Origin of the sequence: Psychrobacter sp. L7, assembly GCF_002810365.1 — a bacterium.
GTDB lineage: Bacteria > Pseudomonadota > Gammaproteobacteria > Pseudomonadales > Moraxellaceae > Psychrobacter > Psychrobacter celer.
Window position 1 is genome coordinate 57,672 of the sequence record NZ_NEXR01000002.1, and the last position, 177,056, is coordinate 234,727.

Below are 177,056 nucleotides of genomic sequence, written 5' to 3' on the forward strand. Positions count from 1 at the left end.
GTGGTTTTTGCCGCAGGCACGGTAGTGGCAGGTTTTCTATATAAGGGGAAAAAGTCTGAATGTGACTCATCTGGGGTCAGTCTACGCGCGGCTACCAGCTTGGCATACTTGTCTGGATTGATGATGAGCCTATAGGTCTTAAACAGCAACTCTTGTGAGCTAAAGCCTTTTTTGTACTCGTATAAAGAATCCAGCGCCCCGCCCACACCGCCGCCTAAGTGGAGAATTTGATAGTTATTTTCTCTACCCCAATTGCGGGCGGTATGGGTAATTAGCTTGGAGGGCTGCAGATGAGAGTAGGCAACGCACGTGCCACCGAGGTGAAACTGCATGATGCCAGACTCTCGGCAGAGGGTATAAATAGCAGACGCAATCGGCGTATCGTCTTGATAGGCGGTGATGAGTAGTATCCGCTCTTGTAGGTTTTCTAGCAGATTAAAAAAGTAATCGTCATCAAAAAAATAGTATTGATCGGCCTGCACATGCGCCATGGTTTCTTTATAAATGGTAGAAAACACCAGCGCACTGGCTTTGGTCAACCGCTCAATTTTGGTCACGACATTGTGCTTGATGGCTTTTTTGATGCCTCGGCGATGACGGTTTTGCGTCTCGCTCCAGTGCGCGGCCTCAGACTGACTCAGATCAGACATCAGCGTAAGACCATGAGTCAAAGCCTTACCAACCGTCGGTATCCAGTCTTTATTGATAATAGGGTGCAGGCGCATAAATAACGACACGCAGCCTTTAGCAAAAAGCCGCTCTTTCACTGCCTGCAGCATATAATCTGCCTCCGCATCACTAAGCGACTTGTCCATCAGTGGGCCACCATAGCCGTAAGTGGTGGTTGCATCCCAGTATGCTGAGTCTACTTCACGGATGATAATGGGCAAAAAAAGCTGTTTGTTTTTATAGGTGGCCATCAGTCCCATCGGCGTGCCTTTATCGACTATCGCCGAAGCCGTCACCCAGCCCGATAAATGATATATATCAAAATGACAGTGTTTTATCTTTTTGTCCCACTGTTGATCGATATTAAGAAAATCTATCTGTACGGTATCCATCCTTCTGCTCCCTCAGAGGTTTGCCTTTATATTCATAAATCCGTATATACGAATATACCAACAAACCAAGGGGTAAACAAGAAGAGAAAGGCTTTTATGTAATATATTGAATATAAAAGTATGAGCACAGGTTTTTAATTTAGTAGGGATCGGCGTAAAAGCGCCAGCACGGCTCTAGTGTGGGTAAAAGATGCCGCGCAAAGTTGGGACACGCTCTTGCATCAAATGCCAAAAACCGTTAAAATCGCGGTTTGATTTTCCCGCTGGGGAAAGGCTAAGTGAACAGAGGCGTGGTGTTGGGTGCTGGAATAAGCCAGTGATGCAGTTGCCACTCTTAGACATGTCCTTAGTGCCTCAGTTACGTATGCCAGCGTGTGGTTGATTGCTCATCAAGCCGCCTGATACATACATCGGACATAGAGAGATTATTATGCGTAAAGATATCCATCCTAACTACCAAGAAGTTTTGTTTCACGACACCAACGCTGATGTGTTTTTCTTGACTCGCTCAACGGTCAGCACAAAAGCCACTCGTGAGTACGAAGGTAAAGAATACCCATACTTCCCACTTGATATCTCAAGTGCATCGCACCCATTCTATACAGGCGAGCAGCGTAAAACCTCTACTGAAGGCCGTGTTGCTAGCTTTAACAAACGCTTTGGTGCATTCGGTGGCCGTAGCAAAAAAGCGGCTGACTCTGCTGAGTAATATGCGCTTATCGCGTCATGTTATGTGGCGCAGTATAAAAAAACCGCTGACCATTCAGCGGTTTTTTTATGTCAAATCAGCCAGCATCTGTTAGCGCTCAAGGAGCTGTGCGATTAGAGCCGCCAGCTGCTGCGCCCACAAGCCATAAGTTAAGCTGCTGGGGTGAAAGCCATCACTGGCAAACATCGCCGCGCTATCAATGGAGCCGCTGCCGCTGTGCATTTCGGCCATCATCGCAAAGTCAGCCGCCATGTAGTGTACACCGCCCTGAGCCTGACACACGTTTTGTAACACCTTATCGAGCGCCATGGCTTTGGCACCGATAAAGGCGTTGAGCGGCGCGGGTAGTGCTGGCATTTGTGCCATCGGTGGTAGGCTTGAGAAGACAATCTTACGCGCGCCAAACTTGCGCTGAGCAATGGCGATGATCTGCTCGAGTTGCTGTTGCCACTGGTCGGGGGAGACGTTTGCTGTGGTGTCATTGACCCCGACGCTCAAAACCATGAGATCAACAGGCTGGCTGGGCGCAGACAGCACATACAATCGCCGCAAAATATCAAAGCTGGTGTGCCCCGTCGTCGCCTGCAACGACCAGAAAATCTCAGCAAACTGGCTATGAATAACTGGCTGTTGCTGCAGAATGGGGATTAGCTTGCCTGCCAGCGCTTCTTGCTGTGTCAACGTCCCGACCCCTGCTGCTGCGGAGTCGCCGACGATCATCAACTGTAGCGCAGGCTTCGATGCTTGGGCGGGCGTCTTAGTCGCTGACACTAGAGTGACCCGGCCGCATCTCTCACCGGTAGGCTCAGGGAGGCGTACCGTATCACGTTTGACCTTGATGCCTTGGTACAGATAAATCGGCGCAAGCAGCATATCTTTTTTGGATAAATTTAGAGAAGCTACCATCCTGCACGCTCCCGAATGGTGGTCAGGCTGTCGTCGATCAACAGCTTACCGTCGACATACACATCCCGTAGTAGGTTGTCAGCAGTCGATAAGTCGTCGAGTTTGATGGTTTTTGGTTGGCCTTGGGTCTGATTGATCAACGCCAAGCGGCCTTTTTTTGAGCGTTTTGAGCGGCTGGTCACAGGGTCCTTATAGATATCCTTCCAAACGCCATCGATACAAATGGCGCTGGCCTTCATCGCCCAGCTCATGGTGTCGCGGTTGACTTGCTGCAATAATCCGCCGCCCATCCCAAAGGTGATGTTATCCGCGCCAAACCCAGCCTTTAGCACCACATCGATGATGCTGCCCAAAGTGTTTGGGCTGATGCCATCGCCTTGGATGATACGCACATAATCTGGCAATACCTTATAGCCTTTACTATTAATGGTGGTGCCAAACTTCACAGCCAAGCGCTCTAAAGCTTCGCGTACCACTTTGGCAGGCTCGCCGCTGTCTGGTCTGATGACCAGCGTGCCACCCATGTTTTTGACCTCGTCTTTGAGGCGGCCGCCCCAGATATTATCTATGGCGTTCCATAAGTCGTAGCTGTCAGAGACCACAGAGATGCTTTTGCCCGCGCCGCCAAACTGCGTAAGCATATTGGCAAAGGCGGCTGTCTCGCCGTCGCGGCCCCAAGCGGTCATGGTACTGTGCTCGGCGGCCGGAATCGAAAACGCTGGCATGTCTTTATCCATCCGATACCAACGGCTGGCGGCGACCAGCGCCGTCATCGAGTCGGTCCCTGCAAAGTTTACTAAATGCGCCAAACTGCCTAAAGCGACTGATTCTTGGCTAGAGGCACCGCGTGCGCCAAAATCATGCAGCCGAAACGTAAGCGAGTCGCTATTGTCGGCAGATTTTTCTAGGGCCTGACGAATGATGCCTTTACAGTAATGCGAGACACTAGCGACGGTGGAGGGGTACCAAATAGCGCGTAGCAGTGCGGTCTCGATATAGCTTGGTAGCCAGTAAAACTCAGGATCGGTATTGATGACTTGGCAGACGACGTTTGAGACAGGGACGATGCTGCCTTCAGGGACGGCCTCGATACGTAGTGGCAGGTAGCCACCGTGTTTATCGACCAAACGCTCCCAGCCTGCACGGTTAAAGGTCAAGCCATGCGCTTGAATGACCATTTCGGCTTCATCGATATCTTGATGGGTGATAGGGGTGCTGAGGTACTCTTTGATAAAAGCTTGTAGACCAAAAAACACCACGTCGTAGTCGCCTTTACGCGCCTCAATGTAGCTTGACAGATACTCACTACCGCTTGGATATTGCACCCAATGTGAGGTCTTGTAGCTGTCGCTATTTAAGAGTAAATTACTCAGATTGCCAGTGTACATTACAGAACTCCTCTGCGTTGAGATGCCGCGGCTGCCTTGTTATATGACAGCTGCGACGGTGAGCCGTTACCGTCTATCAGCGCTGGCGTGGAAAAGTTAAACTATTTAATCATGACACCTATCCAGTCACGAAAAATTAAAAATCTATTTTTGTCATATACTTCACATTTCATTGTATGAATCCCACGATAAAGTGTGGCCTCATTTAGTTCTACTCTGGAGATTAGAGCAGTAGAGCGATTATACTGGCTAATTTTTTTCTTTCTTAAAAATTTCTCAACTGCTGGGTACTCAATGTCTCGCTCTTCAATAGGAGTTTCATTCCCATGGTTTGTTTTGATAAAACTTACTTTTAGAGGGAAGTCTAGTCTATTATTTGTAGTTGCTTCCACTGAAAAGATCAAAGACTCGTTAGGTTCTAAAAATCTAGAAGCGGAAATATACTCCTTGCTATCGCTATCATCAATAACATAACATTTATATTTAATATTGGAATTCGCTATAACTTGGCTACCTTTAATTTTCGATCTTAAATCAATAGGTAGAGCACTAAATCTTAAACAATTAAGATATGAAAGCTGCCTCATTCTGTAGTTCAAAGGTGTGTTATCAGAATAAGTGATATTGGGAGTCACTATTCTGAGCTCTTCAGTCACGCCATTTTTTTCTCTTGTTTTGATATTTGAATATTCTTCAGGCCAGTTTACGAAATCTAGCAACCCCTGACCAAGCATAGTTTCGTTCTTTCTAGCTAGTCCTTGAAGCTTAGAAGCCATATCAACTGGCAGTCCGGTTGCTGAGACCTCTCCCACGTTACGATATCCAAAACTACCCCAAAGAACTTCTTTATCATTTCCAAAGTCACATCCAATCCTAAAGCCAAAGTCTTTGGCATCAAGACCTTGTTCATTCATCCAAGGTTTAATACTTTCTTCAAGTAGCGCTCTTAGAGTAATAGAACAGTTTATTGCATCAGCAATAGCATCTTCTTTCTCGGTAGAGCTACCTCCGAAAAATGCCATCACAGCGTCTCCCATTAGCCTATGAACATGTCCATCAAATGTACGGATAGTCTCTATACAAGTTCTAATTACAGCATTTTTGAAATTAAATATGAATTCTAGTGAATATAAAAGCGACAATCTAGTTGATCCTTTTATATCTATAAATAGTGTACAGGCATAATGCTCTTGAGTTGAGCCTGAGCTTTCTAAAGAAATGAAATCTGGATGCGTGCCGATAGGAGAGCGATTTATTCCATTTTTACCGAAATAAGGCCTGATTTTTGACTGCAATATAAACTCTTCCTGAGGCCCTAGAGTTAGCGACTCAGTTGAATCTTCTAAAGTCATTGAGTCATACGACTCATTCTTAACCAGCGAAGAAGTGTTATCATTTAAGAGTGCGAAATATTCTCCGAATATGCTTTCTAAGTTTGACATCTATTATTTAAATCCTTTTATTGTTAATAGTATTATAGAGACAAATAATAAAGGTAAAACGGCATACATTATTAGTCTAGCGGCAACTTTTATAAATCTAAACTTTTCATCAGTTATACACGCGAGTATAAAGGTCTGCTCGGATAAATCTTTTAAAAATTCCTGAGTGCTCATACTATCAATTGACTTTTTAAAACCATCACAGCCACCACTAATTTGAGCAACGTCACTATAAAAAATCAAAGACGTCTTAGCAATATAGGTTGTAGTATTGGGGAAAATAACTTTTAATAATCTAAATACTGATAACAACGCAAAGAGTATAGTTAATAGGCAAGATATTATTGTAATGTAGTACAAGGTTTTATGTGGGCATGATTCTGAACCAACAGAAATGACTTGAACAGATAAACCTATAATGATAGCACTAACAAAAGACATCATTAATCCGACTTTAAAGTTGGTTGTCGCTATGTAGTGATCGTATCGCTTCATTATGTCAAATAAAAAGTCTATTTTTTCTTTAGTGTGATTTTGGTTTTCATCTACAGAGCTTAAATCTGTATCTTTGTTATCATTCATATGGTTTACAACCCTACCATTTTGGTAATGATCGCATAGTGGTCTTCAAACATCATGGTGGCGTCCAGCTCAGCCAGCGGCAGCCAAAAAGCCTTGGCTGCATCGTCGCCGCCTTTGACTTTGGGTAAGCCTTTTGGGTCGTTTTTTAGCTGAAAATAAAACGCTTGGGTAATCGTACGACCGCGCGCGGAGCGGTACGGATCATCAAAGGTATGCTGACTATGGCAAGAGCCGCGTAATACTGGCTCAGGGACTTTGAGCCGTGTCTCCTCGCGTAGCTCACGGATACAGGCATCAAACAAGGTCTCTTTTGGGTTCACAAACCCACCGGGCAACGCCCAAAGCCCACGTCCTGGCATGCTGCGGCGCTCTACCAATAAGATATGGCCTGATTGTACAATCAGCGCATCAGCAGTCATAAAGGTAGGCGGATAGGGCGCAGCCTGCCATTGTCTTTTATATTTATCGATAAAATCGGCTTCTTCGTGCAGCTGTTGATAGTCTTCGGTTTTTTTGAAATCATCGAGCACGTGACGGGTGGACTCAGGCGTACGCTCAGGTGTTGGCGTCGCCCCCATTAGATAGCTGTCGCGGATAGGCGTGGCTGATAGGTTGTGATAATTGGGAACGGAGACAGAGTCCCAGTTGGGAAACAATGATAGATAATACGACGAGCTGTCTTTTGAGTGGCCTATCAGGCCGATATCACTTTGCAAATCACCTGTGACAGACTTGACGCCGGCTTGTACGTATTGAAGCCAGCGCGTGTCATTATATAGTGCATCATCTAACCCCACGCAGTGGATGCGCGCGGCATCAGCAGATGAGTACGCGCCCTTAATCATCGCGGCACGCTCAGCGACGCTAAAAGGATTGCGTAAGCTGCGTGGTAGGTTGGCTGAGCCAATCAGCATAATCACTTCATCAGCGCGCTGTAGCGCCTCGTCGACGACTGCTTTATGCCCTCGATGAAAAGGCTGAAAACGTCCGATAAAGACCAGATAACGATAGTGTCTGCGTTTATCTGTTTGCTGCTCTACTGAATCACCCATATGTGCCACTGTCCTGCCATTGATATGTCATTAATAAAAATAAAGGCTAAAAACCATGCTGCCAATACTGACACAGCAGCAGCGCCACTGACAAGTGCAAAGATGTTTTATACCGTGTGTGGGTTTGCTGATTATGGGTTTGCTGATTTACCAAAAAAGGAGCGAGCAGACGCTAACGCCTTACGGTGGTGATCATCTGGCGCTATAACGATCAAGTCATCTGACGTGCTGTTCGATCCAAGCGGCGACCGTTGGCCAAATCTCTGTCGCTGCATGACGGCTAATCATAATGCGGCTATGGGTATAATCGTCCAAATCACCACGGCTGCGCGCGTACTCTCGAAAGATATTGGTAGCGTTATTATTAGTAGAGGTGGGGACAGAAGAAGGGCTGTTATTAGTAGCACGGTTAAAGCCATCAAAAAACCGCCGACAGCCAGCGGTTGGGGAGATGAAGTTATCACCCTTGGCACTGATGGCATAGATAGGCATCATAACCATCGGCATGTGCTGTCGATAATCAAAAGGGGTATTGTCGGCAGTCTGTTTGCGGCTGCTATTAAAGTTTTGTTGTAAGTTCCAATCAAACCACTGGTTCATGGTGTGATAGCTTTCGTTGATCGGCCCCAGTTTGAGCTTTTTGGCAGGGATATAACCGACCGCTTTTGTCACAAGCTTGGCGGCAAGTATCTTGGCGTAGCTGATAGGGCTGGCGGCCGCCCCAAACGCTTGACAGGCAAACATAGTGGCGCTGTTGATTTTATCGATATAATCTGGATATTGAATCAAAAACATCGTCAGGCCCACGCCGCCGCCGCTATGGGTGACGCAGTGCAGGTTATTGAGTTGTAATTCATCAAAAAAGTAGCGAAAAGTCGCCTCATAATCATAGGTTGCGACGGTCTCAAAATCAAACGCCTCTTTAGGCGCTGGGCTGTCGCCATGGCCGCGCCACTCCATGATGTAGCACTGATGACCTAGACCGGCCAGATACTCGGCGATTTTTAGACAGGTTTGTTTGTCTGAAAAGGTGCCATGAGTCAAAAATATATTTTGTGCCTTGACGCTTGTGTCAGGGGCGCAAGGTGCGCCAGCCGTTGCGCCTGCGTGTTGTTTGATACTGTTTGCTACCCGCCAAACGGCTATTTGCTCGCCGTCCTTGGTCGTCACGAGATGCCGCGTCCGTGTCATCATAAAGCGCTCTTTTACCCTCAGTTTTTATCACAATATCCCTATAACTGCCGCTTAGTTATACCATAATTGATGAGTCTTTGATGGCCGTTTTGCGACCAACTGAGCCAAATGAGTATATGAATGAAGCAAATTGAGCGATAAAGGATAAAGGTATCAGAAATAAGGCGCTAGGAATTAAGGCATCAGGAATTTCAGGAATTAGAGCATCAGAGGTCAAAGCGTCAAGCGTTGAGCAACAACCACGGAGGTGCTGCTTGATAAATATGAGAGTCGTCTTTATATAAAGGAGAGCATATCAACGATCAGACACAGGGCAAGGCTATCTGCAAGCGGTGTTAATTCACAGTGGGGCAGTCGGAATTGTCGCCTGAATACGCTATAATAATGAGTATAAATGCCACAAAGCCTTGGTGGGCGTGAGCAACCCGTGACAGACACGCCCATCAGATGATAAATCGGTGCAGTTGGTACCCCCTTATATCGTTACACACTCTACATTCACGACACAGTAGCCACGACAGGTATCGCGTTTGTGTCATAACACATAGGAAACATTATGAGTGAGCACAATCAAGCTGCTAATCAGTTGGATCAGTCAGCAGACTATGAGTCAGCGCTAGATACTGAGCAAGCGGACGTAAAAAGTAACATCACTATCACAGAGTCGGCGCAAGGTTATTTGGCCGATTTGTTGGCCAAGCAAGACACCGACGGTATCGGTGTCCGTATTTTTGTTGAGCATCCAGGTACGCCGCGTGCCGAGTGCTGCATGGCGTACAATCAGCCAGGCGAAGAAGACAGCGCAGATTTGGTGCTCACGTATGACGATTTTTCGGCATTTATTGAGGCGGCTTCAGTGCCGTACTTAGAAGATGCGGTGATTGATTATAATAAAGACCGTTTTGGTGGGCAGCTCACCTTCCGTGCGCCAAACTCAAAAGTACCAAAGGTCGGTGCTGATGCCAGTGTCGAAGAGCGTATCAACTATATCTTGCAATCAGAGATTAACCCAGGCTTGGCCGCGCACGGCGGTATGGTGGACTTGCTAGAGCTGATCGACGAAGAAGGCGTTGGTCTGACAGCCGTGCTAAAGTTCGGTGGTGGCTGTCAGGGCTGCTCAGCGGTGGATATGACCTTGCGCCAAGGTGTCGAAGTCCAGCTTAAGCAGCAGATTCCTGAGCTGACGCAAGTGGTTGACGAAACCGACCACAGTCGTACTGAAAATGCGTATTATAAATAATCGGCGCGGCAAAGTCGCTCAAACCATTCAGCTTAGACAACGCTACTTAAGTCTTAAATAAAGCTACTTAGATCAAATAGTATGGTCGCTTATGAGTTTTTGTCATTAAGAGATGAATGATTTGCTATTCTTTTCATAAAGAAGTTGAGTTATGATTAACTCAGCTTTTTTTATGCCTATCGTTTTTGTAGACGGCGTTTAGCGACAGCGGCGTGAAGATAACGATTTGACATTTTTTATCATGATATCCTTATTGAATCATAAATACCTACATAGGAGCACAGTATGAGTGACGGACAGCCAGACCAGCAAAACCAGAATACACCGCGTCTTGAAACCTTGGCCATCCACGCCGGATACCAAGTTGAGCCAACGACTAAAGCGGTCGCCGTACCCATTTATCACACCAGCTCATACGCGTTTGACAATACCCAGCACGGTGCTGACTTGTTTGATCTCAAGGTTGCAGGCAATATCTATACCCGTATCATGAACCCAACCAATGCGGTACTAGAAGAGCGGGTGGCTGCATTAGAAGGCGGTATCGGGGCGCTGGCGGTGGCGTCAGGCATGGCGGCCATCACGTATGCCATTCAGACGATTTGTGAAGCGGGTGATAATATCGTTGCGGTATCGACGCTATATGGCGGTACTTATAATTTGTTTGCTCATGCGCTACCGCGTCAAGGCATCGAAGTACGTTTTTTTGACCACAAAGAGCCAGAAGCAATTCGCGATCTTATCGATGATAAGACCAAGATGGTTTTTGCTGAGAGTATCGGCAATCCGCTGGGCAATATCGTAGATATCCAAGCGCTAAGTGATATCGCTCACGAGTATGGCGTGCCTGTGGTAATCGATAGTACGGTTGCGACGCCTGCGCTCTGCCGCCCGTTTGAGTTTGGCGCGGATATTGTCATTCATTCATTGACCAAGTACATGAGCGGTACAGGCACCTCGATCGGCGGCGCGATTGTCGATAGTGGTACGTTCCCTTGGGGCGACTATCCTGAGCGCTTCCCGCTGCTTAACACCCCAGATGAGAGCTATCACGGTGTCAATTTTGTCAAAGACGTCGGCGCTGCGGCGTTTATCGCTCGTGCCCGTGTGGCACCGCTACGCAATACTGGGGCGGCAATCAGCCCATTAAATGCTTTTGGTATTTTGCAAGGTATGGAGACGCTCAGCCTACGTATGGAGCGCCATGTACAAAACGCCCAGGCCGTCGCTGAGTATCTGCGCGACCATGACAAAGTCGCGTGGGTTAAGTACGCAGGTCTATCGGACCATCCTGAGCACGAGCTGGCCAAAAAATATATGAAAGGCACGCCTTCTGCTATTTTAACCTTTGGGGTAAAAGGCGGGCTGGAGGCTGGCGCCCGCTTTATCGATGCGCTGCAGATGATCACGCGCTTGGTCAATATCGGTGATGCCAAATCGTTGGCGTGTCACCCAGCGACCACCACCCATCGCCAGCTCAATGAGCAAGAGCTTGCCAACGCTGGGGTCAGTGCTGACATGGTGCGTCTCTCTATCGGTATCGAGCATATCGACGACATCAAAGCCGATCTGGCACAAGCATTGGCTGCGGCTTAATATCGTCATACTGGCCATACCCGTACGCTATTTATGCGTCAAAAAAAAGCCCATATCGATAAGATATGGGCTTTTATTTGGCACGAAATATCGCTTAGATTGTATGTTTATTAAGCGGATAATACGCGCTGCGCAATCTCTTTATAGTCTTGGGAGGCAAGGCGCGGGCCAAATTGCTGAATGACTTGGGCGGCGACAGCGCTTGCCAGACGACCACACTCAGGCAGGCTATAGTGCTGCGATAGCGCATATAAAAAAGCGCCCGCGTAGTTATCACCTGCGCCATTGGTGTCGATGACATTGGCCACCGCTGGCGTGGCGACTTCATAAATCTCCAGCTCTGAGTAATCATCTGACTTATGAGCGATGATTGCGCCATTCGCGCCATCGGTGACGACTGCGGTCTGGCAATGCTCAAGGAGCGCGCGGGCGGCGGCTTTGATTTGTTTTTTGTCAGTAAATAGCTTGGCCTCTTCGCTATTACAGAATATCACTGCAACTTTATTGCCGAGCATATTGAGTAGGCCTTCTTTGGCAAACTTCACCACCGCAGGGTCGGCGAAGCTCACCGCGATTTTGGCGTTATGAATACCTGCTTGCTGGCGCAGCTTGGTCATCGCAGGTTGGATGCTCTCAGTCATCGCCAGATAGCCCTCTAGATACAGCCAGTCGGCTTGCGTCAGCGCGTCAAAATCGACGTTTTCTGCTGTGATGTCGCTTGAGGTTCCAAGATAGGTTTGCATGGTACGCTCGCCATCTTCGGTCACCGCCACCACACAAGAGCCTGTGACGCCGCCTGTATGTACGGATTTTTTTGAAGTAGCGACGCCTGCAGTGTGCAAGTCTTTTAGATAAAACTCACCTTGAGCATCATCACCGACGCGGCAAGCATAAAACGGCTTGCCACCGAGGCTGGCAAAGGTGTACATGGTATTGGCCGCTGAGCCGCCACCCGCTTGTTTTGAAGGTGCGATTTCTGCCAGTTTGAAATACGCCAGTAGCTGCTGCTGCTCCTCGATAGCTGCCAGTGTCATATTGCCTTTGGTCAGATCCGTCTCTTCTAGGGCAGCATCGGACAGTAGGTACTCGTGGTCCACCAAGGCGTTGCCTATCGCCATTACATCGTACATTTGCTCTCTCCTCACTCAATGATTAATTTGTTGGTATAGTATTTTTATAACCACAAGCTATTTTGCTTGTAGCTCAAGCAGGCGCTGATAGAGTGCGTTTTTTTTCACGCCAGTGATATCAGCGGCCAAGGCGGCGGCTTTTTTGACCGATAAATCCTCCAGTAGACGTTGTAGTAACGCATCGTGCACACTGATGTCGTCGGCGTCTTGTGCGGTATTGGCACCTGCGACTACCAAGACGATTTCGCCGCGCTGCTGATTGTCATCGGCTTTGACAAACTCAATCAAGTTGCCAAGCGTGCTTTTGTGCACGGTCTCAAAGGTTTTGGTCAGCTCACGGCAAAACGCCACTTCACGATCATTGCCAAATATCGCCGCCATGTCCGCTAAGCTTGCCAGAATGCGGTGCGGCGCTTCATAAAATATCAAGGTTTCGGTGCGTGTCGTTAAGGCGGTCAGTTGTTTTTGGCGACCGTGAGTTTTGGCAGGCAAAAACCCAATAAAGCTAAAGCGATCTGATGGCAGCCCTGCGACCGATAGCGCGCCAATGGCAGCCGATGCACCCACCACAGGTGATACTCTCACGCCAGCGGCATGCGCTGCTTGTACCAACTGATAGCCTGGGTCACTGACCAGTGGCGTGCCAGCATCACTGATCAAAGCGACGGAATGGCCTTGCTGGATCATCTCGATAATCTTTGGCGTTTGGATGGCGCTGTTGTGCTCATGATAGGCCCATAGCTTATTATGCGCTTTGGGCGCGTCAGCCTCGCTACTGTTGTCTTTGGTATGGATACCAAAGTGCGATAGCAGTTTGCCGGAGGTGCGGGTGTCTTCACAGGCAATGATGGCCACTTGTTTTAAGACATCGATGGCATGCGGCGTCATGTCGCTCAGATTACCAATCGGCGTGGCAACGATATATAAACAAGCTGGCATCGCGGTAGGGATGGACATGAAAACCTCTTATAAAAGTCGGGCATACAATATAGCGCCATGCTCTATCTTGGCGTTTGATGTGTGGTCTTTAGCACAACATCATAATAAAGACCGTAATAGACCCATGAATGCAAGCCATGGCGACAGATCATAGATATAGACAAGGCGCAAAAGTGGTTAGTTTATCATGTTGTGCTATGATAATTCTGAAATGTTCAGCAGGTATCTTGCTCTTATGACCCATCACAAACCCTTACGCCTTAGCTCGCCCAAGCAGCGTCAAGGCAGCTTGTTTGAGCAGCGCGCTTGTGCGTTTTTGCAGGCGCAAGGCTTGACGCTGATTGCACAAAACTGGCAACAACCCAAAATCGGTGAGCTTGACTTGGTCATGCTAGAGACGGGCGCGGCATGGTCGACCCTAGTATTTGTTGAAGTGCGTCAACGGCGCCAATCAGGGTTTGGCGATGCGCTGCTGAGCGTCACCAAATCCAAGCAAAACAAACTTATCAAGGCGGCGCGCTATTTTTTGCAGCAGCACCCTGAGTATAGAGATTTTGATTGCCGGTTTGATATCATTGCTTATGATACCGCAGGCAAGCACAAACTCGCAGAAGCCCACATATCTGAGTCGCCGCAGTGGCTGATAGGCGCGTTTATGGCAAATGCGTGGTAATACTTGGTAAGGCGCGCTTGGTGCTGATTCTTGTTGTATTAATGGGCCTGAGCGTGCGCGAGCGATGCGAAGGTGTTTGTCGGTTGAGTTATCGTTACCAAAAGCCTAAGCGTTCACCCAAAAAATTGAGTAAAGTAGCTCAATAAAAAAGCGATGGCATGTCTTGCGTATCAATCATCGCCAATATCTTACTTATTTCATCAGGCTCTAAGAGGTAAATCATGACACGGATGCACTTGCGCACTGCTATTTTTGGCTCATCATACCGCATGACGATAGGCGCTGTGCTGCTGGCAAGCGTCATTAGTACGGGTTGTACCACCAATTATCTGACCAACAGTACTCAAGGGACTTATGGTGTGCCCATGACTGAGCGTACCATTCCGCAGCGTCTGCTGGATCGTAGCATCGAACACACTGCCAAAATCAATGTCTATGGTCTAAAAGAAGACTTGCAGCAGACCAGCCGCATGAGTATCGATAGCTTTAATAGTGAAGTGCTGCTGAGCGGTGAGGTGCCAAGTGCTGCGATCAAGACGGAGATAGAAAACGTCGTCAGCTCCATGCCAGACGTGCGCCGTGTCTATAATGAGCTGACCGTCAGTGCCTCAAAGGGTTATAGCTCGACTGTCCATGATGGTTATATCACCTCAAAAATGCTGGCAAAAGTCGCGACAAGTAACGGCGTCAAAGCATCCCAAATCAAGGTGGTGAGCAACAACGGCGTGGTCTATGTCATGGGGCGTGTGACACCGACGCAGCAAAGCCACTTAATCGATATCGCCAACAACACCGTAGGAGTGACCGAGCTTGTGCTATTGACGACCGTTGTCGATGATAGAGGGGTAAAGATTGGTGAAGACGATATTATGTATGAGGACAATCTGGCCAATCCGGCGTTAGCGCCAGTTGTACAGCGCTCGGCTGCCGCGCGCGTTGCTGATGAGCCGAGCAGTGCAGTCGCGCCCAGCCCAGCCCGCGCCACCACGCCTATAGTGGTGACCGAAGCGGGTACGCCTATCGACTCCTCTGCTAGTGAGAATGTCGATATTTATCAAAATCCGTAAATACCTCGTGCGATCGTGAGCCAGTGCCTCGATTGTATTTGGCGCTGATATAGCCGCCGCTGATGACAAGAAGCCTAAACACGAGTAACAGGAAAAACACGAGAAATCTTTTGGCAGCCAGTAAACTGATTTATCTGTAAATGAGTGGTTAGATGAATGGCTATAAATAATCCGCAGTAAGTGACTGATGATACGTGGCTAGCGATAAACGATTGGTGATAAGTGAATAAGGGCTTATGATCAAAGTCGTGAGCCAATGTTGCACCACTCAATGTGTCACACACCCAAGCTGATAAATATGGCTAATAAAGACATAAAAAAGGACACTGGCGATGAAGGATCTCAAAACACGCAAGCGGCATCACGACTATGATGATGGCCACAAGCATCAGCACCGTCGCAAGACAAATGCAAAAAGCGCTGACACTCAAGCAGTAAGTAAGAAGGTGCTAAAAGTGACGGGCGCGGCGCTGCTGGCAATTGGCGGCGCGGTGCTGGCAAGCCAAAGCGCGCAGGCATTATCACCCTTGACTCTCGTCAATGGAATTACCTCAGGCGGCGGTGTGGGGGTCAGCAAAGACATCTTGTACGGCGATCAGCCCTTACAGGATTTAGATATTTATTACCCCAAGTCGTTGACCCGTGCCATGACAGCACAAAGCGCGATCAGTGATCGTTATCCGATGGTGGTGTTTGTCCATGGCGGCTCATGGGAGAGCGGGAGCAAAGAGCAATACGCCTTTGTCGGTCAGAGTTTGGCACAGGCAGGCTATGTCACAGCGGTGATCAATTACCGTAAGGCGCCTGAGCATGTCTATCCCGCTTATGTCAAAGACACCGCGCAGGCGATCGCTTGGAGCCTAAACAACGCGGCCAGCTTGTATGCTGACCCTGCTCGTGTGGCGGTGGTTGGGCACTCTGCTGGAGCGTTCAACGCCGTGGCAGCGGTCGCCAATGAGGAATTTTTGGCCCCTTATCATATCAAGCCAAGCGATGTAGGGGCAGTCGTCGGCATCGCGGGGCCATACAGTTATGACTTTCGTAAGTTTGATAGCGCATCGGCCTTTGCCGCCGCTGCCATGCCAGATGAGGTGATGCCCGATCGTCATATCAAAGGCAAGCAGCCGCCTTATTTATTATTGACGGCCGAAAAAGATGACATCGTCCACGACAGCAATACCATCAAGATGACGCAAGCACTAAAAGCCGCTGGCGTCTCTGTCAAAAACGGTGAAATAGCAAGTGCCAGCCACGCGACCAGTATTGGCGCGATGGCACCGCCGCTACGCTGGGTCAATGATGTGCGCGCGCAAGTGCTTAGCTACCTAGATGACGCCCTTAAATAACGATAAAGGGTGAAAGGCATTGCGGGCACGACTGATTGGTCGCTACTGCATCATAAAACATGGTAAAGCAAGACAATACTGTAAGATAGCCAAACTCTTGTTATAATGTCTTCACTTTATATTCATACCCTATTTTATATTTAAGGCAGAGAGATTTATGAGCATGAACGCTGACGACTTGATTGCATTTTTACAGACTCATTTTCCAGACGCTTTTATTCAAGCGGCCAATCAAGGCAACAAGTTTGATGTGCGCGTGGTCGATGCCAGCTTTGAAGGCAAACGCAGCGTTCAGCGTCAGCAAGCGGTATATGCGCTGGTTAATGACAAGATCGCCAGCGGAGATATTCATGCGCTTAATATTCAAGCATTGACGCCCGCTGAGTGGGACGCTCAATCAAAAGGCTAAACGTCACTCTTTATGATGAGACGTTATGCTTAAGCCTGTTAATTAGACGCCTCAAGCCTATGGCTTCATTTATTGTCTAAATCGCAGGTTTTGGTGGTTTGGTTTTTATTTTTTATATTCATCTTTTTATACTCATCGCTAGGTTGCCACTTTTATGGATCAATTTTTAATCACGGGTAGTAGTCGTATTGCAGGAGAAGTTACGATTTCAGGCGCCAAAAATGCCGCGCTGCCGTTACTTGCGGCCATGATATTGGCTGAGACCCCAACGACATTACATAATGTGCCATCGCTACAAGATGTGCGTACCCTGATTGCATTGATCGGTGGCATGGGCATTCACATTCAAAAACAAGGTGATACGGTCACGTGCGATACCAAAACCATCGATAATTTTTATGCGCCCTATGATCTGGTCAAGACCATGCGCGCATCGATTTTGGTATTGGGGCCGTTGCTGGCACGTTTTGGCGAAGCAGAAGTCTCATTGCCAGGTGGCTGCGCGATTGGCTCGCGTCCTGTCGATCAGCATCTCAAAGCCTTTGAAGCCATGGGCGCTACTATCAGCGTCGAAAACGGCTATGTCAAAGCGCAAGCGCCAAAAGGCGGCAAACTAATCGGCTGTAACTTCTCGTTTGATATGATCACAGTCGGCGGCACTGAAAACGTCATCATGGCGGCCGCCCTTGCTAAAGGTACTACAGTGCTTGGCAACTGCGCGCTGGAGCCAGAAGTGGTGGATTTGGCCAACATGCTGGTCGCGATGGGTGCCAAGATAAGCGGCATCGGTACCTCGACCATGACCATCGAAGGCGTTGAGCGTCTGCATGGTTGTGAGTATTCAGTAGTGGCGGATCGTATCGAGACAGGCTCGTATCTGGCAGGCGCGCTGATGACTCGCGGTGATGTATTGGCCAAAAACACCTCTGCGCTGTTATTGACCCCTGTGTTAGAGAAGTTTGAGGACATGGGCGCGGTGATTACCACAGGTGATGACTGGATTCGCGCGCAAATGACGGGTCGACCAAGACCTGTCAATATCCGTACTCAGCCGCATCCTGGTTTTCCAACAGATATGCAGGCGCAGCTCATGGCGATTAGCTGTCTGGCCGATGGCACCAGTACCTTTATCGAAAATATCTTCGAAAACCGCTATATGCACGTGCCAGAGCTCAATCGTTTGGGCGCATCCATTCAGGTGGACGGTCATGCTGCCGTAGTTACGGGCGTCGAAAACTTTACCGCCGCGCCTGTGATGGCGACCGATTTACGCGCATCGATGTCCTTGGTGATGGCCGCGGCGACCGCTGAAGGTGAGAGCTTGATCGATCGTATTTATCATATCGATCGCGGCTATGAAAACGTAGAAAGCAAACTGCGTGCGCTCGGCGTCAATATCGAACGTATCAATAGCAACAATAGCAACGACTAGGCGGCAGTTTTTTGCTGATTTTTATCAGCAACTACATAAAACCATGCCTTAAGTCAGTCAGACACTGAACGACTCAGTAAACCCTTATGCGTCAAGCACTTCAATGATTGGCGCATGAAGGTTTACTCTAATCGCTTAGCAATGATAAATTCACGCCCCGCTATCGGGGATGCCAACTGTACATGGACACGATGTCATTATGACCGAAGCAAGCACCCGCCAATCAAATGATGGTTTATTAAACCAAGTCAATGAGGAATTTTCAGGCTTAACGCTGGCCTTGTCTAAAGGCCGTATTTTAGAAGAAACCATGCCTTTGCTGCGCGCAGCGGGCGTTGAGTTGTTAGAAGACCCTGAAGCCTCGCGTAAGCTTATTTTTCCGACCTCAAACCCCAATGTACGCGTCTTAATCTTGCGTGCCAGTGATGTACCGACCTACGTCGAGCATGGCGCTGCGGACTTTGGTGTGGCGGGTAAAGATGTACTGCTTGAGCACGGGGCCAACCATGTGTATGAGCTGCTGGATTTGCAGATTGCCCAGTGCAAATTGATGACCGCAGGCGTAAAGGACGCGCCATTGCCCAATCGTCGTCTGCGCATCGCCACCAAGTACGTCAATGTGGCTCGGGCTTATTTTGCCAGCCAAGGCCAGCAGGTCGATGTGATCAAACTATACGGCTCGATGGAGCTGGCACCGCTGGTCGGACTCGGAGACCTCATCGTCGATGTGGTCGATACAGGGAACACCTTGCGTGCCAACGGTCTTGAAGCCCGTGACCATATCTGCGATGTATCGTCGCGCCTCATTGTCAATCAAGTCAGTTACAAGCGTAAGTTTGCCTTGCTTGAGCCAATTTTGGACAGCTTTAAAGACAGCATTGCGAGTGCTTAACATCTCAGTGTTTGATGCCTTAGTGTGTCATTTATCCATACTTGCAAAGACAATGTGCTTCATTGGTAATATTAAGTACAGTGATGCAAATTTTTAAACCAGTTCGGCGCTCTATGATAGGCATAGCGTGCTAAACTGGTTTTGTTGTATGGGTTTGTCAAAACATAAAAGCCCAGTATAATCTAAACCAGACCCTAGCCACAGATACGTATCACAGTATCAGACTCGCTTGTTTTTACTCGTTAATGTTCCGTAGCATACATGCTCAGATATAGGATTAGCTCATGCGCCAGTTAAGTACCCAAGATGCCGATTTTGATAGCCAGTTGACCGAGCTGCTTGCTTTTGAGACGGTCAATGATGCCGATTTGTTAACGACTGTTGATGATATCATCGCGCAAGTGCGTCATCAGGGTGATAGCGTGGTACTGGCATTGACTCAGCAATTTGACCAGCATCCAGCGACTAGCATGCAAGAGCTAGAGCTATCTAAGGAGGCACTTGCTGAGGCCTTTGAGCAATTAGACGATACGGTAAAAACCGCTCTAAGCACGGCTGCTGCGCGCGTACAGAGCTTCCATGAGCGCCAAGTCCAAGACAGCTGGCAGTATGAAGATGCGCTGGGTAACCGTTTGGGGCAAAAAATCACCCCGCTGGATCGCGTCGGCATCTATGTGCCAGGCGGTCTGGCCTCGTATCCCTCATCGGTTCTGATGAATGCTATCCCAGCCAAAGTCGCTGGCGTGAGTGATGTTATCATGGTGGTGCCAGCGCCTAATGGGGTGCTCAATCCACTGGTGCTGGCCGCGGCGCACTTGGCACAAGTAGACCGAGTCTTTACCATCGGCGGCGCCCAAGCGGTTGCTGCGTTGGCATATGGTACCGAGACGATACCAGCCGTGGACAAAATCACCGGCCCTGGTAATAAATACGTCGCTGCGGCCAAGCGTGCGGTATTTGGTCAAGTGGGCATTGATATGATTGCTGGCCCCTCTGAGGTGCTGGTGTACGCAGAAGGGCAGGCGCAAGATCGCGCAGACTGGTTGGCGATGGATTTGTTGTCACAAGCAGAGCATGATCGTATCGCCCAAGCCATCTTTGTGACGACCAGTCGTGAGCAGCTCGACGCGGTGGCGGCTGAAATCGAAAAAGCCTTAAGCGAGCTACCAAAAGCGGATATCGCGCGCGACTCATTACAAAATCGCGGCGCGCTGATTTTGGTCAAAGACCGTGCGGAGGGCATGGCAGTGATCAACCGCGTGGCGCCTGAGCATTTAGAGCTGTCGGTCGATGAGCCTGATGCCTTGCTCGCTGATATTCGTCATGCTGGGGCGATTTTTATGGGACGTCACACTCCTGAGGCCATCGGTGATTACTGTGCAGGCCCCAACCATGTATTGCCGACATCGGGGACAGCGCGTTTTTCTTCACCGCTTGGTGTTTATGATTTTCAAAAAAAATCCTCTATCATCTATTGTAGCGCAGCGGGCAGTAAGCCATTGGCCGAAACGGCAGATATTTTAGCGCAGCGTGAGGACTTAGAGGCCCACGCGCGCTCAGCCCGTTATCGTTATCAATAATCGGCGTGTCAATGAGGGGCGTATGCTTTTACGCCAACGAGCAAGCGTTAGTTTTTCAAATATTAGGTCTGTAAACTTTGATAGTCTTTGTGGCTAATAGTAGGATAACTTATGAATGAGTTAAAGATAGATACCAGACTTTGGTCATCCAAAGCACGTAACTTGTCACCTTATGTACCAGGTGAGCAGCCGCAACATGACAATTTATGTAAATTAAACACCAACGAAAACCCGTTTCCACCCTCACCTAAAGTCGGTGAGGCCATCGCTCAGGTCTTAGCGCAGCAGGCGGATGATTTGCGTTTATATCCAGCGCCTGAGTCTGATGAGCTACGCACCGCTTTGGCTCAGCTATACGACCTTGATGCCAATCAAGTGTTTGTTGGCAATGGTTCAGATGAAGTGCTGGCGCTGGTATTTGCCAGTTTTTTCTTAAAAGAGCGCCCTGTGCTCTCGCCTGACATTGGCTATAGTTTTTATCCTGTGTATGCCCATACTTTTGGTATAGAGCTGGTGCAAATTGCGCTAGAAGACGACTTTAGTATCGATCCGGATGCTTATCGTCAGCCTTGTAGTGGCATCATTATCGCCAACCCCAATGCGCCGACAGGACTGCTGTTATCGCTTGCGGATATTCGTAAGTTGGCAAGCGAGCATTCAAACTCGGTGATTGTGATTGATGAGGCATATATCGACTTTGCGCAAGTAGAAGAGGGCAGTTTGGAGACAGAGGTTTCAGCTGTGAGTCTTATCAACGAGTGCGATAATATTTTGGTCACCCAAACGTTTTCCAAATCGCGTTCACTGGCAGGTTTGCGCGTTGGGATGGCCTTTGGTAATGCCTCATTAATCGAAGCCTTAACACGCATGAAAAACAGCTTTAACAGCTATCCGCTCGATAAATTGGCGCAAGCTGGGGCGACGGCGAGTGTGTTAGATGTAGAGTATTTTGAGCAAACGCGTCAGCAAGTGATCGATTTACGTGAGTCACTGACAGCGAGCCTACAGTCATTGAGCTATCAAGTGCTGCCTTCGCATACCAACTTTGTGTTTGCACGTCCTAAAGAGGGCAATGCCAGCGAGGTCGCCGCCGCCCTACGTGAGCAAGGCATCATCGTGCGTCACTTTGACAAGCCGCGTATCAGTGAGTATCTGCGTATCACGGTCGGTACCGCCGAGCAGCACCAAAGATTGATAGCGGCGCTGACGGTATTGCATGCAGATAGCAACACGATAGATAGCACCGCTGAGTAGGTAGCGCCAATCCCTATCCTATCAGTATCATAACGCAACGCCTGTCAGTATCATACTGTGCAGGCTTTTTTATGTCAGGGTTTTTGCGCCAGCACGTCCAATAGATTGCCCACTTTATCTAGACACTCTTGATATTCAGCAGCGCAGTCAGAGGCCACCGTGATACCGCCGCCCGCCCATAAATTGACCTGCGTGTCTTGCTGCGGCGCATGGCGTGCTTGTAGCGTGCGTATCAGTACATTCCACTGTCCACTTCCATCAAAATTCATATAGCCCATGGTACCGCAGTATGCGCCGCGCGGTGCTTGTTCCAACTCAGAGATGATTTCGACAGCGCGTTTTTTGGGCGTGCCGGTGATAGAGCCTGCGGGTAAGCTACCAAACAACACTGTAAGCGGATGGGCGTCGTCTTTTAGCTCGGCGCGGATGGTGCTGACCATATGATGGACATTACTAAAGCTCTCGATAGCAAACAGCTTGGGTACTTTGACGCTACCGATTTTGGCATACTTGCCCAAGTCGTTACGCAATAAGTCGACAATCATGACGTTTTCGGCGCGATCCTTTTCACTATCGATCAGCTGCTGTTTATAGGCATTATCTTGTGTGGGGTTGGTGCTGCGTGGCATGGTGCCTTTGATGGGTTTGGTGATGATATGATGTTTGCCGCTATTAGGTTCTTTGGTAAAGGTAAAAAACAGCTCAGGCGAGCAGCTTAATAGCTCAAATTGAGTGTTAACGCTATGAGGGTCACGAGCATCGAGGCTATTGTCGCTATTATCAAACCTATCGTCATCATGCGGCTGGGTTTGTAAGTACCCTGCAAAGGGCGCTTGGGTGTTTTGATGGAGCGCTGGTAAATAATCGATCAGACTTGTGGCCTGAGTGGATGTACTTTCGCTCGCCAGCTGTCCTGTCCATTTTTGGGTCAGGTTGATCTGATAGCAGTCGCCTTGCTCTAGGTAGTATTGGGTTTTATCAAAAGCGGCTTGATAGTCATGTTGGTGCCAGCGCGGCTGTAGGGATAATGGCGCAGGCGTTTTTGCAATGCTATTAGTTGCTTTAGATAGCTGTTGTTCTAGTGAGTCTAAGCAGGATATCAGCGAGTCAAGCGTTGGGTCCGTCTCATCTGCTACTGTATATAGCCCTACGGTACGCAGCACCCAGCCATGACCGCTATCGCAGGGCGTCAGATATATGTCGTAATGCCCCAATACCGCACAGGGCTGCGCTGCCAGCTCGATAGCGTCCGCTGGGCTCAGCTCGTAAGCTGCGATGTCATAGCCGATAAACCCTATCAGCCCGTGTTGATAGTGCGGTGGCGCGCTAGGGTCTGCTTGGCTATTTGTGTCGGTCTGATGGGTTTGACCATAGGCAATGAGCACTTCTTGCCAAGCTTCATAGCTCATGGTGCGGTAAGTGGCCGCGTGCTTGTCGCCACGGCGGCGGCCAACGACGGTATAAGCGGCAGGCTGCCTGGGTTCGGGCGTGGTCGCATAGACAGACCAAGCCATTTTGGGCAGCAAGCCAATCACTGGTCGTCCAGCATTGTTTAGCCAAACCAGTTGCCAGTTGGCCTGAGCATCTTGCTTGAGTAAGTGGCGCTGCAGCTTTGGCAACAGCTCAGCTGCACCCAGCGCACCAAAACGCCAGCTAGGGTGAGTAGCTGGCGATGGGGTAGGGTGTTTGTGACTGGTAGAATGAGTGTTTACAGACATTATTTAGGCGTCAAACTTTTTGATGATTAATGTGGCATTGGTACCACCAAAGCCAAAGCTATTGCTCATGATGGTTTCAAGTGATGCGTCACGCTTGTCAGTGACGATATCAAAGCCTTTAGCAGCAGGGTCTAGCTCTTTGACATTAATGCTTGGGGCGATAAAGCCTTCTTGTAGCATGAGCAGGCAATAAATCAGCTCTTGCGCGCCGACAGCGCCGAGACTATGACCAGTCATCGACTTGGTAGAGCTGATCGCAGGTACTTTGCTGATATCACCGTCAAACACCTGCGCGATGGCTTTGAGCTCGGTGATATCGCCCAGTGGCGTACTGGTGCCGTGGGTATTGATATAGTCGACGCTCTCTAGCCCTGCGTCTGCTAAGGCTTGTTGCATACAGCGCACTGCACCTTCGCCGCTAGGGGCGACCATCTCAGCGCCATCAGAGCTGGCACCATAGCCGACGATTTCTGCTAAGATATTGGCGCCGCGTGCCTCGGCATGTTCGAGGCTTTCGACCACCACCATCGCGCCACCTGCCGCGATGACAAAACCGTCACGGTCTTTGTCATAAGCTCTAGAGGCAAGGGTTGGTGTGTCATTATATTGAGTACTGACCGCGCCCATGGCATCAAACATACAAGACTGGGTCCAGTGCTCAGCCTCACTACCACCAGCGAGTACCACATCGGCCTTGCCAAGTTGAATCAGCTCGGCGGCATGACCGATACAATGTGTCGAGGTGGCACAAGCTGAGCTAAGAGAGTAAGACACCCCTTGGATTTTTAGTCCTGTGGCCAGTGCGGCCGATACCGAGCTGCCCATGGTTTTTGGTACTGCCATTGCGCCGACGCCGCGCAGACCTTTGGCGCGCATCGCATCGATGGCACTGACGATGTTCTCTGTCGATGCGCCGCCCGAGCTTGCCACCACCCCAACTCGCGGGTTGCTATTGATGGTCTCAAGTGACAAGCCTGCATGCTCGATGGCGCTCAACGCACTGACATAAGCATAAAGGCTGGCGTCACTAAAAAAACGTTTTAGTTTACGGTCGATGCCACTGGTATCTAGCGTCGACTGATCAATACTGCCGCTGACCTGAGATTTAAAGTCATGCTCAGCATAAGACTCGTTAAAGGTAATACCTGACTGTCCTTGTTTGAGTGCAGCAGTGACAGTGGCCAAATCATGTCCGATACAAGAGACAATCCCTGCTCCAGTGATAACAACGCGGCGCATATTCTATTCCTTCTGAGTAATAATTTTTAGTAATTGCTGTCCCTATATTTTACTTATAGGTCGTCTAGAGCGGGTTTTTATTAAACCTCATCTTTGAGATGAGCAGGCTCTAGATAATGGTGCTGATAATAATAGTAAGTAAGTGATACGATAAGCTTGAGAGTATAGCACTTGAGGCCAGCGCATATGATACCGTATCAGTGCCCCAAAATCTTTGTACAAGTGCAAAATAACCACAAAACTGCCCCAAGCACCAAATAGCGCTACAGCTATAACCAAGAGCGGCCAACAGCACATGCTTATCTGTCAGTATAAAGAATAAAAAAAGCCATAAACACGTTATGCTTTATACTTTTAGATACAAAACTGGTGACGGCAATAACATTGTTGGCACTGACAGGCAGACAGACAATTGATTAAGATGACACATCTTCAAATACTATTTATCATGTATGACGAGTTATCATGTATCACAAACTTGGCGCATGACAAATGGTAATGACAAAACGGCTAGCAATAACAAAACTAAAAAACACCAAAATCAGCATAAAGCTGATAGGCGTTGATTGTTAAACAAATTGATTGTTAAATTATACAATAACCATTCATCATATTAAGGACAACCAGATGGCAAAGCGTAGCACTCTCTCGAAGGGCGTCAGCAGTATCGGCGCATTTACCCGCAATAATTTAGAGCGTATGGGCGCTGTGATTGATGGCATGAATGCCAAAACCAGCAAGCCGCGTCAATACAAAGCCGTAAATTTAGGGGACGACGACTATCAGCAAGACCTGTTTCGTGAGCAGACGTTAAAGGCCACTCAGCAGCTGCTTGGTCCACGTTTTGCTACTTATGGCAAATACGCCAAAAAAGTGGTGCCCAATAGCTTGTTTCAATCGACCCTTGATGGCGCATTTGCTCAAGTGGCCAAGCTCGCCTTTAACTGGAGTCAGATTGATTTGCCTCATGAGCATCGCTTTGCCAATATCGAGAGTTTAGATGACGAGCAGCGTTATGCCTTAGCGACAGATATCGCCAATCAAAACCGCGCACTTGCAACCATGGGCGGTCTGACAGGCTTGGCAGGATTACCAGGACTGCTCGCCGACACTTTATGGTTGCTTTTGGTTTCTCTACGTACCGTTTATCAGCTGGCGGCTGTATACAATAAACCTCTGACCGGCACGCAAGGCATCAAGATGGCTTATGAGCTGCTTGCCAATGCCGACTTGAGTAAAATGCAAGAAAAACAAGCGCTGCTGGCGGGCATAGGCATTGGTAAAGGGCTGCTAGACAATGCACAAAACAACGGCTTGCATAATGAGCTAAAAAACCTCGGCTTAAAAAATAAAAACGTCAATTTTTATGCCGAGCAAGTAGACCGCGTCGCCAGTCAAGTGGGTATTGATTTAGACCAGATTAATTTGTCATGGGTGCGCCGCTTACTGCCCGCCACCGCTGTCGTTATCGGTATGCGTTACAACAGCCAGCTGATTGATGAGGTCATCGGCGTGGCGCAAGCAACCTTTGCTCCAGAAGCCAAATTGGCAAACCGTGCTATCACTGATGACAGCAGTAGTGAAGTGGAGGTTGATAAAGCCGCCGATAATGCGCAAAAAACAGATGAGCAGGCTGAGCAAACAGACGCAAAAAATACAGTCACAGCAAAAGAGTCAGCGAAAAAGGACGCTGAAAATAAAGATACTGAAAGCCAAGAGAATAAAGACACAGCAGATAAAAACGCAAAAAATAACGACAAGGCAAAGGCTGATAAAAAGTCTGCAGAGCAATCGTCCGCTGACAAGTAAGCGCAGCAGCGATAACTAGAGGACGCATTAGAAAGGTTACAGGTTGGCCTTGGGGCCTAGATGGGTCTAAGCGAAGTCTAAGCCTAGCGCAGACGGCTTCGCACGCACTTGAAAAACGCGCCGATGTCGCCATTTATTTCATACCAAGCTTTATCTGCTTGTATGCTTTGTCTATTTTTTTTGCTTATTTACTGGTTTGCATATGACTATTTTGTGATAGGCGCTTAGCCAACACTTTAGCGGTTCTCGCTGCATGATAGTTAGCGAAAAACAGATAAAGTGTTATAGTAAGCAGCTGCATGCATATCTACCACAGGTTGTAAAGTGAAACCATTCATAAGTGGTTGAAATAGCAGCAACAACTCTTTATAATACACTGTCCTAAAAATGGGTGCGTCAAAATCTGGCATTTATGTCAGATAGCTGGCGTGTTTCCCCATTTTTTTGTTTTATACCAAACGGGAGAAGGATGCCTTATGGCAACAACTAACCAATTGATTCGTAAAGGCCGCAAGTCCATCAAGGAAAAGTCAAAAGTTCCTGCGTTGGAAGCGTGCCCACAGCGCCGCGGTGTATGTACTCGCGTATATACTACCACGCCAAAAAAACCAAACTCTGCCATGCGTAAAGTATGTCGTGTACGTTTGACTTCAGGCTATGAAGTATCAAGCTACATCGGCGGTGAAGGTCATAACCTACAAGAGCACAGTGTTGTTCTTATCCGTGGTGGTCGTGTTAAAGATCTACCAGGTGTACGTTATCACACCGTTCGCGGTGCACTTGACTGCGCAGGCGTTAAAGACCGTAAGCAAGGTCGCTCTAAGTACGGTGCTAAGAAGCCTAAAGTTTAATAACTAAACGTTATTTGCTTAGCTTTTAGTACTACCCAATAACTGTGCATGGGTTCGGTGTCGACAGTAGTTAGATTGATAAGATATAACTTACCCTTAAACATACCACCATGCAGTAAGGCTAACTGACAACTCATCACTATGCTCTATGATGACAAGTATGATGTTGTGAATGTTGGACACTCCTGAAGACAAGGAAATTTATTATGCCAAGACGTCGCGTCGTTGCTGCCCGTGAGATCCTACCGGATCCTAAGTTTGGTAGCCAAACTGTTGCAAAATTCATCAACCATGTAATGAGTCATGGTAAAAAATCTACTGCTGAGCGTATCGTTTATGGTGCACTTGAGACAGTTAGTGCAAAACGTAATATCGAAGATCCAGTAGCTTTCTTTGAAGAAGTCTTAGAAAACGTACGCCCAATGGTCGAAGTAAAAGCTCGCCGTGTGGGTGGTGCTACCTATCAAGTACCAATGGAAGTACGCCCCTCCCGTCGTACTGCCTTGGCAATGCGTTGGTTAGCCGAAGCTGCTGCTAAGCGTTCTGAAAAATCAATGTCTCTACGTTTGGCAGGCGAGTTAAACGACGCTGCTGACGGTAAAGGCAATGCCATGAAAAAGCGTGACGAAGTTCACCGTATGGCAGATGCTAACAAAGCATTCTCTCATTACCGCTTCTAAGCTACTAAAGATAAGGCTACTAATCATTAGTGGCTTTTGATAAGCGTGATGAATTGATGGCTGATGCCAATTGATTCTGTATTTTTCCGTTCTATGGATTGCCGCCATCATTGCTGCAGCTAAAAAAACTGAAGGTTTAATGGTTTTTAGCTGCGATGGCGGACATCTCTCAAGATGTTTTTTGCACAGTAACTTTGCACAGTAACACTGTTGTTAAAAAGTTTGCTTAACAGGAAATGTCCCAAATTTTATGCTGCAATATTCTTAGTATTTGCTCTTTTGTTGTCCGTATTAGGCCCAATAATCAGTAAGTAATATCACGAAGCTCACCGCTTTGTCATAGAGTATTAGGCAGAGACACAACACATTATTATATACACGAATTTCCCTAGGAAAACACTATGGCTCGTAAAACTCCCCTAAAGCGCTATCGCAATATCGGTATTTCAGCGCACATTGATGCTGGTAAGACGACTACTACTGAGCGTGTTTTATTCTATACTGGTGTAAACCATAAGCTAGGCGAGAGCCATGACGGCGCTGCCACTATGGACTGGATGGAGCAAGAACAAGAGCGCGGTATTACTATTACCTCGGCTGCAACGACTTGCTTCTGGAAAGGCATGGCGAACCAGTTCGACGAACACCGTATCAACATCATTGACACCCCAGGCCACGTTGACTTCACTATCGAAGTTGAGCGTTCTATGCGTGTTCTTGATGGCGCTTGCATGGTTTACTGTGCAGTAGGCGGCGTTCAGCCACAGTCTGAAACCGTATGGCGTCAGGCAAACAAATACAAAGTGCCACGTTTGGCATTTGTAAACAAAATGGACCGCGTTGGCGCTGATTTTTATCGCGTTATCGATCAAATCAAAACGCGTCTAGGCGGCAAGCCAGTACCATTGGTTATCCCAATTGGTAAAGAAGACGACTTTGAAGGCGTTGTGGATCTTGTGTCTATGAAAGCCATCTATTGGGACGAAGCGTCTCAAGGCATGAAGTATGAAGAGCGTGAGATTCCAGCTGAGCTACAAGACAAAGCAGAAGAATACCGTGAGTATCTCGTAGAAAACGCTGCTGAAGCTTCAGAAGAGTTGATGAATGAATATCTTGAAAATGGTGAATTGACTGAAGAGCAAATCCACAGCGCACTTCGTCAGTTGACTATCGACAACGAAATCATTCCACTTCTTTGTGGTACTGCCTTTAAAAACAAAGGTGTACAAAAGATGCTAGATGCGGTTATTCAGTATCTACCTGCACCAATCGACGTACCTGCTATTAAAGGTATCCTCGATGATAAAGACGAAACTGAAGGCAGCCGTGAAGCGTCAGACGAAGCACCTTTCTCTGCTCTAGCATTTAAGATCATGAACGATAAGTTCGTTGGTAACCTAACCTTCGTTCGTGTTTACTCAGGTGTGATTAAGCAAGGCGCTAGCGTTTATAACCCAGTAAAAATGAAGCGTGAGCGTGTTGGCCGTATCGTACAGATGATGGCAGATTCTCAAGAAGAGCTAGAAGAAATCCGTACTGGTGATATCGCTGCATTGGTAGGTATGAAAGACGTAACCACGGGTGACACGTTATGTGACGAGCAAAACGTTATCACGCTTGAGCGTATGGAATTTCCAGATCCAGTTATCTCTCTAGCAGTTGAGCCAAAGACCAAAGCTGACCAAGAAAAAATGTCAATTGCTCTAGGTCGTTTGGCCAAAGAAGATCCATCATTCCGCGTTCGCACAGACGAAGAGTCTGGTCAGACCATCATCAGTGGTATGGGTGAGCTGCATCTTGAGATCTTGGTTGACCGTATGAAGCGTGAGTTTAACGTAGAGGCAAACATCGGTGCGCCGCAGGTTGCTTATCGTGAGACCATTCGTAACTCAGTTGAACAAGAAGGCAAGTTTGTACGTCAGACTGGTGGTCGTGGTAAATTCGGTCACGTTTGGCTACGTCTTGAGCCGCTTGATCCAGCGGGCGAAGTATTATATGAGTTCTCTGAAGAAGTTGTCGGCGGTGTGGTACCAAAAGAGTATCATGGTGCAGTCGATAAAGGTATTCAAGAGCGCATGAAAAACGGCGTACTTGCAGGCTACCCAGTGGTTGGCGTAAAAGCGACCTTGTATGACGGTTCTTACCATGACGTTGACTCGGATGAGCTATCATTTAAAATGGCTGGTTCAATCGCGTTCCGCAAAGGCTTCATGGCAGCAAACCCAACGCTACTAGAGCCTGTGATGAAAGTAGAAGTTGAAACGCCAGAAGACTATATGGGCGATATCATGGGCGATCTAAACCGCCGCCGTGGTATGGTTCAGGGCATGGAAGACTTGCCTGGTGGTACCAAGCAAATTCGTGCTGAAGTACCATTAGCGGAAATGTTTGGTTATGCCACACAAATGCGCTCAATGTCACAGGGCCGTGCAACTTACTCAATGGAATTCCAGAAGTATGCTGAGATTCCAAAATCAGTTGCAGAATCTATCATCTCTAAGTACAACTCTAAAGATGATGACGAGTAAATAACGCTCATAAAATGACAATATAAAGCATATCTTTATATTGTCAGAGAAGAATCCGCCAATAACTTGTTAAAAGACTTGTTATTGGCCGTGATTTTCTTATAATATCTGCACATTAGTATGTGCAACCTTTTAACAATTATTTTAATGTGGTCTCTACTGCTTTAGCTTTTATCTATATGAAATTTAATATTTATATCAGTTAAGCGCCGACCCCAAAAAAAGAGGAATTACCCATGGCAAAGGCCAAGTTTGAACGCAACAAGCCACACGTCAACGTCGGCACCATCGGACACGTTGACCACGGTAAAACAACCCTAACTGCCGCTATCGCAACCGTAGCAGCAAAAACCTCAGGCGGCGARGCCAAAGACTACGCAGCCATCGATAGCGCGCCTGAAGAAAAAGCACGTGGCATCACCATCAACACCTCACACGTAGARTATGACACCGAMACCCGTCACTACGCCCACGTTGACTGCCCAGGTCACGCCGAYTAYGTYAAAAACATGATCACCGGTGCCGCACAAATGGACGGCGCCATCCTAGTTGTATCAGCAACTGACGGCCCAATGCCACAGACTCGTGAGCACATCTTGCTTTCACGTCAGGTAGGCGTACCATACATCATCGTCTTCATGAACAAATGTGACCTAGTAGACGACGAAGAATTGCTAGAGCTCGTCGAAATGGAAGTACGTGAACTCCTAAACGACTACGACTTCCCAGGCGACGACACCCCAATCATGAAAGGTAGTGCCACCCAAGCCCTAAAAGGCGACGAAGGCAAATACGGCGAACCAGCAGTCGTAGAACTACTAAACACCCTAGACACCTACATCCCAGAGCCAGAGCGTGACATCGACAAAGCATTCCTAATGCCAATCGAAGACGTATTCTCAATCTCAGGTCGTGGTACCGTTGTAACTGGCCGTGTTGAATCAGGTATCGTAAAAGTTGGTGACGAAATCGAAATCGTCGGTATCAAAGACACCCAAAAAACCACCTGTACTGGTGTTGAGATGTTCCGCAAACTGCTAGACGAAGGTCGTGCAGGCGAAAACTGTGGCGTACTACTTCGTGGTACCAAGCGTGAAGACGTACAACGTGGCCAAGTACTAGCCAAGCCAGGTTCAATCACCCCGCACACCAACTTCGACGCCGAAGTATACGTACTATCAAAAGAAGAAGGTGGTCGTCATACTCCGTTCCTAAACGGCTATCGTCCACAGTTCTACTTCCGTACCACTGACGTAACTGGCGCAATCCAATTACAAGACGGTACAGAAATGGTCATGCCTGGTGACAACGTTGAGATGAGCGTAGAGCTTATCCACCCAATCGCTATGGACAAAGGCCTACGTTTYGCTATCCGTGAAGGTGGCCGTACTGTAGGTGCTGGTGTGGTAGCTAACGTTAAAAACTAAGCGATACTGATCTCAGCGCAAGCTGACACCGAGTATTGAGTAGTGAAAAGCCATCCTTTATAGGGTGGCTTTTTTTGTGGGAGTTGTAGGATTATGGGATTTATTAAAAAGGGGGCGGCATGACTGTAATACAAAATTTGTCAAAAGACACTCAAAACTTTAGGGAAGTGGTGCAAGCAGTAGCTGCTATCGAGTCTATCGTCCAGCTGCAGGATGCGTGGTCGTATCAGGCGATGATTGATTTGTTTGAGCAAGACAGTGTCCATCTGCTGATCGCTTATGAGTCAGCAGAGTCAGCAGAGTCGGCTGCAGTCGTGCAAGGTTACTGCTTGTATCAAAGCGTCTTTGAACAAGCAGAGATTTTACGCATTGGCACTCATCCTGATTATCAGCGCCGCGGGATTGCGTCGCAAATTTTTGCGCAGTTGCACCTAGTGCTGAGAGATAAACAAGTAGATAGCCTGCTATTAGAGGTGCGAGCGGACAACGCGCCTGCGATTGCGTTATATAAGCAGCAAGGCTTTGAGGTGATCCATCAGCGTAAAAACTATTACCAGCTAGCCCAGAAGCCAGCTGTCGATGCCCTGATCATGCAGCTGACTTATCGTGATTTTAAATAATTGGTTCATGATTTTAAATGATGGGTAGATGATACGTAATGCGCTCGTTTAGCAATGCAGCCTTACAGGTCTGCGGGGAGTTTTCTTTTGCAAACGTCGACGTTGGGTTTGTAGTCACTGTCTGCTCTCATGCGCTCAAGAACCTCGATGCGCTCGGTGAGCAGCTCAACCATGACATTGATATTGGCTTGTTGTTTTTTTACTTGTGCCAGTTTTTGCTGTGTGAGGAGTAATTGTAGGTCGATGTCTAATTGGCCATCATAATAATCATTGAGGCTGTCTCTGATTTCGGTGAGCGTAAAACCGATGGCTTGCGCGCTTTTTATCAGCTCAATACGTTCAACACATTCAGGATGAAACTCAGTATATAGCCGTGAGCCTGCCTGACGCTTGCGCGATCTGAGTAGGCCTAGCTGGTCATAGTGACGGACCGTGTCTTTGGTGGTATTGGCTTTGGCAGCCAGTTTTCCAATTAACAAAAATGAGGTATAAAGTGCCATAATAATCTCAAAAGTGGGGCGCTATTTGCCGCTTTGCCAAGGGTGCGGTGTATCAATCAGCGAGACTGCTAGCGGTTGGTGGGAGTCACTGTGCCAATGCCCAGCACCACTTACGATCAAGCTATCTAACTGATGCAAAAAGTCAGCACGAGGTAAGGTGGTGGCGCCCAAGCTCATCAGGTGCTCGTTTGGTAATTGGCAATCGACCAGTGCAACCTGACTTTGCTCGCATAAACGCATTAAACCCCAAAACGCCATCTTGGATGCGTTTGACGCACGGTGAAACATCGATTCTCCAAAATAAATACTACCCAGTTTTAAACCATAAAGTCCCCCGATCAGTGTGTTGGTTTCGTCCCATACCTCGATACTATGGGCAAAGCCTTGGGCGTGTAGCTTGCTATAAGCGTCGATCATCTCTTGATGAATCCAAGTATGCTCGCCTTCAGGCAGGCCATTGCTACGCGGTAAGCTACAAGCATGAATGACTTCGTCAAACGCTTGATTGAGGGTGAGTTGCCAGCGCTCTTTTTTGGCCTGACGGCGCAATGACTTACTGGGTATATACTCAGCCGGCACCATGACGCAGCGCGGCTCAGGGCACCACCACGCGATAGGCTCGTCTTCATTAAACCAAGGAAACAGCCCCTGCGCATAAGCAGAGATGAGCGTTTCGGAGGCCAAATCACCACCCAGCGCCACAATGCCGATGCCATCAGGGTCGATGGTGGCGGGGTCGGGAAAGTCATAACGCCCAAGACTTTTTAGGGTCTCAGGCGTGATGGGATTATGGTTTTGTTGCCAAAGATGACTCATTTAGGCTTCTTTATCAGCAGTCAATGTCGAGGCGTAGGTATGGTCAGAAGCATCTGCCTCACCGATGGCATCGAGATATTTTTCTGCATCAAGGGCGGCCATACAGCCGGTACCTGCTGAGGTAATGGCTTGACGGTAGACGTGATCGGCGACATCACCTGCCGCAAATACCCCTTCGACACTGGTCTGGGTGGCGTTACCATTTAGGCCACTATTGACGATAAGATAGCCGTCTTTCATAGCTAGCTGACCTTTGAACAAGTCGGTATTTGGCTTATGACCAATCGCCACAAACATACCCATGGCATCTAGGGTTTTGGTGCTGCCATCGACGGTAGATTCGATCACCACGCCATTGACACCCATGTCATCACCGACGACCTCACGGACCTGATGGTTCCATTCTATTTTGACATTACCATTTTTGGCTTTTTCAAACAGCTTGTCTTGCAGGATTTTCTCGGAGCGCAAGCTGTCGCGGCGATGCACCAAGGTCACCTCAGAGGCGATGTTTGATAGGTATAAAGCTTCTTCGACCGCGGTATTGCCGCCGCCGATGACGGCGACTTTTTGGCCTTTATAAAAGAAACCGTCACAAGTAGCACAAGCAGATACGCCAAGACCTCTAAATTTGCTCTCTGACTCCAAGCCCAAATACTGCGCCGAAGCGCCCGTTGAGATGATAAGCGCATCACACGTGTAGCTGCCATTATTACCGGTCAATTGAAACGGACGTTCGTTTAGATTGACGTCATTGATATGATCATAGACCAGCTCGGTACCGAAACGCTCAGCATGCGTCTTCATACGTTCCATCAACGCAGGCCCAGTCAAATCGTACGCATCGCCTGGCCAGTTATCAACTTCTGTGGTAGTGGTCAGCTGTCCGCCAACTTCCATACCCGTGATCATGACAGGCTTTAGGTTGGCGCGCGCCGCATAGACAGCCGCGGCATAACCGGCAGGGCCTGAGCCTAAAATGATGAGCTTTTCGTGACGTGGGGCAGTAGTGTCAGTTGCCATGAGTTGTTCCTTGCTAAATATACGAATTAAAAATATACGAATTAAAAATGTAAGTTATAAATATAATAAAAGACGAATATCAAAAATGACTACAAATATGCTTCTTCTAATTGCTATGTGATAATAACATAAGGGCAGTTGGCAAAAAGTGCAAGTTTGCTAAAGCAAACATGGGTATCATTACAATCAAAGCATCAAACCCTTGAATTTTAGGGCACTAAAGGTAGGCGCTAATCGGCCAAGTCTTTATCAAATCCGGTGTAATGGTGATGATAAAGGTGTATTGTTTTATTTTCTTAAGAAGACTGTCGCCACTGTCCCTATGTATTTGTTATTATAAGAAGTTATGCCAAGCGCAGTAAGGGCTAAGTAATCTTGTCATCTATTCTGATAACCGCGCTTATAATCGTTTTATACAAGTAGCCATTGCCGCTGCGCTCGGTATCTTGGTACAGGTTGATCGGTACCGTTTATGTCAGCACTTTATGCCAGCATGGTTAGCGTTAATCATGGGTTGGCGACCATTTAGTATTATTAACAAGGCAGATCTTACGTGATATCAGCACCGCTAATTGAGTATTTAAAAAAAGGAATATTTACCCTGCTTGGGTTAATACTGACCGTTTATCTGTTTGTCATTTTGATGACGTATACGGGTAATGACCCTAGCTGGTCGCATATCAGCAGCGATATGACCACGATCAACAATATGGGCGGTAAAACTGGTGCATGGTTGTCAGATTTGCTGTATCGGTTTTTTGGTTTTGGCGCGTGGTGGCTACTGGCGTTTATGGTCTATGAGTCCATCTTGATTTGGTGGGACAATAAGCCAACGTTTTGGCTGATGCGCTTGGTCGCTTATGTGTTTTTGTTATTGAGTGCCAGTGCGCTGTTTGCTCAATTGGTCGCGCTGGTGCAGCAGGTTGCAGATCCTGTGGCCACTGAACTAGAAGGCGTGGCGGGCGGTATCATCGGCCTTGAGCTTCAAGCCCGTTTGGCGCAGCTATTATCGCAGTGGGGGAGTGTGGTGTTTTTGACCGTGTTTGTCACTATCACCGCAACCTTTGCGTTTAATATTCACTGGCTGAGCATTTATCAAAAAATCACCGCGCTGGCTTGGCTTGGCTCAGGGGTCAAAAACAAAGAGGCGACCGCTGATGAGCAAGCGAGCAAGCAGTACAGCGCTGCTGGGTACAATGATGACCAACAGGCGCTCAAACCACCAGCAGCATCAGAGCACGAGCAGCTAGCATTAGAGCTGCCCACTGCTGATGCTACGGATGGCGCACAGTCTGCGGATAAAAGTGGCCGATTTGGCAATGTGTTGTCCGAGTTTTTGACCACATCAGGACTGGCTGATAGTGTCAAAGCCTCGGTGGCTGCCGCGACACAAGCTGCAAAAGCGACTACATCGCCTGACAGCGTAGCGTCGCCTGCCATGCCGACGCAGTCGAGCGCCGAGCCGAAAAGCCCCGTAGCCGTCGCCAAAAGTGGCGCGGTCAGTGCTAGCGATGTAGTCGCGACGGCCACCCCTGTGATGACTCGCAAAGTAGAGCCAAGCTTTGCATGGAATGATGCAAGCACGGTGGATGATTTGTTGGCCAGCGAGCAGGCGCACTACCATACTGATGATAGCTTTGTTGCTGATGATAGCTATGTTAATGGCGATAGCTATATGGCAGATACGACCGACGATATCTCTGAGACAGCATCTACCGTATCCGCCTCTTATGACAATAGTGATGAAACGCTAGATAATGAGGCGACCTCTGTAGCGTCAGCTATAGAGACTCCCGATACTGATGATACGGCAACTGACGATGTCGATACCTTGGCTGAGGCATGGCTGGCAGAACACGCAGAGACGCTCACCCCTGCTACTGCAGCAGTCGATGACGTCGTACATGATGCAGCAACGCCAGATGCTGCCGCGCCCAGCTCCGTATCTATGGAGAGTCAGGCAGCTGGTAGACCAGCGGCAGAGGCAAGAGAAGCAAACGTATCACATAGCTCAGAGGTAGAGCCTGTCGAGCCATCATTCAGCTCGGCGTCTACCACGCAACCCTCTGCTGTAGAGCCTACCTCAGAGGTTGCTACCTCTATCGCAGACACCGCGGATATGACCCCGACCAACACGCCGCCGGCCAACCCCAAACAAGCACCAACAGTAGAGGCGCTGACACCAGAAACACCTACCAAGCCTGCGGTGAGCTTTGCGGTACCAGAGGGAGATAGTAGCAATCATATCACCGATATGATGCCAGATGATGATGGGGCAGAGGCGATAGCAGCCGTCATGCCAGATATCAGTGACGATGCCGCATTTAGTAAAAAGTCACGCTCAATGCAAACAGCGGCATATCGCAATAGCCTCACGCCGATACCTGAGATGTCTATCTTGGACAAGCCAGACCCTGACCGTAAGCCCAGCTATACCGTCGCAGAGCTTGAGCAGTTGTCTGAGTTATTAGAGATTAAGCTGCAGGAGTTCAATGTCAAAGCAAGCGTGGTGAATGCCATACCAGGGCCGGTGGTGACCCGTTTTGAAGTCGAGCTGGCACCAGGCGTCAAAGCCAGTAAAGTCACGGGTATCTCGCGAGACTTGGCGCGCTCGCTATCGATGGCGTCTTTGCGTGTGGTCGAGGTGATACCAGGCAAGCCTTATATCGGTATCGAAGTACCCAATAAAAAACGCGAAATGGTGCGCCTGATTGAGCTGCTCAATACGGAAACATACAAAGACCCTAAAGCGCAAATCAGCATGGCGATGGGTAAAGATATCGGTGGCAATCCGATTATCACCGATCTTGCTCGTGCGCCGCACATGCTGGTCGCCGGTACCACAGGCTCTGGTAAGTCGGTACTGGTCAACTCCATGCTACTGTCGATGCTCCTCAAATATACCCCCAATGAGCTGCGCCTGATCTTGATTGACCCAAAGCAGCTTGAGCTTGCCAACTACAATGATATCCCGCATCTACTGACGCCAGTGGTCACCGACATGACCGAAGCGGCCAGTAGCCTATCATGGTGCGTGGCGGAGATGGAGCGCCGCTATCAGCTCATGAGCCTGCTCAAGGTACGTAAGCTGGGCGAGTTTAACAAAAAAGTCATCGCTGCCGAAAAAGCAGGCAATCCTATCATCGATCCGTTATGGCGACCCAACGACAGCGTCAGTATGAGCCAAGCGCCTAAGCTCAAGACATTACCGATGATTGTGATTGTCGCAGATGAGTTTGCTGATATGATTATGCAGGTCGGTAAACAGGCCGAAGAGCTGATCACGCGGTTGGCACAAAAGTCACGCGCGGCTGGTATTCATTTGATGCTCGCCACTCAGCGCCCGTCAGTCGACGTCATCACAGGTTTGATCAAAGCCAATATTCCAGTGCGAGCCGCCCTCCGTGTGAACTCAAAGGTCGATTCGCGTACTATCTTGGATAGCGGCGGCGCAGAGGATATGCTGGGCAACGGTGATATGTTGTTTTTAGGACCAGGACAGATTGAGCCGGATCGTGTGCATGGCGCTTACGTCAGTGACGAAGAGGTCAACCGTGTCTGTGACGCATGGCGTGAGCGCGGCGCACCCGACTATATTGACAACATGGCGGGGAACTTTGAGCTATCCAGCCCTGGCGGCGGTAGTACTGGCAATGCATCGGGTGAAGACGACGACCTATACGATGAGGCGGTCGCCTTTATCATGGAAACGCGCAAAGTATCTGCCTCTAGTATTCAGCGTAAATTTAGCATCGGTTATAACCGCGCCGCTCGTATTGTCGACTCCATGGAGGAGGCTGGGCTGGTCAGCTCGATGGGCAAAAGCGGCAAGCGTGAGTTGTTGATGTGATGAACAGTGAGTTTGATTGAGTGACAAAAAGCGAGTTACAGTAAGTAGCTCGCTTTTTTTATGAGCGTTTGTAGCGCAGTCATGTTATTGGCAAAGCTGACCGCATAAAGCGGTACAGTGATAGGTATTAGCATCAAGCATAAGTTCATGGTCTGGTATGACGTGAACACAGCAGTGTCGATAAGGTGGTTACTATTGAAGCGATGAAACCGATATACTAAAAGTGATCAATAACTTAAGAACAAGGAAGCTCGGTTATGTTTAAAGAATACACCCAGTATGATGCGATAGCGCTAGCGGCATTGGTCAATGCCGGAGAGGTCAGCGCCAGAGAGCTGCTGGATGCGGCTGTCTATCAAGCCAATAAGCTCAATCCCAAGCTAAATGCCATCATTCATCGTTTTGATGAGCGTGCCTATCACGCAGCGGCGCAAGGCCTACCGGCAGGCGCGTTTACAGGTGTGCCTTATTTGCTCAAAGATTTGTCATTTAGCTTTGAGGGAGAGCCTGTCACGATGGGCAGCCGTAGTGTCAATATTGTCTCAGAAAATGACAGCGAAATCGTCAAGCGTATGAAAGCCGCTGGCGTCAATACCTTTGGCAAGACCAATACCCCTGAGTTTGGGCTGATCATCACCACCGAGCCCAAGGCGCATGGCGCAACGCATAATCCCTTTAAAAAAGGCTATAGTGCTGGCGGCTCCTCAGGCGGTAGTGCAGCGGCAGTGGCAAGTGGTATTGTACCGATGGCAGGTGCTGGTGATGGTGGCGGCTCGATACGCTTTCCTGCGGCGTGGTGCGGCGCGTTTGGCTTAAAGCCCAGCCGTGGCCGTAACCCCATGGGTCCGACATTTGGGGAGGGCTGGGAAGGCGCTGTCGCCGATCATGTGATTACCCGCTCCGTTCGCGATAGTGCCGCGATGCTCGATGCCACCAGTGGCGCTGAGATTGGCGCGCCCTTTATCATTGCGCCGCCAGAGGGGTCGTTTTTGCAGGCTGCGATGCGCGCACCGCGGCAGCTGACCATTGCGCTACATCAGCAGCCGCTGATCGCAGGTACGGTGGTGGACAAGGAAGTAATGGCGGTCCTTGAACAAACCGCCAAGCAGTTAGAGGCCATGGGGCATCGCGTGGTGCCTGCTGAGCCTAATATCAATATCGAGCAATTTTGGCATGATTTTATGGTTGTGGTGTGCGCCCATACAGCATTTACCATCGATAATATCGAGCGTGATTTTGGGCCACAGCATATCAAAAAACTAGAGCCGCAAACCTACAATATGGCGCTTTTGGGTCGTTCACTATCAGCGGTAGACTTGGCGCATGCCAAACACGGCTGGCATCACAGTCAATATCAGACAGGCTTATTACTAGAAGAGTACGACATGATCTTGTGTCCGACCGTACCGACACCAGCGGTCAAGCATGGCGTACTACCGCCTAGCCGTATGGATGAGATGCTGATGCGTAGCGCAGAGCTGCTCAATAAAGGCATAGATATGGGGAAATACGCCTTTAGCTCAGGCGTGATAGAAAAGCTGAGCCAGCCTGTGCTGAGTAAGATGGCTTTTACCTTACTAGGTAATGTCACAGGTTTGCCCGCGATGTCATTGCCGGTCGGCATGAGCAAAAAAGGCTTGCCGATTGGTATGCAGCTGATTGGACGGATGAATGATGAGGCGACGCTGTTGAGTATCGCAGGTGAGATGGAGCGTGCAGGGCTGTTTACGAAGTCAGCGTTTGAGAGGTAGCTTAAGCTATTCAAAACAACGTCGTCAAAACGCAGCAGCTAAGACACCTTATTAGTCGAAGCGATAAATATCCATACCTAAACTATGATGCGCCATACTTTGATGTACCACTGAGACGCGCTGGCCGGCACCCAAAGCAAAAAACAGCGGCAACAGATGCTCATCACTGGGATGGATGTCTTTATAATTGGGATAACGCTGCCAGTCAAGAGCGCTTGGAATGTCGGTTTTGAGCTGCTTGAGCAGCCATGTTTTAAAGCTATTGGCGCTCTGATCGATGCTGTCCGCCTCCCAGCGCAAGGCTTGCAAGTTATGAGTGATATTGCCTGAACCGATGATCAGTATCTGCTCATCACGCAAACGCGCCAGCTGCGCCCCTAACTGATAGCAGGCGACACTGTCATAATGCTGCGGCAAAGAAATCTGTACGATCGGGATAGTGGCCTCTGGATACAGATGCGTGAGCGGCGCCCAGACGCCGTGATCGGAGGCGCGCATGGGGTTTAGTCTGCAGGTAATACCGCGCGCGGTGAGCTGCTGCGCAAGTGACTCGGCAAGCAGCGGATGACCTGCGGCAGGGTATTGTATCTCATACAGCTCAGCGCCAAACCCAGAAAAATCATGCCAGGTCTTTGGCTGAGGGTTGCTGCTGATCTCAAGCTTTGCTGATTGCCAATGGGCCGACATAATAATGATGGCACGCGGCACAGGCAGGTTCTGACCGATACGCGCCAAGGCACTGGTCGTCGCTGACTGCTCTGTGGCTAGGCTTGGCGCGCCGTGCGAGACAAATAGCGCAGGCAGCTTTGCGTGCTTAGAGAGAGTAGAGGTATCGGGCCACGCATCAGCGGCACTAATGGGCGCTGACGTGTGGCTGCCTGATGGTTGCTGCTCGGCGCTCGGCGTAGTAGGAGTAGGTGCTGTGTTTTTTGGATGAGTCATGTAGCGTTTATTAGGGCTTGCAGCGATATTTCAATCCTGCCTGTCTGTTATCCTACCAAAAGCCTGATCTGTCTTGTGAGTATTTAGTTGCCACGATGATAGGGGTGGTTGTGATTGATGCTCATGGCGCGGTAGAGCTGCTCCATCAATACCACGCGTACCAGTGGATGCGGCAGTGTCAGCGCCGATAGTGACCATTTAACATCGGCCTTTGCCAACACTTCTGGCGACACGCCATCAGCGCCGCCAATGACCAGCGCGATATCATCGCCTTGCTGCATCGAGTCTGCCAGTTTTTCTGCCAGCCCTTCTGTCGAGAGCATTTTACCTTTGACATCTAGCACCCATAGTTGCTCGCGGCTGGATGCTTGGTGAGCGGCCAATATGGCTTGTCCTTCTTGCTCGCGGTACTGAGCGAGGTTGGCTTCAGAAGGGTTTTTTGCTCGTTTTGCTGCCGCTATCTCGACAATCTCAGTACTGAGCATGGGCTGAATACGTTTAAAGTACTCATCAAAACCAGTTTGTACCCATTTTGGCATCTTAGTGCCCACGGTCAAGATTCTTACCTTCATATGATGTACCACTTCGATAATTAAAAAATATAACAAAAGAGAATGTAACAAAAGAATTCTACGCTTAAGATATTGTAACAAACAAGCCTTTTACCTTGCTTTTTTTTGTGCTTTACTAGCGTTTGACAAACAGTTGTTCTTTCTATTTGTTTTTTAGTTCTCACTTATGTGACTACACATTCAGGTAGACCGTTTTTAACGAAAGGAGTCGTTCATGAACCGTATTACAGCAAGTACCCTCACCCTTATGGCAGGAGCTTTATTGTCCATATCTGCGCAAGCGGCCTCACTAGATGGTACGCAGTGGCAAACCATCGATGACAAAACAGGGGAGAAAAAAGCCATCATTCAGCTAAACGAAAGAGGTGGTAAGGTCTCAGGTAAAATTATTAAAGTGCTCGACAAAGAAAAGGCCAAAGCCGTCTGTACTAAATGTCCTGGTAATCTTAAAAACCAGCCAGTGGAAGGTTTGCAGATTTTGACCGGCCTCAAGGCAGAAGGCAGCAACCAATGGAGCGATGGTAAGTTGGTCGATCCTGAGTCTGGCAAAGTGTATTCAGGAAAAATCACCTTGAGTGACAATGGTCAAAGTCTTGATCTGCGCGGCTATGTCGGCACGCCACTGTTTGGCCGTTCACAGACGTGGCAACGCATCAAATAGAATGCTTACTGTACCATTCTCCTTAAAACCGGTCACCTCAAAACCCCTCACATCAAAGGCTTAATGGTTTGCGAGATAGTGCTCTCTGTACTTTGCGGGTCATCTGTAGGTTTGGGGATAATGGTCAGCTTGGCGTCAGACTCAAAGACCACCGCTTCGACATCATCGAAGTCGTTGATACCTTGAGAGCGCATCGCACATTCTATCTCTTGACGAGTCAGGCGCTCAGACCGCATGGCATCTGGCAAAAACTGACCTTGATAAAAGACGATACGCGGCTCTGATAAAATAAAGTTGCTAAACTGCGGTGATACCGAGGCGTATTTGGTGACCAAAAACTGCAACAGATAAAGCACCAATATCGAGGAGACCCCTTCGATAAACGGAATGTCCTTGAGCAAGATGGTACTGGCACCCAAAGACCCGATCATCACCGTGACGATCCAATCAAAGTTGTTGAGCTGCGAGGTGGAGCGTTTGCCTGAAGCTTTGGTCACCAGTACGATTAAGACGTACACCATGACGGTCGTCAACACGATACGGCCAAGCTTGTCTATATTGTCAAAAAAAATCATGTCCATAAAGCTAGCTCCTATTGAAAATACCAAAGCAAGTCGCTTAATACAGTAGGCGTTTACCTTAGCCTAACGGATTTTGTTCAGCAATAGAAAAAAACTTTGTAGCACCGTGTATAGTCAGCGTTTTTTTAAGTCACTCATATAGTCAACCCTAAATAAACTGACAGGCAAGATAGCATGTGCCACGCCGTTATATGTTACGGGTATTTATTTTGCATAGCATCTATCGGCGTAGGCTCAGCATGTCATCGTGCTTTAAGTGAACAGAGTCCTGTCGGGTCGTTTAGGGTTTTAAAACGTCTTATAGGGTTTTGGGCGCAGGATCGAGTAGGCGGTTAAATGCCCAGATGCTGATGCGCGCGCTGACCAGTGACAGCACCACGATCATCACTAGCGCAGAGAGTAAGGGTAATGGCTGCTGCTTGGTCATCGCCAGCAAAACCTCACGGCTGATATCGTCAAACAGCAAAAACCATAACGCTAAAAAATACAGTCCCGTCAATAGCCAGACGACCATGATACCGCCCAGCATCAAGCGGTTTATTTCGTCTTTGTAAAGAGCGCGCTGCTGATGTTTAACAAACTTGCTGACTGCGATATAGGCGGCAAGGATGATGGATAGGACGGTGACCAGCTGTGCATTTAATGCCAGTTTGGTCTGAATCAGCATAAATAGGGCGCTGGCCAGTACATAACCGATCGCAAAGTATCCAATGTATGGCGGCAGCTGAGGCTGAGTGCTCGCGCGTGTCGTGACCAGTCCGTGAGGGGCGGTAGCGGGGCTGGATTTATTGAGATTGGTGGTTTTGCGTGACATAAGCGCGCCTTATTCAGATAAAAAAGAGAGTCGCCGTATTAGTGCTGCGCGGTCCAGTCCAGCATCGCATCGAGTACGGGTCTTGCCGTATAAGCATTGAGCGCTTGCTCGCTATTGATGATACCCACGACCACATAGTCTTGCCCCGATAGGCCTTTGACATAGCCTGCCATGGAGGTAACGTTGTTGAGCGTACCTGTCTTAATCCAAGCGCGGCCAATGGCGGCTGACTCAGGCAAGCGGGCACTGTGCGCGCTAATGGTGCCACTGACACCAGCGATACCGAGCGAGTTGACATAAGCGTCAAAATTTGGGTGATCGTAGGCGTAGGTTAGCAGCTCGTTTAGGTTGGCCGCGGTGATCGTGCAGTCACGGCACAGGCCTGAGCCGTTGGTCAGATACGGCGCAGGCGTGTCTAGGTGGTGTTGCCACCACTGGTTGATGGTCTGTAGGGCTACCGGATAGTTGGTGGTCGCAGGTCTGCCAAACTGATAGAGACTCGTCTTGTTGCCTTCTGCTTTTTCTTGTCCTTTTGGCTTGCTCACGGCAGTCTGAGTGGTTGTAGCAATGTCAGCCGCGGTCGTCTTAATTTCAGATGGCGGGGCGTAAGCGGCAATGGATAATGCCACTTGCTCAGTCATGACGTTGTTTGAAAAATGGTTGATGTCGTGGATTTGCTGAGCCAAGTTTAACGACGGATAGCTGACCTGTGGCAGCGGTGAAATCGGTAGCGCGCGCAAACCTGTTTTTGGCTGTTTATGAGATGACACATTATAAGGCGTCTCGCGGCTGATTACATCGCCTGTCAGGGTATTGCCCAGTGCTTGCCATTTGGCCTTTATTACCCGCGCGGCAAAGTCTTTGGCATCAGGATAAGCCACATAAAATGCGTGCTCTTGGCAGCTATTTGGCAAGTTTTGATGAAACACCAGCTGGCTGGCTTGCCATACTGGCGCAAGGCTATAGCGCGCCTGTCCACAGCTCGCTGAGCGAGTGGCTATGGTGGTGGGCAGTCGATAATCGGCCAGCTGCGGCGTGTAGGTGAGTCGCGCGCGGTCAGTGTCCAGCGGATAGCTTTTGATACTGATGGTACTAAAATTGACCAAAAAACCATCAGGGCTTGCGTTATAAGGACGCAATGGTGCGTTGTCAAAGGCGGCAGGGTCTTTGCCCACCTTATCAAACACTGTGCTGTCGACGATGATATCACCGTCGATATGACGAATACCTGAGGCTTGCACGTGATAGAGCAGCTGCTGTAGGCGCTCGTGCGTCATTTTTGGGTCGCCGCTGCCTTGTAGCACCAAGTCGCCATACAGGCGCTCGCCGATGATCACGCCAGTATGATAGACGCGGGTATGCCAGACAAAATCCGCACCAAGCGTATCTAGCGCGATAAAGCTCGGCACCAGCTTCATGGTGCTGGCAGGGGTGCGCGCTACCTGAGCTTGATGACTCAGTAAGGGTGAAAAAGCTATCTTGGTCGTTGTATGTGCAGTGCTTTTTTGCTCGACACCCGCGCCGTCATTGACGCTACTATCGTCGGTGCTACTGTCTTGGCTTGTTTGCATCTTGGTATTTGGCCACTTGGCCTCTGACGGTAGGGTAGGAATGCTCTCTAAGCTTTGATAAGTAGAAGGGTCGTCGGTATAAGCGTGTAGCTGCCGCTCATACTTTTGGATGGTCTGTTTTTCTATCGTCACAAGCGTGCTTTGGTAACTGGCAGCGTTGTTTGAGCGCTCTGCTGGATGCTGGCTGTCGGTGACTTTGATAGGCGCTGGTAAGTGACTGGCGTTTTTGTCGCCCACTGGTGTGATGACGATACTGATGTCGGCGGCGCTCAAGTCTGCACGTGACAATGCGGTTTGGATGGCCTCTGGTAGCGCCGCTTGGGCAACAAGCGGTGCCGTCAGCGCAGTGGCCAATAATGCTTGTCTGACCAAGTGCCTGACAAAGCGCCTGCCAAGTCGATGCAGTCGTAACGGTGCAACCGCAGCGTGCGGCGACGTATCAAAGGCAGAAGGCTTGTCATGATAATGGGGGGTGGAGGTGGATTGCATGAGTATCATTCATCAGGTGGCAAAAATAGCCTATGGTATCATGAGTTCCGCTTTTCGCGTAGATGGGGCGTGTTGATTATCAAGGGCATGTATCAGTCTCGCGCATTCATGCAGGGTATTTATTTTCTGTAGGGTCTTGCCGTATCGGCTATAGCTGATGGCACGCTCTAGCGCACATGTAAAAACGCCATGGCGGTCATGGTGGCATCATTATAGGCATCATGCGCACCCAAATCAGGAATCTGATAATGCGCTAAGATGTTGGTCAGCTGCTGCGCTTGGCTGGAGAGCCCTTGGGTTTGACCACTCATACGCCGACTGTATAAGTGCCGAATATCGATGATTTTATTGGGCAAGGTGGTGCCCATGTAGCCTTTTACCAATGGGTTTAAAAACCCCATATCGAGCTGCGGACAAAACCCCACAATCGGACGGTTACCGATAAAGGGCAGTAGCCGCGCCAGCATCTCATCATAGCTCATACCATGCTCGACATCAGCGGTACGTAGACCATGGATTACGATGGTGTCGCGGTCAGGCATGACGGGCGGGCGACAGACCAGATAGATGCCATTGCCCGTATCGATGCTAGAGCCATCGATATGAATCGCGGCCACCGATAGTAGGTGGTGCTTTTTGGGGTTTAGCCCCGTCATCTCACAGTCAAGCGCCACCCAGCGCTCAGTGGCAGGCTGATCAAACATCGCCGCCAGCTCAGGCCGCTGCAGCTGCATTTTTTGCCATTTGCATGATAGTTGGGTCAGCCAGCTCATATTCTGTATTCTCTCTTTGCTGCTTTGCGCCGCTCTAGGCGATCTCTAATTGATAATGCTGCCGCAGCTGGTTTTTAAAGCTTTTGACAACAGCCAAACACTCTTTTAATAAATCACGCTCAAGCGCGGTCAGCGTCATGGGGTTGACCTGCCGTGCATGTTTGTCATCGGTCGAGAGCGCAACAGAGAGTCGCTGCGCCATAAAAAACTCCAGCGCTTCTAACAGCGTGTCAGCCCGCTCTTGGGTCAATGCGCCCACCTCGACCAAGGCCTTTAGGCGGTTTTTACTGCTAGGGACGGCCAAGACATCGTTTTCTAGAGCGAGGGCGCGAATACCGTGTACTAACGGAAAAATCCCTGCTTTTTTTAGATCGATATCTTGCGAGGCGCTTTTACCTGCTAATAATGGCACAAACTTTTGCCACCATTGATTGATATCACCAAACTGTAGCGCTGCCCGCGCAAACTGGCGCACAAACATAGGGTCTGAGCGTCGATGCGCGGCCTTGAGGTGCTGACGAACGTGCTGCAAGAGCGTCTCATCACCGCAGGCATATTCGCCATCGAGAATGGCGGACAAGTAGATGGCGTGCATGGGATCGGTGTTTTTAAACCATGAGCTGATTTGGGCATTAAACAGTTGTAATGGCTGTCGCCACATCGGGTTGGTCATCATGATATTGCCGTCGCACAGCGGATAGCCAAGTTGCGCCAGCTGCTCATTAAAGCGCGCCGCAAACTGCGGTAAATCCGGATGAGTATAGCCATCACGGATGATCAGTGCGTTGTCTTGGTCGGTGCGCATGATTTGCTCGCCGCGGCCCTCGGAGCCCATGACGATAAGACAAGTGTGGCTCATCACCTCATCAGGCACGAGCAGCTGCCACAGCTTGGTAAATACCTGAGCGTTCAAGGTCTGTACCATGCGGCTGATGTTACCGATTTTTACCCCGTTTTGGTGCTGGGCGCGGATATAGCGTCCTATCCTCTCGACGGCCGTGCCCAAACTGCTAAAATCTTGGGCTTGCTCGATTTGAATACTGATGAGCTGCGAGTGGTGGCTGATATGCGCGAGCATGTCGCTTTGGCCAAGCACACCTGCTACCGCACCATGATGATCGATGACCGGCAAGCGATGAATACGGTAGCGCGTCATGGTCAGCAGCGCATCACCGATCTCATCGCTCGCCTTGATGGTACGTAGGTTAAAGTTAGCATAACGCTGGCATGGCGTGGTGGTAGGATCTCGCTGCTCACTGACCGCGCGGCAAATATCGGTATCGGTCAAGATGCCTAATGTCTCATCGATGCCATGTTGCGCGTTTGCGATGGCTAGTCGATGCGCAGGTGCTTGCACCAGTACGTGCTTTAATCCAGCATTCGTCATCGTGCGCGCCGCTTCATGTAAGCTGGTATCAGCATCGATGATATGTACAGGCAGTAAGCGAACATCGATGACCGGCTGTAGCATGATCTGCTGTACTTCTTGCTGGTCATCGTAGGCGGCATGGACAGCAGGTTTATGATTGCGGCGCTGGTGCAGGGCTTTTAGCCGCTCAGGCAGTTTGTCGGAGAGCATTTGCCGCACCAGATGATTTTGTGCGCTGATTTTATCGACCGCTGCACCCTTAACTTGTAGCAGTAACGTGCCCTCGGTGGCGCGAAACTGATAACGCTGTCTGTCTTCGTCCGTCAGCTGCGCGTCTGAGGCCGCTGATAGCTGCGGTGTGTTGGAGGACTCAGGCAAGCGGCGGCTGTCAAACCAGTCGTTGTTATTGGGCTCATCTGAGTGATTGCTACCCAAGTAGGCCGCGACAAAATGACCTGCCAATAACTGCTCAATCTGGCCTTTGATGACCACATATAAGTATGACATCTCGTCTGCAGGTAGGCTTTCGTCTTTGGCAAGGTAGCGGATTTTGGTGTGTTTTCTGATGCTTTGGCGCTCAGCCAAGCTCAGCACATCAAAAGGCGGCTGGGTAAAATCAAGATGGGGCATGGCATCATCCTTGATGGCATCGTTGCGACAGTCTATTTTACTATAGCACTATTTAACCAAAAAACCTTTAATAACCAGTATCCCATCATGGTTATTAAAGGGTGTTGATGGTTATAAAAACAGCCGCTCTGTGTATCACTCAGGCTAAGGAGAATGGATCTGCTTGCCGGTTTTACACCTCAAGTAACGCCCGAATACGGCGGATGGCTTCGCGGCTTTCTTCTACACTGGCCACCAGCGCGATACGCACATAGCCCTGACCGGGGTTGTGTCCAGCGACCTCACGCGACAGATAGCGCCCTGCTAAGGCGTGGATATTGGCCTGCTCATATAGCGCTTTGACAAAGACTTCATCATCGCCATCGAACTGCTCAGGGACTTTGACCCAAAAGTAAAAGCCAGCCTCAGGCATACGTAGCGATAACACATCGCCAAGCTCTGCCATCCATAGCGAAAATTTTTCTTGATACAGCGCGCGGTTGTGCGCCACGTGTTTTTCGTCTTGCCACGCGGCGATAGAGGCCAGCTGATGCGGTATTGGCATCGCACAGCCTTGATAGGTGCGATATTGCAAATAGGCCTGCAAAATCTCAGCGTCGCCAGCGACAAACCCTGAGCGTAAGCCCGGTAGGTTGGAGCGCTTGGATAACGAGTGAAAGACGATACTGTTTTTAAAATCATGTCGCCCGAGCGCGGCGCACGCTTGTAGTAGACCTATCGGTGCTGTATCAAAATACAGCTCGCTATAGCACTCGTCGCTGGCGATGATAAACCCGTACTGATCTGACAAACGCAGCAGATATTCCCAATCCTCCATCGTCATCACCGAGCCTGTCGGGTTGTTGGGGCTACAGACAAAAAGTAGCTGCGTGCGCGCCCACACATCTGTTGGCACCGCCCGATAGTTACCCTTAAAATCATTATCTGCAGTACAAGGCACAAAATACGGCGTCGCCTGCGCCAATATCGCCGCACCCTCATAGATCTGATAAAACGGATTGGGCATGACGACAGTCGGTTGTGCGCCAGTTGCTGGTTGTGCGTCATCACACTGATGATCGATGACCGCTTGTACGATGCTAAAAATCGCTTCACGCGTGCCCATTACAGGCAGCACTTGGGTGCGAGGATCGACATGATGCAAAAAGAACCGCCCCTCCAACCAATGCGCGATGGTCTGACGAAGCTCAAACAGACCATTGGTGCTCGGATAAAGGCTTATTTTGTCCAAGTTTTCGTGTAATGCGTCCAAGACGAAGCTAGGTGGCTGATGTTTTGGCTCACCGATGCCTAGTTTTATCGCACTGTAATGAGGGTCTGGCGTGCTATCAGCCAACAAAGCAGCCATCTTGGCAAAAGGATACGGATGTAGGTGTGTTATGTTGTGATTCATAGGTAGGGTAACTATAATAGACAATTAATAATAAAGTTATAAAAAAAATTACATTTGGGCAGTGTAGCACTTCTCATATTTTTTGTCTTTTGCTTCTCTTGTCTATAAAGACGCATTTATTGATAACTTATTCATAATAAAAAACAGCGGTCGGCGCGATATGTTGGCTGATAGTAAGGGTAATTTGATATGTCTAGTGTCCTAAATAATGACCAACTTCACGCTAAAGATATCAATAATGACGTTGATAATAGTGTAACGCGTGTCAAATTATACGAGCTGCTACAAGAGCGAGAGCAATGCTGGTGGCAGACGCGTCAGAGTTTGATTAATCTAAAAGAGCGGCAAGTGTTTTGGTATGGCGAAAACAGCCTGATGATGTGGCTGATGTGGCAGCTGGTCAGCTATGTGCTGGTGGCTATGACGCTGATGCTGCTGAGCCGATTTTTAGACCTCTCGCTACCGCTCTGGCAGTATGCGGGGTTGTTTGTCATTCAGACGGCGATATTTGTCGTCATCTTGATGAGTAAGGGGAGACTCGCCAACAAGCTGCAACAAAAAATCGATAATGACGAGCTGCTCCGCGAGCAGGCGCTCAACGAGATGGCGATACTGGCAGAAGACTGTTTGTACCCTGATGTGCATGCCAAGTCGCCTATTTCGTTAGAGCAGCTATATGAGGCGTTAGATGGGCGCTTTCATTTAGCCAGTTTACAATGCTTGCTACAAAAGGAGGTCGATGCGGGGCGCTTGATATTGACGCAGACGCAAGTGGAGGCGGAGATTTTGCCACTAGAGCTGGCCGATGATGAGCTAAAAGAGCATGCTCGTGAGATGGTATATAAAAGTACCTTATAAGTGACTCTATAGCGATAAGCCCCATCAATGTATCATCAATGATGGGGCTTGTTTTTACGTAACAGTAGCGGGGTTTACGATAGGTTTTATGCTGGCCACTTTATCCTCTACTCGTGTCTTTTGGAGCTGTCAGGCTGGCAAGCAGCGCAGCTTTTAAGGCGCTTAGTCTATCAGTGGACAGCGGCTCATCGTTTTGATCACTGATATAAAACATGTCTTCTGCGCGCTCGCCTAAGGTGGTGATACGGGCGGCGTGCACTTCTATTTTTTCTTGCAAAAACACCTGTCCAACGCGCGCCAGCAGCCCCGGCTGATCTAAGGTCTCTAGGCTCATGATATGCTGATCTGAGGCGTCATTAAACTCAAAACTAATCTCTGTTTTTACCTCAAAATGACGCAGCTGCCTAGGGATGCGTTTATGCACCAGCTTTGGTAAGGCAGGGGCTTTGAAGGCGTCAATCAGTCGCTGCTTGAGCTCTTGCTGGCTGTCTTCATCGACCAGTAACGTGCCACTCGGATCGAGCAGCACATAGGAGTCCAAGGCAAAGTCGCGAGTGGCGGTGATGATGCGCGCATCGAGCACATCTAGGTTCATCTGATCAAAGACGGCCATAGTCACAGCAAACAGATTCATCTGATCTTGGGTGTAGACAAAGACTTGAACGGCATCAAGCGCCAGCTCACGATGCTCGCGCAGTACCACCAGTGGCGGGCTATCGGCATTGGATGCCAGACCGATGGGCGGATGGTTTAGGATGGCTTCGGTGTGCCAAAGGATATCCTCTGGTATCTCGCGCAAAAAGTACTCATCGCCCAGATCGTCCCACAGACGTAACACTTCCTCGCGGTTCATATGCTGATTGTCGACATTGTCGAGCATCTTTAGCGCTTGTTTACGCGTGGCGCTGATCATATCTTGGCGGTTGGTCGGCGCGTCGATATCGGCGCGTAGGATACGGCGTGTCTGCGAGTAGAGCTGTTTCATCAGGGTCGCCCGCCAGCTGTTCCAGAGCTGCGGATTGGTGGCGTTCATGTCGGCGACAGTCAGGACATATAAGTGATTGAGGTGGGTGACATTGCCGACCAAATCCGCAAACACTGTGACCACCTCTGGGTCTGAGATGTCCTTTTTTTGGGCGGTCATCGACATCAGCAAATGGTGACGGGTCAGCCAGCCGACCAGATGCGCGTCGGCTTTGCTCATACCGTGCGCCAAACAAAACTCAATCGCTTCTGTCTCACCCAGCAGGCTGTGATTGCCGCCGCGACCTTTGGCAATATCATGAAACATCGCTGCCAGTACCAATATCTCTTTGCGCTCAATCCGCTGAAAGATCGCACTGACCAAAGGAAAGTCCTCAAAAAACCGCGGATCGGTAAAGCGGTGCAAAATACGAATCAAAAACAACGTATGAGCATCGACCGTATAGCGGTGAAATAGATCATACTGCATCAGTCCGGTGACTTGGGCAAAGGCTGGAATGTAATTCCCCAAGACGCCATAGCGGTTCATGGTGCGCAGACGATGGAACAAATAGTTTTGTTCTTTTAAATTGGCCAAAAACAGCGCTTGATGGGTAGGGTTGTCGCGATAAATCTGATCAATGCCGCGCGCGGCGATTTTTAGTGCGCGCAGCGTGTGGGTACGGACATTTTTAATACCGTACTGACCCATGAGTAAAAACATCTCTAAAATCGACTCAGGATGCTGAGCAAACACCCGATGATGCGCCATCGCGATTTGGTCACCGACTTGGTTAAAGCGGGCGTTGATGAGGTGCTTTTTTGGCCGTTCGTCATCGGGCAGTTGCGGCTCGATAATGGTTTCATAATAGTGGTTGGTCAACATCTCAGAGAGTGTCGATATTTGCATGGCGCAGCGATAATAGTCGCGCATAAAACGCTCGACGGCAGCATTGGGCTGATCATCAGGCTGCATCTCATACCCCATCATCTGTGCGACCTCGCGCTGATAGTCAAACAACAGCTTGTTTTCATTGCGGCCTGTGAGCACATGCAGATAATGACGGATTTGCCACAGATAGCCCTCAGCGAAGCTTAACTCGTCAAACTCCTTTTCGGTCAAAAAGTTTTGTTGTACCAAGTCATAGAGCTTGCCCACGCGAAAATACCGTTTGGTCACCCAGCCGATGATATGGATATCCCGTAGCCCGCCAGGCGCGGTCTTGATATTGGGCTCCAGATTATATTCGGTGGCATTGTGCTGGAGATGGCGCGCCATTGCTTCTTGGGTTTTTACCTCAAAAAAATCACGCGGCGACCAGCATTTATTGACGATTTGGGTAGGAACGTCTTGTAAAGCGTCGTTGCCGACCAGTAGCCGCGCCTCTAACATCGCACTGGCGATAGTATGATCGGCAGCAGCTTCTAGGCCATCATTGACACTGCGTACCGACAACGCAGGCTCAAGGCCGACATCCCACAGTAGCGCCACCAGATTGTCGATCTTGCCACTGGCATCGGTGTCGACTTCCTCAAACGACAACAGCAGTATGTCGACATCTGAGTACAGCGACAGCTCACCGCGTCCATAACCACCTGTCGCAAACAGGGCCAAATCCGTCTTATCCAGCTCAAACCAATAAAACAAAGCAATCAGTAGCTCATCAATCGCTTCGCTACGCGCGCCAACCAGCTGACGAATATTGACACCGCGCTCAAGGGCACGGCTGATATCCTCATTGATTTGGCTCAGCCATTCAGGAATACCCAACAAAGCAGGCTCTGAGGTGCTATCGGCGCTGGCGCGTGCTGTCATCGCGTCGGTAGTCACTGACTGCTTGGAAAATAGGGGTAAGGGTGTCAAATCGATAGAGGTGACATCGCAAGTAAACATGAGGATATCCAATTAACAGGGTAAAAAAATTGTTGATACCAAAAGTATCGCAATTATAGTCCAAAAAAAAGACCGCCTAGGCGATCTTTTCTTGTCTTACTGGGTCAAAAAGCTCAGGTCTTCTTCAGGGCGCGTGGTAAACACTTCACAGCCATTGTCGGTCACGACCATCGTATGCTCCCACTGAGCCGACAGCTTACGGTCTTTGGTAATCGCCGTCCATTCATCAGGCAAAATCTTGGTCTGCCATGTGCCTTGGTTGATCATCGGCTCAATGGTAAAGGTCATACCCGTCTTTAGCTCAAAGCCTGTGCCTTTTTTGCCGTAGTGCATCACTTGTGGCTCGTGATGGAATTCATCACTGATGCCATGACCACAAAACTCACGGACAATACTAAAACGCTCAGGCTCGACCACTTCTTGAATCGCCGCACCGATATCGCCGAGACGCGCGCCGTTTTTGACGACACTCATGCCAGCATATAGCGCGTCTTGTGCGACTTTGCAGATACGCTGCGCCATGATAGAGCCGTTACCGACGATCCACATCTTTGAGGTGTCGCCGTAGTAGCCGTCTTTAATCACAGTCACATCGATGTTGATGATATCGCCATCTTTTAGCAGTTTATTTTCGCTAGGGATACCATGACACACCACGTGGTTGACGGATGTACAAATAGACTTAGGAAAGCCATTGTAGTTCAGCGGAGCAGGGATGGCCTGTTGCACATTGACGATATAGTCATGAGCGATTTGGTTGAGGGCTTCGGTACTGACGCCGACCTTGACATGTTCGTCGAGCATGACAAGGACGTCGCTGGCAAGTTTGCCGGCCACACGCATTTTTTCTATGGCCTCTGGGGACTGGATAAGGGATTTTTTAGTCATCATTGTGTTACTTATAGTTATGAAATAAAGGGGTAAATTTGTGGTAGACAAATTATATCATAAATGCAGTAGGCGCGTTTTTGGGAGAGTGTCTGATAAGTTTGCTGCCAGCAAATCATCCATGACGTTTCATACTTGGTTTATACTTCATGCTCGCTTTATATTTCATACTTGATTTATAAAGAACCACTTAGCGCACAAAGGCGGCATGGTGCATCAGCCATACATTGCGTAAAGGTCAATATAGTCGATTCTAAATAAAACAGATACATTACTGAGGACAAGGATTGACTCTCAAGCCAATAGCGCGCTAGCAGGTAATCATCGGACTGACAAGAGCCGTTAGCAAAATGCCTATATAGTGGAACAAAACTGAGCGAAAGACGCCACTCAATCTATAATGACAGTAAGGCATAAGTCATGCATAATAGCGACGTAAATAAGAATAATAACCAAAAAACAAGCATGTCTACAAACAAAACCGAACAGGTTTATTTTATTTTTATAGGAGATTGTATGAAAAATATCACCAACATCATGATGGCGGCGACTCTTGCAGCAGGCACGCTAGCGGCAGGTTGTCAAACCACCCCAAACGTCACCGCCCCAGTGACTCAGCCCGTCACTGCAGAAGCTCTACAGGCGTATAACTGGCAGCTCGTCGATGCCAAACGCACCAACGGCGACAAGGTCACACAGTTGTTTTTTGACCCAACAAAACCTTTGATCTTAAGATTTGCTAAAGCCAATGGCAACGATCGCGTGACCTTTGTCAATACCTGCAACAACATGGGCGCAGAATACAGTGTCGTCAATGGCAATGTCCAGCTAGACAACGTACTGAGCACGATGATGGCATGCCCTGAGCCACAAGCGAGCTTTGATACTGCAACGCTTGCAACGGTCAATGGCAAATACAGCATCAACAAAAACGCTAATAACGTACCTGTGTTGACCATCAAAAACGACAAGCAAGTGGCGTACTTTAAAGCGGTTGCGAAATAAGATAGCAGTTGTGAAATAATATACTGCTGGTCTAGGGTCTGTCCTACACATAACTGTCGATAGGCCCTAGTATTTATTACATAATATCATCGATACCTCACTACTTAGTGGGGCGTTTTTTTATCCAAATGGCGCGTGCATTTAGGCTACACTAGGGTATGTCCTCACCTTTGCCCATCATCAGAGTCATGCCGCCCATGAGTATCGCGACAAAAAAGCAATTACTAGCCCTCAGTCTGGCAAGTTTAGGTATGTTGGTTACTGGCTGTCAGACGCTCTCAACTACCGCACTCAGTCCATCAGCTACCACCACTGCCACTCATCCCTTCATCATGTCCATGCCTACCATCGATCGGCAGGGGCGTATCGCTTATGTGGAAGAGCAAGGCGTTGGCGCGGCTAAAATCTCCCGTTTATGCAGCATCGCGCCTGATGGTCGCGATCGGCAACTGATCGATCAAATCAATGGCTATATCTACGCCCCAGCGTGGTCAGCTGATGGTCAACAGCTCGCCTATAGCAAACAAGCGCCAAACCAGCACCCAAATATCTATATCTATGACCGTAACCGCGATACGCATGACCTAGTGGTCAATGCGCAAGGGAGCAATCTGTCTGCCTCGTTTTCACCAGATGGCCATCATCTGCTATATAGCTCAACGGTCGCTGGCAATGCAGATATTTATAAAAAGCGCCTCAGTGATGGCGACACCCGCCAGCTGACGACGTTACCCAGTACCGAAGTGCAGCCAAGCTATGCGCCTGATGCTCAGAGCTTTGTCTATGTCAGTGACAAAGTACGTGCAGGCAGTCCTCGTCTGTATCGTTATTACTTTGCCACCCAGACGGCCGTGCTTATCACCACCGCTGGCTATGCTGCCAGTCCGCAGCTGAGTATGGATGGACGGCATCTGGCGTATCTCAATGGTCGCAAGGCTGCGGTGATGACGCTGGCGACTGGGCACGTGCTCAATTTGGCAGATACGGGGCTTGATGAGCCAGCGCGTCTGTCGCCTTCGGGTACGTACGCCGTTTATCCAGCGTATGCGCCAGATGTAGACGGCTCGCAGCGCAGTCATGTGGTGATTCACTCGCTGTCTGACCATCCAAGCTATACCATCAGCAGCCAAGATGGCGGGGTGATACGCTCGCCAGTTTGGGGGCGTTGACGACAAAAGTTGTATGTTGAACCTGATAAATAGGTATAATCGGTAATAACGAAACATAAGTCGGTTGCAATAGCCGGTTTGGTTGTAGGATAAGGAGTGTGCGTTTGATGCAGGAGTCTTTTGCGGTATTTATCACTAAGATAAGTCTTTATCCGACAGTGATCTTTACGGGTTTGGTGATGTTTGTCACCTTGTATTGGCTGGTATCGCTACTTGGCATGGCCGACATGGATACGGTCGAGCTTGGCGACGCTGGCGGTGAGGCAGATATCTCCGATCTGTCATCGACGGGCTTTTTTACAGGTCTTATGCTCAAGTTTGGTCTTTATGGCGTGCCGCTTATTATTATCTTAACCCTTATTAGCCTTATCGGCTGGCTGCTTAGCTATCTGTATACCAGCTTTTTGCATCAATACTTTCATTCAGGTGCGCTTTATTATGTGTTTGGTACCGGGGCGTTGGTGTTTGTCTTGGTGGTATCGATGTGGCTAACTGGTCTTATCATCTCGCCCATCCGCAAGAACATCGCCAACATTCCCAAACGCAGCGCCGCAAGCAACGTCGGTAAAGTTGCCATCGTGCGGACGCTGAGCGTGACCGACAAGCATGGCGAGGCTGAGCTAGCTGATGGCGGTGCAGGACTGATTCTCAAGGTTCGCTCACAGAGCGCTGACAATCTATTGAAACAAGGCGATAAAGTCATATTGGCTGAGTATATCGCAGACGCCAATGCCTACTATGTGACGGCGGCCAAAGACGAGTAACGGCGATATATTGTATCGATGACAGGCGATAAGCACTGGGCTTTGTCTTGATTAGGCTTTGTGTTTATTAAAATTTGTGTTTATTAAAATTTGTGTTTATTAAAATTTGTGTTTATTAAAATTTGTGTTTATTAAAATTTGTGTTCATTAGACTAAAAAGTGTGGCAGTGAGACCAACTGCTAACTATCCGTCAATCAATACCCACCAATAAATACCCGCCGCTGTTGCGATACCGCAGTCAAATTTTATGAAAGAGACGATATATAGCTTTACATTATATAGTTTTACACTTGCGTTTTATTAGAGGAATAAATATGGACATACTTATCATCGTCGGCGTGGTTGTGGTGCTGGCGTTTGTTTTTATTATGGCAGCCCTTTTGATGCTCAAGGCCTTTTATTTTAAGGTAGAGCAGGGCAAAGCACTGATTATCAACGGCGTGAACAAAATCGCGGTGCGTTTTGATGGTGGCTTTGTCTGGCCGATCATTAACAAAAAAGAGCTGATGCGTATCTCGCTTATCACCTTAGAGGTCGATCGCCGCGGCAAAGAGGGGCTAATCTGCGCTGATAATATGCGTGCCGACATCACGGTGGCGTTTTATTTACGGGTCAACGAAACCGAAGAAGATGTGCTCAAAGTCGCCAAGTCGGTCGGGGTGGAGCGCGCCTCTGATAAAGTGGCGGTCAATGAGCTGTTTAATGCCAAGTTTTCTGAAGCACTAAAGACGGTCGGCAAACAAATCGACTTTGTCAAACTCTTCGAAAACCGTAGCGAGTTTCGTGACAGCATCGTGCAAGAAATCGGTAATGATCTCAATGGCTATGTGTTAGAAGACGTGGCGATTGACTATCTGGAGCAAACGCCAAAAGTGTCGCTGGATGCCAGTAATATCTTGGACTCTGAAGGCATCAAAAAAATCACCCAGCTGACCGCGATGCAAAACGTCATCACCAATGAGCTTGAGCGTGACGAAGAGCTGGCGGTGAAGAAGAAAAACGTCGAAACCGTCGAGGCGATGCTGGAGCTGGAGCGTCAGCAAGCAGATGCCGAGGCCAAACAAAAACGCGAAATTGCGTCAGTCATCGCTCGTGAAACGGCCGAGACGCGCAAGATCGAAGAAGAAGAGCGCAAAAAGTCAGAAACCGCTATCATCATCGTCGAGCAGGATCTGGCCATTCAGCGCGAAAACCAGCAGCGCGAAATCGAGGTTGCAGAGCAAAACCGTATGCGCGCCGTCATCATCGAGCAAGAAAAAGTGACGCGAGCGCAGGATCTAGAGATCGTCTCGCGTGAGCGTGAAGTTGACTTGCAGCGTATCGAAGCTGAGCGTGCCATCGAGCTTGAGAAAAAAGAAATCGCCAACGTCATCCGTGAGCGTATCGCAGTCGATAAGACCGTGGCGCAAGAAGAAGAGCGCATCAAAGAAGTCCGCGAAGTCAGTGAGGCGGAGCGTGACAAGCAAACGCGCGTCCTTGCCGCTGAGGCAGATGCAGAAGAGCTCAAAGTGCGTCAAGTCAAAAAAGCCGAAGCTGAAGAGCTGTCAGCGAAGCATAAGGCGGTGGAGATTACCACCCTTGCCAATGCCAATTTAGAGGCGGCGGCCAAAGATGCTGAGGCCAAAGTTAAGCTGGCTGAAGGAATCAAGGCCGAAGAGTCGGCGCATGGTTTTGCCGAAGCGGCCATCCAAGAAGCCAAGGCCATGTCGCTAGAAAAAGAAGGCATCGCCAAAGCCAATATCATCAAAGCAACAGGGCAGGCCGAAGCGCAATCTGAGCGCGAAAAAGGTCTGGCTGATGCCGAGGTAATCGCCGCTCGCGGTGAGTCAAACGCCAAAGCCGAGCGCGATGTCGGTATGGCCAATGCGCAAGTCGTTGCCGCTCGCGGTGAGTCGGATGCCAAGGCTGAACGCGACGTCGGTCTGGCCAAAGCCGAAGTCACGCGTGCGCACTTCCAAGCTGAGGCCGATGGTCTGGTCGAGAAGTTCAACGCCATGGGCAGCATGAGTAAAGAGGCTCGTGAGCACGAGGAGTTCCGTATGGGGCTTGAGACTGCCTTGCAAGAAGCCATGGCGTCTATCGATGCTGGTAAAGAGATTGCCAAAGAAAATGCTGACGTATTGGCTGTGGCGCTACAAAAAGCCAAAATCGATATCGTCGGCGGCGAAGCTCACTTCTTTGACAACTTTGCCAAATCACTCTCTATCGGCAAAGCCATCGATGGCCTTGCTGGTAAGTCAGATACCCTAAGCGGTATCCTCAATGGTGTGCTGGCCAATCAGGCAATGAATAAAGCCAATAAGTCAGATAACGCGCCGACTCAATATAATGATTAGTATGTTTGATAGTCAAAAATCTGCTGCTGTGGCGGCAGGTTTTTTGGTCAGCTCATGACAGTACTGAGCTGGCTGGTCTAAAAAAGCTTATCCACGCCTTTGTCGCTTAACGTTACTTTTCGTTTTTTTAGACCAGTCAAGATTTTCTTAAGTTTATCTCATCTTTTCTTATTGCCCAAAATTCTTTTATTATATAAAAACAGAAGTGGACGACTCACGATGGCGGATACGCAAAACTCAACCAATCTAGATAGCACCGACAACGATAGCCAAGCCAATCAAGCCCAGCCCAGCAGTCAAGCCGATCAGGCCGTCGCTTCAGGTAACGCCTATGAGCTTATAAAAAAACGCCTTACCGAGCAAGGTAGCCGCTTAGAGCAGCAAACCGCGACCTTGAATAATGCACGCCTACAGGAGTTTGGCAGCACGCAGATGCAAGTGATTGCCCGCACGCGTATTCGTACCGAATATAACTGCGTGGCGCAAGATATGGTACAGGTCGGTGATTATTTGCTGTTTGGTTACAACGTCTTTATGGGGCTTAAGCGCGCTAGTAGTATCAAGGATGTGCTATCGCTATATCGTCTGAGCAAGGCAACTGATGGTGGCGATACGGCTGAGGAGGGCGCGCAGAAAAGCCAAGCCAATCAAGAAGAGGCGTATCAGTTAGAAGAAGTCGAGTTGGCAGGGACTTTTTTAGATCAGCAAGCTTTTGTGCAAGACTTCAACGAGCTATACCGCTATTACAAGCAAACGCGCCTTATGCAGCTGACGGTCAAAGACAGCAAGCTTTTGCTGGCGTTTCAGATCGGTGAGCGTATCAGCGATATTCGGGTGTTTCGCTTTGCGCTTGATTTTAGCGAAGGCACACCAGAGGCTGCGCAAGTGGCTTATGTCGACAATCGCGGTGAGCGCGATATTGAGCTACCACCTGCTTATGATTTTGAGTGGATAGAGACCACGCGTGAGCAGATGATCAATGGCAAATATCCGCACATGAATATCCTAGACACCATATTTGTGGAAACGGTCGGCGGTGACTTGACCATCAAAATCGAAAACAATACCGAGTCAGGGCAGGGCATCTATAGCGAGCCGGTCGATGACCGTACCCAGTCGCTTACCGATGCTCAGATCGATTATGCCAAGGTGGGCAGCTTGATTTTGCTCAAGATATTACCGTATCGCGAGGACAGCTATCGCTACTTTGTTTATAACACCTTGACCGAGGCTGTGCTGCGGCTGGATGCCATCGGGCAGTCGTGTGTGCAGCTGCCTGAGGATCACGGCATCATCTTCCCTGGAGGCTACTATCTGCAGACAGGCGAGTATAAACTGTTTGATGCTCATAATGGCGATGCCAACACCAGTACGGGTAGCGGCACGGGAAAAAACCTAAAGTTTAAACGTAAGATCATCTCGCCCAATGGCGAAGATGTATTGTTTTTGTTTTATGACCGAGCACTTGGCGTCACGGGGTTATTTCCTTACAACCTTATCAAAAAACAGCTGGCAAACCCCATTTATTGTAACGGCATGGCGCTGGCTGAAAACGGCCGTTTGGTGCTGTTTAGTGCGCAAAATGAGCCGTCACGCATTCATCCAATGCAGATATGGCATACGCCATATGCGTCTCATGAGTATGTCAGCGAGTTGCCTGAAAGCACGAGCTTTTATGGCAAAATCGGTAACAAAGAGCTGGTACGCGGTATCTCAGATCTTTATAGCATCACTCGTCTCATTGACAATCAAAGCGTCTCGCAAAAGCTTTATGAAGAGCTCGCCGACAATACCAGCCGTCTCTTTGATAGCTATTATTGGTTGTCCGAGCCAGAGCTGGGCGATATTGCAAGCAGTATCAAAGACGTCACCGCCACCGCCGAGCTGGTCATTGATGAGTTTGCCAAAGTCCAAAGTATCCAAAAGCAGACCCAAACAGCACTAGCGGATGCCGACGCTCAGCAAAATGATATCCTGCGGCAAATAAAAATCACAAACTTTGAGTCAGCCAGTGACTATGTGGCGCAGCTATCGGCGCTCAGGCGGCAAAAAGGTCGGCTGGTCGGCTTAGAGGACTTGCGCTATCTAGATACCGATAAGTTACAAGCATTGCAAAAGCAATTGGAGGAAGCAGAGAGCGAGCTGGCCGAAAAAACCGTGACGTTTTTAAGCGGTGAGGAGGCATTATCCAGCTATGAGGATATCTTAGCAGATGTCAGCGAACGTCTAAACACCGCCGAAACCAATAGCGAGCTCAAACCGGTGCTTGAGCAAATCGACGATACCGCTGCAGGGCTGGACTTGTTGACCGAGCTGCTGGGCACTCTCGATGTCGCTGATGCCACCGTCCGTACGCAAATCATCGATGACATATCGTCCATTTACTCGCGCCTCAATCAAAACAAGGCCAAGCTCAATCATAAACGTAAAAGCTTAGGTTCTGCCGAAGCGATTGCGCAATTTGGGGCGCAGTTTAAGCTGTTTGGTCAGTCGATTGCCAATGCCTTATCGATTGCCAATACGCCGGAGAAATCAGATGAGCAAATGGCCAAGCTACTGGTGCAGCTAGAGGAGCTTGAGAGTCAGTTTGCTGATCCTGAGACGGGGGGCGGCGATCAGTTTTTGGCAGATATCATCACCAAGCGCGAAGAGATTTTTGATACTTTTGAAAATCATAAACAGCAGCTGCTCGATGCCCGTAATCGCCGGGCGCAAAACCTAGGTGATGGCGCACTGCGGATGCTTGAGAGTATCAAAAAACGCACCCAAAGCACTGGCGTCACTGGATTTGCCGAGGAAGAAGCGCTCAATACTTACTTTGCCTCTGATGGTCTGGTACAAAAAGTGCGGAGCATCGCCAAAGACTTGCAACAGATGGGGTTTAGCGTCAAAGCAGACGATATCGACGCACGCCTCAAAGCCATTCAGGTCGAAAGCTATAAGAGCCTCAAAGACAAGTCGGATCTGTTTGAAGACGGTGGGCAAATCATCAAGCTCGGCCGTCATCGCTTTTCGGTCAACACTCAGCCGCTGGACTTAACGCTGCTCAGTCGTCAGCAAACAGACGGCAGCCGCGTGCTAAACCTACATCTCACCGGCACAGACTATTATGAAGTGCTCGATAATGCAGAATTAAATGCGCTGCGCCCGTATTGGGACATGAGTATTGCCTCTGAGTCTGATACGGTGTGCCGCGCTGAATACTTGGCCTATCGCATCATCGAGAGCGCGAAAAACAATCAAGACGGCCTGACGCAGGCGCGTCTGTATCAGGCTTATGACGACACGGTGAGTATGGCCAATGCGGCTCATACGATAGATAGCAGCGGCGAGATTACTACCAGCAGTCCACTGGCCACATTGGTCAAAGCTTATGCCACGCCGCGCTATCAGCTTGGGTTTGACAAAGGCATTCATGATCATGACGCCACATTGCTATTGCTACAAATCCTGCCCACGCTACGCGATGCCGGTTTACTTATTTATACGCCGCAAGTGCGCGCGCTGGCGCAGCTGTTTTATTGGCAACTGTCCCTTGTACAAGCGCTTGGCCTAGAAGCTCTGCGACCCTTTGGCTATGACACTTGGCTAAATGAAAACGTGCTGCTACAAGTCGGCAGCTGGCTCGATAGAGCGGTGACTGCCGAGCAGCTGCGGCGTAGCCTTGGCAGCGATCGGGCGCAGGCGCTATTAATTGCCGATATGACCATGCTCATGCGCGAGTTTGTCACGGCTTATGATGGCAGCCATACAGGCAGTAATAGTCATCATACTAGCAATAGCAATGACGCCACTATCTTTCAACACCAGCACGTACAGCAAGCCTGCGAATACTTGGTCAGTGTCATGGGGCAGGCTGGCACTGATGCAAGTGGGATGCTCGCCAGTGGTCTAGATAGTGATACTGTCGATCACAAGCTATCATTATCATGGCAAACCAGCCAGCAAGCGCAAGCGCTGTGTGATCAGCTGCGCCAAGCATTGGATGCTAACCCAAGCGGCGGGCAAGCTACTCAAAGCATGACGCAGCTGCAGTCCTCTATTGGCAAGCTGACCTTGCAGCCCAAATCTGCCTATGAGCTACTAGCCACTTGGTTTTATGCTTTGCTAGATAGCATAGTTACAGATCAGGCTATAGATGGTAGCAGTGCTGATGATGCTGATGCGCCTAGCGAAGATGTGCGCACTAAGCGAGCAGAAGAGGAAGCGCGGCGTCAGCAGCAGGTGGAGATCGGTCGCCATTATGTACCTGAAGCGATTGCTATCATGCTCACCCAGTTAGATGACCCCATGCGCGCATCTTTATTGCAGCGCTTAAGTGCGTCGGGCGTCAGCGTTGATGCAAGGGCGCCGGAGCACGCCTCGGCATCGACCTTATCCTTTATAGCATCCTCGTCTTTATCCAATGGCAAACACCCGCTAAATCAAGTACAAAGCTTTGCACGTAGTACAAGTAAGGTGGCGCTTGAGATACAGGTGGGCAGCTTATTGGGCGAGCATCAGCGTATTCATCAGCAGACCCTCACCTTTGCGGTCGATGATTTTTTAAGCCGTTTACATTATCACGACAGCCAAGTCATTCCGTCCTATAGGCGCTATCTGGCAATGCGTACTGAGATATTGCATGAGGCAAAAGACGAGCTGCGGCTAAATGAGTTTATGCCGCGTCCGCTATCATCCTTTGTGCGTAACCGCCTGATTAATGAGAGCTATCTGCCATTGATCGGTGACAATCTTGCCAAGCAAATGGGTACCGTCGGTGAGGACAAGCGTACCGATCTGATGGGTATCCTTATGATGATATCACCGCCAGGGTACGGCAAAACCACCTTGATGGAATATGTGGCGAGCCGCTTAGGGCTTATCTTTATGAAGATAAACTGCCCCTCGCTCGGTCATGATGTCACCTCCCTCGACCCCGAAAAAGCGCCCAATGCCACCGCACGCGAGGAGCTAAACAAGATTAACCTTGCCTTTGAAATGGGCAGCAACGTCATGCTCTATCTGGATGACATCCAGCATACGCACGCCGAGTTTTTACAAAAATTCATCTCACTGGGCGATGGCACGCGGCGCATCGATGGCGTTTGGCAAGGCAAAACCAAAACCTATGACATGCGCGGCAAAAAGTTCTGTGTGGTAATGGCGGGTAACCCCTATACCGAAAGCGGGGAAGCCTTTAAAGTCCCTGATATGCTCGCCAACCGCGCCGATATCTATAATCTTGGCGACATCATGAGCGGTATGGAGGAGGTATTTGCGCTCAGTTATATCGAAAACGCCTTGACCTCAAACAAGGTACTCGCGCCCCTTGCCAACCGCGATTTAAGCGATGTGCATCGACTGATCAAAATGGCAAAGGCCGACAATGCAAGCCTTGCGCAAGCCCAAGCTAGCGAGCTGAGCTATCCGTATAGCACCTCAGAAGTTAATGAAATTGTTGCTGTCTTGCGCCATATGTTTGCCGTGCAAGCAGTCATCCTTGATGTCAATCAGGCCTACATCGCCTCGGCCTCGCAAGATGATAAATACCGCACCGAGCCGATATTTAAGCTGCAAGGCAGTTATCGCAATATGAATAAGATGACCGAAAAACTATCGGCCGTCATGAATCAAGCAGAGCTGGATCAGCTAATTGATGATCACTATTTGGGCGAGTCGCAGCTACTCACTCAAGGCGCAGAGAGCAATCTACTGAAGCTTGGTGAGATGCGCGGCGTGCTGACAGAGGATGAAAAGGCACGCTGGGCGCAAATCAAAGCCGACTTCTTACGCAACAAAGCCATGGGCGGCGAGGATGGCGATATCGGCGCACGTATCGTCGCGCAGCTTGTCGATCTTGCTAGCGGCTTTCAAGCCATTAGCAGTCAGTTTGAGAGCTATGTAACAAAAAATGATCCTGAGCAGCTGGCGCGTTTAAACGAGTCAGCTGAGCAAATCAAACGAGACGCCCAGCTTGAATCACAAAAAATTCTCGCCGACAGCGTGCTCTCAGGTTTTGTAGACAATGTCAAAGTAGTCAGCGATAGTATCGATAATGGCTTTGAAAAAAGCATGACTCAGCTAACACAGCTCTACAAGCACGACCATAAAGCCGAAGGCGAGTACCTCAAACAAAACCAAGAGATGCAAAAACAGCTTATGGTACAACTGGTGGGCGCGCTCGAGCAACTGGCACAGCAGATGGCTCAGAGTCTATCGAGCCGTACTGACGATCAAGCATCGACCACCGATGTCACAGAGCAGGCCGCGCTGATAGCACACGCTCTAAAAGATGCGCTTGCACCGCTAACGATGCGTATGGATGAGAAGCTTGCCATCGATACCAGCACCGATCAATCAGGCAAGCTGATCGTCAATAGCCTAAATAGGCTGAACAAAATATTTGATGATTATGAGTAATCGGTAAGGGTCATCATGGCACATAAAAAGGTAAATCTACCTGAGAAAATATGCCCAGTTTGCCAGCGCCCTTTTACCTGGCGCAAGAAATGGCAGAAGGATTGGGACAATGTGGTGTATTGTTCGGAGCGGTGTCGGCGGGGGAAGAGTAAAGCGGATTGAGTTACTACAAAGTATTAAGGTAAATTATGAGCAAGCATTATGAACATTCAAGCTTCCGAGAAAAGCTTATTGAACACTTATTTATTGGTGAAATGCTTAGACTTTCGTGGCAAAAAGATGACTGTCAATTGGAGGTCATGAAACCTGAAGTCGATAACGCAGGTTGCGATGTTGTTCTCGAAGAAAACAGTGTTATTCGCCATATTCAACTGAAAACCTCAAAATTTGGTGCTAAAAAATCAGGTCAAAACGTTAATATACGCTTAGCTAATAAACCTTCAGGATGTATCGTTTGGATAGAATTTGATGAAGATACTTTGGAGCTGCGCTCGTTTTACTTTTTTGGTGCAGAGGCTGGAAAACCACTAACTGGGCTAGAGAATGCTAAAATTGCAAAACATACTAAAGCTAATGCGGATGGTATAAAAGCTGAACGGCCTAATATCCGCACTATCAATAAAGGACAGTTTATTCATTACGACAGTATTGAGGCTTTATATGACGTTTTGTTCGTTCCAAAGAGTTAAGGTTAGTCATTATTTCTTTTGATATGCTGGAATATTGACTCACATAGCTCTATAGCAGGCTCAGTTAGTTGCCAGTCCTCTGTTTGCATTAGTTCAACGATAGCATGACAAAAATCAGTTTTACCTTTGACTGTGCCCTGTTTTCCTTTATCAGAGAAAGTAAAAGACTCTTGTTCTCCTTCAAGAGAAGGAAAAATGTTGTTTGTACGCATGTCTATTATGACATTATCAAGATATGCACCCACACCTTCATCTGATTTGAGGTAACTATCATTGAAATAACTGTCATGTTCATCTTTATAGGATATTTTTGTAGTATTCCCCTTCGTAGAGACAGCGTTTTGAGGACATTTTTGGTAGAAACGTTTTATCAGTAGTTCTCTGGGTAGTGTATTTTCAGTCTCTTTGCCTTGAGTGATAGCTATTTTATCTCCTAGCTGTTTTTCAAGTTCATCAAACCTAGGTTTCGTTTTTAAGTCAGAATCTGCTATTACCAAAGCATTCGAAGTTACAAGTATAGCATTTAGTCCCTTATTCTTACTGCTATCGACCGCTTCTAAAGAGTCAACCTCGAAATCCCAGTGCTCTAAGTTTGAGCCTTGATACTCCACAAACGCATAATGATAACCATCGATAAAGCGTGAGTAGTCTTCCCATTTAGTTTTATCAATCTCTTTTAGCTCTTCTAGATATTTCTTTAAGTATTGAACAAAGTATAGACGGTCAGTGATACCTTCTACCCAAATTGTACAATTAGCTAAAAATACTGAGGAAGGCGATACGCCAAGTGTTTGCAGTACAGTACGGTCACCATCACAACGTTTGATTACCGTCTCGTATTTGTTCTCTTCGTCATTCATTTGTTCTTTATCTACACGATATAAAGCAATACGTTTGTCTTCGTTAATCATATCAAGCAAGTAATTTGAATGACTGGTCGCCATATAATAATGGTCAGTTTCATTCAATAAAAACTTCATTAACTGCTTAACGTAGCCAGCATGCAAATGCATTTCTGGTTCTTCAATAAAAAAGAAGGAGGGTTCAGTTGTTAAGAAAGCCTTATAAGTAAGGATAATAACTTGTTGCAAGCCATCACCAAGTTTTGAGATAGGAAACTGTTCTGCTTCACCTATTTTAATTTCTATACTGTCAGTCCTCAAATGAGGAATAATAGTTATAACTTCATTATTAAAAAAATAATGAGACAGTTTTTCTTGATAGCTTTGAATTCTTTGGCGTTCATCAGGTTTACCTAACAGTGAGTCAGTTAATAAGCCAAAAAAATCTTCGCCTGAGATTATTTCATCTTTCTCAAAACTATAGTCAGTAATTGTTCTAGAAAGTAAAGGGTAGTATTCTGATACAGCATCAGTAGAGGTCATTTGTGAATTCAACTTTCGTAAGCTTCTCAAGCTATCAATGTAGTAAAACTTTAAAGCTTTAAAACTTAAAGAGTCTAAAGTATTTTTAATATTACTCAGACCTTCTATCAGTTGATTTATATCATCGATAAGTTCACGGACTTCATGAGGAAGCTTTCCTGTAACTATTGCATATTCTAAAGTATTATATTTTATTGAGCTAGTTCTATATGCGATATGAGCTTCAATAGCTTTTCTTGTATCTGTTAGAAAAGAGCCAATATCTTGCCATTGTCTTACGATATCTTCTAAGCTATATAAAGAGTTGTCAGGTATTTCTAACTGATGCTTTGAAGAGTGGTTGCAAATAAAGCTATTAATGATGGAGATATAATCTTTATAAGCTTGAGGATACCTAAAATCCACACTATTTACTTTTAATTTGAATATAAATTCGCGCATGAATCTACTTTTACCAGCATTGTTTGCGCCTACAATAATATTTAAACGTTTTAACTCTAAGGGACTATTTCGATTCAAACCGTTGCCTGAATTGAAATCTGTATATCCTTCTTTAAACCAAAGCTTTATAGTTTCTTCCATATCTAAAACCTAAATATTCCTACAAATTCGGATTTAACCACTTCTCAGCAGTATTCATATCCCACTCTTTACGTTTGGCATAATCCTCTAACTGATCACGGTCTATTTTACCGACGTTAAAGTAGTTACTATCAGGGTGCGAGTAATAAAAGCCGCTGACCGAAGATGCCGGCCACATGGCAAAGCTTTCAGTTAGCGTTGTGCCGATAGCGTCCACTGTACCCAGCCAATCAAACAATTTACCTTTTTCCGTATGCTCAGGACAGGCAGGGTAACCAGGTGCAGGACGGATGCCGACGTATTTTTCTTTAATCATCTCATCATTGGTTAAATTCTCGGTGGGTTGATAGCCCCAATATTCTTTGCGAATCCGCTCGTGCAAATGCTCTGCAAAGGCTTCAGCTAAGCGGTCGGATAATGCTTGTACCATGATGGCATTATAATCATCGCCTGCCGCTTTGTACTTTTCAGCGAGTGCTTCAGTACCGACGATGGAGACGGTAAAGCCGCCTAGATAATCAGTGTGCGTGTCCGACGGCGAGATAAAGTCGGCCAAGCTAAAGTTTGGCTTGCCGCTGGCTTTGTCGCTTTGTTGACGCAGATGCTCAAAGGTATGCGTTGGCTGCCCGCCGTCTTCCAGCGCTTTATCATAAACGGTGAGGGTGTCGGTGCCAGTGCGCTTGGCTGGCATGATTTTAAACACGCCTTTAGCGACGATTAACTTCTCATCGATCATCTTTTGCATGAGATCATTGGCATTAGCGAATAGATCACGCGCCGCTTCTCCAACGACCTCATCTTGTAAGATTTTAGGATATTTGCCCGCCAGCCCCCACGAGATAAAAAACGGCGTCCAGTCGATGTAAGGCAGCAGGGTTGCGATCGGATAGTCGTCAAGTATCACTTGGCCAAGTTTATTAGGCTTAGGTGGCACATAGTTATCCCAGTCATAGTCAAAACCAAGCTTGACGGCGTCAGCGTACGATATCTTGGCCGCTTTAGGCTGGCGCTTGGCCAGACGTTCACGTACCTTGATATATTCTTCGCGGGTTTCATCGATCAGGCCTTGACGGTGCTCTTTCGACAGTAGCTTGGTCACCACGCCGACCGAGCGCGAGGCATCCGATACGTAGATGACCGCATCGTTTTGATATTGCGGTTCGACCTTTACCGCGGTATGGGCTTTAGAGGTGGTGGCACCGCCGATCATCAGTGGCAAGGTCATGCCGCGCTCTTGCATTTGCTTGGCGACATAGACCATCTCATCGAGGCTCGGGGTAATCAATCCTGATAGACCGATGATATCGACTTTTTCTTTGATGGCGGTATCGAGAATGGTCTCGCATGGCACCATCACGCCCAGATCGACGATATCATAGCCGTTACAGCCGAGCACCACGCCGACGATGTTTTTGCCGATGTCATGGACGTCACCCTTGACCGTTGCCATCAAGATCTTACCTTTGACTTCGCCCTCGACTTTTTCTGCTTCGATATAAGGGTTGAGCCAAGCGACCGATTGTTTCATGACGCGCGCCGACTTGACCACTTGCGGCAAAAACATTTTACCCGAGCCAAATAAGTCACCGACGATGTTCATGCCATCCATCAAAGGCCCTTCGATGACGTCGAGTGGTTTGGGGTATTTCTCCCATGCTTCTTTGGTATCGGCTTCGATAAAGGTGGTGATGCCTTTGACCAGTGCATGGGCAATGCGCTCTTCTACCGTACCTTCACGCCAGCTCATATCGATGGTACTGTCCTTTTTCTTACCGCCATCTTGATAGCTCTCAGCGATGGTCATCAGACGTTCGGTGGCATCTTGTCCACTCTCGCCTTGATTGCGATTGAGCATCACATCCTCAATCGCCTCGCGCGCCTCGACAGGGATGTCGTCATAGACTTCAAGCATTGATGGGTTGACGATACCCATGGTCAGGCCATTTTTGATCGCATGATAGAGAAATACCGAGTTAATCGCTTCACGAATCGGATTACCACGGAAGCTAAACGAAACGTTGGACACGCCGCCTGACACCATGGCATTGGGTAGATTTTCAGTGATCCATTTAGTGGCGTTAATAAAGTCAGCGCCGTAATTGTTGTGCTCGGTGATACCAGTGGCGACCGCAAAGATATTGGGGTCAAAGATGATGTCTTCAGATGGGAAGCCAACTTCATTGACCAACACGTCATAGCTGCGCTGGCAGATCTCGATTTTGCGCTCATAAGTATCCGCTTGCCCATCTTCATCGAAAGCCATGACGATGACCGCAGCCCCGTAGCGCATACAGAGCTTGGCATGCTTGACAAACTCATCGTAGCCTTCTTTTAACGAGATGGAGTTGACGACAGACTTGCCTTGAATACGTTTAAGCCCTTCTTCGATGATATCCCACTTAGAGGAGTCCATCATCAGCGGTACACGGCTGATATCTGGCTCACCTGAGACCAAATTGACAAAATGAATCATCGCTTGTTTGGAGTCAAGCATGCCCTCGTCCATGTTGATATCGACGATTTGCGCGCCGCCTTCGACCTGATCGCGTGCCACATCTAATGCTTCGGTATAGGCTTCGGTTTTGATTAGTCGCAAAAACTTCTTCGAGCCTGTGACATTGGTACGCTCACCGACGTTAACAAACAGACTATCGGCGGTGATGTTAAATGGCTCAAGCCCAGACAGACGGCAGGCAGGAGCAATCTCTGGTATTACGCGCGGCGGATAGTTTGCCACCATATCCGCAATGTGGCGGATATGCTCAGGAGTAGTACCACAGCAGCCACCGACGATGTTTAGGATGCCCGCTTTGGCAAAACCTTCAAGCAGGGCAGCGGTTTGCTCGGCGGTCTCATCATATTCACCAAACTCATTGGGCAGCCCCGCATTTGGATGCGCGGAGACATAAGTGTCAGCGATGTTTGAGAGTGTCTGAATATGCGGGCGCAGCGCATCAGCGCCAAGCGCGCAGTTAAAGCCAACTGATAACGGCTTGGCGTGACGGATAGAGTTATAAAACGCTTCTGCCGTTTGCCCCGATAGCGTCCGACCTGAAGCATCGGTGATGGTGCCTGATATCATAATCGGCAGCTCAAAACCGATATCGTCAAACACGCCGGTGATGGCAAATATTGCCGCTTTGGCGTTTAAGGTGTCAAAGATGGTTTCAATCAACAGGATATCGACGCCGCCTTCGATCAGTGCCAGCGTTGCCTCGCGGTAGTTGAGCACCAACTCATCAAAGGTAATATTGCGAAAGGCAGGGTCATTGACATCAGGGGACAGCGAGCAGGTACGCGAAGTTGGGCCGATGACCCCTGCGACAAAGCGTGGCTTATTAGGGGTTTTTTCGGTAAATTCGTCAGCTGCCGCCCGTGCTATCTGCGCGGCGGTCTTGTTTAGCTCTGGCACCAGATATTCCATATCGTAGTCAGACATCGATAGCCGCGTACCATTAAAGCTATTGGTCTCGATGATATCAGCGCCTGCTGCGAGATGATCGTGATGAATGTCGCGTATCATTTGCGGCTGGGTAAGTACCAGCAGATCATTATTGCCGCGCACGTCTTGCTCGATATCGGCAAAGCGCTCACCGCGATAGTCGGCTTCCTCGAGCTTATACGTCTGAATCTGCGTTCCCATCGCCCCATCAAGCATCAAGATACGCGACTTCATTTGCTCAGTGATACGCACGCGAGCGGTGAGCTGCTGCTCTTTATAAGGGAAGACGGCAGGTGGCGTTAGTACAAAGCCGTCCGCTGACGGTGCTGAGTGATCGGTTTGCGAAGAAGCCTGAGAGGTTGGCTGTTGAGTCGTCGGCTGTTGAGTCATAGGAGCGCTGCTTATTTCGTCAATATTTAAAAAAGGAGAGGGCAAAAAGGTGTCAGTACATAACGCGTATATAACTACCGGTTATTACCACAAAATAGAATGGGCAAATTCGCATTATTTTAGCATGAAAAATCTATCACACACGGGCAGGCCGATATTCCTTTGTGTCATATGATAATAAAGCGTTCAAGCATGAGTGATCAAACGCTGCACACAAATCACGCCCTCATAATACTTATCAGCTGAGCGGTAGTGTTTGAGCTGATAGCAGTTTAGGCCATTTGATAAGCCGGCACAAATGAATATCATTTCGCTTAAAGATTACATAAAGCTTTGATTTTGACCATGAAAACTTAAAAACCTGCCCAAAAAACTGACAAAACTTACATCCATCGCACAAAAAATAGCGTAAATATGGATAGATGAATGATTGCCATATGTTAATTTGTATACATAAGGATTTGCATTTTATAAGTAATACTAACAAGTATTTTGATAATGTGGTTTATCGAAATGCGGCTTGTTAATCAGTTGTCATATCAGTAGATATCGTAAAGAGTGGATAAAGAAAGTAGCGTGTTGTGTTATCCAATAGGTATTGTGCAGCACACTGTCATTTTTATTCATTGCTATATGAAGATCTGACGTTGGTAATATAAATAAAGGGTAGTGGCTTATAGATTAGCAGGCCTTATGAGTAAATCACCAATCTGACAAAATTCATAATCAAGGATGTTTATATGAAATTCTCTAAAATCGCTACGATAGGTACATTGGCCGTTTCAATCGCTGGTCTTAGTGCCTGTAATAACATGATGCCGACCAAAAGCGCGCAAATGAAAGCGCCGATGCACAGCCAATCTATGACAAAGATGAACGTCGTGCAAATCGCACAAAGCAATTCTGATTTTTCGTTATTGGTAGAAGCGGTCGTAGCAGCAGATTTGGCCGGTGCTTTATCTAATCCCAATGCTCACTATACGGTATTTGCGCCAACCAACGCCGCCTTTATGCAAGCATTAAAAGAAACTGGCATGACAAAAGAGCAGCTATTTGCCAACAAGCCATTATTGACCAAAATCTTAGGCTATCACGTAATCAATGGCAATATGGCCATGTACGCCAAAGATGTCAAACCAGGCAATGTCACGACCGTGAGTAAAGATACGCTGATGGTGACGCCAAAAGGGCAGCTGATGGATGAAATGGGTCGTACCACCAATATCATCAAAACCGATATTGCGGCGAGCAATGGGGTGATACATGTGGTGGATCGTGTGTTGATGCCCAAATAACCATAAACATTGATAGCCGTCACGACCATGTGCGCTGTGCTTATACGCGACAAACGCTATCAGCGCAGTGATGGTCTGGACTCTCGCGTCCCGCTCAATCCTATTATTCAGCTTATATTTATCCAGCTTTTATTGAGACTGCTTTTAATAAAACTGCTATTTATAAAGCTGCTATTAATCAAACAACCAAAATTCTATCCGTTAAATAAAGGAAGCATCATGTTAAAAAGGAATCTATTATCTATCGCTATCGTTACCGCCGCAGTATCACTGGCTGCTTGTAATGATACTGAAACTGTGACCGAGCCGGTGGTCGAGCCTGACACCACCACAGAAACAACAGAAACCATGAGTGAGCCTGTAGAGATGACAGAGCCAATGGCTGATACTGAGCCGATGGCCGAGACGGACACTATGGGTGAGACTGCCGCGACGCAAACCATCGGAGAAATGGCTGCCAGCAATGAAAACTTAACAGTCTTGACCGCAGCGCTGCAAGCGGCTGGGCTCGACTCCATGCTAATGGCTGAGGATAAGTACACCGTATTTGCACCGACAGATGAGGCGTTTGGAGCGTTGCTGACCAAGCTAGGCATCACGAAAGAAGAGCTACTGGCGGATCAAGAAACACTCAAAAGTGTACTGCCATACCATGTGGTTCCAATGGTCGTAAAAGCCGCTGATATCCCGTATGGTACAGACATTGAAACCGCCAATGGTGCGACGATTTCTATCAGTGATGCCAATGTTATCACTGATGAAAATGGCAATACGGCCAATATCGTCGGCACGGATATGATGGCGACTAATGGGGTCGTACATGTGATTGATACCGTTTTATTGCCCAAGTAATCGCAGCGTTATATCATTTTTAAGTGTATTAACGGCGGCTTTTTAAGTAGCTGTCAGCTCTTTTAGCCTAGAGCGTTTTTATGGGTCAGTATTAAAAATGATGCAGCCAAATAACATCTAAAAAACCCGAGACACTGGTCTCGGGTTTTTATATTGTTAAGATTCAATACAATCGAGCGATTATTTAGGCTCTTTATGTAATGGGTCCGCATTCACTCTTTGTTGCTCTTTTAGATGGCGCTCTTCCCAATAGGTGGCGTTTTTGATGCCAAACTTCTTAGGATCAAAGGTAAACCTATTAGAAGTAGTACCGCCGCCTGCTTTGAGCTGGGCTTCATAGTCTCGCAAAATGTCGATAGCAGGACGTGCCACAAAGAAGATAACGATGATACCAACGATGTTGAGCCATGCCATAAGACCGACACCAACATCGCCGAGGCCCCAGATATAGCCTGAGCTGTTGAGAGCGCCGTAAGCTACCATAAACATGATAACGAGCTTCACGATAAACTGACCTGTCTTACTCGCGCCTTTACCCATTGAGCGGGTCAGGTATGAGATATTGACTTCCGCGATATAGTAGTACGCCAAGATAGTGGTGAAGGCAAAAAAGAATACCGCGACAGCAATAAAGGTGTCACCAAAGTTGCCGTAGACAGACTCCATCGCCATTTGGGTGAATGATGGAGAGTTGATCTCAACATCAGCGGCGACGTTTTGGACGATAAACTGCCCTTCAGCCAGCTCGCCTTGGATGTTGTACATGCCAGTTGATAAGATCATAAAAGCAGTGGCAGAACAAACAAGCAAGGTATCTACATAGACTGAAAATGCTTGTACCAAACCTTGCTGAGCTGGGTGATCGACCGCAGCGGCAGAGGCGGCGTGAGGACCTGTACCTTGGCCTGCTTCGTTTGAGTAAATACCACGTTTTACGCCCCAACCAATGGCAGCACCAAAGCCTGCTTGAGCAGTAAAGGCATCCCCAATGATTGCGCCAAATACTTGCGGGATCATGCTGAAATTGGTAAACATGATAAGTAGAGCTAGGATGATGTAGCCTAGCGCCATAAATGGTACCGCATACTCAGTAAAGGTTGCGATACGCTTGATACCACCAAAGATGATAAAGCCTAAAACCACCAAAATGATAGCAAGAGCGATCAGGCGCGTGGTACCCGTCTCTATGCCAGCTAGGGTCATCGCCGAGCCTTCACCTGCGACCTGCGCGACAGCGTTGATGACACCGTTGGCCTGTACGCCAGGTAAGAACACACCACAAGCGACGATAGAGGCTATGGCGAATAAGATACCATACCATTTTTGGCCAAGGGCTCGCTCGAAGTAATATGCAGGGCCACCGCGATATTCGCCAGTAACGACGTCGCGCTCTTTATAGATTTGACCCAAAGTCGATTCGACATACGCGGTAGATGCGCCCAAGAACGCCACGATCCACATCCAAAATACCGCTCCTGGGCCACCGAAGCCGATCGCGGCTGCAACCCCAGCGATGTTACCCATACCGACGCGACCTGCGAGCGAGACGGCAAGTGCCTGAAATGATGAGATACCATCATTGTCTGGCTTGCCTTTAAACAACAGTCGGAGCATCTCCCCAAATAGACGAACTTGCACAAAGCGCGTCATAATGGAATAAAATAGACCTGCGCCCAAGCATAAATAGACCAGCGCTGGGCTCCAAATAATTCCATTTGCTAAACTGACTAAACCTTCCATATTATGTATTCCTAGTACTGTCTCAAAGTGGCGCTGTATGCTAGGCGTAAACTAACTGGTTAACTTACTTATTCAAGTTAAGCAGTTAAATTATCAGCATCGACTTACCTGTGCTAGCGCAGTCTCATACGTTGTGTCACCACTAAGAATGGACTGTAGTTGTCTGTATTTGTCCGTAGGGCTGATCAGCAAAGCATTCTACTGCTCGCCGCTATCTGTATCATATCAGTCACGGCTACGATTTATTGCTGTCTGAGCATGAGGTACGGTATAAATGACCAAGGGCTCAGATACGTTATAAGTAGACCCACAAACAAAACAGGCGGTTATATAATTAAATAGCCATCAAACTGATAGCAGGGCTTGCTATGAGCAGCACGGTGCGATGATAGGGTATTGGATCAATAACAAACAAATCTGTTTAGTAAGTATTACGCAGTTTGTCAACGTTTTCATCAAGCTATCGATGGGCTGCTAATACTAATCAAACCATATGTCCACTACCAAATGTATTCAAACCGTACGGCTACGTAACTGCAATTTGCCATATTTTTCTATTAATTACTAGAATTTTCTTTATATATAAGCGTATATATTCATATTTAAGAAGGCTGTTTTTTCAAGGGTGGCAAGGGAATAGACCTATGTTTGTGTTTATCCTAGCAGAAGCTTTTTGTTAAAAAACGATACAGGCGTCTGCTTACCGGCGACATCGCGGTTGTGTTTTGGTAACGATGAATTGTAATAGCAGTACGATAGCGCCATTATTACTACCATATCTTATAAGCTATAATGATAAAAATAGACGCGGAATAGACGTGAACAGCTAGCGCAAAAAATGAAAAAAGAGAAAGATAAATAAGCGGCTTGCGCTTGTGACTGTTTGGGTTTTTGACTTTAGGTTTTTGATTAGAGTGCCCGTCTATTAAATTATAAAACCTACCTATATAAGCATAAGTTATAAACCAATTCAGGGTGTGAGCAGAAGCAAATGACAAACAAGGTCGGCGTATATCAGCACGACCGACAAAAAGATCATACATAAGTTGCGATATATTTATTATTATTTTGTTATTTATTATTAGGAGAGAAATGATGACACGTAAATCTATGGTAAAACCCATGCTGATAGCAGCGGTACTTGCGACGTCTAGTGCCGGCCTCAGCGGCTGCGGCTATAATAATTTGCAAGCGCAAGATGAGCAGGTGACCGCATCGTGGTCAGAGGTGGTCAACCAGTATCAGCGCCGCGCAGATTTGGTGCCAAACTTGGTCAAGGTAGTACAGCAGTATGCTGAGCAAGAGCAAGAGGTGTTTACTCAAGTGGCCGAAGCGCGTGCGCGTGCTGGCAGCATTACCGTCACGCCAGAGGTGCTAAACGACCCAGAAGCGATGGAGCGTTACGCCGCCGCTCAAGAGCAGATGACAGGGGCGCTGTCGCGTTTGATGGCAGTGTCTGAGCGCTATCCTGAGCTCAAGTCAGATGCGTTGTTTCAAGATTTACAAGCGCAGCTAGAAGGCACAGAAAACCGTATCGCCGTCGCGCGCAACCGTTATATCCAAGAAGTGCAGGGCTATAACACCACCGTGCGTCAGTTCCCGACCAATATCACTGCCAAAGTATTTGGAATGGATACTAAGCCAAACTTTAGCGTGACCGACGAAGAGGCAATTTCGACTGCGCCAAGCGTCGATTTTGGTGACTCGGCGAACACGAGCGCTGAGTAGCTTCTAAGTCGCCATAAAATAAAGCGGTGTTGGCCGCTTTATTTGTTTTAGGGGTTGTGGCACTGATGTTTATGATCCAGGCTTTTATGAGCCTAAATTTTAGTGTTTTATAATTTTATAATAAGTACAGCGGTCACTTAAGGTGGTATAGATTAGATGAATCATTCAAAAGCAATCTTATCAGTATTACTATTTACACTGAGTCTGGGTGGTGCACCGATGCTGCACGCCGCGCCCAACGACGCTGCTGATAATGCGGTCGCTGTAGATAATGGCTCAAACGTGCAGAGCCGCAGTGTCGAAGAATTGGTGGCAATTGCCAAAGCAGGCGAATCCAATGAAGCCATTAATGAGGCAGTATTGGGGAGTGAGGCGATCAACGAAACCATTCTTAGCAATGACAATCAAGATAGCAATGACGCCATCAATTCTAATGTAGCGCAAACGACTGCTGCGCCGATACAATCAAGCGCCAAAAGCGTCGATGCTGACAAACTGATCCTAAATTCGCCTGTGGTGGATCAAGCCAATATCTTAAATCCGCAAGAAAAACAGCGCTTAGAGGCGCAGCTTAAGAGCATCTATCAGCAAGGTCTAGCGCAGGCGGCGGTTGTGATTGTACCGACGACCAACGGGCTGCCGATATTTGACTATGCGTTACAAGTGGCAGAAAAATGGCAGCTGGGTGACCAAGATATCGATGATGGTCTGCTGATGGTTGTCGCGGTCAATGACCGTAATATGTATGTTTTGACCGGTTATGGGCTTGAGGGCGTGTTGCCTGATGCTGCGGTCAATCGCATCATTCGAGAAGACATCACCCCTTTGTTTAAACAAAACAATTATGGCGCTGGTATATTGGCAGGGGTAGACGCGCTAAAGACACGCCTGAGCGCTGATCCTGAGGTGCTGGCGCGTGCCGATGCCCAAGCGGCAGAGCGTAGTGCGCAGCAGGGAGGTGACGAGGTACCATCGCCGATCTTTTTGTTTATCATGGCGATGATTTTCGGTGGTTTTATCACCAACATATTTGGCCGTGTGTTTGGCTCTATCCTGACAGCTGGCGGCTTTTTTGCAGGCTCACTGGCGCTGGGTGGCGGATTTTTTATGACCGTCATTATGGCGATATTTTTGTGGATGTTCCTTATCTCACGTGGCTCAGGCGGCGGTGGTGGCCGCGGCGGCGGCGGTGGCATGGTTTTCTTACCGGGCATGGGCGGCGGTAGTGGCGGCAGCTTCGGTGGTGGTGGTTTTGGTGGCGGCGGCTTCGGCGGCGGCGGTGGTGGCTTTGGCGGCGGTGGTGCCGGTGGCTCTTGGTAGCCTTATACAATGAAAAAACAATCGTGAGCAACGACGTATTTGAGGAAGTAATATAATGGCAGAAAACAATACTGCACATCCCAGCTTTGCCCGCTGGTGGCGCCAAGTCTTGTTTGTGCCTTTGATGCACAGCAAATGGCTGACAGTGGCTGCCAAAGCGCGCTTGACAGCAAAAGTAACCAGCGCGGAGCGTGGTCATCGCGGCGAGGTGTTTTTGATTATCGAAAACCACCTTCCTATTCAGCAGGCTTATCATATGGGCTGCCGTGAGCGCGCCATTGATTTGTTTAGTGAGTACCGTGTTTGGGATACTGAAGAAAACACAGGCGTGCTGGTCTATGTCAATATCTGTGAGCACAGTTTAGAGATTGTGGCAGATCGCGGCATCAGCGCCCATGTCAGCCCGACAGTGTGGCGCGCCATGTGTGACAAAGCTGTCGCTGGTATTGCTAACCAAAAAACAGAAGAAAGCTTGCTTGAGCTATTAGATGAAGTGGGGCAAGTGCTGCGGCAGTATTATCATCTTGAGCATGACCCTGCAGGCAACGAGCTGTCTGATACAGTGGTGTATTTGAAGTAAGCTTGCTAGTTTTTACTTGCTGGTGTTTAAAGAAAGCCTGCTCAATGCTTTTACTAAGCATTTTTACTAAATGTTTTCACTTAGGAGCTTTCACTTAGCAGGCTTTTGTTAAATTCTTAAAGCGCTGTGCTGCTCACTTATTCACCTGTAGGGTTTTGTCTATAGGGTTTTTGAGTCAATTCAAATATAATATCGTCTGTCCTAAGACAAACCGCCCTTACTGAGATATTATGATTGAATTAATAAAAAAACTGCCAAAAGCTGAGCTACATTTGCACATCGAAGGCTCGCTCGAGCCTGAGCTGATGTTTCGATTGGCGCAAAAAAACGACATCCAAATACCTTATAAAGACATAGACGACGTCCGCCGCGCCTATAACTTTACCAACCTACAAACCTTTTTAGATATCTATTATGCTGGTGCCAACGTCCTTATCACCCAGCAGGATTTTTATGATTTGACGTGGGCCTATATCCTAAAGTGCGTCGAAGACAACGTCATTCATACCGAGATATTTTTTGACCCGCAGACCCATACCGAAAGAGGTGTTGAGTTTGCAACCGTTATTAATGGTATCAAATCAGCGCTGGCAGATGCCAAGGCTGAGTACGGTATCAGCTCTTGTATCATCATGTGTTTTTTACGGCATTTGTCGCAAGATGCAGCATTTGAAACTTTAGAGGCTGCCATGGCATTCAAAGATGATATCGTCGGAGTGGGCCTTGACTCATCCGAGCTGGGCAACCCGCCGTCTAAGTTTACAGAAGTATTTAGACAGGCCAAAGATGCTGGCTTCAAAGTGGTCGCCCATGCTGGCGAAGAGGCAGATTTTTCTTATATTTATGAGGCGTTAGACGTTTTACGCAGTGACAGGATCGATCACGGCGTGCAGGCGATACATAGCGAGGCACTGATGCAGCGCCTAAAAGAGGAGCAAATGCCGCTGACCGTTTGCCCGAATTCCAATATCGAGCTTAAGGTGTTTGAGAGCTATCAAAATCATAATATAAAAACGCTATTAGACTATGGGCTAAATGTCAGCGTTAACTCTGACGACCCTGCGTATTTTAAAGGTTATATCAATCAAAACTTTATCAATCTGGTAGAAAACTTGCCGCTGACAGAAGACGATATCGTCACTTTGGTAAAAAACTCTTTTAGAGCGTCATTCATAGACGATGATCTAAAACAAGCGTATTTGGCACGAGTGGATCTTGCGCTGCAATAAGCACGGCTCACGATGTCAAAAAAGGGGGAACGCTTTATATAACGCGCTCCCCCTTTTTATTGCGCGACTTGATAGCGACGTATCCGATTTATTTGGACTCGACCATATCATTGGCCGCACTTATAAATCAGTAATCGCTTCTATCAGCGGCGGCAGTATCACGCCTGCTTTTTCTGCAAATGTGATATCGACGATGGTGTTTGGCGTGGGATTGGGGTTTATCTCCATAACTTGCGCGCCGTTTTGTTTGGCTAACTGCGCCAATCCCGCAGCAGGATAGACGAGGCTTGAGGTACCGATACTGATAAACACCTCGCAATTAGCCGCGGCTTCCTCTGCAGTCTGCCACGCCTGCACAGGTAGCGCTTCGCCAAACCAAACAATATCTGGTCTGATATAACCACCGCAATGCGAACAGGTGAGCAAGGTGTTGTCAAAGCTCATATCGAGATGCGTATTAACGCTCATAGTGTTTTGCATAATGTCTTGATGGTCGGATGGGGCGCTTGATTGCTCCTGATAAGGCGCATTACACTGACCACAGCGGTTGCGCCACAGATGTCCATGTAGGTGAGTCACCGAGCTACCCGCTTGTTCATGCAAGTCATCGACATTTTGGGTGATGAGTGTCACTGTTTGATCGGAGGTTTGCGTATGATACTGCCACTGAGCCAATGCATGATGCGCTGGGTTTGGTGCTTTATCAGCCACCAACTGCCTGCGCCACTGATACCACGACCATACAAGCTTTGGATCACGAGTAAAGGCCTCAGGGGTTGCCAAATCCTCGACGCCGTAGTTTTCCCATAACCCTGTTTGCTTATCTCGAAATGTTGGGATGCCGCTTTCTGCAGAAATACCAGCCCCAGTCAAAATGCAAATACGTGATTTCGATTTCAACAGTTGTGCTGCACGCTCTACTTCTGCTATGAGTGCGGGTGTTAATTCTGCTAACATGAGCCAACCCTTATTAATGATGGATATGTTTTCTTATGATAGACGGAATGTGGTGGCTTGTCATACTCTTCACTGTGATTGCCGCCTTGTGGCTATTGGCAAAATCACGTGGTGCAAAGACGGACGCAGGGCGCAGTGGTAAGCAATCAAACCAGCTGCCCTCCAATGACGCGCTACAAAAAACCTCAGTGCTGTTTAAGCAGTTTTTTCCTGATTATCAAGTCACGCGTAAAGCCAAGCATTTGCTCATCCGTAAACACAATAAAAAAGTGGCAATGATTACCATTGATAAAACACTGGCAGCCGGCCAGCGCCGTTTGGGCGATATTTCTGTGATCAATTATCACCGCGTGCCCAGCCGCGCCCAGCTCGCTACTCATTTGCAAGAGGCAGAGTAGGCGGCGCTTGTATCAGTGGATAAAGAGCAAGTAGGTATTCTAAAAGAGAGTTTTTTAGAGCTGGTCATTTAACAAGTTGACCGTTTAACAGAGGCGGCTTAAATAGTCACGTGACGAATAACAAGCCAGAAGCTGCGAGTACATTTAACAACACTTGATAAAAGCTACTAGGTCATGATAAATAATATCAAAAGATTTGAAGTGTTGAGATTAAAGGACTTTAGAAGTATGAGGTAATGCTAAGGAAGGATGAAACATAGTGATTGGTGCGCTCGGCGGGAATCGAACCCACGACCCTCGGCTTCGGAAACCGATACTCTATCCAACTGAGCTACGAGCGCATAAAACAGACTTAAAAATCAAGACCGCTTAGTCTAACAAATAAAAGTCAGAAAGCCAATAAACGAAGGCAGAGATTGAGGTTTTTTAAGAAAAAACAGGATAGTCATTAAACAAGCATGGCAATCTACCCGCCTTTTCCCTTATAATGTCAGGGAGAATTCATATTTATAATCACCGATTGCAAGTGTGCTGGCACGCGGGATGGCTATTTGCTATTGATGACGAGAGGTCGTCAAAGGAGGACAGACAGAATGTCCGAGCCGTGCCAGCCTTTGTATACGTAATAAGAGAACGTGACGAATGAGAAAAGTAGTTATGTTATCGGCAGCTGCCATTCTAGGAATCGCTAGTATCGCGGTGAGCCAAGCTGAAAGTGTTGTAGACACGCCTGTGACTGTCTCTGATGTAGCAGAAGCGCAGGAAGTGGTGGAAAACGCACCTGAGCAGTTGGGCGATGACCCACAAGCTGCTGCAGATACCACTGATGGCGACGCTGCGACTGACGCTGCGGCCTCAGAAGATGGTCAAGCAGATGACGCAGTAGAAACTGCCGCTGCCGCACCTGCCGCCGAAGAAGAGATTCCACAAGATACGCCGCAAGTGCAAAAGCTGATCGCGCTATATCCAAACTTGATTGCTCGTATTCAGCCAGTTGCCAAAGTCTGCTTCGAAGACGACGAAGTGTGTGACGTGACCGCGCGCGCTGCTGGCCCAGCCGCTGGCGATGGCCCTCGCGACGGCAAAGCTGTGTATAATGCGGTATGTCAGACATGTCACGGTGCAGGCCTACTTGGCTCACCTGTGTTAGGCGATGCTGGCGCATGGGGTCCACGTATCTCAAAAGGTAAAGACACCCTATATACCCATGCCATCAATGGCTTTAACGCTATGCCTGCCAAAGGCGGTGCGGATATCCCTGATGAAGAAGTCCAAAACGCTGTCGATTATATGGTTGAGCAAGCAAGCTAAACAGTTGCTTTTATCGGCTTGGGGTGCCTGATGTAGATTAAATAGGCATCCGTAACCTGTCACGGTCTATTGACTTGTCGTGAGCGACTTGCCGCAAATTATATGTATCTGTAAGCTATATGTATAAAGCCTATAACTCGCCTATTTCATTTTATGAGGTAGGCGTTTTTTTATGATGAGTATTATCAAACGGATGGTTCTGGTATAGCACCGTTGAAATCCGACCTTAGTAGCCTCATTTTATGAGATTACATCGTCTCATTTAGCTGTTTTTCTCTTCTCAAACGCTTTTACATCGATAATCAATAAAGAGGTATTCATGTCTGAGGTACCAGCACTTGCTATCCAGAATTTATCCAAAACCTATGGTAATGGGTTTTCGGCACTCAAAGATGTCAGTTTAACCGTCCCGCAGGGTGGTTTTTTTGCGCTGCTGGGGCCAAACGGTGCTGGTAAGTCAACGATGATTGGCATTATTAGCTCACTTTTTAAACCCACCACTGGTAGTGTCAAAATCTTTGGCACCGATTTGCTCGAAAACCCAGCGTTGGCCAAGCAGTATCTTGGCGTGGTGCCGCAAGAGTTTAACTTTAATCAATTTGAAAAAGTCCAAGACATCTTGATTACCCAAGCAGGGTATTTTGGTATCCCGGCCAAAGAAGCCCGTCCAAGAGCCAAGCGCTTGTTGACCGCGCTTGGGCTGTGGGATAAGCGCAACAGTAAATCACGCGAGCTATCTGGCGGGATGAAACGTCGTCTGATGATTGCTCGTGCTTTGATTCACAAACCAAAATTATTGATTTTGGATGAGCCGACGGCTGGGGTCGATATCGAGCTGCGCCGCTCTATGTGGGAGTTTATGCAGCAGATCAATATCGAAGAAAAAACCACCATTATCTTGACCACTCACTATCTTGAAGAAGCAGAGCAGCTGTGTAAACGCATTGCGATTTTGGACCATGGTGAGATACGCATCAATACCGAAATGAAAGATTTGCTCGCTCAATTGTCGGTGGAGACATTTGTGTTTGATCTTGAAGCCCCGTTGACCCAGCCGCTAGAGCTGGATGGGGTGACAGGGTTGTCGCAGCCTGATGAGCAGACCCTAGAGGTAACCTTGACAGAAGGCGAGTCGCTAAACGGTGTGTTTAACCAATTATCTGCTCAGGGCATTACGGTGGCCAGTATGCGCAACAAAGCCAACCGCTTAGAAGAGCTATTTATGCGCTTGGTAGAAAAAAACATTCAAAGTGCAGACAGTATGAAGGAGGCGGGATTATGAGTCAAAAGGCCGTGGATCAAGATCAGACCATCGACTATCACAAAACCATGTCGTGGAATAAAAGATGGATCTCTTTTCGTACCATCTGGCTAAAAGAGGTGCGCCGAATCCTGCGTATCTGGCCGCAGACCCTACTGCCACCTGTCATTACCATGAGCCTGTATTTTGTCATCTTTGGTAAGATGATCGGCTCACGTGTCGGTGAGATGGGCGGGGTGCCGTATATGCAATTTATCGTGCCTGGTCTAATCATGATGGCGATTATCACCAACAGTTACTCCAACGTTGTCTCAAGCTTTTTTAGCGCCAAGTTTACCGCCAGTATTGAGGAGCTTTTGGTTTCACCGGTCTCCAAGCATGCGATTTTGATGGGGTATATCAGCGGTGGTATTTTCCGCGGGCTGGCGATCGGTTTGATTGTCTCGATTGTGGCGTTGTTTTTTACCGATTTGGGTATCGAGCACTTGTTTGTTACGGTGTTTACCGTCCTTGGCACCTCGATTTTGTTTTCATTGGGCGGCTTTATCAACGCGGTATTCGCTCGCTCGTTCGATGACATCTCTATCATTCCAAGCTTTGTATTGACGCCGCTTACTTATCTTGGCGGGGTGTTTTATTCGATGGAAAACCTCTCACCGTTTTGGCAAAACGTCTCGTTATTGAACCCGATTGTCTATATGGTCAACTCCTTCCGCTACGGTATTTTGGGGTATTCTGACGTCAACGTTTGGTACTCGATGGCGGCGATTTTTGTATTCTGTGCGATATTTTATACCATCGCTTATCGTTTGTTGAGTAATGGCTCACGCGTGCGCTTGTAGTGGTCAGCGTGTGAAGCGATAGCGATGCCCAAAGCGCTGTCGGTTGAGCAGCTAGGGTTTAACGACTAAATAGTAGGAAAGTAAATGAGCATACACGGCATTTTAGGTGAGCAAACCACCGATTATCCGACGCAGTATAGTCCAGAGACGCTATATCCGATTGCGCGCAGTCTGGGTCGTGACGCGATTGATTGGCAAGACGATAAATTAGCGGTGGGGGTGGACTGGTGGCAAGCCTTTGAGATGTCTTGGTTAAATAAGCAAGGCGTCTCGCAAGTTGCCATTGCGCGCTTTGCTATTCCTGCCAGCTCGCCATTTATTGTCGAGTCAAAATCGTTGAAGCTTTACTTAAACAGCCTAAATTTTACCGAGTTTGCCAGCTGGGACGACGTGCAAGCGCTGATAGCCAAAGACTTATCAGCCTGCGTGCAAGCTCAGGTAACCGTTGAGTTGTTTCGCTTAGACGGCGCGACATCAGGGCTGCACATTGCTCAGCCTGATGGCGTCTGTATTGATGATGCCTTGGCAAATAGTAGCGAAAAGGTAACACTGTGTGCGCATCCCGATGCGTCATTGCTGCGTGATGAAGCAGAGGCGCGTGGTGAGAGTGTGATAAGTGATGGCACTCAGCCTTATCGTTTTTATTCTAATTTGCTACGTAGTAACTGTCCGGTGACCAATCAGCCGGATTGGGGTACATTAGCTGTGTCAATCACAACGGAGCAGCCCATTCATACGGCCAATATGCTGCGCTACATATTAAGCTTTCGTCAGCACAATGGTTTTCATGAGCAGTGCGTCGAGCAGATATTTGCTGACTTGAGCCAACACTATCAGCCAAGTGAACTGATGGTTCGTGCGTGGTACACCCGCCGCGGCGGTATCGATATCAATCCTTGCCGCGTCAGTGATATGAGTTTGTTGCCGACGCCGAGTCGTTTGCTGCGCCAGTAGAGCCATCGTTTAAAATAACTTGGCTGATACAAAAAAGCGCCTGTCTTATTGAATAAGATAGGCGCTTTTTATCGCATAGGTTTTACTAATAAAACTATTTGCTACTTATTTTTGCCATGACTTCTTCGCGGCTGAGCATTTGTTTTTCTGATTCACGGCGATTGACGTACTCAAATTTACCTTCGGCCAAATTACGGTCAGAAACCACGATGCGATGCGGGATACCAATCAGCTCAAGATCGGCAAACTTGACCCCTGGACGCTCGTTACGGTCGTCTAGCAATACGTTGATGCCCTGCGCTTTTAGCTCTTCGTATAACGCGGTGGCCGTTTGCATGACGGTTTCTTCTTTAGACTTCATCGGAATGATAGCGACTTCAAAAGGTGCAATAGAGTCCTCAACGGTCGGCGTTTGTGGCCACATGATGCCGTTTTCGTCGTTATTTTGCTCGATGGCTGCTGCGATGATACGGCTGACGCCGATACCATAACAGCCCATCATCATGGTCACAGGCTTGCCATCCTCACCAGAGACGGTTGCGTTCATCGCTTGCGAGTATTTATCGCCCAACTGGAAGATATGACCGACTTCGATGCCGCGTTTGATTTTGAGCGTGCCTTTACCATCAGGAGAAGGGTCGCCTTCTTGCACATTACGCACATCAACGATACGCGTAATGCTGGCGTCACGTGCCCAGTTCATGCCGATGGTATGTTTATTCACTTTATTCGCGCCTGTCACAAAGTCTGACAAGGTCGCCGCTGAGCGATCGACAAATACCGGCATATCCAAATCCACACCGATATAGCCTTTATGCAGGCCAGCGGCTTTTAGCTCTTCATCAGAGGCCAAGGTCAATGGCACGTTGGCTTCTTCGATTTTCTCAGCTTTGATGGTATTAAGCTGATGGTCACCGCGTAGTACCACCGCAATCAGCTGCGGCGTGCCATCTTCTTTATGACCATGGACGATCAAGGTTTTGACGGTATTGGCAAGCGGGATATCTAAGTGTTCCGCCACCATCTTACAAGTGGTCATGCCTTCGGTGAGCACGTCTTCGCGCTCTTGCTTTGGCTGTTGGCGTTCAGCCATATTAAATGAGATAGATTCGGCAAGCTCGACGTTGGCCGCATAGTCTGAGGAGTCAGAAAAAGCGATATCATCTTCACCGCTGTCAGCCAACACATGAAACTCATGCGAGGCAAAGCCGCCGATAGAGCCGGTATCCGCTTGTACCGCACGGAAATCTAAGCCTAAGCGGGTGAAGATACGCGTATAAGCCTCATACATATCATGATAAGTCTTTGCGAGCGAAACTTGATCGACATGGAAGGAGTAGGCGTCTTTCATGGTGAACTCACGCGCGCGCATCACGCCAAAGCGGGGACGAATCTCGTCGCGGAATTTCCCTTGGATTTGAAAGAAGGTAATCGGTAGCTGCTTATAGCTGCGAAGCTCGCCTTGGGCCAGATTGGTGATGACCTCTTCGTGCGTCGGGCCTAGCACAAAATCCCGATCGTGACGGTCTTTAAAGCGCAATAGCTCAGGACCATAGTCATCAAAACGCCCGGTGGTCTGCCACAGCTCAGCGGGCTGCGTCATCGGCATCAGGACCTCTTGAGCGCCTACGTTTTGCATCTCTTCACGAACAATACGTTCGACTTTTTGCAAGACGCGTAGCCCCATGGGCAACCAGATATAAAGCCCCGAGGCGATTTTGCGAATAAGACCGGCGCGCACCATCAACTGGCTTGAGACGATGTCAGCGTCGCTTGGGGTTTCTTTTAGAGTGGCAAATAAAAATTGACTGGCTTTCATAAATAAAGCGTAACCTTATCAACGATAAAAAAATAAGAAATAGTGGGGTGTTGAGCATAGGGCTATCGTTTCATGGACGCCGTAAGCTTACCTTTATCACTTAGCAATGAACTAGGGGCTTCCTAGTAGATAATGTGTCGCAACTGGTCTCTAACCACTAATCGCGGGCAACTACGCTTTTGTGGCAAAGACACTGGTAAAGCAGTATCGTCACAAAACCGCTCTCACAATAAAAGGGCAGATTTGGATTGACGTATCGATAGAGTAGACGGCGACATATCGGAATTGAAAAAGTCACCAAACGTGTGATGAAAACCTATCTTGCAAAAAACCTGACCAATAAATCTGTGCCGACATTTTATCAATACAATCTGTCTATGTTAGGTAAAGTTCGCCCAAGACGCAATGACTTTTTGTTTTTTCAGCCGTAACTTCGGTCAAAGAATGGCAGATGATTATTGAGACTCGATTATTTACCAGTGTTAAGCTGATTTATGGCAAATGGCGCACGTGTTTTTACTCATAATCTGGTTGCAGGTTATGTTGCGTCTTGGTAGCTATTACTTGAAGTAATAGGTGATTAGTAGCATTTATAGACAGACAGGCGGATGAGATAGGCATGTGGTATTACGCAGCGAGATAAAAGTACGATTTGATAATAGCGAGGCAATAAAAAGCGCTGTTAAGTCGCTGTCGCTAAGGGACTCATCTGCTCTATATAACTGATAATACTGAAGGTGGTGTCAATGAATCATCCCGATAATAAAGCGCCTGCGGATAACGCGCGCGACAACAAATATCCAGCGCCAAATCCACCAACAAAAAAGCCCATTGCCTTTATGTCGTGGCTGATATTGCTGATTGGTTTGGCCGCGCTGGCATTTGCTATCTATAGTATGCAGCCGGCAAGTGAAGAAGCGCCTATCGAAACCATCAGCCGTGAGGGCGTGGTGACGCAGATTCAGCAGTTAAACCGCCTACAAACGGTGGCTTTTAGCGTGGATACAGTGATTACCAGCGAGCGGCAAGGCAGCTGGATGAAGCTGTGGCAAGATGAACAAAAGGGGCTGTTTATCGCTCGCGGGCGCGTCGATGCAGGGATCGATTTGAGTGCGCTGACGCCTGAGATGGTGCAAGTCATCCAGCCCGATCCAGCGACTGACAGTGAAGTGCTGCGCAAAGCTGCCCAAAATGACACGCAGGCCACAACTGTCAACACCGCTGCCATGATGCCGCAAATCAATATCACCTTACCGCCGTCAGAGATATTTTCAGTATATCTGGATGATATTGAGATTTATGACTGGCAGACGGGCGCGTTTGGGCTGATGCAGGTCGATCCAAAGATACTTGCGCAAGCACAGACCATGGCAAAAAAAGAAGTGCTAGAGCGTGCCTGCCGCGGTGATGTGATGAATATTGCCTTGCAAAACGCTCAGACGCAGCTGCAGCAGTTATTTGCCATGACGGGCGCGGTGGTGACGGTGACCACCCAAGGCGCGGGCGCGTGTCAGTGGCCCTCGTAGCACGTCCGTCGACTGTATTACGATTTTTTAAACTCAGCAATGGCCAACTGACGAGCCGCTTTATGCTCGACCATCGGCACAGGGTAGTCGATATCAGCAAACTTGCCGCCCTTTGCCAGCTCTTTACGCACCTTGTCTTCACTATGCAAGATGCTGGCAGGAATATCTTTTAATTCAGGTAGCCAAGTTTTAATAAACACGCCATCCTTGTCATGTGTTTTGCCTTGGCTAAAGGGATTCATGATCCGAAAGTAAGGCGCAGAGTCTGTACCGGTTGAGGCGCTCCACTGCCAGCCGCCATTATTAGAGGCAAAGTCGCCATCGATGAGCTGCTGCATAAAATAGCGCTCGCCTAAGCGCCAATCAATCAGCAAGTCTTTGGTCAAAAACATCGCGGTGACCATACGCAGGCGATTGTGCATAAAGCCAGTCGCATTTAGGCTGCGCATCGCCGCATCAACGAGTGGCACGCCTGTCTTGCCAGTACACCATGCCTCAAGGTCATCCTTGTCATACGACCAATCAATCTTCTTATCTGTCTCTTCTTTATAGGCCTTGTGGCGGATAAGGGCCGGCTTGTCCACTAGCACATGGCGATAAAAGTCGCGCCATGCCAGCTCACTTATCCAGCGATTGATGTCTTCATTGTCGCCATCATTGCCGTGTAGTTTTTCTTGCGCTAGGCTTGCCTGTAGATAGCATAATCTAGGACTGATGACGCCAATGGTCAGGTAGGCGGATAGCTGACTCGTGGCCTCGAGGCTAGGCGTATCACGGCTGATATCATAGTCGTCGATGTCATCGGCAATAAAGTCGTTTAGACGCTGACAGGCAGCTGTTTCGCCTGCAGGGTAGGCGGCGCGGGCTTTTGTTAATTGAGCATCCATATCGAGATGCTGCGATAAATCAGCCTTTTGTCGTGCGTTTTGATAAGTGCTGACCACCTTGTTACTCAATGCTTCGATGTCTTGTAGTGTGGTGGCGCTGTCTTTTGATAATTTTAGCTTGGTTTTATTATTTATGGCGGAGGCTTCATGCATTTGTATGCTGCTGATATCCAAAGTATGCCGCCATTTTTTATAAAACGGGGTAAACACTTGATACATGCTATCGCCATCATTGGTAGTGATACTTTGTGGTGGCAAGATACATTGGTCATGCCAGCGTACAAACTCGATATTGTCTTTTGCTAGCTGCTTTGCTAATTTTTCATCACGGTCGATCTCATTGCCTTCGTACTCATGATTGGCCATGATACAGCGGATATTATTGTCCTGACATAGTATGCTGAGCGCGTCGATACAGTCGGCAAAGCTGGGGCAACGTTGTACCGTCAATGTGATGTTTAGCTGCGCTTGTAGCGCGTTGGCAAGTATGGGCAAGGTGCGGGCGATATGATCCACCTGTACTAAGGAAGTATCGTGCGCATGCCACTGCTCTGGCGTCAAAAAAAACACCGCACTGACGCGCGCATGATCTGCCTGCGCGCGCTCGCAAAGTGCCGTCAGCGCTGTATTGTCATGCAGTCGTAAATCTCGGCGAAACCACATTAGATAATGCGGCATATTCATATCCGTATTATCATCGTTATCGCCATTAGCAGACGCAGTCTTAGACATGCAAGTATCCTTATACCAATCAATCGTAATCATAAACAAAACTATGAATAAAAGTATGCTAGGATAAGTTTTTTGATGCAATGGGTTTGGCAGATAAGTAACAAATCAGCATCATAGCGTCAGGTCGATATAAAAGTGATACAACGAGATTGGGAGCACCAGACTCTCAGTGCAATATACGCTCAGTACAATATACGTTCAGTACTAGGGTAGATATTGAATCTATTAAATCTTTTAAGCCTTTCAAATTAAGGTCAGACAATGCAGGTGAAGTTTTGCGGGTTTACCCAGCTTAGTGATGTTCAGGCCGCTGTGCAGTTGGGTGTGGATGCGGTTGGTTTGGTGTTTTACCCACCAAGCCCGCGTGCTGTCACGCCCAAACAGGCGCAGTCATTGAGTGCCGCTGTACCGGCGTTTGTCAGTGTCGTGGCACTGGTGGTCAATATGACTCACGATGAGCTGCTGGCGCTGGCAAACCATGTATCTTTTGACATCATTCAATTCCACGGCGACGAAACGCCTGAGCAGTGCCAGCAGCTGGCAAGCGCGGTCAATAAACGCTGGATCAAGGCGCTACGTATCGATGCCGAGCAAGACACGGCAGCTAGCGTGCGCGCGCGTATCGATAGCTTTGCCGCGATGGGTGCCAGTAGTATCTTGCTCGATGCTTATCATCCGCAAAAATACGGCGGTACGGGCGCGCGCTTTGATTGGAGTTTGATACCACAGGGCAGCGCGTTACCGATTGTTTTAGCCGGCGGCCTCGCTGCTGATAATGTCGCAGGCACACTTGATTTACCTATCTATGGCGTCGATGTCAGCGGCGGTATCGAATCTGCTAAAGGCAAAAAAGACGCTGCCAAAATGCGCGCCTTTATGAAGGCAGTCAAACGTGACCGATGGCAAAACGAGACGGTCACTGACGGGCTTTAAGATAATTTGCTATATTGGTGTCTATGTGATGTCTATATATTGTTATTTGCTCGTTATTCCGAATTTTTGCTTGTCGCCTAGTTATATGACGATATGGCGGCAAGCCTAGACGCTTTATCTCCTTCATCTTTATATTAAAAGCCCCCACTTATCGTAGGAATTATCATGAGTCATGCCTCAAACAAAGCGCTATCTGATGCTGCAAAATCTATCAATACCTTTACCAATCCAGCAGATGTGCAAGACTTTAATCAATACCCTGATGCACGCGGACACTTTGGTGTCCATGGCGGTCGTTTTGTTTCTGAAACGCTGATGGCAGCATTAGAAGAGCTTGAAACCTTATACACCAAAGTCAAAGCTGATCCGGCTTTTTGGGAAGAATATCACAATGATTTGGTCAATTATGTCGGTCGCCCAACCCCACTTTATCATGCCAAGCGCCTGAGTGATGAGATCGGCGGCGCGCAGATTTATTTTAAACGTGAAGACCTCAATCACACAGGCGCACACAAGGTCAATAATACCATCGGGCAGGCACTACTTGCCAAGATGTGCGGCAAAAAACGCATCATCGCCGAGACGGGCGCAGGACAGCATGGCGTGGCGACAGCGACAATTGCCGCGCGCCTAGGCTTAGAGTGCATCGTCTATATGGGCGCTGATGACGTCGAGCGCCAAAAGATGAACGTCTATCGTATGCGCCTGCTTGGTGCGACAGTGGTGCCAGTGACGTCTGGCTCGCGCACTCTCAAGGACGCGATGAACGAAGCGATGCGCGACTGGGTGACCAACGTTGACACCACTTATTACATCATCGGCACCGTTGCAGGGCCGCACCCTTATCCGCTACTGGTTCGTGATTTTCAAGCGATTATCGGTAAAGAAGCGCGTATTCAACATTTAGAAAAAACCGGCAAATTGCCTGATGCGCTGGTCGCGTGCGTCGGTGGTGGCTCCAATGCGATTGGTCTATTCTTTGACTTCTTAAACGATACAGAGGTGAAAATGTATGGCGTCGAGGCCACAGGCGATGGCATAGAGACTGGCCGCCATTCAGCGCCATTGGCCGCTGGTCGCATCGGCGTGCTGCATGGCAACCGCACTTACCTGATGGCAGATGATGAAGGACAAATCCAAGAAACGCATTCTATCTCAGCGGGTCTTGATTATCCGGGCGTTGGCCCTGAGCACAGCTTCTTAAAAGACATGAAGCGCGTCGAATATGTCGGCTGCACTGACAAAGAGTCGTTGCACGCCTTTCATGAAGTCACACGAAAAGAAGGCATCATACCTGCATTAGAGTCTGCGCATGCTGTCGCCTATGCGCTTAAACTGGCGAAAACCATGGCCCCTGATCAGAGCATTGTCGTCAATATGTCAGGTCGCGGTGACAAGGATCTGCATTCAGTGATGAAGGCAGAAGGGATTGCGTTGTAGTGGTGAGCATTATTTTTGCGACAAACCCACGTTGATGACATACATTGAGTGGCTCTTTGATTGAATGGTAAAGCGCCACTATAGCCAGTTTTTATTAATTTTAGAGACGATTATGACCCGAGTTAAAAGTATGACCAGAATTGAAAGCACCTTTGAAACCCTAAAAGCGCAAAATAAAAAAGCCCTGATTCCTTATGTGATGGCGGGCGATCCAACGCCTGATAACTTTGTCGGCCTCTTGCATGACTTAGTCAAGCATGGCGCAGATATGATTGAAGTGGGTTTGCCGTTTTCTGACCCCATGGCCGATGGTCCAACCGTTGCCTTGGCGGGCGAGCGCGCTTTAGCAGCTGGCACCAGCACCCGCGATGCCCTAAATATGGTGGCAGAGTTTCGCAAGCAAGACACGCAAACGCCAATTATTTTGATGGGTTATCTAAACCCTGTCGAGATCATCGGTTATGATAATTTTGTCACCTTATGCGAGCAGGCAGGCGTCGATGGTATTTTGATGGTGGATTTGCCGCCAGCGGAGGCGGGGAGCTTTACTCAGCATTTAACTGAGCACGCGATGAATGAGATTTTCTTATTATCGCCCACCACTTTGCCTGAGCGCCGTGAGCAAGTGCTGACCCACTGCGGCGGCTATATTTATTATGTGTCGCTCAAAGGCGTGACCGGCTCAGCGACGCTCGATACCGATGATGTCGCCGTTCAAGTACAAGCCATCAAAGCAGAGACCGATCTGCCGGTCTGCGTGGGTTTTGGTATCCGTGATGCGGCCTCTGCCAAAGCGATCGGTCAGCATGCTGACGGGATTATTGTTGGTAGTGCGCTGGTACAAAACTTCGCTGATATCGATGCTAGTGATGCGGCGGCAGTGGCCAATGCTCAACAAAAAATCATGGCAAAAATGGACGAGCTGCGCGGTGCTTTAGACAGTTTGACAGTTTGACAGTTTGACAGTTTGACAGTTTGACAGTTTGACAGTTTGACAGTTTAACGGACGGTATCATAGGTAAGCGGTGAGTTGTCCAAGGTGTCCCTAGATAGGTGGTGAGCTGAGGCGACGGCGCGCTGGGCGAATGACAAGGTTTATCATAACAGGGTTTATAATAACAATGTCTATAAAGACAGCGCGAAATGGCTTTGCTAAAGTTAGTTTACGTGTGTAAACTAACCTCACATATAAATTGTGACCGTCTCGCATGAGCGTATCTGCTGATGGCTTATATCATCGAGCGCTGTGACGGTTACATTAATTTTATAAATGGACTCTTAGGGACAAGTAAACGAGCCAACTTGCCTGTAAGCCTTTGATAATGGCGAATACTATGACTGATACAATAACCAAAGCTGATATGACAACTCCAAACAATATCGAAAAAACCGCAACTAACAAACCCAGCGCCGAAAAAAACGGCAATGCTGCTGGCCAATCGTGGTTTAATCGCCCAATACCTGGTATTAAGCAGCAACTGACCGCTCCATTGACTGCGGTTGAGACTGAACCATCGACCAAGTGTAGCAACTGCCACTCGATGATTACCAATACCGCGCTGATTTTTAACTGTTATGTGTGCCCGCATTGTGACCATCATCTACCGATGAGCGCTCGTGAGCGTCTAAACTGGCTGCTCGATCAAGTAGATGGCGAGCTGGGACAAGAGTTCAATGCAAAAGATCCATTGAGCTTCGTCGATAGTAAGCCGTATCCTCAGCGCATGAGCGAAGCACAAGACAAGACAGGCGAGTCTGAAGCGCTGATCGTGATGTATGGCAAGCTGCGCAATCTAGACATTGTCACTTGTGCCTTTGATTTTCGCTTTATGGGCGGCTCGATGGGTTCGGTGGTCGGTGATCGGTTTGTCCAAGCCGCTGAAAAAGCCCTTGAGGAAAAAATACCACTGGTCTGCTTTGCAGCTTCAGGCGGCGCGCGTATGCAAGAAGGCTTGCTGTCGTTGATGCAAATGGCGCGCACCGCCGCTGCGATTGAGCGCTTGCGATTGGCGGGTGTACCGTATATCGTAGTGTTGACCAATCCTGTCTATGGCGGTGTGACAGCCTCGCTGGCGATGCTAGGAGACATTCATTTGGCAGAGCCAAAAGCGATGATTGGTTTTGCTGGCAAGCGCGTGATCGAGCAGACGGTACGCGAAACCTTAGAAGAGCCGTTTCAGCGCGCTGAGTTTTTGTTAGAGCATGGGGTGGTGGATGAAGTGGTGCATCGTCATCAGCTGATCGATACCATTTATCGTCTGCTGGCAAAACTGTGTCACGTCACCAATGTGGATGCGTAACGCCGCACCGGTTATGGCATTCATCGCATAGCCACAGCTAGAGAACTTCTCTTAAAAAATAGCATTTATCGTCAATCACGGTAAATGCTATTTTTGCTTTTTGGCTAGGTAGTTATATACTGTCTTCAGTTTTTATTTGATTCTTTTTTGATAGGTTTTCTTCATGTCTGACTCCTTAGTTGCTACCTCAAGTACGCCCGATAACCAGTCTAGTTTGACCGAATGGCTCAATTATATGCAGCAAATCCATGTGTCGGCGATTGACATGGGGCTGTCGCGCGTGTTGCCAGTGGCTGAGGCGTTAGGCTTGGTACAATCCGCCAAAAACGATGCTTATGTATTTACTGTAGCGGGCACCAATGGTAAAGGCTCAACGACCGCAGTGATTGCACAAATGTGTCAAGCGGCAGGGTATAAAACGGCGCTGTATCAATCACCGCATTTAAGCGTTTTTAATGAGCGGGTGCGTATCGATGGCGAGATGGTCAGCGATGAGACATTAATCAATGCCTTTAGTAAGGTGGAGGCAGCGCGGCTGCAGTGCGATTTGACATTGTCGTTCTTTGAGATGACGACACTTGCTGCATTATTGATATTTGCCGAAGCAAACTGCGAGGTATGGGTATTAGAAGTGGGACTGGGCGGTCGCTTGGATGTGGTTAATATCATCGATCCTGACATGGCGGTGATTACCAATATCGGTATCGATCATATCGATTGGTTGGGCGACAATGTCGAGGATATCGGACGCGAAAAGGCAGGTATCTTGCGTGACGATATCACGCTGATTTATGGGGCGACTACGATGCCAGATAGCGTGCAGCAGGCGATTGATCAGCATCAAGCGCGCTGCTATCAGGTCGGGCAGGACTTTGCTTACCAAAGCCTCGACTCAGCCACATGGCAGTATAGCAATGCCGCTGTCACGATGCAGCTACCGCGCCCAGCATTGTCGCTTATGAACACTGCCAATGCCTTATCAGCTGTGCTGGCCAGTCCATTAGATATCGATATCAGTGCCATCGAGCAGGCGCTGCAGACAGTCAAGCTGGCAGGACGGTTTGATTACCGCCATACCCAGCAGCGTCATTGGCTATTTGATGTGGCGCACAATGAGCAGGGTGTCGAGTTTTTATTGGCGCAGCTTGTACCGCTTTGGCAGCAGCACCTCGCTGAGCAGCACGAGTCTATAGACAGTCATAGCGGCAGCCAACCTGCCAGCATCAAAATGCTGTTTTCTATGTTAGGTGATAAAGATATCGACCATGTCGTCCAGCGCTTAAGCCAAGCTGGCTTGCCGATCAGCGAGTGGTTTATCGCGGAGATTGACTATCCACGTGCCGCGAGTACCGAGCATTTATACAGCGTCCTGTCTCGCCATGTCGAGCAGGCGCAGATACATCAGTTTGACAGATTAAAAGAAGCCACGCAGGCGGTGATGCAAGCGAGCGATGCGCAGGATCTCATCGTGGTGTGTGGCTCGTTTCATACTATCGGTGAGGCATTAGCAGCACTGACTGCCGATCAGTGATAGTCGATGATGTGACGACCCGTGAGTGATGAAAAGGGCTTTGCTTTCATGTTACGCTTAGCACAAGTGTGATAGCAGACAGCGCGAAAAATATGCTTTATAATCAAAGTGATTGAAATATAGCGTATAACGCCAAAAAACTGACGGATGGGTAAGCTTGTAGAGCCTTGCCCGCCAAGGTTTTAAAGCGATAGCTGCGCCGCTCAATCAACCTTATTACCAACTAAGAGACGTAAACGGATGAACTTTTCGAGACAAGCCTTATTGGGCATTGGGATGATTATCGGCGGTAGCGTGATGCTATACGCTATGGTGCAACAAATCGGCGATAACAGTCAGCCTGCGCCGACCTCAGCGATGGTCGAAAGCTCAAGTACTGAGCAAACCACGCAGCCGCCATTGACAACAGACATCGAAACAGAAAAACGCATCTTGGCACAAAAACAAAAAGAGCGCGCCGCTCGCGTCGCAGAGCAAGAAAGACGTGCTCAGCAGTTTTTGATTGAGCAAGAAGCTGCTGAAGCTGAAGCACTAGCCAAAGCGCGCGCAGAAAGCCAACAATATATAACAAACACTACCGCTGCTGACGATAGCGACAGCACCGCAGCTGAGAAAAAAGACGATACCGCTTCGGCAACAGCAAGCCTTGAAGGTACGGAAAGTTCTGAAAGCACTGATAGCAATACGGCGCAAGCCGCCGCCGAAAAATTAAAAACTGCCCAGCAGCAAGAAGCCAAACGTCAAGCCGCTCTCAAAGAGCAACAAGCCGCCAAAGAGTTGGCACAGCGGCAACAGCAAGCGGAACAAGCCAAACAAGCCAAGCAACAAGCAGAGGCCAAGCGTCAAGCAGAAGCTGAGCGTCAAGCAGAAGCTGAGCGTCAGGCTGCCGAGCAGGCCGCCGCAAAAAAGCAAGCGGCTGAAAAAGCTGCCGAAGCCGCCAAAAAAGAGCCGCCCAAATCCCCCACTGACTATGAAGTCAAACGAGGCGACGGCCTGATTAAACTTGCCAGACAGTATAACGTACCGGTGGAAGCGCTGGCTCAGGCAAACAATATGTCACCCTCGACCTCACTGCAGCTGGGTCAGACACTGACTATTCCTTCACGCAAACAAGTACAGCGTCTAGAGCGAGAAGCAGCGGCAGCCGAAAAAGCGCGTGAAGCGCAGCGCAAAAAAGAAGAAGCATTGGCAAAAAAATCAGCAGAGGCCAAACGTGATGCGCAGCAAAAACTGCGTGACGCTCGCCAACAGGTCAAGGAAACCGATGCCAAAGGAAGCTTTGGGGTGCAAGTCGCACTTGCCAATGATCAGGCCAAAGCAGATGAATTGGCCAAAAAGTTTCAGGCAGCAGGGTATCAAGTAAAGACCAGTCCGACCAGTCGCGGTGTCCGCGTCATCGTCGGTCCTGAGCGCGGTAAAGTGGCAGCGCTGGCGCTCAAAGACAAGATCAACAGCGACCCTAAAGTAAACACCACCAGCGCTTGGGTATTATACTGGCGCTAAACCTCGACTAATGTATCGCCGCTAGCAGTGAGTACTGTTAGGGAGTATAGACACCTTCGCTGTTTCTATGATCTGAGAAAACACGACACTAGATGTCGTGTTTTTTGTTTTACTGATTGCTCAGCTGGGTAGGTTTCGCTACCATGCTGCGCATTTATTTTGTTTTTGTATCACCTGTCAGCCTAAAAAGGTTGACCTGCCGTGATTATTCAAATTCCCAGCTGTGCTTGTGTGTCGGCGCAGCTGGGACTTGGATAATCACTTGTTTATTTTATAAGGTAAAACCATGTCGTTTGGCGTTGTATTTTTAATATTGGCCGTTGGGTTTTTAGGGCTAATTACGTTACCAAAACTATCCTCAAAGCGTCAAAGCATCGAGCCTGAGCCAAAACCTGTGCGCGGTGATGAGTTGGCCATTTGGCCATTTGCACCGATGCCCATCATGACTGATACTGAGGTGATTTTTTTTAAAAAATTAAAAAACGCCTTGCCCGAGTATCACATATTTGTGCAGGTGCAGCTGTCGCGAATCATCGAAGCCAATAGCGATGAGACCTCCGAGCGTAGCTTTTGGTTTAACCGCATTTGTCGTCAGAGTGTCGATTATGTCATCGTCGATATCGACGCGCAGACCACCTTGGTGGCTATCGAGCTTGATGATTGGACACATAGCAGCAAATCACGCCAAAAAGCCGATGACAAAAAGGACAAAGCCCTTGCTAGTGCAGGTATTCCTATCGTGCGCTTTCACGCTGAGCGTATGCCAAGCGCGGATATGCTCAGATATGAGCTGATGCAGGTGATTGAGACGTACTGATAATGATGGTTGTTGGTCGTGATTAAAACTGACCTCTCGGATTGAGGGTGCGGGCTACTCACACTGCCTCGGATAGATGACAATTGGCCTGTCGCCTTCAAAATACAGCCCTGTCTTTGGCAAGCTCTTCTCTGACCAAGTCTGTACAAGCGCTCGTCTGGCGTAACGGTCATAAAAGCTGCGTTTGGTAAACCACTCAATATAGTACGCGCGCCGCAGAGTGCTCGTATCGAGCGTCGCAAGACTGACGGCGTCGCTGTTATCGCACCATTCATGCAGCGGAAAGCTGGGCGTTAGCCAATCTGGTTTATCAAAGCCATAGATATTGAGCGGCAAAAAAAAGCGGCCTTTGACAATACCGTAGCGTTTGTCGATTTTTACTTGCCCGTGATCAGCGGTATCGACCCACACAGCGCGGAACTGCTTGGTCTGCATGTGGGTCATTTTGCGCTGTAAGTTATCATTGGAATTGATACCGACCCAGTTTGCAGGCTCAAAAGGTGGTGCCCCCATAAAGAACTTAATTGCCAGCTCCCAGTGTTCGGTCAGATTGTCCTGATGATTGTATAAAATCAGATCCAGCTCGCCTGTCGTCTGTTTGCCGTTATATAACTGCACATTGTTAGCAAGCGTCTCGTACGGATGTAATTTGCGCGCAAAGCCATCTTCTAGCCAAAATGATAACAATCCCTCAAAGTGAAAACCTAAGCGATTGGGACTGGGACGTGTCAGCAGATATCGCGTCAGCGCCTGATACGCATTGGTGGTATCGAGCTCCTCTAAGCGTGCCTGATAGGCTGCAAACTGCTGCTGCCAAAAGTGTGCGCTATGGACCGACACGGTATGTGTGTTCTGATGCGGCGCAACGTCCAACCACTTTGTTAAGACAGTGGGGCAGGCCAGCACATAAGCCAAATCGCGCACATAGGGGCGCCGATAAGCTTCCCACGGTGCGGTATGTAGATAAGTAAACGGGCCATGAACCGTCGGCTCGATCATAGGATAAACCATCATTACAGTGTACGTTTACCCTAGCGGCTCATGTACCAAAAGTCTATAGTCAATCGATGGCGTATTATATTATGCTAAAATTGCAACTGTCTGGCCGCTAATGGGCGGCCATTTATCCATCTTATATGATGAGGAATACGCCATGAAATACCTATTACAAATCGACTTTCCCTATAGTGGGCCTTTTGGTCACGAGTTTTTTGCCGCGATGAAAGAGCTGGCCGCTGATATCGCAAACGAGCGCGGTCTGGTCTATAAATTATGGACAGAAAATAAAGACACGCAAGAAGCGGGTGGTATCTATGTGTTTGATAACTTAGATGACGCCGATCGGTATTTGGCCAAGCATACCGAGCGCTTAGAGTCGTTTGGATTTACAGGCATCAAGTCTAAAGTGTTTGTCATCAATGAAGCGCTGAGCGCGATTACGAAGGCGTCTTTATACTAATTTATATATTCTACTTACTATTTTATTAGCAAGCATATGAACTTTAATAGTGGTATGTAATTTGTTGATCATTTTTCCGTCTGTATCTGTTTCTATATTTTCAGGCGACTCAACTGGAGTATGCATTTCGATATATTCTAGCAATTCTATGCATTCTTTCGATAAGGTATCGAACTCATGTTTTTTAAGTAAAAGAGTAGGAGCGTTCGATTTAAATTTATCGATACTTTTTCTCAAAATCTTGGAATTGAAATCATACTCACCTTGAGAGCGTGAATAGGGGTGCGTGTTACAAGAGTTTAAAGCAATAGTAGTTATAATATCAAGACGATTAACCACTTCATCTAAACAACGATGTTGCTTAGTTTTGAGGTTCTGAAAATGGAAAAAATAACGGCCAATGCAATTGAAAATACAGTTAAATAATCACTCATATTTAAATTAGAGCCTTTAGATAGTTGAAATTAAGCCTCTTTTACGTATCTCAGTATTTTTTCTCTAATTTCAGGATAGTCATTAGCTTCTATAATAAATTTTTCAGAAAACTTACTTTTAGTTATATTTTTCTTACGAATAAGTCCAGCAAAAGATTGCTCAAGAAAAGAGGAGCCTGCTGATAAAATACCATCAAAATTGACAATAATCTTCTCATCTTCAGGAATGCTATTCATAATACGAACTAAATAATCATAAAAATGCTCACCTGTATAGCTGCCATCAGTATGAGATCTACCTGAAGGCATTAAAGAAAAGTCTTTAGCTACATTAATTGTTGCCATCATTACAAACTCCTTAAACTAATCTAATAACCCAAGAAATTACAGTACCTTCAATTTTCGATTCGAAATCGTCGAAGTTCTTATTAAGAGACAACTCTTTGGCACTACCGTCTGAGTTAGATTGTAATAAATAACTACCACTTTTACTAAGTACTGAGGTATGTACCTGCTTAATCTCTGGAAATTCATTCGTTCTTCTAACTAAATCTAATATATCATTGAAGCCTTTTCCTCTACCTTTTTCTTTAGTACGAGTCGTGTCTAAATTTGTAGCAAGCTGTATTAACTTAGAGTCAGAGTGGTCTTTTAATGATGCTAGATCTGCTCCTAGTATTCCTTCTTTAACCTTATTAGCTTTGCCTTGAAGGACTTCAAGAATAGATAGAGGCGCTGTTTCAGGAATTGTCACTCCTAAATCAGATACCACAACTACAATACATTTCTCATCAATACGTGTAAGAGCATACCATTTTTGAAAGTCAGGATCTGAGCTTTTCATATAAGCATGCTGAATAACGTTATTAATAGCTTCATTAATAGCAGTCACCAGTTTGAAAGGGATATTCTGATCAGTAAATTTCTGGTAGATCATTAGTATATGACTTTGCATGTCTTCTGGTAAATCACAGTTGTTTCCTGAGAACATATGCCAGTTATCAACAATCTCTATATGCTTATTTTTTGTAATTTTACTTAGACCTAATACCCTATCTAGACCTAACAGCGTGAAGACAGCTCTAGGTACTATGCTTTGGCTATGACGTGATTTGAACCTTATATCGAGATCTTCATATTTATTCAATACATGTACGATATGAAGGGCTGTCAGAGGTTCAATCAGTTCTAGTTTTCTAAAGTCAAGATACAACTGGTTATAAGTATTTTTTGATAAAGACCTCAAAACTTTTATTATTTTAGTTCTTTCGTTACCATGGAACAGACTTAATTTCTTATTAAACTCAATTCGCTTCTTACTATGAGAAATTAGCCTAATAGTTCTATCTTTTTTGCTATGGCTCTTTCTTACTTTGATATTAAGTTTCTTGATCCAGTTCTTTTGTTCTAATGTCGTCTTTTTCATTGGGAAGGTGCTATGGCTTATAGGATAAGCAACAATAACAGAATTGGTAGAAATGTCTATCTATAGAGAGCAGATATAAGTCTATTCTTTTAAAGTGGGCATTAACTTATTTCAATAATATATAGAGAGTTTAATTAAATATGATTTGTCGAAGTCAGACAAAAAAAGAGCAGACAATTTATGCCTGCCCTAATTCGATGTTTGGTCGGAACGGCAGGATTTGAACCTGCGACCACCACACCCCCAGTGTGGTGCGCTACCAGACTGCGCTACGCCCCGAATGACTGACTATTTTACGCAAAATTAGGCATATTGCAAGGGCTATTTATCTTGCTACCCATTTGCCCCAAAATTTGACATATCCATAGCCAGTATGAGCGCCATATTAGCAGAGCTATCCCAGCAGCTCTTTTAAAATTTGGTTGACTTGCTGCGGGTTGGCACTACCGCGGCTGGCTTTCATCACTTGCCCGACCAGACCATTAAAGGCTTTTTGCTTGCCGCCTTTATACTCATCTACCATCGTTTGATTGTTGGCGATGACCTCCTCGACCATGGCTTTGATAGCGCCAGTGTCCGTTTCTTGTTTTAGGCCCTTTTCTTCGATGATTTTATCTGCCGCATCATCGCCGTCGCCGCCTTCGCGCTCATATAAGGCACTAAAGACTTTTTTGGCCAATTTGCCAGATAGCGTATCGTCTTTGATACGAGCCAGCATACCAGCCAATTGCTTGGCGCTGATAGGGGAGTGGGTGATGTCTTTATCATCTTTGTTGAGGGCACCGAGCAAGTCGCCCATCACCCAGTTGGCTGCCATTTTGGCATCTTGCTGGCCCACTTCTGCCACCACAGCTTCGAAATAATCAGCAAGCTGACGGCTGCCTGTTAGGATGCGAGCATCGTATTCTGACAGACCAAGCGCTACCTCAAAACGGTCACGGCGAGCCACAGGTAGCTCAGGCATGGCAGCACGAATGCTGTCAATCATATGCTGCTCGATACGGACAGGCAGTAAGTCAGGGTCAGGGAAATAACGATAATCGTTGGCGTCTTCTTTGGTGCGCATGGTGCGGGTTTCGTCGCGCTCAGGATCATAGAGCATCGTTGCCTGCACGACTCTACCGCCGTCTTCGATGATGTCGATTTGACGTTCGATTTCGCGGTTGATGGCGCGCTCGATAAAACGGAACGAGTTTAGGTTTTTGAGCTCAGTACGAGTACCGAGCTCGCCGCCAGGTTTGCGCACAGAGACGTTACAGTCACAGCGGAATGAGCCTTCTGCCATGACCGCATCCGAGATACCCAGCCAAGTGACCAGCTGATGAATGGCCTTGATATAAGCCAGCGCTTCATCCGCTGAGCGCATGTCAGGCTCAGAGACGATTTCGATGAGCGGCGTGCCCGCACGGTTGAGATCGACACCCGTCATGCCATCGACGGCATCGTGGACTGATTTACCCGCGTCTTCTTCTAGGTGCGCGCGGGTGATACCCATCCGTTTTGGGTATTCGTTTTTTTCGCCTTGATTGACCACCACATCGATATAGCCGGTACCCACGATAGGGTTGGCCATTTGGGTGATTTGATAGCCTTTGGGCAAATCAGGATAAAAGTAGTTTTTGCGATCAAAGGTGTTAAAAAGACCCAGCTCGGCATTGACGCCCATACCGAACTTCAGTGCGCGCTCGACCACGCCAGCGTTGAGTACCGGTAGCACGCCAGGTAAGCCTAAATCGACGATGTTGGCTTGGCTGTTTGGCTCGTGGCCGAAGTCAGTTGGGGCGCTAGAGAAAATTTTACTGTCAGTGTTTAGCTGGCAGTGAATCTCAATGCCGATGACCACTTCGTAACCATCAACAAACAATTCGGGACGAACGCTGTCGTTATGAGCGGTATTCTCAGTCGTAGTAGCTGTGTTCATTATACCGTCTCCTTTGCGACGAGTGAGTGTTGTAGATGATGATCGGTATGCTGCTGAAACAGATGAGCGGTCGTTAGCAGCTGACTTTCTTGCCAGTGCTTACCGATTAACTGTAAACCGATCGGCAGACCTTCTGAGGTCAAACCAACGGGCTGACTGAGTGCGGGCAGACCAGCTAGGTTGACTGCGATGGTATACACGTCGCCTAGGTACATGGTCGCAGGATCGAGGTCTTCTGCCAGCTTATAAGCTGCGGTCGGCGCGGTGGGACTAGCGATGACATCACAATTGGCAAAAGCATCATCAAAGTCTTTGACAATTAAGCGGCGCACTTTTTGCGCTTTGGTGTAGTAAGCGTCGAAATAGCCTGCCGATAGTGCATAAGTACCAGTGAGGATACGGCGCTGTACTTCAGGGCCAAAGCCTTCAGAGCGTGAGCGCGTGTATAGGTCAATCAGATCTTTTGGTGCTTCACAGCGATAGCCAAAGCGCACGCCATCAAAGCGTGATAGATTGGAAGACGCTTCGGCAGGGGCGAGCATATAGTAAGTGGCCAGCGTGATATCGGGATCGGTGATATTGACCTCGACGATGGTCGCCCCCAGCTCTTCGTATTTTTTGAGTGCGGCACGGGCGGCTTGTTCGACTTCGCGGTCGAGGCCTTTACTAAAGTATTCTTTGGCGACACCGATACGTAATCCTGCAAAGGGTTTATCGCCTGCAGCGGCCTCTGCATCATTGATGTCTTGTACATAATCTGGCATGTCGTGCTTGATGGAGGTGGCATCGCGCGGATCATGACCGATCATCGGCTGCAGCAGATAGGCACAGTCTTTGGCGCTTTTGCCCATGCTACCGGCTTGGTCGAGACTTGAGGCATAGGCAATCATGCCAAAGCGTGACACACGGCCATAAGTGGGCTTGATGCCGGTGAGGCCACAAAACGAAGCTGGCTGACGAATCGAGCCGCCCGTATCACTACCGGTCGCCACAGGCACAAAACCGGCGGCGACAGCGGCTGCACTACCACCAGATGAGCCACCAGGGACGCGTTCCAAATTCCATGGGTTTTGTACCGTGCCATAGTAAGAGCTGCTGTTGTCCGATCCCATTGCAAACTCATCCATATTGAGCTTACCTAGGCTGATCATGCCCGCTTTTTCGATATTGGTCACGATGGTGGCATTATAAGGCGAGACAAAATTGTGTAGCATCTTTGAGCCACAAGTGGTCAGCACGCCTTGGGTACAAAAGATGTCTTTATGTGCCATGGGCACGCCAAGCAGGGGACGCTTATCGCCTTGGGCGCGCATCTCGTCCGCGGCTTTCGCTTGCGCGCGCGCCGTCTCAGCGGTGTGGGTGATAAAGCTGTTGACCTTAGTGTCTAGGGCGTCGATACGTTTGATATAGTGTTCGGTTAATTCTGCGCTGCTAAACTGCTTTTCTTGCAAGCCTGTAATCAGCTGCTCGGTACTTAATAGGTGAATCTCAGACATAGGGTGTCGTCCGTCAAAGTGTTAATAGCATAAAATAAGATAAAGCCAATAAAGCTAATAAAGTCATGCAAGTCGTTATTCAATCACTTGTGGCACCAGATATAGGCCGTCTTCGATCGCTGGTGCGACCGATTGATTGCGCGTGCGATCGATATCATGTTTGGCGACGTCAGCACGCAGCTCTTGGCAGGCTTCATGGATGTTTGATAAAGGCTTGATGCCTGCGGTGTCGACACTGCTTAGCGTGTGCATCAGTTTTAACACTTTGCTGATGTCGTCCGCGTAGCTGCTCGCCGTGCTTTCATCCACGCCCAAGCGGGCAAGGTTGGCAACTTCTAAGATTTCTTCACGGCTGACGTTGTTGTCAGACGTTGCTGGTTGCTGTGACATAGTTTCTCCAATGAAGGACAGTTTTGGTTAGTGTCAATTTGGGTGGTGTCAAGACATGACCACTAAAAATAAGAGGATTGCTAAATAAGATTGTATCTTGAGTTGGCTTATTATAAAGCATCTGGCCTAAGTTTACAGAGCACAGCATTTGATTGATGCATAATATCAACCAAGTTAAAATGATTTACAAAACTGACCGTATAGTTAGTGTTTCATTCTTAAATGCTCACCCATTGTTCGCTGAAATACGTTACAGTATGCACCTGCTACTGAGCAAAATCATCATCTGTCTGTAGCGCCTTGTTAGTTATTGAATTAAATGGTCTTTCATGAAGTCAAATGGTCTTGCTGACGATTTCAAACTTTGTAACAACTTTTAGCATCTAGGACCAAAATCCTGACTTACTAACGCAAATATCTATGTTTTTTTTGAGCCAAATCGGTATAATTTGCCTCAGTTTTTTCATTTCATTATTATTGCTTAGGTTTGACTTGTTGCGAGGTTCAGTTTTCGCCACAGGTAATGTCTATCGACGACCTGCTCAACACTGACGAGGAACGCCTCAGTCACTCTCATTCGCCTCATTCGCCTCATTTGTAATACGCTGGAAATATTAGTCATGAACCTGTTTGGATTTTTATCAAATAATATCGCTATCGACCTCGGTACTGCGAACACCCTTATCTTTATTCCTAATAAAGGCGTCGTGCTTGACGAGCCTACGGTGGTCGCGCTACGAAGTAATCGTACTCAAAACCCTACCGTCGCCGCTGTTGGTATCGATGCCAAGCAGATGCTAGGTCGTACACCTGCCAACATCACCGCCATTCGTCCACTAAAAGACGGGGTGATTGCAGACTTTGAGGTGACCCAAAAAATGCTAAAGCACTTTATCACTAAGGTAAAAGCCAAACGTTTTATGGCGGAGCCAAATGTGGTGGTATGTGTGCCATGCAAGTCTACTTTGGTAGAGCGTAAAGCGATACGTGAGGCGGTGTCATCAGCGGGCGCCAATAAAGTATTGCTGCTTGAGGAGCCAATGGCAGCAGCAATCGGTGCTGGCATGCCTGTCCATGAAGCCAGCGGTTCGATGGTGGTGGATATCGGTGGCGGTACCACTGAGATTGCTGTGATTGCACTATCTGGCTGCGTCTATGCCGAGTCGATTCGTATCGGCGGCGATATGTTTGATGAGGCCATTATCACCCACGTACGCCGTACTCATGGCTGCGTCATCGGTGAGACGACAGCTGAGCGTATCAAACAAGAAGTGGGCTCCGCACTAAACGAAGACAGTCAGCTAGAGGTAGAAGTACGTGGTCGTAGCATGGCAGAGGGTGTGCCAAAGACCTTTACCGTCAATTCAGAAGAAGTACAAAAAGCCCTTAGCGATCCATTAAGCGGTATCGTCAGTGCGGTCAAAGCAGCACTCGAGCAAACGCCACCTGAGCTATCATCAGACATCGCTGAGCGCGGTATTGTCTTGACAGGGGGCGGTGCGCTATTACGTGATTTAGACAAGCTTATCTCCAAAGAGACCGGTCTACCAGTGACAGTCGCCGAAGACCCATTGACCTGCGTGAGCCGCGGTGGTGGTATTGCGCTTGATTTTATCAATAACAAAAGCCTAAACATGATTTTTGTCTAAACGGTTTTAGCAGGCGCATGGCTGGGGTGGTACTAGTCGTGCGCTGATGAGGGCAGTAGAGCGCGTGGCAGTATCCATCATGTTCAAAAGACCCTAATAAGTACAAAGTACGCTCAAGCCATGAAAAGCAAGACCATATTCTTGCTTATTTTAAAATTGCTAATTAGACCTCTTATGATTCCAAGTATTTTTGCCCGTCAGCCGTTATCACTTCGTAAGACTGCCATTGTATTGATAGTCGCTTCGATATTGATGTGGTTTGATAGCAAAAACGCAGAGTGGTTTAACCCTGTCCGTAATACCAGCCATGCCGCCATGCAGCCCATCTATCAGCTGTCACTGTTGCCGAGTTATGCTCAGCACTGGGCTAGTGGTCGTTTACAGTCCAAAGAAGCCTTGCGCCGCGAAAACATGCAGCTAAAATCACAGCTGATCCACGCGCAGGCCAAGCTGCAGCAGCAAGATTATATCTTGGCACAAAACGCTCGCTTGCAAGGCATTTTGTCGACCACCAAGCCTGAGCAGTTTGATCTTAATTTGGCGCAAGTGATTGGTACCGACACCAACTTACTCAGGCAAATTGTGGTCATCAATAAAGGCGCGCAAGATGGCGTACAGGTGGGTCAAACGGTCATCGACGAAGATGGTATTTTGGGGCAAATCATCAATGTCTATCCCAACACCAGCCGATTGCTACTAATCACCGATGAGCAGCAGTCTGTGGCGGTGACGGTCAAACGTACCGGTCAGCGTGCCATCGTGACAGGCAAAGGCATCCCGACGTCTTTGAGTTTGGATTATGTGTTTAAAACTTCAGATGTGCGGGTGGGGGATGAGCTAGTGTCGTCAGGGTTGGGTGGCCGTATCCCAGCAGGGTATCGCGTTGGCCGTATCGCTCAGATCGAGGACACGCAGGCGGATAACTTTAGAAGCATCGAGGTCACACCCACTGCCAATTTTATTGACAATGCCTATGTACTGATATTGCAAGACAAGCTGATTAATAAAAACAATACCGTCATCAATTAGCTATCGCCTAAGCCTAAGAAGGTGTCTCATCGTTTGGCGTTTGCAGCTGCTACGTCTCATTAAGGTAAGTGCTCATGTCGTATCCTGATTCTGAGAATGAAACAGTACTGCTGATTGCTGTCATTATTGTCAGTATCGTCGTGGCCTCATCCCTCAATGTCTATCCATTAAGCCCCAGTATGGCCACCTTGCGACCCATGGTCATGATTATGGTGCTGATTTTTTGGCTGTTGTTTCAGCCGCGCTATGTCGGTATCTTTACCGCCTTTACGGTGGGCATCATTGCCGATTTGTTGATGGATACCCATTTAGGTCAGCAAGCCTTTGCTGCTGTGCTGGTCGCTTTTGTTATCAAAGTTACCAGTATTTATGTCAGACAATTAAATACATGGAGCGCGTGGCTACTTGCCAGTTTTAGTTTGCTAATCTTTCAGTTGACGCTGTGGATATTGCAAATGTTTATCCAAAATGTGTTTGTCGCTCAGTCCGCTTTGTCATTAGTCATGAGTATTCTTAGCTGGCCTTTGGTGCTTTTGGTGCTACGTAAGTTTGCGCGTTGATACTGACGCATCCATGAGCGAGTCGATCATCCTATAAAACAAGCGCGCTCATTGTGCGTGCTGCTAGCAAAATACGCCCTCATGAAATGTTAAAACGAATCAACATGACCGTATTTATGACCTTATCTGCAAGCGCTGTCAGCCCACAAGTTTATACAATCAGACAAATTTATATAATAAGAGATGAATAATGGATATTATTTTAGCGTCCGGTTCGCCGCGTCGTCGTGAGCTGTTGTCTAGAGCGCAGCTGGACTTTACGGTCATGAGTGTCGATATCGACGAAACCCCGCATGCCAATGAACCCCCCAAAGACTATATCGAGCGCATGGTCGCGACCAAAGCGGCCGCCGCGGTACAGCAGCTAAATGCTACCAGCAGGGAAGAGAATGCCGATAAAGACGTTGAGTCGCGTCTGGTGTTAACAGCCGATACCATCGGTGTCTTAGCAGACGGCAAGACGGTGCTGGTCAAGCCTACAAGCCGTGAGCAGGCGTATGAGATGTGGCAGCAGATGTCTGATACGGTGCATGAAGTATGGACAGCGGTGCAAGTGACCCTTATCGCCCGCTCTGCTCATCTGGTGCGCTGCGATAACGCCGCTGTCCATGCAACAGCCGTCCATGCACTCAAGCAGCCTGTATGGCAGGTCGTTTCTCAGCAGCAGCTCACGGAGCGCACGGCGGTGACCTTTATTCCCTTAACGGCGCAGATGATGCGTGAGTATTGGGACAGCGGCGAGCCTCAAGACAAAGCAGGAGGTTATGGCATTCAGGGGTTAGGCGCTACTTGGGTGAGCCGTATCAACGGTAGCTATACCAATGTCGTCGGCTTGCCACTTGCGCAAACGTTGGCCCTGATCAATACCGTCAGCCAGCACAGCAGCGCAAGTGTGTCATGATAATCAGCTGCTGAGTTGTTTTTGTGCACACACTTTTTATCCACATAATGACACGCTAGGATAATGGGCAAGCACAAGGCGCATTTGTTACACTGTAAGCCTAACAGGCGATGAACGTCGAATAAGAAAGCTGAGAGATAAGAGAAAAATATTATGTCCGAAGAGCTGCTGATTAATATTAGTCCAATGGAGTCGCGTGTCGCCGTGCTAGACAACGGCATTTTGGGCGAGATTTATATTGAGCGTCATCATAAATTGGGGTTGGTGGGCAATATTTATTTGGGTACGGTGGTACGTGTCCTGCCAGGTATGCAGGCCGCTTTTGTTGATATCGGTCAATCACGCACAGCGTTTTTACACGTCAACGATATGCAGCGCGAGCCGCGTCCGGTAGTAGATAAGACAAACACAATAGCCAACGACAGTCACGCTCAAGCTGGTACTACTGTCGATGGTATGGCCAATGAGCACGCGATTAGCGATGACACCGTGATTGGTGCGACAGAAGACCTAGCAGTGACGCCGCCTGTGGTCGAGGTGCAGAGTACAGAAGTCGTACCAGCCGCCAAGACCTTGATTCAGCACCGTTTGCATGAGAGCCAACGTATCCTTGTGCAAGTGACCAAAGATCAGCTCGGCAGTAAAGGCGCGCGCTTGACCACCAATATCTCGCTGCCTTCACGTTATTTGGTTTATCTACCATCGAGCGACCATATCGGCATCTCACAGCGTATCGATGGCGCTGATGAGCGCACGCGTCTAAAAACCGAGCTGACCTATCTGATGCAGACAGTCAATCTCAAGGGCGGCCTGATTGCACGTACGGCTGCTGAGCGTGTGCCAGTCGCAAAACTAGAAGAAGACATCTACTATCTGTTGCAGTTATGGCGAACGATCTGCGCACGCCGTCAAGAGATCAATCATCATCAAAGCTCAGAGCTGATCTATCAAGAATTATCCTTACCGTTACGTTCGATACGCGATTTGGTACATAGTGATACCGAAAAAGTCGTCATCGATAATAAGCAGGTGTATGAGCAAGTCAGATACTTTGCCAAAGAGTTTGTACCCTTTATCTATGATCGCATCGTTCACTACACGGCAGAACAATCACTATTTGATGTGCACCGAGTCGAAGATGATCTGCGAGATGCGCTCAAACGCCGTGTCGATCTCAAATCTGGCGGCTATTTGATTATCGATCAAACCGAAGCCATGACGACCATTGATGTCAATACCGGCTCTTTTGTCGGTGGTCGCTCATTAGAGGATACGGTTTATAAGACCAATCTTGAAGCCACCCATGCCATCGCCCGCCAACTACGACTGCGCAATCTGGGCGGTATTATTATCCTCGACTTTATCGATATGCTCGAGCAGCAGCACAAAGATGACGTATTGACCAGTCTGCAAGAGCAGTTGGCGCAAGATTATGCTAAGACCAAAATCACCCAAGTCAGTGAGCTGGGCTTGGTTGAAATGACGCGCAAACGTACCCGTGAGTCGCTGGGGCAGCAGCTCTGTGAGCCGTGTTCTACCTGCCAAGGTCGCGGCTTTGTTAAGACCGCTGAGACCGTCTGCTTTGAGATTTTTCGCGAAATCATGCGCTGCGCTCGCACTTATAATTCTCCAAAAAAGTTTACCGTGGTGGCTCATGCCGCTGTGATCGATTTACTGCTCACCTCAGAATCAGACACCGTCGCTGATTTGGAGTATTTATTAGGCCGGGTTATCACCTTCGATGTCGAAAACCTTTACACTCAAGAGCAGTATGATATCGTTTTAGACTAGCGAGTGAATTGAATACACACCCTAGAATAACGGCCATTATTGAGAGGTTTTATTGATGTTTTATCCGGGTGTAAAAGAGACTTTAATAAAAATATTATCGATAAAAACGCTTGTTTATAAAGGGTAAAATCTCAAGCGCCCATTGATATTACTCTTGCAATGACCAAAATTCTATGTATAATACACACCACTGAATTATATATGCGCAGCCAATAAAACAGCTGGCGCTATGACAGCTAGAGCATCGTTTCTAGCACTATTTCATTATGCCTTTGCTGACATCCATAAAAGTGGGAGGGTTGGCGGGGCTTTAAATTATTTTGCTTTTAGCACGCTGCTGGTTCTCTCGAAGAACAGATTCTGCAAAGAATGGGAAGCCGCTTGAAGTAAATCTTTAACCAAACGGCTTTTGATCATAATCTTGCAGCGCAAGAATGACAAAGGCACATATTAGGAGCTTGCTGGCATGGCTAACCAGAGAATCCGTATCCGTCTCAAGTCATTTGATCATCGTCTGATTGATCAGTCGGCCCAAGAGATTGTCGATACTGCAAAGCGCACCGGTGCGCAAGTTTGTGGTCCTGTACCGTTGCCGACTCGCATTGAGCGTTTCAACGTTCTAACCTCACCACACGTCAACAAAGACGCACGTGACCAGTACGAAATTCGTACCCACAAGCGTATGGTTGATATTGTTCAGCCTACTGACAAAACTGTGGATGCGCTAATGAAGCTTGATTTAGCGGCGGGTGTTGACGTTCAAATTGCTTTGGGTTAATGCAAAACACACCCAACCCATTAATATAAGATATAAAGAGGTCTAAAATGGCGATCGGTTTAGTCGGTAAAAAATGCGGCATGACCCGTGTCTTCACTGAAGCAGGCGCATCTATCCCTGTCACAGTGGTTGAGGTCGATGCAAACCGCATTACTCAAGTAAAAAATACTGATGTAGATGGTTATCAAGCCATCCAAATCACCACAGGTACCCGTCGTGACAGCCGCGTAACGGCCGCACAAAAAGGTCACTTCGCGAAAGCTGGCGTTAAAGCTGGCCGTGGTGTTTGGGAATTTCGTGTCAATGATAGCGAACTTGAAGGTCGTGAGATTGGCGGTGAGATCCTAGCTGACTTGTTCGAGCAAGGTCAGATGGTTGATGTCACAGGACAAAGTAAAGGTAAAGGCTTTCAAGGCGGCGTAAAGCGTCACAACTTTAGCATGCAAGATGCGACTCACGGTAACTCAGTATCTCACCGTGCCCTTGGTTCAACTGGTCAGAACCAGTCTCCAGGTAAAGTCTTCAAAGGCAAAAAGATGCCAGGTCAAATGGGTAACAAGCGCGTTACCGTTCAGGGCCTAGAAGTGATATCAGTGGATGCCGAAAAAGGGTTACTTGTCATCAAGGGTGCTATCCCAGGTGCCACCGGTGGCGATGTCATCGTACGTCCGTCAGTCAAAGCCTAAGCAAGGGGATTAACGTGGATTTAAAAACAGTTACAGGTGCGGCGGTTGAGCTTTCTGATACGGCTTTTGGTCGTGAATTCAACGAAGCATTAGTGCATCAGGTCGTCACCGCATATCTTGCAGGTAGCCGTCAAGGTACACGTGCGCAAAAAACCCGTGCCGAAGTTTCTGGCGGTGGCATCAAGCCATGGCGCCAAAAAGGTACTGGTCGCGCTCGTGCAGGCTCTATTCGTAGCCCAATCTGGCGTTCAGGTGGTCGTGCATTTGCTGCAAAACCACAAGATTGGTCACAGAAAGTAAACCGTAAAATGTATCGCGGTGCGATGCAGTGTATCCTAGCCGAATTGATTCGCCAAGAGCGTTTGATTTTGGTAGAAGAGCTAAGCGTTTCTGAGCCAAAGACCAAAGAGCTGATTGCAAAGTTAAATGAGCTTAATGCACCTCGTGCACTCATCGTCACCAAAGAAGTTGACGAAAATTTATACTTAGCCGCTCGCAACATTCCACACGTCAATGTACTTGGTACAAACGAAGTGGATCCAGTGAGTTTGATCGCATTTGATAAAGTGATCATGTCAGTTGAAGCTGCGAAACAATTTGAGGAAGCACTAGCATGAATAACGCAAGACTTTATCAGGTCTTAAGAGGGCCTGTATTCTCAGAAAAATCTCAAATGCTTGGCGACTCACTTGGTGTGCAGGTATTTAAAGTTGACTCTAACGCTACTAAGCTAGAAGTCAAAAAAGCAGTTGAGATGATGTTCGAAGGTGTTGAAGTTACTAAAGTGAACACTTTGAATGTTAAAGGTAAGACAAAGCGTTTTGGTAAGAGTATCGGCCGTCGTAACGACTATAAAAAAGCCTATGTTACCTTAAAAGCTGGTCAAGATGTACAAATGGCTGATGCTGGTGAAGAAGTTGCAAACGCGACTGATTCTACTAGTGAAACAGCGAACAACGAATAAGGATTACACTCATGCCTATCGTAAAAGCAAAGCCAACATCACCAGGCCGTCGTTTTGTTGAAAAAGTGGTGCATCCACACCTTTACAAAGGTCGTCCTTATGCAGCGCTTGTCGAATCAAAAAGTAAGTCAGGTGGTCGTAACAATAACGGTCGTATAACCACTCGTCACGTTGGTGGTGGTCATAAACATCATTATCGTGTTATCGATTTCAAACGTACTAAAGACAATATCCCAGCGACGGTCGAGCGTATCGAATACGATCCTAACCGTACTGCTCATATTGCACTACTTAAGTACGCTGATGGCGAACGTCGTTATATTATTGCACCAAAGAAACTAGCTGCTGGCGATACTGTACAGTCAGGCGAAACTTCTCCAATCCGCCCAGGTAACTGCTTACCGCTAAAAAACATCCCATTGGGTACTGTGATTCACAATATCGAGCTTAAAATCGGTAAAGGCGCACAGATTGCTCGCTCTGCGGGTGCTAGCGTTCAGCTACTAGGCCGTGATGGTATCTACGCAATTCTACGTCTACGTTCAGGTGAGACTCGCCGCGTACACGTGAACTGCCGTGCGGTTATCGGTGAAGTATCTAATACTGAAAATAACTTGAAATCACTTGGTAAAGCCGGTGCTTCACGTTGGCGCGGTGTTCGTCCTTCAGTTCGTGGTGTCGCTATGAACCCGGTTGATCACCCACATGGTGGTGGTGAAGGTCGTAACAAAGGTCGCCATCCTACTAGCCCTTGGGGTCAGAAGTCTAAAGGACTTAAAACGCGTCACAATAAGCGTACTGACAGTATGATCATCCGTCGCCGTCGCGCCAAGAAGAAATAAAGGAAGAATTTCATGCCTCGTTCATTGAAAAAAGGTCCATTCATAGACGCGCATTTGTTTGCCAAAGTTGAGAATGCATTAGACACCAACTCTCGCAAGCCAATTAAGACTTGGTCGCGCCGCTCGATGATTCTGCCACAAATGGTTGGCCTAACTTTATCTGTTCACAACGGCCGTACTCACGTACCGGTTATCGTAAGCGAGCAGATGGTTGGTCATAAACTAGGTGAATTTGCCCCGACTCGTACATATCGTGGTCATGGCATTGACAAAAAAGCTAAGAGATAAGGTGCTTACCATGGAAGTAACTGCAAAATTACGCGGTGCCGCCATATCGGCACAAAAAGTTAGACTCGTTGCTGATGAAGTTCGTGGCAAATCGATTGAGCGTGCTTTGGATATCCTAACGTATAGCAACAAAAAAGGCGCTGTGTTTGTTAAGAAATGCCTTAACTCAGCCATCGCCAATGCCGAACACAACAACGGCTTAGATATCGATACTTTAAAAGTATCAACCATCTACGTTGATGAAGGCATCACGCTAAAACGTATCCTACCACGTGCTAAAGGTCGCGCTGATCGTATCAGTAAGCGTACTTGTCACATCACTATAAAGGTAGGAGAATAAGTTATGGGTCAAAAAGTACATCCAATCGGAATTCGTCTTGGTGTTGTAAAAAAGCATAACGCAAACTGGTATGCTAACCCTAAACAATACTCAGAATACCTCATCAACGATATTCAAGTTCGTGAGTATCTGCGCAAAAAGCTAGACAACGCGATGATCAGCAACATCATGATCGAGCGTCCTACTGGCGCAGCTAAGATCACCATCGCTACTGCGCGTCCTGGTATCGTGATCGGTAAAAAAGGCGAAGATATCGAAAGACTTCAAAAAGAATTGACCAAAATCATGGGCGTACCTGCTCAGGTCAACATTGAAGAAATCACATCGCCTGATCTAGATGCACGTTTGGTAGCAGACGGTATTGGTAGCCAGCTTGAGCGCCGTGTTATGTTCCGTCGTGCTATGAAGCGCGCCGTACAAAACAGCATGCGCTCTGGTGCTAAAGGTATTAAAGTTGAGCTGTCTGGCCGTCTTGGCGGTGCTGAGATTGCTCGTACTGAATGGTACCGTGAAGGTCGTGTGCCATTGCATACACTCCGTGCTGATATTGACTATGCGTCAATTCGCGCCGAGACAACTTACGGCACCATCGGTGTTAAAGTTTGGATTTTCCGCGGAGAGATCCTTGACGGTATGAACAGTGTTTACAATCCCGTCAACGAAGAGAAGCCTCGTGCGCCAAAACGCCGTGGTCGTGGAAACCGTCGAAACTCAGACAGAGGTTAAACTATGTTACAGCCAAAACGTACCAAGTTTCGTAAAATGCACAAAGGTCGTAACACAGGTCTTGCTCATCGTGGAAGCACCGTTGCATTCGGACAAATTGGTCTAAAATCACTGACGCGTGGTCGTATGACAGCTCGTCAAATTGAAGCAGCACGTCGTACCATCACTCGTAAAATCAAGCGTGGCGGTAAAATTTGGATTCGTGTGTTCCCAGACAAACCAATCACCAACAAGCCTCTAGAAGTACGTATGGGTAAAGGTAAAGGTCCTGTCGAGTATTGGGTATGCGAAATCAAACCTGGTAAAGTGCTATATGAAATCGAAGGGGTCTCAGAAGAGCTTGCTCGCGAAGCCTTAACGCTTGCTGCGGCAAAACTGCCCTTTAAAACTACCATTGTTAAGCGGACGATAATGTAATGAAGATCAGTGAATTACGTGATAAATCATTAGAAGAACTGACCCAGTTACTTGATGAAAAGCAACTTGATGCTTTCCGTATTCGTATGGCTAAAGCAACTGGTCAGTTGGGTAATACCCATGAAGTACGTGCCAATCGTCGTACGATTGCTCAGCTTCAGACTTTGATTAACGAGAAACAACGAGGCGACTCATGAGCGATAACAATCAAACAGCTACCAATGCTAGCGTATTGACAGGACGAGTTGTCAGCGACAAGATGGACAAATCCATCACAGTTTTGATTGAGCGTCTGGTTCGTCATCCTTTGTATGGCAAACAGCTTCGTCGTTCTACAAAAATCAAAGCCCATGATGAGAATAACGTTTGCCAACAAGGCGACCTTGTCCGCATCAAAGAAACGCGTCCAATCTCAAAAACTAAGTCTTGGACTTTAGTTGATGTGGTTGAAAAAGTAGAAAAAATCTAAGTAAATTGCATTAAAAGCCAGAAGCTGTTAAAATAGCCGCCTTTTTAAGGATGCTGATTGCGCCCGTCGCATATCACTCACATTAAGAGTAAGTCGCGGTTATTTATTAAAAAATGCCGTCTACTCATACTGTGCTAGCGGCAGCAACTGGTTTTTATTGCTCATACGTGTGGAGTAACGCTATGATTCAGGTTGAGTCAATGCTGGAAGTTGCAGACAATAGCGGTGCAAGGCGAGTTCAGTGCATTAAAGTACTGGGTGGTTCTCATCGTCGTTATGCATCAGTTGGCGACATTATTAAAGTAACGGTTAAAGAAGCCATTCCGCGTGGTCGTGTCAAAAAAGGCGACGTGATGAATGCAGTAGTTGTACGTACCAAAAAAGGCGTTCGTCGTCCTGATGGTTCTGTCCTGCGTTTTGATGACAATGCTGCGGTATTGTTGAACCAAAATAAAGCACCGATTGCAACTCGTATTTTTGGACCGGTAACTCGTGAACTACGTGGTGATCAGTTTATGAAAATTGTATCACTAGCACCAGAAGTATTGTGAGGTAATCCATGTCAAAATTACGTAAAGGCGATACAGTTATCGTGATTGCTGGGAAAGACAAAGGCAAGCAAGGTACTGTACAAGCTGTAAAAAATGATCGTATTAAAGTTGAAGGCATTAACATCGTCACCAAGCACCAAAAGCCAAATCAGGCGACTGGTACTGAAGGTGGTATCGTTAAGCAAGAAGCTTTTTTGCATATTTCAAATGTCGCAATCTTAAATGCGCAAACCCAAAAAGCAGATCGTATTACTTATCAGTTTGACGAAGACGGCAACAAACAACGCGTCTATCGTTCAAACGGTGAAGTAGTGGCGACTGCGTAAGACACTAAGGGTGTAATGGTAATGGCAAGATTAAAATCTTTATATAACGATAAATTAAAACAGCAAATCAAAGAAGAGCTTGGTTTGGCAAACGTGATGCAGGTGCCTAAAATCACCAAGATCACACTGAATATGGGTGTAGGCGGCGCGTCTCAAGACAAGAAATTGCTTGAAGGTGCTGTGTCTGACATGACCGCTATTGCTGGTCAAAAACCTGTTATCACCAAAGCGCGCAAATCAGTTGCTGGTTTTAAGATTCGTGAAGAATGGCCAATTGGCTGTAAAGTAACGCTACGCGGTGAGCAAATGTACGAATTTTTAGATCGTCTCATTGCCATTGCAATTCCTCGTATTCGTGATTTCCGCGGTTTTTCGCCTAAAGCCTTTGACGGACGTGGCAACTACTCATTGGGTATCAAAGAACAAATCGTATTCCCAGAAGTAGATTTTGACAAGATCGATCGCATCCGCGGTATGGATGTGACCATCACCACGTCAGCAGGTACTGATGAAGAAGGTCGTGCGTTGCTTAAAGCATTCGGCTTCCCATTTAAATAAGGTAAAGACGTTATGGCAAAGAAGAGCATGATTAACCGCGAATTAAAACGCGAAAAAATGGTTGCTAAGTATGCTGAAAAGCGTATCAAGCTAAAACAAACTATCAGTGATATCAACGCATCAGACGAAGAGCGTATGGACGCGATGTTAGAGCTACAAGCCCTACCACGCAACGCCTCACCAGTACGTCTACGCAATCGTTGTGCTATCACCGGTCGTCCTCACGGTTACTTCCGCAAGTTTGGCTTATCACGCAATATGCTGCGTGAGCGTGTCATGCAAGGCGATGTGCCTGGTGTTCGTAAAGCAAGCTGGTAAGGAGTAACTACATGAGTATGCAAGATACCGTTGGGGATATGCTAACCCGTATTCGTAACGCACAAATGGCCAATAAAGTATCGGTAGCAATGCCGAGCTCTAAACTACGTAAATCAATCGCTGATTTATTGGTTGCTGAAGGTTATGTGGCGAGCGCAGTTGTGACAGAAGAAGAAAACAACAAAGCGACACTAACTATCGAGTTAAAATATTTCGAAGGCCGCCCTGTCATCGAAACGATCCAACGTTATAGCCGTCCTGGCCTACGCCAGCATCGCGGCAAAGACGCTATCCCTACTGTTAAGCAAGGTATGGGTGTTGCTATCGTATCAACCAGTCAAGGCATCATGAGCGATCGTGCTGCACGCGCTGCTGGTATCGGTGGTGAAATCGTCGCATTCGTTGCCTAATTAGCATTTGTTGCTTAGGTAATCAGACGATAAAGTCTACTTGAACCCATTAAGCCTGTCGTAATTTATAGTGGTACATGACAAGCTTAGAAAACTAAACATCAGGTTTTAATAAAATTGTATGGTGTTTAACGGGGACAATTATGCTAAACTAGCAGGCTTTTTAGCCTGTTAGTTTTTTCGCTAATAAAAGCAAGTTAATTTTTTAAGGAATATTCCTATGTCTCGTGTGGCTAAAGCCCCAGTGACGCTGCCAAACGGCGTAAGCGTTACTTTGAACGATCGGCAGGTCGAAGTTAAAGGCAAGAACGGCACTATGTCTTTACGCCTGCATGAATTGGTCGAGCTGAAACAGGAAGATGATGCTATCATTTTCTCACCTGCAGTCGATTCAAAAGAAGCTATGATGCACACAGGCACCATGCGCGCACTGTTAAACAACTATGTAACAGGCGTGAGCGAAGGCTTTGAAAAACGTCTTCAGCTAATTGGTGTTGGTTATCGCGCGCAAGCTACTGGCAACAAAGTAACCCTAAACGTTGGTTACTCACATCCAGTAGAGTATACGCTACCTGAAGGTGTGTCAGCTGAAACCCCAACGCAAACTGAAATCGTTTTGAAATCAAACGATAAGCAGCAGCTTGGTCAAGCAGCGGCTAATATCCGTGGTTTCCGCCCACCTGAGCCTTATAAAGGTAAAGGTATTCGTTATAGTGACGAGCATGTGATTCGCAAAGAAGCTAAGAAAAAATAAGGTGAGTTGAAATGTTTGATAAAAAAGCAGCTCGTCTACGTCGAGCAAAGAAAACCCGTGCGCATATCCGTCATCTAGGCGTTCATCGCTTAACGGTTAACCGTACACCAAGACATATTTATGCCCAGATTATCTCTCCAAACGGTGGTGAAGTGATTGCTCAGGCATCTACCTTAGACAGCAGCTTACGCTCTGGCTCAACTGGTAATGTTGATGCAGCAACGTCTGTAGGCCAAATGATCGCAGAACGCGCAAAAGCAGCTGGCATTACGAAAGTTGCCTTTGACCGTAGTGGTTTTAAATATCATGGTCGAGTAAAAGCTTTGGCTGAAGCTGCTCGCGAAAACGGATTGGAGTTTTAATCATGGCTAGAAATGATAAAAATGATAAAAATGAACAGACTGACGGTCTAGTAGAACGCTTAGTTACCGTTGATCGTGTTGCAAAAGTAGTTAAAGGTGGTCGTATTTTCTCATTCACCGCCTTGACGGTAGTGGGTGATGGTAATGGCCGTGTTGGTTTTGGCCGTGGTAAAGCACGTGAAGTGCCAGCTGCTATCCAAAAAGCACTAGAAGCTGCTAAGCGCAACATGATTACTGTTGAGCTAAATGATGCAACTTTGTATCATCCGATCAAAGCACGTCATGGTGCTAGTAAAGTCTTTATGCAGCCTGCATCTGAAGGTACTGGCGTAATCGCCGGTGGCGCAATGCGTGCGGTATTAGAAGTTGCTGGTGTCAAAGATGTTTTGACTAAATGTTATGGTTCTACCAATACTGCTAACGTTGTTCGTGCAACGTTTAACGGTTTACGTGATATGTCAACTCCAGAAAAGATGGCAGCAAAGCGTGGTAAATCTGTAGACGAAATCTTGGGTTAACTTAGACTAGGTGAGTTACGATGAAAAAAATGAAAGTCACTCAATTTAAATCGGGTGCCCATCGCCTAAAGAGCCACAAAGCGAGCTTGAAAGGATTGGGTTTACGCCGTATTGGTCATAGTGTGGTCGTTGAAGATACTCCTTCAACCCGTGGTATGGTTAATCGCGTCAACTACATGGTAAAAGTGGAGGAAGCGTAATGGGTCTTAGATTAAATGAATTATCACCAGGTGTTGGCGCAAAGAAAACTGCCCAACGTCGTGGTCGTGGTATCGGTTCAGGTCTTGGTAAGACTGGTGGCCGCGGTGTAAAAGGCCAAAAGTCTCGTTCAGGTTCTAGCATTCGCTCAGGATTTGAAGGTGGTCAAATGCCTTTATATCGTCGTCTACCAAAATTCGGTTTTACCAGTAAAATGGCAATGACAACTGCAGAAGTTCGTCTGTCTGAGCTGAACAAAATTGAAGGCGATGTGGTTAGCATTGAAACACTAAAAGCAGCCAACCTTATCCGTCACGATATGAAACGTGCTCGCGTTATGCTATCAGGCGAAGTTACTAAAGCTTATACCTTCAAAGGTATCAAAGTAACAAAAGGCGCCAAGCTTGCAATCGAAGCTGCTGGTGGTAGCATCGAGGAGTAGTAACGTGTCAAAACAATCAATGACCTCAAGTGGTATACCGCTCAATCCATTTACCTTCATACGCAAGTATGATGAGCTATGGACGCGTTTATTATTCTTAATCGGCGCATTGATTGTTTATCGTTTAGGGTCGCATATTCCAGTACCGGGTATCAATCCGGTCAACTTGGCTGATCTGTTTTCGCGCAACGAAAATACCATTTTGAGCATGTTCAATATGTTTTCAGGTGGTGCGCTAGAGCGTATGTCGATCATGGCACTTGGCATCATGCCATATATTTCAGCATCGATTATTGTACAGATGATGTCTGCGGTATTGCCATCGCTTGAAGCCCTCAAAAAAGAAGGTGAAGCAGGACGACGCAAGCTAAACAAGTATACCCGTCAAGGAACGCTTGCTTTGGCTCTAGTACAGTCATTAGGAATGTGTGCTGGCTTAATCAGCCAAAATCTTACTTTATCTACCGGCCTGACCTTTTATATTCCAGCGGTTACTTCGCTGGTAGCAGGTGCTATGTTCTTGATGTGGCTTGGTGAGCAGATTACAGAGCGCGGTGTCGGTAACGGTATCTCAATGCTGATTTTTGCCAGTATTGTAGCCGGTACGCCAGGTATGATTTCGCAGTCTATTGAGCAGGTCAATCAAGGTCAGATGAATTTGATTGTACTGTTTATTTTTGTGTTACTAGGCATCGCGGTGACCGCTGGTATCGTTTATATTGAACGTGCCCAGCGCCGTGTCCCTGTCAATTATGCACAGAAACAGCAGCAAGGGCGCAAGATTTATGCTCAGCAGCAGTCACATTTGCCGCTGAAATTAAACATGGCAGGGGTTATTCCCGCCATTTTTGCCAGCTCTTTATTGTTGTTTCCAGCCAGTTTAGGGCAGTGGGTCGGCCAATCAACAGATCCTACTTTTACACAAAAAATATTACAAAATATGGCATTGGTACTGTCGCCAGGACAACCGCTATATTTAGTACTGTTTGGCGCAATGATTATTTTCTTCTGTTATTTTTATACGGCATTGGTCTTTAGCCCGCGTGAAGTAGCAGAAAACCTTAAACGTAGTGGAGCGTATATCCCAGGTATTCGCCCCGGACAACAAACTCAGCGTTACCTCGATCATGTATTAAACCGACTGACCTTTATTGGCGCGATGTATATGACGGTTATTTGTTTAATGCCAATGGTCGTCCAGTCATCGTTTGGTGTACCTTTCCAGCTTGGTGGTACGTCTTTGCTGATTATGGTGGTTGTGGTAATGGACTTCATCTCGCAAATTCAAGCGCACTTGATGACCCATCAATATCATGATCAGACGTTAATTCAATCGCCCACTCAACCTTAAATGAGCGGTACGATATCTCAAAGGAGCATGCTATGAAAGTTCAAGCATCAGTTAAAAAGATTTGTGGTAGCTGTAAAGTTGTGCGCCGTAAAGGCCGTGTACATGTTATTTGTACAGCAGAACCTCGCCACAAGCAACGTCAAGGTTAATATCTAGTAGCAACAAACCTTCGGTTTTGTTACTATAGCAATTAATACTTGAAAAATAACGGCGGATGCGATATCATCCGCCACTTGCCGTAGTTTATGCAAAACTTTTATAATACTGTCGATGAATGGGCTTATTGATGAGTCAAAGCAGCGATAGTCATTATAAAAGCTTTCGTATTGACAGCAACAAATCTGAAAAATACAGCCTTATTGATAAATAACGCTTATTTTTCTTTAATGGAGAGAAATCAATGGCTCGTATTGCCGGCGTAAACATTCCGGATAATAAGCATGCTGTTATTTCACTAACTTACATCTTTGGTGTAGGCCGTACCACTGCTCAGAAAATTTTAGACGCAGTTGGCATCGCTCCTACTACTAAAGTCAGTCAGTTAGATGATACACAGTTAGATGCTATCCGTGCACAAGTTGCAGAATACATGACTGAAGGTGATCTTCGTCGTGAAGTGTCTATGAATATCAAGCGTTTGGTTGATCTAGGCTGTTACCGTGGCATCCGCCATCGCCGTAACCTGCCTGTTCGTGGTCAAAACACCAAAAACAACGCTCGTACTCGCAAGGGTCCGACACGCCCTCTCAAAAGATAATTAACTTAGGAAGCTAAAAGATGGCTAAAGACACTCGTAGTCGCAAAAAAGTGACTCGTCGTTCAGTATCGGAGGGCGTTGCCCATATCCATGCGTCTTTTAATAACACCATTGTTACGATTACCGATCGTCAAGGTAATGCACTGGCTTGGGCCACTTCAGGTGGACAAGGCTTCCGTGGTTCACGTAAATCTACACCATTTGCAGCCCAGGTTGCAGCTGAAGTTGCTGGTAAAGCCGCTCAAGAGTATGGTGTTAAGAATATCGATGTTTTGGTCAAAGGACCAGGACCGGGTCGTGAGTCTGCGGTAAGAGCACTAGGTGCATTGGGTTATAAAGTAAACAGCATTTCTGATGTAACCCCAATCCCACATAATGGTTGCCGTGCGCCGAAAAAGCGCCGCGTCTAATATTAAAGACGAAGCTTTTTATCATAAGAGCTTATAGGAGACATAACAATGGCCCGTTATATTGGACCAAAACTCAAATTATCACGTCGTGAAGGCACAGACTTAGGCCTTAAGTCTGGTGTTAAGCCATATGACGTAAAAACAAAGAAAGCTGCTCGTCCACCTGGTCAACATGGTGTGAGCCGTAACAAAAGCTCAGAGTACTCTTTGCAGTTACGTGAAAAACAAAAAGTTAAGCGTATCTACGGTGTACTAGAGCGTCAGTTTGCGAACTACTATAAAGAAGCTGCTCGTAAGCGTGGTGCTACTGGTGAAAACCTACTAGCAATGCTTGAGAGCCGTTTAGACAACGTAGTATATCGCATGGGCTTTGGCTCAACTCGCGCCGAAGCACGTCAGCTAGTCAGCCATCGTGCTGTTATGGTAAAAAAAGCTGGCCGTGATGAGTTTGTTCGTGTGAACATTCCATCAATTCAGTTGCAAGATGGTGATGTCATCGCTATCCAAGAGAAGTCTCGCGAACAGCTACGTATCAAAAACGCTATCGAACTAGCGACTCAGCGTGGCATTCCAGAATGGCTAGATGTTGATCACAGCAAACTACAAGGCACGTTTAAACAAGCGCCTGATCGTATTGATCTACCTGCTGAAATCAACGAAAGCTTGATCGTTGAGCTATACTCTAAGTAAATGACGTACCGCTCAATGTCATAATCATGGCGTTGAGCAATGAACGTTAATTAAACCAGTTTAATAAATCGAGGTGACATCATGATGCTAAATGCAACTGAGTTTCTAACGCCGAACGCCATTAATGTGGATACGGTGAATGAAACGATTGCGAAAGTCACGCTCGAACCGTTAGAACGCGGCTTTGGGCATACCCTCGGGAATGCTCTGCGTCGCATCTTGTTATCTTCATTACCTGGTGCTGCAGTCATTGAAGCTGAGATTGATGGTGTTGACCATGAGTACTCAACGCTTGAAGGACTACAAGAAGACGTACTTGACTTGCTTTTGAACCTGAAAGGCTTGGCGATTACCCTTCATGACCAAAATGAAGTATTTTTGACCTTGGATAAACAAGGTCCAGGCACTATTACTGCTGCAGACATCACGCTACCGCATAATGTAGATATCATCAATCCAGATTTGGTGTTGGGTACATTAAGTGACCGTGGTCATCTTAAGATGCGTTTGCGCGTAGTAATGGGTCGTGGATATGAGCCAGCAAACCAGCGCCGTGAAGATGGTGACACTAAAGCAATCGGACGTTTAAAGCTTGATGCAAGCTTTAGTCCTGTGCTACGTGTTGCTTATCAGGTTGAGAACGCTCGCGTAGAGCAGCGTACTGATCTTGATCGTCTTATCGTTGAGCTTGAAACTAATGGCACTATAGATCCAGAAGAAGCAATTCGTAAAGCAGCCACTATTTTACAACAACAGATTTCTATCTTTGTTGACCTAGAAGCTGAAGAAGCGCCTGAGCCTGTGAAAGAAAAAGAAGAGGTCGATCCGGTGCTATTACGCCCTGTGGACGATCTTGAACTAACGGTTCGCTCAGCCAACTGCTTGAAAGCTGAAAACATTTACTATATCGGTGATTTGGTACAGCGTTCAGAGACTGAACTACTAAAAACCCCAAATCTTGGTAAGAAATCATTGACCGAAATCAAAGACGTACTAGCGTCTAAAGATTTAGAGCTCGGTATGCGCCTAGACAACTGGCCGCCAGCTGACCTTCGTGTCGATGATCGCTTTTCTTATCGTAGCCGTTAAACTTTAAGGATTTTTGACTATGCGCCATCGTAAGAGTGGAGTCAAGCTGGGTCGTACCGGCAGTCATCGTAAGGCAATGTTTCAGAACATGACCAACTCATTGTTTGAGCATGAACTGATCAAAACTACTTTGCCAAAAGCTAAAGAATTGCGCCGCGTTGCTGAGCCATTGATCACTTTGGCTAAAGAAGACAGCGTTGCTAATCGCCGTTTGGCATTTAGCCGTATGCGTAGCAAAGCTATGGTCGGTAAACTATTTGGCACGTTAGGTCCTCGTTACCAAACGCGTCCAGGTGGTTATTTACGTATCGTAAAATGTGGTCATCGTGACGGTGACAACGCGCCAATGGCTTATGTAGAATTGGTTGATCGCGACTAATTTTGCATTGACGATATAATGTATAAAAAAGGCTCCAATTCAATTGGAGCCTTTTTTTATGTTTCGAGTTTGTCGCTAATTACAATAATAATGAATCAACATCGGCTGCACCTTGTCTGATGATTTCAGGCACCCCACCAGTCATATCTACAATGGTCGTCAGCTTGGTGGTCTTGATACCAGCATTGATCAAACCATCAATTTGATTGCTTAATAACTCTTCGATTTCAAAAGGATCATCAAGGATGTCGTCATGTTCGGGGAGTATCAGTGAGCTGGTCAAAATTGGTTCATCCATGGCTTCTAATAATGCTTGAGCGATAGGGTTGCTTGGTACACGGATACCAATGGTTTTTTTCTTAGGATGCGCCAGCTTTTTAGGGACATCTTTTGTCGCATTTAGGATAAAAGTAATTGGGGCTGGGGTATGCGCTTTTAGCTGTTTATACTGAGCATTGTCTACGGTCGCATAGGTGGCAATCTCGCTTAAATCGCGACAAAGTAAAGTAAATTGGTGTTTGTCATCCAGTGCGCGGATTTGCTTAAGTTTGTCTAAGGCCTCTTTTGCGCCCAAACGGCACCCAAACGCGTAGCTGGTATCGGTAGGGTAAATGATTAGTTGATCTTTGCGCAGCAGCTCGGCTGCTTGAGCGATCAGACGAGGCTGCGGATTGTCGGGATGAATATAAAAAACTTGCATAATCTTTCCTTATTTTATAATTATAACAGTATCGATGATCGGTATAGTAAGTTGAAAACAAAACTGTCATAAGTTCCAAAGCGCTACTGGAATGCTGTTTTTAAACGTAGGCTGCGCAGCCTCTGTGTATACAGCACGCAAGGAAAACTTATACCAGTAGCGCTATAACATTTTTAAATTGAACCTACTATACTACGTCGCCTTATTGTGAGTCATACTCCGGGTCAATGACTGCTGACACGGGGGTATGATATAGAGTGACAAAGACAAGTAAGGCACTTTACTGGTTTAGTATAACGCAAGGTAAATATAAGTTTAGTAGTAGGGCGTTACGATGCGTAGAAAATCGTTAACGGTTTATGATGATATCAAAAGCGCCTGCTTTATTTTAGCCGCGCTTATGGTGACTTTATAGACGATGCTGCGTGAGATAAATACCAGCAGCACAGAGCACATATACTATATGTCCGTTTTATTTAAGATGAATTATAAATTAATTGCACACGCACAAAAAAGTATGCAATAAGGTTTTAGCATCGCGGGGCAGGGTATGAGGGCGGGCGATATAGTCCTCAGCTTGCTGATATACGTCGAGTGCAAAGGTGCTACTGCTGGTATCGAAGTCCGCAAACAAGTTGTCTTGTGACACTCGAAACACACGCCTGCATGCTAAGGTGAATAAACATTCTAGGGCTTGCGGTTTGATCTCTACGCGCTCAAACGCTTGCTGCTGCGCTTCACTACGGCCATCTGGGGCATACCAGTAGCCAAAGTCTGCCAACTGCCGCCGTGCCTTACCAGCGATGCACCAATGGCTGATTTCGTGCAGGGCGCTGGCAAAGAACCCATGCGCGAACTCAATTCTCGCTGGTAGAGTGTCTGTTGCAGGGAGGTATTCTGGCTCACCCTGACCACGAACCAATACAACCTTTTGATGCGCAAACACTGTATTAAACAAGTCAATCAGCCAATCAGTCGCCGCTTGTTCACTATCTGCTACTGAAGGCTGCTGGCCACCGTCTACCTTTGTAGTAGATATTTTTTGCCAGCCCTCTTGCCAGATTGATAGGTGCGAGTTTGTCATGATTGATGATAGCGCATTATCTGGGCGGCTAGAGGCTATTAAGCGGCTCAGACGCTGACGTAATATCGGCGCATGAATACGGGGCTGGAGGGTAGAAAAATCCATTGGATGGGTAAAACAAGTCATAGATCGGATACAGCGTAAATAGAGAATAAAGACAAAAGACCTTGTGAGCAAAGGCCAAGCGGCAGTGTGAAGCGGCAATGCGGTAAAATATAGCCGGTATCAAAAAATAGTAACATACTAGCGCTGGCACCCCTCGGTGCTTTCCGTTAGTATGGCAGGCAATATTATACACCGTTTTGATGAATGAGGCCGCGCATGTCAAACACTTTAGAAAATAAGCCGTCAGCAAATAACACTGACCATAAAAATGCGTCCATATCAAGCGTTATGCCTGAGAATATCTCGTTAGATAAATGGGCTGATAGTGGGTTTGAGTGGGCAGGAGAGGTGGAACCACACAGTTTTGAGCGTTTGGCTGCCATATTGACCACAGAGCATGAGCAACAAATAATACAGCTAAATACTCAATTATACCGTCATAATAATGTGCTGCATCTCACCTTTACCTTGGCGGGCGATATCTGGCTCACCTGTCAGCGCTGTTTGCAGCCAATTGCCATTGATTTGTCTGATGATTATGACATCGCGTTGTTGGATGATGACAGCCAAATAAGCTTGGTCGATGAAGAGCAAGATTATTTATTACTTGATGAAATCATTCCTGAGCAATCACCAGAAAACTTGCTGCCATTAAAAAAGCTGGTAGAAGATGAGATATTGCTCAAAACACCCATGGCCCCTAAGCACGATGATTGTGAAATGAGTGTTGAGCAGTTTGGTGAGATTCCAGAGGAAGAAGAAAACGAAAATCCTTTTGCAGCATTGGCATCGCTCAAAGGCAAACTATAACCGCGGTGGCAAATGAGCCTATGGCAGATTATGATGCCTTTTATCCGCTTTCTATCAAAGAGTGAAAGGCAGGGCTTTATTAATCCATCAAACATGCGTATAATGTCCGGTTTATTGCATTCTAGCAACAAGTTGCTTGCTGATAGAAGCTGACTGGGCAAATTTTCTATCGATTTTAGACGTAGTCAGCACTTTATGTAGGTGGCAATCTATTTAACCAATGATGCTTAAGACTTAGGTTGTTGTGATTATATAGCCTCTGTCAGTATCGACTAAAGCTGAATTTTAAGCTTATCCCTTTAAGTATAGGAGCTATATCATGGCTGTTCAAAAAAGTCGTAAAAGCCGTTCTCGTCGTGACATGCGCCGTTCACACCATCGTATGGAAGTGGCTGAGCTAAGCGTAGATGCTACCACTGGTGAAAAACATCGTCGTCATCACATGACCAAAGATGGTTTCTACCGTGGCCGTCAGTTATTTAAGGTCAGTCAAGACGCTTAAGTCGTTGGTTCTATAATGGTCAATACAAAATAATGATAGTACAGGTGACTATCATTATTTTTGTGTCGCTGTTATGAAGCAATTCGCTTTAAGCCAAAAAAAGCCAAGTTATTTCGCTATCATAAATTATGTGGCTGGATAACTTGGCTTTTTGCTATCGTTTTTTTAGACTCTTTGTCTAAAAAGCGTATGATGTTACTCTCTTTTGTAGACAAGCACCGATGCAGCTACCATCCATTAAGTCAGGGTTTTGTTCACCTTTGCCACACCACCTACTATGATAATAGCGTGTGTCAGTGTATAGTTTACGAATGTTCCGTTTTTTAGACCAAACGTCAAATCAACGGCTTTATACAGTATTTAATAATATAATAACCCCCATTGATTTAGGGATATTTCCAATTAAATAAGGAATATTGGTTATGGCCTCTGTACCCGATATGGTAAAAAAGCAGCCGACTCGTATGGCGGTGATTTTTCCTGGACAAGGATCGCAAGTAGTCGGGATGACTAGCGAGCTTGCTGACCTCTACCCAGAGATTCGCGAAACCTTTACCGAAGCCAGCGACGCGCTTGGCGAGGACTTATGGGCAATCTGTCAAGACGAAGAAAAGCTCAATCAAACCCAATATACGCAGCCTGCGCTACTGACAGCAAGTATGGCAATTTGGCGTATCTTACAACAAAAAATCACTACGGCGCCTTGCTACCTAGCGGGTCACTCGTTAGGTGAGTACAGCGCCCTTTGCGCCGCTGAAGTGATCTCACTTGCCGATGCGGTCACCTTGGTGCATAAACGCGGCCAGTTGATGCAAGAGGCTGTGGTCGGTGTGGATACCGCTATGGCAGCTGTGTTGGGGTTAGAGGATCACCGAGTCGAAAACCTCTGTGAGCAAGCGACCGAGCATGTCGATGATGCCATCGTGGGCGCTGCTAACTTTAACAGTCCAGGGCAAGTGGTCATTTCGGGCAACGCAGCTGGTGTGAATGCTGTTATCGATAAAGTACAAAATACGGGCAAAAAATCCATACCTTTGAAGGTCAGTGTACCGTCTCACTGCGCATTGATGGCGCCTGCAAGTGATGCCCTAGCCGAGATATTGGCAGGTATCAAGTTTGATCAAGCCACCATTCCTGTGATTCAAAACCGCCATGCGCGCGTTGAAACCAGTGCCGCTGGCATCAAACAAGCACTGACTGAGCAACTAAGCCAACCGGTCTTGTGGTCGCAGACCATGCAAGAGCTGGCTGATAAACAAATCAATGTATTAATCGAATGCGGCAGTGGCAACGTACTCAGCAACTTGGCCAAGCGCCAAGCACAGCCGATTACCAGCTATCCTACAGATAAGCCTGCCCGTCTAGATAAGTTAATGGAGGTGTTATCATGAGCCGCACAATTACCCTAGTCACTGGTGCCAGTCGCGGTATCGGTAAAGCTGTCGCCAAGCGGTTTGCAAAAGAAGGACACTTTGTGATTGGCACGGCGACCACCGAAAAGGGCGCTGAGCTGATTGATGAGTATCTACACGATACCGGCGGTATCGGCCGCGTATTAGACGTCCGTGATACCGCGCAAATCGAAAAGTTATTTGAAGAGATTGAAAGCGTCTACGGTGCCGTACAAGTATTGGTCAACAATGCCGGTATCACCCAAGACGGGTTGCTAATGCGTATGAAAGACGAGGATTGGGAAAACGTCGTCGATACCAACTTAACCTCAGTCTATCGTATGAGCAAACGTGCGGTACGCGGCATGATGAAAGCACGCCGAGGACGCATCATCAATATCACCTCTGTGGTGGCGCAGATGGGTAATGCAGGTCAGTCCAACTATGCTGCTACCAAAGCGGGTGTCGAAGGCTTTAGCCGGACGCTGGCGCGCGAGATTGGCTCAAGACAGGTGACCATCAACTGCGTCGCACCAGGTCTGATCGAAACGGACATGACGGACGAGTTAGACGAGCGTTTGCTAAACTCGATGCTCGACGCTGTCCCTATCAGCCGTTTGGGTCAGCCAGAAGATATCGCTGCTGCTGTACACTTCCTAGCCAGCGATGAGGCCAGCTATATAACTGGCGCAGTCATTCCAGTCAATGGCGGGATGTATATGTAAAGTGACGCACAAGTGTTACATAGAAATAATAAAAAACTGTGTGAACGAGTGTAAACTATAATAAAGGGTGTTATAATGACGGACACTTTTATGTCAAAGCACTGTATCATGACAGGACTTTAGTAGACATTAGACAGACTGTATCAGGTGTCATAGAGTACTCAGACAGCGATGTCGCTGATCTGGCAAATCCCATTTTATATACCATGCTATAGAGTGTAGACCGCACGCTATAGCAGTTTATTAAAAATAATAGATGATAAAGGAGCAATCTACATGAGCAACGATACCGAGCTAAGAGTTAAATCAGCTGTGGCTGAGCAATTGGGTATGAACGTTGAAGACATCAACAACGACGCCTCATTCATGGAAGATCTAGGTGCAGATTCACTAGATTTGGTTGAGTTGGTAATGTCATTTGAAAGTGATTTTGGTATCACTATTCCTGATGAAGACTCTGCAGAGTTGACCACGGTTCAAAAAGCAATCGATTACGTACAAGCCCAGCTATAATGCTGTAGTCATCGCCATCTGATTGGCTCAGCCAGTCTAAAAAGCCGCTTGCCCTATGGGTTGGCGGTTTTTTTGTGCTTGTCTTATTTAATATATAGATTTTAGTGACATGTTTGAATATTCAGCAATCTCAAAGTATTAACATATACTTTATGAAATTAACATTACTCAACATACTCTTACTATTCAAATGAAGCAGTTTTGTTATACTCAAAATGTCGACGTGATGCAGACATCGTTGTATATGGATTGACGCTATGTATGAATTAATTGCGTATGAAGCTATTGCGTTAACGTTTATGTACGATGAATATTACTGACATCACTGATAGTGAGACATTATCTACAACAATAACGATGCATAACAAATAACAATAGTTCAAGGAGTAGTTAGATGGGTATTTTTAGTTTTGCAAAAGACATCGGCGAAAAAATCTTTAATCGTGATGATGCCAAACATGACGCCAAATCAGAGACCAAAGCAGATGCCAACACCCCAGTACAGAGCACTGAGCCTTCTGCCCAGTCAGTAGCCAATATTTTGCTTCGCCGTATTCAGCAGCAAAATCTGAATATCAGCAATCTAAAGATCAAATACAATGGTACGACAGATACTGCAGAAATCAGCGGTAATGCCAAGACACAAGCAGACCGCGAAAAAGCCATTATCGCCATCGGTAACGTGCAAAATGTAGCAAAAGTCATCGATAATATCGATATTGAAGAAGATGCTCCAGAATCAACCATGTATACGGTAGAATCTGGCGATAGCTTATCGAAGATTGCCAAAGAGGTGTATGGCTCATCTGGGGATTATATGAAGATTTTTGAGGCCAATAAGCCCATGTTATCTGACCCAGACAAAATCTACCCAGGCCAAGTCTTACGTATTCCAAAACCTTAATGTAATAGCTTAATACAATAGATAAATAAGCTGGAAAGTGTTGTATTAAAAAGTACTGTATTAAAAAGATTGCTCACCCAATAAACAGCGTCTCTTACATAAGAGGCGCTTTTTATTGGGTAAGAGGTTGTTGACATCACTGGTTAAAGCTATTTGACTAAGCAGCGACTCATCATAAGAAGCGAATAATCATAAGCAGCTGTGATAAGACAGAATATTAAGTATCAGTACCGCTGAGCTTTCGTTGTTGTTCAGAGATTGCCCAATGTATATGCTCGTCTAGCATGGCGTTATGGGTCTGCAGCTTAGCCTGCAATTGGGTGATGACTTCTTGACAGCCGTTGGCATTGCCAAGTGCAATCGCGATATTGCGTAAAAAATTAACGTAGCCTGTGCGTCTAAGCGGGCTGCCTTGGGTTTTTTGCATAAAATCCGCTTCTTGCCATTGCCACAGCTCAAGCAAACTGCTGTTGTCAAGACTGTGCCGCGGTGCAAAGTCTTCGACAGTTGTGATATTGGCATAACGGTTCCACGGACAGATGAGCTGGCAATCATCACAACCAAAGACGCGATTGCCAATGGCGCGGCGATATTTTTCATCGATGATACCATCATGTTCGATGGTCAAATAAGAGATACAAGCAGAGGCGTTTAGCTCATAAGGAGCGACAATGGCCTGAGTGGGACAGACATCAATACAAGCGCTACAACTGCCGCAATGCGACTTGACAGGAGCGTCGTCTGGTAGCTCGAGACTGATGAACAGCTCTCCTAGTACAAAAAAGGAGCCTGCTTGTTTGTTGAGCAGCAAAGTATGTTTGCCTGTCCAGCCAAGACCAGCGGCATCTGCGATTGGTCGCTCAAAGATGGGGGCTGAGTCACTAAATGGCCGAAAAACAAACTCTTGCGCCGAGCCGACATCCAGGTGTTGCCATTCAGGAAGCATGGCTTCGATTTGTAATGCCAATTGCTTTAGGCGACTGCGCATGGTTTTATGATAGTCGCGCCCTCGCGCATAACGCGCTATGATGCCTTGATTGGGAAAATCGTTATCAGCGACCGTCCGCGGCGTAGGCGTCTGCGTCAAATAATCCATGCGCACACTGATGATGGTTTTAGCACCTTCTACCAGTTGGTCGGGGTGAGCGCGCAGATGGTGATTGTTGTGCATAAACTGCAGCTGTCCTTCATAGCCTTTTGCCAGCCATTGCTGTAGCTGCGTCATTTGCTGAGCAAATAACGGATGATGCACGGAGAGAAAACCACAGTCCCCAAACCCCAACGCCTGTGCTTGAGACTTAATCCACCGCTTGACATCCTCGGCACTTGTGAATGGTGAGTCATTTTTGACGTCGATTTTCTTGCTGGGTACCTGCGATAGGTGAGCAGGCGGCGCAGCCGCTGTCTGGCCGTTAGAGGTGTCAGGTAAGTCGGGTTTTGAGAGAGTAGACATAAAGAATAATAAAAATCAAAGAAGTACCGCTATGATAAGGCAGTGAGTATGGAGTGCAAGCAGAAAAATGAATAAAGGAGCAAATATGAAACCGGATTGTCATTTAGCAGCATTAGCGTCAATAACGCCTAATGAGGCCACGGCACTGTATAACAGTGAGCAGGTCTATGCCATGGAGCAGGCTTGGTTTGCACAAGGGCACGATAGCTTTGGGCTTATGCAGCAAGCAGCGTGGCAGATGGCGCAGTATATACAAAAGGCAAATGAACAAAAATGTGCGAGGCCGAGCGCTTCTATCAACGGTACACCTGCCCGTCGTCATAGGTATCAGCAGCGGGCCAGTATCTGGGTAGGTAAGGGCAATAATGGCGGTGATGGCTGGCTCATTGCGCATTATCTACGGCGTATGGGTTGGCAGGTACAGGTCGTGACAGTTGGTTTTAGTAAAGACGATCTTGAGACAGATAACTCCATAATAAAGGATACTGATATAAATAGTGCGACATCTATCTCTGATGCCGAAAGAGCGAAACAAATAGCATTGTCAAAGGGGTGTCGTTATCAGCGCTTTGAAGAGATGTGCGCTGAGTGGGGCGCTAGCCTTAATATCGATGCTGATGCGAGTACATGGCAAGCGAGTGGTTATGCAGCGGATGCTGATGTCTATATCGATGCAATCTTTGGCATTGGGTTGGACCGTGCGCCAGCCGGCATCTACCAGAGCGCTATTTATCGGTTTAACCAATTGGCCAAATGCTATAAGCCGTTTGTGATTTCGGTGGACATTCCTAGTGGTTTGGTCGCGGCGACAGGTGAGGTGTTTGCTGGTGCCGCGATACAGGCAGATATGACTCTGTGCTTGGTGGCGCGTAAGTTTGGTCTGCATACCAAAGACGGTATGGATTATAGTGGCCAAGTCGTCGACATCGCGCTGATACCTTATGCGCTGGGGGATAACGCTCTTAAACCCATAGCAAAGCTGGTCACAAGTGCGTACGCTCTAACCCCTCGCCAACAAAACAGCTATAAAGGTAGCTATGGCCATGTGCTCATCATCGGTGGCAACCGTGTGGATGGCTCGCAAGGGATGGGCGGTGCGGCGATACTATCAGCTTCTAGTGCCATGGCAACGGGAGCAGGTAAGATCACTGTGGCATGTCATGAGGCTTTTCATGCAGCCTTGCTGACCTCACTGCCTGATGCCATGACGATAAACCTACATGATGCTGATGGGGTAAGGCAATTGCTTAAGGGAGCCAGCGTCATCGCTATCGGTATGGGCTTGGGACGTGATGATAAGGCCAAAAAATTATTTGTCTGCTATCTAAAAGCTGCCATTACAGAAAAAAAACCAATCGTCATCGACGCTGATGGCCTGTATCATCTGGCGGATTTGCATAAGGAGCATCACCCGCTTATCGCCGCCTTGCAGCAGCATAGCGCCCATCACTCAGTCTGCCTGACACCGCACAGTGGTGAAGCCGCAAAGCTATTAGGTATGGAGGTCAGTCAAGTAGAGAGCGACAGATTGGCTGCTATTAGACAGTGTGCGACAGATTATGGCGGTGATTGGGTATTAAAGGGTGCAGGATCGTTGGTGCTAGAGCAAAGAGGGCAGCAGGCACAGATCTATGTCTGTGCGACAGGCAATGCAGGCATGGCGACAGCAGGCATGGGCGATGTCTTATCTGGTCTGATCGCTGGACTGCTGGCGCAAAAGGACTTGACAAGAGAGTCGCGCGGTCTACAGCAAGCAGTGCTTCTACACGGTATGGCAGGCGATATGTTGATCAACCAAACCGATAAAACGGCGTTATTGATTGGTCAACGAGGGCTACAGGCGCAAGATATGCCGGCGGCCATTCGTCATGTCATGCAAGAACTTACCGTCAGTGATGACAACTGGTAGTAAGACCAACAGCAAGATCGATAATGCTATAGGTAGGGCGTGTCCCCAATTGAGTCGATAGTCATCTAAATGGACGAGAGTTGAAGGCACGCCCCAATTTACTGGTATAAGCGGCGAACCGCAATGCCCAGAGCGGCAGTTTACAAGGCTGCAGAGTTGCCACAATATTGATCGATGGCTTGCTGCACCCGTTCACGTTTTAGCTCAATCTCTCGGCCATCCAAATATTGACGTTTGCCATTGGCATCCATTTCATAGATACGGCCACCGACATTGAGGTTGGTCAAGTTATTACGTAGCGACTGACAACGCTGTGCATTGGCTTGTGCCTCTTGCTCTTTGATGCGAGCCTCTAGCTGTGCCACGCGTTGTTGCTCGGCGGTCTGAGCATTGCTACTTTGACTGGCATCTGTTTTTCCCGCCATTTCTCCTGCGTTGTTTTGCCGTCCATCGCTGCGAAACTCAATCAACTCGACATTTTTGCCGTTTTGCGGCACATGTTGGCTATATTTCACCTCGCCATGCGCGCCGATAGACTTATACACTTGAATAGCATGACTGGCGCTCATCGACAGCATTAGCATACCTGCCATACTCGCACTGACAAGGAGTTTGGCAGCAGTATATTGTGAAAACGCATATGCCATAGCAGAGTTCCTCTTAAGCGGCAAAATAAAAATATCGATATAAATATAACACTTTAGTATTGGGATGGTACTAAAAATGTACCGAGGTTTGATTCTATCAAATAATTCTTATTAATGTATATTATTTAATAACCAATAGTTAGGGGTAGGGGATATAAGTTTTTCTTGACAATAGCTGATAAACCATCGAATATAAGGACAGTTGATTGGTCAGTGAGCGGCTTTTATGATATTGCCGTGGCACTTGAGGACAAGGACCACAGGTTACTTATCGGTAGCTTGCACGGTTTTGTTTTCTTTGTGATGATGTGTGTTGTGAGGGTGGTCAGGAAGACCACTACAAATCACAAAATACATTGTCTCCGGACTTATCTGTCTACAATGACTAAGATAAACTTGTTATTTGAACCCTACTAAGTGTCATGCTTACGTTTGTCTCAAAAACGGCTCGATATGTAATGATAATACGAAATCAATAGTCGGTTATAGGACTTAACGACCTTGTTATACGCCACTAACCATGAGTGCTATCTGATTTATTTATGATGATTTATGTATCTTGTGTCAACGCCTTTGCATCCGTTAGTCTGACAGATGCTAAGTTTTGAAAACAACGGTTTTGAAAACAAAGGTTTTGAGAATAGCTGCTTGGTAATCCCCTTCAATAATAAGCTTCTTTTATAGATGCGCTCGCATCTTGTCATCGTACATCGATAACTTCCTGTCACAAACTGACCTCAATACTTTGCTGTATTTGAGTCTGATGCTGTGTCCAAACAGTATGACTTACGTATGGTGGGTACACATTCTTGATATGGATAAGAGTTGGCGCTTGTTTTATGGTGCTAAAAATCACACCAGTCGGTAATGGTTTTTTATTATAAAACACCGCAAATTCTCGCCGCAAAAAAAGGTGATGACAGTGACGCAAACCACGCAAAGTCCGAATATGACCGGACATACCCAGACGGGTAATGCCGCAAAAAACTTCGAAGAAAAACAGCAACGTCTTGCAGAGGATAGTGCGCAGCCAGTGATGCTATCTGGTGCTGAGATGTTGGTGCAATCGCTGACCGATGAAGGGGTTGACTATATCTTTGGTTACCCAGGTGGCGCGGTACTTCATATTTATGATGCTTTGTTTCAACAAGACGCCATTGAGCATATTTTGGTACGTCATGAGCAGGCCGCAGGTCATATGGCAGATGCCTATTCACGCGTGACAGGCAAGACAGGGGTAGTACTCGCCACCTCAGGCCCTGGTGCGACCAACACGGTGACGGCCATCGCAACCGCCTTTATGGATTCAGTTCCGATGGTGGTGATTTCAGGTCAGGTGCCAAGCAGCTTGATTGGTGAAGACGCTTTTCAAGAAACAGATATGGTTGGGGTATCACGCCCTATCGTCAAGCACAGCTTTCAGGTGCGCCATGCCAGCGAAATCCCGATGATCGTCAAAAAAGCCTTTTATATCGCCCAGTCTGGACGCCCAGGTCCTGTGGTTATCGATGTGCCAAAAGACATGACGGCTCCTAGTGAAAAGTACGCTTACGAGTATCCTGCTGAGGTATTCTTGCGCTCGTATCAGCCATCACAAAAAGGCCATAGCGGTCAAATCAAAAAAGCGGTTGAGACTCTGTTATCAGCACAGCGCCCTGTCGTCTATGCTGGCGGCGGCGTGATTTGGAGTAAAGCCCACGAAGAGCTGACCGATCTTGCTCATCGTTTAAACTTACCTGTGACCAACACCTTGATGGGACTTGGCACCTTCCCAGGCTCAGATCGTCAGTTCTTAGGTATGTTAGGTATGCATGGCACTTATGAGGCCAACATGACTATGCACCACGCGGATGTCATCTTGGCAATTGGCGCACGCTTCGATGACCGCGTGACCAATAACGTCAAAAAATTCTGTCCAAATGCGACGATTATCCATATCGATATCGATCCGGCTTCTATTTCTAAGACGATCAATGCCCATATTCCAATCGTCGGAGATGTCAAAGCGGTCTTGACAGATATGCTAGGTATCATTGGTGATGACAAAGAGCTTGAGCAGCATGCCTTGCAAGACTGGTGGTCGCAAATCAACGAGTGGCGTACGCGTCATGGCTTGCGCTACGACACCAGTACCGATGAAGGTATCAAGCCGCAAAGCGTCGTCCAAGCCCTGTGCAAAGTGACAGATGGCAAAGCCATTATCACCAGTGACGTCGGTCAGCATCAGATGTTTGCCGCTTTGTATTACACCTATGATGAGCCGCGTCAATGGCTAAACTCAGGTGGTCTTGGCACCATGGGTGTGGGACTGCCTTATGCAATGGCGGCCAAGCTTGTAAGGCCTGAGCGCGATGTGGTGTGCATCACTGGTGAAGGCTCTATTCAGATGAACATCCAAGAGCTATCGACTTGCTTGCAATACAATCTACCTGTCAAAATATTAAACCTAAACAATGCTCAGCTGGGTATGGTTAAGCAGTGGCAAGACATGCTGTATGAAGGCCGTCACGCACAGTCTTATATGAATTCACTACCAGATTTTGTGAAGTTGGCAGAGAGCTACGGTCACGTCGGTATCAAAATCACCGATCCTGCGACGATGGAGGCTCAGCTGGCCGAAGCCATGGCAATCAAAGACAGACTGGTATTTATCGATGTTTATGTCGATCGTCATGAGCATGTATATCCAATGCAAATCGCGGGTCAATCCATGCGTGATATGTGGTTAACAAAAGGGGAGCGCACCTAATGCAACAACAACATCTGATTTCGGTATTGATGGAAAACGAAGCGGGTTCGTTGTCGCGATTGGTCGGCTTGTTTTCCCAGCGTGGCTATAACATCGAGACCCTCAACGTCGCGCCCACTGATGACCCAAGTATCTCGCGTCTGACCGTGACGACCATTACCTCACCTGAGCGAATCGAGCAAATCACGAAACAATTGCATAAATTAATCGAAGTGGTTAAGGTACTGAATCTGACGGATAATGTCCATGTTGAGCGTGAACTGATGCTGATCAAAGTGCGCGCGACTGGCAGCGTACGCGAGGAGATTAAGCGTAGTGCTGATATCTTCCGCGCACAAATCGTGGATGTGACATCCAATCTATATACCATCCAAATCGTCGGTGATAAAGCCAAGCTAGACGGCTTTATCGATGTGATTGGCCGCGAGCGTATTATGGAAGTGGTTCGCTCAGGCGTCATCGGTATCGCACGTGGAGAAAAAACCCTAAGTCTTTAGTCGGCAGTAGTGACTAATACTGTGAACAATGTAGTTTATTATCAACAGCGCGCTCATCTTAGCCCACACTCTATGAGAATGGTTGAAGTAGGAGCGCTTACTATCCATGGCACGCCATGATTGAGGAAAAGGACTCTATTTATGAACGTTTATTATGATAAAGATTGTGATCTATCGATTATCCAAGGCAAAAAAGTGGCCATCATTGGCTACGGCTCACAAGGTCATGCCCACGCGCTGAACCTACAAGACTCAGACGTCGATGTCACCGTGGGCCTACGTGCCAACTCGGGCTCATGGAAAAAAGCTGAAAATGCTGGTCTAAAAGTCGCTGAAGTCGAAGAAGCGGTAAAAGCGGCCGACGTTGTCATGATTTTGACGCCTGATGAGTTTCAAAAGCAGCTTTATAACGACGTGATCGAACCCAACATCAAAGAGGGCGCTACCTTAGCTTTCGCGCACGGTTTTGCCATTCATTACAACCAAGTAGTGCCGCGCGGTGATCTTGATGTCATCATGGTCGCACCAAAAGCGCCAGGTCATACTGTTCGCTCAGAGTTTACCAAAGGCGGCGGTATCCCAGATCTTATCGCGATCTACCAAGACGCATCTGGTCAAGCCAAGCAGTTGGCACTATCTTATGCAGCAGGCGTGGGCGGTGGCCGCTCGGGTATCATCGAGACGACGTTTAAAGATGAGACAGAAACCGACCTATTCGGCGAGCAAGCAGTACTTTGTGGCGGCGCAGTAGAGCTAGTCAAAATGGGTTTTGAGACGCTAACAGAAGCAGGTTATGCACCAGAAATGGCCTATTTCGAGTGCTTGCATGAGCTAAAGCTTATCGTCGATCTCATGTATGAAGGCGGTATCGCTGACATGAACTACTCAATCAGTAACAACGCTGAATACGGCGAATACGTCACTGGTACAGAGGTCATCAACGAGCAATCACGTGAAGCGATGCGCAATGCCCTAAAACGCATCCAGTCTGGTGAGTACGCGAAGATGTTTATCTCTGAAGGCGCGACCAACTACCCATCAATGACTGCCCGTCGCCGTAACAACGCTGAGCATCAGATCGAAATCACTGGTGCCAAATTGCGCGCTATGATGCCATGGATCGGTGGCAACAAGATCATCGATAAAGACAAAAACTAAACCAAAGCACTAAGCCTACGCTTATAAGTAGCCATATGCGCTATCTTTAGACTGGCTGCGTTAAACAAACCCATGTTATCAATAGATAGCATGGGTTTTTTGTAGGTGGGTATGGGCTAAGAATAAATGATATGGGTTGAAAATCAAAAAACGCTGCCCAATATAGGCAGGCATTACGGTCTTAATTATGGTAGCTAATAGTGATGATAGTCGGTGCGTATAGCAGTTAGCTGCCACGTATTTTTTGTTGATGGTTGCCGCCATCAGTATTTTGTTTTTTTATCTTTGTCTTATTGTCGCAAAGTGCTTCTTTTTTCTAGAATACAGGTTGTCTGTTGTGCAAATATCTTATCCTGACTGGCTAACGCCGCAATTCGTTTACATTACTCTGAGCGCTGTGGTAGCAGTCTTGATTTGGATAGAAGGGGAGATGCTCAAAAAAACAGACGGCAAACTGCCCAAATCAAAGTTTTTTCAGATCAGCTCATTATTGGATACATCGTGGTTTTTTGTCTCTGTCGTCATGCTCTATGCCATAGACCTAACGCCACTGGCCATTACCGTCCCAGCGGCCTATGGTATCTATACCACCTTTGGCTGGGTCTATGGCACACGCCTGCTCAAACGTAAGGGCATTCCAGACTCACCGCAGGATCTAGTGGTTCCAGCCAAATACATCGCTTATAGCCAGTCGTTTTCATTGATATTTTTTGCGCTTTGTCTATTGGTACTAAGTGCGCCATGGCTCCTGATATCGCAGGGGTAGGTCGCTATTTAGTCATCTCGTTAGAAGGATGAATAGAAGAATAAAAGGATGGCCAAATAAAAGTAACGTCAATCATAACGAAAGCAGTTGATGTTTTTATTGATAATTCCTTTATTATCAAATAATTATGTTGTATCAGTGCTGCCGATGATCATTGGTTTTTATTCCTCATGACTATTTACAAAAATCATCAATTTAAGCTGTTGCCGTTAGGAAAAGCTGTTATAATCGGCTTGTACTCAGAGGATTTAAAGCAATAACTTTGCTTTATTTAACAGGGGCTTGGTGGTTTTTGCCAGTCCGCTGCAACAAAAGTCATTTGGGTATATATCAATTAATCGGTGACGACACCAGTCTCGCCAACAGTTAAAGAGTTAGGAAAATTTATGTCAGATAAAGTTGAAGGCACTGTAAAGTGGTTTAATGAAGCTAAAGGTTTTGGTTTTATCGCTCAAGACAACGGCGGACAAGACGTATTCGCTCACTACAGCGCTATCCAAGGTAACGGTTTCAAAACTCTAGCCGAAGGCCAAAAAGTGTCGTTCATCTTAGGTGAGGGCAAAAAAGGTCCACAAGCTGAGCAAATCGAAGCACTATAATCTCTTTGCTGTTTGGGCACACTGATGTTCAGTACGCTCGATGACAGTTAGAGTGACGATATGCATAAAATTTTTGTTTATAAAAACAATAAAAATACTGTTTAGACTTTAAAAAAAAGCAACCTCTTATCAGGTTGCTTTTTTTGTGGGGTTTGTTTTTCGGTTATTTGCGATATAGGATTGATTGAGAATAGCGATATAAGGTTGATTTATGAAGTGGCAGACATGGTTTTCGATTGATTGGCAGCAGCTGGTGGGCATATCTTTATCTGCTGCAGGGTTTTATGTGGGCTTGATGCTTTTTACTCGCTTGATGGGGCTGCGCAGTTTTTCAAAAATATCTAGTCACGACTTTGCCATGACGGTTGCTATCGGTAGTATTTTAGCCTCTACGGTGTTGTCTGATTCGCCATCATTGATGCAGGGTCTATTTGCTGTGGCGGTGTTATTTGTCATGCAAGGGCTGATTTCTATGATCAGGCGAAAGGTCAAACCACTCAAATCGTTGATTGACAATAAAGCCATTATATTGATGGCTCACGGCGAGTATTTTGCAGACAATTTGGCCGAGGCAAATTTAAGCACCAGTGATGTACAAGAAGTGCTGCGCAAAAATGGCCTAAAGTCCAAGACAGAAGTGTTTGCGGTGATTATGGAGACGACAGGAGACATGAGCGTCATCAAAAACAATGACGTCCCGCCTGACTGGGCGTTGTTTGATGACATACGTGACAGCGAGCTGTTGATGAGACCGAGCCACCATGAGTCAAGCTAAGCTCAGGCTGCTTTGATGAGCTATGGCGCGCCAAACACTGGTAGGGTAAGAAGTCATAACAAAGCCTTAAGCAAGCTGTATGCTAGCAATGCTATAACGGAGTGAAGAATAAAGCTTGGGTTCAAAAAAAGGAAGAGGACATCAGGAGGGAATTGTGCGTTTATAAACTATTTATTATAGAATGGTGACAAATTTATGACGCATTATTCACGGCGTTGTCTTGACCTTAGGCCTGTGCTCACGCAAGATACGTAGGTCTGATAATAGCGGCGGGCTTAGCCTTAGTGGATTTTATTAATAAGAAATATGCGACAAATATGCGTTTTGGTATTGTTTCATCTCTCTTAATTAACTACTATCTATTGACGCAGTATAAACCTTGAGTAGTATTTTGAACGACAGTTTGAATAACCATGAACCTTTGGTTCTTAACTGGCAATTTTTTAATTCATAACATTAATAAACGAGGAACGTATGAAAGCATTAGTAGCGGTCAAGCGTGTCATTGATTACAACGTAAAAGTTCGTGTAAAAGCTGATAACTCTGGCGTTGATTTATCAAACACCAAGATGTCAATCAACCCTTTTGATGAGATTGCAGTAGAAGAAGCAGTTCGTCTAAAAGAAGCTGGCGTCATTGACGAGATTATTGTTGCCTCTATTGGTCCTAAAGAGTCACAAGAGCAGATTCGTGCGGCCTTGGCACTGGGCGCAGATCGCGGTGTTTTAGTATTGACTGACGACAAGCCATACCCTCTACAAGTCGCTAAAATCCTAAAAAATATCGCCGAAAGCGAAAGCACCGATATCATTCTTTTGGGTAAACAAGCGATCGATGATGACAACAACCAAACAGGTCAGATGCTCGCGGCATTGATGGGCATCGGTCAGGGCACCTTTGCATCAGAAGTAAAAGTCGAAGGCGATAAAGTAAACGTCACTCGCGAAATCGATGGCGGCTTACAGACAGTTGCGCTTGATTTGCCAGCAGTCATCACCACTGACTTGCGCTTGAATGAGCCACGTTATGCCAAATTGCCAAACATCATGAAAGCGAAGAAAAAACCGCTTGATGAAAAAACGCCAGCTGATTTTGGTGTAGATATGGCATCTAAGCAAGAGATTATCAAAGTCGTACCACCTGCTGAACGCAAAGCTGGTATCACAGTGGGTTCTGTTGATGAGTTGGTCGATAAGCTAAAAAATGAAGCAAAAGTAATCTAATATCTTAATGATTGGATACTTCGCGGCGGCACATTGTGTACAAGGCTACGCCTATAAAGCTGCGTCTATAAAGATAAGTCATAGGGCCATATAGACCACGTTGTACACAAACCCCTTCATGAATTGATGATACGAATAAATAAAGGATTAAAACAATGGCAATTTTGGTATATGCAGAACATGACAATGCCAGTCTAAAAAAGGCAACTTTAAACACCATCGCAGCAGCAAAACAAATGGGCGATGACGTTCATGTATTGGTCGCAGGTAGCGGCGCGCAAGCAGTCGCTGATGAAGCAGCAAAAGCTGAAGGCGTGACCAAAGTATTATTGGCAGACAACGCAGCATATGAGCACCAACTAGCGGGTAATGTGGCTCTATTGGTTGCTGATGTAGCCGGCGATTATAGCCATATCGTTGCTGCAGCGACCACCACTGGCAAAAACTTTATGCCACGTGTTGCCGCATTGCTAGATGTGAGCATGCTCTCTGAAGTCTCAGCAGTCGTAGATGCGCAAACCTTTGAGCGTCCTATCTATGCTGGTAACGCGACCGCTACCGTTAAAACGTCAGAAGATAAAGTGGTCGTTACGGTTCGTACCACAGCGTTTGATCCAGTAGCTGCTGAAGGCGGCTCGGCGACGGTTGAGACTATGGACAGTGTGCAAGAGACGGGTAAAGCCAGTTTTGTCAACGAAGAGATGGCACAATCTGACCGTCCTGAGCTGACGTCAGCGAGTATCGTTGTCTCTGGTGGCCGTGCATTGGCAAACGGTGAGAACTTCACCAAATACATCGAGCCATTAGCTGACAAGCTAGGCGCTGCGGTTGGCGCATCACGTGCCGCTGTGGATGCAGGCTATGTACCAAATGATATGCAGGTCGGTCAAACCGGTAAAATCGTTGCGCCGCAGCTATATATCGCAGCTGGTATCTCAGGTGCGATTCAGCATTTGGCCGGTATGAAAGACTCTAAAGTCATCGTGGCGATCAACAATGACCCAGAAGCCCCAATCGCTAGCGTTGCTGACTACTTCTTAGAAGCAGATTTGTTTGAAGCGCTTCCTGAGCTAACCAGCAAAATCTAAGCTTATATGACTAAGCACTTGTCAGTGCCTACACATAGTTAATGGTAAGTTAAAGGCCTTCGGTTTATTGGACCGGAGGCTTTTTTATGAGTGTTTTATCACAACCGCAAAAGACGATAATGTCGTGATGATTGGCTGATAACATGCTATGTTATACGGCTGAGAGGTAACGATAGCAGTGATGACGCTGTCTATCAATGGCTTTATAAAGATAAAGCAAAGGCTTTATAAAACCAAAGTATCAATCAAGGAATGAGTCATCTAAAGGATTAGGAGATACCAATGAGTGCAGTACTAAATACGGCAACAGCTTTGCCCCAAGAGTGGCAAGAGTGGGTGATGACCAATATCATGCGCGGCGTACAGACAGACGCTATCATCGACACCCTAAAAAACCATCGCTTTTCTGATGCTCAGATCAAAGCTGCGTTAAGCGACGAGCCAGAGCTGGCAGCGAATGAGAGCAAGCAGACCATACGCAAGCTGCCAAATAATTGGAAAGAGTGGGTCGCTAGCAATTTGCTTGCAGGAACGAGTAAGGCGGGTATAGCTAAGACGCTGGCGCAACAAGGGTTTAGCAGCGCTGAGATTGCGCTAGAGATACAAACCGCGAGCAAAAGCCCTTATCTACGAGCAGCGGCAAAAACCGCTCAGACCCTCAAAAAACGTGAATGGCTACTTGCGACTTGTGACCACCTCGCGCGGTTAGATCCTGGCTACAATCAGCAGCTTGAGGTCATCGATACGCCGGCTTTTGAGGTGTTTATTAAAAACTACTACAGTAAGCACAAACCCGTCGTGCTCCAAAACGGCATCGAGCATTGGCCAGCGCTCAAAAAATGGAGCCCGCAATACTTTGCTGAGGTCTTGGGCGCGGCTGAGATTCAAGTACAGTTTGACCGCGAAAGTGATGCGTTGTTTGAACGTCATTCTGATAAATACCGCAAATCGATGCGCATGTCTGAGTTTGTCGATATGATAGAAAATGATGGCGAAAGCAACAATTATTATATGACTGCCAACAATACACAGCAAAATGTCGATGCCATTAGGCCTGTATTTGCCGATATTGGGGATTTTGGAGACGGCTATCGCCAGCTTTTGGCTGATGATCCAGCCTTTAGCACGTATTTTTGGATGGGACCAAAAGGCACATTTACGCCGTTACACCATGATTTGACCAATAACATGCTGGTGCAAATCTACGGCCGCAAAAAAGTCACCTTGATTCCAGCGTGGCAGGTGCCGTGGATGTACAACGATTTGCATGTCTATAGTGAAGTGGATTTTCCTAATGTGAATCTAAAAACTCACCCGCTAATGCAGCATGTCACGCCTGTTGAGGTGACGATTGCGGCAGGCGATGCGTTGTTTATTCCGATTGGATGGTGGCACTGCGTGGAAGGGTTGGATAAATCCATTAGTATCAGCTTTACCAATTTCAATGCACCAAACAGCTATGCAGAAGGCTTTAAAAAAAAAGGTTTTTCGGTTTTGTGACTTCAACGAAAAAGGACTGATAACCCACTGCGTTATCAGTCCTTTTTATGCGTATCTCGAAAGTTAAGACACGCGTTTTAGCACAAAGACAGGTGCACTAAAGGGTAGCGTATTTCCGTTGACGTAATGTCTCATATAGGCATAGTGAGCCTGCGATGGCGACGTTGAGGCTTTCTTGACCATTGGGCTGTGGTAGGGCAATGGGCGTGGCGCATTGCATCAGCTCGGCAGACACCCCTTGACCCTCATGACCCATAATCCAAGCGATAGGCTGGGTTAAATCGTGCTGATAAATAAGCGTATCAGTGTGGGAGCTGGTGGCAAATAACGGCGCTTGCACATGATCTAAAATGTCTTGAATACTCAAGCCTTCATAGATATGTAGGGCAAACTGTGCGCCCATACCTGCTCGCAAGGTCTTAGGCGACCAAGCCTGCGCCGTCGCGCTGGTGCATAAAACATGAGGGATACCAACCGCCGCCGCTGTGCGTAGCAAGGTGCCCACATTGCCGCTATCTTGTACGTCATTGAGGATCAAACAATCTTCTGCAAGCATCGGTAAGCTGGGCGTGGGTATGGTAATCAGCGCCATGATATCGATACCCGTACCGAGACTACGAATACTCTCGTACAGCGAGTCTGATAGCGTTGTGATCGGCGTATGACTTGGTAGGCGCGTCAATAGTTGCCCAACCTCAGGATGCGTATGTGCTGATTCAGCCAGCAGGATTTGGGCAAATGGATAATCACTACGCAAGGCGGCGTCAATTAAATGTACGCCTTCGAGCACGGTTTGGCTGTGTTTTTTGCGCTGGCGGGCTTGCGTCAACAAACCTTTGACCAGCTTGACGGTGTTATTCTTATCTGAGGTAATCAGCTCGGTGGGGTTTGCTACCATAATAGATCGCTTAGAGAAAAATATAAGTGGAGCAATCAGGATAAGGCGCGATTAAACAACATAATCTTTATCCTGACTGCGATAAACCGATGGGTCAAGCTTATGAGTGAGCGCGCTGTACGTGCAAGTCTTTGACATAGTTGACTTCATTTTTGCTGCCTAATACCACCGGCACACGTTGGTGAATGTCGATCGGCTCGATATCCAAAATACGGTTGATGGCATCTGTCGCCGCGCCGCCTGCCCGCTCAATCAGCAAGCTCATCGGATTGGCCTCATACATCAAACGCAGCTTACCTGCCTTGTTGGGGTGTTTGGTGTCGAACGGATAAGTAAAGAGACCACCGCGGCATAAAATGCGATGAACATCACCGACCATTGCAGCGACCCAGCGCGTATTAAAATCACGGCCGCGTACGCCCGTTTTGCCCGCGATAAGCTCATCGATATATTGCTGCATTGGCGCCAGCCAGTAGCGATAATTGGAAGCATTAATAGCATATTCGCTGGTATCGGCGGCGATTTGCACATGGTCATTGATAAGAATATAGTCGCCACTGTCTGGGTCTAGGCTAAACATAACCACATTATCAGCGATGGTCAGTGCCAGCACCGTAGAGGTGCCATATAGCAAGTAACCGGCTGCCAGCTGCTGATTGCCCGCTTGCAAAAAGTCACTGTTTTCGCTGGTTTGCCCTTGGCGCTCATACGGTAAGATAGAAAAAATGGTGCCAACCGCCATGTTGATGTCGATGTTTGATGAGCCATCGAGCGGGTCAAACAACACCAATAAGCTACCATCTGCATTGGCAGGGGTGGCATCATCTAACTCTTCTGAGGCGACGCCTGCGCAGTGAGTGTTTTTTGCTAAGGCGTCCAGCAGTAAGTCATTGGCCAGCACGTCTAGCTTTTTTTGCTCTTCGCCTTGGACGTTCTGATTGCCCGCTTCGCCCAAGATATCGGCGAGCGCGCCTTTTTTGAGCAGCCCAGAGATGGTCTTGCCCACCTCCGTCACGGTGGTGATTACGTTGCTAAGCGCAGGGTCTTTAGCATGCGCGTCTAGATAATTTGCTAAGGTGCTCATAAGGCTTCCTGATAAGTTATATAAAGAGATAAAATAAAAAACGGATCATGATAAAAAGATGTCGTGGCCATCGCTCAACGGCTAAGCAAATTTTGAAATAGCTGATAGCGCGTCTTTGTCCTGACCACAAAATCAGCTACACTATGTGCATTGTTAATGATTTATGGTTTGACTCGGCGGCGTCCTAAAGGCGACAAGATATCTCACCGATAAGACGCTTGTGTCATTAGGGTAAATTGTAGCAAATAAGCGCTAAAAAGTCCCCGTGTCTGCCCATGCCAGCACCAAATGATCGAATAAAAGCCAATAAAGACTGACGGGCTGTGTATTATGGTCGTATCTTATACAGTCCCTCATATAGCCTCATATCAACTCACAATAAAGACGTGCCCTTATGCCAAACTCTATCGATAATCCCTTAACGCAGTCGGTCTCACCCACTGATTATGCCAAGTTTGATCCAAATACCATTCATCAAAGGCTCAATAGCTCATTGAGTCGTCCGCAGCTCAATGCAGACAGTAGTATTCGTCACTTTTTGGGCGTAGAGGGACTTAATAAGGCTCAGCTGCAAGCAATCATCGCCAAAGCAGAGACTTTTTTTGATGAAAATGGGCAACTGATTAACCGTCCTGAGCTTGAAGGCTATACGGTGATGAACTTGTTTTTTGAACCATCGACGCGTACCCGTACGACCTTTGAAGTAGCCGAAAAACGCCTTGGTGCCAATGTGCTCAATATCGATATTGAACGTTCTAGTACCAAAAAAGGCGAGAGCCTACGCGATACGTTGTGGAATCTGCAAGCCATGACGGCGGATATCTTTGTGGTGCGTCATTCGGCCTCGGGTGCAGCGCACTTTATGGCGACAGAGGTGACGCCTGATATTGCTATCATCAATGGTGGGGATGGCTGGCATGCGCATCCGACTCAAGGTATGCTCGATATGTTGACGATTCACCGCGAAGCACCGCGGCCGTTTGAGGCGCTATCAGTAGCCATTATTGGTGATATCAAACACTCTCGGGTAGCTCGCTCGGATATCAGTGCGCTGCAGACCTTAGGCGTAAAAGACATTCGTGTCTGCGCGCCGCGTACCCTACTGCCCAAAGGTATTGAGCGGTATGGTGTCAAGGTCTATGAAGACATGAATGCGTGCGTCAGTGATTGTGATGTCATCATGGGCTTGAGAATTCAAAATGAGCGTATTGGCTCGCCGCTACTGGCGTCATCTAGCGAGTATTACAAACATTATGGCATTACCCCAGAGAGGGTGGCATTGGCCAAGCCTGATGCCCTCGTCATGCACCCAGGGCCGATGAACCGCGGAGTAGAGATTGCCTCAAGTGTGGCTGATGGCGCTCAGTCGGTCATCTTAAAGCAGGTGAATAATGGTATTGCGATTCGTATGGCGGTGTTGGCATTGGCCATGGAAGGTCAGCGCGCCCATCAGGCGTCTTGCTTATAAGCCCAAACGATTATTTTACTCTTTTTTATTTTCATTTTATCGATACGGTAATAACGCTCATGTCTACTACAATCAATACAGATGCGCCGATATTTGACCACCTGCCGGCTGCCATCAAACAATCATTACCAAGCACCGTCTATGACAAGCTCGCAAGCTTAGAGGCGGGGCGCGAGATGTGGCTGCTCCCACCATTGGTCGACCTGTGCGCGCGTTTGCGCGAGCCAGGTCAGCAGCAGCATGGCACCTTACAGTCAGAAGGGTCGGCGGCGCGTGGCAATGGGTTTTTGCATGTGGTCATTCCGCCCGACACGACCCCCATTTTAGAAAACGGCTCATTATTAAAAGGCCTACGCGAGCGTGCGCTGAGCGATGGCGGCATTCATTTGCATATTTTAGGCGCATTGACGGCAGGTCTAGAAGGTGAGCGCCCCTCTAACATCGCTGGCTTAAAGAAAGGCGGCTGCATCGCGGTTTCTAATGCGCGCAGACCCTTTAGCAATGATCTGGTGCTGCTACGTACGCTTGAGTACGCGGCCACGTTTGGTATGAAGGTATTCTTTTATCCCAATGAGCCAAGTCTGGCGGGAGAAGGGGTGGCGCATGAGGGCTATATTGCATCTTATCATGGCTTACAAGGTATCCCGTGGATCGCTGAGACAGTCGCTTTGTCTACGCAGCTGCTGATGGTGGAAGAAACAGGCATTGCCGCCCACTTTAGCCAGCTGTCTTGCAAGTCTTCGATTGAGCTGATGCGCTGGGCGAAAGATAAGGGCTTGCCTGTCACGTGTGATGTGGCCATGCATCAGCTGTATTTGACTGATGATAATTTGGAAGGTTTTAACGCCCAGGCGTATGTGCTGCCGCCGCTGCGTAGTAATACCGACCAGCAAGCCATCCGCCGTGGCCTAAAAGACGGGACCATCGATGCCATCTGTAGCCATCATGAGCCACTCAATAGCACCGCCAAAAAAGCCCCGTTTGCTGAGAGCACCCCTGGTATCTCAAACTTTGATACCTTTATGGCGCTGGCTTGTCAGCTGGTACATGACGAGGTCTTAACGCTCGAGCAACTGGTAGATAAAATCTGTCTCAATCCTGCCAAAATCGCAGGCATCAGTGAGCAATATGAGCACATCGGTGGCGCGGTATTGGTCGATCCTGCGCTAAAATGGCAAGTCACCAAGGAGTCCATGCTCTCAAACGGCAAAAACACGCCATTCTTTAACCAGCAGTTGCAAGGCCGCGTCGTGGAGACTTTCTTTGGCTAATCTGCCTCGATCAGATGATCGTTTGCCGCCATCTGTCGAGGATGGCTCTTCTCATGCGCCCTACCGATCACACAAGCCGGCGAGCACCGCCAGTGAATCTATCAAAGCAGTGGCCATCTATGAGGTGGTCAAAGGGACGGGGGCTATTCTTGGCGCTGGGGCGTTATGGTCATGGCATACAAGCCTTGAGTACTGGCTAAGCCATGCAAATGACGCTTGGCAGCAAAGCTTCGGTCAGCTGCTAGCGCCGCAGATCGAAAGTGCGGTGCGTATTGCCCAGCAGGCCAGTAAAAACTGGCCGATGTTTTTGCTACTGATCGTTGCGTACGCCAGCTTGCGTTTTTTGGAGGCGTATGGCTTGTGGCAAGATAAGACATGGGCGTATTGGTTTGGTGTGCTGGGCTATGGCATATTTATACCTATCGAAATTTACTATTTGCTAGCCCGCCCGTTTGATTGGTTTAAGCTTGCGATACTGATCTCAAATATCGTTATCGTGTTTGTGGTTTATCGCAATATGAAACGAAAGGGGTTGATATAACGATTTTATTTAGCCCATCAACTCAGTAGTACCGTCAAACATAGTCGAGTCCAAGTAAAACAGATACATGTCTATCAAGTCGCTCAATGAAACGTTGTTTTTCTTGGGTGCTGTGCCTACGCCGACAGAGGCTACGAAAAACAACTTTTCCTCTCAAGGTATCGTTTTTATATCGGATTGACTGTACAGTAGACCAGCATAGCAATAAATGCTTATGCTGGTCTTTTTTTATGATGATGATAGAGGGACAAGCGACTTTTAAGCGAATTATAGCGTGGTGGCCTGCTTATCAGGCGCAATGCTTTTTGCGACCTTACCAACGCTCAAGCCTTGTACCAAGATAGAGAAGATGACTACCGCATACGTGAGCGCCAGTAAAATGTCACGCTCTGCGCCCGTTGGTAGCTGCAGCACCAGTGCCACCGAGATGCCGCCGCGCAGTCCGCCCCATGTCAGTACTTTCCACGCTCCAGTTGGCAAGTCAAGCTGCCGCTGAAGGGTCTTTGTGGTCATACCGACAACGATAAAACGGGCAAGCAAGGCAATAACAATCGTCAAACCTGCAGCGATAAATAAATTGCCAGAATATGCAATCATCACCACCTCAAGTCCAATTAAGACAAATAAAATCGCATTGAGAATCTCATCGATCAGCTCCCAAAATAGATCGATATAGTGTCGTGTTTTATCACTCATCGCCAGTGCTCGTCCGCGATTACCGACCATCAGTCCCATCATGACCATGGCCAGTGGCCCTGAGAGATGCCAATGACTGGCCAGCGCATAGCCACCGATCACCCCCGCCAGCGTCAATAGCACCTCTTCTTGATAACTATCAATGCTCTTTAGCATATAATACAAAATCGCCCCGAGCACCAGACCAAACACAATGCCGCCGCCTGCCTCAACGGCCAAGGTATGGGCCACATAGTTGGCTGTTGGGATATCGCCGCTGGATAAAATACCAAGTAGCAGGACAAAAATAACGACGCCGATACCATCATTAAACAACGACTCGCCTGCGATGACGGTCTCTAAGCTTTTTGGGGCGCCAGCGGATGATAAGATGCCCATCACCGCGATAGGGTCGGTCGGCGAGATTAAAGCGCCAAACAACAAACACCAAAGAAACGGCAAGCCAAATCCAAAGAAGGGCAACATAAGATAGAGCGCAGTGGCGATTAGCAAGGCTGAGACTAGGGTACCCACGCAGGCGAGAATACCAATGGGCAGTCGATAGCGTTTTAAGTCACTGATATTGACATGCAGCGCCCCTGCAAATAAAAGCATCGAGAGCATACCGTCCAATAGCACCTCGGTAAAATCTAGCTGCTCTAGTAAGCTCACTTCATAATCAATGAGCTGGTCGAACCCCAAAAACCCCAAAAAAATCGCACCGATAGATAGGACAATCGAGATGACCATGACTCCAATGGTCGTGGGCAGACCGATAAAGCGATGATTGACATAGGTCAGCAGGGCAGTAATCGATAAAAAGATAGCGCTGATTTCAAGTATGGTCAGGCTGGTTGCAGATGCCATAAAACAAGTCTCTTATGAGTGATAAGTAGTAAAAGTAATCAGTACAAATTATTTAGTGTGCGCCTGTAGACTTTGGCGAATGCTGGCGGCAAAGTCACTGACATAGTGAAAGTGTTGGTGCTGCGAGTTTTTATCAATAATAAAGGCTTTGGCTTGCTGACACATCGCGCTTAGGTCATCGATAAGCTCTTGGTAGCTTAGGTTTTCTTCTCCTGCGCGCTCAATTAGCTGTAGCTCATGCAGCAAGGTCTGCTGCTGTGCTTGATTGATACAGGCATAGTTGAGATTGACCATCGCTTGACACAGCGCCTTTAGGACCATGGCATCAGCTGCGGCATAACGCCGAATCTCTCCAAGTGAGGTATTGATGAATTCTGATATTTTGGGCGTATAAGTCACCACGGCCAAGATAGCCACGCGCTGCTGCGCCACCACTTGTTTTGGTATGGCGGTATACGGCGGTTTGTCACGGTGCTCGGCAGGTACATAAAAATGATAGGGGCTAGGCGGCTGACGACGCATCATAATGCTCAGGCAACTGGTGAGCGATTGTACGCAGTTGACGGCTGTTTTTGGGTCATTGATACCAGGTGAGAGGGCGCGCACCGCAATCTCGGTCATCTGCCCCAGACTATAGGCAATATCATTGGAGTGTGCCAGTCGCTGCTCGATACGAATACAACCGGCAAAGCGCTGCCAAAACATACCATCAGGGGCACGTGGCACCACGGCCAACTGCGGCGTTGCGGTTTTTTGCCGATTATTGGGATGGTCTGTCGGACGTTGATAAAAATGCCCAATGACGTTTTTGTCAGTGACATAATCACCGAGGTTACTCTGTAGATGCACCACACCGCCATACTCTTGAGTCAGGATGATTAATGACTCCAAATAAATGTGCTGCAGGTAGCCGGATTGCGGAGGATAAATCGGCGTTGCCTGCCACTGGCGAAACTGCTCGACATCGTGCTGCTCGACATCGCGCTGATGCTGAATATCACAATAATCACCATACCAGGAGTGAATATTATTAATGGCATCGTTGCTGGCGTTTTGAATGACGTGCGAGGCCTGAATAGAGTGGACCATATGCTGGACAAAATAGACCAATAACAGCGCACAGATGATCGCCATGATAATCCCAAAGGTCACCGCCAGTTGCGGTACGCCAAAGGCCACATCATACTTATGAATCGACTTGAGTACCAACAAGCTATAGCTAAAGGTACCAATAAACGCCCCTAAGACAAACTGGTTTGGTGTGTCTGTCAAAAAGTTGCGTAATAACCGTGGGCCAAACTGGGAGGAGGCCATCGAAAGGACGGCGATGGTAATTGAGAACGTCGTACCAGCAACGCCCAATACAGCGCCAGCAATCGAGGTCATGATGGCGCGCGCCGCATCGTCATCACCCGTAAAAGCAAAGGTAATCTCTCGAACGGTCTCGCGGTCAAAGTGCTGATCTATCGTCACCAATACTGGCGCCAGTAAGATGCCGGCGATGACGCAAGCAGTCGGAATAAACCAATAAGAGCCGATCAACTCCTGCCACAAGTTTCTTAAACGATCGGGCAGGTCAGCCAATGTCTGTAACGACCAAAGCTGCGAAAACGCCTTCATTCTCTGCACTGAAAATAAGAGTAGTCGCTTAAAAAAGCCATTTTCAGGATGTTTGTCCAATGTTCGCGCTCCAAAAATGACTGACGAGATCGTATATAGTGAATCTATTTTAAAACAGGTATCGTCCTACAGGGATTCATTGTCCTTGCGTGCTGCGTCTACGCCTTATAGCCGGTTCAAAATAAAATGGTGATAAATTTAAGCGTAACGCTGGAGTAATCTTTTGACTATTTATTACCTTATCATATAAATAATAACGATGAAAAATTTAGTAAAAATAAGCCCCTATTATATAGTTAGCTGAATGTAAAACTGTTATGGATTTAAACGCGCCACTGGTATAAATTTTACTTGCGTGCTGCGTTCCCAGAGGCTGCGCAAAATTCATCCCAGTAGCGCTATGACATTTTTAGAGTGTATCGACTATAGGAGCTTATTTTAGCAAACTAATTTTTATTGCTAGAGCCGTGTTTAGGGTTGTCCGCTTCGGTAATGATTGTGCTTTTGTGTCCCCATCTGCTGGTTTGTGGAGACGGCGCCGTTTTTGGGTCTATAGGAATAATGATTTCATTATCATGTGCATCACATTCAACCTCACTGTCCTTGTCATAAGCGGCTGGATCAAAGTGCGGGGTCGCTGTTGTATCAGTTGACTGTCGAGCTAAGCTTTTAGGAGCGGCTTGCGATGTTTTTCTAAATTCAGGTTTTTTAAATAAAGGATGTTGGGTGTTTTTATTCGTGCCTTTGTCATCAGGGTTTTTGCGCGGTTCGGCGTTGGTAAAGATAACATTCAACGGCAAGTCTAGCTGCTGCTTGGCATAGGCTTCCGTATGCTCAAATCGATCCACTAGGAGGCTGAGCCATAGCTTTTGCTCTTCTACTCTTATCTCATCGAGCTCGTCTTTGATCGGCAAAGGGTAGGGCAGAGTGCGATAAAAATCCCACAATGTCATCTTGCTCAAGTCTTTTTTGAGTACATAGTCCTCATCTTCGGTCATGGTGATGAGGTTGCTGTCTTGGAGGTAGTTGATATAGGTGTACCATTTGGGTAGCTCTTTGCGGCCCAACACATTGCGCAGGGCTTGCTCACTGACCGCTTCGCCTTTTAGATGATGGGTGTACACAAGGTTTAACATGTCGAGTAAGCTAAGCAGTGGATGGCGCGGGTAGACTTCTTCGGTCTCAAAAATCGTCAAGGTATAGCTGATCTCAACGCCTAACAAAATCAAATTCCAAGACAGGTATATCCATAACAAAAAGATAGGCAAGGCGGCAAAGGCTCCGTAAATGGCCTCATAGCTGGTAAAGTTTGCCATCACTGTGCCAAACAGATGCTTCATCAGCTCAAAGATAATCGTCACAAAGACCCCAGCGATGGCTGCATTTTTTGCGGGCACACGGGCTTTGGGAATAAACCAATACATCCCTATAAAGCCGGCCATGGTAATACCAACCGACACCACTTGTACCCAAAACCCCCAATCAATACCGTAGCCTGCTATTTGGCGATTTAAAAAACTCAAGCTTTGTACCGTGCTCGAAGCGATAAACGCCGTACCCAGCACCATAGGCCCCAAGGTGACAATCGTCCAATAGCGCAGCAGACTCTTTATACCACCTGAGCGGCTCTCCACCCGCCAGATTTGATTAAAAGCACGCTCAATGGTGGTCAAGGTCATGATGGTGGTAAAAAACAGCACCATGGCGCCGATGATGGTAAGGTTCGATGATTTTTCAGCGAAGCTATTGATATACTCACTGACTTGCATGCTCGATTGCGGCAATAAGTTGCTATAAATTACCTCGTATATCTGCGCTCTGACGGATGCCAGTGCCGGTACAGAGGACAATATCATGAGCAAAACGGTCAATACAGGCACGATCGACAGCATGGTAGTATACGTAAGGGAGGCAGCTTTTTGTTGGCAGTTGTCTTCAAAAAAGTGCCGCGTCAAAAACCGTAAAAACTGGAACCAGCGCTGATGTAAAAATGGGAGTCTTTTGCTTAAGTTTTCCATAGTGACCGTTTAGCAAGAAGTAGAGAGACAATAGTGTAACAAAGATGCGTCGTTATCATCTGCCGTTTAATTGTGTCAAAATGCACAGTTGTTCTTTGATAAGGCATCACGTAGCCGTAGCTGGAGTAGGTGATCGTAAAATAGTCGTCAGCTGGTTTGCATGTCGGTGAATGACTGGGGCATAATGAGCACATCATCGCATCGCCTATCGCGGGCGATATCGTTATTGATCGGTAAATAATGACACATAGATAATAATATCAATGATTTTATGAGGAAGGACGGTTAATGAGTCAGGCCAACCCTTACGTTTTGGTGCTTTATTATTCAAATTATGGCACTACGAAGACATTAGCATACGCCATCGCTCAAGGTATCGAAGAAGCTGGGATGACAGCGCGCATCCGTACAGTACCGACCGTCGCGCCTGAGACTACGGCCAGCAAACCTGCGATTCCTGATGAGGGCGATCTGTATTGCACCATGGACGATCTCAAAGATTGTAGCGGCCTTGCACTCGGTAGCCCCACGCACTTTGGCAATATGGCCGCACCCATGAAGTACTTTTGGGACAATACGGTCACGCTCTGGCTGGCGGGCAATCTACAAAACAAACCTGCCTCAGTATTTACGGCGACAGGCTCGATGCATGGCGGCCAAGAGTCCACATTGCTCACGATGATGTTGCCATTGATGCATCACGGTATGATCATCGTTGGGGTACCGTATGCTGAACCTGCACTAAATCGGACGCATCGCGGCGGGACGCCTTATGGTGCCAGTCACGTGAGCGGTGCATTACATGACCAACCTGTAAATGATGATGAGCGCGAGTTAGGTATCGCTCAAGGTCGGCGTTTGGCGATTAGTGCCCGTGCATTGGCACAGGCCAATTGGCAACGATAAACGGCTTTTGTCTTCTACTATCTTTTATCTTCTACTATACTGTCAGTAGCCCCCAATCGTCGCTGCTGTGAATGAGGAAACCTGTATCTCTAATGGCTACCAACCACTCTGATAGCGACACCCATAGCAACGCGCCAACTGTAGAGTCTGGGCGCGCGGCCACACCGCAAAAACCTATTACGCCCATGCGTCAGCGCTTGATGATGACGTGGCTGATTTGGTTGGTGTATAGACTGCTTGGGTTGCCCATCTTAATCAATGTGTTTAATGCCAGTCACCCTGATATTGTGGGCGGTATCGCATGGCAAGCACTATGGCTTTTGCCAGCTTTTATACTGACGCCATGGATCGTGCGCGGGCGCTCGCCTTATGCGTTACTGGTCGGTAGTATGTTTACTCTAGTATATTTGGGCGCAAGTGGAGTGGTGCTGTTTACTCGCGCGTATGGCAGCAGCTGGGCGGAAATAGCGGTATATCTGTTTGATTTTGTATTGTTGTTTGCCATCAATGTTTGGCTGTTTATTTTACTAAAACGCCTGCCGTCGATGAATAATGTCGTCAAGAAGCCGCGCTCTCGCTAGATTGGTTTTTACCTCTGCTGTTGGCATAAAAAATCTTAGATAACAAAAAGATTGGATAACAAAAAGCGGCACTCTCATGTAGAGTACCGCTTTTTTTATAAGGCTCGCTCAACGTCAAGTGAGCGATAAGCTGAAACTTAATTGACCTTAGTCAGCTCTAGATCCATCTTTTTACCATCGTTAATCTGACTGACTTTTACGGGCAGATAATCCAAGCTTGGCGCTAACCAAAAACTGGTTGAGCGGTCATTGTCGTCATGAATACGGTCAACACGGACAGTATCAAAGGTACCGGCTGGTACCGTGATTTTGGTATTGCCCGATTTTTTAAATGGCGTTTTTTCTACCTTGTCTTTTTTGGCCATGTAGTAGTTACCAGAGAACTTACCGTTTAGTAAATCTTGACGAATTTGCACCTCAAGACTTAAGTCATCAAAGGCTTGCTGCGCCATATCCATGGTCATGGTTTTGCCTTTATAAGTACTGGTGACTTTTTTGCTGCTTGGGTTAAAGCTTAGCTTGTGCGTACGGCCAAGACCCAGCAGTTTATAAGTGGTGCTGGCCTGCGTTGGAATGACGTTGTTACCTTTGATGGTAAAGGTACTGCTTTGCGACGCATTGGCAACACCTGCCACCCGTGCTTTGACATTATACTTCCAAGTATTGCCCGATTTGCCTAGCGTACGGGTGGCAGTACCTTTGTATTTGTCTTCTACCGTAAAGCTATAATTGGCACTAGAGGGCTGGACGGTTTTGGCGCTAGCGAGGGTGGGTGCGGTCATACTCAAGGCTCCAATAGCAGCAATGCTCACACCTGTGGTGAAGGCGGACAATACTGTCGATTTGCTGCGGGCGGGGTTGTTAATGTTAGATTTAGATATAAAGCTCATGGATAGTCCTTAATACATTCTGTTTATCACTGTCTGTTTAAAACTGTCTGTTTAAAACTGCTTGAGCAGTGGTAAATTATTGCTATTATTATGATCTCAGAGACTATGATGGTCATACTCTGTTACACTTTCAAGGCAGGCGCTCACAAGTGACGTTTGCCTCTTGTAGCCAATGTTGCTAGCCACGCGGTCGCCCTATCTGTACGTAACTTGCTGTAAAACCAGTAAAGCACAGCGCTGCCTACAAAGTTGCCCAATAAGGCTGCCTGATAGCTGATATACGAACAGGATAAAAAATTCTTGTAAATTTTTGGTTTTTACACTTGAACCAAACTCCCCCTGCCCCCACTTTTTGATACAAGCTCAAAGCTTATCTATAAGATGTCACTTTTTGGTCGCATTTCTTATAGATACTGGTCTTGAGACCATTAATTCAAATAAACCCTTTAACGTTATAACCAACTTTTGGAGTCATATCGATGAACATTCGTCCTTTACATGACCGTATCGTCGTTCGCCGCGTAGAAGAAGAGCAAAAGACTGCTGGTGGTATCTTACTACCTGGTTCGGCACAAGAAAAACCATCACAAGGTGAAGTGTTGGCAACAGGCAATGGTCAGATTCGTGACAATGGTGACATTCGCGCGTTAGATGTAAAAGCTGGCGACAAAGTCTTGTTCGGTCAATATGCTGGTCAAACTGTGAAAGTTGACGGCGAAGAACTACTTATTATGAAAGAGTCTGATGTATTGGGTGTGCTAGAAGGCTAGTCCTTTTGAGTATGATTGAGTACTCAGCATATCTTTGACCATAGGCGTTTTAAATGACCTATATTTAATGACGCTCATTTAAAACGTCAAGCTGGTCAATACACTATCGACTCATTTAAATGTATTTTTATATTTATAATAATGGAGTAAATTAACATGGCAAAAGATGTAAAATTCGGTATTGATGCTCGTAAACAAATGATGGACGGTGTCAACGTTTTGGCAAACGCCGTAAAAGTCACGCTAGGCCCTAAAGGTCGCAACGTGGTGATCGATAAGTCTTTTGGCGCACCAACCATCACCAAAGACGGTGTGTCGGTTGCCAAAGAGATCGAGCTTGAAAACAAATTTGAAAACATGGGCGCGCAGTTGGTTCGTGAAGTCGCGAGCCGCACCAACGATGTCGCTGGTGACGGTACCACGACGGCGACCGTATTGGCTCAGTCGATCTTGCAAGAAGGCATGAAGTCTGTCGCTGCTGGCATGAACCCAATGGATCTAAAGCGCGGTATCGACAAAGCGGTACGCGAAGCGGTTAAAGAGATTCATAACCTATCTACCCCAGCTGATGATCACAAAGCAATCGCCCAAGTAGGCTCTATCTCTGCCAACTCAGACACCAAAATCGGTGAGCTGATCTCGCAAGCGATGGAAAAAGTCGGTAAGCAAGGCGTGATCACGGTTGAAGAAGGTTCAAGCTTTGAAGATACCCTAGAAGTGGTCGAAGGTATGCAGTTTGACCGTGGTTATATCAGCCCATACTTTGCCAACAAGCAAGACAGCCTAACTGCTGAATTTGAAAACCCATATATCTTATTGGTTGACAAAAAAATCAGCAACATCCGTGAAATCGTGCCACTACTTGAGCAAGTCATGCAGCAAAGCAAGCCATTGCTAATCATTGCTGAAGACGTAGAAAACGAAGCATTGGCTACGCTAGTGGTTAACAACATGCGTGGCGGCCTAAAAACTTGTGCCGTTAAAGCACCAGGTTTCGGCGATCGTCGTAAAGCCATGCTAGAAGATATCGCAACGCTCACTGGTGGTACAGTCATCTCTGAAGAGATTGGCCTGAGCCTTGAGACGGCGACCCTAGAGCAATTGGGTACTGCGAAAAAAGTCACTGTTGGTAAAGAAAACACCGTCATCGTCGATGGTGCTGGTAACAAAGCCGACATCGAAAACCGTGTTGAATCTATCAACCGTCAGATCGCAGAGTCTACCTCTGACTACGACAAAGAAAAGCTACAAGAGCGTGTGGCCAAACTAGCAGGCGGCGTAGCAGTTATCAAAGTCGGCGCAGCAACTGAAACCGAAATGAAAGAGAAAAAAGACCGTGTTGATGATGCGCTACATGCGACTCGCGCTGCGGTTGAAGAAGGCGTCGTCCCTGGTGGCGGTGTTGCATTAGTCCGTGCGATGAATGCCTTGTCTGACTTAACTGGCGACAACGACGACCAAAACGCAGGTATCAACATCCTACGCCGCGCGATGGAAGCACCACTTCGTCAAATCGTCACCAACTCAGGTGAAGAAGCGTCAGTGGTCGTCAATGAGGTGAAAGGCGGTAGCGGTAACTATGGCTATAACGCTGCGAGTGGCGAGTATGGCGATATGCTAGAGATGGGTATCCTTGACCCTGCCAAAGTATCACGCTCAGCATTAGAAAACGCAGCCTCTGTTGCCGGTCTGATGCTCACGACTGAAGCGATGATTACTGATCTACCAGAAGGTGATGACCCAATGGCTGCTATGGGCGGCGCTGCTGGTGGAATGGGCGGTATGGGTGGAATGGGCGGTATGGGTGGAATGGGCGGCATGATGTAATTTTACTTCTGCTACAAAGCGATTTCTTTTTGTCAGACGCGCTCAATGTACAATAGGTGCTATTTCCGCTCGTCTTCCTTGATAAATCGATTTTCGCTGAAAGTATGAATAACATCACGTACCTGTAAAATCTAGTCCAAATAAAACCCCCGATAGGCTGAGCTTATCGGGGGTTTTTTTATGCAAGATAAGTATGTTTTGGCTAAAAGATTACGCATCTGCCTCATTACGTCGAAACGTCCACGTTTTATCATCAGACAGCTCATCGACATAATAATATCCTGCCAAGTCAAACTGCTTTAATTGCTCAGCCTTGGTCAATTTATTGTCAGCAGCATATTTCACCATCAATCCACGGGCTTTTTTGGCATAAAAGCTAATCACTTTATAGTTGCCATTTTTCTCATCTTCAAATCGTGGTGTGATGATTTCTGCTTTTAGGGCCCTTTTCTTGACCGATTTAAAATACTCATTGGAGGCCAGGTTTATCAATACCTTGTCTTCGCTATCAGCCATGCGTGCATTGATAACATCAGTCACTTCCTCGCCCCAAAACTCGTATAAGTTATCTCCGCGCTCATTTTTCAGCTTAGTGCCCATCTCTAAGCGATACGGCTGAATCAAATCTAGTGGTTTCAATACGCCATACAGCCCCGACAAAATACCCAAATGCTCATTGACGTAGATGGCAGTGTCCTTGTCCATACCATACATATCCAGACCCGTATAAACATCGCCATCAAATAGATAAGCGGCAGGCTTGGCGTTTTCGGTGGTAAAAGGTTTGTCATTATCCCATTGCCACTGCTGGTTGCGCGCTGCATTGAGCTGCGCCAAATCGTCAGAGATGCTCATCAGCGCTTGCAAATCAACCGGCTCTTTTGTCTTAAGTATTTTCATTAATGCCTGCGCATGGTCAATCAGCTCAGGCTGGCTATAGTAGTTGCCTAGGTTGACAGGGATGTCGTCTGTCTCGTTTAAAGACTTGGCAGGTGAGAGTAAAAAATACATGGCTAATCCTTATTCTGTGAAGTCAATGACTTATCCATCGCGGTGTCAAGTGCTCTGATTATACCTTATATGCAATTTTAACGTGATTTGACGTCATGGTTGGAGGGATTTTGCTGCTTAATTGACAAGAAAGTAAACATTTGAAAGGTGGTTAAGATGACCAGTAGGCTATATTTAGCAAGGGGTTAGCTTTCGTAGAAAAATAAAAGTTTTTAATATAACAATAAAAGTTATCCAGATGGTGTAAATGCCTAACTTTTAATTTTACTTGTTGGTCACCATTAGGCAATGAAAGTTGGCGGATGATGTCTCTATAATAAAAAGACATGATGGTGATGTAGTCATCATTTATTAAATTGATAGCCTTTGGTCAACATCTTGAACCAACAACGACCAAAGGTTTTTTTGTCCCCTGTGCTTTTTAAATGTGCGTTGAGGGTATTAAAGGTAGTCATTGAGACGTAAATAAAGTCATTAGACGTAAGTAAGGAGACGGTATGAAAATCGGTGTAATCAGTGCAGATATCGCAAGCGAGAGCCGTGTCGCGCTAACCCCAGACGCGGTCAAAAAACTGCGTAAGCTTGGGTTTGAGGTCGTCATCCAGTCAGGTGCAGGGCAGGCAGCCTACTATGCTGATGCGCTGTATCAGGCGGCAGGAGCCGACATTGCCAGCAGCAGCGCCGAGGTGATTGCCCAGTCTCAAATTATTACCACCATTCACGACTTGCCCACCGAAGTGACAGAGCATTTGAGCGCAGGCCAAATCGTCGTCGGGATGCTAGACCCTTACCGCAATACGCAGCTAGACACTTATGCTGCTAAAGGCGTTACGGCCTTTGCGATGGAGCTATTACCGCGCACACTGTCACGTGCCCAAAACATGGATGTGCTGTCGTCACAAGCCAACCTTGCAGGCTACAAAGCAGTGCTGCTGGCCGCCAATGAATACTCGCGCCCATTTCCGATGTTTATGACCTCGGCAGGGACAGTAAAACCCGCTAAAGTGGTGATCTTGGGTGTCGGTGTTGCAGGGTTACAAGCCATCGCGACAGCCAAGCGTTTGGGCGCGGTGGTAGAAGCCAGTGATCTGCGCCCTGCCGCAAAAGAGCAGGTGGAGTCACTGGGCGGTAAGTGGCTGGATGTGCCGATGAGTGACGATGAAGCACAAAAAGCCAAAGCAACGGGCGGCTATGCGTGGACGCCATCAGAACAATATATCAAAGACCAAGCTGCAGTCGTCGACAAAGCATTAAGCAATGCCGATATTGTCATTACCACAGCACAAATCCCTGGTCGCCAAGCTCCGCGCTTAGTCCATCAAGCAACCCTTGCTAAGATGAAAGCCGGCTCGGTGCTGATCGATATGGCAGCTGGCACAGGCGGCAACGTCGAGGGCAGTGCGCCAAATGAGACTGTCACCACAGACAATGGCGTGCGTATCGTTGGCGCGGCCAATATTCCATCACAGCTAGCGGCGCAGTCTTCAGACTTGTATGCCAATAACCTTGTCAACTTTATCACCACCTTAATTGCACCAGCTGCTACAGATGACGCGTCAGCAAACAAACTGGCACTGAACTTAGATATGGAAGATGAGATTCAGGGTGCACTGGCAGTGACCCACGACAACCAAGTGCGCTTGACCAAACGCTAGCCCTTGCTGATCGCCATGCATTTGCCAGACACGAATAAATTTTTAGGAGGATAAGATGATTGCCACCATTTTAGCGGCAGCGCCTGCCGGTGCAGCCATGAGTAGCACACCATTTGTCGCGATTTTTACCGTATTTGTACTCGCTATCTTTGTTGGATATTACGTCGTTTGGGGTGTGACCCCAGCGCTACATACGCCATTGATGGCGGTGACCAACGCCTTATCAAGTATCGTGATCGTCGGTGCGATGCTACAGACCGTCCATATCGACGGCTCGATGTTTACCCCGACCAGTTTGCTTGGTGCTTTTGCGGTATTTTTGGCCAGTATCAATATCTTTGGTGGTTTTGCGGTGACTGAACGTATGCTCGCGATGTTTAAGCCCAAAGCAAAAAAAACGCCAGTAGCAACATCTGAAAATGGAGGTGATGCATGAGCGATTTAACCCAATTTATTGCCACCAATGCAGATTGGTTTTATTTAGTCGGCGCTATCCTCTTTATTTTAACGTTACGCGGATTGTCGAGTCCAAAGACAGCGATTCGTGGCAACCGCTTTGGTATGGCAGCGATGGCAATTGCTGTTATCACCACCTTTTTCTTAGCAGAAGGCCCTGTACTGTGGTTAATCATCGGTGCGATGATCTTAGGTGCCATCGTCGGCATGTGGAAAGCAAAAACCGTCGCGATGACGCAAATGCCAGAAACGGTGGCGTTGATGCACTCATTTGTCGGTTTGGCAGCGGTGGCGATTGCGCTTGCCACGGTACTGCATACCGAGCAGCAGCATGGCGCGGTTGCCCGTGTTGAGCTATTTATCGGGTGCTTTATCGGTGCGATTACTTTTTCTGCCTCTGTCTTTGCTTTTGGTAAGCTTGCGGCAAAAAGCTGGGCAAAAACAGTCACGGGCGGCTGGGTAAAACCTGTTCAAGCCTTGCTATTTATAGCGATGATTGGGTTTGGCGGAGTGTATTTTGTCACGGATTCCTTGCCCGCGTTTTATGCGATGGCAGTGATTGCAGTGATTTTTGGCTGGATGTGGATTGCGCCCATCGGCGGCGGTGATATGCCAGTGGTCGTGTCGCTACTGAACTCATTTTCAGGTTGGGCGGCAGCAGGTATTGGCTTTACGCTGGGCAACTCGATGCTCATTATCGCAGGTTCGCTCGTCGGTTCCTCAGGTGCGATTTTATCTTATATCATGTGTAAAGCCATGAACCGCTCTCTACTAAACGTTTTATTTGGTGGTATGGGCACGTCAGCGGCCGCTGCAGGCGATGATGATGGCGCACCAAAAACATATAAAGCAGGCTCAGCAGAAGACGCAGGGTTCCTTATGTCCAATGCCAGCAATGTGGTCATCGTACCAGGTTACGGTATGGCACAAGGCCGCGCGCAAAACGCGGTAAAAGAATTGTACGAGCTATTAAAAGACGAAGGTGTCAACGTTCGCTTTGCCATTCATCCTGTTGCTGGTCGTATGCCAGGGCACATGAACGTACTATTGGCAGAGGCCGACGTGCCTTATGACGATATCCTAGAGATGGATGAGATTAATTCCGACTTTGCCAGTACCGATGTGGTCTTGGTCATCGGTGCCAACGACGTCGTCAACCCGTCAGCAAAAGACGATCCGACATCTCCTATCTTTGGTATGCCCATTTTAGAAGCCAACAAAGCGCAAACGGTAATGGTCATCAAGCGTTCGATGAGCACCGGCTATGCAGGTCTTGATAACAGCCTCTTCTATATGGACAAAACCATGATGATCTTTGGCGATGCTAAAAAGATGGTCGAAGAGATGGTTCGTAGTATCAATGGCGGCGGTCATTAATCGCTAAAATCAGCTTTTCAGCATAATTTTTGAGTATATTTTCTTAAATAAAAAAGTCACTTAGGTGGCTTTTTTGCGTTAAGGTAAGCCATCTTTCTATTCAGTTAGACTTTATACAAAATCAGAATTAAGAGAGTCATTTATGAACATGTTGATACGTTTTTTTATTATGATCAGTTTGCTAAAACAGCAGCGTGATAAACAGTCAGTAAAACAGCGTCTGAGCGCCGAGATGTTGGCCACACCGATAGTACGTCAGTACCGTGTCTTGCCGCACGATATGGGGTTTCGCGATCATCTGCCCAATTATCGTTATTTGTCCTTTATAGAATTAAACATCACCAAATGGCTGATGACTTGCTGTCATCAAAAGGGGATGAAAAATCTTGGCTGGATTATTGCTATGCAAGAGATGGTCTATCTTAAAGAAATTAAATTTCTTAATAAAATGACAGTAAATAGCGTGCTTGTCGGTTGGGATAAAAAATATGTGTATTTTGAAACGCGGTTTTTTGTCAAACATCAACTGATGGGTATTGGGATGACGAAGTTTGTCTTGACCGATAAAAAAGGTAAGTGCGCGCCGGCGGTATTGGATATGCTCGGCGAGCAGACCAATGACGTCATCGACTCATGGAATGCGCATCAAGTAGCGATAAAGTCTGCGCCAACTGTTCACTAGCTGACCGTAAGACAGTTTGGTGAAACAACATGGCTATAATCGGCTGCCGAAGTTTGGTACGATGTAGGCTGCTAAATCGACAAAAGAACTGACAAGCGATTGCACCACTCAACGTAATATTTTTAACTGACACAAGCTAAGGAGCCACCATGACCCCGCAAAAACTAAAATGGACAGACAGCCTCGATATCGCCATTGAGCTTTATGAGAAGTTTCCAGAGGTCGACCCGCAGTACATTCGTTTTACTGATTTGCACCGCTGGGTGACTGAGCTTGAAGGCTTTGATGATGATCCGCAGCGCTCAAACGAAGGTATTTTAGAAGCCATTCAAATGAATTGGATCGATGAAGCCGATTAAGGCGATTTTCTTCTTTAACAGTACATCCAATAACAATAACAGAGAACAACAGGGCAGGCAGCATCATGACGTCTCAAATTAAAGAGTTAGCCGAAGCGATAGCTTGTAATGGTATTAGCATTCGTACCACCAATCACGCTGAAATTAGCCATGAAACGGCGAAACTGGGCCGCTTATGGCAAAAGTTTTATCAAAATCACATGGGCGACTTGCCTGAAGGTGAAGATATTTATGGCGTTTACCACAATTATGAGAGCGATGATTTGGTCGGCGCTTTTGATGTGGTGGCCAGTTGGGAGGTGACGGGTGAACCTGAGGCCTCAAACGCGCCTAATCCTGCAGGCGGCTTGGTCGCGGTAAACATTCCTGCAGGCAAGTATTTGGTTTTCTCTGAAACAGGCAATATGCCAAATACGGTAATGAATGCATGGGAAAAGGCATGGGAGTACTTTAACGATCCAAACTGTGAACACACTCGCAACTTTGATGTAGACTTTGAGCACTATATCGATGGGAATTTAGAGTACGGCCAAGTCGACCTTTATATAGGTATTAAATAAAGCCGTAACTAGGGCGTGTCCTTATTTTAAAAATGGCGATAAAAATGAGATAAATCGCCGTCAAACAAGGAAAATAGCGCAGATAATATTGAGATATTAGTCAGCTATTTGACACCGTTTGGCCAGATTTAACCATTTTTAGCCCATTTAGAGGGTTGTCGATTGAATTGAAGACACGCCCTAGCTAACAACTTAAATGAGTTTTGAGCCAAAGCCGCCCATAAAAAAGCGCCAGTCATCTAAGACTCGCGCTTTTTTACTTTTCGGTTTTATCTACACAGTTACTCTAATAACAAATTTTCCAAAATCCCTTCATATATCTGCGCCAATTTGCCCAAGTCATCCACTTCTACTTTTTCATCGACCTGATGAATGGTAGCGTTACGGACACCAAGCTCGACCACTTGCGCACCAGTGGGTGCGATAAAGCGTCCATCGGATGTACCGCCTGATGTCGATAGCGTCGTGTCTGTACCTGTGACTGACTTGATCGCATTTTGACAGGCTGAAACCAGTTTTCCTTCAGGGGTCAAAAACGGCTGACCGGATAATTTCCATTGGATATCATAACTGGCTTTGCTATCAGCAAAATGCTTATCAAAGATAGCATGTGTTTTTGCTTTGAGTTCTTCTTCACTGGTTTCGGTCGAGAAGCGAAAGTTAAAGACGACCTCTAAGGTTTCGGGGATGACGTTGGTTGCGCCCGTACCACCATTGATATTTGAGACTTGTAAGGTCGTGGGCGGGAAGTAGTCGTTGCCGTTGTCCCAAGTTGCTGATGTCAGCTCGCTGAGCGCCGCCATCGCTGCATGGATAGGGTTACAGGCCAGATGCGGATAAGCGACGTGACCTTGTTTGCCAGTGACCGTCAACACCGCACCCAACGAGCCGCGGCGTCCGTTTTTGATGATATCGCCTAGCGTATCAGTACTTGACGGCTCACCAACGAGGCAGTAAGTTATTTTTTCTTGACGGGCCTCTAAGGTTTCAATGACTTTCACCGTGCCATTGATAGAGGGGCCTTCTTCATCTGAAGTGATTAAAAAGGCAATCGAGCCATTGTGTTCAGGGTGACTCGCGACGAAACGCTCGGCGGCGATGGTAAAGGCTGCAATGCCCGTTTTCATATCCGCTGCACCGCGCGCCCAAAGAAAGCCGTCTTTTATGGTTGGGGTAAAGGGCGGGTAGGTCCAGTTTTTCTCGTCGCCCGTCGGTACAACATCGGTATGGCCAGCAAAACAAATCACAGGGTCGGCTGTACCACGGCGTGCCCAGAGGTTTTTGACTTCCGCATGCTCGCCGCTCTGCTCTTTATTACCAAAGTACATAAACTCGCAGTCAAAGCCTGCTTTCGCTAGGCGAGACGACAAAATATCTTGACAGCCATCATCATCTGGAGTGACGGAAGGGCGCTCAAGTAAAGCGATGCTTAAGTCCAGTGTTTGCTGCTGATGAGTCATGTTTTGATTGTGAGCGTCAGACATGAAAAAACCTTTTTATTATAAAGTGAGAGGATAAGATTTTGGATTAAAGACTAGGGCGTGTTGCACATTCAACCATGGCACAAGCCGTAGCGGCTTATGATAGATTTATACGTTTTACATACTATCTTCAATAAATGGCACCAAACCATCTCGGCGCATCCATGTTGCGATAGAGTAGCGTTGCCGATGAGCGATTTGTACTTGATGTTGCAGATCGCTATCAAATATGACCAGTCGATTGGCAACAGGCATGACACTGTGATGGCTGCCGTGTTTATCAATGATTTCTAACGCGCCGCCATCGCTGGCTGTCCATTCATCATTAAGATAAAAAACCGCTGAGATAACACGCTCATCGCGGCCTGCAGGATTGTCGCTGTGCCATTGATAACCAAAGCCTGCCGGATAGCAGGCATAGTGTGCTTCACTATGGCGAATACCTGCAAACAAGCTTTGATTGAACAAAGCCGCTAGCGCGTTGATGGACTGCAAGTAATAAAATCCAGCAAAAAAGTTTTTTGTGATCCAGCGGATGCGATCACCGCGTATGTCACTGATGCGAACACCAGCCGTTAGCTCGGCGTCTCGGTATTGGACAAACCCACTCTCTGCCTGCAACGCCAGTAACGCCGTATGCGTAAACACCTCATCGATTACTATCCAACCATCATCGACGAGCTGATCGAGCTGTTTATCGGTCAGTTTATCAGCCCAGCACACCTCAAAGTCTGACATCTGCAAGGCATCTTGGCTCAATGACTTATCGTCTATGTCAGCGCAATTAGGGCTGTATGGGGTGAATCGCGGCGGATTGTCAGGACCTATTGGATGATCGACCACCAGCTTTGTCACATTTAGGTTGCTAATAATCTTAGTCATCTCACCTCGTTATTATCAATCAGCTGGCATTCAAGGCCCTTTTATTAAGAGCATTTACCAAAACCACATTATCTTTTACGCTGCCTATGCTACCATAGATGCAATTTTTCTTACTTTAAACTTTTGAGATTATGAACTATAAACACGCCTACCATGCTGGTAACTTTGCTGATGTGGTAAAACACATTTTATTGGTACAACTGCTTAATCAGCTGAGCCAAAAAAACAAACCCTTTTATGCGCTCGACGCTTACGGTGGTCGCGGTCTTTATTCACTCAGCAGTGAAGAAGCGCGCAAAACTGGTGAAGCCGAGGGTGGCATCAAAGCATTGTTAAAGCTTGATGACACCAAAATGGCACAAGCCCCAGCGGCTGTCAAAGACTATCTGGCAGGCATCAAGCAAGCCAAAGCCACTTATGATAATAAAGTTTACCCGGGTTCGCCATGGTGGATCGCCCATCATATCGAAAAAAACCCAGACACTGGCGTACGCGGCGAAGCGTTTGAGGCCAAAGCTAGCGAGTATGACGCGCTCAACTACCAATTGTACAAACTGCCCATTGGCATTCATCATCGTGATGCGTTTGAAGGCGTCACCGCTGTGATTCCGCCAGCCGAGCGCCGCGGTCTTATTTTTCTCGATCCTCCCTATGAGCAAGAGCATAAAGACTTTACCCGTCTGATCAATTTACTCGTCGCCGCCTATAATAAATGGCCACAAGGCACATATGCACTGTGGTTCCCGATCAAAAACATCGAAGCCGTTGAGCTGTTTTACAAAAAGCTGAAGCGTACCGAGATGAGACGTCAGCTGGTCTGTGAGCTAAATATCTATCCAAATGATGTCGCCGTGGGTCTCAATGGCACAGGTTTACTCGTCATCAATCCGCCATGGCAATTTGATAGTCATGCCCGTGAGATCTTGCGCTTTTTGCAGCCTGCTTTAAAAGTCGCTGATGCGCCAGAGCTGACACCTGATAGTGCCACCAATGTCCGCTGGCTAGTTGGCGAATAAGGATACCGTTATGACGACTGAGCAACCATCTCACCATAGTCTAAATGATAATGCCGCAACTCAGCCGCCTTTTGTTGATGAGCATGAGTTCAATATTCGCATGGCGGATAATGATAATTACGATGGCTTAACGTTTGAGGTGATTGAGACAGAAGTTGCAGAGGGTCAGCCGGTGGTTAGCCGCGGTGTCTATTTGGCCCCCAATTTGATTACCACCTTGTCGTTGTTGTCTGGCTTTTATTCGATTTTGGCCAGTACCCAAGGATCGTTTTACAAAGCCTCTCTGGCTATATTTTTGTCGGGGATTTTAGATGGGGCTGATGGCCGCGTCGCACGTATGCTCAATGCGCAAAGTCCCTTTGGCGAGCAGTATGACTCTCTAGCAGATATGCTGGCCTTTGGGGTTGCGCCTGCTATTTTAGTATATAGTTTTGCGTTGCAGCCGCTAGGCCGCATTGGTATTGGCTGTGCTTTTGTTTTTACCGCTTGCGCCGCTTTTCGTCTAGCGAGGTTTAATGTACAGATAGGCGAAGTTGATAAAAAATACTTTGTCGGTTTGGCCAGTCCATTGGCGGCTATATTGGTCACGTCCGCTGTCATGGTCGCGGTCGATCATAATGAGTGGGTCGGACAGTATGATACCGCTATTATACTCTTGTTTGCGGTGTGGGTTGTTATCTGTGGTCTGCTGATGGTCAGCAATGTCAAATACTATAGCTTTAAAGAGTTTGATAAAAAGAAAGTCCCATTTGTGGTACTTATTATTGGAGTGTTGATCATGAGCATCGTCCTCTATGACATTCCTGTTGGAATCTTAGCCATTGGCATTCTCTATGCGTTATCGGGCATTTTTACGACGATTAAAGCAAAAGCAAAAAGTTAGAGCTGCCTTTAAGCTTTGTATCTAGGGATTTACCGATAGGTAGATCCCCTTTTTATATTTTTAAGCACGATGCTAAGCCCAAGGATATAGACTGAGATAAACAAAAATAATGATGAATAGATATTAATAGTAATAACAATTAGTTAGAAAGAGTCATCGGAGATACAATTAAAGAGTGCGAATTATTTATCAGTTCCCCCTTGACCCCCACCCAAATACGCGTATAATGCCACCCAGTCGAAAGGGAAGGCGGATTAAAGAATGACTCATTTAAAGAATGATTCATCATCTTAAAATCCAAGTCTAACCAACTGATTTAAAATAAACTAAATTAGTTCTTGACTTACCAAATAAAGCGTCTATAATACGCACCTCATCAGGACGAGCTAAGCATTACTAGGGTAAATTACATAGTAACAACGCAGCGAACCTTGAGAAACAAATTAGATAAAAAAGCTTGACAAACCAAATCGTTATGATATGATAGTCGGCTCGCTAGATAGGATAAACCAMTAAGGTTTAGCGCTATTTAGCCTTACTTACTATAAGTAAGCGAAATATCTTACTACTGGACGACAGTATAAGACACTATTTAAAAGCACAACTAAAGAACAACTTGTGTGGATTTTTGCTGATTTAGAATGCTAAAAAATAAAGTTGGTTTTGACTTCTTTTCGGAGTYARYTCTAACTATAAAAATTATCATTTACTCAGCAGAAAAACTCAAAGTTAATTCATTACGAACATAATTTTAAGCGATTTGCTAGAATAAATGAGCCAAGTTTAGAAGCTTCTTTAAAGAGCTTCATAGCAAGATTAAACTGAAGAGTTTGATCATGGCTCAGATTGAACGCTGGCGGCAGGCTTAACACATGCAAGTCGAGCGGAAACGATGGTAGCTTGCTACCAGGCGTCGAGCGGCGGACGGGTGAGTAACACTTAGGAATCTACCTAGTAGTGGGGGATAGCTCGGGGAAACTCGAATTAATACCGCATACGWCCTACGGGAGAAAGGGGGCAGTTTACTGCTCTCGCTATTAGATGAGCCTAAGTCGGATTAGCTAGATGGTGGGGTAAAGGCCTACCATGGCGACGATCTGTAGCTGGTCTGAGAGGATGATCAGCCACACCGGGACTGAGACACGGCCCGGACTCCTACGGGAGGCAGCAGTGGGGAATATTGGACAATGGGGGCAACCCTGATCCAGCCATGCCGCGTGTGTGAAGAAGGCCTTTTGGTTGTAAAGCACTTTAAGCAGTGAAGAAGACCATATGGTT

The 177,056-nt window shown here is 47.3% G+C and carries 161 protein-coding genes, 2 tRNA genes and 1 rRNA gene (1 of these 164 only partly in view); 113 read left to right on the forward strand and 51 right to left on the reverse strand.

Annotation, left to right across the window (positions count from 1 at the left end; all coding sequences use genetic code 11):
* A protein-coding gene (locus CAP50_RS02920; RefSeq protein WP_100749017.1) for a GNAT family N-acetyltransferase crosses the window boundary here: on the reverse strand, positions 1–1,061 show its 5' portion. The gene continues 28 nt to the left of window position 1, outside the view; the window shows 1,061 of its 1,089 coding nt (coding positions 1–1,061); it begins with the start codon at positions 1,059–1,061; its stop codon lies beyond the left edge, outside the window.
* A 430-nt stretch (positions 1,062–1,491) separates the two neighbouring features.
* On the opposite strand from CAP50_RS02920, the gene CAP50_RS02925 reads away from it, so the two are divergent.
* Positions 1,492–1,770, forward strand: coding sequence for a type B 50S ribosomal protein L31 (locus tag CAP50_RS02925; protein ID WP_075102544.1), 279 nt, complete (start codon positions 1,492–1,494; stop codon positions 1,768–1,770).
* A gap of 90 nt (positions 1,771–1,860) precedes the next feature.
* On the opposite strand, the gene CAP50_RS02930 is transcribed toward CAP50_RS02925, so the two are convergent.
* The 6 genes from CAP50_RS02930 to CAP50_RS02960 form a co-directional block, all read right to left on the reverse strand.
* Complete coding sequence (locus tag CAP50_RS02930; RefSeq protein ID WP_100749018.1) at positions 1,861–2,676, reverse strand: SGNH/GDSL hydrolase family protein; 816 nt, start codon at positions 2,674–2,676, stop codon at positions 1,861–1,863.
* Positions 2,670–4,064 carry a nicotinate phosphoribosyltransferase gene (locus CAP50_RS02935; RefSeq protein ID WP_100749019.1) on the reverse strand — a complete coding sequence of 465 codons (1,395 nt, stop codon included), beginning with the start codon at positions 4,062–4,064 and terminating at the stop codon, positions 2,670–2,672. Before CAP50_RS02935 ends, CAP50_RS02930 begins: the two co-directional genes overlap by 7 nt.
* Positions 4,065–4,165: 101 nt before the next feature.
* Positions 4,166–5,506 carry a nucleotide-binding domain-containing protein gene (locus tag CAP50_RS02940; protein ID WP_100749020.1) on the reverse strand — a complete coding sequence of 447 codons (1,341 nt, stop codon included), beginning with the start codon at positions 5,504–5,506 and terminating at the stop codon, positions 4,166–4,168.
* Between the two features lie 3 nt (positions 5,507–5,509).
* A complete protein-coding gene (locus CAP50_RS02945) occupies positions 5,510–6,088 on the reverse strand; it encodes a Pycsar system effector family protein (RefSeq protein WP_100749021.1) in 579 nt (192 codons plus the stop codon).
* Positions 6,089–6,093: 5 nt separating this feature from the next.
* Entirely contained in the window at positions 6,094–7,140 is a 1,047-nt protein-coding gene (locus CAP50_RS02950) for a bifunctional nicotinamide-nucleotide adenylyltransferase/Nudix hydroxylase (RefSeq protein WP_075102547.1), read from the reverse strand.
* Positions 7,141–7,356: 216 nt separating this feature from the next.
* Positions 7,357–8,334, reverse strand: coding sequence for an alpha/beta fold hydrolase (locus tag CAP50_RS02960; RefSeq protein WP_100749023.1), 978 nt, complete (start codon positions 8,332–8,334; stop codon positions 7,357–7,359).
* Between the two features lie 556 nt (positions 8,335–8,890).
* Here CAP50_RS02960 and nfuA point away from each other — a divergent pair.
* Both nfuA and CAP50_RS02970 read left to right on the forward strand, forming a co-directional pair.
* Positions 8,891–9,574, forward strand: a complete 684-nt coding sequence (gene nfuA, locus CAP50_RS02965; protein WP_075102549.1) for a Fe-S biogenesis protein NfuA — start codon at positions 8,891–8,893, stop codon at positions 9,572–9,574.
* 285 nt (positions 9,575–9,859) lie between these two features.
* Complete coding sequence (locus CAP50_RS02970; protein WP_075102550.1) at positions 9,860–11,170, forward strand: O-acetylhomoserine aminocarboxypropyltransferase/cysteine synthase family protein; 1,311 nt, start codon at positions 9,860–9,862, stop codon at positions 11,168–11,170.
* A gap of 110 nt (positions 11,171–11,280) precedes the next feature.
* Here the strand turns inward: CAP50_RS02970 and CAP50_RS02975 are convergent, their stop codons facing one another.
* Both CAP50_RS02975 and rsmI read right to left on the reverse strand, forming a co-directional pair.
* The gene (locus CAP50_RS02975) at positions 11,281–12,300 is read right to left on the reverse strand and encodes an adenosine kinase (protein ID WP_100749024.1); all 1,020 of its coding nucleotides are present in this window, start codon (positions 12,298–12,300) and stop codon (positions 11,281–11,283) included.
* Positions 12,301–12,357: 57 nt separating this feature from the next.
* Positions 12,358–13,257 carry a 16S rRNA (cytidine(1402)-2'-O)-methyltransferase gene (gene rsmI, locus CAP50_RS02980; RefSeq protein ID WP_100749025.1) on the reverse strand — a complete coding sequence of 300 codons (900 nt, stop codon included), beginning with the start codon at positions 13,255–13,257 and terminating at the stop codon, positions 12,358–12,360.
* Between the two features lie 169 nt (positions 13,258–13,426).
* Here rsmI and CAP50_RS02985 point away from each other — a divergent pair, with 169 nt between their 5' ends.
* The 8 genes from CAP50_RS02985 (at position 13,427) to hisC (ending at position 21,892) form a co-directional block, all read left to right on the forward strand.
* Positions 13,427–13,912 (forward strand): YraN family protein, encoded by a 486-nt coding sequence (locus CAP50_RS02985; RefSeq protein ID WP_100749026.1) that lies wholly within the window; start codon positions 13,427–13,429, stop codon positions 13,910–13,912.
* Positions 13,913–14,133: 221 nt separating this feature from the next.
* Positions 14,134–14,979 carry a BON domain-containing protein gene (locus CAP50_RS02990; RefSeq protein ID WP_100749027.1) on the forward strand — a complete coding sequence of 282 codons (846 nt, stop codon included), beginning with the start codon at positions 14,134–14,136 and terminating at the stop codon, positions 14,977–14,979.
* A gap of 332 nt (positions 14,980–15,311) precedes the next feature.
* Complete coding sequence (locus CAP50_RS02995; protein WP_100749028.1) at positions 15,312–16,325, forward strand: alpha/beta hydrolase; 1,014 nt, start codon at positions 15,312–15,314, stop codon at positions 16,323–16,325.
* 163 nt (positions 16,326–16,488) lie between these two features.
* Positions 16,489–16,734: a BolA family protein gene (locus CAP50_RS03000; RefSeq protein ID WP_192994740.1), complete on the forward strand. Its 246-nt coding sequence runs from the start codon at positions 16,489–16,491 to the stop codon at positions 16,732–16,734.
* A gap of 154 nt (positions 16,735–16,888) precedes the next feature.
* On the forward strand, positions 16,889–18,166 hold the full coding sequence (murA, locus tag CAP50_RS03005) for a UDP-N-acetylglucosamine 1-carboxyvinyltransferase (protein WP_100749030.1): 1,278 nt from the start codon (positions 16,889–16,891) through the stop codon (positions 18,164–18,166).
* 199 nt (positions 18,167–18,365) lie between these two features.
* Entirely contained in the window at positions 18,366–19,058 is a 693-nt protein-coding gene (hisG, locus tag CAP50_RS03010) for an ATP phosphoribosyltransferase (protein ID WP_075102594.1), read from the forward strand.
* Positions 19,059–19,342: 284 nt separating this feature from the next.
* Complete coding sequence (gene hisD, locus CAP50_RS03015) at positions 19,343–20,638, forward strand: histidinol dehydrogenase (RefSeq protein WP_100749031.1); 1,296 nt, start codon at positions 19,343–19,345, stop codon at positions 20,636–20,638.
* 111 nt (positions 20,639–20,749) lie between these two features.
* Entirely contained in the window at positions 20,750–21,892 is a 1,143-nt protein-coding gene (hisC, locus tag CAP50_RS03020; protein ID WP_100749032.1) for a histidinol-phosphate transaminase, read from the forward strand.
* A 74-nt stretch (positions 21,893–21,966) separates the two neighbouring features.
* Here hisC and CAP50_RS03025 read toward each other — a convergent pair whose 3' ends face one another.
* Positions 21,967–23,610 carry an anthranilate synthase component I family protein gene (locus CAP50_RS03025; protein WP_100749033.1) on the reverse strand — a complete coding sequence of 548 codons (1,644 nt, stop codon included), beginning with the start codon at positions 23,608–23,610 and terminating at the stop codon, positions 21,967–21,969.
* Between the two features lie 3 nt (positions 23,611–23,613).
* On the reverse strand, positions 23,614–24,849 hold the full coding sequence (locus CAP50_RS03030) for a beta-ketoacyl synthase N-terminal-like domain-containing protein (RefSeq protein WP_100749034.1): 1,236 nt from the start codon (positions 24,847–24,849) through the stop codon (positions 23,614–23,616).
* Between the two features lie 627 nt (positions 24,850–25,476).
* Here CAP50_RS03030 and CAP50_RS03035 point away from each other — a divergent pair.
* From CAP50_RS03035 to rimI, 6 genes are all read left to right on the forward strand, one after another.
* The gene (locus CAP50_RS03035) at positions 25,477–26,658 is read left to right on the forward strand and encodes an EcsC family protein (RefSeq protein ID WP_100749035.1); all 1,182 of its coding nucleotides are present in this window, start codon (positions 25,477–25,479) and stop codon (positions 26,656–26,658) included.
* Positions 26,659–27,134: 476 nt separating this feature from the next.
* Positions 27,135–27,509 carry a 30S ribosomal protein S12 gene (rpsL, locus tag CAP50_RS03040; protein WP_075102600.1) on the forward strand — a complete coding sequence of 125 codons (375 nt, stop codon included), beginning with the start codon at positions 27,135–27,137 and terminating at the stop codon, positions 27,507–27,509.
* A 206-nt stretch (positions 27,510–27,715) separates the two neighbouring features.
* Positions 27,716–28,189 (forward strand): 30S ribosomal protein S7, encoded by a 474-nt coding sequence (rpsG, locus tag CAP50_RS03045; RefSeq protein ID WP_075102601.1) that lies wholly within the window; start codon positions 27,716–27,718, stop codon positions 28,187–28,189.
* A 401-nt stretch (positions 28,190–28,590) separates the two neighbouring features.
* Positions 28,591–30,717 carry an elongation factor G gene (gene fusA / locus CAP50_RS03050; RefSeq protein WP_075102602.1) on the forward strand — a complete coding sequence of 709 codons (2,127 nt, stop codon included), beginning with the start codon at positions 28,591–28,593 and terminating at the stop codon, positions 30,715–30,717.
* A gap of 236 nt (positions 30,718–30,953) precedes the next feature.
* Entirely contained in the window at positions 30,954–32,144 is a 1,191-nt protein-coding gene (gene tuf / locus CAP50_RS03055; protein WP_100749036.1) for an elongation factor Tu, read from the forward strand.
* A 119-nt stretch (positions 32,145–32,263) separates the two neighbouring features.
* Positions 32,264–32,764, forward strand: coding sequence for a ribosomal protein S18-alanine N-acetyltransferase (rimI, locus tag CAP50_RS03060; protein WP_100749037.1), 501 nt, complete (start codon positions 32,264–32,266; stop codon positions 32,762–32,764).
* Positions 32,765–32,826: 62 nt separating this feature from the next.
* Here rimI and CAP50_RS03065 read toward each other — a convergent pair whose 3' ends face one another.
* The 3 genes from CAP50_RS03065 to trxB are packed head-to-tail and all read right to left on the reverse strand — an operon-like array spanning position 32,827 to position 35,103.
* Positions 32,827–33,264 (reverse strand): MerR family transcriptional regulator, encoded by a 438-nt coding sequence (locus tag CAP50_RS03065; protein ID WP_100749038.1) that lies wholly within the window; start codon positions 33,262–33,264, stop codon positions 32,827–32,829.
* A 21-nt stretch (positions 33,265–33,285) separates the two neighbouring features.
* Positions 33,286–34,080: a leucyl/phenylalanyl-tRNA--protein transferase gene (aat, locus tag CAP50_RS03070; RefSeq protein ID WP_100749039.1), complete on the reverse strand. Its 795-nt coding sequence runs from the start codon at positions 34,078–34,080 to the stop codon at positions 33,286–33,288.
* Entirely contained in the window at positions 34,081–35,103 is a 1,023-nt protein-coding gene (trxB, locus tag CAP50_RS03075) for a thioredoxin-disulfide reductase (RefSeq protein WP_100749040.1), read from the reverse strand.
* A 553-nt stretch (positions 35,104–35,656) separates the two neighbouring features.
* On the opposite strand from trxB, the gene CAP50_RS03080 reads away from it, so the two are divergent.
* Positions 35,657–38,953: a DNA translocase FtsK gene (locus tag CAP50_RS03080; RefSeq protein WP_100749041.1), complete on the forward strand. Its 3,297-nt coding sequence runs from the start codon at positions 35,657–35,659 to the stop codon at positions 38,951–38,953.
* A 257-nt stretch (positions 38,954–39,210) separates the two neighbouring features.
* Complete coding sequence (locus CAP50_RS03085; RefSeq protein ID WP_100749042.1) at positions 39,211–40,704, forward strand: amidase; 1,494 nt, start codon at positions 39,211–39,213, stop codon at positions 40,702–40,704.
* A 51-nt stretch (positions 40,705–40,755) separates the two neighbouring features.
* Here CAP50_RS03085 and CAP50_RS03090 read toward each other — a convergent pair whose 3' ends face one another.
* Positions 40,756–41,646 carry a DODA-type extradiol aromatic ring-opening family dioxygenase gene (locus CAP50_RS03090; RefSeq protein ID WP_100749043.1) on the reverse strand — a complete coding sequence of 297 codons (891 nt, stop codon included), beginning with the start codon at positions 41,644–41,646 and terminating at the stop codon, positions 40,756–40,758.
* Between the two features lie 83 nt (positions 41,647–41,729).
* Positions 41,730–42,218, reverse strand: coding sequence for a 23S rRNA (pseudouridine(1915)-N(3))-methyltransferase RlmH (rlmH, locus tag CAP50_RS03095; protein WP_075102579.1), 489 nt, complete (start codon positions 42,216–42,218; stop codon positions 41,730–41,732).
* A gap of 214 nt (positions 42,219–42,432) precedes the next feature.
* Here rlmH and CAP50_RS03100 point away from each other — a divergent pair, with 214 nt between their 5' ends.
* Entirely contained in the window at positions 42,433–42,879 is a 447-nt protein-coding gene (locus CAP50_RS03100) for a DUF2147 domain-containing protein (protein ID WP_100749044.1), read from the forward strand.
* A gap of 47 nt (positions 42,880–42,926) precedes the next feature.
* Here CAP50_RS03100 and CAP50_RS03105 read toward each other — a convergent pair whose 3' ends face one another.
* The 6 genes from CAP50_RS03105 to dapC form a co-directional block, all read right to left on the reverse strand.
* Entirely contained in the window at positions 42,927–43,460 is a 534-nt protein-coding gene (locus CAP50_RS03105; RefSeq protein WP_100749045.1) for a DUF421 domain-containing protein, read from the reverse strand.
* 298 nt (positions 43,461–43,758) lie between these two features.
* Complete coding sequence (locus CAP50_RS03110; protein ID WP_100749046.1) at positions 43,759–44,274, reverse strand: ABZJ_00895 family protein; 516 nt, start codon at positions 44,272–44,274, stop codon at positions 43,759–43,761.
* 38 nt (positions 44,275–44,312) lie between these two features.
* Positions 44,313–46,334, reverse strand: coding sequence for a D-alanyl-D-alanine carboxypeptidase/D-alanyl-D-alanine-endopeptidase (locus tag CAP50_RS03115; protein WP_241900630.1), 2,022 nt, complete (start codon positions 46,332–46,334; stop codon positions 44,313–44,315).
* Between the two features lie 167 nt (positions 46,335–46,501).
* Entirely contained in the window at positions 46,502–47,107 is a 606-nt protein-coding gene (locus CAP50_RS03120) for a 3'-5' exonuclease (RefSeq protein ID WP_100749048.1), read from the reverse strand.
* 34 nt (positions 47,108–47,141) lie between these two features.
* Positions 47,142–49,106, reverse strand: coding sequence for a DUF294 nucleotidyltransferase-like domain-containing protein (locus tag CAP50_RS03125; protein WP_100749049.1), 1,965 nt, complete (start codon positions 49,104–49,106; stop codon positions 47,142–47,144).
* A 172-nt stretch (positions 49,107–49,278) separates the two neighbouring features.
* Positions 49,279–50,499, reverse strand: a complete 1,221-nt coding sequence (dapC, locus tag CAP50_RS03130) for a succinyldiaminopimelate transaminase (RefSeq protein ID WP_100749050.1) — start codon at positions 50,497–50,499, stop codon at positions 49,279–49,281.
* A 189-nt stretch (positions 50,500–50,688) separates the two neighbouring features.
* On the opposite strand from dapC, the gene CAP50_RS03135 reads away from it, so the two are divergent.
* Entirely contained in the window at positions 50,689–51,357 is a 669-nt protein-coding gene (locus CAP50_RS03135) for a hypothetical protein (protein WP_100749051.1), read from the forward strand.
* A 100-nt stretch (positions 51,358–51,457) separates the two neighbouring features.
* On the opposite strand, the gene glnD is transcribed toward CAP50_RS03135, so the two are convergent.
* Entirely contained in the window at positions 51,458–54,214 is a 2,757-nt protein-coding gene (gene glnD, locus CAP50_RS03140) for a [protein-PII] uridylyltransferase (RefSeq protein WP_100749052.1), read from the reverse strand.
* Between the two features lie 96 nt (positions 54,215–54,310).
* Entirely contained in the window at positions 54,311–55,102 is a 792-nt protein-coding gene (gene map / locus CAP50_RS03145) for a type I methionyl aminopeptidase (protein ID WP_424108346.1), read from the reverse strand.
* A 516-nt stretch (positions 55,103–55,618) separates the two neighbouring features.
* On the opposite strand from map, the gene CAP50_RS03150 reads away from it, so the two are divergent.
* From CAP50_RS03150 to CAP50_RS03180, 7 genes are all read left to right on the forward strand, one after another.
* A complete protein-coding gene (locus CAP50_RS03150; protein ID WP_100749054.1) occupies positions 55,619–56,107 on the forward strand; it encodes an META domain-containing protein in 489 nt (162 codons plus the stop codon).
* 158 nt (positions 56,108–56,265) lie between these two features.
* Positions 56,266–57,276, forward strand: coding sequence for a Xaa-Pro aminopeptidase (locus CAP50_RS03155; protein WP_241900631.1), 1,011 nt, complete (start codon positions 56,266–56,268; stop codon positions 57,274–57,276).
* A gap of 107 nt (positions 57,277–57,383) precedes the next feature.
* The gene (locus tag CAP50_RS03160) at positions 57,384–58,040 is read left to right on the forward strand and encodes a DUF1449 domain-containing protein (RefSeq protein WP_100749055.1); all 657 of its coding nucleotides are present in this window, start codon (positions 57,384–57,386) and stop codon (positions 58,038–58,040) included.
* 315 nt (positions 58,041–58,355) lie between these two features.
* Positions 58,356–60,377, forward strand: coding sequence for a hypothetical protein (locus CAP50_RS03165; protein WP_100749056.1), 2,022 nt, complete (start codon positions 58,356–58,358; stop codon positions 60,375–60,377).
* 219 nt (positions 60,378–60,596) lie between these two features.
* Positions 60,597–66,779 carry a DNA repair ATPase gene (locus CAP50_RS03170; RefSeq protein WP_100749057.1) on the forward strand — a complete coding sequence of 2,061 codons (6,183 nt, stop codon included), beginning with the start codon at positions 60,597–60,599 and terminating at the stop codon, positions 66,777–66,779.
* 15 nt (positions 66,780–66,794) lie between these two features.
* Complete coding sequence (locus tag CAP50_RS03175) at positions 66,795–66,941, forward strand: DUF2256 domain-containing protein (RefSeq protein ID WP_100749058.1); 147 nt, start codon at positions 66,795–66,797, stop codon at positions 66,939–66,941.
* 26 nt (positions 66,942–66,967) lie between these two features.
* Positions 66,968–67,468: a hypothetical protein gene (locus CAP50_RS03180; RefSeq protein ID WP_100749059.1), complete on the forward strand. Its 501-nt coding sequence runs from the start codon at positions 66,968–66,970 to the stop codon at positions 67,466–67,468.
* Positions 67,469–67,470: 2 nt separating this feature from the next.
* Here the strand turns inward: CAP50_RS03180 and CAP50_RS03185 are convergent, their stop codons facing one another.
* Both CAP50_RS03185 and metH read right to left on the reverse strand, forming a co-directional pair.
* Complete coding sequence (locus CAP50_RS03185; protein ID WP_100749060.1) at positions 67,471–69,435, reverse strand: AAA family ATPase; 1,965 nt, start codon at positions 69,433–69,435, stop codon at positions 67,471–67,473.
* A 19-nt stretch (positions 69,436–69,454) separates the two neighbouring features.
* Positions 69,455–73,267 (reverse strand): methionine synthase, encoded by a 3,813-nt coding sequence (gene metH / locus CAP50_RS03190; protein ID WP_100749061.1) that lies wholly within the window; start codon positions 73,265–73,267, stop codon positions 69,455–69,457.
* Positions 73,268–74,007: 740 nt separating this feature from the next.
* Between metH and CAP50_RS03195 the strand changes: the two genes are divergently transcribed.
* Entirely contained in the window at positions 74,008–74,562 is a 555-nt protein-coding gene (locus CAP50_RS03195; RefSeq protein ID WP_100749062.1) for a fasciclin domain-containing protein, read from the forward strand.
* A gap of 219 nt (positions 74,563–74,781) precedes the next feature.
* Positions 74,782–75,414 (forward strand): fasciclin domain-containing protein, encoded by a 633-nt coding sequence (locus CAP50_RS03200; protein ID WP_100749117.1) that lies wholly within the window; start codon positions 74,782–74,784, stop codon positions 75,412–75,414.
* A gap of 180 nt (positions 75,415–75,594) precedes the next feature.
* Here the strand turns inward: CAP50_RS03200 and CAP50_RS03205 are convergent, their stop codons facing one another.
* The gene (locus CAP50_RS03205) at positions 75,595–77,154 is read right to left on the reverse strand and encodes an alanine/glycine:cation symporter family protein (RefSeq protein WP_075102560.1); all 1,560 of its coding nucleotides are present in this window, start codon (positions 77,152–77,154) and stop codon (positions 75,595–75,597) included.
* Between the two features lie 1,095 nt (positions 77,155–78,249).
* Between CAP50_RS03205 and CAP50_RS03210 the strand changes: the two genes are divergently transcribed.
* From CAP50_RS03210 to CAP50_RS03225, 4 genes are all read left to right on the forward strand, one after another.
* Complete coding sequence (locus tag CAP50_RS03210; RefSeq protein WP_075102559.1) at positions 78,250–78,882, forward strand: LemA family protein; 633 nt, start codon at positions 78,250–78,252, stop codon at positions 78,880–78,882.
* A gap of 156 nt (positions 78,883–79,038) precedes the next feature.
* Positions 79,039–80,202 (forward strand): TPM domain-containing protein, encoded by a 1,164-nt coding sequence (locus CAP50_RS03215; protein WP_100749063.1) that lies wholly within the window; start codon positions 79,039–79,041, stop codon positions 80,200–80,202.
* Positions 80,203–80,257: 55 nt separating this feature from the next.
* Positions 80,258–80,782, forward strand: coding sequence for a TPM domain-containing protein (locus tag CAP50_RS03220; RefSeq protein WP_100749064.1), 525 nt, complete (start codon positions 80,258–80,260; stop codon positions 80,780–80,782).
* A gap of 230 nt (positions 80,783–81,012) precedes the next feature.
* Positions 81,013–82,011 (forward strand): adenosine deaminase, encoded by a 999-nt coding sequence (locus CAP50_RS03225; protein ID WP_100749065.1) that lies wholly within the window; start codon positions 81,013–81,015, stop codon positions 82,009–82,011.
* Positions 82,012–82,131: 120 nt separating this feature from the next.
* On the opposite strand, the gene CAP50_RS03230 is transcribed toward CAP50_RS03225, so the two are convergent.
* On the reverse strand, positions 82,132–82,968 hold the full coding sequence (locus CAP50_RS03230) for an SIR2 family NAD-dependent protein deacylase (RefSeq protein WP_100749066.1): 837 nt from the start codon (positions 82,966–82,968) through the stop codon (positions 82,132–82,134).
* A gap of 35 nt (positions 82,969–83,003) precedes the next feature.
* Between CAP50_RS03230 and CAP50_RS03235 the strand changes: the two genes are divergently transcribed.
* Positions 83,004–83,366 carry a hypothetical protein gene (locus CAP50_RS03235; RefSeq protein WP_100749067.1) on the forward strand — a complete coding sequence of 121 codons (363 nt, stop codon included), beginning with the start codon at positions 83,004–83,006 and terminating at the stop codon, positions 83,364–83,366.
* A gap of 264 nt (positions 83,367–83,630) precedes the next feature.
* Here the strand turns inward: CAP50_RS03235 and CAP50_RS03240 are convergent.
* Positions 83,631–83,707: transfer RNA gene (locus CAP50_RS03240), tRNA-Arg, on the reverse strand.
* Between the two features lie 301 nt (positions 83,708–84,008).
* Here CAP50_RS03240 and CAP50_RS03245 point away from each other — a divergent pair.
* The 4 genes from CAP50_RS03245 to queF all read left to right on the forward strand — a co-directional run bounded on the left by CAP50_RS03245 (position 84,009) and on the right by queF (position 87,734).
* Positions 84,009–84,677 (forward strand): c-type cytochrome, encoded by a 669-nt coding sequence (locus CAP50_RS03245; RefSeq protein ID WP_100749068.1) that lies wholly within the window; start codon positions 84,009–84,011, stop codon positions 84,675–84,677.
* A 319-nt stretch (positions 84,678–84,996) separates the two neighbouring features.
* Positions 84,997–85,959: an ABC transporter ATP-binding protein gene (locus tag CAP50_RS03250; RefSeq protein WP_075102251.1), complete on the forward strand. Its 963-nt coding sequence runs from the start codon at positions 84,997–84,999 to the stop codon at positions 85,957–85,959.
* Between the two features lie 47 nt (positions 85,960–86,006).
* Complete coding sequence (locus CAP50_RS03255; RefSeq protein ID WP_075102327.1) at positions 86,007–86,780, forward strand: ABC transporter permease; 774 nt, start codon at positions 86,007–86,009, stop codon at positions 86,778–86,780.
* Between the two features lie 84 nt (positions 86,781–86,864).
* Positions 86,865–87,734 (forward strand): NADPH-dependent 7-cyano-7-deazaguanine reductase QueF, encoded by an 870-nt coding sequence (gene queF, locus CAP50_RS03260; protein ID WP_100749069.1) that lies wholly within the window; start codon positions 86,865–86,867, stop codon positions 87,732–87,734.
* Positions 87,735–87,828: 94 nt separating this feature from the next.
* Here queF and CAP50_RS03265 read toward each other — a convergent pair whose 3' ends face one another.
* Positions 87,829–89,553, reverse strand: a complete 1,725-nt coding sequence (locus CAP50_RS03265) for a proline--tRNA ligase (protein ID WP_100749070.1) — start codon at positions 89,551–89,553, stop codon at positions 87,829–87,831.
* Positions 89,554–90,299: 746 nt separating this feature from the next.
* Here CAP50_RS03265 and CAP50_RS03270 point away from each other — a divergent pair.
* A complete protein-coding gene (locus tag CAP50_RS03270) occupies positions 90,300–91,079 on the forward strand; it encodes a DUF4230 domain-containing protein (RefSeq protein ID WP_100749071.1) in 780 nt (259 codons plus the stop codon).
* Positions 91,080–91,096: 17 nt separating this feature from the next.
* Here CAP50_RS03270 and CAP50_RS03275 read toward each other — a convergent pair whose 3' ends face one another.
* Positions 91,097–92,698 carry a cryptochrome/photolyase family protein gene (locus tag CAP50_RS03275; protein WP_100749072.1) on the reverse strand — a complete coding sequence of 534 codons (1,602 nt, stop codon included), beginning with the start codon at positions 92,696–92,698 and terminating at the stop codon, positions 91,097–91,099.
* Positions 92,699–92,959: 261 nt separating this feature from the next.
* Between CAP50_RS03275 and CAP50_RS03280 the strand changes: the two genes are divergently transcribed.
* The 7 genes from CAP50_RS03280 to CAP50_RS03310 all read left to right on the forward strand — a co-directional run bounded on the left by CAP50_RS03280 (position 92,960) and on the right by CAP50_RS03310 (position 101,222).
* Positions 92,960–93,631, forward strand: coding sequence for a phosphoribosylanthranilate isomerase (locus CAP50_RS03280; protein ID WP_100749073.1), 672 nt, complete (start codon positions 92,960–92,962; stop codon positions 93,629–93,631).
* Positions 93,632–93,796: 165 nt separating this feature from the next.
* A complete protein-coding gene (gene trpB / locus CAP50_RS03285) occupies positions 93,797–95,071 on the forward strand; it encodes a tryptophan synthase subunit beta (protein ID WP_241900632.1) in 1,275 nt (424 codons plus the stop codon).
* 130 nt (positions 95,072–95,201) lie between these two features.
* The gene (gene trpA / locus CAP50_RS03290) at positions 95,202–96,026 is read left to right on the forward strand and encodes a tryptophan synthase subunit alpha (RefSeq protein WP_100749120.1); all 825 of its coding nucleotides are present in this window, start codon (positions 95,202–95,204) and stop codon (positions 96,024–96,026) included.
* 367 nt (positions 96,027–96,393) lie between these two features.
* Positions 96,394–97,371: an acetyl-CoA carboxylase, carboxyltransferase subunit beta gene (gene accD, locus CAP50_RS03295; RefSeq protein WP_172953051.1), complete on the forward strand. Its 978-nt coding sequence runs from the start codon at positions 96,394–96,396 to the stop codon at positions 97,369–97,371.
* Positions 97,372–97,534: 163 nt separating this feature from the next.
* Positions 97,535–98,902: a bifunctional tetrahydrofolate synthase/dihydrofolate synthase gene (gene folC, locus CAP50_RS03300; protein ID WP_100749074.1), complete on the forward strand. Its 1,368-nt coding sequence runs from the start codon at positions 97,535–97,537 to the stop codon at positions 98,900–98,902.
* Positions 98,903–99,142: 240 nt separating this feature from the next.
* The gene (locus tag CAP50_RS03305) at positions 99,143–100,405 is read left to right on the forward strand and encodes an SPOR and LysM peptidoglycan-binding domain-containing protein (protein WP_100749075.1); all 1,263 of its coding nucleotides are present in this window, start codon (positions 99,143–99,145) and stop codon (positions 100,403–100,405) included.
* A gap of 286 nt (positions 100,406–100,691) precedes the next feature.
* Positions 100,692–101,222 (forward strand): DUF2726 domain-containing protein, encoded by a 531-nt coding sequence (locus tag CAP50_RS03310; protein WP_100749076.1) that lies wholly within the window; start codon positions 100,692–100,694, stop codon positions 101,220–101,222.
* Positions 101,223–101,276: 54 nt separating this feature from the next.
* On the opposite strand, the gene CAP50_RS03315 is transcribed toward CAP50_RS03310, so the two are convergent.
* A complete protein-coding gene (locus CAP50_RS03315) occupies positions 101,277–102,236 on the reverse strand; it encodes a DUF1853 family protein (protein WP_241900633.1) in 960 nt (319 codons plus the stop codon).
* Between the two features lie 139 nt (positions 102,237–102,375).
* On the opposite strand from CAP50_RS03315, the gene CAP50_RS03320 reads away from it, so the two are divergent.
* Positions 102,376–102,681: a monooxygenase gene (locus CAP50_RS03320; protein WP_100749078.1), complete on the forward strand. Its 306-nt coding sequence runs from the start codon at positions 102,376–102,378 to the stop codon at positions 102,679–102,681.
* Between the two features lie 464 nt (positions 102,682–103,145).
* On the opposite strand, the gene CAP50_RS03330 is transcribed toward CAP50_RS03320, so the two are convergent.
* The 6 genes from CAP50_RS03330 to gatC form a co-directional block, all read right to left on the reverse strand.
* Entirely contained in the window at positions 103,146–103,463 is a 318-nt protein-coding gene (locus CAP50_RS03330; protein WP_100749080.1) for an STAS-like domain-containing protein, read from the reverse strand.
* Between the two features lie 10 nt (positions 103,464–103,473).
* Complete coding sequence (locus CAP50_RS03335; RefSeq protein ID WP_100749081.1) at positions 103,474–104,541, reverse strand: hypothetical protein; 1,068 nt, start codon at positions 104,539–104,541, stop codon at positions 103,474–103,476.
* Positions 104,542–104,743: 202 nt separating this feature from the next.
* Positions 104,744–104,820, reverse strand: a tRNA-Pro gene (locus CAP50_RS03340).
* Between the two features lie 115 nt (positions 104,821–104,935).
* Complete coding sequence (gene gatB, locus CAP50_RS03345; RefSeq protein ID WP_100749082.1) at positions 104,936–106,462, reverse strand: Asp-tRNA(Asn)/Glu-tRNA(Gln) amidotransferase subunit GatB; 1,527 nt, start codon at positions 106,460–106,462, stop codon at positions 104,936–104,938.
* On the reverse strand, positions 106,462–107,958 hold the full coding sequence (gatA, locus tag CAP50_RS03350; protein ID WP_100749083.1) for an Asp-tRNA(Asn)/Glu-tRNA(Gln) amidotransferase subunit GatA: 1,497 nt from the start codon (positions 107,956–107,958) through the stop codon (positions 106,462–106,464). The genes gatB and gatA overlap by 1 nt, the downstream gene beginning before the upstream one ends.
* A gap of 75 nt (positions 107,959–108,033) precedes the next feature.
* Positions 108,034–108,348 (reverse strand): Asp-tRNA(Asn)/Glu-tRNA(Gln) amidotransferase subunit GatC, encoded by a 315-nt coding sequence (gene gatC, locus CAP50_RS03355; protein ID WP_075102263.1) that lies wholly within the window; start codon positions 108,346–108,348, stop codon positions 108,034–108,036.
* A gap of 611 nt (positions 108,349–108,959) precedes the next feature.
* On the opposite strand from gatC, the gene CAP50_RS03360 reads away from it, so the two are divergent.
* From CAP50_RS03360 to rplQ, 33 genes are all read left to right on the forward strand, one after another.
* Positions 108,960–109,997: a rod shape-determining protein gene (locus CAP50_RS03360; protein ID WP_075102264.1), complete on the forward strand. Its 1,038-nt coding sequence runs from the start codon at positions 108,960–108,962 to the stop codon at positions 109,995–109,997.
* A gap of 174 nt (positions 109,998–110,171) precedes the next feature.
* A complete protein-coding gene (mreC, locus tag CAP50_RS03365) occupies positions 110,172–111,026 on the forward strand; it encodes a rod shape-determining protein MreC (RefSeq protein ID WP_075102265.1) in 855 nt (284 codons plus the stop codon).
* A gap of 74 nt (positions 111,027–111,100) precedes the next feature.
* Entirely contained in the window at positions 111,101–111,586 is a 486-nt protein-coding gene (mreD, locus tag CAP50_RS03370) for a rod shape-determining protein MreD (protein WP_075102266.1), read from the forward strand.
* A 190-nt stretch (positions 111,587–111,776) separates the two neighbouring features.
* Complete coding sequence (locus tag CAP50_RS03375; RefSeq protein WP_075102267.1) at positions 111,777–112,487, forward strand: Maf family protein; 711 nt, start codon at positions 111,777–111,779, stop codon at positions 112,485–112,487.
* A gap of 153 nt (positions 112,488–112,640) precedes the next feature.
* Positions 112,641–114,278: an Rne/Rng family ribonuclease gene (locus tag CAP50_RS03380; protein WP_075102268.1), complete on the forward strand. Its 1,638-nt coding sequence runs from the start codon at positions 112,641–112,643 to the stop codon at positions 114,276–114,278.
* A 466-nt stretch (positions 114,279–114,744) separates the two neighbouring features.
* Positions 114,745–115,056, forward strand: a complete 312-nt coding sequence (gene rpsJ / locus CAP50_RS03385; RefSeq protein WP_010196670.1) for a 30S ribosomal protein S10 — start codon at positions 114,745–114,747, stop codon at positions 115,054–115,056.
* A 47-nt stretch (positions 115,057–115,103) separates the two neighbouring features.
* Entirely contained in the window at positions 115,104–115,742 is a 639-nt protein-coding gene (rplC, locus tag CAP50_RS03390) for a 50S ribosomal protein L3 (protein ID WP_075102269.1), read from the forward strand.
* A gap of 14 nt (positions 115,743–115,756) precedes the next feature.
* Complete coding sequence (gene rplD / locus CAP50_RS03395; RefSeq protein ID WP_075102270.1) at positions 115,757–116,359, forward strand: 50S ribosomal protein L4; 603 nt, start codon at positions 115,757–115,759, stop codon at positions 116,357–116,359.
* Positions 116,356–116,706, forward strand: coding sequence for a 50S ribosomal protein L23 (gene rplW / locus CAP50_RS03400; protein ID WP_075102271.1), 351 nt, complete (start codon positions 116,356–116,358; stop codon positions 116,704–116,706). Before rplD ends, rplW begins: the two co-directional genes overlap by 4 nt.
* An 11-nt stretch (positions 116,707–116,717) precedes the next feature.
* Positions 116,718–117,548 carry a 50S ribosomal protein L2 gene (gene rplB, locus CAP50_RS03405; protein WP_100749084.1) on the forward strand — a complete coding sequence of 277 codons (831 nt, stop codon included), beginning with the start codon at positions 116,718–116,720 and terminating at the stop codon, positions 117,546–117,548.
* 12 nt (positions 117,549–117,560) lie between these two features.
* Positions 117,561–117,836 carry a 30S ribosomal protein S19 gene (rpsS, locus tag CAP50_RS03410; RefSeq protein WP_010196682.1) on the forward strand — a complete coding sequence of 92 codons (276 nt, stop codon included), beginning with the start codon at positions 117,561–117,563 and terminating at the stop codon, positions 117,834–117,836.
* A 10-nt stretch (positions 117,837–117,846) separates the two neighbouring features.
* Positions 117,847–118,176, forward strand: a complete 330-nt coding sequence (rplV, locus tag CAP50_RS03415; RefSeq protein ID WP_045446615.1) for a 50S ribosomal protein L22 — start codon at positions 117,847–117,849, stop codon at positions 118,174–118,176.
* A 3-nt stretch (positions 118,177–118,179) separates the two neighbouring features.
* Positions 118,180–118,902 (forward strand): 30S ribosomal protein S3, encoded by a 723-nt coding sequence (gene rpsC / locus CAP50_RS03420; RefSeq protein ID WP_075102273.1) that lies wholly within the window; start codon positions 118,180–118,182, stop codon positions 118,900–118,902.
* Between the two features lie 3 nt (positions 118,903–118,905).
* A complete protein-coding gene (gene rplP, locus CAP50_RS03425; protein ID WP_075102274.1) occupies positions 118,906–119,319 on the forward strand; it encodes a 50S ribosomal protein L16 in 414 nt (137 codons plus the stop codon).
* The gene (gene rpmC / locus CAP50_RS03430) at positions 119,319–119,516 is read left to right on the forward strand and encodes a 50S ribosomal protein L29 (RefSeq protein ID WP_025644397.1); all 198 of its coding nucleotides are present in this window, start codon (positions 119,319–119,321) and stop codon (positions 119,514–119,516) included. Before rplP ends, rpmC begins: the two co-directional genes overlap by 1 nt.
* Entirely contained in the window at positions 119,513–119,788 is a 276-nt protein-coding gene (gene rpsQ / locus CAP50_RS03435; RefSeq protein WP_021813375.1) for a 30S ribosomal protein S17, read from the forward strand. Before rpmC ends, rpsQ begins: the two co-directional genes overlap by 4 nt.
* 182 nt (positions 119,789–119,970) lie before the next feature.
* Positions 119,971–120,339 carry a 50S ribosomal protein L14 gene (gene rplN / locus CAP50_RS03440; RefSeq protein WP_010196702.1) on the forward strand — a complete coding sequence of 123 codons (369 nt, stop codon included), beginning with the start codon at positions 119,971–119,973 and terminating at the stop codon, positions 120,337–120,339.
* 8 nt (positions 120,340–120,347) lie between these two features.
* Positions 120,348–120,665, forward strand: coding sequence for a 50S ribosomal protein L24 (gene rplX, locus CAP50_RS03445; protein WP_075102275.1), 318 nt, complete (start codon positions 120,348–120,350; stop codon positions 120,663–120,665).
* Between the two features lie 21 nt (positions 120,666–120,686).
* Positions 120,687–121,223: a 50S ribosomal protein L5 gene (gene rplE / locus CAP50_RS03450; RefSeq protein ID WP_075102276.1), complete on the forward strand. Its 537-nt coding sequence runs from the start codon at positions 120,687–120,689 to the stop codon at positions 121,221–121,223.
* 12 nt (positions 121,224–121,235) lie between these two features.
* The gene (gene rpsN, locus CAP50_RS03455; protein WP_075102277.1) at positions 121,236–121,541 is read left to right on the forward strand and encodes a 30S ribosomal protein S14; all 306 of its coding nucleotides are present in this window, start codon (positions 121,236–121,238) and stop codon (positions 121,539–121,541) included.
* Between the two features lie 11 nt (positions 121,542–121,552).
* Positions 121,553–121,951 (forward strand): 30S ribosomal protein S8, encoded by a 399-nt coding sequence (rpsH, locus tag CAP50_RS03460; protein ID WP_100749085.1) that lies wholly within the window; start codon positions 121,553–121,555, stop codon positions 121,949–121,951.
* Positions 121,952–122,171: 220 nt separating this feature from the next.
* Positions 122,172–122,705, forward strand: a complete 534-nt coding sequence (gene rplF, locus CAP50_RS03465) for a 50S ribosomal protein L6 (protein ID WP_075102279.1) — start codon at positions 122,172–122,174, stop codon at positions 122,703–122,705.
* Positions 122,706–122,716: 11 nt separating this feature from the next.
* A complete protein-coding gene (rplR, locus tag CAP50_RS03470) occupies positions 122,717–123,067 on the forward strand; it encodes a 50S ribosomal protein L18 (RefSeq protein ID WP_075102280.1) in 351 nt (116 codons plus the stop codon).
* Between the two features lie 2 nt (positions 123,068–123,069).
* Positions 123,070–123,585, forward strand: coding sequence for a 30S ribosomal protein S5 (gene rpsE / locus CAP50_RS03475; RefSeq protein WP_075102281.1), 516 nt, complete (start codon positions 123,070–123,072; stop codon positions 123,583–123,585).
* A 20-nt stretch (positions 123,586–123,605) separates the two neighbouring features.
* The gene (gene rpmD / locus CAP50_RS03480) at positions 123,606–123,785 is read left to right on the forward strand and encodes a 50S ribosomal protein L30 (RefSeq protein ID WP_071003155.1); all 180 of its coding nucleotides are present in this window, start codon (positions 123,606–123,608) and stop codon (positions 123,783–123,785) included.
* Positions 123,785–124,225: a 50S ribosomal protein L15 gene (rplO, locus tag CAP50_RS03485; RefSeq protein WP_075102282.1), complete on the forward strand. Its 441-nt coding sequence runs from the start codon at positions 123,785–123,787 to the stop codon at positions 124,223–124,225. The genes rpmD and rplO overlap by 1 nt, the downstream gene beginning before the upstream one ends.
* 19 nt (positions 124,226–124,244) lie before the next feature.
* Positions 124,245–125,576, forward strand: a complete 1,332-nt coding sequence (secY, locus tag CAP50_RS03490) for a preprotein translocase subunit SecY (RefSeq protein ID WP_172953053.1) — start codon at positions 124,245–124,247, stop codon at positions 125,574–125,576.
* A 32-nt stretch (positions 125,577–125,608) separates the two neighbouring features.
* The gene (gene rpmJ / locus CAP50_RS03495; protein WP_011279805.1) at positions 125,609–125,725 is read left to right on the forward strand and encodes a 50S ribosomal protein L36; all 117 of its coding nucleotides are present in this window, start codon (positions 125,609–125,611) and stop codon (positions 125,723–125,725) included.
* Between the two features lie 251 nt (positions 125,726–125,976).
* Positions 125,977–126,333, forward strand: a complete 357-nt coding sequence (rpsM, locus tag CAP50_RS03500; RefSeq protein ID WP_075102284.1) for a 30S ribosomal protein S13 — start codon at positions 125,977–125,979, stop codon at positions 126,331–126,333.
* 20 nt (positions 126,334–126,353) lie between these two features.
* Complete coding sequence (gene rpsK, locus CAP50_RS03505; RefSeq protein WP_058368279.1) at positions 126,354–126,743, forward strand: 30S ribosomal protein S11; 390 nt, start codon at positions 126,354–126,356, stop codon at positions 126,741–126,743.
* A gap of 48 nt (positions 126,744–126,791) precedes the next feature.
* Complete coding sequence (rpsD, locus tag CAP50_RS03510) at positions 126,792–127,433, forward strand: 30S ribosomal protein S4 (RefSeq protein ID WP_075102285.1); 642 nt, start codon at positions 126,792–126,794, stop codon at positions 127,431–127,433.
* Between the two features lie 81 nt (positions 127,434–127,514).
* On the forward strand, positions 127,515–128,522 hold the full coding sequence (locus tag CAP50_RS03515; protein ID WP_075102286.1) for a DNA-directed RNA polymerase subunit alpha: 1,008 nt from the start codon (positions 127,515–127,517) through the stop codon (positions 128,520–128,522).
* Positions 128,523–128,541: 19 nt separating this feature from the next.
* Positions 128,542–128,901 (forward strand): 50S ribosomal protein L17, encoded by a 360-nt coding sequence (gene rplQ, locus CAP50_RS03520; protein WP_075102287.1) that lies wholly within the window; start codon positions 128,542–128,544, stop codon positions 128,899–128,901.
* A 79-nt stretch (positions 128,902–128,980) separates the two neighbouring features.
* On the opposite strand, the gene CAP50_RS03525 is transcribed toward rplQ, so the two are convergent.
* Together CAP50_RS03525 and CAP50_RS03530 are read right to left on the reverse strand one after the other, a co-directional pair.
* Positions 128,981–129,601, reverse strand: coding sequence for an L-threonylcarbamoyladenylate synthase (locus CAP50_RS03525; protein WP_100749087.1), 621 nt, complete (start codon positions 129,599–129,601; stop codon positions 128,981–128,983).
* A gap of 493 nt (positions 129,602–130,094) precedes the next feature.
* Entirely contained in the window at positions 130,095–130,811 is a 717-nt protein-coding gene (locus CAP50_RS03530; RefSeq protein WP_241900634.1) for an elongation factor P hydroxylase, read from the reverse strand.
* Between the two features lie 195 nt (positions 130,812–131,006).
* On the opposite strand from CAP50_RS03530, the gene CAP50_RS03535 reads away from it, so the two are divergent.
* The 6 genes from CAP50_RS03535 (at position 131,007) to lysM (ending at position 135,635) form a co-directional block, all read left to right on the forward strand.
* Positions 131,007–131,600, forward strand: coding sequence for a YceD family protein (locus CAP50_RS03535; protein WP_100749089.1), 594 nt, complete (start codon positions 131,007–131,009; stop codon positions 131,598–131,600).
* 319 nt (positions 131,601–131,919) lie between these two features.
* Positions 131,920–132,102, forward strand: a complete 183-nt coding sequence (gene rpmF, locus CAP50_RS03540; protein WP_010196743.1) for a 50S ribosomal protein L32 — start codon at positions 131,920–131,922, stop codon at positions 132,100–132,102.
* Between the two features lie 422 nt (positions 132,103–132,524).
* Positions 132,525–133,493 (forward strand): ACP S-malonyltransferase, encoded by a 969-nt coding sequence (gene fabD, locus CAP50_RS03545; protein WP_075102291.1) that lies wholly within the window; start codon positions 132,525–132,527, stop codon positions 133,491–133,493.
* The gene (gene fabG, locus CAP50_RS03550) at positions 133,490–134,218 is read left to right on the forward strand and encodes a 3-oxoacyl-ACP reductase FabG (RefSeq protein ID WP_075102292.1); all 729 of its coding nucleotides are present in this window, start codon (positions 133,490–133,492) and stop codon (positions 134,216–134,218) included. The genes fabD and fabG overlap by 4 nt, the downstream gene beginning before the upstream one ends.
* A gap of 276 nt (positions 134,219–134,494) precedes the next feature.
* The gene (gene acpP, locus CAP50_RS03555) at positions 134,495–134,731 is read left to right on the forward strand and encodes an acyl carrier protein (protein WP_068034635.1); all 237 of its coding nucleotides are present in this window, start codon (positions 134,495–134,497) and stop codon (positions 134,729–134,731) included.
* Between the two features lie 394 nt (positions 134,732–135,125).
* Positions 135,126–135,635 (forward strand): peptidoglycan-binding protein LysM, encoded by a 510-nt coding sequence (lysM, locus tag CAP50_RS03560; protein WP_075102293.1) that lies wholly within the window; start codon positions 135,126–135,128, stop codon positions 135,633–135,635.
* A gap of 217 nt (positions 135,636–135,852) precedes the next feature.
* On the opposite strand, the gene queG is transcribed toward lysM, so the two are convergent.
* Entirely contained in the window at positions 135,853–137,088 is a 1,236-nt protein-coding gene (gene queG / locus CAP50_RS03565; protein WP_100749090.1) for a tRNA epoxyqueuosine(34) reductase QueG, read from the reverse strand.
* Between the two features lie 85 nt (positions 137,089–137,173).
* Between queG and CAP50_RS03570 the strand changes: the two genes are divergently transcribed.
* The gene (locus tag CAP50_RS03570; protein ID WP_241900635.1) at positions 137,174–138,997 is read left to right on the forward strand and encodes an NAD(P)H-hydrate dehydratase; all 1,824 of its coding nucleotides are present in this window, start codon (positions 137,174–137,176) and stop codon (positions 138,995–138,997) included.
* A 140-nt stretch (positions 138,998–139,137) separates the two neighbouring features.
* Here the strand turns inward: CAP50_RS03570 and CAP50_RS03575 are convergent, their stop codons facing one another.
* Entirely contained in the window at positions 139,138–139,644 is a 507-nt protein-coding gene (locus tag CAP50_RS03575) for a DUF4124 domain-containing protein (protein WP_100749092.1), read from the reverse strand.
* A gap of 1,036 nt (positions 139,645–140,680) precedes the next feature.
* Between CAP50_RS03575 and CAP50_RS03580 the strand changes: the two genes are divergently transcribed.
* The 9 genes from CAP50_RS03580 to CAP50_RS03625 all read left to right on the forward strand — a co-directional run bounded on the left by CAP50_RS03580 (position 140,681) and on the right by CAP50_RS03625 (position 150,000).
* Positions 140,681–142,393, forward strand: a complete 1,713-nt coding sequence (locus CAP50_RS03580; protein WP_075102332.1) for an acetolactate synthase 3 large subunit — start codon at positions 140,681–140,683, stop codon at positions 142,391–142,393.
* Positions 142,393–142,890: an acetolactate synthase small subunit gene (gene ilvN, locus CAP50_RS03585; RefSeq protein WP_075102296.1), complete on the forward strand. Its 498-nt coding sequence runs from the start codon at positions 142,393–142,395 to the stop codon at positions 142,888–142,890. The genes CAP50_RS03580 and ilvN overlap by 1 nt, the downstream gene beginning before the upstream one ends.
* Positions 142,891–143,031: 141 nt before the next feature.
* A complete protein-coding gene (gene ilvC / locus CAP50_RS03590) occupies positions 143,032–144,048 on the forward strand; it encodes a ketol-acid reductoisomerase (RefSeq protein WP_100749093.1) in 1,017 nt (338 codons plus the stop codon).
* A gap of 337 nt (positions 144,049–144,385) precedes the next feature.
* On the forward strand, positions 144,386–144,814 hold the full coding sequence (locus CAP50_RS03600; RefSeq protein ID WP_100749095.1) for a hypothetical protein: 429 nt from the start codon (positions 144,386–144,388) through the stop codon (positions 144,812–144,814).
* Between the two features lie 386 nt (positions 144,815–145,200).
* On the forward strand, positions 145,201–145,413 hold the full coding sequence (locus CAP50_RS03605) for a cold-shock protein (RefSeq protein WP_058025376.1): 213 nt from the start codon (positions 145,201–145,203) through the stop codon (positions 145,411–145,413).
* Positions 145,414–145,624: 211 nt separating this feature from the next.
* On the forward strand, positions 145,625–146,188 hold the full coding sequence (locus tag CAP50_RS03610) for a DUF421 domain-containing protein (protein ID WP_100749096.1): 564 nt from the start codon (positions 145,625–145,627) through the stop codon (positions 146,186–146,188).
* A gap of 474 nt (positions 146,189–146,662) precedes the next feature.
* The gene (locus CAP50_RS03615; RefSeq protein ID WP_075102301.1) at positions 146,663–147,412 is read left to right on the forward strand and encodes an electron transfer flavoprotein subunit beta/FixA family protein; all 750 of its coding nucleotides are present in this window, start codon (positions 146,663–146,665) and stop codon (positions 147,410–147,412) included.
* A 155-nt stretch (positions 147,413–147,567) separates the two neighbouring features.
* Positions 147,568–148,500: an electron transfer flavoprotein subunit alpha/FixB family protein gene (locus CAP50_RS03620; protein ID WP_100749097.1), complete on the forward strand. Its 933-nt coding sequence runs from the start codon at positions 147,568–147,570 to the stop codon at positions 148,498–148,500.
* A gap of 282 nt (positions 148,501–148,782) precedes the next feature.
* Complete coding sequence (locus CAP50_RS03625; RefSeq protein WP_100749098.1) at positions 148,783–150,000, forward strand: cupin-like domain-containing protein; 1,218 nt, start codon at positions 148,783–148,785, stop codon at positions 149,998–150,000.
* Between the two features lie 97 nt (positions 150,001–150,097).
* Here the strand turns inward: CAP50_RS03625 and CAP50_RS03630 are convergent, their stop codons facing one another.
* Complete coding sequence (locus CAP50_RS03630) at positions 150,098–150,898, reverse strand: TrmH family RNA methyltransferase (protein WP_100749099.1); 801 nt, start codon at positions 150,896–150,898, stop codon at positions 150,098–150,100.
* 100 nt (positions 150,899–150,998) lie between these two features.
* The gene (locus tag CAP50_RS03635; RefSeq protein WP_100749100.1) at positions 150,999–151,982 is read right to left on the reverse strand and encodes a class 1 fructose-bisphosphatase; all 984 of its coding nucleotides are present in this window, start codon (positions 151,980–151,982) and stop codon (positions 150,999–151,001) included.
* A gap of 394 nt (positions 151,983–152,376) precedes the next feature.
* Here CAP50_RS03635 and CAP50_RS03640 point away from each other — a divergent pair, with 394 nt between their 5' ends.
* From CAP50_RS03640 to CAP50_RS03650, 3 genes are read left to right on the forward strand one after another with little or no spacing between them, the layout of a single operon-like run.
* The gene (locus CAP50_RS03640) at positions 152,377–153,450 is read left to right on the forward strand and encodes an aspartate carbamoyltransferase catalytic subunit (protein ID WP_100749101.1); all 1,074 of its coding nucleotides are present in this window, start codon (positions 152,377–152,379) and stop codon (positions 153,448–153,450) included.
* A 59-nt stretch (positions 153,451–153,509) separates the two neighbouring features.
* Complete coding sequence (locus CAP50_RS03645; protein WP_446737501.1) at positions 153,510–154,721, forward strand: dihydroorotase; 1,212 nt, start codon at positions 153,510–153,512, stop codon at positions 154,719–154,721.
* Positions 154,714–155,262: a DUF2127 domain-containing protein gene (locus CAP50_RS03650; RefSeq protein WP_100749102.1), complete on the forward strand. Its 549-nt coding sequence runs from the start codon at positions 154,714–154,716 to the stop codon at positions 155,260–155,262. The genes CAP50_RS03645 and CAP50_RS03650 overlap by 8 nt, the downstream gene beginning before the upstream one ends.
* A gap of 267 nt (positions 155,263–155,529) precedes the next feature.
* Here the strand turns inward: CAP50_RS03650 and CAP50_RS03655 are convergent, their stop codons facing one another.
* The 3 genes from CAP50_RS03655 to CAP50_RS03665 form a co-directional block, all read right to left on the reverse strand.
* The gene (locus CAP50_RS03655) at positions 155,530–156,804 is read right to left on the reverse strand and encodes a cation:proton antiporter (protein WP_100749103.1); all 1,275 of its coding nucleotides are present in this window, start codon (positions 156,802–156,804) and stop codon (positions 155,530–155,532) included.
* Positions 156,805–156,852: 48 nt separating this feature from the next.
* Positions 156,853–158,424, reverse strand: coding sequence for a DUF2254 domain-containing protein (locus CAP50_RS03660; RefSeq protein ID WP_100749104.1), 1,572 nt, complete (start codon positions 158,422–158,424; stop codon positions 156,853–156,855).
* A 446-nt stretch (positions 158,425–158,870) separates the two neighbouring features.
* Positions 158,871–160,442: a YihY/virulence factor BrkB family protein gene (locus tag CAP50_RS03665; RefSeq protein WP_100749105.1), complete on the reverse strand. Its 1,572-nt coding sequence runs from the start codon at positions 160,440–160,442 to the stop codon at positions 158,871–158,873.
* Between the two features lie 288 nt (positions 160,443–160,730).
* Between CAP50_RS03665 and wrbA the strand changes: the two genes are divergently transcribed.
* Both wrbA and CAP50_RS03675 read left to right on the forward strand, forming a co-directional pair.
* On the forward strand, positions 160,731–161,348 hold the full coding sequence (gene wrbA / locus CAP50_RS03670) for an NAD(P)H:quinone oxidoreductase (RefSeq protein WP_100749106.1): 618 nt from the start codon (positions 160,731–160,733) through the stop codon (positions 161,346–161,348).
* A 92-nt stretch (positions 161,349–161,440) separates the two neighbouring features.
* Positions 161,441–161,929 (forward strand): hypothetical protein, encoded by a 489-nt coding sequence (locus tag CAP50_RS03675; RefSeq protein WP_100749107.1) that lies wholly within the window; start codon positions 161,441–161,443, stop codon positions 161,927–161,929.
* Between the two features lie 137 nt (positions 161,930–162,066).
* Here CAP50_RS03675 and CAP50_RS03680 read toward each other — a convergent pair whose 3' ends face one another.
* Entirely contained in the window at positions 162,067–162,819 is a 753-nt protein-coding gene (locus CAP50_RS03680; RefSeq protein ID WP_100749108.1) for a DUF3108 domain-containing protein, read from the reverse strand.
* Positions 162,820–163,298: 479 nt separating this feature from the next.
* Here CAP50_RS03680 and CAP50_RS03685 point away from each other — a divergent pair, with 479 nt between their 5' ends.
* Together CAP50_RS03685 and groL are read left to right on the forward strand one after the other, a co-directional pair.
* Entirely contained in the window at positions 163,299–163,589 is a 291-nt protein-coding gene (locus CAP50_RS03685; RefSeq protein WP_075102316.1) for a co-chaperone GroES, read from the forward strand.
* Between the two features lie 156 nt (positions 163,590–163,745).
* Positions 163,746–165,416: a chaperonin GroEL gene (groL, locus tag CAP50_RS03690; protein ID WP_100749109.1), complete on the forward strand. Its 1,671-nt coding sequence runs from the start codon at positions 163,746–163,748 to the stop codon at positions 165,414–165,416.
* 210 nt (positions 165,417–165,626) lie between these two features.
* Here the strand turns inward: groL and yaaA are convergent, their stop codons facing one another.
* On the reverse strand, positions 165,627–166,427 hold the full coding sequence (gene yaaA / locus CAP50_RS03695; protein ID WP_075102318.1) for a peroxide stress protein YaaA: 801 nt from the start codon (positions 166,425–166,427) through the stop codon (positions 165,627–165,629).
* A gap of 497 nt (positions 166,428–166,924) precedes the next feature.
* On the opposite strand from yaaA, the gene CAP50_RS03700 reads away from it, so the two are divergent.
* The 6 genes from CAP50_RS03700 (at position 166,925) to CAP50_RS03725 (ending at position 171,516) form a co-directional block, all read left to right on the forward strand.
* Positions 166,925–168,082 (forward strand): Re/Si-specific NAD(P)(+) transhydrogenase subunit alpha, encoded by a 1,158-nt coding sequence (locus CAP50_RS03700; RefSeq protein ID WP_075102319.1) that lies wholly within the window; start codon positions 166,925–166,927, stop codon positions 168,080–168,082.
* A gap of 97 nt (positions 168,083–168,179) precedes the next feature.
* A complete protein-coding gene (locus tag CAP50_RS03705) occupies positions 168,180–168,518 on the forward strand; it encodes a proton-translocating transhydrogenase family protein (protein WP_198411588.1) in 339 nt (112 codons plus the stop codon).
* Positions 168,515–169,915, forward strand: a complete 1,401-nt coding sequence (locus CAP50_RS03710; RefSeq protein ID WP_075102321.1) for an NAD(P)(+) transhydrogenase (Re/Si-specific) subunit beta — start codon at positions 168,515–168,517, stop codon at positions 169,913–169,915. The genes CAP50_RS03705 and CAP50_RS03710 overlap by 4 nt, the downstream gene beginning before the upstream one ends.
* A gap of 142 nt (positions 169,916–170,057) precedes the next feature.
* Positions 170,058–170,597, forward strand: a complete 540-nt coding sequence (locus CAP50_RS03715; RefSeq protein ID WP_075102322.1) for an acyl-CoA thioesterase — start codon at positions 170,058–170,060, stop codon at positions 170,595–170,597.
* 149 nt (positions 170,598–170,746) lie between these two features.
* Positions 170,747–170,956 carry a Fe-S cluster assembly protein IscX gene (iscX, locus tag CAP50_RS03720; RefSeq protein ID WP_071003236.1) on the forward strand — a complete coding sequence of 70 codons (210 nt, stop codon included), beginning with the start codon at positions 170,747–170,749 and terminating at the stop codon, positions 170,954–170,956.
* A gap of 65 nt (positions 170,957–171,021) precedes the next feature.
* Complete coding sequence (locus CAP50_RS03725; protein WP_075102323.1) at positions 171,022–171,516, forward strand: GyrI-like domain-containing protein; 495 nt, start codon at positions 171,022–171,024, stop codon at positions 171,514–171,516.
* 281 nt (positions 171,517–171,797) lie between these two features.
* Here the strand turns inward: CAP50_RS03725 and dapE are convergent, their stop codons facing one another.
* Positions 171,798–173,000 (reverse strand): succinyl-diaminopimelate desuccinylase, encoded by a 1,203-nt coding sequence (dapE, locus tag CAP50_RS03730; RefSeq protein WP_075102324.1) that lies wholly within the window; start codon positions 172,998–173,000, stop codon positions 171,798–171,800.
* Between the two features lie 114 nt (positions 173,001–173,114).
* Complete coding sequence (locus CAP50_RS03735) at positions 173,115–173,879, reverse strand: 2OG-Fe(II) oxygenase (protein WP_075102325.1); 765 nt, start codon at positions 173,877–173,879, stop codon at positions 173,115–173,117.
* Between the two features lie 131 nt (positions 173,880–174,010).
* Between CAP50_RS03735 and CAP50_RS03740 the strand changes: the two genes are divergently transcribed.
* The 3 genes from CAP50_RS03740 to CAP50_RS03750 form a co-directional block, all read left to right on the forward strand.
* Positions 174,011–174,895, forward strand: coding sequence for a 23S rRNA (adenine(2030)-N(6))-methyltransferase RlmJ (locus tag CAP50_RS03740; protein WP_075102326.1), 885 nt, complete (start codon positions 174,011–174,013; stop codon positions 174,893–174,895).
* Positions 174,896–174,995: 100 nt separating this feature from the next.
* Positions 174,996–175,778 (forward strand): CDP-diacylglycerol--serine O-phosphatidyltransferase, encoded by a 783-nt coding sequence (gene pssA / locus CAP50_RS03745; RefSeq protein WP_075102334.1) that lies wholly within the window; start codon positions 174,996–174,998, stop codon positions 175,776–175,778.
* Between the two features lie 818 nt (positions 175,779–176,596).
* Positions 176,597–177,056: ribosomal RNA gene (locus CAP50_RS03750) — 16S ribosomal RNA — on the forward strand; the annotation flags it as partial.

Excerpts from the sequence above, each read along its gene's own strand:
- CAP50_RS03105 (WP_100749045.1), bottom strand. The coding sequence starts at position 43,460 with ATGGACATGATTTTTTTTGACAATATAGACAAGCTTGGCCGTATCGTG.
- rplO (WP_075102282.1), top strand. The coding sequence starts at position 123,785 with ATGGGTCTTAGATTAAATGAATTATCACCAGGTGTTGGCGCAAAGAAA.
- hisC (WP_100749032.1), top strand. The coding sequence starts at position 20,750 with ATGAATGAGTTAAAGATAGATACCAGACTTTGGTCATCCAAAGCACGT.
- CAP50_RS03220 (WP_100749064.1), top strand. The coding sequence starts at position 80,258 with ATGGCAGAAAACAATACTGCACATCCCAGCTTTGCCCGCTGGTGGCGC.
- CAP50_RS03645 (WP_446737501.1), top strand. The coding sequence starts at position 153,510 with ATGTCTACTACAATCAATACAGATGCGCCGATATTTGACCACCTGCCG.
- CAP50_RS03705 (WP_198411588.1), top strand. The coding sequence starts at position 168,180 with ATGAGTAGCACACCATTTGTCGCGATTTTTACCGTATTTGTACTCGCT.
- CAP50_RS03630 (WP_100749099.1), bottom strand. The coding sequence starts at position 150,898 with ATGGTAGCAAACCCCACCGAGCTGATTACCTCAGATAAGAATAACACC.
- hisG (WP_075102594.1), top strand. The coding sequence starts at position 18,366 with ATGACCGAAGCAAGCACCCGCCAATCAAATGATGGTTTATTAAACCAA.
- groL (WP_100749109.1), top strand. The coding sequence starts at position 163,746 with ATGGCAAAAGATGTAAAATTCGGTATTGATGCTCGTAAACAAATGATG.
- CAP50_RS03735 (WP_075102325.1), bottom strand. The coding sequence starts at position 173,879 with ATGACTAAGATTATTAGCAACCTAAATGTGACAAAGCTGGTGGTCGAT.
- CAP50_RS02930 (WP_100749018.1), bottom strand. The coding sequence starts at position 2,676 with ATGGTAGCTTCTCTAAATTTATCCAAAAAAGATATGCTGCTTGCGCCG.
- CAP50_RS03155 (WP_241900631.1), top strand. The coding sequence starts at position 56,266 with ATGTCCTCACCTTTGCCCATCATCAGAGTCATGCCGCCCATGAGTATC.
- rplF (WP_075102279.1), top strand. The coding sequence starts at position 122,172 with ATGTCTCGTGTGGCTAAAGCCCCAGTGACGCTGCCAAACGGCGTAAGC.
- rpsC (WP_075102273.1), top strand. The coding sequence starts at position 118,180 with ATGGGTCAAAAAGTACATCCAATCGGAATTCGTCTTGGTGTTGTAAAA.
- CAP50_RS03035 (WP_100749035.1), top strand. The coding sequence starts at position 25,477 with ATGGCAAAGCGTAGCACTCTCTCGAAGGGCGTCAGCAGTATCGGCGCA.
- CAP50_RS03640 (WP_100749101.1), top strand. The coding sequence starts at position 152,377 with ATGCCAAACTCTATCGATAATCCCTTAACGCAGTCGGTCTCACCCACT.
- rlmH (WP_075102579.1), bottom strand. The coding sequence starts at position 42,218 with ATGAAGGTAAGAATCTTGACCGTGGGCACTAAGATGCCAAAATGGGTA.
- dapC (WP_100749050.1), bottom strand. The coding sequence starts at position 50,499 with ATGAATCACAACATAACACACCTACATCCGTATCCTTTTGCCAAGATG.
- CAP50_RS03090 (WP_100749043.1), bottom strand. The coding sequence starts at position 41,646 with ATGACTCATCCAAAAAACACAGCACCTACTCCTACTACGCCGAGCGCC.
- CAP50_RS02985 (WP_100749026.1), top strand. The coding sequence starts at position 13,427 with ATGTTGTGCTATGATAATTCTGAAATGTTCAGCAGGTATCTTGCTCTT.
- ilvC (WP_100749093.1), top strand. The coding sequence starts at position 143,032 with ATGAACGTTTATTATGATAAAGATTGTGATCTATCGATTATCCAAGGC.
- CAP50_RS03000 (WP_192994740.1), top strand. The coding sequence starts at position 16,489 with ATGAACGCTGACGACTTGATTGCATTTTTACAGACTCATTTTCCAGAC.
- nfuA (WP_075102549.1), top strand. The coding sequence starts at position 8,891 with ATGAGTGAGCACAATCAAGCTGCTAATCAGTTGGATCAGTCAGCAGAC.
- mreC (WP_075102265.1), top strand. The coding sequence starts at position 110,172 with ATGATTCCAAGTATTTTTGCCCGTCAGCCGTTATCACTTCGTAAGACT.
- CAP50_RS03195 (WP_100749062.1), top strand. The coding sequence starts at position 74,008 with ATGAAATTCTCTAAAATCGCTACGATAGGTACATTGGCCGTTTCAATC.
- CAP50_RS03280 (WP_100749073.1), top strand. The coding sequence starts at position 92,960 with ATGCAGGTGAAGTTTTGCGGGTTTACCCAGCTTAGTGATGTTCAGGCC.
- CAP50_RS03120 (WP_100749048.1), bottom strand. The coding sequence starts at position 47,107 with ATGAGCTGGCTGACCCAACTATCATGCAAATGGCAAAAAATGCAGCTG.
- CAP50_RS03110 (WP_100749046.1), bottom strand. The coding sequence starts at position 44,274 with ATGTCACGCAAAACCACCAATCTCAATAAATCCAGCCCCGCTACCGCC.
- trxB (WP_100749040.1), bottom strand. The coding sequence starts at position 35,103 with ATGGCAACTGACACTACTGCCCCACGTCACGAAAAGCTCATCATTTTA.
- CAP50_RS03680 (WP_100749108.1), bottom strand. The coding sequence starts at position 162,819 with ATGAGCTTTATATCTAAATCTAACATTAACAACCCCGCCCGCAGCAAA.
- CAP50_RS03225 (WP_100749065.1), top strand. The coding sequence starts at position 81,013 with ATGATTGAATTAATAAAAAAACTGCCAAAAGCTGAGCTACATTTGCAC.
- rpsQ (WP_021813375.1), top strand. The coding sequence starts at position 119,513 with ATGAGCGATAACAATCAAACAGCTACCAATGCTAGCGTATTGACAGGA.
- CAP50_RS02950 (WP_075102547.1), bottom strand. The coding sequence starts at position 7,140 with ATGGGTGATTCAGTAGAGCAGCAAACAGATAAACGCAGACACTATCGT.
- rpmJ (WP_011279805.1), top strand. The coding sequence starts at position 125,609 with ATGAAAGTTCAAGCATCAGTTAAAAAGATTTGTGGTAGCTGTAAAGTT.
- rplQ (WP_075102287.1), top strand. The coding sequence starts at position 128,542 with ATGCGCCATCGTAAGAGTGGAGTCAAGCTGGGTCGTACCGGCAGTCAT.
- CAP50_RS03125 (WP_100749049.1), bottom strand. The coding sequence starts at position 49,106 with ATGCCCCATCTTGATTTTACCCAGCCGCCTTTTGATGTGCTGAGCTTG.
- CAP50_RS03530 (WP_241900634.1), bottom strand. The coding sequence starts at position 130,811 with ATGACTTGTTTTACCCATCCAATGGATTTTTCTACCCTCCAGCCCCGT.
- rpmC (WP_025644397.1), top strand. The coding sequence starts at position 119,319 with ATGAAGATCAGTGAATTACGTGATAAATCATTAGAAGAACTGACCCAG.
- wrbA (WP_100749106.1), top strand. The coding sequence starts at position 160,731 with ATGAGTCAGGCCAACCCTTACGTTTTGGTGCTTTATTATTCAAATTAT.
- CAP50_RS03380 (WP_075102268.1), top strand. The coding sequence starts at position 112,641 with ATGTCCGAAGAGCTGCTGATTAATATTAGTCCAATGGAGTCGCGTGTC.
- CAP50_RS03175 (WP_100749058.1), top strand. The coding sequence starts at position 66,795 with ATGGCACATAAAAAGGTAAATCTACCTGAGAAAATATGCCCAGTTTGC.
- CAP50_RS03330 (WP_100749080.1), bottom strand. The coding sequence starts at position 103,463 with ATGATGGCAACAATTAATGTAGCTAAAGACTTTTCTTTAATGCCTTCA.
- CAP50_RS03310 (WP_100749076.1), top strand. The coding sequence starts at position 100,692 with ATGTCGTTTGGCGTTGTATTTTTAATATTGGCCGTTGGGTTTTTAGGG.
- CAP50_RS03265 (WP_100749070.1), bottom strand. The coding sequence starts at position 89,553 with ATGAAAGCCAGTCAATTTTTATTTGCCACTCTAAAAGAAACCCCAAGC.
- CAP50_RS03635 (WP_100749100.1), bottom strand. The coding sequence starts at position 151,982 with ATGAGCACCTTAGCAAATTATCTAGACGCGCATGCTAAAGACCCTGCG.
- rplE (WP_075102276.1), top strand. The coding sequence starts at position 120,687 with ATGGCAAGATTAAAATCTTTATATAACGATAAATTAAAACAGCAAATC.
- CAP50_RS03660 (WP_100749104.1), bottom strand. The coding sequence starts at position 158,424 with ATGAAGGCGTTTTCGCAGCTTTGGTCGTTACAGACATTGGCTGACCTG.
- CAP50_RS03270 (WP_100749071.1), top strand. The coding sequence starts at position 90,300 with ATGAATCATCCCGATAATAAAGCGCCTGCGGATAACGCGCGCGACAAC.
- CAP50_RS02970 (WP_075102550.1), top strand. The coding sequence starts at position 9,860 with ATGAGTGACGGACAGCCAGACCAGCAAAACCAGAATACACCGCGTCTT.
- CAP50_RS03575 (WP_100749092.1), bottom strand. The coding sequence starts at position 139,644 with ATGGCATATGCGTTTTCACAATATACTGCTGCCAAACTCCTTGTCAGT.
- CAP50_RS03065 (WP_100749038.1), bottom strand. The coding sequence starts at position 33,264 with ATGGCACTTTATACCTCATTTTTGTTAATTGGAAAACTGGCTGCCAAA.
- queG (WP_100749090.1), bottom strand. The coding sequence starts at position 137,088 with ATGTCTACTCTCTCAAAACCCGACTTACCTGACACCTCTAACGGCCAG.
- aat (WP_100749039.1), bottom strand. The coding sequence starts at position 34,080 with ATGAGTCATCTTTGGCAACAAAACCATAATCCCATCACGCCTGAGACC.
- CAP50_RS03160 (WP_100749055.1), top strand. The coding sequence starts at position 57,384 with ATGCAGGAGTCTTTTGCGGTATTTATCACTAAGATAAGTCTTTATCCG.
- CAP50_RS03100 (WP_100749044.1), top strand. The coding sequence starts at position 42,433 with ATGAACCGTATTACAGCAAGTACCCTCACCCTTATGGCAGGAGCTTTA.
- CAP50_RS03030 (WP_100749034.1), bottom strand. The coding sequence starts at position 24,849 with ATGCGCCGCGTTGTTATCACTGGAGCAGGGATTGTCTCTTGTATCGGA.
- CAP50_RS03320 (WP_100749078.1), top strand. The coding sequence starts at position 102,376 with ATGAAATACCTATTACAAATCGACTTTCCCTATAGTGGGCCTTTTGGT.
- CAP50_RS02925 (WP_075102544.1), top strand. The coding sequence starts at position 1,492 with ATGCGTAAAGATATCCATCCTAACTACCAAGAAGTTTTGTTTCACGAC.
- iscX (WP_071003236.1), top strand. The coding sequence starts at position 170,747 with ATGACCCCGCAAAAACTAAAATGGACAGACAGCCTCGATATCGCCATT.
- gatC (WP_075102263.1), bottom strand. The coding sequence starts at position 108,348 with ATGTCACAGCAACCAGCAACGTCTGACAACAACGTCAGCCGTGAAGAA.
- CAP50_RS03615 (WP_075102301.1), top strand. The coding sequence starts at position 146,663 with ATGAAAGCATTAGTAGCGGTCAAGCGTGTCATTGATTACAACGTAAAA.
- CAP50_RS03625 (WP_100749098.1), top strand. The coding sequence starts at position 148,783 with ATGAGTGCAGTACTAAATACGGCAACAGCTTTGCCCCAAGAGTGGCAA.
- CAP50_RS03620 (WP_100749097.1), top strand. The coding sequence starts at position 147,568 with ATGGCAATTTTGGTATATGCAGAACATGACAATGCCAGTCTAAAAAAG.
- CAP50_RS03135 (WP_100749051.1), top strand. The coding sequence starts at position 50,689 with ATGTCTAGTGTCCTAAATAATGACCAACTTCACGCTAAAGATATCAAT.
- CAP50_RS02995 (WP_100749028.1), top strand. The coding sequence starts at position 15,312 with ATGAAGGATCTCAAAACACGCAAGCGGCATCACGACTATGATGATGGC.
- CAP50_RS03535 (WP_100749089.1), top strand. The coding sequence starts at position 131,007 with ATGTCAAACACTTTAGAAAATAAGCCGTCAGCAAATAACACTGACCAT.
- trpB (WP_241900632.1), top strand. The coding sequence starts at position 93,797 with ATGAGTCATGCCTCAAACAAAGCGCTATCTGATGCTGCAAAATCTATC.
- rplC (WP_075102269.1), top strand. The coding sequence starts at position 115,104 with ATGGCGATCGGTTTAGTCGGTAAAAAATGCGGCATGACCCGTGTCTTC.
- rplW (WP_075102271.1), top strand. The coding sequence starts at position 116,356 with ATGAATAACGCAAGACTTTATCAGGTCTTAAGAGGGCCTGTATTCTCA.
- rplP (WP_075102274.1), top strand. The coding sequence starts at position 118,906 with ATGTTACAGCCAAAACGTACCAAGTTTCGTAAAATGCACAAAGGTCGT.
- CAP50_RS02960 (WP_100749023.1), bottom strand. The coding sequence starts at position 8,334 with ATGATGACACGGACGCGGCATCTCGTGACGACCAAGGACGGCGAGCAA.
- queF (WP_100749069.1), top strand. The coding sequence starts at position 86,865 with ATGAGCATACACGGCATTTTAGGTGAGCAAACCACCGATTATCCGACG.
- CAP50_RS03515 (WP_075102286.1), top strand. The coding sequence starts at position 127,515 with ATGATGCTAAATGCAACTGAGTTTCTAACGCCGAACGCCATTAATGTG.
- CAP50_RS03185 (WP_100749060.1), bottom strand. The coding sequence starts at position 69,435 with ATGGAAGAAACTATAAAGCTTTGGTTTAAAGAAGGATATACAGATTTC.
- fabD (WP_075102291.1), top strand. The coding sequence starts at position 132,525 with ATGGCCTCTGTACCCGATATGGTAAAAAAGCAGCCGACTCGTATGGCG.
- fusA (WP_075102602.1), top strand. The coding sequence starts at position 28,591 with ATGGCTCGTAAAACTCCCCTAAAGCGCTATCGCAATATCGGTATTTCA.
- rplX (WP_075102275.1), top strand. The coding sequence starts at position 120,348 with ATGTCAAAATTACGTAAAGGCGATACAGTTATCGTGATTGCTGGGAAA.
- CAP50_RS03665 (WP_100749105.1), bottom strand. The coding sequence starts at position 160,442 with ATGGAAAACTTAAGCAAAAGACTCCCATTTTTACATCAGCGCTGGTTC.
- CAP50_RS03700 (WP_075102319.1), top strand. The coding sequence starts at position 166,925 with ATGAAAATCGGTGTAATCAGTGCAGATATCGCAAGCGAGAGCCGTGTC.
- CAP50_RS03710 (WP_075102321.1), top strand. The coding sequence starts at position 168,515 with ATGAGCGATTTAACCCAATTTATTGCCACCAATGCAGATTGGTTTTAT.
- CAP50_RS03725 (WP_075102323.1), top strand. The coding sequence starts at position 171,022 with ATGACGTCTCAAATTAAAGAGTTAGCCGAAGCGATAGCTTGTAATGGT.
- acpP (WP_068034635.1), top strand. The coding sequence starts at position 134,495 with ATGAGCAACGATACCGAGCTAAGAGTTAAATCAGCTGTGGCTGAGCAA.
- CAP50_RS03580 (WP_075102332.1), top strand. The coding sequence starts at position 140,681 with ATGCTATCTGGTGCTGAGATGTTGGTGCAATCGCTGACCGATGAAGGG.
- rpsM (WP_075102284.1), top strand. The coding sequence starts at position 125,977 with ATGGCTCGTATTGCCGGCGTAAACATTCCGGATAATAAGCATGCTGTT.
- CAP50_RS03210 (WP_075102559.1), top strand. The coding sequence starts at position 78,250 with ATGACACGTAAATCTATGGTAAAACCCATGCTGATAGCAGCGGTACTT.
- accD (WP_172953051.1), top strand. The coding sequence starts at position 96,394 with ATGGCGAATACTATGACTGATACAATAACCAAAGCTGATATGACAACT.
- CAP50_RS03150 (WP_100749054.1), top strand. The coding sequence starts at position 55,619 with ATGAAAAATATCACCAACATCATGATGGCGGCGACTCTTGCAGCAGGC.
- rpsD (WP_075102285.1), top strand. The coding sequence starts at position 126,792 with ATGGCCCGTTATATTGGACCAAAACTCAAATTATCACGTCGTGAAGGC.
- CAP50_RS03675 (WP_100749107.1), top strand. The coding sequence starts at position 161,441 with ATGGCTACCAACCACTCTGATAGCGACACCCATAGCAACGCGCCAACT.
- rpsN (WP_075102277.1), top strand. The coding sequence starts at position 121,236 with ATGGCAAAGAAGAGCATGATTAACCGCGAATTAAAACGCGAAAAAATG.
- pssA (WP_075102334.1), top strand. The coding sequence starts at position 174,996 with ATGGCGGATAATGATAATTACGATGGCTTAACGTTTGAGGTGATTGAG.
- CAP50_RS02940 (WP_100749020.1), bottom strand. The coding sequence starts at position 5,506 with ATGTCAAACTTAGAAAGCATATTCGGAGAATATTTCGCACTCTTAAAT.
- rimI (WP_100749037.1), top strand. The coding sequence starts at position 32,264 with ATGACTGTAATACAAAATTTGTCAAAAGACACTCAAAACTTTAGGGAA.
- rsmI (WP_100749025.1), bottom strand. The coding sequence starts at position 13,257 with ATGTCCATCCCTACCGCGATGCCAGCTTGTTTATATATCGTTGCCACG.
- glnD (WP_100749052.1), bottom strand. The coding sequence starts at position 54,214 with ATGTTTACTTGCGATGTCACCTCTATCGATTTGACACCCTTACCCCTA.
- CAP50_RS03570 (WP_241900635.1), top strand. The coding sequence starts at position 137,174 with ATGAAACCGGATTGTCATTTAGCAGCATTAGCGTCAATAACGCCTAAT.
- CAP50_RS03685 (WP_075102316.1), top strand. The coding sequence starts at position 163,299 with ATGAACATTCGTCCTTTACATGACCGTATCGTCGTTCGCCGCGTAGAA.
- CAP50_RS03205 (WP_075102560.1), bottom strand. The coding sequence starts at position 77,154 with ATGGAAGGTTTAGTCAGTTTAGCAAATGGAATTATTTGGAGCCCAGCG.
- CAP50_RS03255 (WP_075102327.1), top strand. The coding sequence starts at position 86,007 with ATGTCGTGGAATAAAAGATGGATCTCTTTTCGTACCATCTGGCTAAAA.
- CAP50_RS03230 (WP_100749066.1), bottom strand. The coding sequence starts at position 82,968 with ATGTTAGCAGAATTAACACCCGCACTCATAGCAGAAGTAGAGCGTGCA.
- CAP50_RS03655 (WP_100749103.1), bottom strand. The coding sequence starts at position 156,804 with ATGGCATCTGCAACCAGCCTGACCATACTTGAAATCAGCGCTATCTTT.
- dapE (WP_075102324.1), bottom strand. The coding sequence starts at position 173,000 with ATGTCTGACGCTCACAATCAAAACATGACTCATCAGCAGCAAACACTG.
- CAP50_RS03085 (WP_100749042.1), top strand. The coding sequence starts at position 39,211 with ATGTTTAAAGAATACACCCAGTATGATGCGATAGCGCTAGCGGCATTG.
- ilvN (WP_075102296.1), top strand. The coding sequence starts at position 142,393 with ATGCAACAACAACATCTGATTTCGGTATTGATGGAAAACGAAGCGGGT.
- CAP50_RS03335 (WP_100749081.1), bottom strand. The coding sequence starts at position 104,541 with ATGAAAAAGACGACATTAGAACAAAAGAACTGGATCAAGAAACTTAAT.
- yaaA (WP_075102318.1), bottom strand. The coding sequence starts at position 166,427 with ATGTATTTTTTACTCTCACCTGCCAAGTCTTTAAACGAGACAGACGAC.
- rplR (WP_075102280.1), top strand. The coding sequence starts at position 122,717 with ATGTTTGATAAAAAAGCAGCTCGTCTACGTCGAGCAAAGAAAACCCGT.
- CAP50_RS03525 (WP_100749087.1), bottom strand. The coding sequence starts at position 129,601 with ATGCAAGTTTTTTATATTCATCCCGACAATCCGCAGCCTCGTCTGATC.
- CAP50_RS03610 (WP_100749096.1), top strand. The coding sequence starts at position 145,625 with ATGAAGTGGCAGACATGGTTTTCGATTGATTGGCAGCAGCTGGTGGGC.
- rpsG (WP_075102601.1), top strand. The coding sequence starts at position 27,716 with ATGCCAAGACGTCGCGTCGTTGCTGCCCGTGAGATCCTACCGGATCCT.
- CAP50_RS03215 (WP_100749063.1), top strand. The coding sequence starts at position 79,039 with ATGAATCATTCAAAAGCAATCTTATCAGTATTACTATTTACACTGAGT.
- CAP50_RS03170 (WP_100749057.1), top strand. The coding sequence starts at position 60,597 with ATGGCGGATACGCAAAACTCAACCAATCTAGATAGCACCGACAACGAT.
- rpsH (WP_100749085.1), top strand. The coding sequence starts at position 121,553 with ATGAGTATGCAAGATACCGTTGGGGATATGCTAACCCGTATTCGTAAC.
- CAP50_RS03605 (WP_058025376.1), top strand. The coding sequence starts at position 145,201 with ATGTCAGATAAAGTTGAAGGCACTGTAAAGTGGTTTAATGAAGCTAAA.
- CAP50_RS03245 (WP_100749068.1), top strand. The coding sequence starts at position 84,009 with ATGAGAAAAGTAGTTATGTTATCGGCAGCTGCCATTCTAGGAATCGCT.
- CAP50_RS03200 (WP_100749117.1), top strand. The coding sequence starts at position 74,782 with ATGTTAAAAAGGAATCTATTATCTATCGCTATCGTTACCGCCGCAGTA.
- rpmF (WP_010196743.1), top strand. The coding sequence starts at position 131,920 with ATGGCTGTTCAAAAAAGTCGTAAAAGCCGTTCTCGTCGTGACATGCGC.
- CAP50_RS03025 (WP_100749033.1), bottom strand. The coding sequence starts at position 23,610 with ATGTCTGTAAACACTCATTCTACCAGTCACAAACACCCTACCCCATCG.
- lysM (WP_075102293.1), top strand. The coding sequence starts at position 135,126 with ATGGGTATTTTTAGTTTTGCAAAAGACATCGGCGAAAAAATCTTTAAT.
- CAP50_RS02935 (WP_100749019.1), bottom strand. The coding sequence starts at position 4,064 with ATGTACACTGGCAATCTGAGTAATTTACTCTTAAATAGCGACAGCTAC.
- rpsJ (WP_010196670.1), top strand. The coding sequence starts at position 114,745 with ATGGCTAACCAGAGAATCCGTATCCGTCTCAAGTCATTTGATCATCGT.
- metH (WP_100749061.1), bottom strand. The coding sequence starts at position 73,267 with ATGACTCAACAGCCGACGACTCAACAGCCAACCTCTCAGGCTTCTTCG.
- map (WP_424108346.1), bottom strand. The coding sequence starts at position 55,102 with ATGACTAAAAAATCCCTTATCCAGTCCCCAGAGGCCATAGAAAAAATG.
- gatA (WP_100749083.1), bottom strand. The coding sequence starts at position 107,958 with ATGTCTGAGATTCACCTATTAAGTACCGAGCAGCTGATTACAGGCTTG.
- CAP50_RS03165 (WP_100749056.1), top strand. The coding sequence starts at position 58,356 with ATGGACATACTTATCATCGTCGGCGTGGTTGTGGTGCTGGCGTTTGTT.
- rplB (WP_100749084.1), top strand. The coding sequence starts at position 116,718 with ATGCCTATCGTAAAAGCAAAGCCAACATCACCAGGCCGTCGTTTTGTT.
- rpsS (WP_010196682.1), top strand. The coding sequence starts at position 117,561 with ATGCCTCGTTCATTGAAAAAAGGTCCATTCATAGACGCGCATTTGTTT.
- CAP50_RS03305 (WP_100749075.1), top strand. The coding sequence starts at position 99,143 with ATGAACTTTTCGAGACAAGCCTTATTGGGCATTGGGATGATTATCGGC.
- gatB (WP_100749082.1), bottom strand. The coding sequence starts at position 106,462 with ATGAACACAGCTACTACGACTGAGAATACCGCTCATAACGACAGCGTT.
- rpsK (WP_058368279.1), top strand. The coding sequence starts at position 126,354 with ATGGCTAAAGACACTCGTAGTCGCAAAAAAGTGACTCGTCGTTCAGTA.
- CAP50_RS03180 (WP_100749059.1), top strand. The coding sequence starts at position 66,968 with ATGAGCAAGCATTATGAACATTCAAGCTTCCGAGAAAAGCTTATTGAA.
- folC (WP_100749074.1), top strand. The coding sequence starts at position 97,535 with ATGTCTGACTCCTTAGTTGCTACCTCAAGTACGCCCGATAACCAGTCT.
- mreD (WP_075102266.1), top strand. The coding sequence starts at position 111,101 with ATGTCGTATCCTGATTCTGAGAATGAAACAGTACTGCTGATTGCTGTC.
- rpsL (WP_075102600.1), top strand. The coding sequence starts at position 27,135 with ATGGCAACAACTAACCAATTGATTCGTAAAGGCCGCAAGTCCATCAAG.
- CAP50_RS03740 (WP_075102326.1), top strand. The coding sequence starts at position 174,011 with ATGAACTATAAACACGCCTACCATGCTGGTAACTTTGCTGATGTGGTA.
- trpA (WP_100749120.1), top strand. The coding sequence starts at position 95,202 with ATGACCAGAATTGAAAGCACCTTTGAAACCCTAAAAGCGCAAAATAAA.
- CAP50_RS03235 (WP_100749067.1), top strand. The coding sequence starts at position 83,004 with ATGATAGACGGAATGTGGTGGCTTGTCATACTCTTCACTGTGATTGCC.
- rplN (WP_010196702.1), top strand. The coding sequence starts at position 119,971 with ATGATTCAGGTTGAGTCAATGCTGGAAGTTGCAGACAATAGCGGTGCA.
- hisD (WP_100749031.1), top strand. The coding sequence starts at position 19,343 with ATGCGCCAGTTAAGTACCCAAGATGCCGATTTTGATAGCCAGTTGACC.
- CAP50_RS03715 (WP_075102322.1), top strand. The coding sequence starts at position 170,058 with ATGAACATGTTGATACGTTTTTTTATTATGATCAGTTTGCTAAAACAG.
- rpmD (WP_071003155.1), top strand. The coding sequence starts at position 123,606 with ATGAAAAAAATGAAAGTCACTCAATTTAAATCGGGTGCCCATCGCCTA.
- fabG (WP_075102292.1), top strand. The coding sequence starts at position 133,490 with ATGAGCCGCACAATTACCCTAGTCACTGGTGCCAGTCGCGGTATCGGT.
- CAP50_RS03315 (WP_241900633.1), bottom strand. The coding sequence starts at position 102,236 with ATGATGGTTTATCCTATGATCGAGCCGACGGTTCATGGCCCGTTTACT.
- CAP50_RS03115 (WP_241900630.1), bottom strand. The coding sequence starts at position 46,334 with ATGCAATCCACCTCCACCCCCCATTATCATGACAAGCCTTCTGCCTTT.
- CAP50_RS02945 (WP_100749021.1), bottom strand. The coding sequence starts at position 6,088 with ATGAATGATAACAAAGATACAGATTTAAGCTCTGTAGATGAAAACCAA.
- CAP50_RS02990 (WP_100749027.1), top strand. The coding sequence starts at position 14,134 with ATGACACGGATGCACTTGCGCACTGCTATTTTTGGCTCATCATACCGC.
- murA (WP_100749030.1), top strand. The coding sequence starts at position 16,889 with ATGGATCAATTTTTAATCACGGGTAGTAGTCGTATTGCAGGAGAAGTT.
- rplV (WP_045446615.1), top strand. The coding sequence starts at position 117,847 with ATGGAAGTAACTGCAAAATTACGCGGTGCCGCCATATCGGCACAAAAA.
- secY (WP_172953053.1), top strand. The coding sequence starts at position 124,245 with ATGACCTCAAGTGGTATACCGCTCAATCCATTTACCTTCATACGCAAG.
- CAP50_RS03375 (WP_075102267.1), top strand. The coding sequence starts at position 111,777 with ATGGATATTATTTTAGCGTCCGGTTCGCCGCGTCGTCGTGAGCTGTTG.
- CAP50_RS03250 (WP_075102251.1), top strand. The coding sequence starts at position 84,997 with ATGTCTGAGGTACCAGCACTTGCTATCCAGAATTTATCCAAAACCTAT.
- CAP50_RS03275 (WP_100749072.1), bottom strand. The coding sequence starts at position 92,698 with ATGTCTAAGACTGCGTCTGCTAATGGCGATAACGATGATAATACGGAT.
- rpsE (WP_075102281.1), top strand. The coding sequence starts at position 123,070 with ATGGCTAGAAATGATAAAAATGATAAAAATGAACAGACTGACGGTCTA.
- CAP50_RS02975 (WP_100749024.1), bottom strand. The coding sequence starts at position 12,300 with ATGTACGATGTAATGGCGATAGGCAACGCCTTGGTGGACCACGAGTAC.